A 230,686-nucleotide genomic window follows, 5' to 3' on the forward strand; every position below is an offset into this window, starting at 1 on the left:
GTACCTCGGGCTGTATATAGAGCGTTCGTCCAAAACGCATATAAATACCACCTACAAAACCAGTACGGGTATCTAGGCTTTGTTTGAGATTTTCCCGGAGCGTGGATCCACTATAGCTACCATTGGCTACAAAGTTGCCCGTTTTAAGTTGGGCTAAATTCGTTCCTGCTTTAATTCCCAGTTGAAACCAGGGTTTGTCGCTTTGGGCGAAGGTTGAAGCAGCCGACAGACAGAGAAAGCTGCATAGTAATAAGTACTTTTTCATGGATATAATGGTAATACGTTGAAGAACTATGGTAAAACGCTGTACCACCGGTGTTTTGTTATAGAAATGGTCCGAAACCTTTTCTGTATCCTTGTTTTTGAACGTTTTCTAGCGTAAATTACTAATCGGCAGAAAGCTAAAAACTGCCCGTTTACATCTCAATGGCGAAAGTAAAAACCTCTTATTTCTGTCAGAATTGTGGGTACCAGTCGCCCAAATGGCTGGGAAGGTGTCCTTCCTGTGGGGAATGGAATACGATGGTCGAGGAGATCATCCAGAAGTCGGAACCCGAAAAAGGCCGCTGGCGACCTGCTTCAGCGGGACCGAATATTGCCGCTCGTCCTAAAGCCATTACCGAAATTGATTACAGCGAACAACCCCGGGTATTGACCCCGGATGCTGAGCTAAACCGCGTACTGGGCGGAGGGATCGTTCCTGGCTCACTGGTACTGATTGGGGGCGAACCGGGGATTGGGAAATCCACCCTGATGCTGCAAATTGCTCTGAATCTACCGGGCATTCGGGTACTCTACGTTTCGGGTGAGGAATCGGATCAACAGATTAAAATGCGGGCTGAACGATTGGGGACGAATTCCGCCAACTGCTTCATTCTCACGGAAACGTCCACGCAGAATATATTCAAGCAGATCGAAAATTTCGAACCCGATTTATTGGTCATTGATTCCATTCAAACCCTGCAATCCAATCTGGTCGAATCCGGAGCAGGGAGTGTATCGCAGGTACGCGAGTGTACGGCGGAGCTGATGAAATTCGCGAAAGAGTCCGGAACGCCCGTATTTATGATTGGTCACATTACCAAAGACGGGAATCTGGCCGGACCCAAGGTTCTGGAACACATGGTGGACACGGTACTGCAATTTGAAGGCGATCGCCATTTGGCCTACCGGATTTTGCGAACGACCAAGAATCGCTTTGGCAGTACCTCCGAGTTGGGCATCTACGAAATGCAGGGGAGTGGGTTACGACAGGTAAGTAACCCTTCGGAAATTCTGATTTCCCAGCGGGAGGACGCCCTGAGTGGTATCACGATTGGTACCATGCTGGAAGGAAATCGGCCCTTGCTGATTGAAATTCAGTCATTGGTATCCATTGCCACCTACGGAACGCCCCAACGTAGTAGTACGGGCTTCGACGCGAAACGGCTGAATATGTTGCTGGCCGTTCTGGAGAAACGCGGTGGTTTTCGACTGGGGGCTCAGGATGTTTTCCTGAATATTGCCGGAGGTCTGAAAGTGGAAGATCCGGCTATTGATTTGGCCGTCTGTGCTTCGCTGGTTTCTTCGTACGAGGATATTGCGATTCCGGCTTCAGTCTGCTTTGCGGCGGAGGTAGGGTTGGGAGGCGAAGTACGGGCCGTAAACCGAATTGAAAATCGGATTGCGGAGGCTGAAAAACTGGGCTTTAAGGAGATCTGGGTTTCCCGCTACAACGCCAAAGGACTCGACCTGGATCAGTACAAAATCCGGGTACGAACGGCCTCTAAACTCGACGAAGTTTTCATTTCCTTATTGCGGTAACTTGAGTAAATCCTTGCCCGCTTCTTGACTTGCACGTTTTTTGACGGTAATAAGGGATTGGTAGTCAGTGAATTAATACGTCAACCAAACTTTATTGCCGTCATGAAATGTCTTCTTTATATCTGGTTTCTGAGCGGAACGATGAATCCGAACACCCAGGAAATGCTTACTGATTCGGGGGCTCAAGTGTTGAACGCCCGCGTGACCGAGGAAGTGGTACGCGTCGATCCTAGGGTTACGACCGTACGAACCGAGCGGCGGGCTCGCCTCGTTTATAAGAATGATCCCACCTTAGCAACAGCCTTTGCTTCGAAAGCCACCAAGATCGAACGAATCCCTGATTCACTACGCATATTGAAACCTAATCCTAAAGCTCAGGCCGAACCTAAAGATGCCTTTATGCGGGAAAAGCAGGATTGGATGGATCGGATTAGTCTCCAGTTAACGGAGCTTGATCAGGAAATTCAAATGGTACAGACTAACACACCACGTTCGGGCCGATTAAAGCAGTTAAAAAATTTACATCTGAAAACGCGGGAGAGCCATGAGGTAATGGACAAGGCTAATACAGCGGACCAATTACAGAAAGCGATTCGAAGTGTTAAACCGATTTTAGCCCAAACCAACCGATATTTATCCGCGGGCTAAGCGAAAAAGGCGTATGCGTTCGTTAGAAAGAGGCGATTTATTTTAAAAAGGAAATTCATCCATTCAAATGATCCTTTCTCCACTAATAGAAAAAAAAGTCAGTATTTAGGGAAGTCCGCTATTTTTGACTTAGCATTACGCACGTTTTTAACCAACATTAACCATGACTAAATTACGTATCTGGGCTGCTGCGGCGGCTTTGGTGTTAACATTGAACGCACAGGCTCAATCCGTTGATGAAATTGTAGATAAACACATCGCTGCTCGTGGGGGTGCTGACAAGCTTAAAGGCATCAAAACCTTGATCATCGAAAACTCGATGAGTATGCAAGGTATGGACATCCCGATGAAGCAGATGATTGCTACGGGTCGTGGCATGCGGATGGAAATCTCAGTGATGGGCAATGAAATGATTACAGCGGTAGACGGCGATAAAGGCTGGACCATCCGTCCTGCGATGATGGGTGGTACGGGTGAACCAGAAGACCTGCCTGCCGAACAAATCAAGAGTTCAGCCAGTCAGCTTGATCCCGGCGGACCGCTTTTTAACTACAAGGAAAAAGGCACGAAGGTAGAATTGGTAGGCAAGGAAAAAATGGATAAAAAAGACGCCTATCATCTGAAAATCACGACGAAAGATGGTACGGCTGTCGATTATTTTCTGGATGCGAATACGTACCTGCTGGCAAAGCAAATTGCACAGTTGAGTATGCAAGGTCAGGAAGTAAAGCAGGAAATGAATTTCTCTGATTACAAAGAAATTTCCGGCGTTAAATTTCCGCACACGATGGAAACGGCATCACCCATGGGCGGTGATATGACGATCATTACCAATAAGATTACGGTAAATGGTCCGATTGATGAAAAACTGTTCGCGAAGCCGACCAAGTAAGCCATATCATTTTCTGTAAAAACTTCCGTAGGACTACTTACGGAAGTTTTTTTTTGCCCAACCGTCCGTATGAATAAAAACAGTTTTGGCTGAAAAGGCGTATATGCAAAGGAGTAAATCCTACGTTAGCAGTATTCGAACCTTCACACTACATACGATGATGAAAAACTTTCTGTCGATCCTGGCCCTGAGCGTTTCATTGGGAGTCCAGGCCCAGAATTTCAATGGAATTGCCCATAGTAATGCCGCCGGTACGAACAAGGTGTACACGAATCCGGCCTTGATTGCGGGTTCACCTTACAAATTACACGTTAATCTTTTCTCGGGAGGAGCCAATATTTCCAATAACTATGCGGACTGGGTTGGCCCCTACAAATTAAACCGTCTCGTATTTGGCGGTATTCCTAACGCGTATCGGAATTCAGACGGAAGCCCTGCCCTCGAACCGGAGTACTTTCGGGAGAATCTGAACGGTAAACCCAAGGATGGTACGGGCTGGGCCGAAGTACGCGGTCCGGGCGTATTGATTGGGCTGGGCCGCAACCAGAGTATTGCGATCACGAGCCGGGCCCGGGCGTCCATTCAGGCTTTTGGTGTTTCGGAAAACTTTCTTTCGCTCGTTCGGCAGGGTTTCGATTTCGCTACCCTATGGAATATTACGAACGTAGATAATAAGTTTTCATTGAATGGGAATATCTACGGAGAATTGGCTTTCACCTACGCTGCTACCCTCATTGAAGACGGCCCTCATCAGTTGAAAGGAGGGGTTACCGTGAAAAAGCTGGTGGGTTTCTACTCGGCTCACATCCGAAATCGGGAATTGACGTACCGCGTTATTGAAGATCCTGAGCGGCCCGGTAAAGGACTTTTCGTGATGGATCGGATGGACGCGGATTTCGGCTATACTACTCAAGAGTCCATCAAAGACGGGGTAGGACTACGCAAGTTTTTAGGTAGTAAAATGCCGGGTTCCGGCTGGGGATTTGATGTAGGGATGGTCTATGAATTTAATCCGGATTATGACGAAGAACCCTACCGTCTGCGACTGTCCGCCGCTCTGATGGATGTAGGGTCAATCCGCTACGAAGATCGGTCCAAGATCAAAGGATACACCATTTTACGCACGAACCGAACGATTCAGGAAGAGGATTTTGCGAATATTAAAGGGAGTGATGAACTGGTACGCCTCATCGAAAGTAAAATGGAGCTGCAACCGAATGAGGCCAAAACTAGTTTTACTTCAGGATTACCGATGTCGCTGAATACGAATGCTGATTTACGGTTGAATTCATCCCTGTACGTAACGGTTTCGTACCTCAAGGATTTGCGAAATGTGAACGTATTATCGGCTCGTCAACCCACAGTTTTTTCAGTAGTGCCGCGTATTGAAACCGAGTCAGGGTTAGAGGTGGCCGTACCCCTCACCTGGATTTTTCAGACATTTTCACCGGGCTTGTCCGTACGATTGGGACCGGTTTTTGCGGGTACGGACAACCTGATTGGTTTAGTAAGTAATAGTCGGCGATTGGCTCCTAAAGGTATGGATGTATACGCTGGCTTAAGTATACCTTTGTTTAAGCGAAACGATCGTTAACAAATACCTACGCGTGCATTAATCAACGAACAAACCATGAAGATTGGAATAGTATTCTCCGGAGGAGCCGTACGCGGATTTGCTCATTTAGGGATTTTGAAAGCTCTTCAGGAAATGGGCATTTCACCGGATTATATCTCGGGGGTTAGTGCAGGAGCTATCGTGGGAGCATTTGCGGCCAGCAAAATGGAAGCCGAAGCTGCCTACGATTTAATTGAACGTAGTAATTATAAAAGCTACCTGAAATTGGCGTTTAGCCGGATGGGTTTTCTGAAGCTCGATCGGGTAGAAGACCTGATGCAAAAGCATCTACCCCATACGTTCGAAGAATTGGCTCTGCCGCTTAGCGTCAACGCCACGGATCTAACGACGGGTAATGAAGTATTTTTTAATTCTGGTCCTTTGCTCAAACCCATTCTGGCTTCCTGCTGTTTGCCGGGTATTTTTGAACCCGTATGGATTAACCAGCAGCAACTGATTGACGGCGGAGTACTGAATCAAATGCCTTACGAGCCGCTCGAAGCTCACTGCGACATACTAATTGGTTGCCACTGTAATCCGATTGGTGATCTGGAAAGTCCGATTACCTCTATGAAAGCCGTGGCCATGCGAAGTTTGTATCTGGCGATGGCGAAAGCTAGCCATTTCAAGTCCAAGCGTTTTGACGTATTCATCGAGCCGCCGCTCTTACAGAATTTCAACGTTTTTGATACCAAGAAATCCAGAGATGTTTTTCGCGTAGGCTACGAATACACGCATCAGATGGCTCCGGAACTGGAAAAACTGAGAGAACAATTGAGTTTTTAATGAAGAAGCCCCGAAGCAAGATTGCTTCGGGGCTTCTTCGTTACTTAAGACTTTTACTACTAATTGTACCCAGGATTTTGTACCAGCTGGCTGTTTACATCCGTTTCGCGTTGCGGGATCGGGTATACCAGATTGTTAGCATTAAAGGAGATTGCCCCAACTGAACGACGAGTACGCTTCAGATCGTGTAAGAGATGGCCTTCAAACATCAATTCTAATTTACGCTCTTTTAAGATTGCACTAAGCGTAAGACTAGTTGAAGTAAGGCTTGGCAAGTTTACCCGATTACGGATCAAATTAATATCCGCTAAAGGCGTTGCTCCAACGCTTGTATTGAGGCGGAAATTAGCTTCAGCCCGCGTCAAATACATTTCAGCTAAACGAATAACGGGAACGTTCGAGTAGATAGTACTGAACTTCTCCGTAAAGAAGTCGTCTCCATCCTGATAAAATAAATCCGCACGTTCATCTCCTTGTTCGTATTCATTAATATGATTGGTTGTTACGTAGATATCCCCTCTGGATTCAATCGAGTAGAAAGTACGAAGAGAATTGTCGCCATCCTGAGAAGTCACCTGTGTGGAAAAAATGTTCTCGGGAGAGTTCATGTTTACCAGGTTAAATGAAGCCGCATAATTTTGGTTCAGAGCATATTTGTTACTCTGAATAACGCGGTTAGCCGCGTCGCGTGCAGCCGCATAATTCTGCTGCATCAAATACACGCGAGACAGGATACCAGCGGCGGCCCATTTCGTTGCTTGACCAGTCATTTTACCTGAAGTGCTGGTCGAAGCTGCATCTGGTAACAGCGATTCGGCAGCTAGTAAATCTTCAAGAACCTTTGCATACACTTGTGCTACACTATTCCGGCTTACGTAGGAACCGTTGTTGATCTCAGTGGTAGGGGTGAGCACCAGTGGCACACCTGGATTAACGGTGTTATCGCCATCGCCCCAGGTTTTAGCAAACAAACGAACCAATTCAAAGTAGACACTGCCCCGGATAAACAAAGCTTCCCCCTGAATCCGGTTCTTTTTTGCTGCGTCAACCTTATCAATGTTCGCTAAGACGTTGTTACAGATGTTAATAGTTTCGTATGAATTTAGCCAGATGTTAGACCCATACAAATTATTGGTAAGAATTTTCTTATCATAAAACTGACCAGGGTCTACAAATGTACCAAGCCACTGTAGCTCGTTCGTAGCAGCAAGCAGGTCAGATGACATTTGAATCTGTCCTCCCCATACGTAGTACTCGCCTAGAGCATCATAAGCACCAATCAAAGCGGCTTCAACGTCCTTTGAGGTCGTCAGAGCAACGTCTTGGTCAATTGATTGAGTAGGAGCAATATTCAATTTATCTCCGCACGAGGACACCGTTAGAGTAATCGCCGCGAGAAGTATATAGGTGAAACGTGTTTTTTTCATTGAATTGAATGTTAAATATTCCTTCAACAGCATTAGAATCCAATTTGTAGACCAACCGTAAGCGTCTTTGCTTGGGGTGCCGAATAGAAATCTTGTCCTGCTGCAATATTTCCTGAAACAGCATCGGTGCTAACTTCAGGATCCCAACCCGTGTACTTGGTAAAGGTCAGTAGGTTTTGGGCCAGGAAGTACACGCGGAGCCGATCCACCTTTAAACGGTTCAGCACAGTTTTGGGAATCGTGTATCCTACAGAGACATTACGTAAACGCACGTAAGATGCATCCGATAAATAGCGACTGGATACAGCGGTACCATTCGCTCCAAACAACCGGGGTTGAGGCGTAGAAGCATTGGGGTTTTCTGGGGTCCAGTAATCTAATTCAGAAGCTAAATGATTATCGAAATAATCACCAGAAGCTCTTTCAAACTTACCGCCTGCCATATACACCTTATTACCAAACTGCCCGTTGAACAGGATGCTCAGGTCGAAACCCGCGTACGAGAAGGTGTTCGTAATCCCTCCAAACCAGGTAGGAAGAGGGCTTCCAACAAATACCCGTTGTGCTTCGTTCGGATCATTGGTTGTGGTACGATCACCTTCTGTATCATTTCGGTAGTAGAGGGCATCTCCATTCGCTTTATCTACACCCGCGTATTCAATCATATAAAAAGCTCCTAATGGCTGACCCGGATACGCTCGGTTAACCTGATCAAAACCACCCGTGATGGGGACAGGTTCTCCGGAAGGACTCTTATCGATTTCTACTACCCGGTTTTTGTTGTTCGAAATATTCAGGCTGGTCGTCCACTTGAAGGCTCCGACCAGGTTTTGGCTATTCAAAGTAAATTCGAAGCCTTTGTTTTGCATTTTACCCACATTTCGTACCTGGTCCGGAAATCCAGCCGTGCCTGGAACGTTTACCGACAGTAATAAGTCATTCGTGTTTTTAATGTAATAATCGATCTCCCCATTGATTCGGTTATTTAAGATTCCGTAATCCAGGCCAATATCTGTTTGGGTAGTAGTTTCCCATTTCAAATCCTGGTTTCGCAATTGACTGGGCGACTGACCAGCTACGCCAGCATAACCCGAAGAAGACCAGAGGCCTAAGGCAGGGAAGTTGCCAATTTCAGCATTACCCGTTAATCCATAACTAGCTCTTAATTTTAAGAAGCTCAGGGCTTTAGACTCCTGTAGGAACTTTTCTTCGCTAAGAATCCATCCACCGGAAATAGCAGGGAAGAATCCATATTTAGAATCGTTACCAAATCGGCTTGATCCGTCTACCCGACCGCTTAAGCCTACTAAGTATTTGTCAGCAAACTTGTAGTTAGCCCGTAGGAAATAAGAAAGGAACGAAAACCGGGTACGCGTGGAGGAACCTCCTGTGATATCCGCAGCGGAAGCAATTTGCCGGTATGCGTTGGAAGGAAATTGCTGTCCTTCCACAAAGTTTCCATCAATTCGGGTTTCCTGATAAGACATACCAAGCGTAGCCGTAATGGAATGAAGGTCGCCAATTGCTTTATTGAAACTGAAGTAGTTATTGGTGTTATAGTTCATGACCTGTGAGTAACGACTTTCTCCCAAGCCATTGGCAGCCCCTGATACGTTACGAACTGTTTGCGTACCGTAATAGGTGTTTTCGTTCTGATTCAACAGATCAACCCCTAGTTCAGAGCGGAAACTAAGCCATTTGGTAAAGTCTACCTGGCCATATACGTTGCTGATATTACGGAAAACTAAGGTCTTGTAATCCGAATATTCAGCGGATATGAACGGGTTGTAGTAGATAGGGAAGTTCGCCGAAGTTCCTGGAGGTGTACCTGAAATCAAGCCAGTCCGGGGATCAATCAACGGAGTGATGGGCGGAATAGCTACGGCCTGCATGGGCGTCGAGAAGGCATTGTCATTGGAAACGCGATTCTGTAAGGTCCGAGCCAAACTCATATTCATGCCGATCGAAAGCCAGTTGTTGGCCTTATGATCCAGATTAAGCCGGCCGCTAAAACGTTCCAGCGAGTTTTTGATCAGAATCCCTTTCTGATCCAGGTATTGACCCGAGATGTAAAATTTCGTCTTTTCATTACCCCCGGAAATGTTCAAATCCGTCTGACTGAAGGGAGCATCCTGAAAAGCGGCTCTTTGCCAATCATACGTAGCTTCGCCGGGAGTTGTACCGGCGGCTGAACGATTAATAATGGTATTGAGCGAATTAGTTGAGTTGGTATTCGCTGCAGCTACTCTAAAATAAGACAACCATTGCTCCGCGGTCATATAGTCACGGAGGCGGGTGGGCTTACTGGAGCCGTACTGGAAACCTACGTTGACGTTCGTTTTACCGGCTTTACCGCGTTTGGTAGTGATCAGTACCACGCCATTCGCAGCACGAGCTCCGTAAATGGCACCAGCTGAAGCATCCTTGAGGATTTCTAAGGATTCAATATCCTGCGGGTTCAAATCGGCAATCGGGTTGGTAGGGGCCGTATTATTGGAAAGGTTCTGCGTATTAATGGGAACGCCATCTACTACGTACAAGGGCTGGCTTGAAGCAGAAATCGATGAAGTACCCCGAACGCGTACCGAAATACCCTGCCCTAACTTACCATTTCCTTGGGTGATCTGCACCCCGGCTGCGTTTCCCTGCAGAGCCGCTTCAAAAGACGGGTTAGGAATATTTTCAAGTTTCTTAGAGTCAACCTTGGCAATATTTCCCGTTACGTCCCGCTTGATTTGCGAACCGAAACCTGTTACTACGACTTCGGTGAGTTCGCGGCTGTTTGAGCCTAGTTGTACATCAATCTGGGTCTGGTTACCCACGGCAATTTCCTGGGTAATCATGCCGATGAAACTGAAAACCAAGGTAGAATTATCCGGTACGGAAAGCCGGTACGTACCGGTAGCATCGGTATTAACGCCGCGGCTAGTTCCTTTGGCTTGAACGCTTACGCCAACTAAAGGGGTTCCGTCTTCTGAAGAGGTGACTTTTCCCGTCACGACTCTGTCTTGGGCAATTGTACTATAGCCGCTCAACAGTGCTCCGACCAGGAAACATAGATGTAACAGTCTTCTCATTATGGTTAAGAATTAGAATTGGAAATTCTTACAAAAGTATAAACAAATTCAAACAAAGCCTGAGCTTGCATACATATATAAATTTTAGAATAATGAGGGAGAACTTCCTTGTAGTACTACTGAAATCTTTTATTTATGATTAAAAATTAAATATTTTATTTGGATAATGCAATGTTTGGCAAGTGTGATAATTATTGTAATAGTTATATTCTAGCGACTGGATACGTGAGGTAGATAAATATACTTAGGTAGTGAACTTCTCTTGTACGATTCTAAGATGTAAGTTTCATAAATCCTAATGGCTCTCCTGAAAAATTAATTCAGTAGCTAACTTACCTCTTTGAATGAAAAATTACGCTTTCGCCCGGGACGAAATACAGAAGGAAGCCTAAGGAAAATGCTGACTTCTGGCGGAAGGTTCGTACTTTTGAATCGGACTCGTGGCGGAGCAGAATTTTCGCTATCTTTCTTATTTCTATGCTTTCCATCAATAACTTAAGTTTCTACTTCGGCAGTCGGGCGTTATACGACGAAGCCTCTCTTCATATTAAACCCAAAGATCGCATCGGATTGATCGGGGCCAATGGTACGGGTAAATCTACGCTCTTGCGGCTCGTTGTAGGTGAGTATACGCCCGACGGGGGTACGATTTCCAAATCCGGTGATTGTTCCATTGGCTTTCTCAACCAGGATTTGTTGAGTTACGAATCGAGTGAGTCGATTCTGAACGTAGCTATGCAAGCCTTCGAGCGGGAAATGGTGCTCCAGAAAAAGATCGACGAAGTGCTCCACGAAATGGAGACGAATTATCGGGATGAGCTCGTCGATAAGCTGGCTAAGTATCAGGAAGAGTTCGAAGCTCTGGATGGGTATACGATTCAGGCCAAAGCTGAAGAAATTCTCGAAGGTCTGGGCTTTAAAACCGAAGAGTTACAGGTACCGCTCCAACGCTTCTCCGGGGGCTGGCGGATGCGGGTAATGCTGGCAAAACTGCTTTTGCAAAAACCCAGCTTACTGCTGTTAGATGAGCCTACCAACCACTTGGACTTACCCAGTATCGAGTGGGTGGAAAATTACGTCCGTAACTACGAAGGAGCGGTCATGATTGTTTCGCACGACCGCTATTTCCTCGACAACTGTGTCAATATTATTGTAGAAGTATCGGGAGGGAAGCTCAATTATTACCCCGGTAACTATTCATTCTATATCGAAGAAAAAACACTGCGAAACGAAATCCAGCGGGGAGCGTACGAAAACCAGCAGGCCAAAATTCGCCAGACTGAACGCTTCATCGAACGCTTTAAAGCCAAAGCCAGCAAGGCTCGTCAGGTACAAAGCCGCGTGAAATCGTTGGAAAAACTGGATTTCGTGGATGAGGTCATCGACGATACCGCTCGAGTGAACTTCAAATTTACGCTGGCTACTCAGCCCGGTAAAAATATCTTCCAGCTCGAAGATGTTTCAAAGGCGTACGGCGAAAAACGTATTCTTACTCATACGGACGCGTACCTGGGTCGGGGTGATAAAGTCGCTCTGATCGGGGCGAACGGTAAAGGAAAATCGACGCTGCTGCGGATCATCGCCGGTACGGAATCCATTGAAGGAAAACGGCAGATCGGTCATAACGTGGCTTTCGCTTTCTACGCTCAGCACCAGCTGGAAGCGTTGAACATCGAGAATACACTCATCGACGAATTACGGGAAATGGGTACGGACAAAACGGAAGCTCAGTTACGGGGTATTCTGGGCTGTTTTCTATTCTCCAGCGACGACGTATTCAAGAAAATTAAAGTACTGTCAGGGGGTGAAAAATCGCGGGTAGCTTTAGCGAAAATGCTACTTTCGGAAGCTAACTTCCTGCTTCTGGATGAGCCGACCAACCACTTGGACATGATCTCAGTGAATATTCTGATCCAAGCCCTGCAACAATACGAAGGAACCTACGTGATTGTCTCGCACGACCGGTATTTCGTGTCGGAAGTTGCCAATAAAATCTGGTACATCGAAGACGAGCAGATCAAGGAATACCCCGGTACCTACGATGAGTACGTGCTCTGGCAACAGGAACGCGAGGCCATCCGCAAAGAGTCAGGTGCCGCCCGTACCGAAAAACCAGTCGAAGTAAAGGTGGCGAAACCACAACCTACGGTATCGGATACGGAGCGGAAACAATCCCAGCAAAAACTCAAAAAGTTACAGCAGCAAGTGGAAGAGCTGGAAGGTCAGGTTAGTAAGCTCGAAAAACAAAAAGCAGATACCGAAGCTCAACTGGCTGATCCGGAGATTTATCAAAATACGGTCAAGTTCAATGAGGTTCAGAAAGCATACGACCGGGTGAAACAGCAGCTATCCCAAGCTAACGACGCCTGGGAGTCGGCGATGATGGAAGTAGAATCCCTGGAAAAGCTGGCATAATCCTGCAGATTGATAAGAAATGCTGAGGATTCGGGTTTTAGCGGAGATACTTTGATCCACTAAAATGCGAGTCCTCAGCGTTTTTTTATACCCTTATGAAGCGAAAATCCTTTATGAAAGTGCTAACCTCATTTGTACTGGCAATCGGCCTTATTTTTCTGGTAAACCAATTGATTGCTCAGGCCCTGGAAAATAGTCGGCGGGAAGGACCGCTCCGCTACGAAGATTTTATCTACGATGCCTCCGTCAAAACGCCCTTGCTCTTTGCTACGGGTGCCGTAGTTAGCAACGACGTGCTGCAACCACCCGTACTGGACCTGAATCAGGGAGGAACCATGCGGCTAGAATTTGACTGGCTGGGCAAGGACCAACCGCAGTTTCGGGCCAAGATTTTGCATTGCAATGCCAACTGGCAGCCTTCGGCCCTGAACGACGTCGAGTTTTTACCCGACTTTAATGAATTTCCTATCTACGACGTCAAAGTAGCTCAGGGTACTAAAGTGGGTTACGCTCATTTCTGGCTGGATTTGCCCCGGGTGAAAGTGAGTGGAAATTACGTATTGGTAGTCTACAAGGGCCGCCGGGAAAGTGATGTTGTATTTACGCGGCGATTCATGGCTTTCGACCAAAAGGTAACCGTTGGGGGACGTGTCAGCTTTGCACAGGATATTCCGCGTCGCAATACGCATCAGCAGGTTGATTTTGCCCTGAAGTACGGAAATTATCCCATTCTGAATCCCAAGCAGGACGTGTATATCGTGATTCGTCAGAATTACCGCTGGGATCGTACCGTGGTGGGATTGAAGCCGTATATGGTTCAGGAGTTTGACCGCACGCTGGAGTACCGTTTCTTCAATAATGAAAACCTGTTTCCGGGAAGCAATGAGTTTCGGGTGTTTGACATTCGGAGTCGGCAGGTGAAGGGCATTAACGTAGCCCGACTGGATTTCAATCCCAATTTCAATGCGGCGTTTCTCTTCCCGGACGATGGACAGGCCGGAAAGTCGTATTTGCAGCAAAATGATCTCGACGGACTATTCGCCATCTCCACACGGGATGACTTTGGCGATCCAGACTATTTCCCCGTTACGTTTACCCTGCGTTCATCCGAACGGGAAGATGGAAAAGTGCCGTACGTAGTGGGAGGGTTTAATTTTTTCGAACTCTCGAAAGACAATCAGATGCACTATGAACCTTCGGCACAGGCGTATCAAGCTACGATTTTGTTGAAACAAGGCGTTTACAATTACATGTACGCCGTGCCTGAGGGAAATAAAGCAAATGAAGTACCCATTGAAGGGATGCATTCCATGACGCAGAATACCTACGAAATCTTCGTTTACCACCGCTCGCCCGGCAGTCGGGCCGATCAGCTGATTGGCTATCAGGTGATTCATAATTAAGGGAAACTTGTTACCTACAAAAAAGAGGGAGCTTCACTAAGCTCCCTCTTTTGGTAAATCCTGAATCACTGAAAAGCTACACGTTGAAACGGAAGTGCATAATGTCACCATCCTGTACCACGTATTCTTTTCCCTCAACCGCCATTTTACCAGCATCTTTGATAGCCGCTTCTGACTTATAATGATCGTAATCGGCCAATTTGATTACTTCTGCCCGGATGAAACCGCGTTCAAAGTCCGAGTGAATAACGCCGGCTGCCTGTGGAGCTTTCCAGCCCCGCTGGATCGTCCAGGCCCGTACTTCCTTCACACCTGCCGTAAAGTAGGTAATCAGATTTAACAGGGCGTAAGATGCCTGAATAAGCTGGCTCAGACCAGATTCTTTTAATCCATATTCTTCCAGAAACATCTGACGTTCGTCCAGATCTTCGATTTCGGCAATCTGAGCTTCGATGGCCGCACAGATGACAATCACCTGAGCGTTCTCTTCAGCTACGGCCGTTTTCAGTTGCTCAACCCACTCGTTCGTACCCTGACTCAGGCTGGCTTCATCCACGTTAGCTACGTAGATGACGGGCTTGATCGTCAGCAAGTGCAGATCGGCTACGGCTGATTTCTCTTCTTCCGATACCTCAACCGTACGGGCTGATTTACCTTGCTCCAGCGTTTTCTTAAAGCGGTAAAGAATTTCAACTTCGGCTTTTGCCTTCGCGTCACCGCTGGCACGGGCAGCTTTCTCGATACGTTGCAATTTCCGGTCTACAGCCTCCAGATCTTTTAACTGCAATTCGTAATCGATGATTTCCTTGTCCGATACTGGATTAACGCGTCCTTCGACGTGAACAATATTATCGTCATCGAAGCAGCGAATCACGTGAATGATGGCGTCTACCTCGCGGATGTTAGCCAGGAATTTATTACCCAGACCGGCTCCCTGACTGGCTCCTTTCACTAAACCAGCAATATCTACGAATTCAATGATTGTAGGAATTACTTTCTGCGGGTTAACCAGTTGTTCGAGCGTACGGAGGCGTTCGTCGGGTACTTCCACTACGCCTACGTTGGGTTCGATGGTACAGAACGGATAGTTGGCCGCTTCGGCCTTGGCACTCGATATCGCACTAAATAACGTAGACTTTCCGACGTTCGGCAAGCCCACGATTCCACATTGCAAACCCATGGGTAACGAAATATATTGATTTAAACTCAGTGATGATACACGTGTAAGAAGTTGGTTAGGCCGCTAATCCGGCGTCCTTAAGCCTTCTATTCCACAAAGGTACGACTATATAAACGAAAAAAGCCTTCGCCACAGCAAAGGCTTTCTTAAGTTCTTCACAATCAGATAAAACTGTTAGGGGTATCAGTTAATCATAGCAAACAGATTGTGGTTAATCCCATTTCAGGTCGCTGCGGTACTCGTCGTCTTCTTCACGGGCAGCAAACTGCGTGAAATCGAATTCCGGCATCAACTCCGTCTTGACGTGATCTACGGCGTTTTTGAGAGCGTCTACAAACTTATCAAAATCTTCCTTGTAGAGGAACATTTTGTGTTTTTCGTACGCAAATCCATCTCCCTGGGGGTAACGACGACTTTCAGTAATGGTAATGTAGTAATCGTTGGCACGGGTGGATTTCACGTCGAAGAAGTAAGTCCGCTTCCCAGCCTTTACACGTTTCGAGTAGAGTTCTTCTCGTTCTTTTTCAGCCACAATTTTGGAAGTTTATGGTTTGAGTCGCTGGTAAAAATAGAAAGAAAGCGTTTGGTCGCAAAAAAATCGTAGAAAATAAGGTAGGTATTTCTACAAACCGTATAATCTATGGTTAGACCCTGGCAGCAAGAAAGGTCAGCTTTTTTAGTCGGAAGGTTAAAAAGAACGATCAAAAACCTTTTGAACAGGTTTCAGTTTATTCTTCTACCCGGTATTAAATCGGCAGAAGATTTAGTGCTTTTTTGTACCGCCCAATATAATAAAAAATAAGTGGATGTCAATTTTCAACCTGTGGAATTTATATAACTTTATGAACAATCTTTTGCCTAAAACGTGGAAAATAGTACCAGTTTCAGAAATTTGTCGTACGTTTGTAGCTGAACTCTACTCAGTTCAAGGCAATTCGCCCAAAGTGCTCCCGCCGCTGCTGAAGCATAACGTTAGTTCTTTGAACCACAAAACGAACTGCCTATGAATATATGGACACGTAGAGCGGTAACAGCAATGTTACTGAACTTAAGTATATTGCCCTGTATCGCTCAGGCTCATTATTCGGTGTATTACAAGAAATACCCTCCAGTCAAAAAACCACTGGGGAAAGAATATCGGGGTCGGGCTACTTACTACGGTAAACAGTACTTTGGTAGAATCACCGCCAGCGGCGAACGTTTAAAAAATGGTACGTGTGCACACAAAACCTTACCATTTGGTTCAATGGTGGAAGTGACTAATCTCAAAAATGGCCGTAAAACCATCGTCAGAGTAATTGATCGTGGGCCATTTGGAAAGAATCGAGATATTGATCTTTCCTTTGATGCCGCAAAAAAATTGGGTATGACTCAAGCCGGCGTCGCACAAGTAAACCTTAGGGTAGTGGGTACAAACGGTATCGTTTTACTCCGACCCAACAAATATCTTCTCGAAGATAACGCCACGATTACCGCCAGGGCGGACATGGCAGCACTAGAGTAGATTTTAGGGAGGTACAACAAAGAGTGTACCATTACATGTTTCAGCGGCAGCTTTTCTTAACCGCAAGCTTCGTTCAGTGGATAGAGATAACTGGTTCAGTCTCTAAAAACTTTCCGGAGGTTGCGGTTCTTTTTTTGCCCATACTTAAAAGTTTTTAGCTGCTCTCCCTAAACATTACCCGCTTTTTCCGTTATTCATTTAAGGTTACAAGAATAGTTACTGGCTAAGGTTGAAAAACACTTGGGAAATGAAAGCTATCCCCTATAAGTTAAAAATAGCTTGCCGGATCTGATTGCAAACCTCCTAAACCTGAATCACTCGTACCGCATGGCCCTGGATCTTACCAAAGCCCGAGAATACGGAAACATTGAATTTCTGGCCCGACAAATGGTGGAAGGTTTCATCACGGGTTTACATAAATCGCCTTTTCACGGCTTTTCGGTGGAATTTGCTGAACATCGCCTGTACAATACCGGTGAAAGTACCCGGCACGTGGACTGGAAAGTATACGGCAAAACCGACCGTTTGTATACCAAACAATACGAAGAAGAGACGAACCTTCGCTGTCATTTGTTACTGGATACGTCTTCGTCCATGTATTATCCCGAAAAAACGAACGGCAAAATTACCTTCAGCATTCTGGCGGCGGCGGCATTGGCGTACCTGCTCCAGAAACAGCGGGATGCCGTTTCCTTAACCACCTTTTCGGAAAGCGTAGAAGTGCAATTGCCAACTCGATCGACGGCCTCGCACATCCATAAGATTTTTCTGCAATTACAGCAACTGCTCCAGCAACCCAAACCCAACCGGAAATCTTCCGTGGCGGAGGTCATTCACCAGATTGCCGAACAGGTGCATCGCCGCTCGCTGGTGGTTATTTTCAGTGATATGTTCGATGATATTGAAAATTCGGATAAGCTTTTCTCGGCCCTGCAACATTTGAAGCACAACCGGCACGAGGTATTACTCTTTCACGTCAGCGATCGCCAGACGGAAGAAGAATTTGCCTTTGAAGAACGGCCGTACGAATTTATTGACCTGGAAACGGGCGAGCGGGTACGGGTACAGCCGGGGCAGGTACGGGACTATTACCGTAATGCCATCCAGAAATTTTATTACGATCTGCGGATGAAATGCAATCAATATAAGATTGATTTTATTGAAGCAGACATCTCGCAGGGCTTCGATCCGATTCTTTCGGCGTATTTAGTGAAACGCTCTAAAATGCGTTAGCAAGGGACACGTGTCCGTTCCGTCGTCTTTATACCCGATCCGTTCTTTTTATCTCTAGACCATGATTCGAAAACTCATTCCGCTAGTAGTCTTCACGGCCTTTTCGGCCTTCGCTCAAAAACCATCCACCCCTCAAAAGCCCGGGATGGTTTCCTACACCTATCGTCACAGTTTCCAGCGAGACGTAGCCGCTACGCTGGATACCGTTAAAGCATTAGGCATCACGGATATGGAGTTTTCCAATCTGTTTGGCCGTACGGCTCAGGATATTCGAAAACTACTGGACGAACGGGGCATGCAGTGCTCATCATTTGGGGTAGGGTATCCCGACTTTCTTAACAAAACGGCGGAAGTAGCCCAGAACGCCAAAACGCTGGGAGCTAAATACGTACGCGTTGCCTGGATTCCGCACGAAGGACCGTTTACGCTGGCCATGGCGGAAGAAACCGTAGCCAATTTTAACCGAGTTGGCAAAATCCTGAAAGAAGAACACGGCCTGACCTTCTGTTACCATAACCACGGGTTTGAGTTTGAGCCTTACGAGAAGGGTACCTTGTTTGACTACATCGTCCAGAAAACGGATCCTAATTACGTAAGCTTCGAAATGGATATACTCTGGACGTATTTTCCCGGGCAGGACCCGGTACAGTTGTTAGAGAAGTATCCCAAGCGCTTCAAGCTCATGCACCTGAAAGATTTACGCAAAGGGGTGAAGGGTAACTTATCCGGCGGTACGCCCGTTGAAAACGACGTGGCTCTCGGGACGGGGCAACTACCATTACCAGCCATTATGAAAGCAGCGAAAAAAACCAGTATTCAACATTATTATATAGAAGACGAAAGTCCGAACATTAAAACCCAGGTACCCCAGACAATCGCGTATTTGAAAACGCTGAAATAAAAAAAGAGCAACTGTTACGACAGTTGCTCTTTTCATTTAGGATTTTTTCTTGGCCTGCTGATTCAGCATAAACTCAAAGTAGTTTTCGAGTTCTTCGGCGGGAAGCTTCCGGGCAATAATCTTTTTGTCTTTGTCCAGTACGTAAATGGTTGGCGTTGCCTGGGCATCAAAGGTTTTCAGGTAATCAGTATAATGGACGGTCTGAGCCGTCTTCGGATCTTTGTGTATATCGATGACGTTCGTGAAATCCTGAATCTTGAACTCCTGGATGAATTTTCGCCATTCCTTCGGGTCACGTCGTAAATCCGTTGCGTAGATCTTCACGCCCCGGTTTTTATACTTCTGATAGAAGGCTTTGAGTTTCGGCATGGAATCCCGGCAGTGTCCGCAGTCATCCGAATAAATGAATACAATGGTATAGTTGGCTTTAAGATCGTGCAGGTTCATGGGTCGACCCAAGGTATCGGTCTGATACATGTTCGGAATGGTTTTTCCAACCAACAGAGGCTTCAGGATGGCAATGCGGTTTTTGAAGTTAGTCACCGTACTGGAATCCCAAAGAGCGGGTTCGCCCACGTAGTACTTTTCGCCCATGTGAACGAAAAAACCATCTACTCCTAATACTTTTGATTGCTCGTACCGACTGGTCATCCAGTAAGCCAAATACCGACGCATTTCCGTTCCTTTGGCCCGGCTCATGATCTTATCAGCATCTTTACTCAGCGAGTCGGGGGACTGATACACCAGATTTTCGAAGAAATTTTCCAGTTTTTGCTGAAGAAAAGGCGTCCGCAGGAGCCGTTCATCACTCAGGTCAATCCCGTCGAAGTAATGATTTTTGTAATAGCGGTACGCAAAGGTAGAATCCGGACGGCCGTTAGGCAGGAGTGGGGCCGGGGGAATTTCCGGTTCGGCTGCAGCTTTGAATAACTGAGCCGTAAACGAGCCCGCGTGTTCGCGAATGAATTTCTTGCGATACTCCGTCAATTCTTTTTGGATCGCTTTGATCTTAGCCGCTGCGGTCGGATCTGACTGAGCCGTTTGCCGCAACTGCTGTAAGGGTTCGATCCGACTTTGCATCTGATGGTTAAAGGCATAGAAAAGTTCATTTTCCATGGACCCTACGACCTTCATCTGCTTGGGCGGATTACCTGCGGCTATACTTTCCTTGTCGGTAATGAGTTCAAAGTCCTGATCGGCATCGACAATTAAATCGAATAGTTTCCACTGCGAAATAGAAATGACGTACAGACCTTCGGGTAGCTTCTGAGAGCCTGTGAATATAACATTGCCCTGAGCATCGGCTTTAGCCGTATCCTGTACGAAAAATTGACCACTGCCGAGGCCCGTATAGTAGGCCAGATAGCAGGTACTATCCCGTAAGCCCTGAATACGAGCCGTAATTTTATAGCCGCTCTGAGCCGATAGGGTATATGCTAGAAAACTAAGTAAAAAGGTAAAACAATAACGAAGCATAGGAGAATACAGATTGTCATTCAAAGGTAAGGTTTCACGTCTAAAGTTGCCGACCTTTGGCAGCCATCTTACAAACGTTTAAGTACACCTATCTATGTTTTTTTTACTTTCTAAAATTTTGTTTTATCTGTTAATGCCTATCACTTTTTTAGCGTACGGGTTACTAACAGCGGCTTTTTCCAAATCTGCCCGCCGCAAGCAATGGGCTATTTGGGCAACGTTGGGGTGGCTGTTTATCAGTACTACCGACGTTATTACGAATGAATTGGCACTAGCCTGGGAATATGCCCCAGTAACCCTGAAAGCGGATGAAACGTATGATATGGCCGTAGTATTAACCGGAGGGATTACCGGCAAAAAAGATGGAAAGGTGTTCTTCGGTAATTCAGCGGATCGAATTCTCCAGCCCTTGCTTTTATACAAAGCAGGAAAAATAAAAAAGATTCTGATTTCGGGTGGGTCGGGTATTGTATCGGCCCAGGCTGATTCTACTTCGGAGGGCAAAGCGGCTGCTCAGTTACTACACCTAGCCGGGATACCCCAGTCGGATATTATCCTAGAAGGAACCTCCCGCAATACCCGCGAAAATGCCAGGAATACCGCTAAACTATTGGGCCAAAGTACGCCAAAGATATTGCTGGTAACTTCAGCCTTTCACATGCGTCGAGCCGTCGCCTGTTTTCAAAAAGAAAACGTACAGGTTAGGCCTTACCCAACGGACTTTTTCGCCTCTGAGCGACAAACTGCCTGGGATTACTTGTTGATACCGAAGGAATATAATCTATTCTGCACCTATCGCATGATGCACGAAATAGTTGGGTACGTTATGTACTGGGCCATGGGGTATCTTTCCTAAGAGGAAAACAGATAGAGTAAAGAGCCAGAGAAACAGGAGCCTCCTGCTCGATACTCTATCAGGCTAATCTTAGGAAAGAATGTGTACCATTCGTAACAGATCGTCCGAAATGGGCTTATCCTTAGTAATACATTCGATAAAGGGCGTATAAACCAGGCGATTGTTGACAATACCCGTCATTACGTTTTTCTGACCCCGGAGTAAGCCTTCAATAGCACCCAGACCCAAACGACTGGCTAGAATGCGGTCGTAAGCGGACGGAACGCCGCCCCGCTGGATGTGGCCAAGCGTTGTCACCCGAATATCCACTTCAACGTCAATACTTTTCTTAATCTTTTCGGCGATTTCGGTAGCCCGACCTTCTTTTTCTCCTTCAGCAACTACTACGATGGAAGAAGACTTCTTCTTCACAAAGCCCTGCTTCAAGGTCTTAATAACGGATGAAACGGGTTCAGAAAGATCTTCCGGTACCACCACGAACTCAGCTCCACCGCCAATACCCGATTGAATGGCAATGTAACCCGAATCGCGGCCCATTACTTCGATGAAAAATACGCGATCGTGCGAATCAGCCGTATCCCGGATTTTGTCAATCGCGTCGAGTGACGTATTTACTGCCGTATCATAGCCAATGGTATAGTCTGTTCCGTACAAATCGTTATCAATCGTACCCGGAGCACCTACCGTTGGAATTTTAAACTCATTGAAGAAAATCTCAGCTCCGGTGAAAGTACCATTTCCACCGATGGCGACTAGTCCTTCGATGCCCAAGGCTTTCAGGTTGTCGTAAGCCTGCTGGCGGCCTTCAGCCGTAGTAAAGCGACGTGAACGGGCGGACTTCAAAATAGTGCCTCCCCGTTGAATTATATTAGAGACATCGCGGGATGTCATCGGATAAATATCACCTTCGATCATGCCGCTGTACCCCCGCCGAATACCAAATACTTCAACTTTGTGGTACATGGCACCCCGTACGACCGCCCGAATGCAGGCGTTCATGCCTGGAGCATCTCCCCCGGAGGTAAACACTGCAATACGCTTCATATTTGTGGTCAAGCCCGTGTTAGATTATTTTGGTTACAAATGGGATTACGGAAGTTTTGAGCACGCTCTCGTAAACTTGATGCAAATTTACAGCTTCTTTGGCTGGATTGGCTTTATGAACTTCAAAAATCAAAGAGTTCATGGTAATTTAATAAGATTCAATCTTATTTTCCATGTTTTTACGTACATAGTGGCACACTTTATCAGTTATTTTTCGAAAATTTGGTGTGTCCTTCCATCTTAAATAAATCCAATAAACATTTATCATTATCGTACTAAATGAGAAGGGTTTTGGCCCTTGGGGAAACCCGTATGAAGAGAGTTATCACATTTATTTCTATACTTTTAGGAGGAACTGGATCTGAGGTTTCGGCTCAGTTTTTGCTGGGGCAGACGGGTAGTAACTACGCAGGCATTCACGGGATATACGCCAACCCCGCCTCGGCTGTGGACTCCCGTTACAAAGTACACGTTCACTTAGCCGGTTACGAAAACTATCTCTATAACAACTACTTAGCCTGGGAAGCTCCGTACTCACCGGTTGCCATGCTAACGAATACCGTTTCTTCCAAGTACCGGGGTCCGAGCAAAGGAATCATCTTTCGCGACCAGGAATACTTGCGGGAAAAGCTCAACGGTCGCGACAAGCACTTGCGGGCGGGGGGGGAAGTTCGGGGACCGGGTGTACTGATTACGTTGAATGAAAAAAATGCATTTTCCTTCAATACCCGTATTCGGGCCGGGGTGGCTGTAACCCATGCCTCCCAATCGGTTGCTCAGTTAATCAAAAACGGAACGACGATAGGGCGGGCTATTGAACCCGAAGATTTCGGTACGCATGTGTACGCGAACACCAACGGCATGGTCGAACTTTCGGGAAGCTACGCCCGCGTGATGTACGATGAAGACGAAGATTTTGTGAAAGTGGGCGTAACCGTGAAACGCGTCATTGGTCTGCACCAGGGACATATTCTGGGTCGGAATATTGATTATGAGTACGTTCAGGATCCCACGTACGCCACAGAAGCCGCCGTTCGTCTTAAGTCCGTAGATGCTCAGTACGGAATCACGAATGAGGGGGCTCTGCAAAGTGTTAGCTTTTCTCCGGTCTGGCTGTTGGGAAACGCTCCGGCGGGTAGCGGCTGGGGAGCCGATCTGGGAATGGTCTATGAATATCGTCCGGACGTTCGGAAGTATTCCTACCGGGATCGCTACGGAGTACACCGTGACGCAAGCAAGAATAAGTACTTGTATCGGATTAGTGTATCCTTACTGGATATAGGACGGATTTTGTACAAGAATCCCAATTACGTGGAAGCGTATAAACTACAGCGGCGGGATGCCATTTTAGCGGAGGATAACTTCACAGGGATGCAGGGAATCGATGGCTTCATGTTGGGCCTGAACCAAACCCTAAACCCTTCCGAAAGTGAACGGATCGCCTCGTATCGTACGGCTCTACCCACGCGTTTGCAGGCAAGCATTGATTACAACGTCAAGGAAAAAATATACGTCAATGCCATGCTCATGCAGGGATTCGTCTCCAATAAACGGGCCGCATTTACCATGCCCTCCGTACTGGCCGTAACGCCGCGGTACGAAGGCAAATGGGTAGAAGTAGCCATGCCGGTAGCGTTGACGGATAATTACAGCCGACTGGCTCTGGGGCTGGGAGCCCGCCTGGGTATTCTTTACTTCGGCTCGGACAATCTGCTTTCTACGCTCAATATCGGCAATCCCAAAGGAATAGAATTTTATTTTGGTGCCCAGATTCCCATCTATCAGAAAGCTCCAGAATCGAATCTGAAGTGTTACCCGCAACGGGAAAAGCGAGGCTTGTTCGGATTTCTAAAAAAGAAGTAAGTACGAATGCAAAAATCCCCGGACTGTTCAGTCCGGGGATTTTTGTTTAACTCTTAATCATTCCGATGCCGATCAACAACAGGCCCGTTCCTAGTAACAGAAAAAAACCAGGAGCCAGCCAGGTAGCCAGCGGAGCATCAATCCGTGACTGTCCGGGTTTATCGAGAGCATAGCGAATGGGCAGCGAACGTCCTTGTAAGTTGGTCCGAGTAATGCGTAAGGCGTAACTCTGACCCGCTACTTCGTAAACGATCCGGCCATCTTCTACTTGACCAAACGTGCGGCCCGTGGTTTTCATCCAGCTCCGACGTTTCTGCAAGACGGTCCAGCCAATGAGAAAGGCGATGGCTCCAATAACCGTGACGATAACTCCAAAAACTACCATTCAAGCAACGAATTAAAGAATATATTGACTCAGGTCGCGATTCTGTACCAGTCCTGCCAGCCGTTGTTCAACGAGTTCTTTCGTAACTACCACCTGAGCATTCGGTCCGATCTGATCTGGAATGTCGAAGAGTACATCGTTCAGTAACTGACTAACTACTGTTTGCAAACGACGGGCTCCGATATTTTCAACTTCCGTATTTAACTGGAACGCCACTTCGGCCAAGGCATCGAGGGCTTCTTCGTTAAAGGACAAACTTACCGATTCGGCCTGTAACATGGCTTCGTACTGGCGAGTCAGGGCGTTACGGGGTTCTTTCAAGATTCGTACAAAATCACTCTTGGTCAGGGGTTGTAATTCCACCCGAATCGGGAAACGTCCCTGTAATTCCGGAATCAAATCGCTGGGCTTGGAAACGTGAAACGCTCCTGCGGCAATGAAGAGAATGTGATCCGTATGAATAACCCCGTACTTGGTATTCACCGTCGAACCTTCCACAATGGGCAGTAAGTCCCGCTGAACGCCTTCCCGGGATACATCCGGACCGGAGCCACCACTTTTGGCGGCGACTTTATCAATTTCGTCAATGAAGATAATACCCAGGTTTTCGGCTTTGCGAATGGCCTCTTCCTTGACCTCATCCATATCAATGAGCTTGGCCGCCTCTTCGTCAATCAAAATACGTTTCGCTTCACCGATGGTTACCTTCCGCTTTTTGCGTTGCTTGGGCATCATCCCCGAAAGCATTTCCTGAATGTTCATCATGGAACTCTCGTCAATGGGACCACCCATGACACCAATGTTGGGAGAGGCACTTTGCTGAACGTCGATTTCAATTTTGCGGCTGTCCAATTCACCCGTACGAATTTTTTCGCGGAAACGCTCCCGCGTCCGTTCGTTGAGTTCCGCATCGGAGGCATTTTCGGGTGAAACACTAACGGAGGACGAATGGAAACCCGTGGGTTGTTTGACCGGTGGAATCAGGGCATCGAGGATGACCTCTTCCACGGATTGAGCCGCCCGTTCTTTCACCGACTCTTTTTTGGCCGCCCGTACCATATGAATGGCCTGTTCCACCAGATCGCGTACCATGCTTTCCACATCGCGACCTACATATCCTACTTCTGTAAATTTAGAAGCTTCCACTTTGGTAAAGGGAGCATCGGCAAGCTGGGCGAGCCGGCGGGCAATTTCGGTTTTCCCGCAACCCGTAGGCCCAATCATCAAGATATTGTTGGGCATGATTTCCCGCTGCATTTCTGCGGCAGCGTTCATCCGACGCCAGCGATTCCGCAGGGCGATGGCCACATTTTTCTTCGCTTCGTGCTGACCAATGATGTATTTATCTAATTCCGCCACGATCTGACGGGGGGTAAGTGCTTCGAGACTTTTGGCTTCTCCGGGAGTCATAGATGAATTTCTGTAAAACGGTACATTCCTGGTTATTCAAATGGAGTACGCAGGAAAAATCAACAAATGTGTCAGCAAAACGAATGAATGTTAAAGCTGACAAGATGGCAACGGCACACAACGAATCTGCAACAAGTAAGCGATACAAAGATGGTACCAGAAACCAGATTCTAAAAAATCATGCGGGCTGACAGACCAGCAAAGGTGTAATTTTGGCGGTATCTTGTCAGGCCATCGGACGGGATACCGCCTGACCATACGTCACTTTTCTAAACCTATTTTTCATATGGCTGTCCGTTACGATACCGTTCGTAGTCTGGCCCTGGAATACCCCCACGTAAGCGAAGGACTTGCCTATGGGACGCCTTCGCTTCATTTGGGCCGCAAATTACTTGGTCGTTTACAGGAAGACGGCCAAACACTGGTCATGAAGCTGAATCCCGAGGAACGAGAAACGTACCTGGAACAGGCTCCTGATACCTTTTTTCTGACGGATCATTACCGAAATCATCCCGTCATCCTGGTAGATTTGACGCTGGTGCAATTGGAAGATGTGGTGCTGCTGGTAGAGAAAGCCTGGCGGTTTCTGGCCTCAGCCCGGCAACTGAAAGCGTACGGACAGAGAGTAGGGAAGCAATGAATTGACAATCAAGAGTTAAACGTAAAATTTTTAACGTCTGTTGTAGCTGATCTTACCGCATGCCAGCGTTTATTAAACGTATACGTCCAGCAAGCTGCATATCAAAATCAGATTTCATACCCCTTCATCGCTTTGCTTATGAGAAAGTGTATTTGGCTGGCTTTACTTGGGTTAGCTCTAGGCGGTTTTTCTTGTCAACGGGCAGCCTTAGATCCCACCTACAAGCCGGTGCTTTTTGTTATGAAAAAAGGCGATCAATGTCTGATGCTTACGGAAGGGCAAGCCTGGCCCGGCACCCCGTTATTTGACCCGAACCAAAAGGTGCAGTACTTGCTGGATAATCAGCCCACGGGGAATACGCAACTTTTAAAAGCGTTGTTAGCCCAACAGCAAATCAGCAAAATCATGGTTGGAGAGTCCCCGCGAAAAAAAGAAAAAATGATAGCGTTTACTACCAGGCCCTAAGCTCGAATCAATAAAGAAATGCGGGCTATGTGGAAGGTCTTTTTCGTCACGAGAAAAGACAAAATCAGTACACGGTCGTTGCTGATGAAACGACGAGTCTTTGGTTGGACAAAATATCTTCCTTTACGGCAACGTTAAGGCTAAAGCAAGTCCTTGCGGCCCCCGTATTAATTTTTACTTAGGATTGAACTTTCTTTTTGGCAAATCCTTTAAAAACTACAAATTTTGTAGGGAGAATCGTTTGATTTAGAGGGCTTGTCGGGGAATTATGCAAGAAGTCAAAAAAGGAATTATACAAGGAGTAATTATACTAGTGGCCTTCCTCTACCTGGCCAAATTATTTTACTTACAAGTGATTGATGAAGGCTACTCGGAAGCAGCCGTAAGCAATGCTATTGAGCAGGTCGTCCAGATTCCGTATCGGGGTCAGATTTACGACCGAAAAGGCAATTTGATTGTCTACAACACACCGACCTACGATTTGTTCATCACCCCCAAAAAAGCCCGCATTCCGGATACCCTTCGTCTGTGCAATTTGCTGGGGGTTACCAAAGTGCAGTTTGACAGTATGTACAACGTGGCCAAGACGTATTCCAAGTTTAAGCCTTCCTTGTTCATGCGTCAGCTTTCCGTCGAGGATTTTGCTCGTATTCAGGATGCCATGGTGGATTATCCTGGTTTCACTTTCGAAACCAGTGCGTTCCGTACCTACAATACATCGGCTCTGGCGAATACGCTCGGGTACGTAGCGGAGGTAAGCCCCAAACAACTGGAAGATCAGGAAGAACGCGGTGAAAATTACTACCGTCAGGGGGACTACATCGGACAAAGCGGTCTGGAAAAACAGTACGAGGAAACCCTTCGGGGTCGTCGCGGGATGAAGTACATCATGAAAGACGTACACGGCGTAGTGAAAGGGCCCTGGAAAGGGGGAGCGGCGGACGTTGTTCCCATTGCTGGAAAGAACTTGTATACTTCGCTGGATGTAGAATTGCAGCAGTACGCGGATAGTTTGTTTCAGAACAAATCGGGTAGTTTGGTGGCGATTGATCCCAGTACCGGCGAAATCCTGGCCATGGTATCGGCTCCCACGTACGATCCAAAAATGTTATCGGGACGGAGTTACTCTAAAAACTATCAAAAACTGGCTCTGAATCCGTTCAATCCCCTGCTTAACCGAGCCTTACAGGGTACCTACCGACCAGGTTCGACATTTAAAACCATCGAAACGCTGGTGGGTTTGCAGGACGGAGCCATTACGCCCAGTACGGTGTTGGGGCACTCGGGTATCCGCATGAACTGTCACTGCGGAAGTAGTTCAAGTACGCTGCACCGGGCCATTCAGATGTCCTGTAACCCGTATTTCTACCACGTATTCCGGCGAATCATTTACAACAACGACGAAACTAACGTTTTCAAGAAATCGAAAGTAGGGTTGACCCGCTGGCACGATCGGGTTGCCAAGTTCGGAATTGGCCAAAAACTAGGCGTGGATTTACCCTACGAACGCAAGGGACTCTTGCCGGATGTCGAGTACTACAACAAACGTAACAAAGGCGAAAACAATTGGAAATTCTCCAACATCTACTCCGTGGGTATTGGAGAAGGTGAGTTGCTGGTAACGCCGCTGAAACTGGCCAACGTGGCCGCCATTATCGCCAACCGCGGCTGGTACATCACGCCGCACCTGGTTCGGGCCATTGGTAACCCCAAGGGCGATCCACTGCCCGAGTTCAAAGAAAAACATTCGGTAGATATTGATTACCGGCACTTCGAAACCCTGATTGCGGGTATGTCAGATGCCGTTCGGGCGGGTACGGTGATGCGGGCCGCCTACATTCCGGACCTTGAAATCTGCGGAAAGACGGGAACTTCGCAAAACCCGAAAGGCCCTGCGGATAACTCCGTATTCATCTGCTTTGCTCCGCGTAACAATCCTAAAATTGCGATTGCCGCGGTGGTCGATTACGGAAAGTGGGGGGGGACGACTTCGGCTCCCATTGCCATGATGGTGGCCGAGAAGTACATCAAGGGAACCGTGAGCCATAAAGGACTGGAGCGGGAACTGATGAACAAAAATCTCCTGTACCTGCCGCCGCCTTCTCCCAAGAAAAAGCCAACGCCTCTGCTGCCCAAAGACCGGATTCTGATTGTAGAAAATGGAAAAGTGAAATCGGTACCGACGACTAAATCAGCTTACCCCCAGTTTTCGGTATATGATTTCATTACGATGCAATAGGTAAGGTTTGAATCATCTTTTAAAGAATAAGAAATTGGCTTCCCGCGAGAATAGTGTTTTAAACCGACTGGACTGGATTACCGTAGCCCTGTACGTGGCCTGCGTGGTGGTAGGCTGGCTGAATATCTACGCCGCTGTTTATAATCCCGAACAACCCATCAGTATTTTTAATTTCGATACGAATTCCGGGAAACAGCTGGTATTCGCGGGTTTTGCCGTTTTTATTATCATTGCCATTCTGGTGATTGATTACCGATTCTGGGAAACGTTCGCTTTTTTCATTTACGGATTCGTCCTGCTGCTGCTGATTGCCGTACTCTTTCTGGGGGCTAATATCAAAGGTTCGCACTCTTGGTTCCGGATCGGACCGATCGGTTTTCAGCCCGCTGAGGTCGCGAAGATGGCCACGGCTTTGGCGATAGCGAAGTACCTCAGCACGCCCGGAACCAATCTTACCCGGTTCAAGGATCAACTGAACGTGGGAATCTTCATGCTGATTCCAATGATTTTGATTCGAATTTCCGACGAAACGGGTCAGGCTCTGGTGATTGTAGGCTTGCTACTGATGCTGTATCGGGAAGGGCTGCCGGGGATTTATCCACTCATCATCATTGTGGCGGCAACGTTACTGGTTCTTTCGCTGACCGTCGAAACCCTAAACATTGCTATTGGACTGGCCGTTGTCGGGGCTTTAGTCATCTTTTTTCTACCCCGCTACCAGCGAAACCGAAAGACGTATACGGCCATGGGGCTCATTTACGTGGGGTGTATTTGCATGGTATTAGCGACGGATTTTATTATTAACGACGTGCTGGCTCCCCACCAGCGGTCCCGAATTGAAGTACTGATCGATCCCAACAGCCATAAACGCGGGGCGGGCTGGAACGTGATTCAGTCCAAAATTGCGATTGGTTCGGGGGGGATTTTCGGGAAAGGCTTCCTGCAGGGTACACAAACCAAGTTTGACTTTGTACCCGAGCAAAGTACCGACTTTATTTTCTGTACCGTAGGGGAGGAGCACGGGTTTATGGGTAGTATACTCGTCATTGGTCTACTGGTTGGGTTGATCCTGCGATTAATCGTACTGGCTGAACGACAACGCATTAAGTTTGCCCGCGTGTACGGCTACGGCGTTATCTCGATATTTTTCTTTCACTTTCTGGTCAATATTGGCATGACCATTGGGTTGATGCCAGTCATTGGCATTCCTTTGCCTTTCTTCAGTTATGGCGGGTCAAGCTTATGGTCCTTCACCATTTTGCTATTCATTTTTCTAAAGCTTGACGCTCAGCGTTCTCAAATTATGTCCCGGGTGTAAGCGTGCCAACCGCCAGACCATTCCTTTTCACCTTTCAGCCTAAAGTGGTGGGCGGGTTGACCGGGATCGGCGTATTTGGGAGGAACAACTTCCTACGCCTATGCCGATCCTGCAAACCCACCAATTGGAATTTTATTTCCGCAAGGGTCAACCGATTGTTCGTCAGGTTGATCTAAGCGTACCCAAAGGCTCTATCTTCGGATTTCTGGGTCCGAATGGGGCCGGGAAAACGACCACTATCCGGCTTATACTGGGTCTGCTACGGGCGAGTGGCGGACGCGTGGAAATCTTCGGTCAAGAGCTGGAGTCCAACCGTTCCGAACTGTTTCAGAAAATTGGTTCGCTCATTGAGCAACCTTCGCTGTACCTACACCTGACGGGTGAACAAAACCTGGAAATTGCCCGTCGGTATACCCAAGTCCCCCCTTCCCGTATTCCGGAAGTCCTCGCCATGGTAGGCTTACAGGCAGCGGCCCGGAAGCGGGCCGGAGCGTATTCGCTGGGCATGAAACAACGCCTGGGACTAGCCATTGCCCTCCTGCATCAGCCCGAACTGGTGATTCTGGACGAACCCACGAATGGCCTGGATCCCGCCGGGATCATTGAGATGCGGGAACTGCTGAAAACCCTCAATCGCGACCACGGTATTACCTTCTTTGTATCAAGCCACCTACTAGCTGAGGTGGAGCGGATGTGTACCCATGTAGGCATCATTCATCAGGGGAAGTTACTGTTTCAGGGAAGTATAGAAGAGCTGCAATCGGCTCAGGTACAGAAACGTAGCGTGCAGCTTGAAACCAATAATGTGGACCAGGCCGAGGCCTTACTCCGCCAGCAGTACCCCGTTCAACGGCTTGCCAATGGTAAACTTAGTATTCCCTTCGAAAGTAAATCGCAGGTAGCGGCTCTGAATCAGTCGCTGGTACTGGCGGGCTTTGAAGTCTACGAACTCAACCTACAGGGAGCCGATCTGGAAGAAATGTTCCTGGAAATCACAGGGCCACTCCGCATGGAGTCGCTGGTATAAAGTTGATTTTGAAGTTTGTTGATTCGGAGTTTCGTTATTCACCTAGACCGAGTTTGGTCCTGCTTACTGGCCGACTAGGAGTCCATGAGCCTTCCAGGCTGGGCCCCTCCACGCCTGACGACAGCCTGCTCTAAAGCCACCGCGTTGCGGCGGTCATAGGTCGTTCCGTTGCCATTCCATGGTGGCCCCATGGAATGGTTTCATCCGCAACGCGGTGGTCTTGAGCAAGAGGAAGTCAGCGGTGGGCGTGCCGGCATGGAATGCTCCGTATGCGATGCCCGGCATGGAATGCATACGGACTAAACAACCATCCGCATTTACAGGACGAAAAACAACCCTATTATAATAAGAACTCATACTGTATAAATTGAACCCTTCTATAACCTCAACACAAAACCCATGCTCCTCACCTATATTCCTCAATCCTTTCGCATTGAAATGCTGAAAACCCGCAATACCGCCGCTTTCTGGCTGACGGTGGCGAGTGCGGCCTTCGCTCCGGTACTCCTATGTATTGGCTACCTGGCCAAACCCCAAAACTTTTTCATGCCAGCTAAAGCGGCCATCAGTGCCTGGGATTTATTTGCGGGGCGTTGCTGGCAAATCAACATTGCTTTATTCCTGCCTTTTTTCATTGTACTCATCAACAGTATGGTGGTGAATATTGAACACCGTTCCAATACCTGGAAGTACGTTTTTACGCAGCCCTTCCCCAAAGCCTCCGTTTGGTTAGGAAAGCTGCTGCTCATTCAGGCGTTAATACTGTTGAATTTCATTCTGTTCAACCTTCTCATTTTAGTAGCCGGGTTCATTCTTTCGTTCATCAACGAAAAATATGGTTTTGGTAATCAGGGACCTGATCTGATGATGTGGCTGAAAGCGACGACAAAAGCTTATCTGGCAACGCTGGCGATATCGGGCATTCACTACTGGCTCGCTACCCGAATCAAGAACCTCATCGTACCCATCGGTATGGCGTTGATGGGATTAGTGCTGGCAACCGTTCTATTACAACAGAAATGGGAATACATTGACTGGTTTCCGTATGCGTATACAATTCTGTCTGCTCGGTTACAGCCGGAGGGTCTGTTACAAAAGCACGAATGGATTAGTATCGGATACTTTGTTGTTCTGAATCTAATCGGGTATTTGGATATTTCTCGCCGGAATATGGGATAAATGCCAAATAAAATAGAAGATTAAACAGAAATTAAAAAAGTTTAGAGCATTGGATGTTTTGTGGGACTACTGTATTTTGGCCGGATTTTTAACGTACCCCATTGCAATCCATGTCAACTTCAGTACCCCTGTCTACGTCTTCTACACGTTCGGCCTATACGCTCATTCTGGTAGCGGCATTGGGCTATTTTGTGGATGTCTATGACCTGATCTTATTCGGCGTCATTCGTAATCCGAGCCTGCGGGAACTCGGCGTTCCTGAGGATCAGTTATTGGCTCAGGGCACTACGCTTTTTAACTGGCAAATGGCCGGGATGCTACTCGGGGGTATTTTCTGGGGCGTCATCGGTGATAAGAAAGGCCGCAAATCGGTACTGTTTGGTTCGATTGTGATGTATTCACTGGCCAACGCCATCAACGGCCTCATTAACGATTTGACGGTATATGCGATCCTGCGTTTCATTGCGGGCGTAGGGCTGGCCGGTGAACTGGGAGCCGGGATTACCCTCGTCAATGAAACCATGCCCAAAGAAAAACGCGGGTACGGAACGCTGATCGTAGCGGGCTTTGGAGCTTCGGGGGCCGTATTTGCGGCATTGCTGCCGGAATGGGTTCCGAATTGGCGGGTGCTGTACTTCATCGGTGGCGGACTGGGACTGGCTTTGTTGACGCTGCGAATCGGTACCTATGAGTCGGATCTATTTGAGAAAACCGAACATTCCAACGTGACGAAAGGCGATTTCCTGAGTCTATTTACGAACGCTGCCCGATTCAAGAAATACCTGGCCTGTATCTTCATTGGCATTCCCATCTGGTACGTGATCTCGGTACTGGTTCTTTCCGCACCGGAGTTGGTCAAAGCCCTGGGGGTAAGTGGTATCCGGCCTAACCTCACCATCGCTTACCTGTACGCCGGACTTTCACTGGGAGATATAGGGGTTGGTTTGCTGAGTCAGCAGATTCGTAGCCGGAAAAAAGCGATCTATTTTTATCTCATTATTCTATCTTCACTAGTCATTTTTTACGTGAATTCCAGCGGATTATCGCCGCAGGGTTTTTACTGGCTGTGTTTTGCCCTTGGATTTTTTGCGGGCTACTGGGCCATGTTTGTGACGATGTCTTCCGAGCAATTTGGTACCAATCTGCGAGCTACGGTTACGACTACTATTCCTAATTTCGTTCGCGGAGCCGTGATTCCCATCAGTATTCTGTTTAAAGCCTTTATTCCTTCGCTGGGCCTAATTGGTTCGGCCCTTACGGTAGGAATAGCGTGTCTGCTCCTGGCCTTTATTTCCAACTGGAGCGTGGAAGAAACCTTTGCCAAAGAACTGGATTACGTGGAATAATAAACGGAGCGTCATGTCCCGGTTATATACTTCCGGAAGTTTCAATTTTCGGAAGCGTACCACTGGACGTGTTCAGTACGAACCTCCGGTACGATGAAATCAAGCTTTGGCGTACTAAAGCTTTGGTTCCTGTTGCACAAAATTCACGATACGGCGGTCCACCCAATACAGTCCATCTTTAGAGGCCTCATAAAAGCCGCAATGGCCGCCCAAACGGGGCGTTTCCAGCCAAAGGTAATCCGATTGCCGAGCCAGCGTTTCGGGGGAACAACTGGGCGAAAGAATGGGGTCATTTTGAGCATTAAGCAGCAGACTCCGTACCCGGATATTAGGAAGGTAGGGTAGAGCCGAGGTTGCTTCTGCGTAGTCCTTCCAGCCAAAAAAGGGTGAAATATATTCGTTGGAAAAATCGTCGAGGCTGCGATACCGATCAAACTGAGCGTATAGCTGCTGATCGATCAGATGCTTTCTTGTCGACAGAAACTTGCGTAATTTTCTCAGAAAGTACCATTCATAGAAGGTTCCCCGACAGGCGGCCATACTGCCCGGCATATCCGTAGGCGTAGAGACAGCCACCACCGACTGGATAGCGTTGGAAAGTTGCGACCCCTGCTCGCCCGCGTACTTCAAGGCTAAATTTCCACCTTTACTAAAGCCAACGAGCGAAATCGATGTATACCCTTTCGCAAGTGCGTATTGGACCACTTCCGCCAAATCGTCGGTACTGCCGTGGGTCGTCATTTTTTCTAGCCGGTTAGCCTCGCCACTCAAGCCGCGGTGATTCCAGGCCAGAGCGTCGAAGCCCGCTTCGTTAAAGGCCCGCACGGCTCCGAGCATGTACTGACGGGTCGAATTTCCTAGGTAGCCGTGCGTAAGCAAAGCCAGCGGAGGGTTGGAAGAATGAGGCTGATGGGCGAAACTCCAGTCCATATCCAGAAAATCACCGTCTGCTAATTCTAAACGTTCTCTGGTATACGTTATTCCGGCTACGCGGCGAAGCGTACTCGGATAAATCGTGGAAAAATGAGCATTCTGCATCCAAAATGGAGCATTATACGAGGAATCAGTAACTAAGGGCATATCCAGGAGCTACAAAATCAAAACTACGGGTTGGTAAAAGTTTTGTAAAAATATGGTATATTATTTTTCCATATTGTCGAAGAGCGATACGTTTAAGCACTGATTAGGCATGAGCCACTATGTAATTAATTGCTGGCACAGTCCTTTCGCCTTATACCTACCGCGAACTTTTTCGTAGTTTCGTTTTTCGATCGATTGTTTTTCCTGCCAACATGACAGGTACTTGCTATATGAATAATAAAAAGACGGATTCCCTTGCTAACCTGCGTCTGGTCGAAATGTCTGATTTTGACAGTATGGAAATGATTCCGCTGTCTGCCGGAGATTTCGATGATAATGATGACCCCGCTACCTATGCCGAACAATTGCCCATCTTACCCATCCGGAACATTGTGTTGTTTCCTGGAATGGTTATTCCGGTGACCGTAGGGCGTCAGAAGTCCATTCGTCTGGTTAAAAAGCAATACAAGTCCAAGAATAAAGTAGTAGGCGTGGTAGCCATGGCGAATCCTCAAAAAGAGGAGCCCACTGCGGATGATCTCTACCGGGTCGGTACGCTGGCTAACATTCTTAAAATGATTGTTTTGCCCGATGGTAATGTCACCATTATCGTACAGGGGAAAAAGCGTTTTCAGATTGAAGAATTTCTGAAAGAAGAGCCTCATTTTCTCGCCAAGGTTTCGTACGTGGATGATAATTTCCCCGCTAAACCTAACCGGGAAGCCAAAGCTTTGATTCAGTCTCTTCGGGACGCTGCTCATAAAAGTCTGAATCTGAATCCGGAAATTCCCCGTGAAGCTCAGATTGCTCTGGATAACATTGAATCCAATAATTTCCTGATTCATTTCCTGTCGGCGAATACCAACGCTGATCAGCCTGAGAAGCAGGCCCTGCTGGAAACGTTCGATTCACTACAACAGGCCACTAAGCTGCTGGAGGTGATGCTGAAAGACATTCAGTTGCTGGAAATGAAACGGGAAATCCAGTCGAAAGCCAGCAGTGAAATTGATCAGCAACAGCGGGATTACTACATCCGGCAGCAGATCAAAGTGCTTCAGGAAGAGCTGGGCATTGACTCGCCCGAACAGGAAATTGATGCCTTACAGGCTAAAGCCGCTCAGAAGAAATGGAGCAAGGAAGTTAGTGAACAGTTTCAAAAGGAAATCAGCAAACTGCGTCGGACCAACCCGATGTCGCCAGAGTATCCCATTGGGATGAACTACCTGGAGCTGATGGTTGACCTGCCCTGGAACGAGCATACTAAAGATTTCTTCGACCTTAAAAAAGCCCAGAAGATTCTGGATCAGGATCACTTCGGACTGGAAAAAGTTAAAGAACGCATCATCGAATACCTCGCTGTATTGAAAATGAAGGGCAACATGAAAGCCCCCATTTTGTGCTTGTATGGTCCTCCGGGCGTGGGTAAAACTTCGCTGGGAAAATCCGTAGCCAAAGCCCTCGGACGTAAATACGTGCGAATGGCTCTGGGTGGTGTACACGATGAGTCCGAAATCCGGGGCCACCGGAAAACGTACATCGGTGCTATGCCGGGTAAAATCATCCAGAACATTCGGAAGGCGAAATCTTCCAATCCAGTCTTCATTCTGGATGAGATCGATAAAGTGTCGAGTGACTTCCGAGGCGATCCATCCTCGGCTTTACTGGAAGTATTGGATCCCGAACAGAACAGCAGTTTCCAGGATAATTATCTGGAAGTAGAATACGACCTGTCGAAAGTACTATTCATTGCGACGGCCAACTCGCTCGAACCCATTCAGCCCGCTCTTCGCGACCGGATGGAAATCATCGACTTGACGGGTTATACGATGGAAGAAAAGGTACAAATTGGTAAGAAGTACCTGATTCCTAAACAAAAACACGAACACGGATTGGATGGTAAAATGCTGAATTTTACTGATGCGGCTGTTCAGAAAATCATCGAAGGCTACACCCGCGAATCGGGTGTACGAGCCCTGGAGCAGAAAATTGGTTCGCTGGTACGGAAAATCACCAAGGCTATCGCTCTGGAGGAAGAGTATCCCAAAACCGTTCGGCCCGAAGATGTAATCAAATTGCTGGGACCCGAAACGTTTGACAAGGACGAGTACGACAATAACGATACCGCTGGTGTCGTGACGGGTCTGGCCTGGACTAGCGTGGGTGGTGAAATCCTGTTCGTTGAATCAAGCTTGAACCGGGGACGTGGTACGCTTACCTTGTCGGGTCAGTTGGGCGATGTCATGAAAGAATCAGCCATTACGGCCCTGAGTTATCTGAAAGCTCACGCGGAGGAACTTAACATTGACGAGCGACTTTTCGAGTACTATAACCTGCACGTCCACGTACCAGCGGGTGCAGTACCGAAAGACGGACCGTCGGCGGGGGTTACAATGATTACCTCAATGGCTTCAGCCTTTACGCAACGGAAAGTGAAGTCAAACTTGGCCATGACGGGTGAGATTACCCTGCGTGGAAAAGTACTTCCCGTGGGTGGCATCAAGGAGAAAATTCTTGCTGCGAAACGAGCCGGTATTAAAGAAGTGATCCTGTGTACGAAGAACCGCAAGGACATTGAGGAAATCAATAAGTCGTACATTCAGGATCTAACGTTCCACTATGCTGACCGGGTGGAAGACGTGTTGAAAGTGGCTTTGCTGGAAGAAAAAGTGGATCGTCCGGTCAACTTCGTATTCCCCGAGGATAAAGGAAAACCAGTAGATACTACCACCACCGAAGTGGTTGTATTGAATTAATACCAAATTACTACAACAGAGAAAGGCTGCCTTATGGGGCAGCCTTTCTGACTTAAAAAGCATTAGATTAAAACCGATTTTTAAAAAAGGACTGAATACGCTGATCTTTGCTTCGAATCAGTAGTTTCCCAAACAGCGTTTTTTGAGTGAGCGAAGAAGCTACGGCATGGATGCCCGCCGCCTGCCGACCGGAAGTACTGCTTCCGTACAAAGCTGTTTGCAGTAAGGCCTCCTGCGTACTGCCCAGCGGATACAGGTTAAAAGGTTCCGACAATACGATAGCGGGCGTAAACCCTGCCGTGTAATCCGATTGCCCCAGACTATTGTAGACTTTAACAATGATGGGTTGCAGAGCGTATTTGATCTTACCCGAATCGTCGGTCAGGGTGGTCGAACCTACGTTTTTTCCGTACGTGGTTTCGCCAATCAGCTGCACGTTCATGTACGGCTTTAATCCATTGATCACCAGCTCACTTGCGGAGGCCGTCCATTCCGACGTCAGGATGGTTACCTTGCTGATCTGATTCCCCACATTATTAGCTTCATTGGTAAAATAGGCGTTGAACGAATCGCTACCGTACTGTTGCTGTAGGTATTTATTCAGCTCAGTATTGTATTCTTCGCGGTAGAAAACCTGATCGGCACCGCTGTATTTAACAATCATACTGGCCAGATTAATAGCCGTAGCACCCGATCCACCGGGATTGTAGCGTAAATCCAGAACCAACTCCTGAATGCCCGCCGCTTTAAAGTGGGCGAAAATCTGCCGCAGGTGATTGTCGTACGCATTGCTGGAAGAGCCATTCGGACTCGATACAAACTGGTTATACAAGAGATAACCTATGCTCTTTCCATTGACGGTATATACGGAATCCAAATAAACCGGATCTTCCTGAAAGGTTGTTGCTGTTACGGATCGGGTAGTACTGGTATCATCCAGAGTACCCGTGGTGGTATTGACTGTACCAAGGGTAAATGTGTATGTCGTTCCCGATCCGTACAGTAAGTCACTGTAATTCGTAACGGTCAAGGTCGTACCATTCACTTTCGTAAACACATCCCCCCGTTTGAAACCGGCCAGATCGGCGGGTGAATTTTTTAGTACGTACAGTACCTGACCCACCACATTTACATTTGCATTATCCCGGTAAAAGAGCCGGAATTGCATCCCGGTCGTCAAGCTTTGCCCGTTAAGGGCCGCTTCCAGCGATTCGGCATCCGAAGAAAGGTAAGAAAAACGGTCGCCCTGCGGATTCGACGTTGCATTATAGGCATAGAGCAGGGAATTAAAATAATCCTCCGGAGCGAGGGTCTGATCGGTCGTATTTTCCACCGGTAACTGATCCGTCCAGAGGTAGTAGGCCTGCATTTGTTCGTAAATCCACTGGTTAATCGGCGTATTTTCTTCCGAGTGGGTAGCGGGCGTAGTCGCATCCGTATCTTTTTTGCAGCCCGTCAGTAAGGCAAGGGCCAGTAGGGAATAAGTGATTGCGTATTTCACGGTGCTGGTTGCGATTGTTTACTGACCTATACGCAGGCTTGAAAACGGACGTTAGTCAAGGGAAAACACTAGCCGATACTCGCCGCATTTTTAGCGACGGGGCGTGCCGAAAAGGCTACGTTCGCAGGGATTGGTATACTTCTTTCGCCCCAGGCTGTCCGTACTGTCATACTCCTTTAACGCGTCCTTCTTTCATGAAACCGGAACGTTTGCATTTCAAAGACGATGGTGTAATACCTAACAACGCCTTACCCTTATTGATCTATTCCGCGGTTTTTGAAGCGGGAGAAAAGGACCTAGCCCGGCGATTCGAGACGCTCTTTTCCGAACATCGCTGGCGTAACTCCTGGCGAAATGGAGTGTATCCCTATCACCACTACCATAGTATTTCGCACGAAGTACTGGGCGTTTACGGCGGACAAGCCACTTTACAAATGGGTGGCGAAAAAGGGCAGGCGATCCGCGTGCAAGCGGGCGATGTGCTGGTGATTCCAGCGGGCGTTGGTCACAAGAAGCTCGAAGCCAGTAGTGATTTTGGCGTAGTAGGAGCGTACCCTGAAGGCAAAGACTGGGATTTACTGAAGGGTGAAAAGGGCGATCGGCCTCAGGCAGATAAAAATATTGCGGCGGTACCGCTTCCGTCCCAAGATCCGGTGACGGGCGAAAAGGAAATGCCGGAATGGCATACGTAGGAATTGAGCTTGCGTCGGAGAGGCTTAACCAGTACCACCCCAATCATTCCATAAGGGTTACAAATTAAGGCGAGCCGGAAAAAATAACCTCCGAAAGGTTGAGGCCTTCGGAGGTTAGTAAGGATCGAGGGTAATATACGTCAGAATAAACTATTTACTACCGCCCAGCGAAGCCCCCGCACTTTTGTTTACCGTTTGTACTAAGCTAGCCAGCTTGCCGCTCAGGGACTGAATTGCCGTTTTGTACCGATTCTCCAGGTCCGGCAGATTCGCGGTCGATTTTAAGGAAGCCTCGTACAACAAACCGGGTAACATCCAGGACGCATAGCCACTGTACGGATCCGAGGATGCGTACAGGGAACGGTACCAGGAGCCAAAAGCCATGCCTTTCTTATCAATAAACGACTGTTCGAGCTGAAGCATAATCTTGTTGAGTTCCTGAGCTTTATCCGTACGACCCGCCGCCAGATAGCTTTGGCGGGCTGCTTCCGCTGCTTCCGCATTCTTTTTCAGATCCGCTACTGTGGCTAGTAAGGGTTCGATGGAGTACGTAGGAGCGTAGGCCTTGATCGCTTTCTCGGCGGCTTTCAAATGCGTGGCCAGGTCACTGGCGTAGCGAACCAGATCATAGGGCAGGATGTCCGCGTTGGCGAGTCGCAGGGCCATCGTTCCGACCACCTGTTCCACCATTGGACCCATCTTGTAGGTAGAATCGACGAATTTGTTATAAAAGAACAGATCATCGTAGGAAGAGTGATATAACGTAGGACCACCCACGCCTGCACTCAGGGAAGGCACACCCACGTGCATGTACGGGCCGATGTGGTCGGAGCCACCACCGAGGTTACCGATGGTCGGCTCATTGGCCGCCAGTGCCGGAGCCGAGGACGCAATTCCAACCGTACTGCCACTGCGGGGCGAAGTTTGAGCCAGCCAATGCTGATAGACCGTTTTGTTGGAATCCGGATACGCTACGGCTTGGGTGGCTTCAATAAGTAGCTTTTTTAGTGAAGGCGAAGCACTGGCCCCGAATACCCGACCCGAGACGGCAGCATCGAAGTTCATATACGCCACGGCGTTTTTGGTCAGTTCATCCCGAAATTGTTCGGCCCATTCGGCCGAGCCGATTACGCCGAATTCTTCCGCATCCCAGTGGGCTACTTTAATAGTACGGCGGGGTTTCTGCCCGGCTTTCGCCAACTTACCCAATGATTCCGTCAGACCCAGCAGCATAGCCGTACCGCTATTGGGGTCCGTTGAACCGTAAGCCCAGGCGTCGTAATGGCATCCGGCGATGATCCATTCGTTCGGAAATTCAGTACCCGTCAGCGTGCCCACAACTTCGTACACGCGGGTAATGGCAATCTCCTGTTTCACTTTCAGGCGTACGGTCAGGCCCGGTCCGCCTTCGAGTCGGTAGGTGAAGGGCAAACCGCCCTGCCAGCCCGTGGGTACCGCCTTCGCTCCCTTCATTTGCTTCATAATTTCCAAAGCGGAGGCGTACGGAATGGGAGTTACTGGAATTTTGTGCAAATCCACATCTTTCGGATCGAGGCGTTTTACCTTCACTTTGCCATCGATGGGAAGAGCCGGTTCAAAAGGCGTGAGCGGGTCACCCGTATAATTTACGGTTAGCAAAGAACCCCGTTGAATAACGCTTTCACTGGGCTGAGGGCCTTCGGGAAACGTCAGGCCTTTGGCGTAGCCGTTATCCGCCGGATCGGTATAAATGATGAGGCCCGCCGCCCCCGCCGCCTGAGCAAACTGGGCCTTATAGCCCCGGAAATTACCGCCGTACCGGGCCAGTACGACTTTGCCCTGTACCGAAATGCCCAAAGCTTTGAGCTTCTCGAAATCTTCTTTTCGACCGTAATTGGCGTAGACCACTTCCGCCGTTACATCACCCGAGCCGGAGTAGGCGTTCCAGCCGGGCATCAGCCGGGGATCACTGGCGTATTTGTCTTCCGGAAAAAGATATTCGCGGATGTTGAGGGGCTGCCGAATGGGCTGTACGACTTCCACGGCCACTTCGCCCGGACCTTTGGGTAAGTAAATGTCATGCGGATAAATGTCCACCTGCCAGCCTGCTTTTCGCATGGTTTCGGCAATGTAATCGCGGACTTTCTCATTTTCGGGAGTACCGGCTACGTGTGGTACGCTCGTCAGACGGGTTAAGTGCTCTTTATAAGTCGCCGCGGACTGGTGTTTCTTGAATTCAGCTTCTAGGTTTAGCTCGGAAGTCTGACGGTTCGGCGTAAATCCGGTAAGCTGCTGGGCTTGTACTAGACTCGTCAGTCCAAAGGCGAATAGGGGTAGAAGTACGGTTTTCATCGGAAAGAACGTGTTGAAACGGGTGAAAGACGGGGTTCGAAAGACAGACAAAAGCGAGCCCTCGAAAACTGGTTGAAAAATACAGGAAAGGATACGGAAAATAAGGTCTAAGCAAGAAAATACCGTTGAAAATTACGCAAATCGTAGATTTGTTGAAATCAATTCCTGTCATTTCTAGCAGAATCCGTACGGCTTGCCCATTTTTGCGGGTTATTGATTCCGTATACTTCTTTCTATGAAAAACCGCTTACTTTCACTGGACGTGCTTCGGGGGCTTACCATTATGCTCATGACGGTCGTCAACAATCCCGGCGACTGGGGTCACGTCTATGCTCCATTGCTTCACGCCGAATGGCACGGTTATACCCCCACGGACTTGGTTTTTCCCACCTTTCTACTCATCGTAGGGGTGTCGGTCGTGCTGGCTATGCCGCATAAACGCTGGAATTCGGACACACTGCTAAAAATTGCGATTCGCACTTTACGCATTTTTTGTCTGGGCTGGTTTCTGTTCTTTTTCTCGAAAATTCAGTTGCCGGGTCTGGAAGGACCAACTTTGCTGCTGGGACGACTGGCGATCATGGCGATACTTGCCTGGGCTTTATTCAGCGAATACGAAAAGAAGTACCAATTTTATGTAGCCGTGGGCACCTTCCTGCTCATGATCCTTCTGGCCTTTGGCGGCTTTGATGCGTATGAGACAGTCCGCATTCCCGGTGTTTTGCAACGTATTGCGATGGTGTACGGACTGATTGCGGTGCTGTACTTGCGAACTTCCTGGCAAGTACAGGCCGTTGTAGGGGTGACCGTACTGCTGTTGTATTGGGGACTAATGACGCTGATTCCCGTACCCGGTGTGGGCCAAGCCAATCTGGAAAAAGGAACCAATCTGGCCGCCTGGTTGGATTATACGTTGTTGCCGGGCCATTTATGGGCGAGTGCCAAAACCTGGGACCCGGAAGGAATTTTAAGTACCTTACCCGCTCTCGGTACGGGCATTGCGGGGCTTTTGACCGGTACGCTACTGCGTACACCAAGCCTGACGGGTCCGCAGAAAGCCCGGTATTTGTTACTGGCAGGTCTGGGTGGTATCGTACTTGGAAGTGTATGGCATATTGTATTTCCCATCAATAAAGCCTTGTGGACGAGTTCGTACGTATTAGTAGCCGCGGGTTGGGCTTTGGTGGTATTGAGTGGACTATACTATTGGATTGATGTCAAAGGTAGTAAAGGGTGGACGCTGCCGTTTGTCGTGTTCGGGGTTAATCCCATGCTTGTTTTCTTTTTCTCGGGAATCATTCCCCGTATTCTTTCCGCGATTCCGGTTCACACGAATGGAAAGTCCGTAAGTCTGCAGCATTATCTGTATAGCGATCTACTGGCTCCGCAATTTTCCAATCCAATGAATGCTTCTTTGGCTTGGGCATTGTTGTACTTGGCTTTCTGGGGATTGATTGTCTGGGTTTTATACCGAAAAGGAGTCGTGGTCAAAGTCTAGCTAAGACTAATTGGATAAAGACTTCTAAAAGAAAGGCGTTCCGAACTTCGGAACGCCTTTCTTTTAGAAATAGAACAGCGACAAGCTTACGGAATAGCCACTTTCACTGTTGAGTTTTGAGACGCATTTTCCAGACGAATCAGGTACAGACCTGCCCCGAGGGAAGCAGCGGAAAATTCAACCGGGTTCGTACCTTTCTGTAGCGATACCGCTTTTGAACTAAGCTTACGACCAGACAGATCGACGAGTGATAGGGTAGCCTGGTCGGAGAGTTGATCATCGCCGTATTTTACAAAAGCTTTTACCGTACGGCCGGGTTCTACTGTTGCGTACAGCTCAATGCCCAGGTAACCCTCCAGTTTCACCGAACGAACGGGGCTATAAGTAAAGCTTCCATCCAAATCGACCTGCTTGAGGCGGTAGTAATGGATAGTAGCCGGACTCAAACCTTCGTGGCTAAACTTATAATTCGTACGGGCGTAGGTTGTTCCCTGGCCCTCTACTTTGCCAAGCGTTTCGTATTGCTGAGCGTTGACGGAGTGTTGTACTTCAAAAAAGGCGTTATTTTTTTCGCCCGCAGTTACCCAATCAAGTACTACTTTTTGAGCATCTACTGCTTTGGCGGTGAAGCCTGCCAGCGATACGGGCAGTGCTCCGGAGCTACTGCCAATGGCCAAGGCCGTGATGGTTGAACTGTTGGCTGGAATAGTACCTTGCAAAGTACTGTTTTCCGTGTTGCCACTCGCGGAAGGACCGCCGCTTAAGGCAACCCATTGAGAACCGTTCCAACCTACCAATCGCAGGTTTTCAGCAACGGCGAACGTACTCAGATCCGGAATGGAAACCGTAATGGTCAGGGGATTCGAGCTAGGAGTGACCGTAATCCAATCCCAGAAACCAGCTGCGGCAATGGCCTGCACATTACTTTCTTTCGTAGACGTGTTGGCAGGTTGGCTGGCATTCCAGGCCGTGCTGAAGTGCGAATTAGCACTCGGAGCCGACATCCTCAGTGTCCGAAGGTCGCTGCCTGAACCTACGGGAAACGTAAATTCGTTGTTGCCCACTTTACTTACATAACCATTCACGTGCCGAGTGTCGGTATTACCGTTCTGGTACGTAGCTCCGTTTTGAAACCGGAGGGCTCCGGTTTGTCGCAGAGATCGGTTGGTGGTAGTGATGCCGTTATTGAGCTGAGCGGAGCCGTATACATTTGCTCCATTACTGTTCGTAATTTGGAAAGTGGCTCCGTTATTCAAAATCAGCGTATGAAAGTTGGGAGCTACCGAACCACTTACACCCTGTACGCCGGGCGAGCCGTTAGGACCTTTGAATTCATCAATACCACCATCGGCTAGATTGGCCTCGTAAGCATTGTCGATGCGAAGAGCCTGCGGTGACGTTTCAAAGTGTTCGAATACCGCACGGTTACTAGCTGAATAAGTTGAGTTAGAGGAGGACTTAACTTCGGTATAAGAAGAGTAGTTACTGACGTATCCCGAATTAGAGAATTTAGTACCATTAATTACTAGCTGGGCTTTGGCGGTACCCGCAACTAATAAACTCCCCAGTAGGAAAGCAGATAGGTAATTTTTTTTCATATAGGGCAAATTGATGGTTCGAATAGCCTGTATCGATCGTCATTAATGGGGGGCTAAGCAAAAATCGCGAGCAATATACGGAGCAATAGCTGGCTAACAAGCATTCGGATGGATAAAATTTGTGTATACGTCCTAGGTGAAATGCTTCAATTATTACCTAATTATCAGCGGGTTATTTCTGATTTTTGTGAATGTTTTAAAGTTAAATCTCCCGCAAAGACAGCAACACTAGATTCGCCAATGAAAGTAGTAAAAGAACAGTAGCGATGGTTTAGGTCAATGTGCTCAATCGTGCGGGGCCAGCCAGGAAAAGGGTTCTACCGGAATATTTCGGAAAATCCAGAATAGACAAATGACGATCAGGATCCCAATAATGATTCGAGGGTTACTGTAGGCTTGCGGCATCGTCTCGTAACCCGTTCCACGAAAATGCGTGCGAACGCTGAGTACAAAGCCCAGACTCACGTACGGAATCATCAACAATAGCAAGGCATTGTAGCGGAAGGCTTCCCGAATGTTGCCGTGCAGAAGTTGGTGTAACGCCCGCTGAGCCCCACAGCCCGGGCAGTGTAATCCCGTATACTGTCGGAATAAACAGGGCGGGAAAAAAGCGTGTTCAACGGGGTTGAATTCATAATACAGAAAGGCGACGGCTATTGCTATAGCCGCCACCATCCAGTATAAAAATAGGCGTAAGGCAGGAGCCATTCGTTAATAGGTATTGGGTACGCCTCCGCTTCGCATCGTACTGGTGATCAGGGCTCCGTAGAATACCATAAGGATAATCCAGGCGATAACCCCCACAGCCAGCGGAACCAGCGTCCAGAGTTTGGCCTGACGGGCGTCGTTGTCAGCACCGGCATAATCACCTAAATTATACTTGGTTTCCACCCGGGCGGCGTAAACAACTCCCACAACACCCAGATAGTTACAACAGAAAAGCGTGACCAGGATAGCGGGTACCAGCCAGTTGTAAGGTTTGGGAGGAGCCATGTAGGATGGGGTATTTTCCATAAAAAGTACAGAGAAAAAGGAAGGTGTAGAGTATTGAATGAGAGGAGAAAACGGATGAAAAGCCCGCAAGTTTCTTGCTCTGGCTTACATGTTGTAATTATAATTATCCTGCATTTGTTTGAACATCAGTCCTCCGTACAAGAAGAAAGAGATAATATTCAAAATAACACCCAGAGCTACCAGACCGGCCGTTACGTAAAACATAATTTTGGCCGTATTGGCAGAACTTTCCGCTCCGGCGTAGTCGCCCGCGTTGTATTTCGTGTCGACTTGCGTCGAGAACACGATGCCAATGACGCCGGTAATCGCATTAACCCCGCAGCAGCAAAAGAGGCCCACAACCGTCGCAACGATATTTTCAGTAAGCCAGTTTTTGGGTTTTAGAGGCGTAGCTGGATTGAACCCTGGATTGGGAGGATAAGGAGGTGTAATACTCATGTATAGATAGGTTTAACGGTTCGTATAATTAGGGGCAATAATAAGGAAATTCTGAAAAAAACAGCGGTACCTAAAACAAAGAAACCGCCCCAGTAAACCAGAGCGGTAACAGATAGAAGAAGAGGTTGATCAGGCTAATGTACCGAAGGCTTCGCCAAAGGTTTTCATTTCGTCCAGGGTACCCATCGAAACGCGGCACCAGTGTTGTCCGGCGAACTCCCAGCTTTTGATAGCTACGCCTTTCTGGGCCATTTTCTCCACGAAGCCTTTACCCTCCGTTTTGATGGGAAAGAGTACGAAGTTCGCCGACGAAGGCAGGTAATCGTACCCTTTGTCCTTGAGTGTTTTGTACAAATATTCTTTCGACTCCAGGCATTTGGCCTTCGAGTAGGTCAGAAAATCCGTATCCATGTAACTGGCAATGGCTCCCTTCACGGAGGTGGCCGACATACTGCCGCCGCCGGTACAGAATTTATTGATTTCCCGAAGCGTATCGGGTTGACCAATCAGATAGCCAATGCGTAAACCGGCAAAACCGTGAATTTTTGAAAAGGTGCGGGCAATGAGTACGTTATGTCCTTTCTTGACCAGTTCGGTCATGCTGCTGGCTTTGGGGTCAGCCGCGTAATCCATGTACGCCTCGTCGATAAACAGCGGTTTCTTCTTGGACAGGTCTTCGCAAAAAGCCGTCATTTTTGAAGCATCTTCCAGAATACCCGTCGGATTATTCGGATTGCAGAGGTAAACGAGTGACGTTTTATCGTTGACTGCTGCGGCCATGCCGTTGAAATCGTAGGTGAAATCTTTCGTCAGGGTCGTTTTTTTGAATTCGGCTCCCAGGGCTAGGGCCGTCCGCAACAGCTGCATGTAAGTCGGGTCACCGCCTACGATATTGGTAGCGGCTCCGCCTTTCATGGTGTAATGAATGCCGGAAGCCATCAGTAACTCGCCCGAACCGGCCCCGAGCAGGACGTGGGCTTCGCTGACGCCGTTTTCCCGGGCAATCATTTTTTTAAAGGTCATGATCGACTCACGAGGGTACATCCAGCCACTCGAAATCGCTTCGGCAATTGCTTTCTGAGCCTTTGCTGAAGGTCCGTACGGATTTTCATTCGACATCAAACGGGCTTTGATGGGTAGGCCCGCCAGCTTGGGCAGTCCAACGGCTGCGGCTTCGGCGGGTCGCCAGAAATCAGGTACGCTTGCTCCGGCGACGGCCAAGGCCCCGGATTTAAGCCAGTTACGACGGTTCATGGATGCTGCGTTTAGTGGTTATGAATCGATTCAAAAAGGTATTAACGAACAGATACAGAAGAAAATCGGGTAAAGGCCACGCCATCTATCGCACCCGTCCAGGACAATCGTATGATCTGTCCTTTATAGTACTTGAGGGGCGGGTTGGCGTAGTTCGGCACTAGACCCAGTTCAGCCCAGGTTTTAGTAAGGGTAAGCGTACCCGAAGCATCCGTAGTACCCTCACCTAGGGCAGTGCCGTCGCGTTTCAACAGCTTGACATTCAGATTCGGTACGGGAATGGAGTCAATGCCCTTGGTATGATCCAGAATATTGGTTTTATCGAGCTTCAGTACCCGGATTTTCAAAGCCAGCGGAGCCGTACTGTCGGAAGGGACGTTCGGTTCCGTAGCAAAATCAGTTTGATAGGTCGCATTGATGATTTGAACCAGAGCGGGGGCAACTTCCCGGGGAACAAAAGGATCTTCGGCCTTTTCGCAGGCGGTAATGAAACCTAAACAGGCAAGCAAGGCCAGGGGCGTAAGTATGTTCTTCATGGAATCCTTAGGTGCTTAGATGGACAATAGGAAAACGGGGTAGGTCCCGCTATTTCTCGGCCCACCAGAGTTTGGTCTTGAAATCGTCTGTACCACCGTTGAGGCTGATGCCTTCTTTCATATTCGTTGCGTTGAGCGAAGCTTCCGAGCCGGGATAGGGGAGTCGCGTGGGGAGTACGCCGTCGTTGGCAAAAACCGAACGTGGGTCTTTGGCCGGGAATACGGGCAGCCCCGTCCGACGCCATTCCGCCCAGGCTTCGACGCCGTTCGCAAAGAGACAAATCCATTTCTGATCCAGAATTTTTTCCCGGGTTACCGTACCCACCGTCGTAAAATAGGAAGCCGGGGCCGTTACGCCGTACTGCGTCATGGAGGCGTTAACTCCTTTTTCGAAGTACTCTTTCGCTACGGCAGCACCCCCTTCAATGTCCCCGTCAATGGCGGCTTCGGCCAGAATGAAATTCAGTTCGGACAGCGTCATGATGACTTCCGGGGCATCGGCTTTGGTGAACGCGGTACCAATTTTGGCGGCTCGGGCCAGATACGTCGTTGCAATGGCGTCGGGTAGTCCGTTGGGTACGCCCAGCCAAACGCCACCCTGCTGGCTACCATATACCTCCAGACGCGGATCGTTCAGGGCCACCAGCTTATCAACCAGGGTTTGGGAAAGATTCCAGTCGGTCCGACTACCCCAGATCATCGTTTCGTTCCACTCATTGTTGGAAGGACGAGAAGTGGTAGTTTTCAGACTGGCATTGTCATCATTACTGGTAAAAATGGGATACGTCGTCGGATCGCTCAGGATTTCCTTCATAATGACCCGCGATTCGGCGGGTTTCTTGGCGGCTTGCCGGTTGGCCAGTCGTAAGCGAAGGGAATTCGCAAACTTTTTCCATTTCAGAATACTGCCGTTGTAAACGATATCACCCGCAATGGTTGGGCCGGTTACCGATAGTTTTTCATTGGCCGTTTTCAGGTCCGCCAGCATTTGGGTATAGACCTGCTCCTGAGCGTCGTACTTGGGTGTTAGGACGGGGGCATCCGTACCTCCCTGCAAGGCCTGCGAGTACGGAATGGCTCCGAACGTATCCGTGAGCACCGAAAATACCCAGGTACGCATCACCAGAGCTACACCGTAATAGTTAGCATGGGGGTTGCTGCCTTTTTCATCCGTAATGGTCAGAATGCGTTGGAGGTTGAGCTGTGAATCGTTGAAGAACGACTGCCAGTTGTTAAGCATCAAGGCCTGCGAAGCCTCGTAATTATCGCCTTCGTTGGAATAAATGTTGCGGCCCAGATGCTGAATCCAGAGTTCGGCGGCGTCGAGGTTTAGTCGCTCGAAACGCGTATTACTACCCCAGTACCGGTCGATGGATTTTTCCAGAGCGTAGGTCAGCAAATACTGCGGGGATACGCTGGTCGGACTGTTGGGATTGTCGTTTACCGAATCGAAACTACCCGTGCAGCCCGAGGTCATCAGGGCCATTCCGGTGGCGAGGGCAAGCGTTTTTATCGTCAATGTTTTCATTCGTCAGGGAGTAATGTTGATCAGAATAAAAGCTCTTTTCCGGCGTTAGAAACCCAGACTCAGGTTGAAGCCCATACTGCGGGAAGAGGGAAGTTCGCCGTAGCCAAAGCCTTGAGCATTACCGCCATTGGCGTCAATTTCGGGGTCGGCGTGGGGATGGTTTTTGAACAACATGGCCACGTTCCGTCCCACCACTGAAATCTTGGCCGATTGCAGTCGCAGTCGTTTAATGAAAGCCGAGGGAATCTGGTAGCCCAGCGACACTTCCCGTAACTTCACGTAGGAAGCATCGAAAATGGCCGCTTCGTGATAGTTACGCGGGTTGTTGTAACCGTAATACTGATTGGCCGAAACGATGGTTGAGTTCGGCGTGAAAGTGTACGCACCTTCGGCACTACGGACGGCGGTTACGCCTTTTCCAATGACGCCTTCTTCCCGTCCAAGGGCCGTTTCGGCGTACTGGCCCGTCCAGCGGGCATTAGCCGTTCCTTCGTCGTACATATCGCCGCCAATTTTCGCGTCGATGAGAGCCGATAGGATGAGGCCTTTGTAGGAAAAGGTATTCGAGAAACCACCCATCCAGTCGGGTTGTACGTTCCCCAGAATTTTCTGCGTAGTCGATTTGACGGGTAATCCGTTCGTGAGTACCAACTGACCCGCGTATTGACCCGTTGGATCATAGTACGCGGCGGAGGGATCGCTGCTTTGTACCCGCTCGAATCCGTAGCCGTACAGCGTTCCGTAGGGTTGGCCCGCCCGGGCTTCGAGGGTCAGTCCCCGCCGTTCGTTGATAACCAGGTTGTTAAGTACACCCGGTAGGAGTTCTAGTACGGTATTGCGGTTGCGGGCAAAGTTTAGAGCCACGTCCCAGGTAAACCCATTGTCAAGCTTGACAGGCGTACCCGTCAGGCTGATTTCCAGGCCCCGGTTCCGCATTTTTCCGATGTTCTGAATGGCACTGTTATAGCCCGTTGCCTTCGAGAGCTGAACGGGAATGATCTGATCTTTCGTCGTCTGACTGTAATAAGTAACGTCCAGACCGAGTTTGCCCCGGAAGAAGCGAGCCTCCAGACCTACTTCCTGCCCCGTCGTGATTTCGGGCTTCAGGGTGGGGTTAGGTTTACGCGTCGGTACGTAAAATTCGGGTAGGGAGCCGTTCCAGGAAGTTCCGGCAGTATACACTTCGGCCAGTCCGTAGGGATCCGTATCGTTACCTACCTGAGCCAGACTGCCGCGTACTTTTAAAAACGAAAGGACGTTGTTTTTTAAACTGGGTACCAGATCCGAAACCACCGCACTCAGAGCCGCCGAGGGGTAGAAATAACTGCGGTTGTTTGAGGGCAGGGTAGATGACCAATCGTTTCGGGCGGTTACATCCAGAAAGAGCATATTCTGCCAGCCAAAGTTCACAGCTCCGAATACCGATTGACTTTCCTTGCGTTCGATGGCACTGGCTACGGTGTTCTGCGTAGCAATGGAGTTCGATAGGTTATATACGCCATCAATTACCAGCTGACCCACATTGGTATAATTGCGTTTGTAGTAGTTAGTACGCAACAGAGCACCCGCCGTAGCATTGATCGAGAACGCTTCCGTGATGTCTTTTTTGTAAGTCAACAGAACGTCGGTATTGGTTTCCTGCCGCCGCAGTACTTCTTCGTTGTAGGCACCGTACGAGCGGGAACCGTTCCGGACGCGTTCGAAATTGCTGACGGCAATGACGGTCTGCGTCCAGAGATCCGTACCCGAACGTAGGGTTAGCGTTAGATCATCAAGAATTTTGTAATTCAGAGCAATGTTTCCGACGAGGCGATCTCGCGTATCCGATGTGGGCAGCATTTCCTGACTGTAGTAGGGGTTCGTAAAGAAGGTATGCTGCCAGTTCGGTGGATCCGTATCGCCGGGAGGCTGGATGTGAACACTGGTATAGCTTCGCCAATCACGTAATTTATTCCAGTCGGTTTGTCGGTGCGACCAGATAAACTCCTGACCACCCGTATAGCCCCGGTTACCCGAGCCGCTTTTGATGTACTCGGCGGAGACGTTTACGCTTAGTTTAGGGGTGAAATTGTAATGGCTATTCAGTTTATAGTTATTGCGGTGGAAATCATTGAAATACATAATGCCTTTCTGATCCAGTCGACCTAAACCGAGGCGGAAACTTCCTTTTTCATTACCACCGGAGATAGCCACGTTGTTGGACCAGGTACTGCCCGTCTGCCAGAAATCCCGGTAGTTGCTGGGCATGGGCGTGAGCGGAGCCACGTCCGTACCCGTCCACCACTGGCGAACCAGCCGGCCATCCATCGGGGCACCCCAGCTTTCATCGGTTCCCTCTGTACCCGTCAGTGGAGCATTCGGACCGTAGACAGCCCGGTACTGAGCAATTTCTGCCGGATCGGTAATCGAGCCACTCCAGCCGTTGCGGTACCAGGTGCGATACCCGTTTCCACCGCCGTAAGTGTTCTGAAAATTGGGTGAAATCCAGGGCCGTTCGACGGTATAGTTGGTATTCACTTCCACGCCGATTCCCTGCTGACCGGAGCCGTCTTTCGTCGTAATCAAAATCACGCCGTTAGCCGCCCGCGAACCGTAGAGGGCCGAAGCCGAGGGGCCTTTCAGTACCGAAACATCCTTGATGTTTTCGGGGTTGATGTCGGCAATACCACCGCCCAGTCGCTTGCTGAAACTCTGCTCGATGGGTACGCCATCGATGACAATGAGGGGCTGGTTGTTGTTAGTAATGGAAGAGGCACCCCGAATTTGAATCGTTGAACCCGAACCCGGACCGGTACCCGCCTGAATGCGTAGCCCTGCTACTTTACCCGACAGGGCATTGGCCACGTTGGCAGGCCGAACTTCCGAAACGGCCTTTCCACCAATGCTTTGCTGAGCGTAGCCCAGGGCCTTTTTCTCCCGCTGAATACCCAGAGCGGTTACCACCACTTCCGTGAGCTGACCCGCTTCCGGTTTCAAATACACGTCAAGCGAAGTCTGGGTCGTTACGGTTACTTCCTGCTTGATATAGCCAATGAAGGAAATGACCAGCGTAGCTCCGCCCGAGGGAAGGGTAAGTTTGAATTTGCCTTCGGTGTCGGTAGTAGTACCGATGGTGGTTCCTTTGATGGATACCGAAGTGCCGGGTAGACCGAGTTTATCGTCGTCGGAGAAGACCTTTCCGATCAAAACCTGATCCTGAGCGGAAACAGCCATCGACCAACCCATTAATATGGCAAACAGCCAGAGTAATTTTCTCTTCATGATAAGGGTCAAGTGTGTGAACAAGCGGGAAGTAGCTTCGGCAAGCCCATTCTGCGGCCCTCTGCGGGTTTGCCTTCGCCTGGGGTAAGCGAAATGCATTCAATCAGGTTTTACTGCATAGAAAGGAACAGATTCAAAATGACTGGTAATGGGTAGTTTAAGCAGTAATTTGGGAATCAGGGGCTACTGGAATGATAAGGTTACGAACGGCCGCAGGTCAGGGAAAGGGCCGCAATCTTTCCCGGTGACCTGCGGAACCGTAACGTAAACTGAATGAATCTACTTCCGGAAAGTAGCTCATGCAGTGGCTGAAGTGCTACGGGAACGGACGGCCCGTGAGTCACTGGAACTGTTATGTCAGAAATCGAGAAAGAGTAGTTTCAGTACGGAGAATCGGAATTGACGTTAAGTATATACGTCAATTCATTGCGTAAACTTTACGGGTATAAAGTCTACTTCTCTACTGAAGCAAATCCTCCAAGTGCGGCCAGGAATATTTGCGATAAGAAGACTTACTGAACTTGAATTTTTTATAGGTACAACATTATAGGCAAAAATTCAAAAAACCAAATTATGAACTTTATTTTTTGCTTCATTCGAGATAATATTTTGATAAAATCAAATTAATCAAAATTAAATTAATGATATAAATAAAGTTTTTATTAAAAAAATGCAATGAAACTTAACAAGTAGGTTTTCGAGTAAGCTTTCAATGGAAGCGATCTAAATTGAATAATTCTAATACACATATACTAAATCCCTGCTGAGGTAGTTTTTATAGAAGACTGATACAAAGGTTTTTAGCGTTGTTAATGCGTAGACCTACGATTTAATTTGGCAGTTTGGACGATTGCGTTCATTTTTGTGCTGCTTACCGAATCCATATACCCCATGAATGTACCCGTATTGAAGATTTCGGCTCTTTTGAGTTGTTTGACTTTCTGCAAAGCAAAAGCACAGAGTATCAAAGAATTAACGGGTTTGGCCTCTATTTATCATTCCAAATTTGAGGGAAAAAAGACGGCAGCTGGCGAATTATTCAACCAGACGTTCCTCACAGCGGCCCACCGTAGTTTACCGTTTAATTCACTCGTTGAAGTAATTAATCCGCTCACTCAGAAGTCCATCATCGTTCGAATTAATGATCGGGGCCCTTATGGACATCATCGCCTGATTGATATTTCGGAAACTGGAGCCCGCCTGCTGGGTTTTTTAGGCAAGGGGGTAGGTGAAGTAAAGCTGCGAATTTTACGTTGGGGCGGGGCCACGTCTCCCAAACCACTGGCTGACCTTGATCCACAAGTGACGTACTTTGCCGCGGATTCCTTACTGCGGCGTAAAACGGATCTTCGGATTCATCACTAGATTAAATCTCTCCAATCTCGGCACTATTTTTTCCAAAGCCGTTTCGGGTTTTGTACCTTCGCACAGACTAATCACAACGAGTATGGATGAGACGCTTCACCCGCTTTCCTGGCTATCCGGCCTGGTTTGGGGTAAATCCGAGGAAGAGTCCTCCGTCGAGGACGCGGTAGTATATCTGTATCGAGTGGGGGAGAAAAAAGCTTTTTTCCGCCGCTTTAAAGTATGGATCAACGGCAAATACATTGGTAAACTCGATAGCTGGGGTAGCATGGCTCTTAAACTGGAGCCGGGTACCGTCCGTATCGAAACGGCTTTGAGTGGACTAACGCTAGTACCCCGGCTGCGGCAGGAGGTCACGCTGGATGTACTGCCCGGTTGTGAGTATTACATTGAAGGCAATCACCGGTCCGGTATCCTCCGGGGTTCGCTTAGTTTGAGTGAAGTGACCGAACCAACGTTCCGTAAATACGCCGACCAGCTCAAAAACATTGGCTGGCGGAAACTGAAGAATTAATACAGGCCCTGTCCATGAGACAGGGCTTTTTTCTTGCCCTTCGAGTATGTACGCCGGCATCTGTTCTTATTTTGGCGTATGAAATCAAATTCCTTTTGGCTCGGGCTGGCCTTTTTTCAGGTACTCAATGGCTACGCCCAGACGGGTAGTCCGCAGGAACCCGTCCGGTATATCGGTGGCGAAACCATCGATCCTACGCTTCACGAAGGTCGTCTACGGTACGCCATTGGTACCGAAAACCGACAAACCCTGCGGGCCAACCGTACCCACCCCGAAACCGCCGACGACCACGGCTGGACGTACAACCACGCCTCGAATCTCTGTTACTGGAACGGCACGTTCTACCAGCAATACCTGAGCAATCCCGTGGATGAACACGTGGCTCCGGGCCAAACGCTGGTCATGACTTCCAAAGACGGTCGGCACTGGAATAAACCTCAGGTGGTGTTTCCGCCGTATCAGGCTCCGGCGGGCGTCAAAATTCCGGAAGAGTACAAGGGCTACATGATGCACCAGCGAATGGGTTTCTACGTAGCTCCGAATGGTCGGTTGCTGGTGCTGGCTTTCTACGGTCATACCGAAGATCCCTTCGGAAAAGGAGGAATCGGACGGGTGGTACGCGAAGCCTACAAAGACGGAACCTACGGACCCATTTATTTCATTCGCTACACCAGTCACGCTAATTGGAATGAATCCAATACGAGTTATCCGTTCTATAAAAAAGCAACGGATGCGGCTTTTGTAAAAGCCTGCGACGATCTGCTGAAGAATCCGCTCATGACCTTTCAGTGGTACGACGAAGACAATGGTCTCGACGGCTTTTATAACCACAAAAAGGCTGGACAAGCCCTGTCGTATTACCACCGCAAAGACGGAAAAGTGGTCGCTCTCTGGAAGAAGTCACTCACGGCTCTTTCCTCGGATGAAGGCAAGACGTTCTCCCAACCCGTGAAAGTCCCCACGCTGGTTATGTCCGGCGGGAAGCAATGGGGGCAGCGGACGGATGATGGCCGCTACGCCCTGAGTTACAATCCCATCGAACAAACGCAGTACCGCTTTCCATTAGTCGTGGTGACAGGCGACGACGGGATTCTGTTTGATCACATGCTACTGATTCAGGGAGAATTACCGCCCCGACGGTATACCGGTCGCTGGAAGGATTTCGGTCCCTGTTACATGCGGGGCATCGAAGAAGGGAATGGAAACCCGCCGGGGAATGACCTGTGGATGAGTTACAGCATGAACAAGGAAGATATCTGGGTTAGTCGGACGCCCGTACCCGTCACGTACCGCGTAAAAGGTACGGTAAAAGACAATTTTGATGCGTTAGAAACCGAAGGGGCCATTCCTGATTGGAACATTTACGCTCCGAAATGGGCTCCGGTATCAGTAGTCGAAACGCCCGGGAAATCGGGCAAAAGTCTCTTGCTGGCAGACCAGGATTTGTACGATTACGCCCGGGCCATCCGGGTATTTGAAGAAGGAACCCAGGTAACGACAAAACTGAAGGTATACGCCGATCCAGCCAATACGGGTATGCTGGACATCGACCTGACCGATCAATATGGGAACCGACCCGTACGGATTCGCTTTAATGAAAAAAATCAGCTTATGGCTACGGATGGCAGTACGGAGAAAGTACTACAATCCTACGAAAAAGGTCGCTGGTATGAGCTGGAAGTCCAGACGAAAGCAATGCCGGATGGACACTATTCGGTGAAAGTCAACGGCAAAACCGTACTGGAAAAAGCTCAGCTGGCCGAAGCGGTTAAATCCATTGAACGTTTATCGCTTCGGACCGGACCCTACCGAAATCTACCCAACCGACAAACGCCCAACGAAACCAATGACCCGCCTTTACCAAATGCGGATATTCCTACGTCACCCACGCGGTTCTATCTTGATGAGGTGGTGATTGGAAAGTAGTTAGGCAGTTAGGAACGCGTAGGTACTGACTACTTATGGGTGCAGGATTCCAAGCCTACACCCATAAGTAGTCAGTACCTTTCAGCATAAGTCGTATTTAAAGATTACAATTTTCTTCATAAAGTCTACTAAAACTATATACTATATCTTTTATTTCATTAGTTTTGCCACCGCAACTTTCAAAAGCCATCTATGATTCCAAGAGTCGTCCCTTATTGTTGAAACCTTCCTGACTTTCAATAGCGGATTTCTTCTAGAAGTTACCGTGATTTTAACCCATTTGTAGTATAAACCATACATCTGTCCCAAGACGTTTCTTTCGCTTGTACATGAGAACCACTACCATAATGCTTATGGTCAGCTTGTTGCTGACTGCTTTTTCAGGAAAAGCTCAGGATCAACCCATTATTAATGCTACCGTTTCCGGAATTGTACTGGATGCGTCTTCCGGCGACCCGCTGGTGGGGGCCACCGTCGTTATCAAGGGAACGACCAACGGAGCCAGTACGGACGCCAATGGTCAGTTCAACCTCCGGACCGGACAAAAGCTGCCCTTCACGCTCATCGTATCCTTTGTGGGGTATGCCAAAAAAGAAGTAGTCGTTAATGACAAACAGGTGACGATCAACCTGGATCCCACTTCTAACAAACTCGACGACGTGATTATTTCCTCCCGTCGCCGTCAGGAGTCGGCTCAGGAAGTACCCATCCCCATTTCCGTCATTCAGGGTTCCCGGGCTGAAGACGCGGGAGCTTTCAATGTCAACCGACTGAAAGAACTGGTACCTACTGTGCAATTGTACGTATCCAATGCCCGGAATACCACGCTGAACATTCGAGGATTGGGCTCCACCTTTGGACTCACCAACGACGGTATTGACCCCGGCGTAGGGTTCTACGTCGATGGTGTATACTATGCCCGTCCGGCGGCTACGGCTCTGGATTTTATTGACATTGATCGGATTGAAGTATTACGTGGTCCCCAGGGAACGCTCTTTGGAAAAAACACCACGGCGGGAGCGTTTAACATTTCGACCCGGGCCGCCAGCTTCACGCCCGGAGCTAACTTCGAATTAAGCTACGGTAACTACGGGTTTATCCAAGCGAAAGGATCACTGACGGGACCATTGGGTAAAAAACTGGCCGCTCGTCTTTCGTTTACGGGTACGCAACGGGATGGATTATTTTACAACGTGCATACGCAATTGCCCATCAACGACATCAATAACATTGGCGTTCGCGGACAGTTTTTGTACACACCGAGCGACAACGTAAAAATCACCCTGATTGGCGACGTGTCCAATCAAAAACCGAACGGCTACGGTTGGCCCGTGGCAGGTGTCGTCCCTACGCAGCGGGCTGCATACCGGCAGTTCAACGCGATTATTGCTGATTTAGGCTATAAGCTACCTTACCAGAGTGCCTTTGAACGAAAACTGGATCTGGATACGCCTTCCAAAGCCGACAACCAACTGGGCGGCGTATCAGTGAATGCGGATATCAAGATTGGGAACGGAACGCTGACGGCTACTTCCGCGTGGCGGTACTGGAAATGGACGCCGCTGAACGACCGGGATTACATTGGTTTGCCCGTATTCACGATTTCTTCCGGTAACTCGGTCCACGATCAGTGGTCGCAGGAGGTTCGGTATTCGGGTAAAATTTCTTCTAAAATCAGTGGCGTCGTTGGAGTATTCGGACTCTGGCAGGATTTGAAATCCGATCCGGTACAAACGGAAGAGGCGGGTTCAGCCCAGTGGCGTTTCGCTCAGAGTACCACCAGTGCTTTATGGAAAACGCCGGGCTTGTTCGATAACTTCGGTATTCGCACCAATAACCGCATCCGTAGTACCAGTTTGGCCGTATTTGCTCAGGCAGATTGGGCCATTACCGAAAAACTACACTTCTTACCCGGTGTACGTTATAACTACGACAAGAAAGTGGTGGACTACGACCGCAAGACCTACGGTGGCCTGCAAACGACCGATGCGGCTCTGTTAGCTCTGAAGCGACTGGTATATACCGATCAATCTTTCCACACGGATTATGATCAGGGTAATTTCTCCGGACAACTCTCGCTTCAGTACAAAGCGACCAATAAGATCAACGCTTATGCTACGTACTCCATCGGTTACAAGCCCATCGGTGTGAACGTGGGTGGATTACCCACGGCCAATGGCGTAACCCTGATTGACCTGGCGAATGTAAAACCCGAATACGTGGCTCATAAGGAACTGGGCATTAAAACCCGACCTTCGGCTAATTCCATTCTAAACCTGACCGTATACCGCTCGGACATCGACGATTTCCAGACGCAGGTACAAACGCCGGAACCGGGTGTAAACCGGGGGTATCTGGCCAATGCCGAAAAAGTGCGGGTACAGGGTGTGGAGCTGGACGGAAGCCTGCGTTTTACGAACCTGAATTTTAACGCGGCAGTAGCCTATACCGATGGCAAGTACGTACGGTTTACAAACGCTCCCGTACCCTTGGAGGAAGTCGGAGGAGCCCAGGCCTTTAAGGATATTTCAGGCGGTGAATTACCGGGTATTTCCAAGTGGTCGGGGTCGGTTGGGGGAGAAGCCCATACCAATGGCAACCTACTGGGACTGAAAGGCAATTACTTCCTGGGCCTGGATGTGTTCTATCGCTCGAAATTTTCATCCAGTCCGTCGCCCTCGCAGTACCTGAACATAGAAGGCTACTCACTGACGAACGGCCGGGCCGGTTTCCGGGCCTCCAATGGCTTGAGCTTCTTCGCTTGGGCACGCAACATCTTCAATAAGAACTACTACGAAATGTTACTGGCAGCTCCGGGTAGCTACGGCCAATACGCCGGAATCGTGGGCGATCAGCGGATGTATGGGGTAACGATTCGGTATACGTATTAATCGACTTAGTTATTTGAATAGCAAAAAGGTAATCGTAGCGAACTGCGATTACCTTTTTGCGTTGTTAGAGTGGATGATAAAACTTAAAATAGTATCAGGGAAGATGATACAGAAACAAATTATAAATTGACTCAATTAAAAATTTTAGTCACGATTGGCTTCTGAACCTTGAAAAATTTAATCACAATAAAATCTGACTCCTTTAAAAATGGTAAATCAAAATTTGGGCCGCGATAAAAACATTGTTAGAATTTCAAACCTATCTGAATTTATAGATCAGTTTGAAGGAGGTAAAGAGTACTATTATCCGCCTTTTCATATTCTATCTGTTTTAGAAAAGGAAGTACTCTTCAGTCAAAATCCTTCTGGTACAATTACAATAAACTATAGTCCTGAAGGATTCGTGATGTTTGACTTAAGGGAAAAAGAAGAGAGAGATAACGTATGGATATTTACTTTCGAATTTACAGGGACAGCATCTTAAAGGGTCATTGGTAATATTTTCTAGTTATTGTCATTGTTGGTCGAAGCATTATCAAAAATGAAAGAAACTTTTCAATACTTCCTGATCATGACATATTGATCATGGCCAGGAAGTATTAGGAAATAAAGAATAATAATCAGTCAGTTTCAACCCTTACTTACGTTCGCGATGCCCTTTTCCTTTCGGTGGCGTCTGTTCTTCCTTGAAACTACCCGAAGCGTCAAAGACCAGAACCTTCACGGTATCACTGGTGCTGATCGCAACGAAATACGTTCCATCCGCGTTTTTACCCGCTTTTTTGATGGTCGCTGCCGCGTAATTTGTGGAGATGTACGTCGTGATCGTTGCAGGCAGGTCAGCCGTGGTTACGGGTGTTAGCTGGGCCCGTTTGCCATAGTGTTCCAGCAGTTTCGTGAAGGTGCCACTGGGGTCAAAAAGCAGGCCTTTCGGCTGACCGTCCAACACAATACCCACGACGTATGTCCCGCTCGCGTCCGTTCCGGCAAAGGCGATGGCGGCTTTCGGATAGTTAGTCGAAAGGTAGGTCAGAATAGCGGCGGGCAATGCCGTCGAATCGATGGCTGTTAATTTGCCTTTACAGTGCTTCGACGTTACTGAATCGATTTGGGCAGCGTAGCGGGCTGCAGTTGCGGTGACGGCATCGGTAGCCGTTTCCTCCGCTGTGGAAGAAACGTCCTCCCGCTGACAACTCAACAGGAGATTGCGAATAAGATGTAAACCAATTGAACCATACTACGGCTTATCCTAGCGGCCAGTTAGGATCGTTTATGAACGCGTTCAAGAAATAGTACGCAGAACCCCGTAGCCGTGTGGCAACTAGTAGTATTTTATTTCAAACCCGCCGATTGAGTAATAGAAAATACCGGGATAGGAAGAAAAAAAGTGCGTAGAAAATGGGAAAGCCTTTGAGTCAATAGGGTATTAAATTCGATTTACGAACGAGTACTTGCAGCAATTTGCAGGAGAAAAAAGCTGGATGATGCAATGAATCACTGACCGCCATTGAAAGTATCAACCGTCATCATTGGTGCATAGCGAAGCGTCACTAACAACTCACCGTACTGCTAATATTACCCGCTACTTCATCACGCCCAATTCCGTCAGTTGCTCACTTACATACCGTTTATAAACCTTCCCGATCTTCAGGCTTTTTCCGCCGATAGTCAGGCTGTCGGATTCGAGCGTTTCGAGGTGGGCGGTATTGATTAAGTGCGATCGACTGATGCGTATAAAGGTCGGTTTGGGTAACCGCTCTTCGGCTTCTTTCATCGTCAGGCGGGTCACGTGCGTTTTTCGGACGGTGATGATCTTTACGTAGTTTTCCAGACTTTCCAGATACTTGATTTCACCGTAGGGAATGACTACTCTCTCCCCATTGACCAGGCAACTCAATTCCCCTGTATTTCCTAAAGAGAGTGGTTCAGACAGCACAGGTTGGGTTACGGCTGGGGTTGGTAACGTACTTCGGTAAAACGCGTAAATCCCGAAGCCCGCCAGCGTATGTACCCAGAAGCTAAGGATGAGCGGCAGTGCGTAATCTACCCGAAACTGTAGTTTCAGAATCGTGTACATACTCACCGTATTGAGGCCCATGATCAGTAACGTCCACAACAGGTATTCGCGTTTGCGTTGCTGCAAATACAGTCGTTCGTAGAGGATTCGATTATGAAAAACCAGCCAGGCGTATAGACCAAGTAGAAAGAGATAGGGCAGATATTGATTCGTACCGCTTCGCTCCTGGATGTAATACCGATCCGACACGTAATGCACGCCCAGCAAGGCCAGCAGTCCCAACAGGTTACGAACCAGAACCGAACGTAAAACTTTCTTCATAGGGGCAATTTACGAGCAGAACGGGTGCCTGCGAAAGGAAACAGTGACGAAAGAACTTGGTCACTAGCGAAATCATCTGGTCACCAAGGACGGGGAAGGAACCGAAAAGTACGACAGATTTGAGCTTCACCATTCAAAACGGACGTTTTATGCCCATCCTCCATCTCATTAATCTCATCATTCACGTTTGCTTCGGCCTGATTGCCCTGGGCCTCGGATTGCTGGCTCTAGTGGTTCCAAAAGAGCGGGGGGCTCATACGCGGTTGGGTCGCTGGTTTCTGTACACCATCAGCGTGGTGGTAGGTACGGGCCTGCTCGGTGCGGTGTTTTTTCGGGCCAGTCCATTTCTGGTCATGTTGACCTTGCTGGCGGGCTACGTCAGCTATGCGGGTTGGCGGGCGGTCAAACTCCGCGAAAACCGCAGTTCCCGGCAGGACGTAGTCTGGGCCCTGATCGCTCTTACTTCGGGTATCTGTTTCCTGTGGATTGCCAAGTCCTCCGATGCTAGCTGGAATCCGGCCGTAACGTATTCGACCTTCGGGGCCTTGTCGCTGGTGACTACGTACGATGTCGTCAAACATTACTGGCTGCACGAACGACTCAAAGGCGGTTGGCTGTACGAGCACATCTATAAAATGTTTTCGGCATTCAGTGCGTTGCTGTCCGCTTTTTCGGGAAATGCGTTACCGCAATTCAAGCCCTATAGCCAGCTCGGACCGTCGGTGTTGGGTCTGATCCTCATGGTCTGGTTCATGAGTCGGCAGTCGAAGCGTAAGATGGTTTGAGGTGCGGATTGAAGAGGCGTCATTCGTTAGGAGTACGCCTTTTGTCATTGCACTCGTGGGGCGAGTACGCAACCTGCGAACGGAACGTTTGTTGCACTGGGCCTTCGAAAGCGTGCGGCTTTCAATCATTCCAAGTATAATTAGTAGTCACGTCCCCCCATAGATTTAGGACCGATACACCACTTCACCTTTTTCCTTCAAAATGAAATTTCCCCAGGCCGTAACCGCATCCAGTACCGGAATGAAGGTTTTCCCAAAATCCGTGAGCTGATAGATGACTTTGATGGGCGGTTTCTCGCCGTAGACAGCTCGGGATACCAGCCCGTCTTTTTCCAGTTGCTTGAGTTGCAGACTCAGCGTCATCTCCGTGATGTCGGGCATTTCCCGGCGTAGTTCGCTGTACCGTTTACTCGTCTCTTTGAGGTGATACAGAATCACCGTCTTCCACTTGCCGCCGACCAGATCCATCGCTAGGCTGACTGTACAGGGGTATTCTCTTCCGTTAAGTTTCACCGCATCACCGGCACATTCTGCTTGCATCTTGGGTCTCCGATTTTGATCTATCCATCTGGATAGTTATTGCAAAGCTAGGTTACTCAAAATAGTTTTGCAACTATCATTTTTAGAGTACTAAACGCAAAATGTATGGCCTTAGTGATTTTGGGACACCCGAACTTTTCTTCGTCCCTTGCCAACAAAACGATCATCGAAGAACTGCTGAAGAGTAGTCTGGAGCTGGAAGTAAGAAACCTGCAGGATTTGTACCCGGACTACCAAATCGACGTAAAAGCGGAACAGGCGGCTTTACTTCGCCATCAGGCCGTCGTTTTTCAGTATCCAGTCTATTGGTACAACATGCCCGCTATTCTCAAGCACTGGTTCGATACCGTTTTTGAGTATCAGTTTGCCTACGGCTCCAAGGGCGATAAACTCCAAGGGAAAAACTTTCTCCCAAGCTTCACCGTCGGCGGTCCCGAGGAGGAGTATCATACCAAAGGAGAGCACCATTTTCGCGTCTATGAATTCTGGAAAAACCTGGAACAAACGGCCTATTACGCGGGAATGAATTATCTGGAGCCGATTTACTTTCATGGAACGTCATTGAATGCGGGATTTACGGAGGAGGAGGTTAAGGAAAAGGCGAGAGGGCATGCGAGGCGGTTGATGGGGCGGTTGAGGGAATTGGAGAGTCAAGTAAAACAACATAGTTAGGTGTCAGACTGCTAGCATTGCTGTAGGGAGGGTAATGTACGCTTGACCTTGCCAAGTTTAACTCCTACCTTGGCAAGGCCATAAAAAACCACCCATGCCAATCGAACCCCTCTCTTCCCAAACCCTCCCCGCATTAGTAACCCTCGTCCTGGCCTTGTGGCCGGAATGCTCGTTTGAGGAAGAGTGGGAGAGTTACCAGCGGTTGCTTACGGCCAGGGACGAAGTTTGTTATCTGGCGAAAGAAGGACCGGACTACATTGGTTTCATACATCTGACCCTGCGGACGGATTACGTCGAGGGAGCTTCGCACTCGCCGGTGGCTTACGTGGAAGGCCTGTATGTGAAGCCGGAATTTCAGCACCAGGGCATCGGGCGGTTGCTGATGCGGGCGGGAGAGGACTGGGCTCGGGAAAACAAATGCCTGGAAGTGGCTTCGGATACGGAGCTGGATAATACGGAAAGTCTGGCCTTTCACCAGAAGCTGGGGTTTGAAGAAGCAAACCGAATCGTCTGTCTAATCAAACGGTTATAAAGTGGTTTGCAGCCTTTCCTGCGTATAGGTGTTAGCGTAGATATTTATGGGTCAATCTGACTCCTTTGCCTTACTTGGGTTCGTTCGCTGATTCAGTGAATAGCTTGTATCTATTTATGGATTTTTCGAGCCTATTTCCACGGGGAGATGACGCCGCGTAGTACCTGAATTCGTACCCTGAATTTAGGCGAATGATATACGTTGATTAAGCCTCACCTAAGTATGGGTTTATGCTTGGCAACGTAGAATAGATATTCTGAAATTTATATAACTTGTTTACGCACAGCAACGAATCCCCTCTATCCACTAAAAACTATCAGTTAAAGACAAAACCTCTACAACTATGAAAAACGCATCCAATCGCCGGGACTGGCTCCGGAAAACGGCCCTGTTTGGCTCGGCCGTGCTAGTCGGGCAAAATCGGGAATCGCTTCCGGTTACTGCGACCGCTCCAGCCGTGGTTCGTCGCATTCCGATTAGCGTTTCGACGTACTCGTATTGGCATTTTCAGGAGCAGAAGTATCCCATTGAGAAAGTCATTGAGGATGCTTCCCGAATCGGGTTTGACGGCGTCGAGATTCTGCATCGTCAGATGACTGATGAAACGATTGCCTATCAGAATAAACTCAAGCGAATGGCCTTTGACAATGGCTTATCGCTGCCGCTCCTGTCCATCCACCAGAGTTTCGTCGATCCCGATCCGGCCAAACGCAAAAAAGACATCGAGCATACCGAGCGGTGCATCAACCTGGCCGTGCAGATGGGCATTCCCTGCGTACGTATGAACACGGGGAGCTGGCGGACCGTCAAACGCGATGCGGCTTATTATAGAGATGGGGTAGAGCCGCCCATCAAAGGTTATACCGACGATGACGCGATCAAATGGTGTATCGAAGGCATGCAGGAATGTCTGAAAATAGCCGAAAAAGCGGGCGTGGTACTTGCTATCGAAAATCACTGGGGCCTTTCCTCTAACATCGATTACCTGTTACGAATATACGAACCCCTGAAAGCTTCGCCCGCCATGGGCATGAACGTGGATACGGGTAACTTCGTGGGTGAACCGTACGCTCAGTTAGAACGCATCGCTCCGTACGCGACCATCGTGCAGGCCAAAACTTACTACGGCGGCGGCCATTACTATGATAAGGAGCTGGATTACACCCGCATCGGAAAGATCCTGCAAAAAGCTAATTTCAACGGATTCGTATCACTGGAAATGGAAGGGAAGGAAGACCCCCGAACGGCGGTACCTAAAAGTCTGGAATTACTGCGGAAAGCTTTTACGTTTACGACTTAGGGAAGACTTCATATAAAAAGAGGTGAATAATACAGTACCCCATAAAGTGTTTGGCCTTATGGGGTACTTTTATATTAAAAAATATGCAGCCAGCATAGTTAGTTTTATATCTGAGCTAAGATTCGTTGGACAGATGTTGAAAGAACGGATCCGATAAATAGAGCAGTTTACAGCCAAGGCATAAACACTAATTTAGAGAGGCAATGGTTTTACCTTCACAAGTAGCATGGTTAGGAAGGGCTATGAGTTAAAACAGACAAGCGGATTTGGTCACTAAGCTCTATGTGTCTGATATATCAAGAGAACAGCTACTATTTTTATCGGGAGCCTGTTTACGTTTGTAACTTGAGTAAAGATTTATTCATTAACCGTAAGCTACTGTTTGATCTATCATCAAAGCTATCGCTTGTAGTGCAACCGTTGAATCTTTTATTTTAAACTTGATTAGACGCCTATAGAAAGCTACTAAAACAGTCATGAAGAACTCTCAATCTATTTTGAATCCGCCGCAACTTAAAAAGAGAACCGTTAGTTACTATCATTCAAGATTGCCTCAAAGAGCTTATGCAGATTCTTCTGTAACAGTGTCTTGTCAGGCAACTGGGTTCTGTACTCTGAGACTAAGGCGGGGGAAAGGTTTCGGCTAAGAGCGTACTCAACTACCTCCACATCTTTGTCCTTGCAGAGTAGGATACCGATACTGGGGTTTTCGTTCGCCTTTCTTACGTCTCTGTCCAAGGCTTCCAAGTAAAAGTTCAACTGGCCCAAGTGCTCCGGCCGAAATTTGTCCGCCTTCAGCTCGATAGCCACCAAGCACTGGAGTCCCCGGTGATAGAACAATAGGTCCACGAAGAAGTCGCTGTTGCCGACCTGGAGCTTATACTCTTCGCCCATAAAGAGAAAGTCCCCGCCTAGCTCCAGAATAAAGCTTTTCATCTGGTTAATAAGCGCCTTTTGTAGGACTCCCTCACTGTGAGGCTCCGGCAGGTTGAGAAACTCAAATACATAGCTGTCTTTGAAAACATCCGTTACATCCTGCTGCAAAACCTTCAGCGACTGGTGTTGACTTTCCCTTGCTAGCATTACACGTTCATAAACGCTGCTATTAATCTGTCGTTCAAGCTGCTTGACGCTATATTTTTCTTTGATACACAGACGAAGGTAGAACACACGCTCCTCTTCACTTTTCGCCCTAGATAGAAGCACCAAATGGTGTGTCCAACTTACCTTGGCTAGTATACTGTCCCGAATATCCTTCCGATCTAATTGTGTCATTGCCGATGACACAATTTCTGTTGTTTTTTCTTCAGACTTTTTAGCTGGTTGAATCTGCGCTGGTAATAGGTTGCTGGCGGCATAAGTATTATAGAACTGCTTCATGCGGTAGAGTCCCCTACGGTTGAAGCCCTTGAGCTCAGGGTGGTTCCTAGTGATGTATCGGGCTAGCTCGTCTACCATCTTCTCTCCCCATTTGGCACTAGCAATCCTCCTGCTGATATATTCCCCTACCTGCCAATAAAGATTGATCAGCTCAGTGTTAACTGCTTGCAGCGCTGTCTGTCTTGCCTGTTGTATGAGGGCGATTATTTCGGAAAACTCATCCTGTAACATGAAATGGTATATGGTGAGCAGTTAGGGGATTAGAGCTTCTTGCCTTAAACGGCTGAAGTAATACAAGAGGAGGTAGCCCCGTAAGTAGAGCGCTTGTTTTGTATTGAACAGCTTTTAACACTAGAGGTTAATGTAAGTCTACAGAGCTTAGTATCGGCATAATCTTGTAAAGAATCTGCCATAATCAAAGCGTTAATTTCTAACATCCTCATGTTAAAGCGAAGTCACCAGCATTTTACAAATACAGTTAGTCTCTCCTTTGCTTAAGCAGGATCTGTATCTTCTCCCGCTCACTTTCTAACAGGCGCTCAAGCAGGGCCACTTTCTCATCGTAGAGCTCGACGATTTTCTCTATTGGATTGAAGGAAGGATTATAGTTAATGTAATGTCCCTGCAGGGTTGCCGAGTTATCGTTATTGTTAAAAGTGTTAGAGATGATGTTGATAGCAAAGTCCTCGTCAAAGTTCTTGATCGCCTCCTCGGATACGTTAAGCGCCTTGGCCACCTGGCTAAGAACTTCCGGTTCAATGGCTTCCTTGTTTTCCAGCAGCGACACGCGTTTCTGACTCCAGTTGTCGCCTAGCTCGTGAGCCAATGCCTCCTGCTTGATACCCAGCATTTCGCGGAAGCGCTTGACGTTACGTCCCTGATGTACTCTTCTCGGTTTCTCGTTGGCTATTTCCATGGCTCGTTGGTTTTGCAGAGTAAATATAGCCACTTCCTATTTAACTCACATCTCTCTAGCGTAAGGTCAGCCTTTTAAGCCGGAATAAATTATACCGTACAGCTTCTAAAATAGAAGTCTTGCGAAAGAAGGAGATGAAAAGTTCTTAAAGCTTGCCATCGCTAATTTAAAATGCAAATGCTCGGAAGCTATAAAAACAGAAAACCCGAAGCTAGTGGCTTCGGGCTGGTCAATATTCTGTTATCTGTAGTCCGTACGGGAATCGAACCCGTGTTTTATCCGTGAAAGGGATACGTCCTAACCCCTAGACGAACGGACCATTTTGCATCGTTATTCGGTTCATTTTAGCTATTTTGCTATCCTCTTCCGTTTAACGAGGTGCAAAGATAAGTAAATAAATGAGGCGAACGCAAGTCTTTTTGCCCCTTTACTGCTAATTTTTTTACAGAATAAGTCTTGTCTCAACTGGGCTATAACCTATTGATTTGATAACCAGTTACTTCATCGGTATCATCGCCATACGTACCCTTCGAAAAAAAGCAAGGGGCGTTCGATTTGAAAGCGAGAAGCCGTCGTTAGCGATTAGAAATTACGTTCGTCCCGATTACGTAAGCATTTAATGACCGTGAGCGGCAATACTTACCTCTTTCCAGGCTTCAATGTCTTTGAGACGTTGAGTATACACCTGATGCATGCCATAGTAGGCCATTTTACCCAGCAACAGTCGTTGCGGTGGATTCGGATTGTCGACGATACTTAGAATCGGTTGTACCGTCGCTTCGGGTTTACCCCAGGTATCCGCACTTTCACTGGAATTACTAAAGGCTTCCCGTACCGGAGCGTAGTCGGCAATGTCGCTGGAGGTTTGGATAGCTGAGGCACCCGCCCAGTCAGTAGCGTAGCCGTTGGGTTCGATCAGTGTAGTCTTAATACCCAGATGAGCTACTTCCGAGCCAATGGTTTCGATTAATCCTTCTACCGCAAATTTGGAGGCATTGTACAGGCCCAGCATCGGCAAGGTTGTCAGACCCAGAAAGCTGGAAACCTGAATCAGGTGGCCGCTTTTCTGCTTCCGGAACACGGGCAATACGGCTTGAGCAACCCACAGTGAGCCAAAGAAGTTGGTTTCCATTTGCAATCTGGCCTGGGCTTCAGTAGTTTCTTCCGTTGTTCCGAAAAGCCCGTAGCCCGCGTTGTTGATCAGTACATCGATCCGGCCAAAGTGCTGCTCGATTTTCTGCACGATAGTATGGACTTCTTCCCGGTTATTGACATCGAGGGTGAGGGGTAAAATATTCTCGCCGTAGGTGCTCACCAAATCGTTGAGGGCTTCGGTATTGCGGGCCGTAGCGGCTACTTTATCGCCGCGTTTGAGGAAGGCTTCTGCCCATAATTTGCCAAATCCTTTAGATGCTCCGGTAATAAAAATGACTTTCGACATGATCGTGCGTTGTTTTGTAAAATCTGATTAGGCTTGAGTGCCTTTTGACGTTACAAAGGTAGGGGGACGCATACGGGCCGGAATAGCTCATTTCAGCGGAAGAATAGCACAGAAATACGGGAAAGGTTCAAGGCGGGAATTTTCTGTTAGTCTGGTAAAAAAGGAAGGCTGAATCAGGAATAACCCAATCCTTACCAGGATTCAGTGGTAGAAGCAAGGCTGATTCAGTAATGACGAGACCTATCACCAAAAGTACGCGAGTTTACCAAGAAGCAAGATATTTTGAAGCTAGGGCAGGGATACGGTTTTAAAGGACCGTTCCAATCGAAATCTTACTGAAAAGAAAGCAAAAAAAAAGCCCTGATTGCTCAGAGCTCTTTGCCAATATTGGTAGTCCGTACGGGAATCGAACCCGTGTTTTATCCGTGAAAGGGATACGTCCTAACCCCTAGACGAACGGACCATTTAAGGTATTAATCGATACGTTTTTTGCGATTTGCTAAGCCGTTTCGTTTAACGTGGTGCAAAGATAAGGGATTGTCAGACGCGAACGCAAGCCATCGCCTGAAAAAAATTTTCTTTCTTTTAAAGTTTATGCGTTTTATGGCTTTTGTTCAAGAGAAATGACCAGGAAGCGTTTATCCGCCTGAAAAAAGAATCTACAAGACATTTGCGACAACCTTTTCATGGATACAGTTTAAAAATGAGCACATCGACCCGGGTCTTTTTGGTAAACTTAGTCCAACCCGGGTCGAAGGTCATCTAGGGAATCTGGTAAGCAGCTACCGTATTCCCATTGAACGTAGGTACGTACAGCACTTTCTTGCCTTGATCGATGCCAATGTCGGCACAGTTTTTCTTTTGAGCTCGCGTATCCAGCACCTGAACGAGTTTGCCATCGGCAGCGTACCAGTAGTGCAGAACCCCTTCCCAACGCGAGAGGAAAAAGTTAGTACCGTCGGGTTCGATACCATCGCCGGAGGGCAACCCTTCAGCGAGTTTCTTCAAGCTTTTATCCGAATTTACTTCGTAGAAAACGCCACTGCCGGAAGTCAGTACAAACATCCGGTCACCCACGAATTTAATGCCATTGGGCCGCTGTAACTCGGGGCTTTCCAGGTATACCGATACGTTTTTACCTTTTACGTGATAAATCCGGCTATTGCCCGAATCCGTCACGTACACATCGCCGTTAGGGCCAACGGTTACATCATTGAGGTTTACGGCTCCTTCGGGTTTTAGTTTTCGTTCGATATGGCCGCTGCGGACGTTAATAACCGCAATTTCAGTAATATCCGCTACGTACATTTTGCCCTTCGAAATTCCCATGCCTTTGGGAGCGTTGAGACCCTCGGCCCATTTCAGTGTTTGTACCTGACCATTGGCGGCCAGCGTCGAAATGAAGCCTTTGCCATCGGCCTCCCAGGGTTTGCCGTCGATGTTACTGACGTAAATAGAACTGCTGGCTGGATCTACCAGTACGGACTCGGGTGTACGAAGTTGGGTCGAATCGGTTTCCCAGAGTTTTTGTAGCTGAACCTGAGCCGAAGCCGTAAGGCTCGTGAGGAGGCTGGTTATTAGAACGAAGTATTTCATAAAGGAGTGAAAAGAGGGATTGGAATAGTAAAAAAGGCTGGAAAAACGTCCGTCTTTCCAGCCTTCATCTGCCTAAACTTTATACAAATGTAGACAAAAATTATAACTGAGGCTGTTGAGCGGCCAGCGTTTCATCGTGGTGATGACCGGGTTTTTTGTTACGCATCACAAACCACAGTACACCGAAGGCGATAATCAGAATGGCCGGGAAAATGGCCATGTTATCGAGGGTTTCCTGTCCGGCAGCCAGTTGAGCGGCATCGCCCGTCAGTCCGCGTGCGGTAGCATTTTTCATTTCATCGTCAATCCAGCCACCAATGATTGGTTGGAAAATGGACGTAGAGAACATCCCCATGCCACCAATAATGGACATCCCGAAGGCTCCGGATTTAGGAATGTATTCGGCCACAAAACCGATCATCGTAGGCCAGAAGTAGCATACACCGATGGCGAAGATGACCGCCGAAACATAAACCATAGCACCCGTAGCCTGACTCATCAGTACAATACCGATCGTAGCAATAACCGAGGAAGCCCAGAGTACGCCCGTGGGATTAAGGCTGTGTACCAGAGGTCCGGCAAAGTAACGACCAACGGCCATCAAGCCCGTCACCAGTGCCAAAATCAGCATGGGGCTGGCTCCGGCTTTTTCCAGGATAGGACCTACCCATTGCTCCGGACCGAATTCTGAAATAGCCGTCAGGGCCATACAGATCAGCATGAAAATGTACAGCGGTGAAAGCATAGCCTTGATGTTGGTCGTGTTGGAGTGACCTTCTTCGGCCGTACTCTCCGGGAATAACTGACCAAAAAACAGAACGCCGTACAACACCAAGGGAATCAGAATAACCCCCATCTGTAACTGCCAACCCAGTCCGGCGTCGGTCATGAATTTAGAGACCAGACTTCCGATGACGATACCGCCGGGAAACCACATGTGAAAGCGGCTCAGCATCTTAGTCGTTTGATTACCTTCGTACATATCGGCTACCATGGGGTTACAGGCGGCTTCGATGGTACCGTTACCAAAACCAACAAAGAAGGTAGAAAGCAGTAAAGTCCAGAAACCGTCGGCGAAAATGGTACTGACAATCCCGATCAGGTGCGTTACGAAAGCCACCCATACAATTCGTTTGGGACCGATGATGTTGTACAGCGGGCCGCCTACGATCATGGCAATAGGGAAGCCTAGAAAAGCCATTTGGTTTACGTAGCCAAGTTCTTTGGAGGTAAGCCCAAATTCTGCACCCAGTTGGGGAAGAATTCCGGCCCGAATTCCAAAAATCATGGCAGTGGTAATAAGACCGAAGCAGCTTGCCAGAAACAAACGATCCCGGTTAACGGACTGTATCATAGCCATTGAGGTTTAGATAAAGGGTTTAGTATGAATTAGTTGACGTTTAGCACAGGAAATGTGCGTATGAATAGTTCGGCTAAAAAACGAAAAGATGGGCATTTTTGCTAGAAAGAATAGGGTTTATTCTTGAAACGCAAGCGTGAAAAATTCGGTATGCCAAACCGGTACTTTCTCCGGCTTATGTCGATTCTTCATTTGAAATATGCATTTTCTTGTCAAACTTTGGCAGCTTGTATCGAAGGAAGAAGAAGGATTACCGCCTGCCGAAAACATTTTGCCTGACCGTTTAGTACTAAAATCAGGGTACATCGCAGAGATGCGGCAGCGTATTTTCTTCCGTCCATACCTTTCCATTAAACATTCACACGTAGTCAAAAACCTCTATCCATGGCCAGAAAACTCAGAATGGGAATGATTGGAGGCAGTCTCGATGCTTTCATTGGTTCTGTACACCGTCGGGGAGCCGCTTTAGATGGCGAAATTGAGCTCGTTTGCGGAGCCTTTAGTTCTAATCCTGAAAAGTCAAAAGAAACGGGTAAAGCCCTGTATTTGCCGGAGGATCGGGTATACGGCAGCTTTGAAGAAATGATTCGGCGGGAAAAAGAACTTCCGGAGGGTGAACGTATGGATTTTGTATCCATCGTAACTCCCAACCACATGCACTTTCCGCCCGCGAAAATGGCTTTGGAAAACGGCTTTCACGTCGTACTGGACAAGCCCATTACGTTAAACCGGGCCGAAGCCGAAGAATTAAAAGCGATTTGGGAAAGGACGAATCTGGTGTTTTGTCTGACGCACAATTACACGGCTTATCCCATGGTGAAGGAAGCCCGTCACCTGATCAAATCCGGAGCCATCGGCAAGGTACGCAAAGTGATTGTCGAGTATCCGCAGGGCTGGTTGTCTCAACTGGTGGAATCGAGCGGTACAAATAAGCAGGCCGCATGGCGTACGGACCCTTCCAAGAGTGGGGCCGCTGGTGGCGTGGGCGACATTGGTACGCACGCCGAAAACCTGGCGGAATACATCACTGGTCTGAAGATTACGGAATTGCTCGCTGACCTGACGATTTTTGTGGAAGGTCGCCAGCTCGATGACGATGCCAACATGCTGCTTCATTTTGAAAACGGAGCTAAGGGTATTCTGCACAACAGTCAAATTTGCAACGGCGAGGAGAATGACCTGAACATCCGCGTATACGGCGAACTGGGCGGTCTGAAATGGCGACAAATGGAACCCAATACGCTGGTTTGGACCAATCAGGAAAAAGGGTCCCGCATTATTCGTACGGGAGTGAATGCCGAGTCCCGGGCGGCTCAGGTACACACACGTCAGCCCGCCGGTCACCCGGAGGGATACGTGGAAACCTTTGCCAATCTGTACCGTAACTTCGCTTTTGCCGTGCGGGCGAAGGAAGCCGGTCAGGAGCCTGATCCCGATTTCGATTTCCCTGGCGTGGAAGCAGGGGTACGCGGAATGGCGTTCATTGATACGGTGCTGAAGTCGAACAGCAATGGAGCCGTTTGGACGAAGTTTGAGTAAGAAATAAGTTTGATAAAGTGTAAGAACGTTGGATTGTTTGAATGAATGCTTAGGGTCGTTACTGAATCTGAGTACGGTTTAATTTCTTTACATGGCTACTGTTCAACGTTTTGAAGATTTGGTTATCTGGAAACTTGCCCGTGAGCTTAGTAGGGAAGTCTACGGATTTACGACGCAACAGCCTTTTGTTCAGGATCATCCTTTAAAGAATCAAATTCGGGCTTCTTCCGGATCCGTTATGGATAATATTGCGGAAGGTTTCGAGAGAGGGAGTAGGAAAGAGTTTATTCAATTTCTTACCATAGCCAAAGGTCCAGCGGGCGAAACGCGTTCGCAACTTTATCGATCTTGTGACTTACAGTATTTAACCCAAGAAGAGTTTGAGGCCACTAAGAACAAATGCCTGACGCTTTCAAAAATGCTTTATTCGTTTATTGAACAGTTGAAGAAATCAGAAATTTCAGGCATTCGCTATAAAGTGAAGAAATCGGAATTGCCTTACGGAAGTAGCGAATAAATACTTCCAGAGCTTAGTTTTCAGGGCGAAGAAGATACGTTAAGTGACAGAAACCTCATGTAATTTTCATACCTCAAACATTTCAAACCTTCTCAAATAAAATTCAAAAAATGACCAAAATTAAAGTAGGCGTAGTTGGTACGGGCTTCATTGGACCCGCTCACATTGAGGCGTTGCGGCGTTTGCCGAATGTAGAAGTAGCCGCCCTCTGCGAAGTAACCGCTGAACTCGCCGCTACGAAAGCTGCTCAGTTGGGCATCGAGCGTTCATATACTTTCGATGAATTGCTGAAGCAGGATGACATTCAGGTCGTGCATATCTGTACGCCTAACTTCCTTCACTATTCGCAGTCAAAAGCGGCTCTGTTGGCGGGTAAACACGTGGTTTGCGAAAAACCGCTGGCTAAAGACCTCCACGAAGCCGAAGAACTGGTAGAACTGGCCGCTCAGACGGGTCTGGTGAATGCCGTTCACTTCAACCTGCGATATTATCCGCTGGCTCGTCAGATGAAAGCCATGCACGAAAGTGGCGAACTGGGCGACGTGTACTCTGTAATGGGCTCGTACCTCCAGGACTGGCTGTTCTACGAAACCGATTACAGCTGGCGTCTGGAACCCGATAAGTCGGGCAACAGCCGGGCGATTGCCGACATCGGCTCGCACCTGATGGACATCATCGAGTACATCACCGGCCTGAAAACCGTAGCCGTACTTGCGGATTTCAACATCATTCATAAAACGCGTAAGAAGCCATTGAAGCCCGTAGAAACCTACTCGGGCAAAATGTTGCAACCCGAAGATTACGCCGACGTACCCATCACGACGGAAGACCACGCCAACGTACTACTCCGTTTCAACAATGGAAACCGCGGCGTGATTACGGTATCACAAGTGGCAGCAGGCCGGAAGAACCAGCTAAAACTCGAAATCGCCGGATCGAAAAAATCCTTTGCTTGGAATTCCGAAGCTCCCAACGAGTTGTGGATCGGTAAACGCGATGGAGCGAATGAAGTACTGTTGCGGGATCCGTCGCTGGTGCACCCCGACGTTCGCTCGATTATCACCTTCCCCGGTGGACACAACGAAGGTTTCGCTGATACGTCCAAGCAAATGTTCAAGGAAGTTTACGCCGCCATCGAAGCGGGTAAAATGCCGGAAAAACCAACCTTCCCGACGTTTGCCGACGGATACCGCGAGTTACTGATTTGCGAAAAGATTCTCGAATCCAACACCAAGCAAGCCTGGGTGGAGGTGTAAAATATGGTGCAATGATCGAATGAGTGCGTAACTCATGTCCTCATTCGATCATGCACTCACTCAAAACTAATTTACTATGAAAACACTAAAAGGACCGGGTATCTTCCTGGCTCAGTTTTTAGGAGATACGGAGCCATTTAATTCACTCGATAGTATCGCCCGTTACATGGCGAATCTGGGTTACAAGGGACTTCAGCTGCCCAGTGGTGATCCCCGAATGATCGACCTGAAAACAGCGGCCGAATCCAAGACCTACTGCGATGAGCTGAAGGGCAAACTTGCCGACATCGGTGTCGAGATTACCGAATTGTCCACGCACTTGCAGGGACAGCTCGTAGCCGTACATCCTTCATATGCCACGATGTTTTCGGGCTTTGGTCCGGCTGAACTGGCAAATGATCCTGCAGGACAGCAGGCCTGGGCTACCGAACAAATGATTCTGGCGGCGAAAGCCAGTCAGAATCTGGGTTTAACCTCGCACGTAACGTTCTCCGGAGCTTTACTCTGGCCATTTGTCTATCCCTGGCCCCAACGTCCGGCTGGACTCGTGGACATGGCCTTTACGGAACTGGCTAAACGCTGGACGCCCATTCTGAATGCTTTCGACGAAGCGGGCGTAAACGTAGGTTTTGAGTTACACCCCGGAGAAGACCTCCACGATGGTATCTCCTTCGAGATGTTCCTCGAAAAAGTGAATAACCACCCACGGGCGGGGATCAACTACGATCCGAGTCACTTCCTGCTGCAGCAGCTGGATTACCTGCAGTTCATCGATTTCTACCACGACCGGATTTACGCCTTCCACGTGAAAGACGCCGAGTTCAACCCTACGGGTAAGCAGGGCGTGTACGGTGGCTACCAGGGTTGGGTAGATCGGGCCGGACGCTTCCGTTCACTCGGTGATGGACAGGTGGATTTCAGTGGCATCTTCAGTAAAATGGCTCAATACGATTACGATGGCTGGGCCGTACTGGAGTGGGAGTGTGCCATCAAGCATCCCGAGCAGGGAGCCGCTGAAGGAGCCCCCTTCATTGAAAGCCATATCATTCGCGTAACCGAGCGGGCTTTTGACGATTTCGCTGGTACGGGTTCGGATGATGCGTTTAATAAAAAAGTACTGGGTTTGTCGTAAACCAAACGGCAGATAAAGGGTATAAAAAGAGAGTCCGGATTCAGTATCCGGACTCTTTTTTTATGGAACGCCTAGGGCTTCTGCCAGGCGTTTATTTTGTTTAGAATATCGTCTACCGTAATCGTTTCCATGTCGGCATTAACGGCCGTCAACGATTCGGCTTTCTTTCCGACCGGTCCCCAGCGACCCGCATCCTTGGTTTTAATATCCGTGTACAGACCTAGGGTAAAGATACCCGCTGCTGCCGCAATGTGTACGGGACCCGTACTACAGGCAATCAGGCCGTCAGCTTTGCTGATGAAGGTAATGAATTGATTCAAGGGAAGTTGCCCACTAATGTCGGTAATCAGGCCTTCGTGCTGCTGTACCCAGGGCAGGAGTTCTTCATGCTCTTTTTGTGAACCACTGATGAAGACTTTAAAGCGATTCTGGTCAATCCGGTGAACGAGTTTCGAGTAATTGTCCAGACTCCATTCCTTACTGTTTTTGTGCGATTTGGGATGAATAATCAGATTAAATTTATCGGGCGATAGCAGGGCTTCAAACGTTGGATTGAGTGGTTGAAAGCGACTGAGGCCATAATAATCCGAAACTTCATTCCAAGAAAGGTCCCGTTTAATATTGAGGCCCTGGAGCAATTTTACGTTTAACTGAGCCTCGTGTAAACCGGAGTTTTTCCGGCTGAGTGGTACGAGCGTATTACAGGTAAACCAGTGATACACCCGGTTGGTGGTACCGATTCGTTTCTTGATCCCGGCTCGTTTCAGTTGCCAGGCCACCGTACTTAAATCTTTCAGGTGAATGGCTACATCAATCTTTTCGGCGGCCAGCATCGTATTAATTTCTTCCACACTTTTCCCCTGCCAGTCATCAAAATTGACAAAACCATCAATGTGCTGACTAGCCTGAGCGATATCTCGGGTATACGTACGTCCTAAAACGGAAATTTTACAGGTTGGGAAGTATTCCTTGATTAAACCACAAACCGGCATCGCCAAAACCATATCTCCCACGGCATCGGTACGACAAATTAAAACATGCTTGTTATGAAGATTATTTTTAGACGATGGCATACGGTAATCAAAGAGTTAATACATCACGCATCGGAGGATCAGAACCACGAAATTACTGCCCGCTAGGGATAGTACGGGACTTGGATGCGTTGATTGCGGAATACAAACGTAAACATTCCCCCCTCCATCTGGTTCCAATTAAAGAATTTTAATAGAAATAGAGAGGTCATTAAATCGCTTGTAAAGATAGCCCTTGAAGAGGATTAGTCGTACGTTTCTACTTTAGGAAGTAGGGATTCTTTGGATAAGAAGACCATTTTCGAAAATACTGAGACGAAAAAAACGTACGTCGAATAAAATGGCCTTATGGTCGGAAGGCAGAGTAATCGCAAGTACGCATGCGTGTGTAGAGTAAACGACTGGATTTCAAGGCGTAAAGGGTTTTTGGGATAAAAAATAAACCCTGTTCGTACCGAAGAAAATGTCGCTTTCCCGGCAGGCAATCGCGTTTTTGCCACTAGCTTTGTCCGGCATCGACGCGGGCGGAGAGGCGTATACGCATCTTTCTTTCAGTGGTCGATAAGCAAACCATTGCATTTCAACTAGTTAACCTCAGATTCATGAAGAAGACATTAATTGGCATTCTGTCGCTGATGACCGTTGCTTGTCTTGCCCAATCTCCCAACAAGCTTTCCAAAGCAGAAAAAAAAACAGGGTTTAAATTACTTTTTGACGGAAAAACAACCAACGGCTGGCATACGTATAACAGTCAGGGTGTGGGTACTGCCTGGAAAGTGGAAGATGGAGCCCTGAAGCTGGATGCCGAGGCTCGCAAATCCGGAGCAACTGCCGGAGATATTGTAACGGACGCTGAATTCACCGATTTTGAATTAAAGTATGATTCCAAGATTGCTGAAAATGGCAACAGCGGGGTAATGTTTCACGTCGTGGAAAGCAAGAAGTACCGCTACCCCTGGTTGACGGGTCCCGAAATTCAGGTAATCGACAACGAGCGGCACTCCGATAGCAAACTCGAAAGCCATCGGGCGGGTAGTTTGTACGATCTGATTCCGGCTCAACCCCAGAATGCGAATCCCGCCGGACAGTGGAATTCCATGCGGGTAGTACTGGATCAGGGCAAATTCACGATCTATCAAAATGACGTGAAAGTGGTGGAAACGGACATGAGTACGCCTCAGTTTGCGGAAATGGTCGCTAAGTCGAAATTCAAGTCTATGCCCGATTTTGCCAAAGCTGCTACGGGCCGTTTTAGTTTGCAGGATCACGGCGATACCGTGTGGTTCCGTAACATTAAGATTCGCGAAATCAAACATTAGAAAGAGAATGCTTACCGAACCCAATCGTTGGTCCGATTGGATTATTCGAAACCACGGAGAATGCTTCCGGATAACGGTCTAAGCTTACGTATAGGAAACACGCTCGCACAACGGGCGTGTTTTTTTTATGGAAACTGATTTCTGTATACTCGCCAACTCACAAAAGTCAGTGCAATTGGAGCATACGTACGCTTGTTTTGTTAATGATTTAGTACATCCAGAGAATACCCTGAATGTGCTCAAAAAACCATTCAAGAATTATGTATCAGGACCGAATCTTACGCCGGGAACTCATCGATAAAATAGTAACAGCCGATCAGGCAGCCGCTCTCATCAAAGACCAGATGGTCGTAGGGTCGAGCGGTTTTACCAAAGCTGGCGATAGCAAGGCCGTATTGCCCGCCCTAGCCAGTCGGGCTCAGGCTAAACCCCTGCATATTACCTTACTCACGGGAGCTTCGTTGGGACATAATACGGATGCAGCTCTAACAACCAGTCACGTACTCAGCCGACGCATGCCGTTTCAGGTGGATCCGGTATTGCGGAAGAGTATTAATGCGGGGGAAGTGATGTTCATCGACCATCACCTCTACGAAACCGTTGAGCAACTCCAGAACAAACACCTGCCACCGGTGGACATTGCCGTTATTGAAGTAACCAAGATTGAGGAAGATGGAAGTTTGGTACCTACCACGTCCGTGGGGAACTCGGCTCACTTTGCGGCTCTGGCCCAGCAGGTGATCGTGGAGGTGAATCTTTCGATGCCGTTGGGTTTGTCGGGGCTTCACGACATATTTCTAACGGGAGGCTATCCTGAACGTTCCATTATTCCGATTACCTCGCCTTCTTCCCGAATTGGCCGTACCTCCATCCCCGTTGATCCCGAGAAAATCGTAGCGATTGTCATCACCAACATTCCGGATAGTCCGGCAACGGTAGTGCCGCCGGATGTGAAGACGACGGCCATTGCCGAGTACTTGCTGGATTTCTTTAAAAACGAAGTGAAGCAGGGACGGCTCAAGAAATCGCTTTTACCCTTGCAGGCGGGTATTGGTAAAGTGGCCAATGCCGTAATGTCTGGATTTTTGAAGAGCGATTACGAAAATCTGACCATGTATTCGGAGGTGTTGCAGGATAGTACCTTCGAATTGATTGATGCCGGAAAAATGACCTACGCTTCTGCGTCGTCCATTACGGTTTCGGAAGAATGGTATCACCGGATTATGGATAACCTGAACCTGTATCGCGATAAAGTCGTCCTCCGGCCGCAAAACATCAGTAACGCCCCGGAAGTCATCCGCCGCATGGGCGTGATTGGCATCAATACGGCCATTGAGTTTGACATCTACGGAAACGTCAACTCTACGCACTTAAGCGGTACGCACATGATGAATGGGATTGGTGGTTCCGGCGATTTCGCCCGCAATGCCTTCCTGAGCATTTTCGTAACACAGGCTGCCTCGAAGGAAAATGCTATTTCACACGTGGTACCGATGGCTTCGCACGTGGATCATACCGAGCATGACGTTGATATTCTGGTAACGGATCAGGGGCTCGCCGATTTACGCGGACTGGCCCCCCGGGAGCGGGCGAAAGTGATTATTGCCAATTGCGTACATCCGGACTACCGGGACGAATTGAAATCGTACTACGAGCGGGCGTGTCAGCGGGGCGGCCACACGCCGCACGTGCTGGAAGAAGCCTTCAGCTGGCATTCGAGACTGGCGACTACCGGTAGCATGAAGAAATCCTTAACGGAATTAAGTTACTAAGGAAAAGGGTAGCTGATAAGCTCCCCTTTTCCTTTCAATTAGGAACGCTTTTGCGAAAAGCTCATTCCTAAAAAAAGCAAGTAAGCCACGGCTACAATTCCCAATCCGCAAGCTTCGCGGGCTAATTCTTGATTGGGAGTTTTCATGGTCAGACCTTCTCCTTCGGAAAAGAAACCCTCCCAGGCTGTCATCTGCGACCAGGAGCTAATGGCCCAGGCCGCCGACCAAATTAATAAAACCAGAAGCATCTCGCGGTTAAACTTTCCCTGAAAAGCCCGAAAAGCGGCATACGCCGCAAGGAGATAAATCGTACCCCAGAGCAGTGGATCGGGGTCGTTGTATTGCCAGCTGGCAAACAGTACGAAAACGGGAACCAGTAGTAAAGCCAGGTATTTCATCGGAAATCAAGAAAAGAACTATTTACAGAACGTTGCAACGGCATCGGCCGCTTCGGCATACCCTAGTTTTTTAGCTTGCTGGAAGCTCAAGCAGGCCGCTTCCCGATTTCCCACCAGATTCTGGGCCAGTCCCATGTTGTAAAAGGCTTTCGGAAAATCGGAACGTAACCCAACCGCCTGCTCGTAATCACGAATAGCCGAGGGATAGTTTTTCTGTTCCAGGTATAGATTCCCCCGAACGAAATAAGTTTCCGCGTTCTTGGGAGCTAGCTGTACTGCTTTGTCGAAGTCGGGCGTGGCTTTCTGGGGAAGCTTTAGCTCGGCGTATACAAAACCACGATTGAGGTAAATTTCGGCGGAATCAGGAGCCAGCGTTGCCGCTTTACTAAAATCCTTGATCGCCGACTCGAAATCATTCTGGGCAATCCGGAGTTTAGCCCGATTGAAATAGGGCAGATACAGCGATGAATCGGCCTTCATGGCCTGTTCGTAATCGAGCAGTGCGTTGGAGTAATCTTTGAGCTGATAGTAAGCCACGCCCCGGGCATTTAGAGCCTGTGCGTTGCCTGCATCGGCCGATACGGCTTCATTTAGGGCAGTAATGGCCTCGTTTATTTTATTTTCACCCAATAATTTTCGGCCTTCTTCTAAATGTTTATTCGAAGAATTACAGCTTGACAGCCAGAGAGATAGGCCTAGTAATAGAGTGTATACCGGAAGCGTACGAAACTTTTTCATCCTGCAAAGTTACGCTGAGACTTGACTTCGGCACAAAATAAAACCATCTTTGCAGCGGCAAATCAGGCCAGCTCCTGCTGAATCCCCCAGGTCTTGACCGAAGCAAGGGTAGGCGGTTGTAGCGGTTCGTGGTTTGCCATTTTTTTTTGCCCTTACTAGCCTTTACACAGATATACGCTAAAGGTCGATCCTTTTCCGGGCACGCTTTTCACTTCAATGGTGCCCCCATGTAATTCCGCTACTTTTTTGCAGATGGTCAATCCAATGCCCGTACCGACGTATTCACTGCGAGTATGGAGACGTTGGAAAAGCTGGAAAATCCGGTCTTTGTATTGCTCATCGAAACCAATGCCGTTGTCTTCTACGGTGATGCACACGCAGCGATTGTCGTAAAGTACCTTTGACGGTAAATGCTCGGACGTATGGGCGTAGATACGAATCTGTGGCGTACGGTCCTCCGGGACGAATTTCAAGGCATTGGAAACGAGATTCTGAAACAGCTGATGCAGTTGCTGACTGTTACCCGCCACCGCGGGTAAAGGACCCAGGTCGATTTGGGCATTGCTGGACTGGATCACTGAATCCAAGTCTTCCAATACATCAGTAAAAACTTCCGTCAGCGATACTACTTGAAAAGGCTGCGGTTGGGTATTGAGTCGCGAGTAGGTAAGCAGGTCTTTGATGAGGCCGTGCATGCGTTCAGCGGAGCTGTGCATCCGTTCGAGCAGACTGGTCACTTCGGGCTTCAAATCTGCCACGTAATGAACCCGAAGCATGGTACTGAACGACTGAATTTTGCGTAAGGGCTCCTGCAAATCGTGCGAGGCTACGTACGCAAACTGAGCCAATTCTTCGTTACTGCGGTTCAGCTCAATTACTTTCGATTCCAGTTCCTGCTGATATTCTTCGAGTTTCTGTTGCGTATGCTTCAGGGCTTCGTTAGCTTGTAGCGTCTTTTCAATAGTTTTCTGAGCGTGTATGTCTACGAAAAAACCTGACCAGTGCGTCAGCGTTTTCTTCTCATCAAACATCGGGGCAAAAGAAGCCATGTGCCAGCGATACTGTTGTGTTTGGGCTTCGGGAATACGCACTTCAAATTGAAAAGGCTGAAGTTTTTTCAAAACATCCATCCAAAAAGCAGATTGAGCGGCAGGGTCTTCTGCGTGAAAAAGCCCCTGCCAGTGCCGGTCATTGATCGTCTGGATGGTCATGCCCGTATAGGTGACCAGCCATTCATTCGCGTATAGTAACTTACCTTGAGGGTTAACCGTACAGATAATCAGCGGGAGCGAATCCGTCAGGGTACGGTAGCGGGTTTCGCTTTCCTTGAGTCGATCCGCCAGGGCGTGTAGCTGTCGATTTTTACGCTTGATTTCTTCGTACGGCGACAGGGCCAGTTCATTCTGGAAGAGGGACTTCCATTGATTGATTTTTACCTCCGTAATCCGGTTAGACGGAAAAATGCGGAAGTACAGGGAAATCTGGGTATTCTCACTCGTGGTATTTACCTGAAACGAATCCACCAATTTTTGGGCATAGTGTAAGCCGAATTGATGTTCGTCCAGGCCGTGCTCGGGCCGATCATTCAGTAAGGCTACCAAGTTCCATTCCTGAGCTTTTGGGTTGTCTAGACCCAGAATCAGCGAAGCACCCATGCCCCGATCAATGGCCGTTCTAGATACTTCTGAGACGGCTGTAGCAAATGTCGTTTGAGAGGCCAGGGACATACCCGTCAGCTCCGCCAGTTTCATGGTATGCTTGTGGGCCAGGATGAGATCCATTTCGGTGTCCAGCGTGACTTTGGCTATCTCGTGCATAATCATTAATTGAAACGGCAGACTACTATCGACATATCGTCCGTCTTACGGGCGTAATCTTTGTACAAGGCAGCGGCCAGAATAGATAAATCGTACTTGGTAATGTTAGGATATTTATAGGTTTCCCAGCGGGAACGAATGCCGTCCGAACATAAAATCAGGTATTGTCCGGCTTCCATTACCAGGGTCTGTTCGTTCAGGGACGTTGGGATATTCATCCCAATGATGCCATTATACGAAAAATGTCTTTTGGAGAAATTAGCTCCTTTCAGCGTAGTCGCAATATTACCAACGCCGCACAACTGCCAGGTACGAGTCTTGGCATCAAAGAAGGCCAGCGTACCTACCAGGCCGCGGGTTTTCTTCACCGCTCGGTGTAAGAGTCGGATCAGTTCCGAAGGGCGAGACTCGGTACTGGTTTTTAGGGCTTCAATAGCGGTTTGAACGGCCAAAGCGGCTTCTGGACCGTGGCCGAGACCATCACCGAGAAAAAGCTTTACCTGCTCCGGAGCGATTTTTGCGAAAAAGCCATCACCGCTTTGCGTTTCACCGGGTTTAGGTACGACAATCGAACGGATGTCCAACCTGGACATCCGACGCTGTGGCACTACCTTGTAAATGCGAGACAGAATGATCGTACCCCAGTCCGGCTGGGAATAAATCTGAAACGTATCCGAGAGACGTTTAATCGAACCCAGACCGTGGCCCAGGGTCTGGGTCGTGGACATGCCATCTTCCAGCATTCGGGTTGGGTCAGCAATGCCGGGACCCTGATCAATACTGATGAGTTCGATTCCACTTTGATTCGCTTCGTTGAAGGATCGGACCAGGATTTCTCCCCCGGTAGCGTGTTTGATGAGGTTGGAGGCCAGTTCGGCTACGATTAGATCAATCTCAGCTAGCCGATGCGTAGGAAATTCCAGCTGGGAGGCCATGCTGTGAATTTCCCGTTTCGTAAGAGCCAGATAACTTCGATCTGTAGCCGCAAAACTTCGATGATTATCCATTCTTCCATTTAATAACGGTCACGGTTGTTCCTTCTCCAACTGCACTTTTGATCGAGAATTCACTCATGAGCCGTTTCGTACCAGGAAGGCCCAGCCCCAGGCTTCTGCCTGTGGAAAAGCCATCCTGCATAGCTTTATTGAGATCAGCAATACCGGGACCGCGATCGCTAAAGGTGAGTCGTATGCCATTTTCGCGACCACGACTGACGACTTCAATGAGCACTTCTCCGCCTTGAGCATAGCGTAGCATATTGCGTACCAGTTCGCTGGCTCCGGTAATCAGTTTAGTCTGATTGACCAGCCCCATGCCAATTTTGGTAGCGTATTCTTTTACCCGGTTTCGTAAAATCACGACATCCTGATCTTTCTGTATGAAGAGGCGATCTCTATTCAGGGTTATCATCTTCGTCTTCCTCTTCGTCCGGATCGGAAGCCAGCCGCGATTGCAATAAAATCATTCCTCGCTCCACATTCAGGGCCGTAAACACGCCATTAAGTGGCAAACCCAGCTCGACCAACGTAATCGCAACGGCCGGCTGCATGCCCACGACAACGGTTTCGGCATCCAGAATTTTCGACATGGTGGCGATGTTACCCAAAATTCGGCCCATGAACGAATCCACGATCGATACCGCTGAGATATCAATCAGTACCCCCCGGGCTCCGGTTTTATGAATCATCTGTACCAAGTCCGTTTCCAGATTCAAGGCAATCCGATCGTACAAATCAATCTGAATGGTCACCAGCAGAAACTGGCCCATCTTGAGAATTGGAATACGGTCCATTCCTTACGCTTTTTTATCCTTTCTAACTTTAATCACTTCCAGTTGTAACATCGTAAAGGCCTGCCGCAGGGCACTGGCCAGCGTGGCTTTGGTAATGATGGAAGAAAGATCAATACCGAGGTGTACAATGGTCTGGGCAATTTCGGGACGAATACCACTAATAATACACTCAGCCCCCATCAGACGCGTAGCACTAACGGTTTTTATTAAATGTTGAGCGACCAGTGAGTCGACTGCCGGAACGCCAGAAATATCCAGAATAGCAATACTACTTTCGGAATTGACAATTTCGACGAGCAGGTTTTCCATCACAATTTGCGTGCGGGCACTGTCGAGGGTACCGATGATTGGCAGAGCAATGATGCCATCCCAAACCCGAATGATCGGCGTAGAGATTTCAGCAATTTCATCCGTCTGGCGAAGAATGACTTCTTCCCGTCCTTGAATAAACGTTTCGAACGTAACGATTCCCAGGCTGTCGATGAGCTTGCTAACTTCGAGTAATTCCTGATTAAGAAGTGCCAAATCAGTAATTTTCGTCCGTAAAACGGAAAAGATGGCGTCCTTCAGACTAAAGATGAATACCGCCGTTTCGCGGGGCGTATAGCCCTGACGAGCCCGAGACAACGAAATACCCGCCAGAATTTCAAAGACGGGCTCAAAGTCCTGGGATTCAACTTGTGTACTATTGGCTTCGGTAAGGGTATGCAGTAACGCGTCAATCAATTCGATGGATTGCACACGTAAATCTTCGTTGGACATCAGATCTTCCCGTAACGTGGGATCTTCCATCTGATTTTCCATCCATAGCTCTATTATTTGCTCCTTTTGCGACTGGAGCATTTTAATAGTACTTGCTTTCATAATGTTCAAAATTCTGAATTTAAGGGTGTAAAGAAGACAACCGTTGCAGAGCCTTTTAGGTTTTGAAATAAATCGGGATGCCGGGAGCGTAAGTTAAGTAAACTTTGGTCGACTGCTGATGAAGAGCAAAGTATTCAACTAAAAAACCCCGCTTCGCTAACGAAAACGGGGTTTTATCTACTAAGATGTATCGGTACTAGTTACGGTAGAGTACTGATTTTACTGCTGAAACGACTCGCTTTGCGTTAGGAAGAACTTCTTCAATCAGCGTAGGAGCGTAGGGCAGGGGAACGTCACGGCTCGTGACGCGGGCAACGGGAGCGTCGAGGTAATCGAACGCGTAGCGTTGCAGGTGGTAAGCCACTTCGGCCGAAATAGAAGCCAGCGGAGCCGCTTCTTCGACAACAACGCAACGGTTGGTTTTCTTGATCGATTTCACTAAAGTGCCATAGTCAATCGGACGAACCGAACGAAGGTCAATCAGTTCCACGGAAATACCTTCTTTCTGTAATTCTTCGATGGCTGGCATCACGATCCGGGGGATCACTTTACCAAAGCTAACGATGGTTACGTCGGTTCCTTCCCGTTTCACGTCGGCTACGCCAATGGGGATCAGATATTCGCCATCGGGTACTTGGCCTTTGTCGCCGTACATCTGCTCCGATTCCATGAAAATGACCGGATCATTGTCGCGGATAGCTGATTTCAACAAACCTTTGGCATCCGCAGGATTGGAAGGAATCACCACTTTCAAACCCGGCGTATTGGCGTACCAGCTCTCGAAGTTCGACGAGTGCTGGGCTGCCAGCTGACCGGCGTTTCCGGTAGGGCCGCGGAATACGATCGGAGCATTGTACTGACCGCCAGACATTTCATAGATCTTAGCAGCCGAGTTGATCACCTGATCAATAGCTACCAGCGAAAAGTTAAACGTCATGAACTCAATGATCGGACGCAAACCATTGGCCGCCGCTCCTACGCCGATACCGGCGAAGCCTAACTCGGCAATGGGTGTATCGATTACGCGTTCCGGTCCGAATTCGTCAAGCATCCCTTGAGATACCTTGTACGCACCATTGTATTCAGCAACTTCTTCGCCCATCAAAAAAACGCGGGGATCACGTCGCATTTCCTCGCTCATGGCTTCGCGGAGAGCCTCCCGAAATTGTAATTCTCTCATGTTCAAAGTTTCTGTCGTATGTCCAGCTTGAATGTCTTCGTAAAGACCTTCAAAATTAGGAATGGATCAGCAATTGACAAGGTTTCTGCCCCATGATTCCCCATTTATCGTTAAACTTTTACTGGAAGTCCCGTCTAAATTTCTGGGAAAAGCAGTCTTATGACTAAAAAATAGGGAATAAAAAGGGAGGTCGGTAAAATAAATTTTTTTAAAATATAACTATTGCATTATAAAGTAATATTAAACATTGACAATTTTGATTTTTTTTTGTTACTTTGAGAAGAGATTTTAGTAGAATTTTATGCTTACGTTTTTAAGTCGGCTAAGCTTTTCTAACCGGGCGATGCGGTGACTTGAAACAAATTACCCCCCTCCATTGAACTGAAAACGGGATGAACGAGCCGCCGTTCGATCCTTTGAGTGCCTCGGTAAGATTCTGTTGATCAGGTCTTGCCAACGTTGCGTATTCGGTCTCACGAATATGCAGAAGAGTTAGACTTTGTCGTCAGTGAGTTGGATCCAGAATTAAAGCTGGAAAAGCCAATGAGCTGATCAGGAATGTCGACTGAGTTATTGGCCATTTCAAGTTTCATAGTTCAATCATTTTAATCCGGAATGTTATGACTTTGGAAGAATTTCTCCAGAGCGAAGAGTGCGTGCTGATGTTGATTTTTCAACAATACAGCCCCTCGGTAAGCCAGGCTGAACGAGTGCTGGAAAGCTTCGTAAGTCAGCACCCTAAAGACGCTCGTTTGCTACGAGTAGCTTGTGGCACAGAAGATGAATTATTTAAACGGTATAAAATTCGCTCGAATCCAACCGTGTTGGGCTTGCGTAAGGGTCGGGAAATCTGGCGGCATGAAGGATGTGCCGATGCCCAGACGATGGATCAGGTAGAATCTCGTTTGGTAGGGAATCACGTCTAACTGGTCGAACAACCCAAAGTTTACGTACTTTTGCAGACAGAGCAATTGTCTAGTACATGGTACCCATTCGGTCAGTTTTAGCAAAGCCCGTCGCGGCCTGGGTTATATCAAAGCGTCGTCAGTGGGAACGTAAACCCGCTGAAACGCAGCAGTTTTGGTTAAATAAATTACTGGATTCCGCCCGGAACACCGAGTTTGGGCGGAATCACTTTTTTAAAGACATTCACTCCCACGCTGATTTTCAGCAGGCTGTACCCATTCGGGACTACGAAGCTCTGAAACCTTACGTAGAGAAAGTAACCCACGGCGAGCCGGATATTCTCTGGCCCGGCAAGCCCCTATACTTCGCTAAAACTTCGGGTACTACGTCAGGAATTAAATACATTCCCTTATCCAAAGAATCCATCGGATTTCACATCAACGGAGCCCGCGATGCCCTGTTGAGCTATATTCACGAAACGGGACGCTCGGAGTTTCTGGATAAGAAACTCATTTTTCTTTCGGGAAGTCCGGAAATGACGACTAAACACGGGATTCACGTGGGTCGCCTTTCCGGCATTTCCAATCACCACGTTCCGGGCTACCTGCGAACCAATCAGCTGCCCAGCTGGGAAACCAATTGCATTGACGACTGGGAGACCAAGCTCGACCGGATCATTGACGAGACTATTCACCAGCCCATGTCACTCATCTCGGGTATTCCGCCCTGGGTGCAGATGTACTTTGATCGGATTCAGGCCCGTACGGGTAAGAAAATTAAGGATGTGTTTCCGGATTTTCAGGTGTTTGTATACGGCGGCGTAAATTTCGAGCCGTACCGAGCCAAGCTATACGATTCCATCGGCAAGAAAATCGATTCCATTGAGACGTATCCGGCTTCGGAAGGCTTCATTGCCTATCAGGATAGTCAGGTGCATCCGGGTCTGCTGATGTTACTCAATCAGGGTATTTTCTACGAGTTTATACCGGTGGAGGAATTTTTCACGGAGAAGCCCCGGCGCCTGAGCATTGGCGAAGTGGAAGTAGGCAAGAACTACGCCGTGATCATGAATACCAACGCTGGCCTGTGGGCCTACAACATTGGAGATACGGTGAAGTTCGTTTCCAAGGATCCGTATCGGATTATTGTAACGGGACGGATCAAACACTTCATTTCGGCATTTGGCGAGCACGTGATTGGGGAGGAAGTAGAAAAAGCGATGGCCTACGCCGTAAGTCGTCAGCCCGAAACGCAGGTGGTGGAATTTACAGTAGCTCCGCAGGTAGCCCCCCCGGAGGGCGGTTTGCCGTACCACGAGTGGCTGATTGAGTTTGCCAATCCGCCGCATGATCTGGAGCAGTTCCGCCAGGATCTGGATACAAACCTGACCAAGCTCAACGTGTACTACGACGATTTGATCAGCGGAAATATTCTACAGCGTCTTCAATTGACGTCCTTACGGCGGGGAGCCTTTATTGAGTTTATGAAAAGCCAGGGCAAGTTGGGCGGACAGAATAAAGTACCTCGCCTAGCCAATGACCGTACGGTTGCGGATCAGCTCAAACCACTGGTATAAAACGTAGCGAAAGCCCCCATTTAAAAGAGTACCCATTCGTATGCAAAAACGGAATATTGCCATTCTGGGCTCAACCGGCTCTATTGGTACGCAGGCCCTAGACGTCGTGCGGAGTCACCCGGAAGCTTTTCAGGTAGAAGTCTTATCTGCTCAAAATAACGCAGCTTTACTCATTGAACAGGCGGCTGAGTTCAAGCCGAATGTAGTGGTAATTGGGAATGAAGATCTTTTTCCAACAGTTCAGTCCGCTCTGGAATCACTGGATATAAAAGTCTACTGCGGAATTCAGGCCCTGGCCAGCGTCGTTCAGATGGAAAGTATTGATCTGGTCCTGACCTCCATGGTAGGGTACGCCGGCTTGTTACCCACGCTGAAAGCCATCGAAGCCGGGAAGTCCATCGCTTTGGCGAATAAAGAAACGCTGGTCGTGGCAGGGGAGCTGGTTACAGAAGCCGCCCGGAAAAAAGGCATCAATATTTACCCCGTCGATTCCGAGCATTCGGCCATTTTTCAGTGTCTGGTCGGAGAGTTTCATAATCCCATCGAGAAGATCATTCTGACCGCTTCCGGCGGACCTTTTCGCGGAAAAGACCGGGAGTTTCTGAAAACCGTCACCAAAGCTCAGGCCCTGAAACACCCCAACTGGGTGATGGGAGCCAAGATTACGATCGACTCCGCCAGTCTGATGAACAAAGGCCTGGAAGTCATTGAAGCGAAGTGGCTGTTTGGCCTCGAAGCTCCGCAGATCGAGGTAGTGGTACATCCGCAAAGCATCATCCATTCCCTCGTCCAGTTCGAAGACGGTTCCATGAAGGCTCAGATGGGTTTACCCGATATGCGTTTGCCCATTCAGTTTGCTCTGGGGTACCCCAACCGAATGCCTTCGGATTTTCCCCGCTTCAACTTCATGGATTACCCGACCCTCAGTTTCGAACAGCCGGATGCCAAGACCTTCCGCAATCTGGCCCTGGCTTACGCCGCCCTCGAACGCGGGGGGAACGCCTGCTGCATTCTCAATGCGGCCAATGAAGTAGCAGTAGCCGAGTTTCTGAACGATCGGATTGGTTTTCTGGAAATGTCGGACCTGATTGGCGAATGTCTGGAAAGGGTGTCGTATCAGGCGAATCCCAGCTACGAAGATTACGTACAGACGGATACGGAAACGCGTCGTTTAGCGGCTGAGTTACTAAAATCACACTCTCTATACTAATTAACTGTATTGTTGAATGAAACGCTATACCCTGGCTCTTGACCTGGTAGATGATCCCACTTTGATTGCTGAATACGAACACTACCACGAAGCCATCTGGCCGGAAATTAAGGAAAGTATTCTCGGGCAGGAAGTAACGGCGATGGAAATCTACCGGACGGGTAATCGCCTGTTCATGATTATGGAAGTGACGGATCAATTTTCGTTTGAAGCGAAAGCTGCCGCCGACGCCGCCAATCCGAGAGTACAGGACTGGGAGCAACTGATGTGGAAATACCAACAGGCCATTCCCTCCGCCCAACCCGGTGAAAAATGGGTACTGATGAAAAAAATATTTGCATTATAAATTGTTGATGACCGAAGCAGACGATACCTATCAAACCATTGAGGCACCGGCGGAAGGCCTGTTCAAGGACAAAGGCAGTAAATTCATCGGTTACGCCTATCCTTTGGCAAACGAAGAGGAAGTCAAACAATACATAGCCGAATTGCGAGAGCTACACCCCAAAGCCCGGCACTATTGCTGGGCCTATCGGCTGAGTCCAGACCGGACGGTCTTTCGCGTGAATGATGATGGTGAACCTTCCGGATCGGCGGGGAAGCCCATTCTGAATACACTTTTATCGAATAATCTGACCAATATTTTAGTAGTGGTGGTTCGTTATTTCGGCGGTACGCTATTGGGTGTGCCGGGCTTAATTAACGCGTACAAACAGGCCACGCAGGAAGCCATTCATGCGGCAACTACTGTAGAAAAAACGGTTAATGAAGTATATCGGATTGATTTCGATTATTTGCAAATGAACGATGTCATGAAGGTGATGAAAGATGACAACGTACGCATTTTGAATCAGCAATTCGATAATCAGTGTAGTTTGAAGTTTATGGTTCGGAAGGCTTTATCGGAGTTTATCTTGGGAAAGCTGGAGAAAGTAGAGGGGATAGGGGTTGAATGTATTGAAACAGTATAAAGCCTTTAAGAAATCTACTTTCGACTTCAAGATAAATTTATAATTATTCTGAGAAATAAAATACCTATTTTGAGAAAATAAAGCACAGGTTGAGGTAAAAGAACCCTACTATTATCTGCTTTTATATTGAATAATAAACTGATTATCAGAATTTTATTTAAAATGAAAAGCTAAAACTATCTTTGGCATAAAGCTTTTACCGTTATACGCGTAAACCAAATGTGATAAAACGAAAAACGAAGCACTTGTTTAACTGAGAAAATCCCTGAGGAATTTCAAAAAGTTTAGATAAGGTCATCTCGTCATTCCATGAATAGAGGTTACGACCGTTACTATGGAATGAATACTGGAACCCCTTCATATTGATCACGAAATACACAAGAGATTAGGTTTGAGTACTTGTTAGTTCGACTCCTGAGAGTAAAGCAATAGAAGAAAGGAATACCGGAGAGACAAGCTTCCAGTCGTAAAGGGAAAGATGAGTCACCGTTGAAGTGCTCTAGATACTTTTCCAAGCGTTAGGTTTTTTTGAGAAGTGGCCAGTGATAACTGACCACTTTTCCTTTTTTATGGCTATTTCAAAGCCTGATAGGTAAGCCAGGCGGCCACGTAAGCGATGCCCGTCATATACGCAAACTGAACTGCGGGGTAAAACCAGGACTTCGTTTCGCGGTACGTAGTAGCCAGTGTACTGATGCACATCATGGCGAACACATAAAAGATCAGTAGAGAAAAGGCAACGGCTGGGGTGAAGCGGGGCTCGCCCGTTTCCGGATTGATCTCTGTACGCATTTTGTCTTTTACCGTGTTGGTATCGTCATCACCGCCCAGACTATAAATCGTTGACATTGTTCCAACAAATACCTCGCGGGCGGCGAAGGAGGTTAATAAGGCAATACCAATTTTCCAGTCGTAACCCAAGGGGCGAATCACCGGCTCAATCCAGTGACCGAAACGGCCTGCATACGAAGCTTCGAGTTGGGCCGCGGAGACGGCGTTGTTTAGCTCCTGCTCCGGCAACGTTGGATTTTCGGTCCTGACTTTTTCTTCGGCTTTCTCAAAAGAATCGCCCGGACCATAACTGGCCAGTACCCACAACACAATCGAAATCGCAACGATTACTTTACCAGCCTCCAATACGAAGGCTTTTACGGCATTGTAAACGGATAAGGCTACATGATCGAGACGGGGTAACTGAAAGACGGGCATTTCCATAATAAAGAAGCTCCGTTCTTTCACTTTCAGAATCTTTTTCATCACCCAGGCCGAAAGCAAGGCCGAAACAAAGCCGAGCAGGTATAAAGCCATTAAAGCAAAACCCTGTAGATTGAAAACCCCCAGGATCGTCCGATCGGGTACTACCAGTCCAATCATAATGGTGAAGATAGGCAGACGGGCTGAGCAGCTCATCAAGGGCGTTACCATGATCGTGATGAGGCGGTCTTTCCAGCTTTGAATGGTCCGCGTACCCATGATGGCGGGTACGGCACAGGCCACGCTCGAAATCAGCGGTACTACGCTTCGTCCGTTCAAGCCGACACTTCGCATGAGTTTGTCCATCAGCACCATCACGCGGGCCATATAGCCGGATTCTTCGAGTAAAGAAATAAATACGAACAGAAAGGCGATTTGTGGAATGAAGACGACCACTCCGCCAATCCCGGCAAGTAATCCATCGGTAAGCAGGCTGGTAAGCATACTGTCGGGTAAGACCGATTTCACCCATTCATTGAGGGACGCCATGCCCGTATCAATCCAGTCCATCGGGTATTCCGCCAGCGAAAAGATGGATTGGAAAATGAGGAAAAGAATACCAAAGAAAACAGCGTATCCCCAGACCGGGTGCAGCAAAATTTTATCCAGCCGGGTCGTGAACGTTTCCTTCAGTTCACCATCTTTTTTACGAACGGCCGCATCGGCGATTTTACCCAATAGAGCGTACCGATCGACCGTTTCTTTGGCCTGAAAATCCGTGTGCTGAAAGCTATGTCGCTGGTTAATGGCCTGTAACTGAGAACGATTCTCAGTAGTCAGAAAGCGTAATTTTTCGGCCTGGCCAGCCATCAGCATGGCTAGATAGCTGTTATTGACACCGAATTTTTCCTTGACTTCTTCCAGGAAATCCTTGGATACACTCTCGAACTGCATGGTAGGCTTGGGCCGTTCGGCGTGTTCGAGTAATTCGCCCTTGATGGTAAACTTCAAATTATCGAGTCCCTCCGCCGATTTTGCGTTAATGAGCACCACCGGAACACCCAGACGGGATGATAATAATTCCGGGTCGAGCGTCAATCCGTGAGCTTCCGCCACGTCCACCATATTCAGGGCCAGAATGGTATGAAAGCCCAGATCGGCCACCTGACTAAACAGGAGCAGGTTACGCTTCAGGTTAGAAGCATCGGCTACGACCACGACTACATCAGGATAATCGTTGCTGGAAGGGTTGGCCAGTACATCCAATACGACCTGTTCATCGAGCGACTTCGGGTACAAACTATATGTACCGGGTAAATCGACCACCGTAGCATCCGTATTTTTATCCAGACGCGTCAGGCCTGCTTTCCGATCAACGGTTACGCCGGGAAAGTTTCCGGTTTTTTGCCGGAGGCCCGTTAAGGCATTGAAAAGGGTAGTTTTGCCGCAGTTCGGATTGCCGACTAACGCAATGATGGGGGTATCTGCCATTACTTACTAATCAAAGCTCGGGAAAGAGTTACTGCAATTCCACCACTGCAGCTTCATCGAGCCGCAGCGAAAGAATATAATCGCCGACCTGCAGACAAATCGGATCGCCCAGGGGAGCAATGGCCGTCAGCCGGATTTCCGTACCGGGCAGGCACCCCATCTCCAACAGTTTCAAAGCCAGAATCGTATCTTTAAACCCGGCAATAATTCCTTTTTCACCGATTCGTAGCTGGGATAAATTCCGTTGCGACATAGTTTTTACTTCCTTCCGAAAACTGTACTACTATTTGGATTCATTCTAAACGAGGGTCAAAAATAGAAAATAGTTCCCAACCCGAACCAGATTTTTTCACATTCGCTTCATTTTGGAGTAAAGTCAGACCCTACTGATCGAAAGGCAATGCTTCCCGCCAAACAAGACCAGCAATCCCGACAGTTTTATAAAAAATACAACCAACCAGCCGAATTGTACCGTACCTTTGTAGGAAAGTACAGGAAGGTAAAAGGCGGCTGAAACCGGAGGCATTTGCCAATCCTTTTGGCTGAACGAGTAAAACCAGTATGCGGGAAGTTAACGCTCTGATAGCGAAAGAAATACGTCTCGAATGGAGGCAACGAAACGCCCTTAATGGGATGTTGTTATATTTGGTGAGTACTATTTTTGTGTGCTACCTCAGCTTTCGTTTGAAGTCCAATCGACTGGAGCCGCTTACCTGGAATACCCTCTTCTGGATCATTCAGTTGTTTACCGCCGTGAGTGCCATTGCCAAGAGCTTTACGCAGGAGCGGGCCGGACGACTGCTCTACTACTACACGCTGGCGAGTCCGGTCGGAATCATCCTTTCCAAGATGATTTACAATACGGTGCTGATGCTGGGTTTGTCCGTACTGGGCTTCGGCATTTATGCGTTTGTGATGGGGAACCCGGTAGGGGATGTCGGAATGTATTTGGTGGCGATTGTACTCGGCGCCCTGGGGTTTGCCGGAACGCTAACGATGGTGGCCGGTATTGCCAGCAAGGCCGAGAATTCGCCGACGCTGATGTCCGTGCTGAGTTTTCCTATAATCCTTCCCATGTTACTGATGTTGCTGAAGCTCTCCAAGAATGCCCTCGATGGGCTTGACTGGGGTTCCAGCAGCGATGAAATACTCACTTTATTGGCACTAAACGGCATTGTCTGGGTACTGTCCCTGATTCTGTTTCCGTTTATCTGGAAAAGCTGAGTAATGTTTTAGTATTCTAATCATTGACGGATCAAGATGGCCTGGTGGAAGTACCTTTGTATGTTATTGCTTTTTTACGTGTATACGGGAGGTCTGCTGCTGCCCATTCCGCACCAGCCGATTCTTTACGAAACCGCCCGTAACCTTTATTTTCACGTACCGCTGTGGTTTGCGATGATTCTGCTGCTGGTCCTGTCGGTCTGGTATGCCATCAAGTACTTGCGGAAGGGAGAGATTGACGATGATATTCAGTCGGTGGAGCTAGCCAATACGGGATTGATTTTCGGAATTCTAGGTTTCATTACGGGAGCCATCTGGGGGAATTATACCTGGGGTAGTCCGCTACCGCAGGACCCAAAGTTGCTTTCCACCGAAATTGCCATGCTGATTTACCTGGCTTATTGGGTACTGCGGGGCTCTTTCCGTGACGAACAACAACGGGCCCGCATCTCGGCGGTATACAACATTTTTGCCTTTGCTGCCTTTATTCCGCTGACGATCATTTTGCCGCGACTGGCTTCTAATTCACTCCATCCCGGCAATGGTAGTAACCCCGGTTTCAAGATTTACGATTCCGACCACAAAATGAAGCTGGTTTTTTACCCGGCAGTGATCGGGATGATTCTGCTCGGGTACTGGATTTCGTCCCTGCGGATTCGCTACCGGCGTTTGAACGAAATTGTAGAAAATAAGTAAGCAAAGTCATTGTGAGTACCCGTGATTTGGACTCATTTTGTAGCGTTAAAAAAGTTAATGGGTTGTCTGGAATCGTATTCATTACCTTACCCTTGAACGCGTGATCGGATGCCCCCCTCATTCATGAAAAAAGCAGGATTATTTTTATTGTTAAGCCTCTTGTCGGGCAACCTTTTTGCTCAGCAGGATGTTGAAATGGCCGATACCATGCGTTCCAACGGAAAAATCTTCGTGGTAGTGGCCGTGATTGCGGTCGTACTCATCGGGTTGATTCTGTACCTGCTGAACCTGGATCGGAAGCTTTCCCGTCTGGAGAAAGAGATTAAACATTAGTCGTACCTCTCATTGCTTGCAAACCGCAACGTTATCCTTTCGAGCAAACAAATGAAAAAAATACACCTCTTAGGTATTGCCGTGATTGCTGCGGCTATTTTCATTCTTCTCTCTACCGCTGGTGATGCCAGTACGTACGTTGATTTCGCCAAAGCCGAGTCTATGGCTAAGGAAGGCAACGAAAGTAAAGTACACGTGGTAGGCAATCTGAAAAAAGATCCTTCCGGTAAAATTCTGGATATGGAGTACAATCCAGCCGTAAATGCTAACCTGCTGACGTTCTCGCTGGTGGATGATCTGGGCGTAGAGCGTACCGTTATTTACCACGAACCCAAACCCCAGGATATTGAAAAGTCCGAGAAAGTAGTGGTGGTGGGCCGGATGCAAAACGGTGTATTTGCCTGCGATCAGGTATTGCTGAAATGCCCCTCCAAATACAACGATGCCAAAGCCCCAACGGCGATGAAATAAATTGATGGGCGAAGGCAGGAATTCATCATTTCTGCCTTCGCCCATTCACGCATTCTATCCTAACATTTATGCATTACTGGATTGGAAATACGGGCCACTTAGCCATTCTGACTTCGTTTATTACGGCGTTGGTGGCAACGTTTGCCTACGTAAAAGCTTCCCAGAATACCCTGGAGGCCAGTTCCTGGCAGCGGTTTGCCCGCTACTCCTTCTATGCCCATGCAGTAGCCGTAGTGACGGTGGTCGTCAGTCTGTACTGGATCATCTATAACCACTACTACGAGTACCACTACGCCTGGGATAACTCCTCGCGTTCGTTGCCGGCTTATTACGTGATATCCAGTTTCTGGCAGGATCAGGAAGGGAGTTTTCTACTCTGGATTTTCTGGCTGGCGATGATTGGCCTTACGCTGATTGCGTATTTCGGCAAAAGTAAAAACGAAGGCAAGGTACGCTTTGAAGCCCCAACCATGGCCGTATTTGGTCTGGTACAGGCTTTCCTTTGCTCCATGATTCTGGGCGTAGTCATTCCCGGATTGGAGATGAAAATTGGTTCATCGCCCTTCCTGCTCTTACGCGAAGCTCACCCCGAGTGGCCGGTTTGGGCCTTGAAACCCAACTTTATTCCGGAAGATGGCAACGGCTTGAATCCCCTGCTCCAGAATCCCTGGATGGTGATTCACCCGCCGACCTTGTTCCTGGGGTATGCCCTGACGCTGGTTCCTTTTGCTTTTTGCATTGCTGGCTTATGGCGGAAAGAGTATAAAAGCTGGATCAAACCGGCTTTGCCCTGGACGGCTTTAGGTTCGCTGATTTTGGGCGTGGGTATCATGATGGGAGCCATCTGGGCCTATGAAACGCTGAACTTCGGTGGTTACTGGAACTGGGATCCTGTAGAAAATGGTATCTACGTACCCTGGTTGGTACTGGTAGCAGCTCTGCACACCTTGATCATTTATCAGACCAACAAGAGTACGCTTAAGATTTCCAGCATTCTGATTATCGCTCAGTTTATCCTGATTCTGTACGCGACGTTTATGACGCGGAGTGGTATTCTGGGAAATGCGTCCGTCCACTCGTTTACGGATTTAGGACTCTCGGGTCAGTTATTGATTTACTTGCTAACATTCACGGTAGGTGCCATTGCCTTACTGGCCTGGCGTTGGAAAGATATACCGAGTTCCGACAAGGAAATCTCTACGTATAGCCGTGAATTCTGGATTTTCTGTGGGGCGACGGTGATCTGTCTGGCCGCATTCCAGGTTATTGCGACGACGTCCATTCCCGTATACAATGCCCTGGTCGCTAACTTTGGAATCAAGTCAAACCTGGCTCTGCCCGCTGATCAGGTGAAGCACTATACGGATTTCCAGCTTTGGTTCTTCGTGGTTATCGTTATTCTAAACGCCATCGGTCAGTACTTCTGGTGGGGCAAGGTGAAAACGGAACAGAAGGCCACCGCGGTTGAAAATGAGGTACTCGTGACCCGGGGGATGAGTTTCAATCTGGGTCCCTGGGAGGTATTCTCAACACCCTTGATGATTACACTGATGTTGACGGCTATCCTGCTCGTTGCGATGCAGATGGGAGCCTGGAACTGGGTATACATCGTTTTACTGCTGGCAGCGGTATTCTCGCTGGTGATCAACTTCTCGACTATTCTAACGGTTCTGAAGGGCAAATGGCAGCTTTCGGGCGGAGCCGTATCGCACATTGGCGTAGCTCTGATGCTGGTTGGTATTTTGTTCTCTTCGGGTTATTCGAAAATCGTATCCCAGAATAAATCAGGTTTGATTATCTTCAATAGCAAGGAAGTTGATACGAAAGAAAACGTAGAAAATCAGTTGCTTTGGATGAACCAGCCCCAACAACTGGATAAGTACTTAGTGACGTACAAAGGACAGTTTATTGAGGCCCGCGACGTACCCGGTTATCTGCCCAAATCTTCCGTGGAGCTGATTGAAAACGATTTCCACGCCGTAGCAAAACAAGATATTGTGAAGGATGGAAAAACGTACCACAAGAAAGGCGATACGCTGGCGGTATTCCCCGAAAACACGTATTACGAAGTTGAGTATCGGCAGCAGGATGGAAAGATTTTCAGTCTGTACCCCCGCGTACAGGTGAATCCTCGGATGGGTAACGCCGTTTCACCATCGATTCGTCACGAGTTAACCCGCGATGTATACACGCACATTACGGATGCTCCAATGCCGAACCAGGAAAAACAGTGGAGCCCCACTGAAACGCAGTCGGTATCGGTAGGCGATACTTTGATTTTGAACGATTACGTAGCGATTTTCCGGGGTATCGAACCCATCCGTCAGGTTGATGGCATTGAGTTAGGTCCGCAGGATGCTGCCGTACAGGCTCAGATTGATGTATTCGACAAGAGTGGCCGGAGTGTACCCATCAAGCCAACGTACTTCATTAAAGACCGTACAGTAGGGTTAAAAGCTGCCACCAGCGATGAACTGGGCCTACGCATTCAGCTCGCTCAGATTGATCCCAAAACGGGCCTATTCTCGTTTAACATCAATACCACGCAGCGAGATTACATCGTCATGAAAGCGATTGAAAAACCGCATATCAATCTGCTCTGGATCGGTACGGGTCTGCTCGTCGTGGGTATGTTCCTTTCTACTACTCGTCGTTTTAAAGAAAGTAAGTAGTACAATGAAAGGTTTTACGCTGAAAGAAATCCTGTTACTCTCGGCCAGTCTGGGATTTTTGATGATCTGGGTGAGTGAACTCATCGCCGGAGTAGTCAGTTGGAAAGAGTCGTATTTCTGGCTAATGTTTTCCATTGTTTCCCTGCTGGGGTTTCAATATTATAAAAACCGGCGAATGGCAAAAGAACGAAATGCTTCGCCACCCGTAGTACCCGATGTAAAAACGAAAAAGAAAAAATAAGATAAAACCCCACTTCCTTGGAAGTGGGGTTTTTCTGTAGAAAGCTCGAAAAAAAGCTTCGAAGCTTTCGCGTACGCAACTTCACGGAAAACGCGTATTTTGCACCAAACTTCCGCAGGCAGCTGCCTGTGTTACCGGATGACTTCCCAGGAATTTCTCATTATCCTTATTTCCATGTTGGCCTCTGCCTTTTTCTCGGGCATTGAAATGGCTTACGTATCCGCCAATAAACTGTACTTCGAACTTCAGGCCAAGCAGGGCGTAGTAACGGGGCAGATTATGTCAGCCTTTCTCAAACAACCGTCCAAGTTTATCGGTACGATGCTGATCGGCAACACGCTGGCACTGGTCGTATACGGGATTTACATGGAAGGTTTTCTGCACCATGAATTCGAACTCTGGCTCTCGCAATTACCGGATTCTCTGAGTTTTCTTAATAACGATCTAATCCGTATTCTGCTGCCTGCCTTGCTGGCAACGATTCTAATTCTGGCCGTGGCCGAGTTTACGCCGAAATCCTTGTTTCTGCTGAATCCGGACGTGTTTCTTGAAGTACTGGCTATCCCCATCTGGCTGGTGTATTACGCGATGTATCCGCTGGTATTTGCGATCGTATCGGCTTCCCGGTGGTTTATTGTCAATGTGTTACGGCTGAATTATTCGGAAGTGAAGCCTATTTTCGGGGTAACGGACTTGTCCAATTACCTGGAAAATATCAACGTTCCCGAAGGGAAAAAAGAAGAAGTAGCCGATGTGGATACTAAAATCTTCAATAATGCTCTGGAGTTCCGGCAGGTGAAAGTTCGGGATTGTATGATTCCCCGCACGGAAATCGTAGCCGTGGATATTGAAGAAGGTATGAAAGGCCTGAAAAAGATGCTACAAGAGAGCGGCCATTCGAAGATTCTGGTGTACCGCGAAACGATTGAAGACGTTGTTGGATACTGTCACGGGCTGGCGTTATTCAAGAAACCCAAGGATATTGAAAGTATACTGAATCCGATTTTGATTGTACCGGAAGCCATGTCGGCTCAGGATTTGATGATCAAGTTTACGCAGGAACGCAAAAGTGTGGCTCTGGTCGTAGACGAGTTTGGCGGTACTTCCGGACTAGTGAGTCTGGAAGATATTATCGAGCAGATTTTTGGCGATATTCAGGACGAATACGACGACTCGGAAGACTGGGTAGAAAAGAAAATCGATGATCGCACGTACTTGCTTTCGGCCCGTCACGAAATCGATTACCTCAATGATAAGTACGGCTGGAATTTTCCCGAGGGCGATTACGATACACTGGGTGGCCTGATTATTACGGTAAACGAAGACTTACCCCAGACGAATGAGGTAGTGATTTTGTATCCGTTCCAGTTCCAAATCATGGAAATGAAAGATGCCCGAATCGACACAGTGAAATTGACCATTACCGGAGCGATTCCGGAGGAGCGGAAACCTTCGAAGGAAATCCGGCATTAGGGTAAGTTTGAAGATGGTTTGAAACGTCTGAAGGTATGAGCTATTCCTAATGGGGCCGTTTTATCTAATTCGATACCGTTGCGGCTGTTTAAAAGAGTTTGCGGCGATTAATGAACGCGATAGACGTCTGGTTTCGCTTAGAGTTACTCTCAGGCCAGGGGATTTACCCCTGGCTATTTTTATTGAACCCCTTCTGGGTTGCTCCTTGATAGAATTGAATGCGATGTGAGCAAAAGGCTATCAGGGTATTCTTAAGACAGTTTAACACTGCTGAAAAGTGGGTACTAGTTGGGGAACTTGCATCAGTGAGCCTACTCAGTCGGGAATCCCTAACCCCGAAGGGGTTCAATGCCAATAGCCCCGTATGCAATGCGGGGCCAACTTCAAACTTCTCAAACCAGACCTCTTACAACAACCAGAACGGAAGTAGGAAAATCCCGTCGCCGATCCAGCGATACCGTTCATTCGTGAGATAAAACGGATAATCCCGGCGAATTTCAACCAATACCAGACTCATTAATAGTTCGGTAAAGGCAAACCGACGTTGGAAGGGAAGTACTTCCGTAAAACTGATGAACAGAAAAAGAACGGCAATACCTCCAATAATCAGATACATCAATAAATCCGGAATTCCGTCGCGGAGTAGACTGGCTAAATTGGAGGCGTAGAGTTTTCCCGACTGCGTCTCCATCCACGAAAACAGAATCAGATTCTGAAAAGCAATCAGGACGAACATCACCGCTAGGGCCTGATCCTGCCAGGGAATAAGTCGCTGTTGCGTAAACGCCACCCCCCAAACCCCAGCTGCGTAAACGCAGGCCGTAATGGGTTCCTTCAGCAGATACATTTTACTTTTCGGAGCCAGTTTGTTAACCATCAGCAGGTACAACCCGACCAGCACACTTAAAATAAGGCCGAAACGGATCAGCGGGAAGGGAAGAAACAAAGTCAAGATTCCAGCCAGTACGGCCACCCCCGCTGATACTTTCCAGAACAGATCGGCGTGCTGAGCGTGAAACTGGTGACGGGGCGTCGCCGGAATGGGTTTCTTGCGAACATCAAGTAGCCGATCTACCGTATAAATCAGCCATACCGTAAGCGTCAGTACTGCAATGGCTGTATAGTTAATCTCACCCTTGCCGTCCGGCAGCCGACTGGCAGCGGCGGCACAAAGGGCTGCACCCGCCGCTACATCGAGGTTAAGCCAGTGAAGTTGTTGTAATACTGATCGCACTCCCAAAACTAAAATCTTTAATAAACCCCAAAAGTAGGAAGTCTTTTCAAGGCGAAAGCGGAAATCACATAGATATGTTTAGAAGTTGGCCGCCGAAATCTAATTATAATCATACGTTAAGTTTTTAAAACCTGTGTAAAAAAGAAAAGAGACGTAGCTTAGGCTACGCCCCCTTACGAATCATTCAGGCGTGGGACGATCGATGCTGGCTAGTTACTCGCCAGTTGTACCTTGAGACTGGTGCCATTCGCAATTTCTTCGCTGGCTCGTTTCAGAACCGTATCGCCGGGTTTGAGATCACCAAAAACCTGGGTTTGCCCGACGGCTTCATCGCCTTTCTGCACCGTTACGTGAACGGCTTTTCCATTTTCCACTTTAATCACAAAGGTGCGATCCATGGTACTGACAATGGCCGTTTTGGGTACGTACATGCTGCCTTCCGTGGAGTGAACGGGCAACCGGGCTGAGGCGAACATACCCGGTTTCAGTTTTTCGTTAGTATTCTGGATGTCAATTTCGATCAGCTCGGAACGGGTTTCCGGGCGTACGGTATTCGATACCCGATTGATTTTTCCCGTAAACGTCTGATTGGGAAAACTCCGCACGCTGAACTGAACCGTGTTGCCTTTGTAATTATTATTGAGGTACGCTTCCGGAACCGCTACCCGTAACCTGAGCCGGTCCAGCTGCCGGATTTTCAACATGGGGACACTGTTCTGGCCACCGGGACCTACGAACGCTCCGGGAGACAGGCGACGATCGGTAATCACGCCCGTGAACGGAGCTGTAATTTTAAGGTAACTAACCAATTGCTGCACAGACGTATAGTGAGCATTGGCAGCTACTACGGCCAGACTATCCGAGATCGCTTTGGTACGGGCCGCATCCAGATCGACGGGGGAGATGGCTCCCGTCGTTCGGTTGGCCCGCAGTACCCGCTGGTAGGTAGCTTTGCTGGCTTCGTGTACGGCCTCGGCGGCTTTTACTTTGGAATAGGCTTCGGTCAAATTGGCCGTTAACTCTGGAGCTTCCAGTTCCGCTAGTACCTGACCTTTTTTTACTTTATCGCCAATATCCGCGTGGAGCGAACGCACGTAACTGCTCACCCGGGGGTAGAGGTCGGTTTCATAATAACTTTCCAGTTCTCCCGGCAAATTCAGCTCGCGGGTGGGGCGGGAGGCCGCAATTTTTACGGCTTCGTAGCGAATATCCGGATCCTGGGCCGGGTCCGTTGCCACGGTTTCGTTCGAGGCCGAATGACAGCTACTCAGGAACACAACGAGGCTTGCTACCGTCAGGATTCGTATCAAAGCGTTGGTATGCATGCTAGTAGGGAGAATAAGCCTAGGCGATTTCATTTTCAAGTAGAGGAGTTCCATCGTATACCGCACTGGTCGGATCGTCGGGATCGAGGGAGGGAGAAATAAAAGATGTTTTTCGTTGAATGGCCGCAAAAACCAGGGGCAAAATGAGTAGTGCCGCCACCGTCGAGAACAGCAGACCTCCGATTACCGCCCGTCCGAGCGGAGCCGTTTGTTCACCCGATTCGCCCAAGCCACTCGCCATCGGAATCATCCCGGCAATCATCGCTAGAGCCGTCATCAAAATGGGTCGCAGACGAGCGGCCCCCGCCATTCGGGCGGAAGTCAGGGCGTTGCGGTACCGAAGTCGTAAGGATTCCGCGTTCGTAACCAACAACAGGGCATTGGCCACTGACACCCCCACCGACATGATAATGCCCATGTACGATTGCAGGTTCAGCGTTTGACCCGTCACGAGTAACAGCGTCAGCGAACCCGCCAGTACCGCCGGAATACTCACTAGTACCACACCCGCTAGCTTAAAAGACTGGTAATTGGCTGCCAGCAGCAGGAAGATTACTACCACGGCCAGTCCCAGACCGAACTGAAGACTCGTCAACGTTTCATCCAGCAACTGAGCCATTCCCCGTAATTCCACACTGGAGCCTTTGGGCGGATCACCCGCATTTTTGATGGCCTGCTGTACCGCCCGTGAAGCCGTACCCAGATCTTTGTGAGCAATATTCGCCGATACCGTAATGATTCGGCGGGGGCCAATCCGGTCGTACTCACCGGGGACGGTACTCGGGGTAATGGTGGCCACATCGCCCAGCGTGGGCCGTAACTGGCCTTTCACCAGCGGAATACTTTGAATATCGGCCACGGTATTCATCTGTTGCTGCTCCATCTCGACCTGTACCTGATAGGCAAAACCCTTGGACTCATCCAGCCAGAGGTTCTTGGCCGTAAACCGGCTGGAAGAGGTAGCCGCTACCAGCGATTTTGCAATTTCATCAATACTCACATTGAGCTGAGCGGCTCGTTCGCGGTCAATTTTGATCTGAATGGTTGGATAACTCAGCGGCTGATTGATCCGTAAATCCCGCAGATACGGAATCTTCTTCATTTGCGTCAGAAGGCGATTGGCGTAATGCTGCCCTTCTTCCAGACTTTTGCCACCCACCTGAATCTCGATGGGAGCCTGGGCACCCTGACTCATGATTTTATCCGTCAGGTCAATGGGTTCGTAGGATAATTTTACGCCGGGAAGCTTCTGGTGTACTCGTTTCCGGATTTCGTCCTTCAGGTTGTCGAGCGAGGCTACTTCGTACTGATCCGAAAGCTTCACCTGTAATACTGCTTCGTGCGGACCGGCATTGAATACGTATAGCGAACTGGTACCGTAACTAGAAGGCGTCATCCCCACGAAAGCCGAGGAAATGGCCACATTTTTTGGACCAACGATGGCTCCAACCTGACGGATAACTTCTTTCGTAATTTCTTCCGTACGTTCAATCCGTAATCCCTCCTGAGCAACGATGCGTACTTGGAACTGCCGGGCGTGATTCTGCCGGGGCATCATATCCTGACCAATCTGCGTGAAGCCTACACCAATGAGTACGGCACAGAGAATCAGGTACGCTCCAATCACGATTCCCTTGCGTTGCAGCAAGCGATCGAGCAAGCGTAAGTAGCCCAGTTTAAAGCGTTCAAAACCCGTTACCTTTTGGGGATTTCGTGTTTCAAGTTTTTCCTGATGAGCTTCCTGTTGCTCAGACAGATCGGGCAGCAGACTAAGATCATGTGGCGTGGGGTGGGCGTGAGCCTTCATCCACCAGTTGGAAACCACCGGTACGAACGTTTGTGAAAGCAGGTATGACGCAATGATGGTAAAGCCGACGGAGAGGGACAGCGGCAGGAACATCCCCCGGGGTACGCCATTCATCAGGAACGCCGGAGCAAACACGGCCAGAATACAGAGTGTAATCAATAGCAGCGGAAAGGATACTTCCTTACAGCCGTCGAAAATGGCCCGGGCCTTGGGTTTGCCCATTTCCAGATGCTGGTGAATGTTTTCAATCACCACCGTCGCCTGATCGACCAGAATCCCAATGGCCAAGGCCAGTCCCGACAAGGTCATAATATTGATCGTCTGACCCATGAGCTGAAGCATCAGAATCGAAGCCAGGATGGAAACAGGGATGGTCAATACCACAATGAGCGAGCTACGCCAGTCACCCAGGAAAAGCAGTACCATCAGTCCCGTCAGCAACGCTCCGAGGCCCCCTTCCACGGCCAGACTATGCACGGCCTGGGTCACGTATACCGACTGATCAAATTCATACGATAGCTCTACATCATCGGGTAACAGGGATTTCATATCGGCCAGTTTCCCCTTCAACGCATTTACCACACTCATGGTCGAGGCATCAGCGGATTTGGTTACGGGGATGTACACCGACCGTTTGCCATTTACCAGAGCGTAACCCACGGGCACATCGGTACCATCTTCCACGGTGGCAATGTCCCGCACGAATACCGTCGGACCCACCCCTTTTCGCAGGGGAATATTCAGGAATTCATCGACTTTATCGAGAACCGTATTATTCGGCGTCAGAATGGAAAAATCACCGATCCGGATGCTACCGCCGGGTGAAATCTGGTTGTTCCGAACCACGGTCGATACAATTTCATCGGGCGTTAATTCGTAACTCCGCATCCGTTCGGGGTCCACCCGTACGACGACCGTACGCTCGTTGCCCCCGAAAGGGGAAGGAGCCGAAGCACCGGGAATCTGCGAGAACAGGGGCCGAATCCGCGTCGAAGCCAGATCCTGCATTTCGCCGAGCGAAGCCCGCTTACTGCTAAAGACTAATTGCCCCACCGGTAAGCTGGATGCATCGAAACGAACAACAATCGGAGGTACGGTTCCAGGGGGTAAGTAACTCATCACCCGACTGACCTGACTGGCCACTTCCCCAGCGGCCTGGGCCATGTCCACGTCTTCGTAAAAACTACATTTGACCAGACACAGACCCTGAATATTTTTCACTTCCACGCTCTTGATCCCCGATACGTACAGCATCTGGTTCTGGTAACGCGTGGAAACGAAACCTTCCATCTGAGCGGGCGTCATCCCGCCGTAGGGCTGGGCGATATAGATAGTCGGTAAGTTCAGCCGGGGAAAAATATCGACCGGAATCCGGCTCAAGGCCAGAATCGAGAAGACGACGATTCCCAGCAGAGCTACGATAATCGTAATGGGTTTAGCTAAAGCCGCTTTTATCATAATTAGTTGAGAATCTGATTCAAAAATTCTTCCAGGTTGCCATCCGCCGCGGCTTTTAGTAGCAAAGCCCGCCAAAGACCATTCACGGCCAGAGCCTGATCTACTTCCGCCCGGTTCAGCAGGGCGGCGGTTTGGGTTAGCGTTTGAATGTTATCCAGCCCCGATTCGTACCGGGCCCGTGACTGAGCGTAGGCCTGCTGGGCCGCCTCCAGTTGGAGTGGAGCCTGTCGTACCGTAGCTTGAGCCAGTTCGATCTGGAGATTCGCATTTTCGGAACCTGCGTCTAAGGCCAGTTTTTGCTGATTGTAGCTTTCCTGCGAGACCCGAACCCGCTCGCGTTGAGCGGAGAGATTGGGTTTAACCCGAAATAATTCCGTAGGTCGCCAGATGGCTGTAAAGCCCACGATGTAGTTGAACGCCCGCAAAGGCAAACCAGCCCCGAGCGTCGGGTCAATCCGAAACGTACCATCCTGAGCCGCTTCGCTAATTCCCGATCCCCGGCCCTGGAGTGAACCGATTACGGAAATGGAAGGCAGGGCATTGGCTTTCAGTAATGTTTGGTTGGCTTCACCCAGGGCCATTTGCTTCTGCAAAACCCGTAACTGGGGGTGGATGTACGCTTTTTCCCCCGAAACCCGGTTCATGTCCGGTAATCGGTGGTAGAAGATGAGCGAATCCAGTTCGTAACCTAGACTCGGTTCGCCCATCAGTTCCGTCAGGCGTAGTACTTGCTGTTGGGCCATTTTCTGACTTTCCAGCACCTGAAGTCGGGCACGGGCCACTTCCGCCGCACTCACCGAACTGTCAATTCCGGGACGTAAACCGCCGGAAGTACTGGCTCGCGTAATAATTTGCAAAGCCTTGGCTCGTTGCAGGTTGGAAATTTGCAGGAGTACCGATTTTTTCAGATTGAGAGCTAGGAGATACGCATCGCACACGCGTACCTGATGGAGAAATAACTCGCTCTCGTAATCCGCCTTGGCTTGTTCAATCGACAAGTTAGCCTGATTCCGACGGGCCTGCCGACGACCAAAGGTGACGGCCTCCCAGTCAATGACCATCGAAGCCGCACTCGTCCAGGCGGCCTGGTTATTGAATCCATCGGTACGTACCCCGGTAATGGGAATCATCAGGCCACCAGCTGAAGCCGAAGCTCCACGGACCTGATTGGAAGTGGCGTTAAAGGCTTGAGCCTGAACACCCGCCTGGGGCAGAAAAGATAGCCGAGTGGACTGAGCATCCGCTTCGGAGCTTCTAATTGCGGCCAGTTTACCGCGGATGGAAGGGTAATTGGTACGGGCCTTATCCAGCACTTCATCGAGCGACAACCGGGGTGGTTGTCCGCACAGGGTTTGTATCAGCGATAAGCCCAAGATTACCTGTAAAAGCAGTATTCGTTTAATGTTCGACATATCAATCCATTCACTGGGGAATGGAACAAACCTATGCAGCGGACATTAGAACGAGATTAGAACTCTATTAGAAGAGATTAGAACGACATTAGAAAGCCGGAAATGTAGATGTTAAAGGAAAGTGAATCGATTATAAGCTTACGTATACAAAGGCAGACGAACCGCTGCACAAGTCCCGCCGCTTTCCCGGGGGCTCAACGTCAATTGTCCCTGATGCAGTAATACGATCCGGTGAGTGAGGGTAAGTCCCACGCCGAAGCCTTCGATACGTTGAACATTCGAACCCCGAACCAGCGGCTGCAGGATACGTTCCTCTTCGCCGGGCGTCAGTCCGATGCCTTGGTCCAGAATCCGGATATGAGCTTGTTGATCTTGCGTGATTTCCAGTGAAAACGAAACGGGCTGACCTTGCGAATATTTGACCGCATTGTCGAGCAGATTATACAAGGCCGTACGTAGCAGGTACGGATTACCCAGAATGAGTAGGGGCGTGGCTTGTACTAGGACGTCCTGACTGACATTGACGGAAAGCGTTTGTCCCGGCTTCTGCTGACCCAGCAGATCCGCTACTTCCAGTACCAGCTCAACCACATCCAGCGGTTGCTTATCAATCTTTACCTGTACATTATCGAGCTGAGCCAGTTGTAGTAAGCCATTCGAAAGAGCCGTGAGCTTGTCGAGTTCCCGCACGGCCTGACTCATGCCTTTTTTGAGTTCCTGCACGTTGGAATCGTAGGTAAGCGAGGTTTCCAGCCAACCTTTAATGGTCGTCAGTGGGGTGCGTAATTCGTGGGAAGCCTGGGCGATAAAGGCCCGCTGATTATCCACCAGTTTTTCCTGGCGTTGTAACAGTTCGTTGAACGCAGAGGCCAGTACGCCAACTTCGTCATTCGGATTTTCGGGTTGTAAACGAAAACCCAGGGAGCCTTCCTGGGGCAGTTGATCGATGAGGCGATGTAAAGGTTTCAGGGCTTGTCGGGAAAAGAAATAGCCTAGTAATCCGACCAGAACAATTGCAAAAATGTCCCCCAGAATGAGCAAATCCATCAGGTTACTCTGGCGATTGTAGCCATCTTCATCGTAGGCCGTCACCAGTACCAGATATTCCTGACCCGAAGGCGAGGGCCAGGGGCCAGGGTAGGTAAGAGCCAGGCCGTCTTTGGGGTACTTGTGGTGGGGACTCTGGTAACTAAACCGAACCAACCGTTCGTCGCGTACCCGCTTGCGAAAAGCCTGACTAGCCAGAAAGTCGTTGGTGACTTCGCTGGCAAAAATGAGACTGTCTTTCGGTGAATAGATAAAAACGACCTGTTCCGGTAAGGAAGTCGTGATCTTACCCACAACGGCATCGTCTTTGGTAATGAGTTGTTCCGTAACGCGGGCTTTGCGTTCCAGCCAGCCGTCCATGGCCCGTTGCCGCAGGGACGAATAGGTAAAATAAACGTATACCGAAAAAAGCAGCAGACTACCCGCCACCAGCGAAGAAAACCAAAGGATGATCTTGTGCTTGATTTTCATACTCAGGCCCGTAACACATACCCCATGCCGACGACGGTGTGTAAGAGTTTATGATCGAATTCTTTGTCGATTTTCTTGCGTAAGTAATTGATATACACGTCAATAATATTTGTGTTGGTATCGAAGTGCAGGTCCCAGACTTTTTCGGCAATGTCAATCCGACTCACGATTCGACCTTGATTGATCATCAAATACTCCAGCAGGGCGTACTCCCGGGCGGTCAGGTCAATGGGCTGACCCCGGCGGGTGAGGGTACGGGCCTCGGTGTTTAGTTCCAGATCGGCCACGCGTAATACGGACTTCATCCCTTCGTGGGTGGCATTCCGGCGGGCGAGTGCTTTAATCCGGAGGATGAGTTCGCGGAATACAAAGGGTTTTACCAGATAATCATCGGCACCGGCATCAAAGCCGCTTTCCTTGTCCGTTAGACTGTCCAGAGCGGTGAGCATCAGTACGGGTTGTCGGAGCGACTGTTGCTTGATGTACCGGCACAGCTCAAAGCCGTTGATGTGGGGTAAATTGACATCCAAAATAATCACATCATAGCTGTTGTTATCCGCCATCCGCTGGCCCATCAGACCGTCGTACGCAATGTCGAGTACATAACCTTCACTTTCTACCCCTTTTCGGATGAACGAAGCCAAGCTGACTTCATCTTCCACTAATAATACCTTCATACCTTATCCTACGTTTGAACCAACTTAACGCTGCTCTAAAGGGCCTGGTTTACTCGTTATAATGTCAACGCTGTCACCTACCCGCAGGGTATGTAAATCGGCTCCCGGTAGCAAGTTCTGGCCAAAAAGAATCTTGTTGTTCCAGTTCCGGTATTTGCTCAGGGTACGCAGGGGTTCTTTTCCTTTTTCGGCCGTTTGTTGATCAATCGTGGTTAGTACGCAGCGGGCACAGGGTTTCACGCCCCAGAATTCCTGTTCACCGATTCGGAAATTTTCCCAGCCTTCTTCTTCGTAGGGCTTTCCGCCTGTCACGACCAGATTGGGCCGGAAGCGATTCATCGGTACGGGCGTTTCCAGTCGTGTATTCAAGTCGTCTAATGAAGCCTGACCGATCAGTAAAAAAGGATAGCCATCCGAAAAGCTCGTGATTTCTCTCTGCCGGGCGTACTTCGGGTCGACCGTTCGATGCGTGCTCTCGGGCTGGTACACGAGGCGACAGTTTCGGCCCAAAACCGCACTAAACCAGGCATCCGCTTCCGGAAAACCTGCCCGAGCCGACATTGTGTCATCCCAGACTTCCACCTGAAGGGCTTCGCCACCTTCAGCAACCAGCGGAATACGCAGCGGGCCAGACGGAGACTCACGATGCGTAATGATCAGGCTGTCCTCCTCCATGCGGACCTCAAACAGAGCCAGTTGGGGCAGGGTTCGCTGGGAAAGAAAGCGACCCGTTTCGTCCACCAGCATCCAGCGGCGGTCGTACAGGAGTCCACGGGAAGTAAGCGTAGCTTGGGGCAGGGAAAGCCCTGCCAATGATTTAATCGGGTAAATCCAGATTTCAGAAAGCTGTAAGGTAGGCATACGCAAAGCTACTTTTTTTTGGTTTTCCGTTCATCACAAAGTCGATAATCTCGGGCAATACCGATAGTTACTCTTTTCGTTATCAGTTAATTTTGAGCCATTCTCAAGCCTTTCGCGGTTAACGGAACTTGCGGCTTCTTCTCTTTGTATTCCTTACAGAACGTTAAAATTCAAAATAAAAAGATGTAAATATGTATATACATTAAATGTTGTGGTATATATTTGCATCACCTTTCAATAACGCCATGACCATTGAAAATGAAATAAAGCAACGAGCCTTTACCAGCCCTTACCACAAGGTGATGGTAAACCTGATTTATACGAATAACTGGATGACTTCGCTGCATTCGGAAAAACTGAAACCGTACGGACTGACGATTCAGCAATTCAACGTGCTGCGTATTCTACGGGGTCAGTATCCCAGTGCGATTACGGTCAATGCCATTATCGAACGCATGCTGGATAAAATGTCCAACGCCAGTCGTCTGGTGGACAAATTACTGGCGAAAGAACTCGTAAGCCGGATGGTGTGCCCGAACGATCGTCGGGCGGTAGACGTGCTCATTACCGAAAAAGGACTGGCCCTGCTCGAAAAAATCGATGAACGAATCGGAGAGTGGGAAGTGGACCTGATTGAAGGCCTCACCGAAGAAGAAGCCGAGCAACTGAGTCTGTTGCTGGACAAAATGCGAGGCAAGCACGTTTCGATGGATTGCGATGGAAATGAAGTAGTAGCTCCTTAACCAAAATTTCTCCCTTCAGTAGAATTTAAACTCCCAATTAATCAAACAAATGAAAACGGTTAAATTTTTCGCTGCGGCTCTGGCTGCTACCATGTTGTTCGTAAACGCTGGTAAAAAGCCTACGCCTGTTAAAGTGGATACGGCGAAATCATCAGTAATCTGGTTAGGTAAGAAAGTAACGGGTGAGCACACCGGAACCATTGCTTTGAAAGATGGTCAACTGCTGCTCGACGGCGGTAAACTGGTAGGTGGTAACTTCACGATGGACATGAGCACGCTCAAAGTAACCGACGTGAAAGACGAAAAAATGAACACCAAACTGAAAACCCACCTCGAAGGTGAAGATTTCTTTGGTGTAGCTAATCACCCGACTTCAACGCTGAAAATCACGAAAGTTACCCCTAAAGGTGGTAACAACTACGACGTAACCGGCGACCTGACGATCAAAGGAAAAACCAATGCAGTAATGTTCCCCGCAACGGTTGATCCGAAAACGGGTACGGGTACGGCTAAAATCAAAATTGACCGTTCGAAATATGACATCCGTTACGGTTCAAAAAGCTTCTTCGATAACCTCGGAGACAAAGCCATCAACGATGATTTTGAACTGGACGTAAACCTGGCAACGACGAAATAATTCGTACCAAACGTTTTACAAAAAAGGCCCGGAATTGAATTTCCGGGCCTTTTTTATGGTAGTTACTCCTACATCTCGTACAACTCAATCGGCAGATCGTCGGGATCGGCGAAAAACGTAAATCGTCGCTGGGTCCATTCATCGGTACGGATGGGTTCCGTTTCCACGCCGTGCGTACGGAGGGAAGCAATGGCCGCGTCCAGATCGGTTACCGCAAAAGCCAGGTGGCGTAAACCTTGAGCTTCGGGTCGGCTGGGCCGGGCGGGCGGATTGGGAAACGAGAACAGTTCAATCTGATAATGACCCTTCACGGCCAGATCCAGTTTGTACGAATCGCGTTCGGCCCGGTATACCTCCCGAACGACTTCCAGTCCAAGCACCTGCGTATAGAAGTGTTTGGAACGCTCGTAATCCGAGCAGATAATGGCGATATGGTGAATGGCTTCTAGCATACGATTACTGCTGACTCTTTTTCATACGACGTACCAACTGGTTGGAGTACAGAAACTCCTGAAGTTCCGGCACTTCGGTATCCAGAATGTTATCTTTCGTCCCTTCCCAGAGTTTATGTCCCTGGTGTAAGAACAGAATATCCTCGCCAATGCCCAGTACGGAGTTCATATCATGCGTAATAACCATCGTAGTGATCTGATACTCATCGGTAATTTCCTGAATCAGCTCATCGATTTTTACACTGGTGAGAGGATCCAGACCCGAGTTCGGTTCGTCGCAGAACAGGTACTTTGGATTCATTACAATGGCCCGGGCAATGCCGACGCGTTTTTTCATCCCACCCGAAACCTCAGAAGGCATCCGCTGGGCGGCTTTTTCCAGTCCGACCCGTTGGAGACAAAACTGAGCCCGATCCATCTTCTCTTCTTCCGATTGATCGGTAAGCATATCGAGCGGAAACTTTACGTTTTCGAGTACCGTCTTCGAGTCAAAGAGAGCACTGCCCTGAAACAGTACGCCCATTTCCCGGCGAATGTCGCGTTTGGTGTCCTTATCGCCCGACCAGAAATCACGGCCATTGTACAGAACATTGCCGCCTTCGGGTTTGATCAGCCCTACGATGCATTTCAATAAAACGGACTTTCCCGTACCCGAACCACCGATGATGAGGCTGCAATTGCCGGGTTTGAACGTACCCGAAATGCCATCGAGTACAACGCGTCCGTTAAATTCTTTCCTGATATTTTTTATTTCAATCATTGTAAACAAGGCATCTAAAAATCAGTCGATTCATGCGGGGCTCACGCTTACAACAGTAACTGAGCCAGCAGGTAATCCGCTACTAATACGGCAATACAACTATTCGTAACGGCCGTAGTACTGGCTTTTCCTACTTCGAGGGCTCCGCCTTCGGTATAATACCCCCGGAAAGCTGAAATAGAAGTAATTAGGAAGGCAAATACGACGGTTTTAATTAACGCAAATGGTACGTTGAAAGGAATAAAGTCAGCCCGGATTCCGTACACGTAATCCTCGGGCGTAATAGCCCCCGACAGCGTACCCGCGACATAGCCACCCCAGATGGAGAGAAATCCGGCAATTGTAATGAGCATGGGGAATACCAGAACGGCAGCAATGATTTTGGGCAGAACCAGGTAGGAGGCGGAATTGAGGCCCATTACTTCCAGGGCATCAATCTGTTCCGAAATACGCATAGTACCCAAGCCGCTGGCGATGTTGGAACCCACTTTTCCGGCCAGTACGATACAGGTAATGGTAGGAGCCAGCTCCAGCAGCGTCATATCCCGTACGATCAGCGAAATTACGTAGTCGGGAATGAAGGGGCTTACCAGGTTGTAGGCTGTCTGCACGCAGGTTACGGCTCCGATGAAGGTAGAAACGATGGAGACAATAAAAATGGAGTCGATGCCGAGTGCTACAGCTTCCTCCAGGATCTGTTTTGCGTACACACTCACTTTTTCGCGACGTGTAAACAGGGTTCCCAGAAAGATAAAATAACGACCCACACGGGTAAGTAAATTCATGGCTTAATCAGTTTACAATTGTCTGTTTTCGGTTTTCAGTTGGAAGACAAATCCATTTAAATACGTATCGGCTTTCAGTAAAACTCACGCAGGCGTAAGCTGTTTTGCCATGACGATACAAAGGCGTGAAAGAGTACCCGAAATAACGGGCTTCTTCACAGGTTAATAGGGGCAGTAATCTAGCTACTAAAAAAACAATCCCACTCCGAAACGAACACTCAGCGTACCCGCCGTTTGTGAAAAGGCCGGACGGGCCGAGGCGAGTGTTACGGGCCCGAGCGTAGCCGTTACGGGAATATCATCAAACGACGGACGGGCCCGTAAGCCATCAATGTCCGTAAAAATTCGGAACGTTTCGGATAATTTATAGCAGACACTCGCTCCGGCTCCGTACATAAACGCGGTTGCCTCCCGGGCTTCACTCGACACGGTAAGGGGGGACGCAACTCCGGTCATGGGCGTTTCCAGCGGATTAATGGCTTCTCCCTGCCCCGTGATGGAGGGAAAACGCAAATGCATGATTCCTGCATTTAACCGCAAATCGATCCGAATTCGTTCGCCTACTTCAAAGGTGTAATAAGGAGATAGGTAGCCCGTATAAAATTCAAACTTTTTCGCAGAAGCATTAATCGATTTGACCAAGGGAATGTAGGCCGCGGGTAAATACTTGTCTTTCAGATACTGCGTCATTTCTTCGTTTTTCACAGCATGGGTCCAGGCCGAAGCCGTCAGTGCCAGTCCGAAGTGTCGACTAAAATCATGGGCCACGGTCAAACCCAGGTTAGGACCGGTTTTCAGAAGCTTGGCCAGGTCCTGCGTTTCAGAATCTTCAAATTTTCCATACGGAAAACTCGGTCCAATACCGACTTTTACAATCAGTTTCGACTGAGCATAGAGGGAAGAAAAGGCTGTCAGGAAACCCAGCAGGAGGAGGTACTTTCGCATCGCAACAGGGATTTTTTTACGAATTAAGCACTTCTATGATCGATCTGTACGCGAATCCAGTACGGATCTTTCCGGTGGGTTTCATTGTTTACTAAACAAAATACTGATAATGAGTGATTTATTGAATAGTGAACTGATTAAAACAAAAGATGTTCCCCTGGCGGGAAAACCGTTGGTTATCGTAACCGGAGCCACCAAGGGTATTGGCAAGGCCATCTTACGCCGATTCGTAAAAGGAGGGTTCGACGCCATTACCGTTGCCCGCAACACGGCAGATCTGGAGAAACTCAAACAAGAAACGGAACAGGAGTTCGAAGGCCGGCAGGTACACATTTACACGGCTGACCTGGGTGAACGCGAACAGATTGAAGCCTTTGCCGCTTTCGTTAAGGCTCAACAGCGATCCATTGAAATGCTGGTGAATAATACCGGACTCTTTCTGCCCGGCCAGATCTACAACGAAGAGGAGGGTACCTTCGAAACGATGATCAACGTCAACGTAGGTTCGGCGTATCACCTGACCCGGGCCTTGCTACCCGCCATGATGGAGCGGCAACGGGGCTACATTGTGAATGTATGTTCGACAGCCAGTATCAAAGCCTATCCCAACGGTGGTTCGTACTGCATTGCGAAACACGCCTTACTGGGGCTGACGCGGGAGTTACGGGAAGAACTCAAAACCAAAGGAATTAAAGTAACGGCCATTCTGCCGGGTGCCACCTATACCGAAAGCTGGGCGGGTAGCGATTTACCCGAAAGCCGCTTTATGCAGGTAGACGACATGGCCGAACTGCTTTGGACCAGTTACCATCTATCTCCTTCGGCTGTGGTGGAAGAACTACTGGTACGCCCACAATTGGGAGATTTGTAACCGATCTCAGAATTTGATAGCCAGTCGGTTAATTTCTATTATTTTATTTGGCTAACGGGCGAAAGTAAGTAACTCTATACAACTTATTAAAAAATCTTATTAAATAAAGGAAGAGAACCCTTATTTTCGCCGTAGTTTTCTGCAATTGATTTACCAAACCTGTTACCAACATTCATGGCCGATAACCAGTACCTAGGCATAGACGTGGGTGGAACGAATGTCAAAATGGGCATCGTAGACGCTACCACGGGTAAAATTTCAAATTTTTACAGCCACGATACGCTTAGTTGGCGGCAATCCGGTCACTTTGAAGAACGACTGGGCGATGCCATTTCTCTGCAACTGCTCGATAATCCTACGCTTACGAAAGTAGGAATTGGTCTGCCGGGAATGATCAACAGCAAGCGTACCGTACCCCTTGAAATTACGGCCATTCCGGAGTTAAATAATGTAAAGCTGGTCGAGTACCTGTCCAATCGGTTTGCTGGCGTTTCCTTCTATCTGGAAAATGACGCCAACGCTGCGGCTTTGGGCGAATTCTATTTCGGTGAAGAAAAGATCGACGAAAATTATATTTTCATTACCCTGGGAACGGGCGTAGGCGGTGCCGCCATCCTGAATCGCCGGGTATTTACGGGCGGAAACGGAAATGCCATGGAGCCCGGCCATATTCCTTCCGTAGAAGGAAAAGTACTGGAGCGGAACATTGGTAAAAATGAATTGCTGAACCTGGCCACGAAAATGCGTTCCGAATACACGGGAGCGACGCAATTGCCCGGCGATGGTACGATCTCAACGACCGGTCTGGTAGCAGCCGCTGCGGCAGATGACGTTCTGGCTCTGCAAATCTTTGAGCGGGTGGGTGAAATTCTGGGCGATGGTCTGGCCTCGTTGGTACGGATTCTGGACATCAACCTCATCTTGATCGGTGGCGGTCTGTCGGCTTCCTTTGATTTTATTATGCCAGCCGTATTTAAGAAATTAAACTATTGGCTGACGCCGTATAACCTGGACACGCTGGAAATCAAACGGGCTACGCTCGGTAATGATGCTGGTTTGCTGGGAGCTGCTTCTCTGTGCTTTGAAGTACAGGATGGTGTGGGTGCAGAAGGTTAAGCATCCCTAGTATATCCCTTTTGAAAGCCCCGTTTCGTTCGCGAAGCGGGGCTTTTTATCGTTCTACCCGTACGAGAAAGTCATTCCGTTCATCGTCTTTCCAAGAAAGAATTGAAAAAATACTAGGACATCGTCCGGCGTATTGTTTTTTTAGAGGATTAATTTGAACAGAATGAAGCGTATCGTTTGTGCATGGCTGATCTTGTGGTCGTTTTCTTCCCTGGCCCAGGCCCCTGCTAGTAATGTGAATACGGCCAAGCCCTGGGCGTATTGGTGGTGGATGGGCAGTGCAGTAACGGAAGAGGGCATCCGGAAAAATTTACAAGATTACGCCAAAGCCGGTTTAGGAGGATTGCATATCATTCCCATCTACGGCGTCAAAGGATATGAGCAGCAATTTCTTCCTTTTCTGAGCCCAGAGTGGAACAAAGCCTTAACCTTCACCCTGCAAGAAGCCCAGAAGTTAGGTCTGGGTATTGATTTATCGCTGGGTACGGGCTGGCCCTACGGAGGTCCCTGGGTATCTGTCAGTGACGGAGCTCAGAAATTCAGTATTCAGGGCGATTCCCTGTTGGTATCACCCACGAAGCAGCAGGTCAAACGGGCTGCACCGGGGGGCGAAGGGCTAGTGATGAATCCGTTCGATGAAACGGCCGTACGAAATTACCTGAAGCATTTCGACGCGAATCTGTCCAAAGGCAATACGGTTCGTTCCTTTTACAATGATTCCTATGAAGTATATGGAGCCAACTGGACGAACGATTTTCTGGCCGAATTTAAACGTCGTCGGGGATATAGTCTCAAACCAGCGGTTCTTACTAAAACGAAGAATTTAACGGAAGACGAACGCCGCATCTGGGCCGATTATCATACAACGTTGTCGGAATTACTGCGGGACCGCTTCACTCGCATGTGGACGGGCTGGTCGCAGCAACAGGGAAAAATCACCCGTGATCAGGCCCACGGCTCGCCGGGAAACCTGCTGGATTTGTACGCCCTGACGGATATTCCTGAAACCGAGTATTTTGGCAGTAAACAATACGCCATTCCGAACTACCGTCTCGATCCGGATTATGATTCTACCCGTTACGGCGTGCCGGGCGTACTGACCATGCAATTTGCGTCTTCGGCGGCTCACCTGACGGGTAAGCCGCTCGTATCTTCGGAGACCTCTACCTGGCTGGCGGAACATTTTCGCGTATCGCTTTCGCAAATTAAACCCATTGTGGATGAATTGTTTACGGGCGGCGTTAATCACATCTTTTACCACGGTATCCCCTATTCACCTCCGGAGGAAAAATGGCCGGGTTGGCTGTTTTACGCGTCCACGAACTACAATCAGCAAAGTCACTTCTGGAAAGATTTGCCTGAACTCAATCAGTATATCGAACAATGTCAGCAACGCTTACAAACGGCTCGTCCGGATGCCAGCGTGTTGCTGTACTTTCCGGTACAGGACATTTGGCATGGCGTAGCGGCAGGCGAAGCTCCCTTTCTATTTGACGTACACGCCAATGCTCGCCGCTGGTTGCACGATACGCCCTTCGGAGCAACGGCTCAGCAGCTTCGCAATCATGGGTATCAGACCGATTTTGTTTCGGATAGTCTCTTACAGGGTTTTTCGGTAAAAGGAGGAAAGCTGGTTTCGGCGGCGGGTACAACGTATCCGGTATTGCTGATTCCCCAAACGCAGTATGTTCCGCTGGAAACGTTGAAAAAGATTCAGCAATTGATACAGCAGGGAGCCAATGTAGTCTTCGCCGAAGCCCCGGGCCGGGTGAGTGGCTACAAGGACTGGAAAAATCGGCAACAGCAACTAGAAAGTGTTCGCAAATCATTAGCGACGCTGGTAAAGAAAGATTACCTGTCTGAACTCAAGCGTTTGAAGGTTCGGCAGGAGAAAATGGCGGAGCAGGGACTTTCGTTCTTACGGAAAACCAATGCGGAAGGAACCTTATACTTCGTAACCAATCTGAGTAATCAGTTTCACCGGGGAACGGTGCGACTTGGCAGTTGGGCTCACTCGGTACAGGTGACCGATCCTTTGCGGAAACGGCAGGGGTACGTACCTGTACAAGCTCAGGTGGACAGTACGTCGGAGATTGAGCTGGCTCTGGAGCCGGGCGAATCGGTATTCCTCCAAACGTACGCGTCCATGCGAAAAGGGGCTCCCTGGCCGGAGTACTCCGCTGTGAAGGACACGCTCAAACTAACCGGAATCTGGCAGATTGACTTTCAGGAAGGACAGCCCGAACTCCCCATGCCACTGGCTACGTCGCGACTGGTTTCCTGGACGGAGCTGGATCACGCGGAGAGTCAGAATTTTAGTGGAACGGGTCGGTATACGCTACGATTCAAACGCCCGGAAGCCTGGAAGACCGATCAACCAATCCTGCTGGATTTGGGAGTAGTACGCGAAACGGCTCAAGTGCGGCTAAACGAGGTATCCTTGGGTAAACTCTGGAGTTTACCCTACCGGATTCAGCTTCCGGCTAATGTACTGCAGGAGGAGAATATATTGGAAATTGACGTGACGAATAGTTCCGCCAACCGAATCCGCAAGCTGGATGAAGACAAATTCCCCTGGCGTAAGTTCTACGACATCAACTTTGTGAGCATTCAGTATAAGCCATTTGATGCCTCCAAATGGGAGCCGGAACCTTCGGGGTTGCTAGGACCAGTGGTGTTGTTGAAATAAGAGAGGCTGGGGGCGGATTAAAATCCGACCATTACAAGAGGGGTTGAGCCTACGGCTCTTTGTTAAGGGTCTTTAGGAGCTTTACAGACCCGTAGGCTCGGCTAAATAGTTAGGGACGGATTTCAATCCGTCCCTAACTATTTACCAAACAAATCATCCGCGTCAAACTTCACCGGTAGCAAATCAGCGATAGAATCCATGGCAATAATGCCGCCCTTCGGCTGTAACATCAATAAACGAATGGGCTGTTTTTGCCGATGTTCATACTCCAACAGCGATTGCCGACAATTACCGCAAGGCGATACGGCCTGAAATATATCGCCCGTTCCAGGACGAGCCAGTACCGCAATGGCTTTGATTTTCTTATCGGGGTAATTGGCTCCTACGTAAAAGACAGCCGAACGCTCGGCACAGGAACCCGAGGGATAGGCCGCATTTTCCTGGTTACTAGCCGTAAACACAGTACCATCTTCGAGTAACAAGGCGGCTCCTACGTGAAAATTCGAATAGGGAGCATAAGATTTATACGTAGCCTGCCGAGCCTGTTCCACCAGCGTTTGTTCATCCAGGGGAAGCTCGGCTTCAGTAGCGTATGAGGTAAGGGGTATCTCCAGTTTCAGCGATTTCATAGATTCTTTTTGTAAGGGAGGGAAGTGTATAACCTTCAAATTGCCGGAAAGGTTTCGCTGGAATCATCTAGGTCAGCTAAGCTCTGATTCAGGATTCAGTAGAGTAGGACACGTATCGAAAAGAAACAATAGTATGCTTGCATACTATTGTTTCTTTTTTCATCTTTACCTTATAAACCTATTTAATATCTATTGCTATGATTGCTGCCAAATCGACCCTAAAGGGAGGCGAGTTTCTCATTGCCGATACCCCCGCTGAAAGTGTATTCATTCCCGAAGATTTAAGCGAAGAACAACGTATGGTAGCCGCTACCTGCGAAGAATTTCTGAATCGGGAAGTCATGCCGCGTCTGAAAGAACTGGACGAAGCCAAAAGCTACCAACCCATGGTGGACCTTTTGAATAAAGCAGGCGAATTGGGATTACTAGCCACCTCGATTCCTGAAACCTACGGTGGTTTTGGGATGAATTTCAATACATCCATGCTGGTAACGGACAAGATCGGAGCTTCGGGCGGTTTCGCCGTGGCTCTCTCGGCTCATACTGGCATTGGCACGCTACCGATTTTATACTACGGAAACGAAGAGCAAAAAGCTAAATACTTGCCTAAACTGGCAACCGGCGAGTGGAAAGCTGCTTACTGTCTGACCGAACCCGATAGCGGATCGGACGCCAATTCGGCTAAAACCAAAGCCACCTTAGCTCCCGACGGTACCCATTATCTGCTGAATGGCCAGAAGATGTGGATCACCAACGGCGGTTTCGCGGATATATTTATTGTTTTTGCTAAAATCGATCAGGACAAAAACCTGACAGCATTCATTGTAGAAAAGGATTTCGGCGGTATTACCATGAATGAACCCGAGCATAAACTCGGCATTAAGTCATCGGATACCCGGCAGATTTTCTTCAACGATACGCCCGTTCCTCTCGAAAACCAGTTATATACGCGGGAGGGGGGCTTTAAGATTGCCGTTAATATTCTCAACATTGGACGAATCAAGCTCTCAGCCGCCTGTGTGGGCGGAGCAAAATCAGTATTGGCGCAAGCTGTAACTTACGCTCAAGAGCGACGACAGTTTAATACAGCGATTGCGAATTTTGGGGCTATTCAGTACAAGATTGGTGAAATGGCTCTCAAGTTATTTGCGGCAGAATCGGCAACGTACCGGGCGGGTCAGAACATCGACGACGCCATCGAAAGTCTGATCGCTGGCGGTATGCCCGAGTCCGAAGCCAAACTGAAAGGGGTCGAGCAATTTGCCATCGAATGTGCCATTCTGAAAGTACACGGCTCGGAAGTACTGGATTACGTGGTGGATGAAGGCGTACAAATCTACGGCGGCATGGGCTACTCGGCGGATGCTCCCATGGAACGGGCGTACCGCGATAGCCGTATCAACCGGATTTTCGAGGGTACTAACGAAATCAACCGATTACTGACGGTCGATATGATCCTGAAGCGGGCCATGAAAGGGCAGCTCGACATTATGGCTCCGGCCATGGCCGTGGGTAAGGAAATCATGAGTATTCCGGACTTTGGTACGGATGAAGAAGAAGGCTTGTTTATCAAGGAAAAGAAAGTACTGAAGAACCTGAAAAAAGCCATCTTACTAGCGGCAGGAGCGGCCGTACAGAAATTCATGATGGCCCTCGACAAAGAGCAGGAAATTATCATGAATCTGGCGGACATGCTGATTGAAGTTTACGCCGCTGAATCGGCCCTGTTGCGGGTAGAAAAATTGATCGGTGTGCGGGGCGAAGCTGCCGTAACGGTGCACCGGGATGCCGCTCTGGTATATCTGCACGAGGCCGTGGAGAAAGTAGCTTGGGCGGGTCGTCAGGCTATTACGAGTTTTGCCGAAGGTGATGAGCTCAATGTGATGCTGATGGGCCTGAAACGGTTCACCAAGATTGATCCGATCAATCTGAAGGATGCCCGTCGTCGGGTGGCTCAGGCGGCTCTGGAAGCCAATGGGTATCCGTTTAATTAATGGCTCCGAGGATTCGAAGCAAAAGAGGCAGCCTGTTTTCGGGCTGCCTCTTTTTATATCGCATGACCAAGGACTTCATCAAAACGAATAGCAAAGTGCGATTCATTGTAAACGCATTGTCCATCGCGAATCAGCAGTACCTGCGGGGATTCGTGCTCCACATCAAATTCCTGAGCGATGGCATTGGATAGCGGACGGTACCGCAGTAAATCCAAGTAATAGGCCGAAATGCCTTGGGTGTCATCCCACTGCCGTTCGAGACGAGCCTTCGCCGTGGAGCTAATGGAGCAGGTAGTGCTATGTTTGTAAATCAATACGGGATGTTCGAAGGATTCCTTTTTAATCGCTTCCAACTGTTCCGCATCCGTTAGTGGTTGCCAGTTCATAATGGTTGTATTGCTTTAATGGATTAATAACCCTGAAAAACGTTTTTTAAGTTCTATTTTTGGTGCGTAAAAGTATCATTCCAGACGTTTTGTATCGCTTTCTATACCAACTTTCGATTTTTTTCATGCAGCTGGGCTTCCGTTTGGCTGCATTTTTTCACCCCAAAGCCCGCCTCTGGGTGGAGGGGCGGCAACGGTTGTGGACGCAATTGAAAAACTACCAAGCTGCACCGAATACGGCCTGGTTTCACTGTGCCTCCGTGGGTGAATTCGAACAGGCCCGCCCCGTACTCGAAGCCTTTCGGAAGGAGAATCCGGATTGGAAGATTGTATTGACCTTTTTTTCTCCTTCGGGTTACGAACTGCGAAAGAACTATGAGCAGGCCGACTGGGTAGGCTACCTGCCGCTGGATACTCCAGCACAGGCCCGACGGTTTGTGGAGACCATCCAGCCGGAAATGGCGTTTTGGGTAAAGTACGAATTCTGGTATTACCACTTGACTGAACTTAAAAAGCGGAACATTCCCGTGGTAATTTTCTCGGCGATCTTTCGACCGGAACAGACGTTTTTTAAATCATACGGTGGTTTTTACCGCGAAATCCTGCACTGCTTTTCGCACCTGTTTGTCCAGAATCAGGAATCCGTGGAACTACTTAACCGTATTGGCCTTACGAACGTAAGTCGGGCGGGGGATACGCGGTTTGACCGGGTGATTGAGATTGCCCAACAAGCCAAACGTTTTCCGATCGTCGAGCAGTTTTGCGGAGCCAATCGCGTATTCATGGGCGGATCGATCTGGCCAGAAGATTGGAATGTAATCCGTACCTATATACAAACAAGAGGTACCGCAACGAAGCTTAAATGGATTCTAGCTCCGCACGAAATTGATGTGCAACAAATCGAACGCTGGGCAACGGAAGTACCGCTTCGGTCCATACGTTATTCACAAGCCACGGAAGAAAGTATAGCCAGTGCCGACATTCTTTGGGTCGATAATGTGGGGATGCTGGCAGGCCTGTACCGGTATGGGCAATTTGCTTTTATCGGGGGGGCTTACAAAGATGGCTTGCATAATATCGTCGAGGCGGCCGTATGGGGGATGCCTGTTTTTTTCGGGAATAAGAAATACCGCAAATTCCAGGAAGCTCACGATTTGCTGGCTCTGGGTTCAGCCCACGCCGTAGCCGATGGTACAGAATTTAGTCAGGTATTGGATGGATTGCTACAGTCGCCGGAAACGTACCAGCGGGAAGCCGAAACGAGTCGGAACTATGTGTATACGAATCAGGGTGCGACGCAACAAATCATGGATTGGGTACGAAACCGGCGATGAGCGATACCGAACAAGACCTTAGAAAAGACGAAAGTCTACGAAACACGACATGTCACAACAAGGATTAGTCATACGATCGACGGGTTCCTGGTACGATGTCCGGGATGAGGAAGGACACATCTGGCAGGCTCGGTTGAAAGGAAAATTTAAAATTAAAGGGCTGAAAACGTCTAATCCACTGGCCGTAGGCGACCGCGTGACGATGGATATAGAAAACGAAAACGAAAATACAGCCATCATTACGCACATTGAAGACCGGGAGAATTACATTGCCCGGGCTTCGGTACATAAGACCAGTCAGGCCCATTTGCTGGCGGCGAATCTCGATCAGGCCGTACTCATTGTTACGCTTGATTTTCCGCGTACGTCGCTGGGCTTCATTGACCGCTTTCTGGTATCGGCAGAATCGTTCCGGATTCCCGTAGTCATTGTTTTTAACAAACAGGATATTTTCGATGAAGAAGGTCGGCAACAACACCAGCCCATTATGGATATGTACGCGGAGCTGGGTTACGGTACTCTGCGAACGTCGGCTTTGACGGGCGAGGGGATGGACGAACTGCGGGCTTGTTTGAAGGGGAAAGTATCGCTCGTATCCGGGCATTCGGGCGTGGGTAAGTCGACGCTGGTCAATACCATTGCTCCTGATCTGGACTTACGAACCAGTGAAGTTTCGACGTTTGCTAACAAAGGGGTGCATACTACCACGTTCGCGGAAATGTTCGAACTCGAACCGGGTACCTTTATTATTGATACGCCAGGTATCAAAGAGCTAGGGTTGATTGACATGGAACCGGCCGAAATCAGTCATTATTTTCCCGAAATGCGGGAGCTGCTCAACGAATGCCGGTACCACAATTGTCTCCACCTGAACGAACCGGCCTGTGCCGTACGCGATGCTGTAGAGGAAGGGACCATTGCCATGAGTCGCTATCACAGTTACCTGGGTATGTTGCAGGGAGACGATAATCGACGGTAAGAACTTGCTTAATCGTTGCTAGTTGTCGGTTGTTAGGAACGGTCTTTAGTACCCAGCATCCTTCTTGATTTTTACTCCATACCGTACAGAAATCATCCCCATTATCAATCACGGAACATAGAAAACCATACACTGAAAACCAATTGTTATGCAGCCTTCCACACCCAATCCAATGACCCGTTTTTTCGGGGCGTTTTTTACCATTTTAGGCACTTTCATTATCCTTTTTGCCTGCGTAGCGTTTCTGAATGATGGAAAACCCACGTTGGGTTGGAAAATCACCCAATGGGAGTCCGTGGTGCCTTTCCTGGTCGGAACTGTCTTCCTGATTACGGGCGTGAATATGATGCGAAATTAACGGATCGGGCATTTTCAGAAATAGTTGACGAATTGACATTCTCTCGGGAATGGTGTCTTAAAAAAGTTTAACGCTTTGCGGAACAATCTTTTCAAGTATTGTATTGGAATTATGCAACGTAAATGCGTTACTTTTGCTTATTCTATCCGATAAATTCAATTTCTGAATACCAATATGAAGCTTCATCCCGTCGACGTAGTCGAGAATATTTCCGGCGAAGCCTTTCGCGAAAATTACTTGAAGCCCCATCGCCCTGTTATTTTAAAAGGGGTTGCCGATAAATGGCCCGCTTTTGAAAAGTGGCGTCTGGATTACTTCAAGACTTTAGCGGGTAACATCGAAGTGCCCCTGTACGACAACTCCAAACCCACGCCTAACTCCAAGCTCAACCAGCCGGACAAAGTGATGAAGTTTGGCGAGTATCTGGATCTGATTGCGTCCGGGCCCGTTGATTTACGGATGTTTCTCTTTAACATCTTCGATCACATCCCCGATCTATGTAATGATTTCAGTTTCCCCGAGCACCTGATGAAGGGCTTCCTGAAGAAATATCCGATGATGTTTTTCGGAGGAGCGGGTTCAATTGTGTATCTGCACTACGATATGGATTTATCGAACGTATTCCTGACGCAGTTTCACGGCAAAAAACGCGTGATCCTTTTCGATCAGAAATACTCGAAGCACCTGTATCGCATGCCGTACGGGATTCTGAGCTACGTGGATCCTGAGAATCCGGATTACGAAAAGCATCCGGCTATGCAGTATCTGGAAGGATACGACTGCGTGATGGAACACGGTGATATGTTATACATTCCTTCGGGCGTCTGGCACTACATGAACTACCTGGAAGGCGGATACGCACTAGCGGTACGGGCTTTTGATCCGTCAATTTCCACGCGGGCGGAAGGTATCTTTAACATTACGGCGATGCGTACCTTCGACGATTTAATGAAGAAAAATTTTGGCAAACGCTGGTGGAATTACAAGAGCCGCAAAGCCGAAGAGTACGCCAATGAAGTGGTTATTTCCAAAGGCGGCAAAGGCCGTATTCTGGAAACAGTATAATCTCAGTTTAATAGTAGAGTACGCAAGCAAGCCGAGGATCCATAGATCCTCGGCTTGCTTGTTTTGTTATAAGATCCTTTACTTGAGTCGCCTTAATCAGACCGGGTTTCATCCTTCTTACTGGCTGACTAGTAGCACCTGCGCCTCTCCACGCCTAACGATAGCCTGCTCTAAGGCCACCGCATTGCGGCTATCGTAGGTCGTTCCGTTGCTCAGGTGCGGGAGAGGTTTTCATCTTCTGAAAATTCTTTTGTTGTTGGTTTTGATCAAGTGCCTTCATGGACGACATAAACTCAGGCCCCGTCCTATCACATTCCATGTCGGAATTCCATTCTGGGGCTCAAGCCGCCTTCTTCCTCGGCAATGCGTTGGACTAGAGCAAGAGGAAGTGAATAGCGTTCGCGATACGGACTAAATGACCAGCCATGCTTGTGGGACGAGATGCCTACTTAGTAAACTAGTGGATAGAACAAACGATCATTTAAGTAAAATAAATCATCATTTCCTTATCTCTTCAATAAACCCAATCCCACACTACAACTCAGGCATTTTCTGGGCTGACAGTAGGTTTGCATCCATTCCAGGGCTCCTTGCGAGTCGGCGGCGTTCTGGCATTTGAGACCGTAGGATTTCCAGGTTTTGGTAATGGCATGCTGTTCGGCTGGAAGCTGTTCCAGGAGTTCGATGGCCCGATCGGTATAACGGGCTTCGTCTTTATGATGGCCGTAGGCGACGAGTAGCGGTACCACCGCATTAATCAAAACCCGATGAGCCGTTTCCTGTCCCAGCTGGGTAACACCGTGTTCCGTGGGTTTGTGAAACGTATAATGCTGTTGCCAGTATTCCGAAGGACTAACCTGTAACTTTTTTATAATCGCGGTAGCCGCTTCCTCATGAATGAAAAAGGAAAAAAGCGACAGCGGCTGCGTGACTAGCGGAACAAGCTGGGCAATCCGTACCGTCGGGAAACTGGCTGGACGTAGCCGCAGAAACTTCCAGACCTGCGTAGGCAAAGGCTGTAATTCGTACTTCTTTAAAAGAAAATCGGCCTCTTTTTGGATTTGTAAGGTATAGGCGTCCTGTGGGTTAGCGGGAATCAGTCCGGAATAGCCAAACAGTAAGGACTCAACCTGAAAGGGCTGATTACGATGTTTGTGCAAAAGGTGGAGGGGAACCGTACGGGCAAGCCACTCCAGCGGCTCGGCATTAAGCGGTGAACCCAGCGACCGGGCTAGGATTTGCCAGGTCGTTTCTTCCCAGTTACTTTGGGACTGTTCCCATATCTGTACCATCGGTTCGGTATACGGGAGCATCGTGGACCCAGACTACGTGTAAAATGACATTTTCGTAAGCAGCATCCGTTTCGTGCGTGTGGCGAAACCAATCAGAAGAACGCGTGTGAATTTCAACGGTACCGACCCACTCCAACGTGCTGATGCGAATACGGGCCTGCTGAAAATCCGGTCCGGCATCCTGATGAGCTTTCCCTGGACTAATCACCTGTACCGAATCGCCCGTTTCGGTTCGCAGATCAGTCGCATCAAACTGCTGAAACTGCCACAGATAATGAATAAAATCTTCCGTCATAGCCAATCAACAGGATTTGACGTAAAGTAGGAGGACTGTTGGTGAAGATGCCGAACTGGATACTAAGTAGTGCTACTACGTTTAGTTTCCACCCAAAATCTGAACCGCTGTAAGGGGCAACGCAGCAGAGAAAGTCTATTTTTAAGGAATTGATTAATTTCCTAAAAACGAATTCACATGTACACCCCTGAATTCGGACCATGCTTGTATGAAACCTTATTTGCTCCTTTTCCTGCTGAGTTCATTACTGAGCACCGCCCAAATAGTACCCCGTAACCTTCTTCAGAAAAACTATCCACTCGAAACGGTACAGCACCTACTCATCCCGCTGGATCAGTGGACGCCGTATCCGAAAACACCCGCAGCCTGGCAAAAGGCAATCACGGACAGTGTACGGACCGGCCTGATTCAACGGGGAGAAGTGGCTGCGGCAAAACCTCTGTTACCCCTAACCGCAACGCTGACGCTGGAGTACGTCCGTACCGCCAACCGTACTCACTACGAAGAAATTACTTTCAATCGGCGGCACGATCTGCTCGATCTGACGATGGCGGAAGCCGTGGAAGGGAAAGGGCGTTTTACGGATGCCATCGTAAACATGGTCTGGGCCATTTGCGAAGAAAGCTATTGGGGCATTCCGGCTCACATCGGTACGCAGAAGGCCGGCAGTGGCTTACCCGACGTAGAAGAGCGGACGGTCGATCTGTTTGCCGCTGAAACCGCCGCCGTACTTGCCCTCACGGATTACTTGGTTGGCGGCCAACTGGATAAAGTATCGCCCCTGATTCGCAAACGCATCTATCACGAGACCAACATTCGTTTGTTCGAACCCATTCAGGTGCCCAATCGCTACGGATATCTGCGAAAGGACGTGAAGGCAAACAACTGGAATTCCTGGATTATGTCGAACTGGATGACGGCTACGCTATTCCTGGAACGCAACGAACAACGCCGGGCTCAGATGCTGCACGCCGCCATGTCGGGACTGGATTTATACTTGAACGGACTAGGTGAAGATGGCGGTACCGACGAAGGCCCCATGTACTGGTTTGCCGCCGGGGGCTGCGTCTTCGATGCTCTGGAAACGCTGGAAAGTGCGTCCGGCGGAAAAATCAACATTTACGATCAGCCGATCATTCGGAATATGGCTTCCTATGTTTATAAAATGCACATTGCTAATGCCTATTTCGTCGATTTCGCCGACGCCGATCCGATGTTACGGCCCGACGGTCTGATGTTATACCGATTTGGAGAAAAAATTAAGGATGATACGCTGAAGCAGTTTGGAGCCTGGGGCTTCCGTACGTTCGGAATCACACGGGTCATTAACAGTTTTCAGCGGCAACGGCAGGTTTGGAATGTACTGACGGTGAAAGCGGTACAGGAAATTCCCAACGCTCCGTTTACGAACGTTCCCGAAGTCTGGTTTCCGGATGTGCAGGTGATGGCGGCCCGTTCCAAAACGCTCTTTGTAGCGACCCACGCGGGGCACAATGCCGAAAGCCATAACCACAACGACGTCGGAGATTTCATTGTGTACGCCAAAGGCGAGCCCGTCATCATTGACGCCGGACGTGGTACCTACACCGCCAATACTTTTTCGGGACGTCGGTATAAGCTTTGGTTTACGCAGTCCCAGTACCACAATCTGCCCATTATCAATGGTTACGGACAAAAAGACGGTCTGGCTTACACGGCTAAAAATGTAGCGTACCGCAAAAACGAGGCTTCCCTGAAAATGGATATGGCGGCGGCCTATCCCAAAGAAGCAGGCTTACGAAACTGGTGGCGAACGGTACAGCTCAATCGGAAAAAGGAAACCGTAGAAATTAGCGAAGAATACCAGCTTGAAAAAGCACCCCAAAATCTAACGCAGGTATTTCTGACGTTGAGTCAGGTAACTACCACTACGCCGGGTACGGTGACGTTTGAAGGACCAAATCATCCTTCGGTCAAACTCAGTTACGACGCCAAACGCTGGAACGTTCGTACGGAACCAGTATCGCTTGGTACGCCGGACGACGAAGCGTTCAAGACTAGCTGGGGCACGGGAAAGACCATTCAACGCGTATTGCTGGAACAAATATCACCTGTTTCTAAAGGCAAGCACCGTTTCGTTTTCTCCCTCGCTAACTAATACGGAGCCAGTACTTTTTTGTAAATCTTTTATTACTTAGACTAAGTAAAAATAAAGATAATGCTTTAGTTTTGTCCCGCTGCGTATCATGTATACCTAACAACGGCGAGATGAAACTAAAGAAATGGATCGGTAAAGGACATTTGTACCTGGGACTCGCCTCGGGTCTGATTGTATTTGTCCTGAGCGTCACGGGTTGTATTCTGGCTTTCGAGCAAGAAATCAAAAACCTTACGCAGCCGTACCGATTCATCGAAACGCCAGCTCATGCCGAGTTGCTGCCCCCCTCCGTATTGCGTCAGAAAGCCGAGCAGGCTCTACCCGGCAAAGCAGCCGATGGCGTTTTGTATGGTGTGCCGGGTCGCAGTGCCGAAGTAGGTTTCTATAATTTTGATCCGGAATATTATTACGTCGTTTACCTGAATCCCTATACGGGTGAAGTACTGCACGTCTGGAACGAAGACGATGACTTTTTTCACTTCATTCTGCACGGACATTATTACCTCTGGTTACCCGAAAAAATTGGTCAGCCGATTGCCGCTACGGGAACCGCTATTTTCCTGGTGTTGCTCGTCAGTGGACTGGTCCTCTGGTGGCCGAAAAACAAAAGTGCAGCCAAACAGCGGTTCAGTATCAAATGGGATGCCGCCTGGCGACGGAAAAACTACGATTTGCACAACGTACTGGGTTTTTATATCCTGACCATCGGTATGGTATTCGCCATCACGGGTTTGGTCTGGGGATTTGAATGGTTTTCTAAGTCGTTATATTGGGCTACGGGGGGGAAAGGATCGCCTGCGTACCTCATTCCACCCTCCGATACGACAGCGATACAGACCGCTGCTTCGCCCATGCAGATTGTTGATCGTAGCTGGCGGAATCTGATGCAGAAACACCCCGATCAACAGGGCATTAATATTTCATTCCCCGAAGGCAACGCGACGTCTATTTTCTCGTATGTCAACTTCCGGAATGGCACGTATTACAAAGTCGATTACCACTATTACGATCAGCATACGGGAAAGGAAATTCAGCATACCGGGCCGTATAGCGGCAATTATGCGGATGCTAATCTGGCCAATACCCTTCGCCGGATGAATTATGACCTGCACGTAGGGGCCATCTGGGGTTTACCCGGAAAAATGCTGATGTTCTTTGCGAGTTTGATTTGTGCCACCTTACCCATCACCGGAACGCTGATCTGGTGGGGCCGTCGCAAAAAAGCTCAACATTCGCATACGATGGCCACGCCAAAAGAACGTAATAAAAACGTACGCCGTCCCGTCGTCGTGCGTAGCAAAGTAGCACGCCAATAAGCAGTAGGTAGAGGGGAATGCGGTTATCCCATTTTATCATCTAAGCCTTGCAGGTTACTGATTCAACGTCAGTAACCTTATTTTTTGCGGGTCCTGCCGATAAGTTTATGCATACGGATACAGGTCGGGAAACCTGCCCCAGTATAGTCACGCTAATCGAACACCTCTAACCAAATCGGCTTAACGTAAATAACCCGCGTAAAATACCGGGAAAGTCACTCCGTGCCTAACAAAATTTCACAACAATTCTACCAAGGGCTATTTTATTTTGACTAAGTCTTAATAAATTTGGACAACTAAGATTAATGAAGGCTTTTGCCAACGATTCAGTCTTTTCTTCCCTCGTCAATCTTCCGATTAGCCATTGATTATGACTAAAAAATACACGTTCCGGAAACTGATTCATGTCATGCACCTGTGGGTAGGTTTACCCTGTACCCTCGTTTTGTTTGTCATGTGCCTGACGGGTACGATGTATGTATTCAATCGCGAAATCACGCAGTGGGTAGATCAGGAAAAGTTTCACGTTAAGGTTCCGGCTCAGGGTAACGTACTGACGCTGGCTCAGCTCATGGCGGCGGTACAGCGGGAGAACAAAGAACTGCGAATTTCCGGTATACAGGTTCCCGAACGGGCCGACGAAGCCTGGACCTTCAGCCTGCTGAAAAAAGCCAAACCGGAAGCAAAGAAGGAAACCAAAGGAGCCGAGAAAGGCGAGAAGAAGGCACCCAGAAAAGAAAAGCCGACGAATCTGCTGGTAAATCCATACACCGGAAAGATTCAGGGCAACGCTCAAACCCCAACAGCCCAATTCTTTGCGACGGTTCTGCAACTGCACCGCTGGCTGCTCATCGAAAATCACGACATCGGGGGAGCCATCACGGGTACGGCCGCGTTAGGAATGATTCTGCTCCAAATCACGGGTCTGCTCTTATGGCTACCGGCGAAGCTCAGCAGCTGGAAAAAATGGAACGTCTGGAAACCCGGCTTCAAAATCAAAACCGATGCCAGCGGCAAACGACTCAACTTCGATTTACACAAAACACTGGGTTTTTACGCCTTCGTTTTTGTGACGATCATGGCTCTGACGGGCCCCGTTTTTGCCTGGGAATGGTATCGGACTGGTTACCGTCAGCTCATGGGCGTATTTACACCGAGAGAAGAGAAAGCCCTGGAGACCGATGCCAAAGGTCGCCAGCCGCTAGCTCTGGAAGCAATCATACGTCAAAGCAATCAGGTATTTCCGTACAGCGGCGTCCTGCGGCTGACGCTGCCGAAAGATTCGGTAGGTACCCTCATTGCTCAAAAATCACAGAACGGATTCTTCGCTTCGGCCGGCGTGGATCGACTGACGCTCGATCCGTATACGGGGCAGATACTGAAACTCGAACGCTTCGGGGATAAAACGTTGGGTGAGAAGATCGCCGTTTCGTCCAAGATTATCCATACGGGGGAACTCTATGGCACCTTCACAAAAATCCTGTATTTCCTGGCCTGCTTAATGGCAACTAGTCTACCCATTACCGGTTTTCTGATCTGGTGGAAGCGGGGTAAGGCCGAAGCAGCTAAACCGGTGGCTCGACCGGCAGGGACGGCTCGGGTTCGTCCGCGGGCAGTGGTACAGGCCGTACGGGAATAAAGAACTTGCCTGTATCGAAAGCATCATCTGAAAAGGTGATGCTTTTTTCATGGTCTGGTAGCAGAGTATCAGATACATTCGTAGCTTCATTCTTTACGTATCCCGTAATCAGTAAATGTCTTATGTGGCGATCTTTTCTATCGTACGGATTGGTACTGGGTCTGTTGCTAAGCTTATTGGCGTGGAGTAAGTACCGTTGGCTGATGCTCGACCACACGACCGAAATCTACGTGCTGGTACTGGCGGGTGTATTCATTGGGGTAGGTATCTGGGTGGGTTTACGCTGGATGGCTCCGCAGGTGATCGAAAAGGAAGTAATACAGGTGTACGAACCCCTTACGCGTCCAATTCCGGAGGTACTGGAGAAGTACGGAATCAGTGTTCGTGAGTGGGAAGTGCTGATGCAGGTTTCAAAAGGATTAAGCAACGAAGAAATTGCCGAGAAGCTATTTGTCTCAACGAACACCGTCAAAACACATCTGGGAAATCTCTACGCCAAGCTGGAGGTAAAACGACGCACCCAAGCCGTAGAAAAGGCCCGTTTGCTGGGATTACTCCAGGCCAGCACTCCCCCAAACGTATGATTTGGAAAAAATCACCCGAAAGGATGAGCGGCCGATTCTTTTTCATTCCCAGGTTTGGGACAAAAAACAAACCCTTGAAATGAAACGAACTATACTGGTTTTTGGGGCCATCGCTGGCGTAGTGGCGTCGCTCATGCTTGTGCTTTCCATGGCAATGCTGAAAAGTCGCTCGACCTTCTTTTTTAAGTACGGTGAACTGTTTGGATACACGTCGATGCTCCTGACGTTTTCCATAATTTTCATCGCCGTTAAAAGCTACCGAGATCGTTATTTAAACGGCTTTATTTCCTTTAAAGATGCCTTACTGCTGGGACTGGGTGTGGCTTTTACCGCTTCAACGATCTACGTCCTGGTTTGGGTGGTTTTTTACAAAACCATCTTTCCTGACTTTCCTCAATTCTACCAGCAGTGCATGATCGAAAAACAGCAAGCTCAGGGAAAAACTGCCGCTGAACTGGCGGAGTCGCGGGAGCAGATGCAGGTCATGTTTTCGTATTATGACACGTTGGGAGGTCTAATTGCCATCACGTATATGGAAATACTACCGGTTGGCTTGATCGTTGCCTTATTTAGTGGATTAGTACTGAAAAAACGTCCTTCTTTTAAAAGCTAACTTTGGGTTGTATGGGAAAAACAGATCCCCGCGTCGATCTGTACCTGGATAATGCGGCCGATTTTGCCCAGCCGATTCTGGGCCATTTACGGGAACTGATTCATACGGTTTGTCCCGACATTCAGGAAACGATTAAGTGGGGTACGCCCCATTTTGGCTACGCCAACGGTAACCTGTGCCTGATGGCCGCTTTTAAAAATCACGCTTCCTTTGGCTTTTGGCTGGGAGCGAAGATGGAAGACCCCGACGGAATTCTTACAATAAGCGGTGAGCAAACCGGCATGGGGCAGTTGGGAAAACTGCGGTCGTTATCGGATCTGCCTTCCGACGAAGTGCTGACCCGCTATCTCAAGCAGGCGATGCAACTGGCCGAGCAAGGCGTTCGGCCTACGCCGAAGCGAGAGCAACAGCCTGTTACTATTCCCGACTATTTTCAGGCGGAACTACAAAAAAATGAAGCGGCTCATCGGCAGTTTCAAAACTTTTCCCGGGCCTGCCAGCGGGAGTACGTACAGTGGCTGGAAGAAGCGAAAACGGAAAGCACGCGTACAAAACGCATGGATCAGGCTCTGGAATGGATCGCCGAAGGAAAAGTACGAAACTGGAAATACGTCAGGAAATCAAAATAGGGGAATCTGCCAATGAATTCCTTTCATCACTCAAGAATACGCTAAACCTGAATTAACGAATGCTTCGTCGCTTTTTTCTCCGTCAGTTAGGCGGAGCAAGCTTACTCAGTACGGTGTCTCCGCTGGAAACGCTGGCCGCCCCAAGCTCCGACCGGGCGTACTGGATCAGTATCCTGGAAAAACTATCGGAACCTCTGTTGACGGCTCTGGCCGAAGACCAGCTCAAAGTCCGGATGCCCGTGGAATCGAGGCGGGGTCAGGAAGCGGACCGTCGTAAGTACTCGTACCTGGAGGCCCTGGGTCGATTACTAGCGGGCATTGGCCCCTGGTTGGCTCTGGATACGGACGACGAAAAAACGATTCGGCAACGGTACTTCCAGCTGGCTCAGCGAGGGATTCAAAACGCGGTTAACCCCCAGGCCAAAGATTACATGAATTACAGTGAAGGCGGCCAGCCACTGGTTGACGCGGCTTTTCTGGCTCAGGGTTTACTGCGTTGCCCGAAGTTATACCAATCGTTACAGCCTGCGGTGCAGCAACAGCTTCTAGTGGCGTTTCGAAAGACACGGAACATTCGTCCCGGCTTCAGTAACTGGCTCTTGTTCAGTGCCATGATTGAAGTGTTTTTTGCCAGTATCGGCGAAGAGTATGATAAAATGCGACTGGACTACGCTTTACGTCAGCACGAACAGTGGTACAAGGGCGACGGTATCTTTGGCGATGGTCCGGATTTTCACTGGGACTACTACAACAGTTACGTCATCCAGCCCTTCATGGTGGATATCTTACGATTCCTGCCCGATAAAAGTTACGATTTCTTGCGAACCCGGATGGATAAAATTGCTCCCCGGTACGCAGCCATTCAGGAACGATTGATCGCTTCGGATGGAAGTTTTCCGGTCATTGGCCGATCCATTTGTTACCGGGCCGGGGCTTTTCATCACCTGGCGAATACGGCTTTTCTACGGCAATTACCGTCCGAGATTGCTCCCGCTCAGGTGCGGAGTGCTCTAACGGCAGTATTGCACAAAACCCTCGACAGTCCTAAAAATTATGATTCGAAAGGCTGGCTTTACATTGGTCTGAATGGGCATCAGCCCGATCTCGGCGAAAGCTATATTTCGACGGGAAGTTTATTTCTGACGGCCATGGCCTTACTTCCGCTGGGACTCCCCGCTACGGATGCCTTCTGGGCGAATCCAGCTACGGACTGGACCAGCCGCCGCATCTGGGAAAAAGGTGAAAACCTACCGACGGATCACGCCGTGAAAGCTTAAAATACGGAGCACGTTCTGCCGAAAAGAACCCTGGAAGGGTTCAATTTGAATAGCCCTAGGTGCAACCCAGGGCTATTCAAACCCAGCTGGCTCAGCTTTTTATCGTACCATCGAAAACGAGCCAACCATGAAACGTGCCTTCGATCTAACGGAAATGCTGCAACGCATTGAAAAAGCCATTGCCCGGTACCCCAAAGCAGCCATGTTTGAACTGGCCGAGCGCGGCTATAATACGCTGTTTGAACAACTTATTTCCTGCATCATCTCGATTCGGACCCTCGACGAAACGACGATTCCGCTTTCCCTGAAACTCTTTGAGCGAGCCCGTACGCCACAGCAATTGCTGAACATTCCGATGGAAGAACTGGCGAATATGCTGGAAGGAAGTCAGTATCCCGGACAAAAAGCCGAGACGATGCGAGCCATCGCCCAAACGGCCATCAGCCAGTACGGCGGCCAGCTACCCGCTAATTTCGACCAGCTAACGGCCCTCAAGGGTGTAGGTCCGAAGTGTGCGAACCTGGCGTTGGGCGTAGCCACGGGCGTGCCCGCCATCAGCGTGGATGTACACGTCCATCGGGTCGTGAACCGCTGGGGATTTGTGAAAACCACCACGCCCGAAAAAACGCTGAAAGTACTGGAAAACAAAGTCCCCGTATCCCAATGGATTGACATCAACCGCTTACTAATGCCCTTTGGAAAACACGTTTGTACCGGAACGCTGCCCCGCTGTTCGACCTGTCCCGTCCTGGAGTTTTGTGAACAGGTGGATGTGACGAAACATCGGTAAAGTCGGTCGTTTGCTCCGGCAGAAGTCTTTTCTTTGTATTCTTTGATGAGCGAATGGGTATAAGGCTCCGGTTTTACTCTTCCTCTGCAGAGGCCCTCTCATGCTGGCTTGTGTGTGACCATTAAACGAATCCAATGAAAAAATTGCTGATACTCGCCTGCTTCTTGGTAAGCGGGATGACGTACGCCCAAACGAATCCTTATCCGCTGATTCCCTATCCGGCTTCGCTGCAACCCAGCACCGGATTTTTTGAAGTGAATGCTTCCACGAGTCTGGTCGTTCCAGCCGATGCCTCGCTGCAATCGCAGGTAAATCAATTGAAATCGCTGCTAGGCATTACCCGTACCACGGCTGGCTCAGGCAATCGGGTCATCCTGGGGTACGATGCCTCTTTAGGTAATGAGGAGGCATACACGCTGGAAGTCAATGCTTCGAAGATCAAGTTGTTGGGCAAAACCAATACGGGAATCAACCGCGGAATACAATCGCTGCGTCAACTGGTGATGGCGGGTGCTGCGAAGAAAATTCCGGCGGTAACGATCAAAGACCAGCCCGCGTACGCCTGGCGGGGAATGCACCTGGATGTGTCGCGGCATTTTTTCACGCTGGAGTATCTGAAAAAATACGTCGATCAGTTAGCCTTCTACAAATTCAACAAGTTTCACCTGCACCTGACCGATGACCAGGGCTGGCGGATTGAAATCAAAAAATACCCTTTACTGACCCAGGAAGGGGCCTGGCGTACGCTTAACAATCAGGATTCTACCTGTATCGCCCGCTCGAAAGACAACCCGGATTTTGCCATCGACCCTCGTTTCCTGAAAATGAAAGACGGCAAACAGGTATACGGCGGGTTCTATACCCAGGAGCAAATCAAGGAACTGGTGGCTTACGCAGCGGAACGGTCCGTGGAAATCGTTCCCGAAATCGATATGCCCGGTCACATGATGGCGGCCATCCGGCAATATCCGTTCCTGAGCTGTACCTCCGATGCGGGGTGGGGGAAGACCTTCTCGACGCCGATTTGTCCCTGTAACGAGCAGACGTATCAGTTTGCCGAAGACGTATTCAACGAAATTTTCGCCCTTTTTCCCAGCAAATACGTCCATCTGGGAGCCGACGAAGTAGAGAAAACTACCTGGGCCAATTCCGAGGCCTGTAAGGCTCTGATGCAGAAAGAAGGCATCAAAAACGTGGAAGAATTGCAGAGTTATTTTGTGCACCGGATGCAGAAGTTTTTCGCTTCGAAGGGCAAACAGCTCATCGGCTGGGACGAAATTCTGGAAGGGGGCATCGACGCTTCGGCCATCGTGATGTACTGGCGTTCGTGGGTGAAAAAAGCACCCTACCAAGCTGCCCAGAACGGAAATGCTATTGTCATGACGCCCGTGAGTACACTTTACTTCGATAGCCCTCCGGGTATTCAGTCGGTATCGAACGTGTATAACTTGGAAGTGGTGCCCGAAGGCATTACGCCCGAACAGGCGAAGTTGTTCATGGGTGCTCAGGCGAACCTCTGGACGGAATTCATTCCCAGCGAAAACCGGGCCGAGTACATGTACATGCCGCGGATGACGGCTCTATCGGAAGTGGTCTGGACGAACAAAAAGGATTTCGCTTCCTACGAGAAATGTCTGTTGCAGCATTATCCGATCATGGAGAAACACAACATTCATTACCGCTTACCCGACCTGACGGGCTTTACGGAGGAAAATGTGTTTGTCGATAAAGCGACGTTATCCATCAAAAAACCGTTGGAAAGCTATACGCTTCGGTACACAACGGACGGCTCGCTGCCCCAGAAAACCTCGCCTGAGCTGGGCAAAGGACTGACGATCACCAAACCGCAAACGATCAAAGTAGCGGCCTTTACGTCTACAGGCTTACGCGGGGATATCTATACGCTGAAGTACCAGCAACAGGCGTACGCCAAGCCCGTTTCGGCTAGTGGGAAGAAACCTGGTTTGACGGGTAGCCTGTACAAGAAATTTTTCAAGATGACTACGCTGATGAAGCAGGAGAAAGCCGATAGCACCTTTACGGTATCGAATGTAGTCGTGCCCAAGACAGTCACAGCTCCCAGCTTCGGTATTCAGTTCCGGGGACTCATTAACGTACCCGAAACGGGCGTGTATAGTTTCTTCTATACTTGTGATGATGGAGGGATTCTCCGTATCGCCGACCGTATGGTTGTAGATAACGATGGGAACCATTTCCCCATCGAAAAAAGTGGACAAGTGGCTTTACAAAAGGGTGCTCATCCCTTTGAAGCCGATTTTATTGAAGGCGGCGGTGGCTTCACGCTTACATTGAAATACAGCCTGAACGGTTCGGACCCGAAGGAGGTACCAGATAGCTGGTTTATGCGATAGATGAATAGAAGAACTTGAGGAAACCCCCGCAGTGCAGACTGCGGGGGTTTCTTTTTTTATCAAAACTGGCCATCAGTGAATGCATTTTGGGGGTTGGGTTTTAACTCAACCCTAGGATGAATCTATGGCTCTTATCTGTTGGTCTCGAGATTACCTTGTAAGGACGGATTCCAATCCATACTCTAATTGGTATAGATTTTTATAGGTATAAATACTTAAAAATTTATATATTTTTACCTATGGAAAATAATTCTTCTTTACGCGTTCGTAAACGCCAGCTTCTGCTCTGCACTGGCTTGTTAGGGATAAGCCTATGTATCTCATCTTGTCATAAGCCTGATATAGAACTAGTAGAGCAACCTGTTTTCGAAACAGATACGACAGGTGACCATATCGGCGTAAGAACTTTTATTACTTACAACATCTACAAGGATCAATTGTACCCTTATACTACGTATTCTATTAAGCCAGAAATCTTGGCAACTATTAAGGATAAGAACGTAGTAACTGCAGAGTTGAATTTGTGGAATTCAAGGCAAAAGGATAAACAGAGTCACGAGAAAATATTCCGACTTTTCAGCGACTTAATTCCAGAAATGTACCGAAAAGACATTAAGTATTTTTCGGTAAGTGTCCCTTCACCAACTTATGCAACTATGAGTACGTTAAAAAACAATTCGTTGGAAAGCTTTAACCTAGAAGTGAACGCAGAATTATTAACGTATCTAGATTCCATTCCTGCGTTCAAGGCACCGGAGTATCGGCATAATACACTGGGATACAGCTATCCTATCTATCTACTCATTCATGAATTTGGGCATTATGTAACGTCTAACAAAGAGCAAAGCTATTTGAAATACCTGCCCAATTCTAATACGTATAACGCTGCACCCAAACCGGGTTCAATTCAGGATAGCCTGGATGTAATGTATTGGAATCGGTATTTGAAGGATCAGGCTGGGGTGGATTGTTGGGCCAAACACGGAAATACCTATTATTTTTGCGAACCTGCCAATGAATTTGTCACCGGATATGCCTCTAGTTCGCTAGGCGAAGACGCAGCCGAAACCTTCGCTCACTTTGTACTCTTGGACGAAAAGCCTACCGCAACCACAGCGGTGAACCGTAAACTATTATTGTTCTACCAGAATCCCAGAATGGTAGCTATTCGGCAGAGTATTCGTGAGAATCTGAAGAAATTGGGGATTGTTCCCAGAAGTCCTACTATGCGTTAGGTTCTGTTAATGATGAATGATTCGTTTACGGAGATCGTGCTTTGAAGGCGAGAAGGATTGCGTCTTTATCTGTGGAGAGCAACGGTCTTTCAGGGATTAGTTTAAATGTTAACCTTAATAGATAGGTCGAGCCTATGTTCTCGGCTGTCGCTATTCTAGCTGGCAGCACAGAGCGATAGGCTCGATTATCTTATAAGAACGCATTCCAATCCGTTCTACCCTCAGGCTAAGCCCTCCAACTGCTTAAACACCGGAATTAGAAGCTGACCTTTCTCCGTCAGATAATATTCGATATGCAGGGGTTTTTCTTGGATCGTGATCTTCTCCAAAATCCCTTCTTCTTCCAGTTCCCGCAAGGCTACCGCCAGCGATTGTTTGTTTGTATCCGGTATTTGTCGTAGTAGCGAATTAAACCGTAACGGAGCATCTACCGCCAGACGAAAGATGTCAGCCTTCCATTTTCCTGACAACAATTTCAAAAGACCTTTTGCTGGGCAGGTCTCAGAAGCTTGGGGCTGTTCGCTAGTAGTCATACATTCCATCAATCAATTTCGAAACAAAGATAAAAGAATCAACTACATGGAACGGAAGAGCAGGAAGCCGCACGAAAAAAGTACTGACGAACTACGTAAGAATGAGAAGTTCTTGAAAATGGCGGTCGCTATGACCGCAATCGCAGCAGGGCTGATGGTAACGATCGGAATCTATTCTAAGCGTTAAGAGCGAAAAATTCAACCCCATTGCTGCTGTTTCCGTATCCATGTTAACTCTTGTGCTGGTGAATGCGATGAACTTAAAAGCCATACAGGCGGAGAAAAAAAGCAGGGGATTATACGTAAACAGGCACGAAAGAGACTCCAGTCCTTGGCCCAGGCCAATGATCCACTAGGTAAGCAAATCGATTGAAGCAAACGTAAGCAAGGCTTTGGTTTACAGTTTATTATCCTTTACTCAGTGAATCATCTTACCTTCTTTTACGGAAATCAAGGGAAATCGACTGATAAGATGCTACATAACCTCGAAAAAATGATATACATATCTCGGGTTTTTATAGCCTTATTTTGAGGTTGTAATGAAGTTCACCCTTCAATCTATCGCTTCATTCGTATTCGTCTTTCTTTAACGAAGAAGAAAACCTCGATTTATCCGTGATTCATCCGTTTTTTGGGTAACCATGAAGAAAAACCTCATTCCTGTTTTACTAGCTGCTGTACTGAGTTCGACGAGCGTTTTTGCTCAGTATCCCCAAATTCCCTCCGACGTACAGAAAGCTAGTGATGAATTACTGGCCGAAGCCCGCAAAAAATCGGACTTAGCCTGGCAAAAAGCGTATCCTACCATTCTGAAAGAAGCCCGCGAGGGTAAGCCGTATATTCCCTGGGCGGGCCGTCCCTATGACTTACCCCAGGCTCCCATTCCGGCCTTTCCCGGAGCCGAGGGCGGCGGTGCCTTTACCTTTGGTGGACGTGGGGGCAACGTATATGTAGTAACGAGTCTGGAAGACAGCGGCCCCGGTACCTTGCGGGATGCCTGCGAACAGGGGGGAGCCCGTACCGTTGTATTTAACGTTTCGGGCATTATACGGCTGAAAACACCGCTCATCATCCGGGCACCGTACATCACCATCGCCGGACAATCGGCTCCGGGCGATGGCGTCTGCGTAGCCGGGGAGTCGGTCTGGATCAACACGCATGACGTGGTGATTCGGTACATGCGATTCCGTCGGGGTGAAACGCACGTCGGTCGTCGGGATGATTCTATCGGTGGAAACCCCGTGGGTAATATCATGATCGACCACGTATCGGCCAGCTGGGGTCTGGACGAAAACATGTCGATGTACCGCCACATGTACAACGACAGCACGGGAGCCATCGAGCAGAAACTGCCCACGGTGAACATCACCATTCAGAACTCCATTTTCTCGGAAGCCCTCGATACCTGGAATCACGCCTTTGGCAGTACGCTGGGCGGCGAGAACTGTACGTTTATGCGGAATCTCTGGGCGGATAACGCCGGACGAAACCCTTCCATAGGCTGGTACGGCATCTTCAACTTCGTGAATAATGTGGTCTTCAACTGGGTACACCGATCGGTAGACGGCGGCGACTATCGGGCCATGTTCAACATCATCAACAATTACTACAAACCCGGTCCGCTGACACCGAAGGATTCGCCCGTCGGCCACCGGATCATCAAACCCGAAGCGGGTCGCAGTAAGCTCGACCACCTGGTGTTTGGCCGGGCGTACGTTCACGGGAATATCATGGAAGGGAACGAAGCCGTTACGAAAGACAACTGGAACGGAGGCGTGCAGGTAGAAAACTTCGCCAACACGGATAAGTATACCGCCGACATGAAGTGGAATGAGCCGCTACCAATGCCCCAACTGACGATTTTGCCCACGCAAAAGGCCTTTGATTACGTACTGACGAATGCCGGTGCTACCTTACCCAAACGCGATCCCGTGGATACGCGGATTGTGGAGCAGGTACGGACGGGCAAGATCACGTACAAGGAAGGCGTGAAACTGCCGGAAACTCAGTTCAAACACCGTCGGTTGCCCATTGATTCGTACAAACAAGGCATCATTACCGACATTAGTCAGGTGGGAGGTTATCCCGAATACAAAGGCACGCCCTACGTCGATAGCGATAAGGACGGCATGCCCGATGACTGGGAAAAGAAAAACGGACTGAATCCGAAAGATCCGTCGGATGCTTCCAAAGTCAAGAAAAAAGATGGGTACACGAACATCGAAAACTACCTGAATAGTCTGGTTTCGGTGCAAAATGTAAAGCCCTAAAACCTAAGGGTACCCATCATCAAAAGGACTCTTTTGGGGTGTCAGACCGGGGCGAAGGCTTCGACGCTGACACCCTTTCATTTGGTACGGGTTTATGCTAAAATGATACAGCGGCTGGGAAACATGGTACACGAAAAAAAGAGCCTATTTCTTTACTTTTGAATACTTTTTCGGGGAAAAAGTACAGTCTTGGCCGACCCATTGAAAAAGTATACGCGAGTGAGTGTGTATCCAATCCACGCTTCTGTAGAAACTTATCTTTTCTCACCAGTGAAAGGTCACCCGATGTTTCGCTGGTGAATGTATTCATTTAAGCCTGTTACCTGCGGTGTATCTAACGAAGCTTTTCTTAGGACTTGTACTGGGGCTAGGGCTGGGAACGGCCCGGGCTCAAAAGCCTAAACCGGTCAAAAAACAGCCGCCCATTCAGCTGAACGCTCAGCAAAAACTGGAGTATACGACCGACGCCCTCGGCAACCGGATACTGGATTTTTCCTACTGCGGCTACCGGGCGGGCGAAGCAGTTATTCCAAACGTACCCATTCAGATTCGAGTTCCTGTCACAAAGGGCGATGCAACAGCCCGGATTCAGGCCGCGATTGATTACGTATCGAAATTACCGCTAACTACCGAAGGTTTTCGCGGGGCTATTCTGCTGGAAAAAGGCCTGTATGAAGTCAGGGGTACGCTGAAAATCAAAGCCTCGGGTGTAGTCCTGCGGGGCAGTGGCATTCACGCTACGACGCTACGCGGAACGGGGGCCAGCCGGGACGATCTGGTTACAATCACCGGAAAAAACGACCAGCAGATCGAGAAAGCCGTACCGCTGACGGATACCTACGTACCCGTCAATGCCCGCGTGATTCATACCCATGCTTCCATTCAACCGGGAGATCGGGTACAAATTCAGCGACCTTCCACCAAAGCTTGGATTGACACGCTAGGTATGGATCATTTTGGCGGTGGCGTGATGGCTTTGGGCTGGAAACCCGGCCAGCGGGACTTGTACTGGCACCGAAAAGTCGTAGCGGTCCAGGGCAATGAACTGACGCTGGATGCCCCGCTCACCACTGCACTGGATCAAACCTTCGGCGGTGGAACCATTGCCCGCTATACCTGGCCCGGAAAAATCCGGCAGAGTGGCCTGGAAAACCTGCGGATGGAATCGACTTATGATACTAGAAATTCCAAAGACGAAGACCACCGCTGGACGGGCGTAACGCTGGAAAACGTGGAAGACGCCTGGGTCCGTCAGGTCGATTTTGCTCATTTTTCGGGTTCGGTTGTCAACATACAGGAGACGGCTCAACGCATTACGGTGGAGGATTGTCGTTCCTTCGAGCCCATCTCCGAGATCGGCGGCGAACGACGCTATACGTTTTATACCAAAGGTCAGCAAACGCTGTTTCAACGCCTCTATTCCGAATACGGTTACCACGATTTTGCGGTAGGCTTTTGTGCCACCGGGCCGCACGCCTTCGTACAGTGCGAAGCCCATTTGCCCTACAGTTTCAGCGGGGGCGTGGACAGCTGGGCTTCGGGCGTATTGTTCGACATCGTGAACAGTGACGGCAATGCTTTACGCTTCGGTAACCTCGGTCAGAACGGGCAGGGAGCCGGATACAACGTCGCCAACAGCGTATTCTGGCAGTGTACGGCGGCACTCGTGCAGTGCGATCAGCCCGTACTTGCTCAGAATTGGGCTTTTGGTACCTGGGCTCAGTTTGCGGGTAATGGGTATTGGGAGCAATCGAACGAGCACATTCGGCCCCGCAGTTTGTACTACGCTCAGGTGAAGGAACGTCTCGGGGAACGTTTTCCTGAAGCCCTGATGCCCGTTCCCACGGAAGCTTCGAGTAGTCCGCCGGTCAACGTGGCTCAGGAGCTGACGCAGGCATCGCTTCGGCCGGCCCTAACGCTATCGGAATTTATCGAACAAGCTTCCACCCGGAACGCGATCCCCGTGGAAACGAAAATCGCGGCCGTGGATTCCAAAACCACCATAGCACCTGTATCCAAATCGGCTCCCATGGAAATCAAAAAAGGCGTGCTGGTACGGGGAGAACAAATCCTGACGGGTCGTCGGCAGGAGGTGCCCTGGTGGAACGGTAGTACCCGTCCCCAGGGTCTGAAAAATGCCAAACCGCACATTACTCGGTTTGTTCCGGGACGCACCGGCGTTGGACTTACCGATGATCTGGACGCCCTGACCGATTCCATGCAAGCCCAGCACATCTTGGCCATCGACCATAATTATGGACTTTGGTACGACCGTCGCCGCGACGATCACGAACGCATCCGTCGCATGGACGGGGAAGTCTGGGCCCCGTTTTACGAACTACCGTTCGCCCGCAGTGGAAAGGAAACGGCCTGGGACGGCCTGAGTAAATACGATCTGACGAAGTATAACCAGTGGTACTGGAATCGGCTGAAACAATTTGCCGATCTGGCCGATCAAAAGGGACTGATGCTGGTACATGAGCATTATTTCCAGCATAACATCATCGAAGCCGGAGCCCATTACGCCGATTTCTCCTGGCGTCCGGTGAATAACCTGAATCACACCGGTTTTCCCGAACCCGTCCCTTACGCGGGTGATAAGCGAGTATTCATGGCCGAGCAGTTTTACGACGTGACGCATCCCGAGCGGCGGAAACTACACCGGGCGTACATCCGACAATGTCTGAATAATTTCATCGGAAACACGGGTGTCGTACAGCTCATTGGAGCGGAATATACGGGGCCTCTGCACTTCGTTCAGTTCTGGATCGATACCATCAAAGAATGGGAAAAAGAAACGGGCAAATGCGTTACCGTCGGACTTAGTACGACCAAGGATGTGCAGGACGCCATTCTGCAGGACGCCAAACGAGCCGACGCCGTGGATCTCATCGACATTAAATACTGGCATTACCAGGCCGACGGGTCCGTCTACGCTCCGGCGGGTGGACAAAATCTGGCTCCCCGCCAGCACGCCCGCTTGCTCAAACCCAAACGCAGCTCCTTCGAACAAGTCTATCGGGCGGTGAAGGAATACCGGGAGAAGTACCCCAACAAAGCCGTAACCTACGCGGGCGACAGTCATGACATTCAGGGGTGGGCCGTGTTGCTGGCGGGCGGTTCCATGCCCAGCCTGCCGCCCATCGCCGACGGTGCTTTTCTACAGTCCGCGGCTCGGATGCAGCCCGTCAACTTACCGGAAAATGGCCCGAATCAGTACGCTTTGAGTAATCCGGCACTTGGTTATATTCTGTACAACGATTCGAATCAAGCCATTAGTTTACCCATTCAGAAGTCAGTAACCGTTACCCGGATCGATCCAAAAACGGGGCAGGTCCGTGGCGTAAAAAAAGCCGACCGTGGAACGCTTGATTTACCCGCCAGCCAGGGGCCCGAAGTGATCTGGATACGTTTTCAGTAAACCAGTAGGCAGCAGTACCGAATGATTTTCCAGCCTTTTTGCCGAAGGCCGGAAAGCGTATACTTACCTCTTTACAGTTTAAACCTATATAAAACCTATGAAACAATTCTTCCTGACCCTGCTGGGGTTCCTGCTGCTATTCTTCACGGCTCAGGCCCAAACCCGTACCATTAGGGGCAACGTAACGGGAGCCGGGGAGGCCCTGCCCGGCGTAAGCATTTTGCTGAAAGGTACCCAACGCGGCACCACTACCGACGCTAGTGGTAGGTTCCAGCTCGAAGTACCGGAATCCAATGCCGTACTGCTGTTTAGTTACGTGGGCTACCAAAACAAAGAAGTCACCGTCGGTAGCCAGACCGAATTAACCGTAGAACTGATGACGGATAACAAAGCCCTCGATGAAGTGGTCGTCGTGGGTTACGGGACACAAAGCAAGCGGGCCGTGACAGGGGCGGTTACCTCCATCGGCTATGACCAGTACAAGGATCGTTCGTTCAGTAATGTCACACAATCACTGGCGGGGAAGATGCCGGGCGTAAACATCACGCAGGCCCAGGGAGCACCGGGCTTATCGCCCATCATCCGGATTCGGGGCGTCAACTCCATCACGGCGGGTACCAATCCGCTGTTTGTCGTAGACGGTGTTCCACTGGAAAACTTCAACCTGAACATGATCAATCCGCAGGACATCGAATCGGTAGAAGTACTGAAAGATGCTTCCTCGGCGGCTATTTACGGGTCACGCGGGTCCAGTGGCGTAATTCTGGTAACAACCAAGCAGGGGCAGGCGGGCCGGACTGCCGTGAGTGCTACCTTCGAATACGGCGTTCAGGAAGTAGCCAAGCAGATCAAAATGATGAACGCCCAGCAGTACATTGACTACTACGTCACGGCAAAAAACAACGGCTGGGTGGCGGCGGGAGGGAAGGCGACCGATCCCAATTCGGCCCGGACGGCTTCGTACCGCATTCCCGAGGATTTCCTCAATAACCGTCAATTATTCGGAAATGGTACCAACTGGCAGGACGCGATGTACCGGACAGCTCCGCTGCGAAACGCTCAGGTATCGGTGTCGGGCGGAACGGACAAAACGCAGTTTCTCTTTTCAACGGCCTATCTCGATCAGGACGCCGTACTCGATCAGAACTATTACAAACGCCTGACCATTCGCTCCAACATCAAAAGTGCCGTTTCGAAACGCCTCACCATTGGAGCCAATCTCGGCATCACGGGAATCAACGACCGGACGGAAGGGACACAGGGGAAAAGTGACGTCATCAGTCTGGCTTTGCAGAGTACGCCGATTTATCCGGTGTACAACGAAAACGGCAACCTCGGCCCACTGGACCCTAATTCAACCTGGAACCGATTTGTACCCTTCAATGATCTGGTACTCTGGCATCCGTATTCGCTGACCCGCTTTTACCACAAGAAAAACCGCTCGTTCAATACGCTGGGAACGGCTTACGCGGAGTTCAACATTCTCGACGACCTGAAATTCCGGACGAGTATCAACGCCAATCTTTTCAACAACCGGGGCGATAGTTACCGCGTGGCGAAGCAGGGCTACGGCTACTCCTCGGTGCTGGACGCGGCAGCAACGAATTTCTCGACGTACTCCCTCAACTGGCTGAGCGAGAATACGCTGAACTACGACAAGCAATTCGGTGATCACAAACTGACGGCTCTGGCGGGGTATACGGCTCAGAAACAGCGGGATGAGTACGCGACGGTGGGAGCCAATAACTTTCCGAACGATCTGGTTGAAACGCTCAATGCGGGTACGGTTTCGGCGGGAAGCACCACGGCTTCGGAATGGTCAATGCTGTCGTATCTGGGTCGGGTGAATTACAATTTCAAAAACAAATACTTTTTGACGGCGGCGGTGCGGCGGGATGCCAGTTCGCGATTTGGCCGGAATAGCCGCTGGGGTACCTTCCCCTCAGTATCGGCAGGCTGGCTGGTTTCGGATGAGAATTTCATGAGTGACCTCAAAGCCGTCAGTAATCTGAAAGTACGAGTAAGTTATGGCGTAACGGGCAACAACCAGATTCCCAACTACGGGGCGGTGAGTTTGCTCGGTAGCAGTAATTACGTGGGCAACGGAGCCATCGCCAACGGCCTGCGAAATACGAATATCGCCAACCCGGATTTACGCTGGGAGAAGAACAACCAGTTTGATATTGGGCTGGATCTGGGGCTGTTTAACAACCGCCTGAACATCACGGCGGATTACTACAATACCGTCACCAAAGACATGCTGCTGAACCTGCCCGTGCCGGACATTACGGGTTTCTCGACGCAACTGACCAACATCGGACGGATGCGGAACCGGGGATTCGAACTGGCGATCAACTCCAAAAATGTGGTGGGAAGTTTCAACTGGACGACGGATTTCAATTTTTCCCTGAATCGCAATAAAGTCCTAAAACTCGGGCCTTCGAATGCTCCGATCATTTATACGGAATACGTCGTGAGCGTGAAGACGGAAATCGGTCAGCCGATTTCGAATTTTTACGGCTACGTGTTCGATGGCGTATTTAAAAATCAGTCGGAGATCGACGGCTATCCGCACGACCCGAGTACCACGCCGGGCGATCCTCGCGTGCGGGACGTCAACGGCGATGGCCGCATCACCACCGATGATCAGACGACGATTGGCAATTACCAGCCTGATTTCATTGCCGGGATGACGAATACGTTCAGCTACAAAGGCTTCGACCTCTCTTTTCTGTTGCAGGGTTCCTACGGCGGAGAAATTGTAAACCAGAACGTTCGTTACCTCGGAATCTGGAACGCGGGCCGGAATTTCTACGAAGACCTGACCAATTACTGGCGTTCCGAAAGCGAGCCGGGTGACGGCAAGCATTTCAAACCTACCATTTCACCGAAGGGTTTGCAGGAGAAATTTTCCAGCTACTGGGTGGAAGATGCGTCGTTTCTGCGGGTGAAAAACATTCGGGTTTCGTACGCCCTACCGACAAGCTGGCTTAGTAAAACGCCCGTCCGTTCGGCCCGGGTGTATGTGAACGCCGAGAACGTCTTTCTCTTCAGCAAATACCGGAACATCGATCCCGAAAACACCACTTACCGACCCACCAACTACAACGCCATTAGTACCGAAACCGGCACGATTGGCAGTACGGGCAATGCGAGCTTCCCCTCGGGAGCCATGATCGGCGTGGATTACGGCTCGTACCCGCTGCCCCGGGTCATTACGTTTGGTATTCGTGCGGACTTCTAAACCTGATACTCATGAAACGTTATTCATTCCATCAATCGGCTTACGGGCTGATGCTCGTGCTGGCGACGCTTACGGGTTGCACGAATTCCTTCCTGGATCTGGCTCCAATTTCCAACGCCAACTCCGAAAATTTCTACCGGACTACCGCTGATTTCGATCTGGCTGCCAACGCCGCGATGGCTACCCTGTACACCGTATACGGCCCTGAGGGACCCGTTTCGTACGCGGGAGAAATTCAGTCGGATAACGTAACGCTAAACGCCGTAGCGGGCATTCAGGCCGACAAATGGGCCTACCGCGATTATACGCTTAATTCCACCAATACGATCAACTACTCTTTCTGGCAGATATACTATTCGGCTTTGTACAACGTCAACATCGTGATTCAGAAACTGGAATCGGCTTCACTGAATGAAGACTACAAGAAGTCGGTTCGGGCTCAGATGTTGTTTCTGCGAAGCTTGTACTACTTCAATATGGTGCGAACCTGGGGCGATGTGCCGTTGGTACTGACGCCCATTACAGCGGCGGAAAGTTATACCTACGCCCGCAAGCCACAAGCCGAAGTATACCAGCAGATTCTGTCGGATTTGCAGTACGCGGCGGAAAATCTGCCGCTGGCTTCGGCGACGACCAAAGGCAAGCCGACGCAGGGAGCGGCTCAAACTTTACTGGGCAAAGTATACCTGACGCTGAACGATAAAACCAACGCAGCCCGCGTGCTGAAAGCCGTTTATGACAGCAAACAGTATTCGCTGGTACCGGCGTACGCTTCGCTGTGGTCGAATACGAACAAGAATACGAGTGAGTCGATTTTTGAAATTCAGTTTCTGGGCGGTTCACCGACGAGTCCGTACAGCGAGTATTACCAGACGTTTTTTCCCGCAGTGAGTTATACGGGGTACATCGGAGGCGGTATCAATCAGGTAACGAATGATTTGTGGAATGAATATGAACCGGGTGATCCCCGCAAAACGGCTAGCATTGATACGGGCTACGTGGATACGAAAGGAGTGTTTCAATCCATCAAGTTTCCGAAGAAATGGAACGACAAAACGACGCCAGTAACGACGGGCAAGGTGCTGGGGCTGAGTAATTTCATGGTACTTCGCTACGCCGATCTGTTACTGATGCTCAGCGAAGCCACCGACGATCCTACGTATCTGAATCAGGTACGGACGCGAGCGGGTGTGCCGACGTATGGCTCGGCGAATTATCCTTCCGGTCGCTACGGAACGTTGGCCCTGGCTTTGGAACACGAACGTCGGGTGGAGCTGGCTCTGGAATTTCACCGCTGGTTTGATCTCAAACGTACCAACCGGGCCATTCCAGTGCTGACGACCAAAGGCAAACCCACCACGGAATCGAAACTGATCGCTCCGATACCCTTAACGGTGCTTCAGCAAAATTCGATTATTACGCAGAATCCGGGGTATAATTAAGTATAGAAACTCCGCTTTTCTGTTCGCCTCGCCCCGATTGTGAATGATCGGGGCGTTCCTATCGCTCGTCCCGATCATTCACAATCGGGGCGTTTTTGGTCAAGCGTCTTAGCCGCGAAACCACACTACCCCGATCATTCCATGACGGTCATAAATCGGGGTGAGCTAAGTAAAATCTTTCAAAAAAAATTTAACCCAATCTTCCTGTTCAACCACCTTCTCAGGAAAGTATCGTATAGAACTATGCTAAGTTCTTACAACGTACGCATGGGTTTACTCTTCTCTGTTTGAAAAATGGCCCTATGAGGTCAGGAAGCTATTTTTTGTGTCAGAAAAGATAGTAGGGGAGAGCCTTCTGAGAGGACGTCTGTTCTAGTAAGATTCATTGGTAAAAGTGAATAATACCAAGCCTGACCATTAATTGCGTATAGTCATGACGAAAAAAATAGGGCTATTTCTGGGCATGATGGCACTGTTTGCCGCCTGTCAGTCTAAAGGAGAACAAGCAAAAGACGAGAAACCCAACGCATTAAGTTTACTGAAGGTATCGGACAATGGCCGCTTTCTGGCCACCCAAGACGATAACGAGCCATTTTTCTGGCTGGGCGATACGGGCTGGTTGCTCTTTACAAAACTCAACCGCGAACAGGCCGATCAGTACCTCGAAAACCGGAAGCAGAAAGGTTTCAACGTCATTCAGGTGATGGTACTGCATACGCTGGGAGCTAAAAACGTATACGGCGATTCGGCCTTAGTGAATAAAAACGTAGCAACGACACGGGTTGAAAACGGCGATGACCCCAATAAACCCGAAGAGTACGACTTCTGGAATCACGTGGATTATGTGATCGACAAAGCCGCGGGAAAAGGCATCTACATGGCTCTCGTACCCATCTGGGGGTCGAACGTGAAGTCTGGCAAAGTGAAGCCGGAGGACGCGAAACTCTACGCCGAATTCCTGGCCAACCGGTATAAAAATCGCAAGAACATCATCTGGCTGAACGGCGGGGACATCAAGGGCAGCGATGGACTGGACGTCTGGCAGGCCATCGGTACGACGCTTCGGGAAAAAGATCCCAATCACCTGATTACCTACCATCCCCGGGGCCGGTATACCTCCTCGGACTGGTTTCACGCCGAAAAATGGATGGATTTTAACATGGTACAGTCGGGGCACCGTACCTACGCTCAGGATACCTCTCGCAACGATAAATGGCACCACGGCGAAGACAACTGGCGATTCATTCAGGCCGATTACGCCCGGAAACCCGTCAAACCCGTTATCGACGGTGAGCCTTCGTACGAGGGCATTCCGCACGGTCTGCACGACGTCAACCAGCCCCGCTGGACGGCTGCCGACGTGCGTCGCTACGGGTATTGGTCGGTGCTGGCCGGAGCCTTCGGGTATACCTACGGCGACAACGAAGTCATGCAGATGCACCGCACGGATGATACGTCGGGAAGCTCGTACGGCCCTAAACTCACCTGGGATAAAGCCGTAGACGTAGAGGGTGCGGGTCAAATGATTCACCTGAAAAACCTGCTGCTTTCCAAATCGTACTTTGACCGCGTACCGGACCAATCGCTCGTGGCCGATCAGGGAGAACGGTATAATTATCTAACGGCCAGTCGCGGTACGGATTACGCGTTGGTCTACACCTACACGGGTCGGACTTTCAGGCTGAACATGGGCAAAATCCCGGGGGCTAAAGTGAAAGCTTCCTGGTACAGTCCCCGCGATGGGAAGTACACCGAAATCGGCGAAGTAAGCAATCAGGGCGTGCAGGAATTCAACCCACCGGGCGAACCCAAAAATGGAAACGATTGGGTACTGGTAATCGACAAGGTATGAAGCCAATAGCGTGGATAATTGGCCTGTGGATGTGCCTGAGTTCGTGTACTCGGGACACGTTCCTGTTCACGTCCTTTCACGAACCCGCCAACGAAGGCTTACGCCTATTGTACAGCCCTAATGGCTACCAGTGGAAGGATTTGGACAAGGTATTATTAAAACCCGAAGTGGGTACGCAGAAAGTCATGCGGGATCCTTCGATGGTACGGGGCAAAGACGGCACCTTTCACCTGGTCTGGACTTGTAGCTGGAAGGGCGATAAGGGGTTCGGATACGCTAATTCAAAGGACCTGATCCACTGGTCAGAACAACGCTTCATTCCGGTGATGGAACACGAAGCGGCCACGGTGAACGTCTGGGCTCCGGAAGTTTTCCTGGATGAGGAGACAGGACAGTTCGTCATCATCTGGGCGTCCACGATTCCGCACCGGTTTACCCGGGGCGTGGAGGACGAGGATAATAACCACCGGATGTATTACACGACGACCTACGATTTCAAAACGTTTGCACCCACCCAGCTTTTCCTCGATCCGGCGTTTAGTGTCATTGACGCCGTGATTGTGAAACGGAAAAAGGAAGATTATGTGCTGGTGTTGAAAGACAATACCCGGCCCAACCGAAACCTCAAAGTCGCCTTTGGCAAACGAGCTACCGGGCCGTACACGAACGTTTCGGAGCCTTTTACTGATCCCTTCACCGAAGGACCTTCCGTGGTGAAAGTGAAGGATAAGTGGCTGATTTACTTCGATTCGTACCGAACGAAAACCTACGAAGCCGTCGAAACCAAAGACTTTAAAAGCTTTCGGAAAGCCAAGGTGAGCGTTCCTGAAGGCCATAAACACGGGACTATTTTGAAAGTAGACCGCAACATTTTGAAAGGACTACTACCATGAAAAGCCTTTGTATCCTGGCCCTGGGCTTGCTGATTACGAGTGCGAGTGCTCAGGACACGGTTCGCTATGTAGGCACGACGCTTTCGAACGTGGATTACCACCACGGGCAACTGAATGCAGCCGTGGGCGTGCACAACATTCAGGTCTTTCGGGCCAATCGGGAGGACCCCGAAAACAACTGGACCTACAACCACGCCCCCATGCTGGCGTACTGGAACAACACGTTTTACCTGCAATACCTGAGTGACCCGGTGGGCGAGCACATTCCGCCGGGCCAAACGCTGCTACTGACCTCTAAAGACGGCTATAGTTGGTCAAAGCCCGTCGTAATCTTTCCCCCGTATAAAGTGCCGGATGGCTTTTCCAAGAAAAAACATCCCGGAGTTGCCAAAGACCTGTACGCAGTGATGCACCAGCGGATGGGCTTTTTCGTCGCCAAAAACAAACGACTGCTAACGCTGGCCTATTACGGGATTGCGATGGACGCCAAGGACGATCCCAACGATGGACAGGGTATCGGCCGCGTGGTTCGGGAAGTATACAAAGACGGAACGTACGGGCCGATTTACTTTATTCGTCCGAATGCTTCCTGGAAACTGGATCAAAACACGTATCCGCTGTATACCAGCAGTAAGGATAAGGGATTTGTGGAGGCCTGTACCGAGCTGCTCGCGACGCCCTTGATGATGCAGCAATGGGTGGAAGAAGCCGACCGCAATGATCCGCTGATTCCGCTTAAAAAGGAAGTCAAGGCGTTTAGTTACTACCATTTGCCCAACGGCAAGGTCGTCGGGCTCTGGAAACACGCCCTGACTTCGGTTAGTACCAACGAAGGGAAAAGCTGGCAGTACAATCCCCTGCGGGCACCCGGTTTTGTGAACAGTAACGCCAAAATCTGGGGGCAGCGGACTTCCGATGGCCACTACGCTACCGTTTACAATCCTTCTGAATTTCGCTGGCCACTGGCGATTTCGACCAGTACGGACGGTCTGAATTACAAAAACTTATGGCTGGTAACGGGTGAAATTACACCGATGCGGTACGGCGGCAATTACAAATCCTACGGACCACAGTACGTTCGGGGCATCGAAGAAGGCAACGGTACGCCGCCCGACGGAAATCTGTGGCTGACTTACAGCATGAACAAGGAAGACCTCTGGGTGGCGACAGTGCCCGTTCCGGTGACGGCCGATGTAACGGGTCCCGTTCGGGAAGTCTTTGACGAAATGCCCGCCGGAAAAGAACTGAGTTCCTGGAATATCTACAGCCCCATAGAGGCTCGGGTCACGGTCGAAAAGGGGAGTGAGGGCAAGAAGGCGCTGATCATGCGGGACAAGGATCATTTTGATTACGCTACGGCGGAACGGGTAATCGCTGAATCGCGGAAACCGACGATTGAGTTTACCGTGGTGCCCCGGCAGAGTAATACCGGCGTGCTGCACATCGAATTGCAGGGGCCGAATGGACAGGCCGCCGCCCGCCTGATTTTCGACGCCGACAGTACGCTGAAAGCAAAAGTCGGATACCGGGAATCGGCCGTGATGAAGTACGAAGCCGGAAAAGCCTATACGCTCAAACTCGAACTGGATTGTAGCAAACGAATGTATACCCTTTCCGTCAACGGTCAGCCTAAGGGGTTGAAGCTGTTCTTCGCTCCGGTACCGTATTTCAAAAAAGTACTCTTCCGGACGGGAACAGTACGCCGCTTTCCCAACGCCGATACGCCCACCGATCAGAAGTACGACCTGCCCGACGCCGGAAAAACGGACCCGGAAGCGGTGTATGAGATTCGGTCGTTCCGGGCGGAAGGAGAGTAAGGTTAGGTGTTGGTTGTTAATTAATGGTTGTTGGTTGATGGATCCTGTTGGGTTTTGTTGAATCAAGAGTTGAAAGAAGAATACAAGAGATGATGTTCTACGATTTCGCTAATAAAGTCCATAGGACTGACCCATGCATTAACCCCGGATTTCAATCCGGGAGACCAGCAATCTCAGTCCAGTACCTCCATTTTCATTCGTAAGCGTCATGCGATACCTTGTTCTGCTTCTGGTCCTACTGCTCCACGTCACCGCTCAGGCGGACGTCGTGCTGCCTCGCATTTGGGGGCACCACATGGTCTTGCAGCGGGAAAAACCCGTTGTCGTCTGGGGACAGGCCTCTCCGGGAGAAGCCGTGACGGTACGCTTCGCGGATCAGAACGAACGAACCACCGCCGATGCTTCGGGATACTGGAAACTCAGCCTGAAACCGTTGGCAGCCTCCGGTCAGGCGAGAGACCTGACGATTCAGGGCACGAATACCATCGTACTCAAAGACGTGCTCGTGGGGGAAGTCTGGCTGTGCTCCGGACAGTCGAACATGGAATTTACGATGCGGAAAAACAGCAAGGTCAAACCCTGGAAACAGATAGGTGAATGGCCCGATCCCGTAAACGAACTCGAATGGGCCGATAATCCCGAAATCCGTATTTTCCTCGTCAACCGCAAAACCTTACCCAAACCCGATTCGACGCACGCGGGATGGAATATGGCGAAAGACTCCGCCCTGCGATCCTTCTCCGCTCCGGCGTACTTTTTCGCGAAAAAACTCCAGCAGGAACTAGGCGTACCCGTGGGCGTCATTGCTTCCGCCGTTCCCGGCAGTCGCATCGAACCCTGGATTGCCGAACGGGCTTTTCAGGAAAATGCCTATTTCCGCAATCAGAAAATCGAAGGAGAACCCGGAAAGTTTTACGAACCCATGATTCGTCCGCTGGCTCCGCTCACACTTCGGGGATTTTTGTGGTATCAGGGCGAAAGCAACTGTTTTCTGAACGAAACCGAAAGCTATACGCAGAAAATGAAAACACTGATGGACAGCTGGCGTAAGGCGTTCGGTGATCAGGATTTACCCTTCTACTACGTGCAACTGGCTCCCTTCACCTATAGCGAATCGAAGGGCAACAAAGCTCCGTTGACGAAAGCGTCTTTACCGGAATTTCGGGAAGCTCAGGAGAAGATACTACAACTGCCGCATACGGGCATGATCATCACCACCGATCTGGCCGATAGCCTGACGGACATTCACCCGCCCTACAAATGGGAAATCGGTCGGCGGCTGGCCCTGGTGGCTCTGCACGAAACGTATCAGAAAAAAGACGTAGCGTATACCGGACCGATCTTCCAAAAACTGAAAAAGAAAAAAGGTACGCTACAGCTGTATTTCGAGCACGCCGAGGGACTGATGAGTCAGGATGGAAAACCATTACGCGATTTTGAAATTGCCGGGAAAGATCAGGTGTTCGTACCCGCTCAGGCCGTAATTCAGGGCAACACGGTCGTGGTATCAGCACCCCAAATCAAAAATCCGGAAGCTGTCCGCTTCGGCTGGTACGAGCGGGCTCAACCGAATCTATTCAACCAAGCGGGTTTACCCGCCCGACCCTTCCGGACCCGTTGGCCGTAAGGATTCGCATCGATTTTCAGCAGTTTAACGCTTTTCGGAACGTGAACGAAAGCCAGTATTGAAAGCATGAAAAGTATAAGTTTCTACCTCTTATTCCTAAGCATCTGGCTGGTGTCCCTGGCTCAGGCTCAGCAGACCCGGAAACACTATTTGTCGGGTACGGGCAGCGACCAGACCGTCAACTGGCAGTTTTACTGTACTGCTGGGCAAAATTCCGGGAAATGGACGACCATTCCCGTACCTTCCAACTGGGAATTACAGGGCTTCGGTAAATACAATTACGGCTTTAACCGTGACAGTTCGAAAGGCCGGGAACAGGGCTTGTATAAGTATACGTTTGCGGTTCCGGCGGCTTGGAAAAATAAAAAAATCAACCTGGTGTTTGAAGGCGTGATGACCGATACCGAAGTGAAAATCAACGGTACTTTGGCGGGGCCTAAACACGAAGGTTCCTACTACGCCTTCAAGTACGATGTAACCAATCAGCTTAAATACGGAGCGGATAATCTACTCGAAGTCACCGTTTCCAAACACTCCGCCAATGCGTCGGTCAACGCGGCTGAGCGGAAGGGCGATTTCTGGATTTTCGGGGGAATATTCCGTCCCGTCTGGCTGGAAATTCTTCCGGTGAAACACATCGAACACGTAGCCATCGACGCTCCGGCGACGGGGTCCTTCAAGGCCGAAGTAAAGCTGGGTGATGTAACGAAAGCCAGCGAAATCAAAGCTCAGCTGTACACGCTGACTGGCCAGAAAGTAGGCGTTCCCTTCGGAGGGAAAGTATCCCCAAATCAGACATCCGTTACGATTCAGACGAAGGTCAACAACCCATCACTCTGGACTTCCGAAACGCCTACGCGTTACCGGGTAGAGCTTAGTCTGGTTCAAAACGGAAAGACGCTTCATACACTTCAGGAAAAGTTCGGCTTCCGTACCGTCGAAGTCCGGAAACGCGATGGGGTTTACGTCAACGGTACGAAAGTGAAATTCAAGGGCGTGAACCGGCATTCGTTCTGGCCGACATCCGGTCGTACAATGAACAAAAAGCTGAGTGTACTAGACGTGAACCTGATGAAGGAAATGAATATGAACGCCGTGCGGATGTCGCATTATCCGCCGGACGATCATTTCCTGGACGTTTGCGATTCGCTGGGCTTGTTTGTGTTCGACGAGCTGGCGGGCTGGCACGGCAACTACGACACCCCAACGGGTACCAAACTGCTGCACGAACTCGTCACGCACGACGTTAATCACCCTTCCGTGATCTTCTGGATTAACGGCAACGAAGGGGGACACAACTACGATCTTGATCCGCTGTTTGCGAAGGAAGATATTCAGAAACGCCCCGTCATTCACGCCTGGGAGGTATTCGGCGGTTTCGATACCCAGCATTACCGGGAATACAACTACGGCATTGGCAGCTATGACCTGGGCCATGAAATTGTAATGCCGACGGAATTTCTGCACGGCATGTACGACGGCGGCCACGGGGCAGGCATTGAAGATTACTGGGAAGCCATGTGGCAGAATCCGCTGTCGGCGGGGGGCTTTCTCTGGGATTTCGCGGACAATGGCGTCATCCGTACCGACAAAAACGGCATCCTGGATACCGACGGCAACCACGCCGCCGATGGCATCGTGGGTTCGTATCGCGAAAAAGAAGGCAGTTTCTTCACCATCAAACAGGTCTGGTCACCGATCAAGATCGAACGCCGGGAAATCGCCGAGGGTTTCGACGGGACGTTCACCATCGAAAACCGGTATCATTTCACGAATATCAATCAATGTTCCTTTTCGGGGAAACTCGTGAAAACGGCTTTTGGTACTACCAAAGCCAGCGAACAGAGCTTTACCGTGACCGCACCTTCGCTGAAACCGCTGGAAAAAGGGACGATCCGGGCGAATCTTCCGGCCCACTGGCAGAGCTTTGACATACTTTATATTACGGCTTTCGATCCGCAGAAAAAAGAACTCTTTACCTGGAGCTTCCCCATAGCCTTACCCGAAAAAATCGCCGCGACGGTGGTCAAAACGGAGGGAACGGGCAACGTACAGATCAGCGAAACCGACTCACTTTACACGCTTTCGGCGAATGGCATGCAGCTCGTGCTGCACAAAGGCAATGGCCGGATTCAGCAGGTCAAAAACGGTTCGGGCGTGATTCCGCTGACGAATGGTCCAGTGCTCCAGGAAGGCGTGAATAACTTCAAAAGCTTCACTCGACGCACCGAAGGTAAAAACGTCATCATCGAATCGACCTTCGATCGCAAAAACAGTTACAATACGCTGCAATGGACGATTTATCCCTCCGGCTGGGTGAAAATGCAGGTGAAGTACTTCCCGGGAGCCTACTTTACGAATCTGGTGGGGGTAAACTTTTCGTTTCCGGAAGAAGAGGCGAAGTCCGTTCGCTGGATGGGCAACGGTCCGTACCGCGTCTGGAAAAACCGCATGAAAGGCAACCAGCTGGGCGTCTGGGAAAAAGCCTACAACAATGCTTCCACGGGCGAGCCGCCGCTGACGTACCCCGAATTCAAGGGCTATCATTCCAACCTGTACTGGATGCAACTCGAAACGAAGGGGCAGCCGCTGACGGTGGTTACGCCAGACGAAGATCTGTTTTTCCGCCTGTTCACGCCCAAACCGATTGTGGATGAGTACAACAACGTACAAATGACCTTCCCCTCGGGTGATCTGTCGTTCATGCAGGGTATTTCGGGCATCGGTACCAAAACCCAGAAGCCCGAAACAACCGGGCCGATGGGGATGAAACACATTTACTACGATTACGAAAAAGAACCGATGCGGGCGAAGGTGCTCACGGTCTATTTCAATTTCTCCGGAAAAAATTAGTACATGCTCGGGACAGCAAAACGGTATACAAACAGATAACCTTAGCCTCTCGAACGTTTAACAGATACCATGAAACGCTACGTACTCATCCTGCTGCTGCCTTTTTTTCTGTTCGCCTTCGATCAGAAACCAACGGCCTTGCGGGTCGGTGACCTGCGAATTGAGGGACGCGTGAATCCGGAAGGAATCGATGCCCGACAGCCCCGTTTCAGCTGGCAGCTCACGAGCGAGCAACGAAAACTGCAGCAGACGGTCTACCAGATTCTGGTCGCTTCGAGCGAAGAAAAACTGGCAGTGAATGAAGGCGATCTCTGGGATTCGGGAAAAGTAAACGCCGACCAGAGTATCCAGAATCCGTATCAGGGGGAAACGTTGAAAAGCAGGACCGAGGCGTTCTGGAAAGTGAAAATCTGGACCAATCAGGGCGAAAGTGACTGGAGTATGCCGCAGCATTTCAGCATGGGGCAGCTCTACGCGGTTGACTGGAAAGGCCGCTGGATTGGGCTGGATCGGGCCTTCGCCTGGGATACGGAAACGCAGTTTTCCCGCCTGTCGGCCCGGTATTTCCGCAAGGAGTTTACCCCGAAAAGAGAAATCAAACGGGCGAAGGTATACATCATCGGACTGGGTTTGTACGAACTCTACCTGAACGGACAGAAAGTAGGCGACCAAGTCCTGGCTCCCGCTCCAACGGATTACACGCAGGGCGTCAAGTACAATACTTTCGACGTTACTGCACTACTGAAATCGGGTAAAAATGCCATCGGGACTATTTTGGGTAACGGCCGTTACTACACGATGCGGCAGGCCTATAAACCTTACAAAATCAAGACGTTTGGTTACCCAAAACTGCTGCTGAATCTGGTATTAACCTATGCCGATGGCTCGACGGAGTGGATCACAACCGATGATTCCTGGAGAGCCACGGCCGACGGCCCGATTCGTACCAACAACGAATACGACGGCGAAGAGTACGACGCGACGAAAGAACTGCCGGGATGGAGTACCGCAGGTTTCAACGATCAGAAGTGGCTGAAAGCGGAATTTGTGCAGGAGCCGGGCGGAGCCTACGAAGCCCAGATGAATGAAAACATGAAGGTGATGGAGACAGTAAAACCCGTATCGATCAAACCTTTAAAAACGGGGGGCTACGTGCTGGATATGGGTCAGAATCTGGCGGGCTGGGTTCGGCTGAAGGTACAGGGTAAACGCGGCGACCGGATCAAACTCCGCTTTGCCGAAACATTGCAGGAAAACGGCGAACTGTTCGTCCGCAACCTTCGCGATGCCAAAGTGACGGACGTGTACACGCTGAAGGGCGGCGGTACGGAAACCTGGGAGCCGACGTTTGTGTACCACGGGTTTCGATACGTGGAAATTACAGGTTTTCCGGGCGTACCCAAACTCGAAAATTTTGAAGGACGCGTAGTCTATGATGATATACCGACGATTGGTACGTTTACCTCTTCCAACCCAACGCTGAATCAGATTTTCAAGAATGCGTACTGGGGCATTCGGAGCAATTACAAAGGAATGCCCGTCGATTGTCCGCAACGCAACGAGCGGCAACCCTGGTTGGGCGACCGGAGCACGGGGGCGTACGGAGAGAGTTTTGTGTTTGATAACAGTCGGCTATATGCCAAGTGGCTGGATGATATTCAGCAGGCCCAGAAAGCCGACGGGAGTATCCCCGACGTCGCTCCGGCCTTTTGGCGGTACTACAGCGACAATGTCACCTGGCCGGGCACGTATCTGATGGTGGCAAACATGCTGTATCGGCAGTTTGGCGACACGGAATCGATACGGAAACACTATCCCTCCATGCAGAAATGGATGGCCTACATGGCCGCTCAGTACACCAAAGATGGCCTTATTACCAAGGATAAATACGGCGACTGGTGCGTACCGCCGGAATCAAAAGAGCTCATCCACGCCAAAGGTCCGGCTCTGCAAACGGATGGCGTGCTGCTGGCTTCAGCTACGTACGTCGGTCTGCTGGATTTGATGCAGCAATTTGCTCAGTTGTTACAGAAAACGGAAGAGGCTCGTACGTACGAGCAACAGGCAGTGGCGATGAAAAAGGCTTTCAATGAGAAGTTCTTCCAGGCTTCCACGGGGCAGTACAGCAATAATACGGTCACGGCGAATTTGCTGCCACTGATGTACGGGATTGTACCCGAGAAACAGCAGTCGCAGGTGTTTACTAGTATCGTCAATAAGATCGTGAAGGAGCAGAAATCGCACATTAGTACGGGCGTGATTGGTACGCAGTGGCTCATGCGGGGACTGGCCCAGCACGGTCGGCCCGATCTGGCCTATACGCTGGCAACCAACCGCGATTATCCGAGCTGGGGCTACATGGTGGAAAACAGTGCTACCACCATTTGGGAATTATGGAACGGCAATACGGCCAATCCGGAAATGAATTCGGCCAATCATGTGATGTTGCTGGGGGATTTACTGATTTGGTACTACGAGCATATCGCCGGAATTAAGGCTCAGACACCGGGTTTCAAAGTCATTGAAATGAAACCGGATTTTCCGGAAGGGCTGACGGAAGTAGACGCCTCGTATCGCTCGGGCTACGGATTGATTCAGTCCACCTGGAAGAAAGAAAAAGGACGGCTGAACTGGTCGATTCAAGTTCCGGGCAATGCCCAGGCACAGGTCTATATCCCCGCCCGCTCCGTGGATGAAATCAAAGAAAACGGCAAAAAGGTGACGGCCCTGGAAGGGGTGAAGTTGGTAAAGAAAGAAGGCAATCGCGTAGTACTGAATGTGAGCTCAGGAACATATCGGTTTGAGGTCAACCAATAATTCATCCAAAATACCCGCGGATAATCCCAGGATCCGATCCCAAGGAAAGTCGAAGTAAGAAGTCCGGAGGATTTCAATGTGCATAGCCCCGGGTAGAACCCGGGGACGGGACGGCAAAATCCCCGAAATCCCCAAAAAACAGTAACCTCGGAAACCGATGAAAATCCGGCATCCTAACATAAAAACCATGAATACTTTCCAAACCTACCTATTCCTGGCGGGTGGTCTGCTGGCCGCCCACTTAACCCAGGCCCAGGTCAAAAAATGGCAGAGCGGCTTAGTCAAACACGAAGCCATTTTTGAGTCAGCCCCTTTCCCGGAAAGCCACTCGGCCACCATTGTCGAAACGCCCAAAGGTCTGGTAACGGCCTGGTTTGGAGGGACGAAGGAGCGGAATCCGGACGTCTGTATTTACGTCAGTCGGCTGGAAAAAGGGCAGTGGACAACTCCCCAAAACGTCGCCAATGGCATCGTAAACGATACCCTTCGGTATCCCACCTGGAACCCGGTGTTGTACCAGATACCCAACGGAGAGCTGCTGTTATTTTACAAAATCGGTCCGAGTCCGAGTAAATGGCAGGGCTGGATGAAAACGTCGTCGGACGGGGGCCTAACCTGGTCGTCGGCAAAATCCTTGCCCGAAGGCTATATCGGCCCCGTCAAAAACAAACCCATCTTACTGGAAAATGGCAACCTGTTTTGCCCAACGAGCACCGAAGGCAAGGGCTGGAAAATCCATTTTGAAGTAACCGCGGATCAGGGAAAAACCTGGCGTAAAGTCGGACCGATCAACGACGGAAAAACGCTCAACGCCATTCAGCCCAGTATCCTCAAACACGGGAAAGGCAAGCTACAGATTCTGGCCCGCAGCAAAGACCGGGCTATTCTGGAATCCTGGTCGAACGACAATGGGGAAACTTGGTCGCCGCTGGCGAAAACCAATCTGCCCAATAATAACTCCGGTACCGATGCCGTCACCCTGAAAGACGGTCGGCAGGCCCTGGTGTATAACCACGTGCTGCCGCCGGGCGACAAAGCCAAAGGTCCGCGGACGCCCCTGAATCTCTCCATTTCCGAAGACGGCAAAAACTGGTCGGCGGCGGTGATTATCGAAGACTCACCCATCAGTCAGTATTCCTATCCGTCGATCATTCAAACGTCGGATGGACTCATTCACGTCGTGTATACCTGGCGTCGCCAGAAAATCAAACACGCCGTGATCGACCCGAAAAAGATGAAACTGATTCCGATCAAAGACGGCGTCTGGCCATCGATCAAAGGCTATACGCCCCCACAGGGCGGCGAGATGACGAAAGACGGATAAACCGATCGGGACGGTTTGAATCCACGAAATGAATCCTCTATAACCATGAAACGAATCCTTGTTTTACTCCTGCTGCTGGGGGCGAAAACCTACGCTCAAATCTCCGACGACGCCTTCCGAAAACCCTTGAAAGAGGTGATTCAGGAAATCGAAACCCAGTACGCGGTAAAAATCCGGTATCCTGAAGACTTGGTGAAGGATCGGCAGATTACCTACGCCGACTGGCGGTTTCGCCCCGATGTCGAGCAGACGATGACGAATATCTTCGCCTCGCAGGACATTACATTTACGAAGGAAGGCGACAAAAAATACAAACTGCAGGCCTTTCAGTATCACCTGAAAACGCCCAAAGAAGGCAAGCAGCAGCTCGACTATCTGGCCTCTCTGTACAAGGATCAGGCGAGTTGGGAAACGCGTAAAGCCGAACTCAAAAGCTGTATGCGGACGGCGTTAAAGCTGGACCAGCTACCCGCGACTCCGAAAAGCCAACCGATCATTACCAACAAACGAACTTTCGATGGCTATACCGTCGAAAACGTAGCCATCGAAACCTTGCCGGGGATGTACGTCTGCGGATCGTTGTACAAACCTACGCATGCCAAAGGGTTAATGCCCGTTATCCTCAATCCCGACGGTCATTTTGGCGACGGACGCTACCGCTCTGATTCCCAGTACCGCTGTGCCATGCAGGCCCGGATGGGAGCGATGGCGTTTAGTTACGACCTCTTTGCCTGGGGTGAATCACTGCTGCAATTCAAATCCGCCGACCACCGTCGGAGTCTGGCCAATACGATTCAGATTCTGAACGGGATGCGAATTCTCGACTGGCTGTTGACCCAGAAAAATGCTGATCCGGCCCGCGTTGCGGTAACGGGTGGTTCGGGCGGCGGTAGCCAGACGATGTTGTTGTCGGCTCTCGATGATCGTATAGATTTAAGCGTTCCGGTGGTCATGACTTCCTCGTACCACAGCGGCGGTTGTCCCTGCGAGAGTGGAATGGGCGTGCACCTCTGCGGCCACGGTACCAACAACGTGGAGATGGCAGCCATGGCGGCTCCGCGTCCACAACTAGTCATTTCCGACGGCAAAGACTGGACCCAATACGTTCCCGAACATGAGTTTCCTTTCCTGCAACGAACCTACGGCTTCTACGGTCCTTCGGCGGTGATCAAAAACGTGCATTTGTCGGAAGAAGGACACGATTACGGCATCAATAAGCGACTGGCTCTGTACCAGTTTCTGGCCGATCAGTTCAAGCTGGATACGAAGCAAGTGAAAAACACAGCGGGTCAATTCGACGAATCGAAATGCACGATTGAGAAGTATCCCGCGATGTACGTATTCGGTGAAAAAGGGGAGAACTTACCCGCGAATGCTGTGCGGAGTTTTGAGGAACTGGAGCAGAAAATTGGATTCAAATAGCGGTTGGGTACTCATTTGGCCTGCTTACTAGCGATCGTTAAAAGCAAGAAATAGCATGAAAAACCTGAATCGTCGTCAGTTTTTGGGTCAGTCGGCTTTGGTGCTGACGGCTCTGTATGGTTCGCCGTTTGAAGTGTTTGCTAAAGAAAAGCAAGCGTACAAAATCGCCGTAGTGGATCTGATGATCCTGAAACGGCAGAAACTCGGAGCTTTTCAACTGACCAAAGAAATTGGAGCCGACGGTCTGGAAGTGGATATGGGTAGACTGGGCAATCGGGAAACCTTTGATAGTCAGTTAGGTAAGCCCGAAGTACGGCAGCAGTTTCTGGATAAAGCCAAAGAATTGAAGTTGGAAATCTGTTCGTTGGCGATGAGTGGATTTTACGCCCAAAGCTTTGCAACGCGACCGACCTACGAGCGAATGGTGCAGGACTGCATCGATACCATGAAAGCCATGCGGGTAAAGGTGGCCTTTTTGCCCCTGGGTACGCAGGGTGATCTGGTTAAAAATCCGGAACTGCGTCCGGCGATTGTGGAGCGATTGAAAGTGGTGGGGAAGATGGCGAAAAAAGCGGGTGTGGTCATCGGGATTGAAACGTCCCTGGATGCGAAGGGCGAGGTAGCGTTACTGGATGAAATCGGCTCGAAACACATTCAAAGCTACTTCAACTTCTCCAATCCCCTGAAAGCCGGCCGAGACCTGCACGAAGAACTTCGCACGCTCGGCAAAAAACGCATCTGCATGATTCACTGCACCGACGAGGATGGCGTATGGCTGGAAAACAACCCGCGGCTGGATCTAAAAAAGGTCAAACAAACGCTCGACGACATGGACTGGAAAGGCTGGCTTGTCATCGAACGGTCTCGCGATGCCAACGATCCCCGCAACGTAAAGAAAAATTTCGGAGCGAATACGGCGTATCTCAAATCCATTTTTCAGGCGTAACCATTAACCCCGGGGGGTGTTCCCTATCAATAGCCTGGGGTTTCAATCTCAGGTACCTTCGATGAATAAATGTAGTTTCATAGTGCTTGGCATGCTCCTGTGGTCGACGCTTACCTTCGCCCAGCAGGCCGAAGTGTGGGTATCGACCACCGGATCGGACGCGAACGTAGGTAGCCGCGAAAAACCGCTGGCGAGTCTGATGATGGCCTTGCGGAAAGTCCGGGAATTACGACGGCTCGCCGATCCTTCCGTACGCACAGGAGCTCATATCTATCTGGCAGGTGGACGGTATTCGCTGGACGAACCCGTCTTCCTGCGGCCTGAAGATTCGGGAACGGCTGAAAGTCCCACCTGGATTGAAGCGGCTCCCAACGAAAGGTCCGTCCTAAGCGGCGGTGTAACGCTAAAGGGCTGGCAGAAAGTGAAAGGAACCGTACCGGGATTGCCCAAAACTAGTACCGGAAAAGTCTGGGTGACGGACGTTCCCTTTATCGGTGGGCGGCCCTTCGAATTTAGGCAGCTATGGGTCAACGGACAAAAAGCCACGCGGGCGAAGGATACACCCTACGGAACGATGAACCGGATTTTGTCTTGGAATAAAGCCGAGCAAACCTGCTGGATTCCGGCTCCGAAGTTCGGTGGCTTACCCCAGGCGTATGGTCTCGAATTTTTTATTCATCAGTGGTGGGCCGTAGCGACCTTACGCGTCCGGAAAATGGAAGTGCAGGGCGACAGTGCCCAACTCTTTTTTCACCAGCCCGAAAGCCGGATTCAGTCCGAACACCCCTGGCCCGCTCCCTGGATTTCGAAAGAAACGGGCAACTCTGCCTATTACCTAATCAATGCGATTCAGTTTCTGGACGAACCCGGCGAATGGTTCCTCGATATCCGAACGCAGAAACTCTATTACTATCCAAAAGCGGATGAGAATCTGAGTACTGCCGAAGTCATCGCTCCGTACCTCGAAACGCTGGTACGTATGATGGGTACCGTCGATCATCCGGTTTCGTACGTGGAGTTCAAAGGCATTGCCTTTGAGCATACGGGCTGGTTGCGACCCTCGCGGGAGGGGCACGTGCCGCATCAGGCGGGTTTGTACATGCTGGATGCCTACAAGTTGAAAATTCCGGGTACGCCCGAGAAAAAAACATTGGAAAATCAGGCCTGGGTGGGGCGGCCTACGGCGGCGGTGGAAGTTTCCTACGCCACGCACACGGGTTTTGAAAACTGCCGGTTCGAGCATCTGGCCTCTACGGGGCTGGACTACCACCGGGGCGTTCAACACAACCACATCACTGGAAATCTGTTCCGGGATATCGGCGGTACGGGCATTCAGGCGGGCGTTTTTTCCGACGAAGCCGTGGAAGCTCATTTGCCGTATCAGCCCCAGGATGAACGGGAAGTTTGTAGCCAGTTAAGTATCCGGAATAATCTGATTACAAACGTAACCAATGAAGACTGGGGTTGCGTGGGCATTGGAGCGGGCTTTGCCCGGAATCTCAGCATCGAGCACAACGAAATCAACGAAGTCGGCTATAGCGGCATCAGTATGGGCTGGGGCTGGACGCCGACTATCAACGTTATGCGAAACAACCGCATCCGGGCCAACAAAATTCACCACTACGGCAAGCACATGTACGACGTAGCGGCGATTTACACGCTTTCGGCCCAGCCCGGTTCGCAGATCATCGAAAACGCCATCGACAGTATTTACAAAGCTCCGTACGCCCACATTCCGCAGCACTGGTTTTATCTGTACACCGACGAAGGCTCCGCGTATTTCACGATTCGGGATAACTGGACGCCGACGGAAAAGTACCTGCAAAACGCCAACGGTCCGAACAACGTCTGGGCACACAATGGCCCCTCCGTACCCGACCCTATCAAAAACCGGGCGGGACTCGAAGCTGCGTATCGGCATCTGTTGAAAGACAATTCAAAGCCGGATGCGTACTGGAAAATTAATGAAGAGAAACCCGTCATCGTAGAACTGATCGCGACGCAGTCGTTGGATGAGGAGAAACTACGAGCCGTTATGGCGAAAGGGAACGTGCCTACCATGGCTTTGTACCGTTGGGAAAACCACTACGTCATTTTTGAAAAGATTCAGGATGTATACCTGCTTCGCGAACGTCTAAAAGCGGCGTTTCCCGGTGTGACGATCAAAACCTACGACGACTTATTTTACGAATTCAACCGGAAAAAATGTGCGGATGCATCCGAAGCGAAGGAATGGGAGCACACGATTCTTACGGCGAATCTCGTCGCTGATCCAAAGCTGCAGCGGGAATACCTCGATTACCACGCCACGCAGTTCGAACAATGGCCGCAAGTCTCGAAAGGCTTTTGTAATGCCCAGTTTCAGCAACTGTTACTATTTCGAAACGGGCGGCAACTCATGCTGGTCATCAGTACTCCTAAGGGCGAAAGCCTGGAAAAGCTGGACCCCAAAACCACCGAAAATAACCCCCGCGTAGTCGAATGGAATCAACGCATGAAGAAGTATCAGGAAGGCATTCCGGGTACGAAGGCGGGGGAGGTTTGGGTACAGATGAAGTAAGATGATTTATAGGTTGTGTTTAATAGACTGAATTTCGCCCTCAGACGGAGATTGATTATCCGAGCCTAATTACGCCCTCGGGATTGGCTGGCTAGTAGCCGGTGAGCCTTCCAGGCTGGACCTCTCCGTAACTGCCTAGCTTAGCTCAAGGCAACCGCATTGCCCGCGAGACAGGTTACTCCGTTGCTCACCAGCGGGAGAGGTTTTCATCCACTAACACTAGGTAATGGTTGCTAGTGAGTAGTTGTTGGAAATGGGAAATTCCGCTATAGACGGCGTAAAACCGCACCCCGTCCTATCGCGAAAAGCCGCTGACTTCATCCACAATGCGGTGGCTTGGAGCAGGATGAAGTCAGCGGCGTTCGCGATACGGACTAAAAGACCAGCCGTATCTGCGGCCCAAACCCGGTCTAGGTGAATAACGAATTTCTAAAAGAGCAAGGCTTTACTTAGTCTAGGCAATTCAGAATAATAAAAAATGATTTAAAAATACCTTTATGTTAAAGCTAGGAATTTTAGGATTGGGCGAGGGCCGTAGCACTATGTCGGCAGCATTGCAGAGTACAAAAATCGAACTGGTCAAAGTCTGTGATCAGAAACTCGAACTCTGTCTGCAACGATCCAAGGAATTTGATTTTTACTCCTACACCACGCAGTATCAGGACTTGCTCGATGATCCAACTATCGATGCCATCGCCATTTATACCCCCGATAAATTTCACGCCGAGCATACCAAACAGGCCTTGCTGCACGGCAAGCACGTCGTCTGTACCAAGCCCTTCATTGACGATCTGTCCAAAGCCAAAGAACTCATCGAACTGAGCGATCAGACGGGTAAGAACGTCTTCGTTGGGCAAAGCTCCCGCTTCTTCGAGCCCATGAAAAAACAGCGGGCCGACTACGAAGCCGGACTCATTGGCGAGCTGATCACCATCGAAAGCTATTACCACGCCGACCACCGCTGGTTTCTGGACAAAGGCTGGTCGCTCGAAAACGCCTTCAAGTGGCTGTACGGCGGTCTGAGTCACCCCGTCGATTTCATTCGCTGGTACCTGCCCAACATCGAAGAAGTGATGGGTTATGGAATGCTTAGTTCAAATGGGAAAAACGGCGGTCTCAAAAACGCCGATACCATGCACTTCATTTTCAGGGCTACGGACGGACGCATCGCCCGGGTTAGTGGAGCCTATACCGGACCCGTACAGCCCGTCACCCGCGACAGCGAAATGAGCTGCATTCTGCGGGGTACGGAAGGGTGTAGTCAGGGAGATTACATGGATTTACGGTACGCCATCACCGACAAAACCGGCGAAGAACGCATCCTGACCTGGGAACACAAACTCAAGCACTACTTCCGCTTTGAGGGAAAAAGTCATCATGCGGGCGAATACCAGAACTACCTCGAATACTTCGCCGACTGCCTGGAAAGCGGCCAGACGGCGTATCCTGACGTAAAAGAAGGCATCGGAACCGTGGCCTTGTTACAGGCGATGGACCAGTCCCTGCAAACGGGGAAACCCGTAAAAGTGGCGGATTTGCTGCGTGAACACGGACTTTAACTTTCATTCCCGACTTCTTGAAAATCGATCATTTTCCGGGAAGTTAATCTTCGTATGAACAATATCATTGATCGCTTAACGCTGCTGGACTACGGGATTGTGGCGGCTTACATTCTGATTTTAGCTTTCATCGGTTTTCGAGCCAGTGTAAGCAAAAAATCGGTGGATGAAGAAACGCTTTTTCTGGCGAACAAATCGCTGGGCTGGGCGAGTATTGGCTTCAACATGTGGGGGACCAACGTCGGGCCGTCGATGCTGCTGGCCTTCGCGAGTATCGGGTATAGTACGGGGATTGTTGCCATTAATTTTGACTGGTATGCCTTCGTTTTTCTTTTTCTGCTGGCGATTGTTTTCGCTCCGAAATACCTGGCTGCCAACGTCAGTACCATGCCCGAGTTCATGGGGCAGCGATACGGCGAATCCACGCAAACCATCCTGGCCTGGTATGCTCTCATCAAGATTCTGATTTCCTGGCTTTCGCTCGGCCTGTTCGCCGGAGGATTTTTGGTACGACAGATTCTGGGCTTACCCATGGGGCCGTCGGTGGTGGTACTGGTCGCTTTTGCCGGATTGTTTGCGTACACCGGCGGACTGAAGGCCATCGCCCGCGTCAACGTTTTTCAGATGCTGTTGCTGATCGGCGTATCGCTGACATTGACTCTGTTAGGAATTCAGAAAGTCGGTGGACTGGAGGCCGTTTACGCCAAAGCCCCCGCCGACTACTGGAGCCTGATTCATCCCGCAGACGATCCAAAATATCCCTGGTACGCCATCCTGCTGGGTTATCCGGTAGCGGCCATAGCTTTTTTCTGTACCGATCAGGCGATGGTCCAGTCGGTACTGGGAGCCCGCAATCTGGAGCAGGGACAACTGGGCGTCAACTTCATCGGCTGGCTGAAAATCCTTTCGTTGCCGCTGTTCATTCTGCCCGGCATTCTCTGTTACATTCTGTTCCCCAACCTCAAGGACCCGGCCGAGGCGTACATGACGATGGTGACCAACCTCTTCCCGCCCGGACTGAACGGACTGGTCATTGTAGTACTGATTGCCGTACTGGTCGGTACGATTGGCTCGTCGCTAAATTCGCTGAGTACGGTGTTCACGATGGATGTGTATGCCCGAAAAATCAACCCCTCGGCTACCAATAAAGACCTGATTCGAGTAGGCCGCCTGACGGTCATTGCGGGCTGCCTGTTTGCCGTAGGCATGGCCCTGGCCATTGACAGTATCAAAGGACTGAACCTGTTTGATGTGTTTCAATCCGTACTGGGTTTCATCGCTCCGCCCCTGGCCGTCGTCTTTCTGTTGACGGTATTCTGGAAGCGAACTACGCGATGGGCCGTCAACACCGTTTTATCGGCTGGCTCAGTAGTCAGTCTCGGCGTCGGCATTGTGTACCTGTGGGTCTTACCGCCCGACCGCTACGATTTCTGGCCGCATTACCTGTTGCTTTCGTTTTTGATTTTCGTGAGCCTGCTGGTACTGGCGATGCTGATTTCCGTACTGGATCGGAACCCGACGGTTTATCAGGTCAATACCACACAGGTAGTAGTCAAACCCACGCCCAAAGTCTGGGCGGCCTGGATTGCTCTGATGATTACGATGCTGACGCTGTATCTGCTGTTTCGATAGGAACAGAAGTTGGGTTAAAGTAAACTAGTGCAAGAGTCTGTAGTACTGACGGATTAACATTTTTGATTCAAGTCCAATGAAAAAGAACCTCTTCCTCCTAAGCCTGCTCCTGATGAACGTCTCGGTATTCGCTCAGGCGACCTGGATCTGGTATCCCGGCGATTACGAAATCTGGCTGGGGAACCAAATGCAGAATCGACGTACGGAACGCACGACTTTTATGCCGCCGTTCTGGAAGCTCGATAGTCATTACAACCTCATGGATTTTCACAAGGAATTTATCCTGAGCCAACCGGAAGAATTGGAGCTTTTTGTGGAAGGCCGGTACAATGTTAAGCTCGACGGCAAGATTCTCATGGGCTATCCCAAACGCATCACGGTACCCGCCGGGAAACATAAAATCAACCTCAAAGTCTTTAACCAGGACCACGTTCCCGCCGTTTTCGTTCGTGGAAAAACCATACAGTCCGACGCCTCCTGGCGGGTGACATTCGAGGACAAAGAATGGATCGATGAAACGGGAAAAGCTTCCGATCAGTCGGGAACGACCTGGTTACAGGCGGGCTCCTGGAACTTCAACGATCCGCTCGTACCGCCTTCGCAATTTAAACTGAATACGAAGGAAGAAAACCCCGTGACGGTCGATAAGCAGGCGAAGTCATTTTTACTGGATTTTGGGAAAGAAACCTTTGGTTTCCTGAAACTGAAAGGTCTGACGGGAAAAGGAAACGTCCGGATTTATTACGGTGAATCGAAGGAAGAAGCCCTGGCAACGGAGACCTGTGAAACCACGGATTTTCTGGAAATCAACCAATCCGCCAAACGCGACTCGGTGATGGAACTGACCAAAGCCTTTCGGTACGTCAACGTTCAGTTTGACGGCAGTGTGGCCATCGACGGCGTTTCCATGCTCTACGAATTCCTGCCCGTCACGGAGCGGGGCGGCTTCCGTTGTTCCGACGAAGAAATCAATAAAATTTACGACGTTGCTCTGTATACGCTTCATCTGAATACCCGGGAGTTTTTCATCGACGGTATCAAACGTGACCGCTGGATCTGGTCGGGCGACGCCTCCCAGAGTTACCTGATGAATTACTATTCCTTCTTCGATTCGCCCTCCGTGGCTCGTACCATGCTGGCCTTACGCGGCAAAGACCCCGTAACGAGCCACATCAATACCATCATGGATTACACCTTTTACTGGTTCATTAGCATTTACGATTACTACCAGTTTACGGGCGACAAGGCCTTCATCCAACAGTTTTATCCCCGGATGAAGAGTCTTATGGATTACTGCCTGACCCGGCGGAATAAAAACGGGTTGCTCGAAGGCTTGTCCGGCGACTGGGTGTTTATCGACTGGGCGGAAGGACTAAGCAAAAAAGGAGAGGTGAGTTTCGAGCAGTTACTCTTCGCCCGGAGTCTGGAAACAATGGCCTTGTGTGCCGGAATCGTGAACCATACTGAGGACGCCAGTCAGTACGCTCAACTGGCCAAAGAAGTAAAAGGTAAGCTTTTTCAGTATTACTGGAATTCCGAAAAACACGCTCTGGTACACAGCCGGGTGGACGGCGTTTCAACCCCGCACGTAACCCGGTACGCGAATATGTTCGCCGTCTTTTTCGATTACCTCAACTCTGCCCAAAAACAAGAAGTGAAACAACACGTGTTACTAAACAATCAGGTACCGAAAATCACGACGCCGTACATGCGTTTTTACGAGCTGGAAGCCCTCTGTGCCCTGGGCGAACAGCCGTATGTAACCAAAGAGATGAAGGACTACTGGGGCGGAATGCTCAAACTCGGAGCGACCTCTTTCTGGGAAGAATACAATCCTGATAAAAAAGGAGCCGAACATTACGCCATGTACGGTCGCGAATTTGGTAAGAGCCTGTGTCACGCCTGGGGAGCCAGTCCGCTGTACCTGCTGGGCAAGTATTATTTGGGTGTAAAACCAACGGCGCCGGCGTATCAGACCTATCTGATTGAGCCGAATCTGGGTGGTTTGCAGTGGATCGAAGGAAAAGTGCCGACGCCGCAGGGAGAGGTAGAGGTGTATTGCAGTGCTAAAGAAATCAAGGTGACGGGTGCCGCCGGAACGGGGACGCTTCGCTTCAAAAGCAAAAAGAAACCCACCAGCAAGCAGGGCGAAATCCGATCTACGGGGGCCGGTTTGTACGAAATGACGATTGAAAAGGGGAAAAGTTATCGGGTGAGTTACTCGCTGTAGAATTGGAGTAGTTTGTTCATTTTTATGAGTTGTTAAAATGATTGGTTATCGACGGTTTTTTCTAGTTTTATTCAGTATCCTAAGTGGAGCATTTTTCGAGCTTTCTGCTCAATCGTTGCGAGTGGTGAACCTGCGGTGCGAGTACCGAACGGAACCCCTGGGCGTTCAGAGCAAACATCCGGCTCTGAGCTGGCAATTGTTAGCCGATGCCCGGAATGTTCGACAGGGAGCGTATCAGATACTGGTGGCCGACTCGGAAGAGGCCTTAAGCCGCGAGCAGGGTACGTACTGGGACTCGGGAAAAATCACGTCTGATTCGTCCCTTCAAATTATCTATCGGGGAAAACCCTTAGCCTCCACCCGAACGTATTACTGGAAAGTAAAAGTTTGGGACACCCAGCAGCACTCGTCCGAATGGTCGGCCCCGGCTTCCTGGCACATGGGTTTGCTCACGCCCGCCGACTGGAAGGATAGTCAATGGATCGCCTACGAAAAACTGGCCGATTCGCTGGTAAATCCGCTGCCTCGGGATGATGTGAAGGATAAAGTGACGGGAAGCAACGTCCTGCCACTATTCCGGAAAGCCTTCGTCCTACGCAAGCCGCTTCGAAAAGCAACGGCCTACGTCTGTGGACTGGGCCATTTTGAAATGAGCCTGAACGGAAAAAAGGTAAGTGAACACTTTCTCGATCCGGGCTGGACCAAATACGACCAGGAAGCCCAGTACGTGACGTTCGACGTAACCAACCAGCTTCAGCTAGGCGAAAACGTCATTGGCGTCATGCTGGGCAATGGCTTTTACTACGTGCCGCCCGTAAAAGGCCGTTTCCGAAAACTTAAAGTACAGTTCGGGTATCCCAAGCTCATCGCTCGGCTGCAACTGGCGTACGCGGATGGTTCGACGGAAGATATTGTTACGAATGATTCCTGGAAAACGGCACCATCCCCCCTTACGTTTTCCAGCATTTACGGCGGGGAAAATTACGACGCCCGTCTCGAGCAAGTCGGTTGGGATAGTGCCGGTTTCAACGATGCGTCCTGGAAGAAACCGTTACTTGTAACGGGTTCGCCCGTACTCACGTCCCAACTACAGGAGCCGCTGAAAGTAGCCGACGTATTCACGGCAAAATCGGTGACGGAAACGAAAACCGGCGAGTGGTTATACGACTTCGGACAGAACTTCTCCGGAATTATTTCCCTGAAAGTCCGGGGCAATAAAGGCGATACCGTGCGGATTTATCCGGCCGAATTACTGAAAGACGACCTCATTACCCAGCGAACGACGGGCGGACCGTATTACTTCGAATACATTCTGAAAGGACAGGGCGTCGAAACCTGGCAACCCCGGTTTTCATATTACGGCTTCCGGTATGTACAGGTGCGAGCCGGCGTACCCACGAAGCAAAACAACCCGGATCGGCAACCCGAAATTCTGGAGCTACGGGGCTTGCATACGCGAAACATGGCCCCGAATACGGGCACGTTTGTAAGTTCGAATCCGCTCTTCAATCAAACGCACACGCTGATCGACTGGGCCATCAAGAGTAATATGGCGAGTGTCTTTACGGACTGCCCGCACCGCGAAAAACTCGGCTGGCTGGAGCAGGTACACCTCATGGGCGGCTCGGTTCGGTATCCGTATGACATTGCTCTGCTGCTGAAAAAGTCCATTCAGGATATGAAAGCCTCGCAACTGGCGAACGGACTGATTCCGGAAATCGCTCCGGAATACGTGGAATTCCACTGGGGGGACGGCATTTTCCGGGATTCGCCGGAGTGGGGGAGCAGTGCCATTCTGGCTCCCTGGTACCTGTATCAGTGGTACGGTGAAAAAAGCGAATTGGCGGCAAGTTACCCGATGATGCAACGCTATATCCAATATTTAGGGACGAAAGCGAAAAATCATATTCTCTCACAGGGCTTAGGCGACTGGTATGACCTGGGCCCCAAACCGCCGGGAACTTCGCAACTGACGCCCATGGGCGTAACGGGTACGGCGATGTACTATTACGACCTGACGGTTCTTCAGCAAATCGCTACCTTACTGAACAAACCAGAGGATGCAGCGGCGTATCAGGCTCTGGCCGGAACAGTGAAAAAGGCTTTCAACAATACTTTCTTCAATCCTCAAACCAAACAGTACGCCACCAATAGTCAAACGGCCAATGCCATGGCGGTGTACATGAAACTGGTGGAGGAGCAGGACAAAGCGGCGGTGATCGAACACATCATTCAGGATATTAAACGTCGGAAAAATAGTCTGACTGCTGGTGATATTGGCTACCGCTACCTGCTTCGGGTGCTGGAAGACGCGGGTCGCTCGGATGTGATTTTCGATATGAACAGCCGCAGCGATGTGCCCGGCTACGGCTATCAGCTGGCGAAAGGGGCTACCGCTCTGACTGAATCGTGGGAGGCCTTGCCCACGTCGTCGAATAACCATTTTATGCTGGGACATTTGATGGAATGGCTCTACGCCGGACTGGCGGGAATCAAGCAGGAGGTATCTTCGGTTGCCTTCAAACAAATCGTCATCGAACCGCAACCCGTCGGCGATGTGACGCAGGCCAAAGCTACGTATCAGTCCCCGTACGGCTTGATTGTTAGTGACTGGAAGAAATCCGGGAATACGTTTGAACTGAACGTAGAGATTCCGGTCAATACGACGGCTACGCTGGTGCTTCCTATCTCGAATCCGCTAACCCTTATGGAAAGCAATCGCCCTATTCAGGAGGTAAAAGAAATTAAAATGCTGGGCCTCGTGGAAGGCAAAACGAAAGTAATCGTAGGCTCAGGACGCTATCGGTTGGTAAGTCAATAGTTAAACCTATAGACCGCATAACTACCAATCGCTAGCCTTTGCAAACGTTACTGGTTCGGACGAAAGCTGTAAGGCTGGTGATTCGGAGAAGACATAGGCTGGCGGCAATTTCATACAATCTTTAGAAAAAATGATAGAGAATACTGCGGATTTACGCCTTTAGTTTTGTAACGTTCAAAGAAGTAACTGCACAAAACAGGTCTTTTTCGCATGATTCGTACGCCGCTGATTCTACTATATTCGCTTCTTGCCTCGATTGCCTTTGCCCAGAAAACCAGTGTCCCTGCAACGGAAATGCAGCAGTTGTACGACGAAGTCAAAACGCCCTATAAGTACGGTCTGGTGATGGTCACGGAGGATAATTCCAAAAAGATGGATTGTCCCACCGTGTTCAGGAAAGGTAAACACTGGTACATGACCTATTTGCAGTACGACGGTCGCGGGTACGAAACCTGGTTAGCCGAAAGTAAAGACCTCTTGCACTGGGAAAACAAAGGCCGTCTGCTCTCCTTCTCCGCCGATACGACCCTGTGGGATGCTCACCAGAAAGCGGGATATAACGCTCTGCAGGATACGGAATGGAACGGGAGTTACGAGCTAAAAACCTATCAGAATAAATACTGGATGTCCTATATCGGGGGTAATGGCCGGGGTTACGAAGCGGGTGATTTATCCATCGGTATGGCCTATACAACGAAAGAACCTACCCAGGTACACGAATGGCAACGGTTTCCTAAACCCCTATTCACGGCCAAAGACCCCGATACCCGCTGGTGGGAAAATCGCAAGCTGTTTAAAAGTTCAGTCATCGAGGATCCGCAAAGGCTGACGGGACATCGCTTTGTGATGTACTACAACGCCAACGGGGATTCGGCGAAAAACAACCTGAAAACCCGCTGGTTCGAACGCATCGGCATGGCTGTTTCTGACGATATGGAGCATTGGCAACGCTTCGAAGCCGAACCCGTTCTCCAGCATCCGGTGGGTATTACGGGTGATGCAGTTCTCCAGAAAATCAAAGGTACCTGGGTGATGTTTTACTTCGGAGCCTTCTGGGAAGATCAGAAAGCCAAGGGGTTTAACCGTTTCGCTGCGTCCAAAGACCTCGTGCACTGGACCGACTGGAAGGGCTCCAATCTGATTGAGCCTTCCGAACCCTACGATGAATTATACGCCCACAAATCGTTCGTCCTCAAGCATCAAGGCGTCGTATATCATTTCTACTGTGCGGTGAATAAGAAAGATCAGCGGGGAATCGCTGTCGCTACTTCAAAAGATGTAGGAAAGAGTGAAAAGGAATTTACGAAAGAGTAAGGTTCGAGGGATTCCCGGACAATCCCGGTATGGCATCCGGGGCTAATCACATTCAAACCTTCCGGGTTTAGGTCGATGTTGGCCGAATAAGCCCGGAGGGCTTCCATTTAAATAGCCCCGGATGCCATCCGGGGTACTGGTATGAAATACGTATTCATTTTTTTGTCGCTAATCTGTCTTCAAACCTACGCCCAGGTTTCCCCCCGACAAATCGAGTCATTCAATAAAGACTGGACGTTCGTACTTGCGGATGTGCCCGAGGCCAGAGAAGTCCGTTTCCAGCATCCCCAAAGCCAGTCCGTCACCCTGCCCCACGATTGGAGTATCGGTGGGCAGTTTAGTAAAGATCACCTGACTACTACGCAGGGCGGAGCCTTACCGACGGGCATCGGCTGGTACCGGAAAACGTTTACCGTGCCCGTTACGGCTCAGGGAAAACGCGTGTCCATCGAATTCGACGGCGTACACCGCAACAGCGAAGTCTGGATTAACGGGCACTCGCTGGGCGTTCGACCGAGTGGGTACAGCTCCTTTCAGTACGACTTGACGCCACATTTGAAATTCGGTACCGAACCCAACGTCATCGCCGTTCGCGTCGATAACTCCGTTCAGCCGAATTCCCGTTGGTACACGGGTTCCGGGATTTACCGTAATGTTCGGCTGGTCACCACTTCGTCCACGCACATCCGTCCCTGGGCCGTATTCGTAACGACGCCGAACGTGACCGCTCAGCAGACCCAGGTGCAGGTACAGACGCAGGTCTCGGGTGGCGACCGACTGGTGCAAACCATTCTGGACGCGACGGGGCAGGTAATCGCTACCCAACAGGCTAAAAATGTTCAGAAACCCATCCAGCTAACCCTTTCCAAACCGACTCGCTGGTCCATCGAAAACCCGTATCTGTACACCTTGCGGACGCAGTTGTATCAGAATAATCAACTGGTGGATCAGGTGGAAACGCTTTTTGGGGTGCGGTCTTTTCGTTTCGATGCCAGCAAAGGCTTTTACCTGAACGATCAGCCGACGAAAATCCTGGGCGTATGCCTGCACCACGATCTTGGAGCCCTCGGAGCGGCCGTTCACGTGCGGGCCATGGAACGGCAACTGGAGCTGCTGAAAGCCATGGGCTGCAACGCCATCCGTACCTCGCACAATCCCCCCGCTCCGGAGTTTCTGGACTTGTGTGACCGGATGGGTTTTCTGGTGATGGATGAAGCGTTTGATATGTGGAAGAAGAAAAAGTCCGCGAAAGATTATTCCATGTTTTGGGATCAGGAACATCGCCGGGATCTGGAAGATCTGGTGAAACGTGACCGTAATCACCCCTCCATCATCCTCTGGAGTATCGGCAATGAAATTCGCGAACAGTTTGATTCCACGGGTACTACGATTGCAAAAGAGCTGGTACAGATCGTTAAAAACCTGGATACCAGCCGTCCGGTAACGTCGGCTTTGACGGAAAACATTCCTGAGAAAAACTTCATCTATCAGTCGAAAGCCCTCGATATACTGGGCTTTAATTACAAGCACGAAGCCTACGCCGATCTGCCCAAAACCTTTCCCCATCAGCTTTTCCTGCCTTCCGAAACCGTTTCAGGCCTGCAAACCCGTGGCGACTATATCATGCCCTCGGACTCCCTGCAACTTTGGCCCCGCAGCGGCCGATCGAAACTGGTGGAGGGCAATATTGACTTTACGGCTTCGGCCTACGATAACGTGTTCGCGTACTGGGGTTCCACCCACGAAGACGTCTGGAAAGTCATCAAAAAATATCCCCATCTGGCGGGTTGTTTTGTCTGGTCTGGTTTCGATTTTCTGGGCGAACCGCACCCGTATCCCTGGCCCGCCCGCAGCTCGTACTACGGCATTATTGACCTGGCGGGTTTTCCGAAAGATGTGTACTACATGTATCAGTCGGAATGGACCAATACGCCGATGTTACACCTGTTTCCGCACTGGAACTGGGAGAAAACCCAGACCGTGGACGTCTGGGCCTACTACAATCAGGCCGACGAAGTGGAACTGTTCCTGAACGGAAAATCACTCGGTACCCAAAAGAAAACGGACGAACGCCTGCACGTGCAATGGCGGGTGAAGTACGAACCCGGAACCCTGAAAGCCATTTCCCGGAAAAACGGAAAAACGGTTCTGACGAAAGAAATCCACACCGCCGGAAAAGCCGCCCGTATCGAACTGGTAGCCGATCGGAAAGAGCTGAACGCTAACGGAAAAGATTTATCCTTCGTAACCGTTCGAATCCTGGATGAACAGGGAAATCTGGTACCGAATGCCGGGCATCTGGTGCACTTTGATGTCGAAGGCGAAGGAACGCTTGCGGGCGTTGACAACGGTTTTCCGGCGAGCACGGAACCCTTTCAGGCCTCGTACCACCGGGCTTACAATGGCCTGTGTCTGGCGATCATTCGCACCCGTGAAAAAGCGGGAATCATTCGACTAAAAGCTTCCGCGGAAGGCTTGAAGGGGGCGGAAGTCGTGTTGCAGGTAAAAGAATAATACCGTTCTTTTCCAAGGAATAAAACTTAAAATCCGTCTTTCCCCTAAAGCGTTCGGGCCTTTAGAAAAGGCGAAGGTTTTGAGTTGATACCGTAATTTACTTGTATGAGGCTTATCCGTTTTCCGAAGTTACTCTTCACTATATGCTGGCTCCTCAGCACGGCAGGCTTTGCCCAGTCGGGTAGCGGGTTGACGCAACTCGTGCCGAATCCGCCTTCATCGGCCAAACCCTGGGTATTCTGGTACTGGATGCAGGCGGGCGTTTCGAAAGCGGGCATTACGGCCGATCTGGAAGCCATGCAGGCGGCGGGGATTGGCGGAGCGTACCTGATGCCGATTCAGGGAGCGAAAAATCCACCCGTGTACACACCCGTGGCCGAACAACTCACGCCGCACTGGTGGGACCTGGTACGCCACGCCATGCAGGAAGCCAAGCGGCTGAAGCTGGAGATGGGTATGCACGTGAGCGATGGTTTTGCTCTGGCCGGAGGACCCTGGATTACGCCGGAATTATCGATGCAGAAAGTGGTATACGCCACAACGCAGGTGCGGGGGAATCAAAAATTTTCGGGCGTGTTGCCGCAACCGCCCACGCAGGAGAACTACTACAAGGACATTGCCGTATTCGCCATTCCCGCACCGCCTACGATTCTTTCCAAGCCAGTGATAACTTCCAGTCAAGCTGGGAATCATCCGCAGTTTTTGACCGATCCGGCCAACAAGCAGGCCTTTCGAAGCGATACTGTTTGCTGGATTCAGTACGCGTATGAGCAGCCCGTCACGGTTCGGTCGCTACTGGTGCGAACGCCCGGCAACAACGTGCAGGCCCATCGCCTGAAACTGGAAGCGAGTAACGATGGTAAAACCTTCCGACCCGTGACGCAGCTACAGCCGCCCCGGCACGGCTGGCAGGATACCGACGCGGATGTCACCCACGCCATTCCGACGACTACGGCCCGGTATTTCCGTTTCATTTCCGATAAAAAAGGATCGGAACCGGGTGCCGAAGACTTGGACGCGGCCAAGTGGAAACCTACCCTAAAGCTCACCGGACTGGAATTATCCGCCGAACCCAAAATTCATCAGTACGAAGGAAAATCGGCTCTGGTCTGGCGGGTGAGTCCGCGTTCAACCGAACAGCAGCTTCCCCGGGAATTATGCGTTCCGCTGAATAAAATCATTAACCTGACGGGTAAACTCAAGGCCGATGGTCGGCTGGACTGGCAGGCTCCCGCCGGTACCTGGACGATCATCCGGATGGGCCATACCTCCACCGGACACACCAACGCTACCGCCGGAGCTGGCAAGGGACTGGAATGTGATAAATTCAACCCGCAGGCCATTACGCTGCAATTCAATCGCTGGTTCGGTGAGGCCCAGCGGCAGATTGGGCCGAGTAAAGACGTGCTGAAAGTACTGCACGTGGATAGCTGGGAATGCGGGAGTCAGAACTGGTCGGTCACGTTTCCGGCGGAATTTAAAAAACGCCGGGGCTACGATCTACTGCCGTACCTGCCCGTGCTGGCGGGGATTCCGCTGGTATCGGCCGAGACGTCCGAACAGGTGCTGTACGACCTGCGGCGAACGGTAGCGGAACTGGTCGTGGACAAATTCTATACCACCCTGGCCGGACTAGCGAAACAGCACGGCGTACAGTTTTCAGCGGAAAGCGTGGCTCCGACGATGACGAGTGATGGACTGGCTCATTACCGGAAGGTCGATATTCCGATGGGCGAATTCTGGCTAAATAGTCCCACGCACGATAAACCCAACGACATGCTCGACGCCACGTCGGCGGCTCACATTTATGGCAAAAATATTGTACAGGCCGAGGGCTTTACCACCGTTCGCATGGATTGGTCGGAGCATTCCGGCATGCTCAAAACCTTGCAGGATCGAAATTATGCCCTGGGAATCAATAAACTGGTCTATCACGTTTTCTCACACAATCCCTGGCTGGACCGCAAACCCGGCATGACGCTTGACGGTGTAGGACTGTACTTTCAACGCGATCAAACCTGGTGGAAACCCGGTCGGGCCTGGGTGGAGTACGCCCGGCGTTGCCAGACCTTACTACAACTGGGAAAACCCGTGGCGGATATAGCCGTGTTTACGGGCGACGACTTGCCCCGGCGTTCGGTATTGCCCGACCGACTGGTAAACACCTTGCCGGGTATTTTCGGCAACGAGCGGGTGCAGAGCGAGGCCCGGCGACTAGCGAATGCGGGCGAACCCTTACGCGTCAAACCCCTGGGCGTATCGCATTCGGCCAACATGGCGGATCCCGAACACTGGGTCGATCCCCTGCGGGGCTACGCCTACGACTCATTCAGTGCCGATGCGTTGACCCGACTGGCTACCGTAAGCGATTCCAACGTACGTTTTGCTCCGGGTACGGCGTATCGGATTCTGGTCGTTCCCGGCCGGCATCCACTAAACGTAAATCAGCCTTTTGTAACGCCCGAAACGGCCAGCAAGCTAGTTGCTCTGGCGAAAGCCGGAGCCACGGTGCTGATCGAAGATCAGGCTTTTTTTGCCGCCGGAAAAGGGGCGAAGGAGGTTAGCAATGAATTATGGGAGGGGCGTTTTGAAATGGAAAATGGACTGGTTGCCAAGACGTTAGGCAAAGGCCGGGTCATTCAATTGCCATATGAACTGGAATCTTTCGCGTCGCTGGGGATTGAACGGGATGTAGCGTTCACAGAAACGAACGGTTCGTACGCTAAAGACCTCGCCTGGACGCATCGTCGCAGTGCTGATATGGATCTGTATTTTATTGGAAATCAGCAGGAAAAAGTACGGGAAATTACGGCTTCTTTTCGGGTGCGGGGCAAACAACCGGAACTATACGATGCCGTCACCGACGAACTCCTGAACGCCGATCAGTGGCGAATGCACCCAAACCGGACGGAGGTAACGCTTCGTCTGGAGCCCAACGCTTCGGTATTCGTCATTTTCCGGAAACCGACGAAGCAAAGCGAAGGTACGGGTCAGGTGGCAAAGGAACCGCAACGCGTGCAAACCCTGTCGCAACCCTGGCAGGTCCAGTTTGATCCGGCGTTCGGTGGCCCCGCCCAACCCCAAACTTTCGCTACACTTAGCGATTGGAGTCAGCACGCGGACTCGTCCATTCGGTACTATTCGGGCACGGCTACGTATACGCAAACCTTTCAGTGGTCAGATCAAAAAGGTCGCTACTGGCTGGATTTGGGAAAAGTAGCCAATATGGCTGAGGTGAAGCTTAATGGCCAATCCTGTGGCGTAGCATGGACATTTCCGTACCGCGTTGAACTCACATCGTATCTCAAAGCCGGAGAAAATCAATTGCAAATCGAAGTGAGTAATACCTGGGCGAATCGGCTCATGGGAGACCATCAGTTGCCCGAAAAACAACGCATCACTACTACTACCGCCCCGTACCGACTGGAGGGCAGACCGTTGCTGGAGGCGGGCTTGCGGGGACCAGTACAGATTATCACTCGCTAGGGATTGTCTGAAACGTTCACTACGGGAGATCAGCGATCGATTTAATAACGTTTCTTCGTGAGGCCTCTATTTGCTTTGTGGCTAAGAGTTAAACGTTACTGGCAAAGTCAAATTTTCGAAGCGGTTCCCACTGCTTGCCCGTGTGTTGCAACAGCCAGAGGGCATCTAAAGGCATGCGAGTGGAAAAGGATTCCTGCTCAAAATAGGGCCAGGCCTGTTCAAACTGACTGCGACTCAGGTCCCGGTACGCAATGGTTAGGTGCGGTGTGAATACGGGATGGATAGGTGGCAGGGATACTTGCAGGGTTTCCCGCACAAATGCATCGAGTGCAAGATAGTGTTGCTCCATGCGTTCCGTCTTTTCAACGGCTACGTAAATCACGTGCCCCCGCTTGGTGGAAAAATACCCGAAATCAGTCAGCTGAATAGATTCGGACTGAAAGCTTCTCAAGAAAGATTCCAACTGTTCTTCCAACGACGAGCTAGATACGTTTTCGGGCAAGGTAAATGGACTGACGTAGGTGATATGCGGTAGTACCCGCAAGCCCCGAACACTGCCGTAGTGCTCGGCTACGTAGCGTTTATACACCCAGATGGGCTCAGCAATCGATTCGGGCGGCAGAGCGGCAATGAGATAACGGGGCATGGCTGAGAAATATAGTTTGTTGAAGTAAGGGAACGTATATTCGTAATAAACAAAAAGACAGTTTAAAAAAACTTAAATAATACATCAAACATACTTAGGATATTTACTTTGCTTCGCACACAGTGCGAAGTCTTCAAAAATAGCAAAAGTACCAGACTAGGGCGTAAGCGAAAGAACATACTGAGGTTTTTAGACTGCTGGACTACAGGTTTAACCAAAGGATATCTGGCCGTATAAATGTACTCGATTCGCTAATCCTCAATACCTTTTAAACCCTAAAACGATGAAATGCATTTTTTGCGTAGTATTTACTTTTATAGCTACAGCCGTGTATGGACAAATGCCTAAAGAGGGTGCTGGAAAAGCGATTAACCCATCGATCCCAGTACTTCCGGATACGGTGTTTCGGGTAATTCATCTGGACCAATCCGTAAAACTAAAAAATCAAAATCTGGCTGTTTTTGTAAATGATCAATTTGCAGGAAATATTCCCGTCGCAGGTATACCACCTCAACAAATAGAAAGCTTAACGGTTGAGCATAAAAAAATACAGATGAAGGGAATCGATTATGAGCATCAGCTATATATCAAGACCAAAAGTACATACAAACCTAATCTTATTTCCTTAAGTGATTTGAAATCCAAATATACCGATCTACGCAATAAGCCAGCTGTTTTCAGTATAGATGGAGAAGTTTGTACTTCTGATTATTCTGAATACTTTATTGATGAAAGCAATCTGCTTCGGATCATTATTGATCGTATTTCAGACAAAAAAGAAAAGACAAATATTGTCTTAATTAAAATATTAAGTAAAAATCCGGAAAATATTAAAAAAGTAAAGCAGATACGAATCAGGGGCCAAGAAGCTTACTCTCGCTAATTGTGTAAACGGATTAAAATCCGTTCTTAGCGAATGTGCCGAGCCTACAGCTCTGTTTCGTCAGGAGTGTGGCATTGAAGAGCCGTAGGCTCGGCCTATTTTGTAAGGTTGGGCTTTAACCCAACCCCCTCAGCTTAAAGTATAAATTAAGCCGAAATTAAACGTACCTTGCTGTATCAGTAAGCGAAAATCTTCAATCGGTATGAAAAGCACCGCACCGGCCAGCATCGATGAATACATCGCCGGCTTTCCCGACGACGTTCAGGCGATTCTCCAGCATAATTCGTGCGGTAGTGAAAAAAGCCGCTCCGGAAGCCGAAGAAACGATCAAATACGCCATGCCGACGTTTACCCTGAATGGAAATCTAGTGCATTTTGCGGCTTACAAAAATCATATCGGCTTTTATCCGACACCTTCGGGTATTAGTACCTTCGAAGCCGAACTTGCTCCGTATAAAAAAGCGAAAGGTTCTGCCCAGTTTCCCCTTACCCAACCCATTCCCTACGAGCTGATTGAGAAAATGGTACGGTTGCGGGTACAGGAAAATAGGGTGAAAGGAGAATAACCTCACGCGTAAATGCTAAGGCAAATAGCTCACTTCTAAATCATAAACAGGGGAGAATCGAACGAAATTCCGTGCTAAACTCAATCCTTTTCTACGCTTATGAAAGTACTTGTACTGGGATTACTGGCTTGGTTTACTGTCGCTTGTCAGCCAGATGCTGAAAAAAAGAAGATGCCTGAAAACGAAACCATCGCCCGGCAGGTATACGAACGTTTCAACGCCCATGACTGGGAAGGGATGGCGGCTCTCTACAGCGATTCTACCGAATTCAAAGATCCGGCCTTTGGTACGAAAGCCGTGATGCAATCCCGAAAGCAAATCGTTGAAAAGTACGCCGCCATGCACAAGGAAACGCCGGATATTCACGATGAAATTACGGGTGTGTACCCTTCCGGTGATAAACGGGTAATTGTTGAATTTGTATCCTCCGGCTCCATGCCCGACGGCAACAAATGGGAGTTACCCATTTGTACCGTTTTTACGATTGAAAAGGGAAAAATTATAAAGGATTATACGTATTACGATCAGGAATAAAAGCACGTTTCATAAAACGATAGAATTCCAATACGTTTAATCCGAAGCGTGGTGAAAGCCGTTATTTACTCAGCTTAACAGTCGGAATCTTCAGGCTAATCATCTCATTGATAAAAGCCACCCGGTCGTTTTTCAAGCGATTCAGGAACGCAGTGATCTCGTTGTCATACGCCCGCTTGGAGTACGCACAAACCTGAACACCCGGTTGATTCGGATGAATTTCAACCCGTTGGTATCGATAGACATTGAATTCGACCGTACTTAACTCGTTTCCTTGGCTTTCACTAAGAATAAAATCAACGATAAATTCTTTTCCGTCAGGACTTTCGCTGACCACGTAATTACACGTAGGATCTGTTTTTTTTGCGATTTTCTAATTCCTTTACTTTCTGACTTACTGCTGCTTTTACTTCAACGTTTTTATCAAGCAGATAAAACGTGATCATCTGGTTAAATTTTTCCGGGGTTTCGCTCGCGGGCAAGTATTCCTGAATGTAATAAAAATCGTTTGGCTTAGCGGTCCAGGCCAGTTTGAATTGGGTTTGATTGAAGGTAAACGGGCCTTTAATCCCTATTCTCTCAATGGGATCAATACTGAAACTGCTAAACACTAAAACAATGAAGGCTAAACAAAAAAGTCGGGAAAGCATGCGGATATAATTAGAGTGCCTGTAAAAGTACACATTCGTTTTTAAGAATGATTTGCGGTGATTATTTAGGCATTCGTTTGTTGCCAGCAAAGTGACACTCCTACGGCAGACAATGTTGTTAGGCTCAAAAGTTAGCCGTTGGATCGCTTAGCTCTTCCAAGTTTATAATCTACGTTCTTTCGGAGTTACAATCCGAAAGCAACTGTTTCGAATGTACCCTTCATTTTCCGCTAACAACTTTTAACATAGTTCTTAACAACTATTAACGTTCTGATTTTTAGAGCGTTGGTACGGCGTTCTACTTTCGGCCTGCTTATCGTAGCCTTTCACATATTCGCTGTACCTTATGAAAAACTTTTTACGTATCAACACCTGGTTAGGCTGGGGCATGTTTGCCGTTGCCTTCTTTACGTACGCTTTTACGGTCGAACCCACGGCCAGCTTCTGGGATTGTGGCGAATTCATTGCCTGCTCGTACAAACTTCAGGTACCACACCCGCCCGGAGCACCGATTTTCCTGATTTTAGGTCGATTGTTTTCGCTGTTGGCCGGAAGTGACCACTCGCAGGTCGCGTACTGGGTCAACATGGTATCGGTGCTGGCGAGTGCCGGTACTATTCTGTTCATGTTCTGGACGCTTACCTTACTGGGCCGTAAAGTCATCGGTAAAACGGCAGCTACCGTATCTGCAAGTGAAGCCATTGGCATCTTTGGAGCGGGCCTGGTTGGAGCCCTGCTGTACACCTTTAGTGATAGCTTCTGGTTTTCAGCGGTAGAAACGGAAGTATACGCTTTGTCTTCATTCTTGATCGCTCTGGTCTTCTGGGCCATGTTGCGATGGGAGCTGATCGAAGAGGAAGCGGCTGCCAACCGCTGGCTTATTCTGGTTGCGTATCTGACGGGTATTTCCATTGGGATACACCTGGTTAATCTGGTCATTCTGCCAGCCCTGACTTTGGTTTATTACCACCGTAAAAAGCAGAATCCTTCATTTTTACAAAGCATAGGAGCGGTACTGGTCGGGGTTTTACTGGTCGGATTGATCAACGGAGGGATGCTTTCCGGTCTTGGGGCTCTTGCCTTTGCTACGGATCGTTTGCTAGTCAATTCGTTCGGTTTCCCGTTCCATTCGGGCGTAGTGGTGTGGCTGTTGCTGGTGTTTGGGGCTCTGGGCTACGGCGTTTATTTCGCCCAGCAACGTAAACGCCCCGTGCTCAGTACGGCTCTGCTTTCGGTGCTGTTTATTTTGATTGGTTATGGCTCGTATACGTCCATCGTGATCCGGTCGAACTTCCATACGCCCATCAATGAAAACAACCCTTCTGATCTCATCAATTACCTGCATTACCTGAATCGGGATCAGTACGGAAGTCGCTCCTTGCTGTATGGACCGCAGTTTACGGCTCGGGTCACGGATTTTAAACGGGGTAAGCCGCAGTACAAAACCGAGGGGACTCGCTACCAAATTTACGACTACGAACCCGCCTACATCTGGGAAAAAGACCAGCAGTCTTTCCTGCCCCGCATGGGCTCGCAGCTGCCCGGTCATGCCGACCTGTATGCCGCCTCGCTGGGCTTAGTCAAAGACCCCACGGACCCCTCGCGGTACCAGAAGCCTACATTTTTTCAGAACCTGCAATACATGTTTAGCCGCCAGATGGGCTTTATGTACATGCGATACTTTTTGTGGAATTTCGTGGGTCGGGAAAGTGATCAACTCTGGGCCGACTGGTACCCACGGCTGGGCAAAAGCGTAGCTCTGCCCGAAAGTATTCGTACGAACAAAGGACACGATAACTTTTATTACCTGCCGCTGATGCTGGGACTGATGGGCTTTTTCACGCAGTTTACCAAGGGGGATAAGGATTGGCTGGTGATTGCCGTTGCTTTTCTGATGACGGGCCTGGCTCTGGTGTTTTTCCTGAATGCTCCACCCGTAGAGCCTCGCGAACGCGATTACATCTACGCGGGGTCGTTTTATTTCTTCGCTCTATGGGCCGGACTGGGCGTACTGACCCTGCAAAATCTGGTTCAGAAAATCACGAAACATCAGGTACTGGCCGGATCGCTAGCGGGTGCTTTGGCTCTGGGTGTACCCGTATTGATGGGGGCGAAAAGCTGGGATAACCACGACCGTTCCCATCGGTACACGGCCGTTGATTTTGCCCGAAATCTGTTGAGTTCCTGTGCTCCGAATGCGATTCTGTTTACCGGAGGCGACAATGATACGTTCCCGCTCTGGTACGTGCAGGAAGTCGAAGGTTTTCGGAAGGATGTACGCGTGTGCTGCCTTTCGCTACTGGGTACGGAATGGTACATTCAGCAAATGAAGGAGCCAGCGGATGGATCGGAGCCGTTGCCGATTTCACTGGCGATGGACAACTTCCGGACGGGTATCAACGATCAGATCATCTTCTCGGAAAACCCGAATGTCAAGGAAGGCATTGATCTAACGGAGTATCTGAAACTAGTTCGTGAAAACAACCCCGCCATTCAGGCCGAAACGTCGCTGGGAACGATCAACGTGTTGCCTTCGCGGGTTTTCTCGCTGAAGCTGGACCGGGATACGATTCAGAAATCGGGGGTGGTGGCGAAGGGCATGGAGCCGTTGTTTACGGAAGACCGGATGACCTGGGATTTTGGTACGAACGACATCATCAAGGATCGGTTGATTCAACTGGACATTATTGCTCAGAATCAGTTTAAACGGCCCGTATACTTTGCCTCGACGCTCTCATCGGCTAATTACCTGGGTTTGAAAGAGTTTATGCAAATCGAAGGGTACGCATATCGACTGATGCCGTTCAAGGTAGCCGGAGCCACCGATGGGTTCGTCAATACGGAACTGATGTACGATAAAATGATGCACAAAATGGCCTGGCGGGGTATGAACAACCCGGATGTCTACCACGATGATACCATTCGCGGTATCCCCGTCGTGTCGGCCCGACTGGCTTTTTATCGCTTATCGACCCAGTTGATTCAGGAAGGAAAGCTGGATACGGCGAAAGCGGCTTTGCATCGTTGCCTGGAGGTGATGCCGGATCAGGCAATTCCCTACGATCAGATTTCAGCGAGTTTCATTGGGCCCCTGATTTCCGTGGGTGAAAAACAGAAAGCTCTTGAGATGGCTCAAACGATGATGAAACGCTGCGATGAAAACCTGAATTACTACTTTTCCAGCAATGGCGATGCCGAGGATATACGGGTCAATTTGTTTCAGATGAACCGGATCGTCCAGCAATTACGCGAAGCGAAACTGGAAACGCTGGCCCAGAATTACGAGACGACATTTGAACGGCAGTATCAGAAATTTGAACGTCGCTTTGTAGAAGCGGAGTAAGGGGAAGCCGATCTTTGTTGCGACGAACGGATTGGTGGGGCGGAATAACGCGTCGGAGACGCTGGACCCCTAAGATCCCGATTGTAAATCGGGATCAGCGGATATACAATTGGAAAGAGAAGAAGCCCCATGGTTTCAGGTGACGCCTGAAACCATGGGGCTTCTTCTATCGCTGAGCATAAGCTTCACCCAATAGTTCGGTAGGAATACAGTTACTTCCCCGACACCGGAATCCACTGAGCCGACAGATTCGGCGTTTTCATGTTTTTATCCAGAGGATACATGGGCCGCTGGATGTGTTTGTAGGGTAGACGGTACAAATCCTGATCGACGCCACCGGGCGTCAGGGCCATGATCCAGTCTTTTTGCATGTTGTATAATTCGGGTTCAAGGTAACCGATTTTTACGACGACAATGTCCGCTTCGCGGGGTTTAAGTCCCAAGCGGGTAAAGTCTTTTTCTTTGTGATACGGTTTGCGTTTTTGCGTCACGATGACGTGTACGCTACCCACTTTGACCACCACTTCCACCACGGCATCCCGGTCGCCTTCCACGATGGATTCAACCGTACCTTTCAACGCTACAGGTTTGGCAAAGCGGTGATCGACGATGGCTCCGGCCGTACCCTCAATCGAGCCACCGACACCCACAGCCTGGGCTTTCTTCACAAAAGCAGGATCGGGAATGGAGGCATAAATCAGCGTCGGACCATCGGCTTTCCGGAACTCTGGACGTTTCAAAATTTCCGTAATCGTCCAGGTGACATCACCGGCCGCTCCGGCCGTTGGGTTGTCGCCCGTATCGCTGATAAAAAAGGGCTTTTTCTGGCTGGCGATGGCTTTCGACAGTACCTCATCCAGCTTGCCTACGGGGGCCACAAAATCGAATTTCGAGCGAACGTCCCAGAAATGCTTCGCCAGCTTCTCGGCCGCCTTGGCCACTTTCGCCTGATCGTCACCCACCATCATGATGACGCCGTGATTGCGGGGAGCGTCGGCCCAGGCGTAGCTGATCCAGATGCCGCCATCCACAATACCGGGGTTATTGTCGGCGAGGGGAGCCACTTCGGCATACAGACTTTTGCCCGGTTCGATGCGGGTGCTGGTTTGTTCACCGGGCAGCAGAATCGGTACGGGAATCCAGGCTTTGTAGGCGGGTTTGCCCTTGCCACTTTTTAGGCGGTCGATGAGGTGTTGAACGGCCCGTTCTTTCGTCTGCATAGCGTCTTCATGGGGAGCCATGCGGTAACAGGTCATGAGGTCGGTATTTTGGGCCAGTCGTTTGGTGACGCAACCGTGCAAGTCCATCGAGGTAGATAGTAAAGTTTTGTACCCCACCACCTGCCGGATTCGCGTAATGAGATCGCCTTCGGGATCGTCGAGGCCTTGTACGCTCATGGCTCCGTGAATGTCCAGGTACAGGCCATCATAGGGAGCGTTTTGCTTGAGCAGGTCCAGCATTTTCGTGACCAGCGATTCGTAGGCCTCCCGCGTAGCCGCTCCGCCGGGAATAGATTTGCCAACTAGCGAAGGAAACCACTGAGCTTGCTGCCGCAGGGGTGAATCGGGCGTCAGAAAAGGGTAGGAGGTAAAAACCTGCTCTCCCGTTTTGGGGTGAAACGCCTCTTCGTGCGTAACGGCGGGCGAAAATGTACTGGATTCAATACCCAATCCCGCGATGGCGATGCGGGGTAACGTCGATTGAGCAAAACTGGTGTTCAACCAGAGCGTGAGAATAAAGAGCAGAGGTTTTTTCATGCCTACAAGATAAAATATTTCAAGCGTCTAAGTGTAGGCTTGCCAATGGATGGAGGATGGAATAAAAAAAGACTGCTATAGATTCTTTAAAAATCCATAGCAGCCTGTAGCAAGCAGAAATGATGTTACTGAAGATTGGCGTCTTCGTTGCTGTTGAAGGTATCTCCCTGTTTAATATCGCCGGTTTTCAACCCTTTTTTGAACCAGTACACGCGTTGGGCTGAACTACCGTGCGTAAAAGCATCCGGTACGACGCGACCCTGCGTTTCTTCCTGAATCTTGTCGTCGCCAATGGCGTGAGCGGCGTTGATGGCCTGCTCAATGTCTTTCTCGTCCAGGGCTACACTTTGGCCCTGAGCCCGGTTGGCCCATACGCCCGCGTAGAAGTCGGCCTGTAATTCCAGTCGTACTGATAAGCGGTTATATTCCTTCTCGCTCAGCCGTTGTCGCATGGCCTGCATTTTGTCGGTCGTACCCATCTGTTTTTGCACGTGGTGACCGATTTCGTGGGCAATGACGTAGGCCATGGCAAACTGCCCCGGAGCCTGAAAACGCTCGGCCAGTTCGTCGTAAAACGAAAGATCAATGTAGACTTTCTCATCCGCCGGACAGTAGAAAGGCCCCATGGCGTTCTGAGCCGTACCGCAGCCCGAGGAGGTGACGCCCCGGTACATGACCAGTACCGGCTTGGGATACTGAGCATTCTGTTCGGCGAAGATCTTTGTCCACGCGTCTTCGGTACTGGCCAGTACACGACGGGTAAATTGAGCGGCGGCGTCATCGGCCTGCTGATCGACGGGAGCCTGCGTCGTAGCCTGTTGATTGCCTAAGATACTGGAAGGATCGCCACCCAGCAGGGTAACAATTAAAGCAATGACGACGGTACCAATACCACCGCCAATGATCAGGCCACCGGAGCCGCTGCTCCGACGGTCGTCGACGTTATCGCTCTCGCGACCTCCTAACCAACGCATAGATAGATAGTAGTATAAAAGTTGAACATATAGCTCTGTAAAATTTCGATGCCAAGAATACATCTTTTCTATGAAAATGTTCGAACGTGAGTACAAAAGCCTAACATAGAGGAGGGTGCTGACTGGCAACTTTTTTTTTTGACTTTTATGAAAAAAGCGTTGCTTCGCATTCTTCAATGATCGTAAGTATGCATAAACGGGTCTATTGTCTATTGGTGTTAGTCTTTTTGATAGCTTGTAGAGATTCACAGAAAGCCACTAAGCTGAATCGGGAAAAAATTGCGATTCTGTCCACTTCGGAGAAAACGTTTGTACCTACCGATCAGGATTTGCTTTTGGCTGAACGTTTAGTAAAAGAACGCCTGGAGGTTTATAACGCTGAAATGAAGGCTCGAAATGTTGATTTTGCGTATACAACGGGCGACTCTCTGCAGTATGAAAGTGATACCATTCAATTCGAACACTATTACAGGCAATACACACTAACGGTGAATGATGAGGGTGATAAAGTAGTGGCAATGAATTGCCTGTGTATGCTAAATCCATTCGATAAAGAGCAGGATTCCTGGAGAAAAAACAAGGTCGTGGTGAGAGATGGTGGGCATTGTTTTTTCCAAATATCCGTAAATATCAGTCGTGGTATTGTGTATGGATTTATGATCAATGGCTTAGCTTAATCCTTTCGATTAACGCATTTCGCTCAGAACTAGTCTTTAGTTCAGCGAACTTGAAAAGGTTGTTCTCCATGAAAAAGCTATTTGAATTCGTAACCCCGCTCACTCTCATGGCCGGAGCCGGACTGCTCATCATTGGTCAGGGCCTGCTACATCTGGGGGAAGAAAACAACGTACTACAATTTTTCTTCGGTGTTCCACTGTTGTTCGGAGCAGTGGTCGTTCACATCATCATCTGGGGAATGCTAAAACGTAACGTACTCTACATCTGGCTGGTGGAATTTGTTCTGGTAGGCTCGTTTCTGTACGCTTTTTTCTTTCGGTGGTAAATACAGAATCGAAGCCATCACTAGAGTGAATGGTATTACTTTTTGTATCGAATCTGCAAAACCTTAAACCCATGAAAACGCTACTCACCTTTCTGATGCTTACGCTGGGCGTGCGGGCCGCCGATGACCGCGTAGCTAATTTTTCCTACGGTACACCCGGACAAGAGAATTACGAAGAATTCTCGTTCTGGGTAAAAAATAATCAACCCGCTGAAATTCAATACGTGTACGGCAAGGATCGTAAAACGCTTCGCTTACGTTACCTAAAACAGGATAAAAGGCATTTTCAGGTACGGTTTCCCAATCAACTCGTTTTAATGCTTTCCCCGCAAGGGAATCAGCTACGGGTGTACGATTTGAAGGGCAAATACGCTGCAAAGACTTTTTCCTGGCACTACGAAGGGCCCGTCAATGGCGTAGGAACCTTCTGCCAAGCCTGTGCCGAAGATGAAACCGAAGCTATGCAACTCCTGAGACGGTATTATTTTGTGCCTTGATTTCTAACTCGATCTAGCCCTAAAGAAAGAAGTCCGTAACCACAGTTACGGACTTCTTTCATAAATGACAGGAAACTCGACTATTCCTTCGGCAACGTAATTCGGATATTCCGAAACTCAATCGGACCGTGATCACCCTGGAGGTAAATCGGACCCGGCTCGGCTTCATTGCTGTCGATGGCTCCACCCGTAATACCCGGAATGGTGGTGTCGCAGATAATGGTTTTCCCGTTTAAGGCGACCGTTACCCGTCGACCAATGAGCGTAATGTCATAGCTCTGCCAAGTATCCGCGTCATTCTCCGGGAGTTCATTAGGAACCAGGAAACCGTAGACGGCACCCAACATGTCAATTTGTGGTTCAAGTCCTTTGCTGTCGACAATCTGCACTTCGTAACGTCCCCGCAGGTATACGCCGCTGTTGCTCCCCTTGGGATATTTGAATTCAATGTGCAGTTTAAAGTCTGAAAACTTCTGCTCCGTCTGGATGTTCGAGCCGGATTTGGGACTTTTCAGTACGCCATTTTCCACCACCCACTGATTGGTCTGGCCCATGGCCTTCCAGCCTTTCAGGTCTTTCCCGTTGAATAAATCCATCGATTTGCCCCAGTTCGGCTGTTTGGTGCGGGCCAGCGAAGGAGCCCGTACGCCCGTCCAGGAAACGCTTTGGCCCGTAGGCGTCGTCATGGTTCCACTGAGCTTGTCGCCTTCCAGCGTTCCATTCACGACCAGATCCTGCGTGGCTCTTTCCCACTGGGGAGGAATGGCGAAGCTAAGTTTACCATCCGTAAAGGTTACTTTAGAAATCGGACGGGCACTGCCGCTACTGCCCACAAATCGGCCCACGAGCGTGTTATGACCCGAATGGGTCACCTCTAGCCAGGAGGGCATGGTGTTGTTACCCGACTGAACGGTCAGATCCCAACGTCCTTCGAGGGCCGTAGCCGTAGGAGCTGCGGGCGGATTTTTATCATCGGCGTACGCGGACCCGCCAATCGTTGTAAGCGTAACCGTGGCAAGCGTCAGGGTACGTAAAATAGAGGAGAGCATAGAGGTTTGAAAAGATTAATGGTCGTATTACGAATGTTCAAATCTAGGCATCTAAAGCTTGGGATGAAAGAATCAGGGGAGAATCTTGCGAATGGGTTCATCCCTTGTAAAAGCCGCTTTTATTTTCAGTACCTCAGTATCTAAACGATCTACTACAGGACGAGGGCTGCCAGCGGCAAGTTGACTATCGGGTAAGAAGGGAGACTCGGTCTACGATTTCTGATGTACCTTCAGTAGCTTTTTACCTATGAAAAAACCTCATCAATCCGATTGATGAGGTTTTTACTAGTACGCTAAGACCCTAGAAGGACTACCGGACTTCGGATTCCGCCGAAAGAATGCTTTTCAACCGATCTACCTGTTCATTGCTTTGCTGAAGCACCTGCTGATTGAAATGGACCTTTTCGTAGGTCTCCACCCAGATTCGCACGCGATTCCGCTGATAGAAAATTTCCCAGTTGTCCTTGGTGTTTTTAGCTTTGAAGAGCTGATCGAGCAGTTCTTCCACCAGAGCAAAGGACATTTTATTCAGGTCTTTTGCCCAGACGTCGAATTCATTCTGAATCTTGTACAGGCAGGCCTCAACGGAGCTGACGATGTAGTTAAGAATATCTTCGGCCGTATCTTCCCGGGACAAACGAACCGAGACGTAGTCTGGCGTCAGAATATCCAGGTGTTCCCGAATCCGGAAGTGCAGAAAACCGAGGTACGATAACTGAAACTGGGCGAACGACTGCAAGGGAAGGTGTAGCGAAGGCATGGATTCCAGCTCGCGTAGCAGACTTACCTCAAAAGGCTCATGGGCCTGAGCAATACCCGCCAGGCGACCTTCCGTTTTCAGAATTTCAAAAATGCGTTGACGAACCTGATGGATGACTTCATTGAGCGTATCCCCCAGTTTCAAAAACTCTTTGGTAATGAACGTACGGTGTTCGTTGAGATACTCTTCGTACGTTTTATTGTAAGAACCTAAGGCATTCCGGCTTAATTCAATATCCCGAATCGTCAGACTGGCGGCGTAGGCCAAACACGATTGTTTAATCTGATCGAATTTCTCCTGAATCTGTACGTTGGGAGCGTCACGCTGGGCGTTGAGTTCCTTCAGATTCTCTTCGCAGGCATTGGTCAGTTCCTGCCAGAGGGTATTGAATAAGCTTTTAAAAATGGCGAAATCCGTCATGTCGTCGGTAGGCGTAAAAATTCCGTTAAAATAGTTGATTACCTCATGGAGGGCTCCGTCGATACTGGACATCTTTCGCTGGTATTCCAGAGCATATTGCTGATCCCAGTCATCGAGTTTATCCTGCATGTCATCCAGAACGGCCCGTAGTACTTTTTCTTCGACTTCCTCAACACTGGCACAGTCTACCGTAACGATTTTGCTAAAAAACAAGCCATTACGACCCGCACTTTCTTCTAAATCCTGACAGTTACGGGCGTTGTCGGTTAAGGTCCGGGTATGATTCAGTAGCAGAAAGGAACAGGCTGGCAAGCTGATTCCGGGAATCTCCATTTGTTCCAGGGAGTTTTCGCAGAATTGATACAGGTCCAGATCGGCGGGTTCCCAAACGGCTCCCAGTGCATCGGGTTTACGAACGAAGAGAATGAAATCAATATCACTAGCCAGCGATCGAATCAATTTCTGTTCATTGACCAGTCCCGTATCTCCCAAACCCGGCATATCAATGAGCGTAATGGGTCCTGCTTCCGTCAACGGAAAGGGCGTATCAATGTGCACCTGTTTAACGGCCAGATACGCGTAACTAGCCTCCCGGTTTTCATTAACCTGGGCAATGTACGGTCGCACCTGATGCAGGGGTACTTCCTGCGTAAGCCCGGTCAGTAAGTGATTGAACGAGGAAAAGTTACGGTGAATTTCCTGAAGCTTCTGGTACCGGGCTACGGTAACCGGATTGGTATCCTGTGGCTGATCCGGCAAGGCCTGAGAAACGAATTCAGCCAGGTTTTCAGGGCTATACGCTAGATCCAGTTCCTGAAAGTACGGAGATACCGTTGATTGGAAAAAGCTCGTCCGGCTGTGAAATTCTACCAAGGCCCGGGCTCTGTGACTATCATTGGCAATGACACTCATGACGCCCGTGCAGTGCGGTCCATTGCCATCGGGAATGACTTGAGCGTTCAGACCGGAAAGGCTTTGCAAAAGTCTGCTTTTTCCCTGACGGGCTCTGCCAATTACGCCAATGCTGATGGTTTTCCGGGAAAATCGCTGATTGAGCTGAGCCAGGTATTGTTGCTCCTTTTCAATTCGCTTGAGCAAAGCCGGCAAATTAGCCCGGTTGATGGCCTGGATGACCTGGTCGGAAGCATGATCCGATATTTTTAATTTGACGTTTTCCAACACCGACATCGAGTGGCTCATCAACGAAAGCCGCTGCATGTCCTGGGTGATTTTATCCGCAAACTGCCCCCGCTTCTGAATGATCTGCTGGATATTGGATACAATAAAATTAGACATTGAGTTAATTCAATACGAATGGTGGAAGAAAATACAAAGAGAACCCCGAACGTCTGATAAAACCTTTGATTGATAAGAGAACGATTCAGTGGATTTCCCAACGACGTACATCGAAAGGAGCCTCTCAGCGATTAGGCTTCGTAACCAGCCTAATCGCTGAGAGGAATCACCTCATAGCTTATCTGAGCACTTTCAGGTTACTGTAATTCAGGCACCGGGAGTGCAAGCGTTCATTGGTTAATTTAAGGTAATGGAGTTCCTTAAACAGGTTCCTGAAAAAGCCGATTAAGCCCTTTTTTCTTTTTAAATAATACTGTTCGAAAATGAAGGAGAATAAGTAGAGATAAGGATATTCAATATGCTGAGGATTGTATTGATTGCGTTGGGTTACACTAAATACGGGTTTCCATACTTCCGTATTGGTATGAATGAGTTGCACCTTTTTGTGGTACATGAACGAAGCATTCCCCAGCGTCTGAATCGGAATAAGGGCTGATTTAAGGTTTTCCTGAAGGCCCAGAAAGTCAAAAATTTTCTGGTACACTTCAAAAATTTTCAGCGTTAAATCCTTGGTCAGCGTATCATTGACCAGATACGTCTCGCATTTGGTGGGAATAAACAAAACCAGTTTTGTATCCGAATTTTTTTCCAGCCCCAGCTTTAGTACCTGCAATAAATTTTGGACGTTGGCTTTACAGTCCTGCATGTCGTTCATGACGGCTGAGGAATCAATAGGAATAACAATAACGGAAGATTCCTGAATGAATTTTACCACTTTCTCCGTAGCATCGGTAATCCAGTTTCCCGGAATATCGTTGAACGAAACGACCAGAAAAGGTTCTGAATTTTTGTGAGAAATTTCTAACGGATAGGTAGCGACTGCTTCCGTTGATTGAATACCATCAAAGTAAGTGATGGTTCCCTTGCCCAGTGATGCAATGAGTTTTTCTCTATTTTGATCTAACTGAGCAGCTAACTGGGAGTCTAGGGTTAGATTTAAACCGATACTACTGGCCAAATCGCGGCGGATGTTATCATCCATCGAAGACAGAAACGTGGTCTTGCCTTCACCGGATGCGGCCAGCATCGTGACATTTATAAAGGTTTGCATGGGCAACTAATAAGCTCCTTGGACTTGGCGATTTAACTAAACTTGATCTGGTCTTGGTCCTGAGTTCTTCAAAAGCACAGGCAGGAGTACCGATCTTTTTTACTAGTGAGGCTACTTCTAATAGACAGTCTGGCGACGACTGCTCATTTCTATATAGGTGTGTATTATGAAGAGTTAATCATGAAATGATAATTTTCTAAGTGTAGGTACTTAAACTTTACTTCTTTCATGCCTTCTAAAGCAAATCTTTCTAGTAGTTCTCACCGATATAAATGGCTTATATTCACTAGATTTTGATGAACATAGCTAATTTCTGAAAGGTAACCTGTCAGGAAATTATCGCCTTATGAGTTAGATACCAAATAAAGGAAGTGAAATCCTGAGAATAATTCATTTTTACAAGAGTGCTATAAAAATTTACTTAATAAGTTGATAAATAATAATTAAGGATACGACTTAGGTTTGTTTTTAAAGACAAGGTTTGTGAAAGTATACATCTTGGGTGATGCCTTAAGAAAATAGCTTCTTCAGTCGTGTTGAACGACTGCCGAATAACGTTTCTCTATATTCTGATTTCAATACTAAATCGCTTGATGTAATGTTAAAGAACTTCAAAGCTTCGATGAGCAAGTTAAGTTCGTCAGCTGACTAATAAACACGATCTAAAAGGCCTCGGTTGATAAATCAACCGAGGCCTTTTAGTGTTCTGAAGGGATTTTGGGTAGAGCCGGGTAGCCCGTTTTCTACGTCTGAGCGACTTACTGAAACACCACCTTTTCGGGTGTAGGATACTCCAGCAATTTCGAAAAATCCACTTTCCAGAAATCTAGGTCCAGCAGTCGATTGCGTTCGTCTTTAGTGAGGGTAATGACGACGGGCGTCTGGTCGGAGTCGATGTAATTGACCCGTACTACGTCACCTGCATAAGCCTCGGGATTACCGCCGAGCGAGATACTGCCCATTTTCCCCCCTTCGTATTCTTCCACTAGTTCGTCGATGGGATAGTCTGCCGGGTTGAGCTGTACGTGTTGCAACATATGGTGAATGAGTGCTACTTCTTGTTCGCGAATGGGCCGTCGTTGATTCATAACTACATGCGAGTAAAAGACAGGCGGCGTACGGTGCCGCTGATTGCCTTCAAAAATAAACGGTTCCCGGCAAAGAGGCTAACATCCTACAGCCTCTGGTAAAATTCCCGGAGCTTTGCCAGTCGGTAATTGCCTACTTTTGACTACGCCCTGTATCCGCGTTTGTTCGTACTAAAGTGCCTGCTTACCATGCTTAACCTCATTCGCCGTATTTCCATCGCCGGACTGGTGGGTTGTAGTACCCTGAGTCTGGCCCAGACCAACAGTCTGGTTAATACTTCCCAAAGTAAATTTTCCCGCCTCCGTAGCCTGGATCTTGATGCCGTGCAGTGGACGACGGGCTTCTGGGCCGACCGCTTCCGGGTATGCCGGGATTCCATGGTACCCCAACTCTGGAAAACTTATACTGACGCGGACGTCAGTCACGCCTACCGCAATTTTGAAGTAGCCGCTGGACTTCAATCTGGAGCTTTCAAAGGACCGTCCTTTCACGATGGTGATTTCTACAAGACGCTCGAATCGGTAGCGAGTATGTACGCCCTGACCAAAGATCCGAAGCTGAAAAAGCACATGGACGAGGCAATTGCCGTCATCGGCAAGGCTCAAACGCCCGACGGATACATTTATACGAAAGCGATCATCGAGCAGAAGAAGACGGGTAAGAAGCAGATGTTTGACGACAAACTCAGTTTTGAAGCCTACAACTTCGGCCACCTGATGACTGCCGCCTGCATTCATTACCGGGCTACGGGTCAGACGAGCTTTCTCGACATTGCCCGAAAAGCCAGTGATTTCCTGATTGATTTCTATACTAAAGCCAGTCCTGAGCAGGCTCGTAATGCCATTTGTCCCTCCCACTACATGGGCATTACGGAAATGTACCGAACCACGCACGAGCCGAAATATCTGGATCTGGCCCAGAAGCTTATCAATATTCGGGGAATGAGCGAAGGTACGGACGACAACTCCGACCGCGTACCGTTTCGCGAGATGAAGAAAGTGATTGGACACGCCGTACGAGCTAATTACCTCTTTGCCGGAGCCGCTGACGTATTCGCCGAAACGGGAGATAGTACGCTGCTGTCTACGCTCGATCTGGTTTGGGACGACGTCGTCAACCGCAAAATGTACATCACGGGTGGTTGTGGAGCTTTGTACGATGGCGTATCGCCCGAGGGAACTTCGTACCAGCCGGATACCGTTCAGAAAATTCATCAGGCTTACGGAAAAGCGTATCAGCTACCCAACCTGTCGGCCCACAACGAAACCTGTGCGAATATTGGGAATCTGCTCTGGAATTACCGGATGCTACAAATTACGGGCGATGCCAAATACGCGGATGTGATGGAGCTGGCTTTGTACAATAGCATTCTTTCGGGCATTGATCTGGGCGGAACGAAGTTCTTCTACACCAACCCTTTGCGGGCTTCGGATGCTTACCCGTATCAGATGCGTTGGATGGGGGGGCGTTCGCCGTACATCGCTTTGTCCAACTGCTGTCCACCGAATGCCGTCCGGACGATTGCCGAGGTCAGTAATTATCTGTATAGCACGTCGGATGAGGGTTTATGGCTGAATTTATACGGCAGTAATCGGCTGAACACAAAGCTGTCCGATGGTTCGCCACTGGCTGTTTCGCAGGAAACGGACTATCCCTGGCAAGGTACGATCAAGGTACGTATGGAGAAAGTGCCGACGCGGGCCTATTCGCTTTTTGTGCGAATACCGGGCTGGTGTACGGGAGCGACGTTGAGCGTAAACGGAAAAACGCAATCCGCGACGTCCGGTACGTACGTGGAAATTCGCCGAACTTGGAAAACAGGCGATGTGGTAGAAATCAAATTGCCCATGCCCGTACAATTGATGGAATCCAACCCGCTGGTGGAAGAAACCCGCAATCAGGTAGCCGTGAAACGCGGACCACTGGTGTACTGCCTAGAATCCGTAGATAATCCTTCCGTACCCACGGATCAGGTGGCTTTATTAACCGAAACGACCTGGAAAACCCAGCCGCTGCGAGTGGAAGGGACCGAAGTGATGGTACTGGAAGGAAAGGCTCGCCCGCTAACGCCTACGAACTGGAACCAGCAGCTCTATCGACCGCTCCAGACGCTCAAGCCTGCACCTACTACCGTTCGCCTCATTCCGTACTACGCCTGGAGTAACCGGGGGCATTCGGAAATGGCGGTATGGTTGCCGGTGGTTCGGTAAAGTTTTTTCGTGATGTGAATGTGTTTTCCCCGCATGCAATGCGGGGAAAACGAGAAACCAAACTATTCCGGCAACAGCAACACCACATCCTTCCGTCGTTCCTCGGGCCATACCTTCAGTTGTTCCAATTTCCCATTCTTCAGCACGCCCTCTACTGTCGTTTGGTAGGGGGCGTGGAGTTTGAAATGTACGTCCCAGTTTTGGGGCCAGGCGGGAAAAAGGTACAACTTCCGGCCATCGGCCTGTAGGAGCATCTCCTGCAGCCCAATCATCCCCGAGCCGCCCCAGTTGTGGTCGGGTGTCCAGTCGTAGCCGGGGCCCCAGAAGGCGGGAAAGCGACGGCCCGAATCCTGGAGTTTCAGTAAAGTCAGGCGGGCGGCTTCGTCCCGGAGTCCAAGTCGGGCGGCGAAGATGTTATCCTGTTTCCAGCCCACGTGACTTCGAAACCGCAACGCATCGGGATCGTAACGATAGGTGTTAATCGCCGTATCCAGATTGGCCCGGCCAATGCCGTGCGTGCGCCAGGGAAATACCGGATACAGCTGCGGCGTTTCGATATTGTTAATGCGTTCCCAAAGCTGGGCGGGGGCCAGTGTCGGATGACCTTCGAAGCTGCGAAAACTGATACCCGGAATTCGAGTCAGCATCAATTGCCAGTGTTGTCGTTTTTCCGGATTCAGATACGAATCAGGCAGTTCCAGCAGTCGGGTTACTACCGTTTTTAGGGCGGCAATCGTGGAAGTGGCATTATACGTCATCTTATACGTTTCTGCCGCCGAACCGGGATAAAGAATCAGCTTTCCAGCTCCATCAAACGTCTTACTTCCGCGTTTTTTCGCCAGATACTGGTAATGCTCATTGAAGAACGTCAGGCAGCTTTCAATGAACGGTACGTAGGCCTGAATGGCGTCTCCGGCGTACCGCTCGGTTTCCAGCATCATCAGGCAAAATTCCAGTACTGTATCCCATTCGTATTCCAGCCACGCATTGTATTCCATGCCCGGATCATAGCCCGCCGGCCGCTTCCAGGTATATTCCGCGGGGTTGGGTAATCCAAAGTTTTCCAGTTGTTCCGTGAAGCTGGCCCCGGCGTGTTTCCAGTACACCCGCGTCCGTAGTTCGGCGTTAGCCAACGTCCGTTGGTAAAAGGCAAACTGTGGCTTCATTAAGGCCCAGTCGCCGCTTTTCAGCATCGGCCAGTACACCAGTCGCTGGTTCTGGGCCGTATGCGTACCGCCGCCCCAGTTCCGAAAATCGGGCGTGAATTTCATCGAAGAATCCGTCAGAGCGGGATCGTAAGTAAAGAGGCCACCATTGAATTTGGTCGGCCAGTGTCCACTGGCATTGCAGCCCAACATGTAGCGGAACAACTGATAATTGCGGCCTACCTTCCATTCGGTGGTATTCGCCGCTCCGATGGAAATGAAGCTGCGTTCCCAGAAGGCTTTCCACCAGTCCAGCGTCGCTTTTCGGGCTGAACGGGCCGTTTGGGCGGATTCGTTCTGGAGAGCTGTCAATCCTTTTTCCCATTCGTGAAACGACTCATGTTGAGCCGTGTGTAAATGAATTGTGAGCGACTGTTGCCGCTGGGGGCGTAGGCTAACGAGCTGGTGCCCCTGAAAGTCCGTATCCTGGTACTTCCCCTCAACTGTACCCGCCGTTTTCATCCCTGGTCCTGAAAGGACGCCCCCAAACGTCAGGTTTTTTAGCGGATTGTATAGTTGATTCTTGACCGAATCGAGTTGCTGCTGGCGTACCGTTACGTCGAATACCGAAGGGCCGGAACCGTTGGCGTGGTAGAAGAGAATTTCATTTTCCTGAGCCTGTACTTCGTCCTTTCGCGTGACGATTTCACCCTGCGGAGCAAATTTATACGAGTTCGCATGGTTGGCTTTGCCTTTCACGGGACGGTCGGCGTACCGCCAGCTTTCGTACGTTGCCTGGGTTTGAACGGCCCGATTACTGCTTATATCTACGTGAACGACGGGTCGAAAAACGTCCACCCAAACATCGATCTGAGCCGTGTGTGTACCCTTGCTACCCGTGATGCGTACGTGCCCTTCCTGCAGCCGAAGTTCCTGGCGAAAACGGGTTCCAGATTCGAAAGGATTGGGGGAAAGTCGCACCCGAACGCGTCCTAGTTTTAGTAGCGTATTGTTGTGATCGAAGGTGCCGCTGCGAGCTACGTACAAAAGCAGCTCGCCCTGTTCTACCCAGACGTTCAAACCTACGTCACCACCGCCGCAGGGCATGGACTCCGAAGCGTTCCGACTGGGCGTGTCCCAAACTACATTATAGGATGTTAGCGAAGGCGTTTGAGCACGAACTCCGGACAAAGACCACAGAAGTGCAGCAACTAACGAAAGTCTGAATATACCCATCATGCAATGAATTGAATAGCCAGCGGAATCTCTGGAAAAATAAAGCCAGTATCCCCGAAATATGGTAGTAATAAGTGAGGAAGCCTGGCGATACTTTAGAAAAGACCAAAGAAACATACGCCGACCATTACACGCAAAATGTCCGCAAGGCTCTGGCTAAGATGGTACAATTAAAAGAGAAAATGTTAGATAATCAGGCTGGCTTACGCTGGTAGTTTTGTAATTCATTCGTTCTGAACATTTACTATGCATCGATTCTTTCTATTCCTTTCCCTTCTTTTTGCTTTCCATATTCAGGGGCAGGCTCAGCAAAAACTGACCCTGGTATTGCCGTCGAAAAGCCCGGAACGGGTCAGCTTTGGAGCCGAAAAATTACAGCAGAAACTACAGGCGGCGGGCTATCAGGTCACCCTGGTCCGCAAGGATCAGCTAAAAGCCGACCCGTCACAAATTCGTATTGGAATTGCCGGTGACGTTCTGGTTCAGTCCGTTACCGAAAAAAGCGGCAAGGAGGGGTTCGTCCTGCACAAAGAAAAAGGGCAGCCCTGGTTCATCAAAGGCAGCGACGCTTCCGGAGCCCTGTACGGATGTCTGGAGCTGGCTTCCCGTCTGCAACCCCAACTACCCGAAACCCTGCATCTGACCGACCAGCCCGAAATGGTGCTGCGGGGTACCTGCATTGGCATCCAGAAACCGTACTATCTGCCGGGACGTACGGTGTATGAGTATCCGTATACGCCCGAAACGTTCCCTTGGTTTTACGACAAAGAGCTGTGGATTCAGTACCTGGATATGATGGTGGAAAACCGCTATAACTCCCTGTATCTCTGGAACGGCCACCCCTTTGCTTCCCTGGTGAAACTCAAGGAATACCCGTACGCCGTAGAAGTGGACGATGCGACGTTTAAAAAAAATGAAGAAATGTTCCGTTTCCTGACGCAGGAAGCGGATAAACGCGGCATCTGGGTGATTCAGATGTTTTATAACATTCTGTTGTCGAAACCATTCGCCGAAAAACATAACCTGAAAACGCAGGATCGGGAGCGACCCATCACGCCGCTCATGGCCGATTACACGCGGAAATCCATCACTGCTTTCGTGGCCAAGTACCCCAATGTTGGTTTGCTCATCACCCTGGGCGAAGCCATGGAAGGCGTAGGGCAGGACGATGTGGACTGGTTTACGAAGACCATCATTCCCGGCGTACAGGACGGTTTAAAAACGATTGGACAGAAAACCGAACCGCCCATTGTACTGCGGGCTCACGATACGGATGCTCCCCGCGTTATGAAATCAGCCTTGCCTTTGTACAAGAATCTGTACACGATGGCGAAATTTAACGGCGAGGCTCTGACGACGTATACTCCCCGGGGAAAGTGGGCCGAGCTGCACCGCACGTTGAGTAATATCGGTACGGTACACATTGAAAACGTCCACATTCTGGCCAATCTGGAGCCTTTCCGCTACGGTTCGGCGGACTTCGTGCAAAAGTCCGTACAGGCCATGCACAACGTTTACGGAGCCAATGGTTTGCACCTGTACCCGCAGGCTTCGTACTGGGACTGGCCCTACGCCGCTGATGCCGCACCCAAACGTTTGCTACAGGTCGACCGCGACTGGATTTGGTACCAGACCTGGGCTCGCTACGCCTGGAAAGCCAATCGCGATCGGGCGGGAGAAGTCGCGTATTGGGGCCATGAGCTGGCTCAGAAATACGGATTGCCGCTGGAAAAAGGCAAGGCCGTATTGGAAGCCTACGAACAAACGGGCGAGATTTCACCGAAATTGTTACGGCGGTACGGTATCACCGACGGCAACCGTCAAACGCTCACGCTGGGTATGCTGATGACGCAACTCATCAACCCCTGGCGGTACGGCCTCTTCACGCTGTTGTACGAATCGGAAGCTCCCGAGGGCGAGATGATCATTGAGTACGCGGAAAAAGAAGCGAAGCAGGAGAAGCACCTTGGAGAAACGCCGATTCGGGTAGCGGAGGAAGTGGTTGAACACGGAAAGAAAGCCGTGCGAGCCATTGACGAAGCGACGCCCGCCGTCACCAAAGATCAGGAAGAATTTAAGCGGTTACGAAACGATGTCTACGCACAGAACGCCATGGCTCAGTTTTACGCCGACAAAGCCCGGGCGGCTGTGGCGGTGCTACGCTACAAGTATTCCGGCAAAGTCGAGGATCTGGAAAAAGCCTTACCGCTGCTAAAATCGAGCGTGGCTCATTACGCGGAGCTAACGAAACTGACGAAAGATACTTATCTCTACGCCAACAGTATGCAAACGGCCCAGCGGAAAATTCCGATGCGGGGCGTCAACGCGACGTACAAAAACTGGTACGAAATGCTGCCCGTTTTTGAAAAGGAACTCCGGACCTTCGAACGGAAGATTGACTCGCTCAAAGCTCATACGGGGGCCACCGCTCAGCAGCGACTGGCTTTTAAACCCGCGACGGTCCAACTGACGAACGCCAGCTACTTCCCGGTAAAAGCGGGCGAAAGCATTTACGCCGATACGCTGGCAAAAATCGTCGCTCTGACGCCTGAACTAAAAGATCTGAAAGGCCTGAAAATGAGTAAGAAACAGCAGCGGTCGGAGCGTACCACGCTGACCTTCCGTACCGATAAGCTCGTGAAACTGCTAGTGGGTTTTTACAACGAAAAAAATCCGGCGTACCTGTGGGCACCCGAGCTGGAAACCGACGCCAGTGCCAACGATTACGGGCAGGCGGAAATCAAGATTTCCAACGCTATCCAGATCGAAGGCTTCCCGCCCGTACACGTACATGCGTTCACGTTTGCTCCCGGTAATCATACCTTACACCTGGGTCGGGGCCAGTGCGTACTGCTGGGTTTTGTGGAAGGGGCTCAGGAAATTCCGGTATTCGACGGCGGATTGGCCGGTAATCAAAAAAACATCGACTGGTTATTCGAATAAACCGATTAACCCAACTCCGAGAGAGTTCAACAAAAGTAACCAGGACTATAACTTCTGGCACATCCCAGGAAAACAAGCTTCTCTATGCGTCAGTACCTAATTAGCGGAATGCTCGCTTGTCTGAGTCTAAGCACCTTCGCTCAACACGTATTAACGGATCAGTCTCTTCAGAAATACGTAACGGCCTTCAACGCGGCTGACGAAGAGGCCGTGAAAAACTACGTTCCCAACGCCCAGTCGCAGGCCTGGCTTTGCCAAAACATTCCGTACTTCGATAGTCCCGATTCCGTACTTACGCAGCTGTATTACTATCGCTGGTGGGCCTTCCGCAAACACCTCAAGCAAACGCCCGACGGATTCATTTTCACGGAATTCATTACGCCAGTGAAACACGCCGGAAAGCACAATGCCATCAGTAGTGCCCTGGGACACCACGTGTACGAAGGCCGCTGGCTCCGCAATCCGCAGTACATCGACGAGTACATTTCCTTCTGGCTGTACGTCGATCCCAAGCATACCGTACAGCGGTTCCATTCCTTCAGCAGCTGGCTCGCCGACGCCGTGTACCAGCGGTATCTGGTCAATACAGACGAGGCTTTTGTTCGGAAAGTTACCCCCGCTCTGGCTGCTGACTACCGTCGCTGGGAGTCGGAGCGGCAATTGCCCAATCAGCTCTTCTGGCAGCACGACGTAAAAGATGCCATGGAGGAATCCATCAGTGGGGGGCGGAAAGTGAAAAACGTACGGCCCACCATCAACAGTTACATGTACGGCAACGCCAAAGCCCTGGCCGCTCTGGGGCAATTGCTGAAAAACGATACGCTGCGAGAAACCTATCTGCAAAAAGCCTTGCAACTGAAGCAATTGACGCAGCAGACCTTGTGGAACGACGCCGATCAATTTTTCGAGGTGAAACTGGAAAACGGAACCTTTGCCAATGCCCGCGAAGCCATCGGATTCATTCCCTGGTACTTCAATCTGCCCGACGATAGTCCTAAATACGCCGCCGCCTGGAAACAGCTTGGCGATACGACTGGATTTAAGGCCCCCTGGGGTCTGACCACGGCCGAACGCCGCCATCCCGGTTTCCGGACGCACGGTTCGGGACACGGTTGCGAGTGGGACGGTCCACTCTGGCCCTTCGCCACGACGCAAACCCTGAAAGCCCTGTCGCATTTTCTGACGGATTACCAGCATAATAAAACCGTCAGCCGAGCTCAATTCTTCGATGAATTACGCCGATACGCGGATTCGCACGTCATGAACGGCAAGCTATACCTCGGTGAATATCAGGATGAAAAGAACGGGGAATGGCTGAAGGGCGACGATCCCCGCAGTAAATTCTACAACCACTCCGGGTTCGCGGATCTGGTCATTAACGATTTGATTGGACTGAAACCCCGCTCGGACGATACGCTGGAAATCAAACCACTCCTCGAAGAAAAACGATGGGACTGGTTCTGCCTGGACCGGGTGCCCTACCACGGCAAAACGCTGACGATTCTCTGGGATAAAACCGGAAAAAAATACGGCAAAGGCAAAGGTTTCCGGGTATGGGCCGATGGCAAGGAAGTCTACCACGGAAAACAGTTGAAAGCCATTCAGACCCGGCTTTAACGCGTAACACGAAGCAATCATGCGAACACTTCTCACCGTATTGACCTGCGTACTGATCGCCGGAACGACGCAGGCTCAGCAGTACTTCAACGTGACGGCCTACGGAGCTAAAAAAGACAGCAGTTCCCTGGCGACGCAGGCCATTCAGAAAGCCATTGCCGCCGCCGTGAAGGAGGGCGGTGGCACCGTATACTTCCCCCCGGGGAAATACAAAACGGGACCGATTCACCTGAAAAGTAACATCACCATCCAGATCGACGCGGGTGCCGAAATCCACTTTACGGATAATTTCGACGCCTATTTGCCCATGGTCGAATCGCGTTGGGAAGGGACGGACGTAACGAATTTCTCGCCGCTTTTTTACGCCAACCGGGCCGAAAACATTGCCATTACGGGTCGCGGACTGATTGACGGGCACGGCAAAAAGTGGTGGGCGTATTCGGAAATACACGTCAAAAATTCGCCGGGTTCGAAGTGGCAGGATGAGTTTCACCGCCTCAACAAAGACATTCTGCGGCCCGATCTGCCGGGCTGGGTGGAGCGGGGTTTTCTGAGGCCTCCCTTTATACAGTTCATGCACTGCAAAAACGTACTGATCGAAGGCATCACCATTCGGAACTCGCCGTTCTGGACGGTTAATCCGGAATTCTGCGAAAACGTAACCGTCACGGGCGTTACGATTAACAATCCGCCTTCCCCCAATACGGACGGCATCAACCCCGAATCCTGCCGATACGTACACATTTCCAATTGCCACATCAGCGTGGGCGACGATTGCATCACCATCAAGTCGGGCAAGGACCGGGCGGGTCGCAAAATGAACGTTCCGGCCGAAAACCATACCATCACTAACTGTACCATGCTTTCGGGGCACGGCGGCGTGGTGATCGGCAGCGAAATGTCGGGTGGCGTGAAGAAAATCGCGATCTCCAACTGCGTATTCGACGGTACGGATCGGGGCATTCGGATCAAAACCGCTCGCGGCCGGGGGGGCGTGGTGGAAGACATTCGCGTGGACAATATCATCATGAAAAACATTCGGGATCAGGCCATTGTGCTCGATATGCAGTACGCCAAGACCGATCCCGAACCCGTTTCCGAGCGGACACCCGCCTTCCGGAATATTCACTTCAGTAACATCACCGCCGAGGTGAACCGGGCGGGTTATCTGAACGGATTGCAGGAAATGCCCATTGAAAACGTCAGCTTCACGGACCTTCAGATTCGGGCCAAAACCGGATTTCTGATCAAAGCAGCCAAAGACGTATCCTTTCATAACGTCAAGGTCAGTACCCAAACCGGTCCGGCCATTGAGGCCGAAAATGTACAGACGCTGGAAGTCAACGCGGTGAAGACCTACACACCACACGCTGATACACCCGTGCTGGACCTGACCAACGTTCGCGATGCCTTCATTACGAATGCCTTTCCAGCGGCCGGTACCGATGTATACCTGAAAATCAAGGGAGCCGATAGCCGGAATATCACGCTGGAAAGCAACCAGTTTAAAGGCGTAAAAACGCCCGTCTGGAAGTCGAACGAGGTGAGGGAAGATGTAGTACGGAACTAAATTGTTGGGGTATACGCATGAAATTACGCATTTTCTTACTGTTATTGCTGGGATACACGGCTCAGGCTCAGTCGTATCAGTTGTGGTACACCAAGCCCGCCGTCAAGTGGACAGACGCCTTGCCGCTGGGGAATGGGCGACTGGGAGCCATGGTCTTCGGAGGGATCGAGAACGATCGCATTCAGTTCAACGAGTCCACGCTATGGACGGGTGAACCGCGTGCCCACGCCCGGTCCGGAGCGGCGGCGTATTTGCCCGAAATCCGCAAATTACTGGCCGAAGGCAAGCAGAAAGAAGCCGAGCAATTAGCCGAAGCCCATTTCATGGGACTGAAAAGTAACGAGGGCCGCAAGGAAGAATGGCTGGCGTCGGTGAAGGCGGGCAAGGGCGTACAAGGAAATCCGGCGGAAGCGGCCTATGACGATTCGGACTGGAAAACCATGCCCGTACCCGCCTACGAAGGTTGGGAAACGGTAGGCTTCGAAGGCCTGGACGGAGCCGTCTGGTTTCGGACCACGTTTACCTTACCCGTAAACTGGCAGAGAAAAGCCCTGACGCTCGACCTCAACCGCGTTCGCGATTACGATGTTACCTACGTCAATGGAAAATTGGTGGGGACGACGAACAGTACCGAACCTCGTAAGTATCAGATTCCCGCCGATATACTGAAACCCGGCAAGAATGTACTGGCCATTCAGGTGATCAATTACTTCGACAAAGGCGGGATTGCGGGGTACAAGGATACGACTCGTCATTTGGCTCTGTACCCGGCTAATAGCTCCGAGAAGCTTTCCCTGAACGGTAACTGGAAGTATTTTATCCAGAACAGCGAAGCGCCCGCCGTACCCCACTATCAGGCCGATTATCAGCCGTTTGGTAATCTCAACCTGACCTTCAAAAATCTAACGAACTCAACGGATTATCGTCGCGAACTGAACCTGAATGAGGCAGTAGCCCGGACGCAGTTCAAGGTAGCCGACGTGACCTACACCCGCGAATACCTGACGAGTCAGCCGAAAGGCGTACTGGCGATTCACCTGACGGCCAGTCAGCCGGGACGCATCAGTTTGACGGCGGCTCTGAGCAGTCCACATGCCAAGTATAGCGTACGGAAAATCGACGAACAAACGCTGGCTCTGGCCGTACAGGTACGAAACGGAGCCCTTCGCGGGGAAAGTTACCTGCGAGTGGAAACGAAGAAAGGGACCCGTCGCATCGAGTCGAATCAAGTGGTGATCGAGGGAGCCGACGAAGTGACGCTGTACCTGACGGCGGCTACGAATTTCGTTAATTATCAGAATGTTTCGGGGAATCCGGTGGCCGCCTGTGAACAAACGATGCAGCGGGTAACCGGACAAACCTACGCTCAAATACGACAGGAACACCTGCGGGAATACCAGCCTTATTACCAGAAGTTTTCGGTGGAACTGGGGGCTAACACTGACCAGAAACTGCCGACCGATCAGCGACTGGCCCGCTTTTCGGACGCACCTGATCCTTCATTCATGGCTCTGTACATGCAGTACGGACGGTATCTGCTGATTTCCAGTTCCCGACCGGGCGGACAACCCACCAATTTGCAAGGACTCTGGAACGACCTGCTGGCTCCCCCCTGGGGCAGCAAGTACACGACCAACATCAACCTCGAAATGAACTACTGGCCGGCCGAGGTACTCAACCTGTCGGCCCAGCACGAGCCGCTGTTTCGGATGATGGATGAACTCGCCCAGACGGGTACGCAAACGGCGAAGCTCCATTACAACGCTCGGGGCTGGGTTTTGCACCACAATACGGATCTGTGGCGGGGAACGGCTCCCATCAATGCCTCCAATCACGGCATCTGGGTAACGGGAGCCGGCTGGCTGAGTCAGCACGTATGGGAACATTTTCAGTATACCCAGGATCTGGGTTTTCTGAAAAATCGTGCGTATCCGCTGATGAAACAGGCCGCTCTGTTTTTTACGGGTTTCCTGGTAAAAGACCCAAAAACGGGCTGGCTGATCAGTACGCCTTCTAACTCGCCCGAGAACGGTGGGTTAGTCGCCGGGCCCACGATGGATCATCAGATCATTCGCACCCTGTTTCGAAACTGCATTCAGGCCAGCGAACGCCTGCGTACGGACGAAACCTTCCGCAAAACCCTGCAAACCCAACTCCAGCAACTGGCCCCCAATCAAATCGGGCGGTACGGGCAATTACAGGAATGGCTGGAAGACAAGGACGATACGACCAATCATCACCGCCACGTATCGCACCTCTGGGGCGTACATCCGGGCGATGACATTAGCTGGGAAAAAACGCCCGACGTGATGAAGGCTGCCCGGCAGTCGCTGCTGTACCGGGGCGACGAAGGAACGGGCTGGAGTCTGGCCTGGAAAATCAATTTCTGGGCTCGTTTTCGCGAGGGCGAACACGCTCTGCAACTTGTCAAAATGCTGCTGCGTCCGGTATCTGGAGCGGGTGGTTCGTACGTCAATCTCTTCGATGCTCACCCGCCGTTTCAGATCGATGGCAACTTTGGTGGCTCGGCGGGAATGGCTGAAATGCTGCTGCAAAGCCATAGTTCTGGTATTGATCTGTTGCCCGCTTTGCCCGCAGTACTGGCCGAGGGAAACCTGCGGGGAATCCGGGCCAGGGGTGGTTTTGAGCTGGATTTTTCCTGGAAACAGGGCAAGCTGACGACGGTAACGGTCCGTTCGCTGGCCGGGCAGCCCTGCGTTTTGCAGTATGGCTCGAAAGAAGTGAAGTTCACGACGGAAAAGGGCAAAGCCTATACCTTCAACGGCAAGCTGGAAAAGCAGAAGTAAAGCGTTTCAGTCAGCCGTTCCTACCCATCCGTCCGGCCCGCGTGGATCGGACGTACTTCCCCTTTGGAATCGATGCATTCAAAACTCATCCTACTGAGTCTGTTCCTGACCTTCACGGCCAGAGGGCAGTCGCGAAAAGAAATTTCCCTGCAGGCGAACTGGCAGTCCACCGCCACGGACGATACCACGGCACACCCGGATTTTTACCGAAGTAACTTCAAGGCTCAGTCCTGGAAAACCGTGCAGGTGCCCCACAACTGGGATCAGTACGGTGGCTATCGCCGGAAAGTTAACGGCAATCGCTACGGCGTAGCCTGGTATCGCAAAACCTTCACGGTGCAGGAAGCCGCGGCGGGAAAACGATTCTTTCTGTTTTTTGAAGGCGTAGGTTCGTACGCCACCATCTGGCTCAACGGAAAAAAGATAGGCTACCATGCGGGGGGACGGACATCGTTCACTTTGGATATTACGGACGTTATTCGTCTCAACAATCAAACCAATCTGCTGGCCGTACGGGCCGATCATCCCGATCAGATTCAGGATTTACCCTGGGTGAGTGGGGGTAGTTCCAGCGAGCGGGGTTTCTCGGAAGGCTCCCAGCCAATGGGTATCTTTCGTCCGGTGCAGCTCATCGTGACCCGTGACGTACGAATTGAACCCTTTGGGGTACACGTCTGGAATGATACGAGCGTTTCGGCTACGGCGGCGAACCTGCACGTTCGGAGTGAAATCAAAAACTACGGTACCCGGCCCCGTACTCTGACGGTCGTGCAGCAACTGCTGGATCGTTCAGGCAAAGCCGTAACCAAAGTCGAACAGCAACTGAATTTAAAAGCCGGAGAAACGGTAACGCTTGCGTCACCAGATCTTTCCGTGTCGCGTCCACAGCTCTGGTCACCCGAGCAGCCGTACCTCTATCGGCTCGTGACGCAGGTGCTGGAAGAGGGCCAGCGAATCGATGAACTGACCACATCCTACGGCATCCGGCAAGTGAGCTGGGATTTGAGTCTTAACGCGAAAACCCGCTTACGCATCAACGGCCAACCAGTCTTCATCAATGGCGTAGCCGAATATGAACATTTGCTGGGAAACAGTCACGCGTTTAGTGAAGAGCAGATTCGTACCCGGGTACGTCAGGTCAAAGCCGTTGGGTTCAATGCCTTTCGCGATGCTCATCAACCCCATAACCTTCGCTATCATCTGTACTGGGACGAAGCCGGTATTCTCTGGTGGCCGCAAATGGCCGCACACATCTGGTACGATACGCCCGCCTTTCGCCAAAATTTCAAACGGTTGCTGATCGACTGGGTGAAAGAGCGGCGGAACAGTCCATCGATCATTCTCTGGGGACTCGAAAATGAAAGTACGCTTCCCGAGGATTTCGCCCGGGAATGTAGCGAGCTGATCCGGCAACTCGATCCGACGGCTTCTTCCCAGCGAAAAATCACGACCTGTAACGGTGGGAAAGGTACCGACTGGGACGTGCCGCAGAACTGGACGGGTACCTACGGCGGCGATCCGCAACAGTACGGCGAAGACCTGAAACGGCAGATTCTGGTGGGTGAATACGGAGCCTGGCGAACCATCGACCAGCATACGGAAGGCCGTGGCGTATTCAGCGAAAACCGCATGACGGACCTGATGGAAACCAAAATCCGGCTGGCGGAATCGGTACGGGATCGCACGGCCGGGCATTTTTTCTGGTTGCTCAATTCGCACGATAATCCCGGTCGCGTACAGGGTGGCGAAGGGCTGCGGGAACTGGACCGAATCGGCCCCGTGAATTACAAAGGGCTGTTCACGGCCTGGGAAGAACCGACGGATGCCTTTTACCTGTTCCGGTCCAACTACGCTCCCAAAGAAACCGAGCCGATGGTCTACATTGTGTCGCATACCTGGCCGAACCGCTGGACGACGCCGGGCAGGAAAGATAGCCTCATCGTTTACTCCAATTGCGATGCGGTGGAACTCTTCAATGATGTGAACCACCGTTCGCTGGGCCGGAAAACGCGGCAGGGGGTAGGGACGCATTTTCAGTGGGACGGAGCCGACATTCAAACGAATACCCTCTACGCCGTAGGATACGTCAAGGGCAAAGCGGTGGCTACGGACGTGGTAGTCCTGAATCATTTGCCCGAAGCTCCGCATCTTTCGGAAGTAACCGGGAAAGTAACGGCCGCCTCCACATCTGGACTACGCTACCTGTACCGGGTCAACTGCGGCGGACCGACGTACACCGATGTCCAGAAAAAGGTCTGGTACGCCGATCAGCGAAAAACGGAGACAAACGCCTGGGGGTCTACTTCCTGGACTGAACACTATCCGGGCATGCCCGCCTTCTTTGCCAGTCAGCGGCGAACGTTTGATCCCATTCGCGGTACGTCCGACCCTAAACTTTTCCAGACCTTTCGCTACGGACGTGACCAACTGGCCTATCATTTCAACGTACCCGACGGCGACTATCAGGTGGAACTGTACTTTATCGAACCCTGGTACGGCACCGGCGGCGGACTCGATGCCACAGGCTGGCGATTGTTTGACGTCGCCATCAACGACGAGGTACGCCTTAAAAATCTGGACATCTGGAAGGAAGTGGGCCATGATGCTCTGCTGAAAAAAACGCTACGCGTACGGGTGCGGGGCGGGCAATTGAAGGTTTCTTTTCCCCACGTACCATCCGCTCAGGCGGTCATCTCGGCTATTGCCATTGCGGCTCTGGATACCAAATCTGTAATTACCCAGCAATCGAGTTCCATCCTGAAAAGTACACAGGGAAGCGTTGAATCCTGGCTGGATACGGGGGATGGGTTGTTCGCTGACGAAACCACACGGGCCGTTTCGCTACCCTCTCATCTGTACGGAGCCACCTGGCTAAAACGGAAGCGGAACGAAGCCGCAACGGTACAGGTCACGGAAGCGGCAGATGTGTTTCTGGCTGTACCCGCGTCGGCATTACCACCTTCCGGTTTTGAAGCCACGGACACGTTCCTGACGACCGATGAACCCCGGCAGTATTCGCTCGTTCGCAAACGAATGCAGGCGAATGAAAAGCTGATGGCGGCGGCGGGCTCCTGGCTGGCCGCACTACCTGTGTACACCCTTGAACCCGCCTACGATCTGAAAGCAGCCACGAGTTACAAAGCCACGCAGGCCCAACCCATAGGTCAGGGCGTGGGTAAGGAGGTCTTCCTCGACAAAGAGCGGATGGTCTTTAAAAAAGCCAGCGGTGATACGTTGGAATGGATCCTTGCCGTGGGGGTGGCCGATACGTATTCCCTCACGCTCAAGTACCATAATCCAGCTCAGAAAGCATTAAAAGTGAGTGTTGAGTTGATCCTCAAAGACGGTACGTTGGTGAAGCCCGCCGAAACGTTGGAGCTGGAACCGTCTAAACCCGGCAAATGGACCTACGCCACTACGAATACAGGAACGATGATCAATGCGGGTACCTACACGCTGCGTCTGAAAACGCTGGATGCGGACCGTTTATACCTGGATGCACTGGATGTTCAGTAAGGATAAGATGCTATAATTTGATGTAAGAATCATATAAATAATCCGGAAAGTACCATAGTAACTTTGTCAGAAAGAATAGGGTAAAACCGGGAGTGCTTCGAAGCATATAGCCTTTTCGTCGCCATTTGAGGGCTTTTTACCGGCGAAAGGCAAAAAAATGGGAAGCTGCGTACTGTACGGGCGGCAGAAAAGCAGACTTTATTAGGTACAGACCTCTACCGATTGTTATGAAAAATTTGCCTCTAATCGATCTTACGGTTATCGCTCTATATCTGGGTGCCATGATTGCGGTAGGATTCTATTTTTCACGGAAAAACAAAAACGCGGAACAGTTCACCAAAGCCTCCGGCATGATCCCCGGCTGGGCCATTGGGATGTCCATCTACGCAACGTTTTTGAGTAGTAACACCTTTCTGGGCGTACCCGGCAAAGCGTTTGGCGGCAACTGGAATGCTTTCGTCTTTAGTCTATCCATGCCACTGGCAGCGTATACGGCCTCGCGTTACTTTGTACCTTTTTACCGGCGAACGGGTGAAATCTCAGCTTATACCCACCTCGAACATCGGTTCGGCAGTTGGGCCCGTACCTACGCCGTGGTCTGTTTCCTGCTGACGCAACTGGCTCGCATGGGTTCCATCTTTTTCGGCATTGCCTTGAGTTTACAGGCCCTGACGGGGTATTCCATGGAAATGATCATGATCGTCATGGGGATCAGTATTATCATTTATACGGTGCTGGGAGGGATCGAAGCGGTTATCTGGACGGAAGTAGTACAGGCCGTCATCAAGACCCTCGGTGCCCTGATCATTCTGTACCTGATTATCCGGGAAATGCCGGGTGGCGTGCCTAAAATCGTTGAAATCGGAAAGTCATACGATAAATTCAGTCTGGGTACTTTCTCGCTGGATTTCACGCAGTCTTCCTTCTGGGTCGTTTTGTTGTACGGATTTTTCATCAACCTGAACAACTTCGGGATGGACCAGAATTACATTCAGCGATACCATACTACCTCGTCGGCCCGCGAAGCTTCCCGCTCCCTGTGGCTTTGCGTGGTGCTGTATATTCCGGCTTCGCTGCTGTTTTTTGTGATTGGTTCCTGTCTGTTTGCGTACTATGAAGCTCATCCCGAGTTATTGCTGGCCGTCAAAATGCAGGTAGCCCAAGAGCAGGCAACGGGTGGTACGAGCGTAGCACAGGCCCTGGCCAACCTGAAACCTTCGGATTACGGCGACAAGGTGATGCCGCATTTTATGGTGACCAAAATTCCAACGGGACTGGTCGGATTGATCGTTTCGGCAATTCTTTCCGCCGCGATGAGTACCATCAGTTCGGGCATGAATGCGTCGGCAACGGTATTTTCCGAGGACATTTACAAACGGTACATCAACCCGAATGTCAGCAGTAAACAAAGCCTGCGGTTGCTCCACCTGGCAACGGTGGTGGCGGGCATGCTGGGGCTGGGAGCGGGGATCGCCATGATTGGCGTAAAGAGTATTCTCGACATCTGGTGGACGCTCTCGGGTATTTTCGCGGCGGGTATGCTAGGGCTGTTTCTGCTGGGAATTATCAGTCGGCAAACCCGTAACCATGAGGCCATTACGGCTACGCTCATCGGCATACTCGTCATTATCTGGATGACCTTTTCGCCGCATTTCCCGGAAGAATACGAATTTCTTCGCAGTCCCTTGCATCAGAATATGATCATCGTGATTGGTACCCTGGCGATCTTCCTGACCGGACTGTTGCTGACCCGATTTATACCCACGAAAATTTCTAAAAAACCCGTAGTCGTCTCCTTGCTGGCGGCTCTGTGCCTGTTGCTATAAAGATTTAAACATTTCTCCAAAACATGAAGACTACTACGAAGGGATTCATCCCCGTGATGCTTACGCCTTTTCAGAACGACGGTTCGATTGACTTTCCGGCTCTGACGAAACTGACGAATTTCTACCTGGAAGCCGGAGCCTCCGGCTTGTTCGCCAACTGCCTGTCCAGCGAAATGTTTGAGCTAAACGATGAAGAACGGCTGGCGGTCATTGCTCACGTGCTGGAAGTAACCCAGGGATCCGTTCCGGTGGTAGCCACGGGAACCTTTGGCGGACCCATTCCACAGCAGGCCGAGTTTGTGAGACGGGTACACGACCTGGGTACCGATGCCGTAATTTTGATTTCGGGCTTATTAGCCGATGAACGGGATTCGGATGAGGTATTTAACGATCGTGTAGCGGAATTATTGAATCTGACCGATCACATTCCACTGGGTTTTTACGAATGTCCGGTACCGTATAAGCGTCTAATCTCTCCGGAACAACTCCGGAGCTTCGTCGGCACGGGGCGGGTCATTTACCACAAGGATACTTGCCTGGATCTGAAGCAGGTAAAGGAAAAACTGAGCGTTACCGACAAGGCCCATTTTGGTTTATACGATGCGTATATGGTTCACGCAGTAGATTCGCTTAAGGCCGGTTCGGCGGGGTTGTCTTGCATTCAGGGTAACTTTTCGCCGGAGCTGATCGTCTGGCTTTGCGAGAACTATAATTCTTCGGATGAGGAAGTACAGAAAGTCCAACAGTTTTTAATTGATAACATGGATGTGATGCACAACGTATACCCCATCGTTTCCAAATATTTCCTGCAAAAACGGGGACTAACTATTTCAACATTTACGCGACGTAACGTAGGCGTATTGACCCCTGAGATTTATAAAGAAGTGGAACGTTTATATGCGAATTATAGTCAGTTGAAGGGAGAACTGGATTTGAAAGCCGTGTACTAGGATTCGTTTAATTTACGCGGTGTAAATACTTGCGTTTGTACTCTAATGGTGTGACGCCCGTTACTTTTTTAAAGTGCCGGTAAAAGTTGGAAACATTGTTAAATCCGCAGTCAAAACAAATGACTTCCGTCGGTACTTTATTCTCGACCAAAGCCCGGCAGGCGTGACTAATTCGTATTTCAATTAAAAAGTCATAGTAGGTCTTGTTGGTTAATAGTTTAAAGTACCGACAAAAGGAAGTTACACTCAAATTACTGATGGATGAGATTTCTTCCAGTGTGATATCTTTTTTGTAATTCGTCAGTGTATACGCACAAACTTTGTTCAGTCGCTGCGTATCCATATCATTGGATTGATAAAATGCACTTTGACTACTTACGATAGGGGTGTATTCGTCTGTCTCCGCTAATGTTTTTAGAATCTTCAACAAAAGAATAATTTTATCGAGATCTGTTGCAGTTGTAGCGGCGTACATTAATTCAATCAGTTTTTCTTTTACTGATCCGCTCATCACCATGCCGCGTTTGGCCTTCTCGTATAATTTAGGGATTAAATAAGCTTCTGGTAGTTTCAATAAATAATCACCCAAGCAATCGGGTAAAAAATGAATGACAATCGCTTCAACATTCAACTCTGAATCGGACTGATAATATTCTTCCTTACAACGCCAGGTATGCGGTAAGTTTTCGCCTAACAGTACAATCTCACCTTCCGAAAAGTTGCTGATATTGTCACCGATGAATCGAACGCCTTCGCCTTTTACTACGTAGTGTAATTCCAACTCGGGGTGGTAATGCCAAATCGTACCAAAATTAGGTTTAATGTCGTGACGAATGCTGAAGGAACTCTCCAGTTTTACGGGGACTTTATGAAATAGAGGCTTCATGTACGCAAGGCGTTAATCAGTTTTCTTAGAGGTTTAGGCCCGTCAGTAGGACACTTAATAGGATTGACTGGCAATCCTGTCAAATCTTGCCCTTTCCAGCTATCTATCAATTGAACAAAACATGCTCACATTACTAAAATATTTTAGTAATGTGTTTTTTATGGTCATGTCTGTAATTGTCTGAATTACAGACATGTATAATCTTTCTTATAAAAAGACTTTCCGACTTTCATTCAGAGTAGTACTTGATAACTTAGGTAAATACAAATATAATAATTCAAATGAATTCTATGATAATTTCCTATAACAAGTTGATAAGAATTAGGACTGTTGTATGATTAGAAAGTGCAAAATTTGTACTATTCAAATATGTCTTGAGCGAAATATTCATAGAGTCTTACGAGATAAGAAGATTTAAACTAATGTATTTCTTTAATAATTAAGAATTTGTATTCCTGCAAATCGGGACTAAAGTAAGGGTGTTTATTATAATAAAAGACTTTATGTAAGGGCTGAGGTAGGAGGTGTATTCTTTGTAGAAACGATTTTACTTGTATTGATTCAGATGAAAAAAATCTTTGTAACCATTACTGTACTTGTGGGCATTAGTCTGGGATTGAAAGCTCAATCTACGCAACAGGATGCTGAAGCTTATACCCGGACTATTACGAAACGAGCTGATAAAATTGTTGCCACGTTACATACGCCTGATTCAGTACAAGTACGAGACATTATTGTTGAGCAGTATCGGCAGCTGAATACAACGCATGACCTATACAATGCTCAAATTAAACAAATTAAAGTAGCAACGGATCTTTCCAAAGAAATACAAGAAACTAAAATTAAGCAGACTGAAGAACAGCGAATGAGTGCTTTAGAAAAAGCCCATTCTTCATATTTATCCAAGCTGAAAAGAGTGCTTTCTCAACAACAAATAGAAGCGGTGAAAGATGGTATGACTTATGGTGTATTGCCTATTACGTACAAAGGTTATCAGGAAATGCTACCGGAATTAACGGAAAATCAAAAAAAGCAAATATTGGCGTACTTGACGGAGGCTCGTGAACGTGCCATGGATGCTGAGTCTTCGAATAAGAAACACGCTTGGTTTGGCAAATACAAGGGTAAGATTAATAACTACCTATCGGCTTCAGGAATTGATATGAAACAAGCCAGCAAGGCTTGGGAGGAACGTATTGCCCGTGAAAAAAATAAGCTTAACTAAGTAAAGGTCTTCCTGCTATACTATGATGCTATTTCTTTACGCCTCAAACATCTTATGAAAAAAATTGTAAGGGTCATTTGTACATTATTACCCGGTTTTGTGGGATGCGTAGACTATGTTTATGCTGACCCTAAACTCAAACACCCCACGGCTAGCAAAGCTTCGGTATTCATTCATACGACGGGTACTGTTCAAGATGCGAAAGGTATGCCTTTGGTAGGGGTAAGCGTGGCCATCAAGGGAACCAGTTCCGGTACCGTAACGGATGCAAAAGGGGTATTCCGACTGAACCTGCCTACGGGTGAGGAGACCCTGATTTTCAGTAGCGTTGGCTATAAAACGTTGGAGGTAGCCGTAGCCAAACGGACGAACTTTCTGGTACAGATGGAGGATAACGATGCCGCACTCGACGAGGTTGTGGTGGTAGGATACGGTACGCAGAAGAAGGTAAGTCTGACGGGAGCTGTCGCTCCGGTGGATATGAAGGCCATTCAGCAGTTGCCGGTAGGTAGTTTGTCGGCGGCTTTGCAGGGCCAGTTGCCCGGCGTAAACGTCTCGGGGGGAACCGGGCGGCCCGGCGATAATGGCGGAATAACCGTTCGGAATCCGATTGTACTGTCGAAAGATGGCGGAACGGTACGTCCCCTTTACGTTATTGATAACGTCGTTCGTACGGAAGATGATTTCAACGTACTGGATGCTTCGGAAGTAGAAGCTATTTCGGTACTGAAAGATGCCGCCGCTGCCATTTACGGTGCCCGTTCCAACCAGGGGGTGGTCGTAGTAGCCACTAAACGCGGAAAAGCGGGTGCTCCGAAAGTTAATTACAGCGGTTCCATTGGGTTTACGGATGCCATTCGCCTGCCCTCGATGATGAATGGGTACGAGCAGGCAACGTACTTGAACGACTACTACCGGACGCAGGGAAAACCAGCCAACGATCCGCTTTACTACACGCAGGACGAACTGGACCATTTCCGCAATAACAATTACAATTGGCTGGAAATGGCCTGGAAACCCGCGACACTAACCCGCCACGCAGTGAACGTCAGCGGAGGTTCGGAGCGGGCTACCTATTACGCGGGGGTATCCTACAACTATCAGAATGCCAACTTCGACAATATCAATGCGAACAAATGGACGTTCCGGGCTAGTACAGACATCAAGGTTACCAAAAACCTGAAAGCCGGGTTTATCCTGAGTGGAGACTTGTCACAGCGTCGGATGTACTATCTAAAGCAGGGTGGAGAAAATACTGAAAATGATATGCGGGGATTACTATACACATCTCAGTTCAATCCTCCGTACGTCAATGGTTTACCCGTACTGCAACCCGGTGGGAACCAGAACAACCTGGAGTCCTTTCACTTTTTCGAAATTCAGCGATCCGACAACTACACGGCGACCCGAAATACGGGGCTGAATGTGATGGCTAACCTGGAGTACGAAGTGCCGTTTATCAAAGGACTGAAAGCCCGGGTATTGTACAGCAAAACCATGGACAACTCCTTCGGTAAGCAGTACGGTACCCGCTACAACGTCTATAACTTCAGTATGCTGGGCGAGCACCGGCATATTGTAGGCGGTGACATTGTGGGTAATCCGATTCCGTTGAAAAATGGTGATCAGATTCGTCTGAATCCGGGTTACGTGGATAGCTATCAGTTCAATGGCTACCTGAATTACGATCGCCAGTTTGGGAAACATCATGTGTCGGGGATTGCTTTTTTCGAGCAGTCGGAACGACATACGGATATGCTGGCCGGTTTGCGGGAAAATCCCATCATTGGCGGCTTAGACAACATGCGTTACGCCACGGGTGCCCAGACCGCCGAGGAAACCGAAACGGAGGCTGGAACGCTGTCGTATGCCGGACGGATCAACTATAATTACGACGATAAGTATCTGGCCGAAGTAGCCCTCCGCTATGATGGTTCCACCAATTTTGCTCCTGAGTATCGCTGGGGCTTCTTCCCCTCCCTGTCCCTGGGCTGGGTGCTGTCCGAAGAGCCCTTCTTTAAAAATGGCGTATCCTTTGTCGAATTTCTGAAAATCCGTGGATCCGTAGGTTTGTCTGGTGGGGATGCTACCAAGCCCTATAACTGGCTAAACAGCTACTCAATTCAGGTGGGAAAAGGTGCCGTATTTGGTGGGAATAGCGATCGTCCCCTGGGCGTCGTACCTAACAACATCATGGCCAACCGGGGCATTCGCTGGGATGACAATATGAAATACAACGCCGGGATCGATGCTCAGTTTTTCAGAAATCGTCTGTCGTTTTCGCTGGATGGCTTTTACGATCACCGGTATAATATGTTGACGGCCCTGTCTTCTTCCGTACCGTTGACAGTGGGGGCGACGCTGCCTTCCGAAAACTTCTCGATTGTCAATGGCTTTGGCTTTGAACTTTCATTGGGGTATTCGGACAAAATCAACAAAGACTGGTCGTATAAAATCAACACCTTCCTGGCCTGGAGTGATAACAAACGCATGCGGGTGGACGTGGAACGCGGCAAGCTGGGGACCTACGAAGATCCCATTGGCCGCTCAACCGATATGGGCTTACAGGGCTACGTATACGAAGGCATGTTCCGTTCTCAAGAGGAAGTGGATCGGTACCTGGAAGCCAATCCCGGTTACACCATCTTCGGCGTCGTTCCTAAACCCGGGATGCTGTACTACAAAGACATTCGCGGTCCCAAAGATGCTTCCGGTCAGTTTACGGCTCCCGATGGAAAGATCACGAAAGACGTGGATATGGATTTCCTGACGCCCAAGGAAGACAACCACTACAGCTTTGGTTTCAACGTAAGCACAACGTATAAATCCTTTACGCTGGCCGCAGTGATGGGGGGTAGTTTTGGTGGACAGGCCATGGTAGAAGGCTCCGCTCGTTCCCGGGCCCGCCCCACGGTAAACCGTCCTTCCTTCTGGACGGATCACTGGACGCCGGAAAACCCAAACGCTGCGTATCCCGATCCGTTTTACGAAGATTCGTACAGTGTGGCTTCAGCGTTCTGGTTTAGAAGCTCCTTCAGCTTCGCGATGCGAAACTTGAATATCAACTACGCCTTACCCGCTCCAGTAGCAAAAAACATGGGTATCGGTAGTATGAGTGTGTTTTTGGTAGCGATCAATCCTATCAATTTTTACAATCCCTACACGTATAAAACGTATCAGGGAGCTTACGATTCCTATCCGACCATCCGGTCGTTTTCGCTGGGTCTGAATGTGGGTTTTTAATTGACGAACGAAATGAAAGGTATACATACACTGATGGTGGCTGGTAGCCTGCTGGGTTTAATGACCAGCTGCGAGAAAGCTCTGGATAAAACCGACCTGGGTTCCACGCCACCGGAACTGATTTACAATGATTCCACGCTGACGAACCTGAGTCTGAACTACCTCTATGATCAGAACCTGCCCACCTGGGGCGGAACCTGGGGAACGTCCAGTAACTTATCAGACGAATCTTACGGAGAAAGCAAATACTTTGAAGGAACCATTCAGCCGAATGACGTAGCTGACTTTGGAACAGCTCTGAGCAATACCAACAACTACGCCAAAATCCGGCAGTTGAATATGTTTCTGGAGGAGGTCAGCAAAGGAGCCCTGCAACCTTCTACCAAAAACCGGATGAAAGCTCAGGCTTTCTTCTTCCGGGCCTGGCGGTATTTCGATCTGGTACGGATCTACGGGGGCGTACCCCTGATCCTAACGCCACAGTATGCGGTAGGCGTGGAAGCGAAGGAAGGAACCTTTGTTCCCCGGAATACGACGACGGAGACCTATACGCAGATTACGGCCGATCTGGATTCGGCGATGCGGTACCTGCCCAATACCTGGAATACCTCGGATTGGGGTCGGATTACGAAAGGAGCCGCCGCCGCACTTAAGGCTCGGGTGTTGTTGTACGCAGCCAGTCCGCAGTTCAACCCCGGCGACGTCAAGAGCAAGTGGCAGGCGGCGTATGACGCCAGCGTACAGGCCAACGCGATTCTGACGGCCAGTGGCTACAAATTGAATGACTCATTTGATCAGCTATGGTTCCAGGAAGTGAATAACCCGGAAGCCGTTTTCATTACGGGTTTTAATACGAACTCAGGCGGTCAGTTGAACAAAAATAACGGATACGATAATTCGACTCGGCCCTCCTACACGGGCACGGGCGGTGGCTCGAACCAGCCTTCCTGGGAACTGGTCAAAGCTTTCCCGATGCTAGATGGTAAGAAACCCGGCGAATCGGCGAAGTACGCGTATTCGGATACGCTGTTCTACAAAAACCGGGATCCTCGTTTTGGAAAAACCATTGCCTACAACGGTGCTACCTGGCCCTTGAATGGGAATACGAATTATCGGCTCTGGACGTATTTTGCCGGTGGAAAAACCGTC

Annotated in this window: 173 protein-coding genes and 2 tRNA genes (2 of these 175 cut by a window edge); 108 read left to right on the forward strand and 67 right to left on the reverse strand. The window is 49.6% G+C overall.

Going from position 1 to position 230,686, the window contains the following annotated elements; all coding sequences use genetic code 11:
• A protein-coding gene (locus C5O19_RS04620) for a porin family protein (protein WP_104710113.1) crosses the window boundary here: on the reverse strand, nucleotides 1–265 show its beginning. It extends 428 nt beyond the left edge of the window; 265 of the gene's 693 nt are visible here — the first part of the coding sequence; its start codon is at nucleotides 263–265; its stop codon lies beyond the left edge, outside the window.
• A gap of 161 nt (nucleotides 266–426) precedes the next feature.
• On the opposite strand from C5O19_RS04620, the gene radA reads away from it, so the two are divergent.
• From radA to C5O19_RS04645, 5 genes are all read left to right on the forward strand, one after another.
• A complete protein-coding gene (gene radA, locus C5O19_RS04625; protein ID WP_104710114.1) occupies nucleotides 427–1,803 on the forward strand; it encodes a DNA repair protein RadA in 1,377 nt (458 codons plus the stop codon).
• Nucleotides 1,804–1,905: 102 nt separating this feature from the next.
• Nucleotides 1,906–2,451, forward strand: coding sequence for a hypothetical protein (locus C5O19_RS04630; RefSeq protein WP_104710115.1), 546 nt, complete (start codon nucleotides 1,906–1,908; stop codon nucleotides 2,449–2,451).
• A gap of 163 nt (nucleotides 2,452–2,614) precedes the next feature.
• Nucleotides 2,615–3,343 (forward strand): outer membrane lipoprotein-sorting protein, encoded by a 729-nt coding sequence (locus C5O19_RS04635; RefSeq protein WP_104710116.1) that lies wholly within the window; start codon nucleotides 2,615–2,617, stop codon nucleotides 3,341–3,343.
• 157 nt (nucleotides 3,344–3,500) lie between these two features.
• Nucleotides 3,501–4,937 carry a DUF5723 family protein gene (locus C5O19_RS04640; RefSeq protein ID WP_104710117.1) on the forward strand — a complete coding sequence of 479 codons (1,437 nt, stop codon included), beginning with the start codon at nucleotides 3,501–3,503 and terminating at the stop codon, nucleotides 4,935–4,937.
• Nucleotides 4,938–4,973: 36 nt separating this feature from the next.
• Complete coding sequence (locus tag C5O19_RS04645; RefSeq protein WP_104710118.1) at nucleotides 4,974–5,744, forward strand: patatin-like phospholipase family protein; 771 nt, start codon at nucleotides 4,974–4,976, stop codon at nucleotides 5,742–5,744.
• Between the two features lie 59 nt (nucleotides 5,745–5,803).
• On the opposite strand, the gene C5O19_RS04650 is transcribed toward C5O19_RS04645, so the two are convergent.
• Both C5O19_RS04650 and C5O19_RS04655 read right to left on the reverse strand, forming a co-directional pair.
• The gene (locus C5O19_RS04650; RefSeq protein ID WP_104713892.1) at nucleotides 5,804–7,171 is read right to left on the reverse strand and encodes a RagB/SusD family nutrient uptake outer membrane protein; all 1,368 of its coding nucleotides are present in this window, start codon (nucleotides 7,169–7,171) and stop codon (nucleotides 5,804–5,806) included.
• Nucleotides 7,172–7,203: 32 nt separating this feature from the next.
• A complete protein-coding gene (locus tag C5O19_RS04655) occupies nucleotides 7,204–10,248 on the reverse strand; it encodes a SusC/RagA family TonB-linked outer membrane protein (protein ID WP_104710119.1) in 3,045 nt (1,014 codons plus the stop codon).
• Between the two features lie 477 nt (nucleotides 10,249–10,725).
• On the opposite strand from C5O19_RS04655, the gene C5O19_RS04660 reads away from it, so the two are divergent.
• Nucleotides 10,726–12,663 (forward strand): ABC-F family ATP-binding cassette domain-containing protein, encoded by a 1,938-nt coding sequence (locus C5O19_RS04660; protein ID WP_104710120.1) that lies wholly within the window; start codon nucleotides 10,726–10,728, stop codon nucleotides 12,661–12,663.
• A 95-nt stretch (nucleotides 12,664–12,758) separates the two neighbouring features.
• Complete coding sequence (locus C5O19_RS04665; protein ID WP_104710121.1) at nucleotides 12,759–14,066, forward strand: type IX secretion system plug protein; 1,308 nt, start codon at nucleotides 12,759–12,761, stop codon at nucleotides 14,064–14,066.
• 76 nt (nucleotides 14,067–14,142) lie between these two features.
• Here the strand turns inward: C5O19_RS04665 and ychF are convergent, their stop codons facing one another.
• Nucleotides 14,143–15,246 carry a redox-regulated ATPase YchF gene (ychF, locus tag C5O19_RS04670; protein ID WP_104710122.1) on the reverse strand — a complete coding sequence of 368 codons (1,104 nt, stop codon included), beginning with the start codon at nucleotides 15,244–15,246 and terminating at the stop codon, nucleotides 14,143–14,145.
• Nucleotides 15,247–15,457: 211 nt separating this feature from the next.
• A complete protein-coding gene (locus tag C5O19_RS04675) occupies nucleotides 15,458–15,778 on the reverse strand; it encodes a DUF3276 family protein (protein ID WP_094808668.1) in 321 nt (106 codons plus the stop codon).
• A gap of 471 nt (nucleotides 15,779–16,249) precedes the next feature.
• Here C5O19_RS04675 and C5O19_RS04685 point away from each other — a divergent pair, with 471 nt between their 5' ends.
• The 3 genes from C5O19_RS04685 to C5O19_RS04695 all read left to right on the forward strand — a co-directional run bounded on the left by C5O19_RS04685 (nucleotide 16,250) and on the right by C5O19_RS04695 (nucleotide 18,884).
• Complete coding sequence (locus C5O19_RS04685) at nucleotides 16,250–16,750, forward strand: septal ring lytic transglycosylase RlpA family protein (RefSeq protein WP_094808669.1); 501 nt, start codon at nucleotides 16,250–16,252, stop codon at nucleotides 16,748–16,750.
• A 327-nt stretch (nucleotides 16,751–17,077) separates the two neighbouring features.
• Nucleotides 17,078–17,983: a DUF58 domain-containing protein gene (locus tag C5O19_RS04690; RefSeq protein ID WP_104713894.1), complete on the forward strand. Its 906-nt coding sequence runs from the start codon at nucleotides 17,078–17,080 to the stop codon at nucleotides 17,981–17,983.
• A 61-nt stretch (nucleotides 17,984–18,044) separates the two neighbouring features.
• Nucleotides 18,045–18,884 (forward strand): sugar phosphate isomerase/epimerase family protein, encoded by an 840-nt coding sequence (locus C5O19_RS04695; RefSeq protein ID WP_104710124.1) that lies wholly within the window; start codon nucleotides 18,045–18,047, stop codon nucleotides 18,882–18,884.
• A gap of 36 nt (nucleotides 18,885–18,920) precedes the next feature.
• Here the strand turns inward: C5O19_RS04695 and C5O19_RS04700 are convergent, their stop codons facing one another.
• Entirely contained in the window at nucleotides 18,921–20,360 is a 1,440-nt protein-coding gene (locus C5O19_RS04700; protein WP_104710125.1) for a redoxin domain-containing protein, read from the reverse strand.
• A gap of 133 nt (nucleotides 20,361–20,493) precedes the next feature.
• On the opposite strand from C5O19_RS04700, the gene C5O19_RS04705 reads away from it, so the two are divergent.
• Nucleotides 20,494–21,216 carry a YdcF family protein gene (locus C5O19_RS04705; protein ID WP_165795938.1) on the forward strand — a complete coding sequence of 241 codons (723 nt, stop codon included), beginning with the start codon at nucleotides 20,494–20,496 and terminating at the stop codon, nucleotides 21,214–21,216.
• Nucleotides 21,217–21,285: 69 nt separating this feature from the next.
• Here C5O19_RS04705 and pfkA read toward each other — a convergent pair whose 3' ends face one another.
• On the reverse strand, nucleotides 21,286–22,260 hold the full coding sequence (pfkA, locus tag C5O19_RS04710) for a 6-phosphofructokinase (RefSeq protein WP_104710127.1): 975 nt from the start codon (nucleotides 22,258–22,260) through the stop codon (nucleotides 21,286–21,288).
• A gap of 312 nt (nucleotides 22,261–22,572) precedes the next feature.
• On the opposite strand from pfkA, the gene C5O19_RS04715 reads away from it, so the two are divergent.
• Nucleotides 22,573–24,123 carry a DUF5723 family protein gene (locus tag C5O19_RS04715; protein ID WP_133163301.1) on the forward strand — a complete coding sequence of 517 codons (1,551 nt, stop codon included), beginning with the start codon at nucleotides 22,573–22,575 and terminating at the stop codon, nucleotides 24,121–24,123.
• Nucleotides 24,124–24,169: 46 nt separating this feature from the next.
• Here the strand turns inward: C5O19_RS04715 and C5O19_RS04720 are convergent, their stop codons facing one another.
• Nucleotides 24,170–24,508: a hypothetical protein gene (locus C5O19_RS04720; protein WP_104710129.1), complete on the reverse strand. Its 339-nt coding sequence runs from the start codon at nucleotides 24,506–24,508 to the stop codon at nucleotides 24,170–24,172.
• A 12-nt stretch (nucleotides 24,509–24,520) separates the two neighbouring features.
• A complete protein-coding gene (gene hslU / locus C5O19_RS04725) occupies nucleotides 24,521–25,918 on the reverse strand; it encodes an ATP-dependent protease ATPase subunit HslU (RefSeq protein ID WP_104710130.1) in 1,398 nt (465 codons plus the stop codon).
• A 286-nt stretch (nucleotides 25,919–26,204) separates the two neighbouring features.
• Here hslU and C5O19_RS04730 point away from each other — a divergent pair, with 286 nt between their 5' ends.
• The 7 genes from C5O19_RS04730 (at nucleotide 26,205) to C5O19_RS04760 (ending at nucleotide 34,132) form a co-directional block, all read left to right on the forward strand.
• Nucleotides 26,205–26,558, forward strand: coding sequence for an MmcQ/YjbR family DNA-binding protein (locus C5O19_RS04730; RefSeq protein ID WP_104710131.1), 354 nt, complete (start codon nucleotides 26,205–26,207; stop codon nucleotides 26,556–26,558).
• A 240-nt stretch (nucleotides 26,559–26,798) separates the two neighbouring features.
• Nucleotides 26,799–27,023, forward strand: coding sequence for a hypothetical protein (locus C5O19_RS04735; protein ID WP_165795939.1), 225 nt, complete (start codon nucleotides 26,799–26,801; stop codon nucleotides 27,021–27,023).
• A 268-nt stretch (nucleotides 27,024–27,291) separates the two neighbouring features.
• Nucleotides 27,292–29,262, forward strand: coding sequence for a penicillin-binding protein 2 (gene mrdA, locus C5O19_RS04740; protein WP_104710133.1), 1,971 nt, complete (start codon nucleotides 27,292–27,294; stop codon nucleotides 29,260–29,262).
• A 7-nt stretch (nucleotides 29,263–29,269) separates the two neighbouring features.
• On the forward strand, nucleotides 29,270–30,580 hold the full coding sequence (gene rodA / locus C5O19_RS04745; protein ID WP_243406325.1) for a rod shape-determining protein RodA: 1,311 nt from the start codon (nucleotides 29,270–29,272) through the stop codon (nucleotides 30,578–30,580).
• A 100-nt stretch (nucleotides 30,581–30,680) separates the two neighbouring features.
• Complete coding sequence (locus C5O19_RS04750; protein ID WP_104710135.1) at nucleotides 30,681–31,607, forward strand: ABC transporter ATP-binding protein; 927 nt, start codon at nucleotides 30,681–30,683, stop codon at nucleotides 31,605–31,607.
• 399 nt (nucleotides 31,608–32,006) lie between these two features.
• The gene (locus C5O19_RS04755) at nucleotides 32,007–32,786 is read left to right on the forward strand and encodes an ABC transporter permease (protein WP_104710136.1); all 780 of its coding nucleotides are present in this window, start codon (nucleotides 32,007–32,009) and stop codon (nucleotides 32,784–32,786) included.
• Between the two features lie 110 nt (nucleotides 32,787–32,896).
• The gene (locus C5O19_RS04760; RefSeq protein WP_104710137.1) at nucleotides 32,897–34,132 is read left to right on the forward strand and encodes an MFS transporter; all 1,236 of its coding nucleotides are present in this window, start codon (nucleotides 32,897–32,899) and stop codon (nucleotides 34,130–34,132) included.
• Between the two features lie 114 nt (nucleotides 34,133–34,246).
• Here C5O19_RS04760 and C5O19_RS04765 read toward each other — a convergent pair whose 3' ends face one another.
• Nucleotides 34,247–35,212: a YheT family hydrolase gene (locus tag C5O19_RS04765; RefSeq protein ID WP_104710138.1), complete on the reverse strand. Its 966-nt coding sequence runs from the start codon at nucleotides 35,210–35,212 to the stop codon at nucleotides 34,247–34,249.
• Between the two features lie 230 nt (nucleotides 35,213–35,442).
• Between C5O19_RS04765 and lon the strand changes: the two genes are divergently transcribed.
• The gene (lon, locus tag C5O19_RS04770; protein ID WP_104710139.1) at nucleotides 35,443–37,965 is read left to right on the forward strand and encodes an endopeptidase La; all 2,523 of its coding nucleotides are present in this window, start codon (nucleotides 35,443–35,445) and stop codon (nucleotides 37,963–37,965) included.
• A gap of 67 nt (nucleotides 37,966–38,032) precedes the next feature.
• Here the strand turns inward: lon and C5O19_RS04775 are convergent, their stop codons facing one another.
• Nucleotides 38,033–39,466, reverse strand: coding sequence for a S41 family peptidase (locus C5O19_RS04775; RefSeq protein WP_104710140.1), 1,434 nt, complete (start codon nucleotides 39,464–39,466; stop codon nucleotides 38,033–38,035).
• Nucleotides 39,467–39,660: 194 nt separating this feature from the next.
• On the opposite strand from C5O19_RS04775, the gene C5O19_RS04780 reads away from it, so the two are divergent.
• The gene (locus tag C5O19_RS04780) at nucleotides 39,661–40,158 is read left to right on the forward strand and encodes a cupin domain-containing protein (RefSeq protein WP_104710141.1); all 498 of its coding nucleotides are present in this window, start codon (nucleotides 39,661–39,663) and stop codon (nucleotides 40,156–40,158) included.
• A 150-nt stretch (nucleotides 40,159–40,308) separates the two neighbouring features.
• On the opposite strand, the gene C5O19_RS04785 is transcribed toward C5O19_RS04780, so the two are convergent.
• Complete coding sequence (locus tag C5O19_RS04785; RefSeq protein ID WP_104710142.1) at nucleotides 40,309–42,489, reverse strand: M28 family peptidase; 2,181 nt, start codon at nucleotides 42,487–42,489, stop codon at nucleotides 40,309–40,311.
• A 235-nt stretch (nucleotides 42,490–42,724) separates the two neighbouring features.
• On the opposite strand from C5O19_RS04785, the gene C5O19_RS04790 reads away from it, so the two are divergent.
• Complete coding sequence (locus C5O19_RS04790) at nucleotides 42,725–43,987, forward strand: acyltransferase family protein (RefSeq protein ID WP_104710143.1); 1,263 nt, start codon at nucleotides 42,725–42,727, stop codon at nucleotides 43,985–43,987.
• Between the two features lie 86 nt (nucleotides 43,988–44,073).
• Here the strand turns inward: C5O19_RS04790 and C5O19_RS04795 are convergent, their stop codons facing one another.
• The 8 genes from C5O19_RS04795 to C5O19_RS04830 all read right to left on the reverse strand — a co-directional run bounded on the left by C5O19_RS04795 (nucleotide 44,074) and on the right by C5O19_RS04830 (nucleotide 53,616).
• Nucleotides 44,074–45,585, reverse strand: a complete 1,512-nt coding sequence (locus C5O19_RS04795; protein ID WP_104710144.1) for a T9SS type A sorting domain-containing protein — start codon at nucleotides 45,583–45,585, stop codon at nucleotides 44,074–44,076.
• Between the two features lie 285 nt (nucleotides 45,586–45,870).
• Nucleotides 45,871–46,293 carry a DUF2752 domain-containing protein gene (locus tag C5O19_RS04800; RefSeq protein WP_104710145.1) on the reverse strand — a complete coding sequence of 141 codons (423 nt, stop codon included), beginning with the start codon at nucleotides 46,291–46,293 and terminating at the stop codon, nucleotides 45,871–45,873.
• A gap of 3 nt (nucleotides 46,294–46,296) precedes the next feature.
• Nucleotides 46,297–46,578 (reverse strand): CD225/dispanin family protein, encoded by a 282-nt coding sequence (locus C5O19_RS04805; RefSeq protein ID WP_207766383.1) that lies wholly within the window; start codon nucleotides 46,576–46,578, stop codon nucleotides 46,297–46,299.
• Nucleotides 46,579–46,683: 105 nt separating this feature from the next.
• A complete protein-coding gene (locus C5O19_RS04810) occupies nucleotides 46,684–47,037 on the reverse strand; it encodes a CD225/dispanin family protein (RefSeq protein ID WP_104710147.1) in 354 nt (117 codons plus the stop codon).
• A gap of 129 nt (nucleotides 47,038–47,166) precedes the next feature.
• On the reverse strand, nucleotides 47,167–48,291 hold the full coding sequence (locus C5O19_RS04815; RefSeq protein WP_104710148.1) for a pyridoxal phosphate-dependent aminotransferase: 1,125 nt from the start codon (nucleotides 48,289–48,291) through the stop codon (nucleotides 47,167–47,169).
• Nucleotides 48,292–48,332: 41 nt separating this feature from the next.
• Nucleotides 48,333–48,827: a hypothetical protein gene (locus tag C5O19_RS04820; protein WP_104710149.1), complete on the reverse strand. Its 495-nt coding sequence runs from the start codon at nucleotides 48,825–48,827 to the stop codon at nucleotides 48,333–48,335.
• A gap of 49 nt (nucleotides 48,828–48,876) precedes the next feature.
• On the reverse strand, nucleotides 48,877–50,355 hold the full coding sequence (locus C5O19_RS04825; protein WP_104710150.1) for a SusD/RagB family nutrient-binding outer membrane lipoprotein: 1,479 nt from the start codon (nucleotides 50,353–50,355) through the stop codon (nucleotides 48,877–48,879).
• A gap of 45 nt (nucleotides 50,356–50,400) precedes the next feature.
• Nucleotides 50,401–53,616: a SusC/RagA family TonB-linked outer membrane protein gene (locus C5O19_RS04830; RefSeq protein WP_243406326.1), complete on the reverse strand. Its 3,216-nt coding sequence runs from the start codon at nucleotides 53,614–53,616 to the stop codon at nucleotides 50,401–50,403.
• 891 nt (nucleotides 53,617–54,507) lie between these two features.
• Here C5O19_RS04830 and C5O19_RS04835 point away from each other — a divergent pair.
• The 5 genes from C5O19_RS04835 (at nucleotide 54,508) to C5O19_RS04855 (ending at nucleotide 60,796) form a co-directional block, all read left to right on the forward strand.
• A complete protein-coding gene (locus C5O19_RS04835; protein WP_104710152.1) occupies nucleotides 54,508–54,981 on the forward strand; it encodes a septal ring lytic transglycosylase RlpA family protein in 474 nt (157 codons plus the stop codon).
• 82 nt (nucleotides 54,982–55,063) lie between these two features.
• On the forward strand, nucleotides 55,064–55,495 hold the full coding sequence (locus C5O19_RS04840; RefSeq protein WP_104710153.1) for a hypothetical protein: 432 nt from the start codon (nucleotides 55,064–55,066) through the stop codon (nucleotides 55,493–55,495).
• A 78-nt stretch (nucleotides 55,496–55,573) separates the two neighbouring features.
• A complete protein-coding gene (locus C5O19_RS04845) occupies nucleotides 55,574–57,421 on the forward strand; it encodes a sialidase/neuraminidase family protein (RefSeq protein ID WP_104713896.1) in 1,848 nt (615 codons plus the stop codon).
• 347 nt (nucleotides 57,422–57,768) lie between these two features.
• A complete protein-coding gene (locus tag C5O19_RS04850) occupies nucleotides 57,769–60,312 on the forward strand; it encodes a TonB-dependent receptor (RefSeq protein WP_243406327.1) in 2,544 nt (847 codons plus the stop codon).
• Nucleotides 60,313–60,520: 208 nt separating this feature from the next.
• On the forward strand, nucleotides 60,521–60,796 hold the full coding sequence (locus C5O19_RS04855) for a hypothetical protein (protein ID WP_104710155.1): 276 nt from the start codon (nucleotides 60,521–60,523) through the stop codon (nucleotides 60,794–60,796).
• 153 nt (nucleotides 60,797–60,949) lie between these two features.
• On the opposite strand, the gene C5O19_RS04860 is transcribed toward C5O19_RS04855, so the two are convergent.
• Together C5O19_RS04860 and C5O19_RS04865 are read right to left on the reverse strand one after the other, a co-directional pair.
• On the reverse strand, nucleotides 60,950–61,510 hold the full coding sequence (locus tag C5O19_RS04860; protein ID WP_104710156.1) for a PepSY-like domain-containing protein: 561 nt from the start codon (nucleotides 61,508–61,510) through the stop codon (nucleotides 60,950–60,952).
• 384 nt (nucleotides 61,511–61,894) lie between these two features.
• The gene (locus tag C5O19_RS04865) at nucleotides 61,895–62,650 is read right to left on the reverse strand and encodes a LytR/AlgR family response regulator transcription factor (protein ID WP_104710157.1); all 756 of its coding nucleotides are present in this window, start codon (nucleotides 62,648–62,650) and stop codon (nucleotides 61,895–61,897) included.
• Between the two features lie 149 nt (nucleotides 62,651–62,799).
• On the opposite strand from C5O19_RS04865, the gene C5O19_RS04870 reads away from it, so the two are divergent.
• Entirely contained in the window at nucleotides 62,800–63,435 is a 636-nt protein-coding gene (locus tag C5O19_RS04870; protein WP_104710158.1) for a hypothetical protein, read from the forward strand.
• 165 nt (nucleotides 63,436–63,600) lie between these two features.
• Here C5O19_RS04870 and C5O19_RS04875 read toward each other — a convergent pair whose 3' ends face one another.
• Complete coding sequence (locus C5O19_RS04875) at nucleotides 63,601–63,975, reverse strand: winged helix-turn-helix transcriptional regulator (RefSeq protein WP_094810483.1); 375 nt, start codon at nucleotides 63,973–63,975, stop codon at nucleotides 63,601–63,603.
• 105 nt (nucleotides 63,976–64,080) lie between these two features.
• On the opposite strand from C5O19_RS04875, the gene C5O19_RS04880 reads away from it, so the two are divergent.
• The 3 genes from C5O19_RS04880 (at nucleotide 64,081) to C5O19_RS04890 (ending at nucleotide 66,479) form a co-directional block, all read left to right on the forward strand.
• Nucleotides 64,081–64,647: an NAD(P)H-dependent oxidoreductase gene (locus C5O19_RS04880; protein WP_104710159.1), complete on the forward strand. Its 567-nt coding sequence runs from the start codon at nucleotides 64,081–64,083 to the stop codon at nucleotides 64,645–64,647.
• A 94-nt stretch (nucleotides 64,648–64,741) separates the two neighbouring features.
• Nucleotides 64,742–65,179, forward strand: coding sequence for an aminoglycoside 6'-N-acetyltransferase (aac(6'), locus tag C5O19_RS04885; protein WP_104710160.1), 438 nt, complete (start codon nucleotides 64,742–64,744; stop codon nucleotides 65,177–65,179).
• Nucleotides 65,180–65,522: 343 nt separating this feature from the next.
• Nucleotides 65,523–66,479 carry a sugar phosphate isomerase/epimerase family protein gene (locus tag C5O19_RS04890; protein WP_104710161.1) on the forward strand — a complete coding sequence of 319 codons (957 nt, stop codon included), beginning with the start codon at nucleotides 65,523–65,525 and terminating at the stop codon, nucleotides 66,477–66,479.
• A 528-nt stretch (nucleotides 66,480–67,007) separates the two neighbouring features.
• Here the strand turns inward: C5O19_RS04890 and C5O19_RS04895 are convergent.
• The 7 genes from C5O19_RS04895 to C5O19_RS04925 form a co-directional block, all read right to left on the reverse strand.
• Nucleotides 67,008–68,090: a PDDEXK nuclease domain-containing protein gene (locus C5O19_RS04895; RefSeq protein ID WP_104710162.1), complete on the reverse strand. Its 1,083-nt coding sequence runs from the start codon at nucleotides 68,088–68,090 to the stop codon at nucleotides 67,008–67,010.
• Between the two features lie 247 nt (nucleotides 68,091–68,337).
• Nucleotides 68,338–68,775 carry a helix-turn-helix domain-containing protein gene (locus C5O19_RS04900; protein ID WP_104710163.1) on the reverse strand — a complete coding sequence of 146 codons (438 nt, stop codon included), beginning with the start codon at nucleotides 68,773–68,775 and terminating at the stop codon, nucleotides 68,338–68,340.
• A gap of 247 nt (nucleotides 68,776–69,022) precedes the next feature.
• A tRNA-Glu gene (locus C5O19_RS04905) sits at nucleotides 69,023–69,094 on the reverse strand.
• Between the two features lie 297 nt (nucleotides 69,095–69,391).
• A complete protein-coding gene (locus tag C5O19_RS04910) occupies nucleotides 69,392–70,216 on the reverse strand; it encodes an SDR family NAD(P)-dependent oxidoreductase (RefSeq protein ID WP_104710164.1) in 825 nt (274 codons plus the stop codon).
• A gap of 388 nt (nucleotides 70,217–70,604) precedes the next feature.
• Nucleotides 70,605–70,679: transfer RNA gene (locus C5O19_RS04915), tRNA-Glu, on the reverse strand.
• A gap of 299 nt (nucleotides 70,680–70,978) precedes the next feature.
• On the reverse strand, nucleotides 70,979–71,812 hold the full coding sequence (locus C5O19_RS04920) for an SMP-30/gluconolactonase/LRE family protein (RefSeq protein WP_104710166.1): 834 nt from the start codon (nucleotides 71,810–71,812) through the stop codon (nucleotides 70,979–70,981).
• Nucleotides 71,813–71,912: 100 nt separating this feature from the next.
• Complete coding sequence (locus C5O19_RS04925; RefSeq protein ID WP_094812585.1) at nucleotides 71,913–73,166, reverse strand: MFS transporter; 1,254 nt, start codon at nucleotides 73,164–73,166, stop codon at nucleotides 71,913–71,915.
• Between the two features lie 408 nt (nucleotides 73,167–73,574).
• On the opposite strand from C5O19_RS04925, the gene C5O19_RS04930 reads away from it, so the two are divergent.
• The 4 genes from C5O19_RS04930 (at nucleotide 73,575) to C5O19_RS04945 (ending at nucleotide 77,616) form a co-directional block, all read left to right on the forward strand.
• Nucleotides 73,575–74,711, forward strand: coding sequence for a Gfo/Idh/MocA family protein (locus C5O19_RS04930; RefSeq protein WP_104710168.1), 1,137 nt, complete (start codon nucleotides 73,575–73,577; stop codon nucleotides 74,709–74,711).
• Nucleotides 74,712–74,802: 91 nt separating this feature from the next.
• Nucleotides 74,803–75,228 carry a four helix bundle protein gene (locus C5O19_RS04935; protein ID WP_104710169.1) on the forward strand — a complete coding sequence of 142 codons (426 nt, stop codon included), beginning with the start codon at nucleotides 74,803–74,805 and terminating at the stop codon, nucleotides 75,226–75,228.
• 110 nt (nucleotides 75,229–75,338) lie between these two features.
• Entirely contained in the window at nucleotides 75,339–76,484 is a 1,146-nt protein-coding gene (locus tag C5O19_RS04940) for a Gfo/Idh/MocA family protein (RefSeq protein ID WP_094812575.1), read from the forward strand.
• Nucleotides 76,485–76,560: 76 nt separating this feature from the next.
• Entirely contained in the window at nucleotides 76,561–77,616 is a 1,056-nt protein-coding gene (locus tag C5O19_RS04945; protein ID WP_104710171.1) for a sugar phosphate isomerase/epimerase family protein, read from the forward strand.
• Nucleotides 77,617–77,687: 71 nt separating this feature from the next.
• Here the strand turns inward: C5O19_RS04945 and C5O19_RS04950 are convergent, their stop codons facing one another.
• Entirely contained in the window at nucleotides 77,688–78,689 is a 1,002-nt protein-coding gene (locus tag C5O19_RS04950; protein ID WP_104710173.1) for a glycosyltransferase family 9 protein, read from the reverse strand.
• 560 nt (nucleotides 78,690–79,249) lie between these two features.
• Here C5O19_RS04950 and C5O19_RS04955 point away from each other — a divergent pair.
• A complete protein-coding gene (locus tag C5O19_RS04955) occupies nucleotides 79,250–79,966 on the forward strand; it encodes a 3-keto-disaccharide hydrolase (RefSeq protein ID WP_104710175.1) in 717 nt (238 codons plus the stop codon).
• A gap of 260 nt (nucleotides 79,967–80,226) precedes the next feature.
• Entirely contained in the window at nucleotides 80,227–81,738 is a 1,512-nt protein-coding gene (locus tag C5O19_RS04960; protein WP_104710177.1) for an acetyl-CoA hydrolase/transferase family protein, read from the forward strand.
• Between the two features lie 38 nt (nucleotides 81,739–81,776).
• On the opposite strand, the gene C5O19_RS04965 is transcribed toward C5O19_RS04960, so the two are convergent.
• The 8 genes from C5O19_RS04965 to C5O19_RS05000 all read right to left on the reverse strand — a co-directional run bounded on the left by C5O19_RS04965 (nucleotide 81,777) and on the right by C5O19_RS05000 (nucleotide 88,533).
• A complete protein-coding gene (locus tag C5O19_RS04965) occupies nucleotides 81,777–82,136 on the reverse strand; it encodes a transmembrane 220 family protein (RefSeq protein ID WP_104710179.1) in 360 nt (119 codons plus the stop codon).
• An 18-nt stretch (nucleotides 82,137–82,154) separates the two neighbouring features.
• Nucleotides 82,155–82,874 (reverse strand): tetratricopeptide repeat protein, encoded by a 720-nt coding sequence (locus C5O19_RS04970; RefSeq protein WP_104710181.1) that lies wholly within the window; start codon nucleotides 82,872–82,874, stop codon nucleotides 82,155–82,157.
• 155 nt (nucleotides 82,875–83,029) lie between these two features.
• On the reverse strand, nucleotides 83,030–84,691 hold the full coding sequence (locus C5O19_RS04975) for a sensor histidine kinase (protein WP_165795940.1): 1,662 nt from the start codon (nucleotides 84,689–84,691) through the stop codon (nucleotides 83,030–83,032).
• A 5-nt stretch (nucleotides 84,692–84,696) separates the two neighbouring features.
• Nucleotides 84,697–85,698, reverse strand: a complete 1,002-nt coding sequence (locus tag C5O19_RS04980) for an ATP-binding SpoIIE family protein phosphatase (RefSeq protein ID WP_104710185.1) — start codon at nucleotides 85,696–85,698, stop codon at nucleotides 84,697–84,699.
• On the reverse strand, nucleotides 85,691–86,101 hold the full coding sequence (locus C5O19_RS04985) for an anti-sigma regulatory factor (protein WP_104710187.1): 411 nt from the start codon (nucleotides 86,099–86,101) through the stop codon (nucleotides 85,691–85,693). Before C5O19_RS04985 ends, C5O19_RS04980 begins: the two co-directional genes overlap by 8 nt.
• Complete coding sequence (locus C5O19_RS04990) at nucleotides 86,085–86,483, reverse strand: STAS domain-containing protein (RefSeq protein ID WP_104710189.1); 399 nt, start codon at nucleotides 86,481–86,483, stop codon at nucleotides 86,085–86,087. Before C5O19_RS04990 ends, C5O19_RS04985 begins: the two co-directional genes overlap by 17 nt.
• A gap of 3 nt (nucleotides 86,484–86,486) precedes the next feature.
• On the reverse strand, nucleotides 86,487–87,347 hold the full coding sequence (locus tag C5O19_RS04995; protein ID WP_104710191.1) for an STAS domain-containing protein: 861 nt from the start codon (nucleotides 87,345–87,347) through the stop codon (nucleotides 86,487–86,489).
• A 196-nt stretch (nucleotides 87,348–87,543) separates the two neighbouring features.
• Entirely contained in the window at nucleotides 87,544–88,533 is a 990-nt protein-coding gene (locus tag C5O19_RS05000; protein WP_262509714.1) for a pyruvate dehydrogenase complex E1 component subunit beta, read from the reverse strand.
• Nucleotides 88,534–89,147: 614 nt separating this feature from the next.
• On the opposite strand from C5O19_RS05000, the gene C5O19_RS05005 reads away from it, so the two are divergent.
• Genes C5O19_RS05005 through C5O19_RS05025 form a run of 5 tightly spaced genes read left to right on the forward strand, consistent with a single transcriptional unit; the run spans nucleotide 89,148 to nucleotide 93,190 of the window.
• Complete coding sequence (locus C5O19_RS05005) at nucleotides 89,148–89,453, forward strand: thioredoxin family protein (RefSeq protein WP_104710194.1); 306 nt, start codon at nucleotides 89,148–89,150, stop codon at nucleotides 89,451–89,453.
• 56 nt (nucleotides 89,454–89,509) lie between these two features.
• Entirely contained in the window at nucleotides 89,510–91,009 is a 1,500-nt protein-coding gene (locus C5O19_RS05010; RefSeq protein ID WP_104710196.1) for a GH3 auxin-responsive promoter family protein, read from the forward strand.
• A gap of 40 nt (nucleotides 91,010–91,049) precedes the next feature.
• The gene (locus C5O19_RS05015) at nucleotides 91,050–92,219 is read left to right on the forward strand and encodes a 1-deoxy-D-xylulose-5-phosphate reductoisomerase (RefSeq protein ID WP_104710198.1); all 1,170 of its coding nucleotides are present in this window, start codon (nucleotides 91,050–91,052) and stop codon (nucleotides 92,217–92,219) included.
• Between the two features lie 16 nt (nucleotides 92,220–92,235).
• Nucleotides 92,236–92,565: an L-rhamnose mutarotase gene (locus C5O19_RS05020; protein ID WP_104710199.1), complete on the forward strand. Its 330-nt coding sequence runs from the start codon at nucleotides 92,236–92,238 to the stop codon at nucleotides 92,563–92,565.
• Nucleotides 92,566–92,572: 7 nt separating this feature from the next.
• Complete coding sequence (locus C5O19_RS05025) at nucleotides 92,573–93,190, forward strand: IMPACT family protein (protein WP_104710201.1); 618 nt, start codon at nucleotides 92,573–92,575, stop codon at nucleotides 93,188–93,190.
• 573 nt (nucleotides 93,191–93,763) lie between these two features.
• Here C5O19_RS05025 and feoB read toward each other — a convergent pair.
• Together feoB and C5O19_RS05035 are read right to left on the reverse strand one after the other, a co-directional pair.
• Nucleotides 93,764–95,875: a ferrous iron transport protein B gene (gene feoB, locus C5O19_RS05030; protein WP_104710203.1), complete on the reverse strand. Its 2,112-nt coding sequence runs from the start codon at nucleotides 95,873–95,875 to the stop codon at nucleotides 93,764–93,766.
• Nucleotides 95,876–95,903: 28 nt separating this feature from the next.
• Nucleotides 95,904–96,128, reverse strand: coding sequence for a FeoA family protein (locus tag C5O19_RS05035; protein WP_094811348.1), 225 nt, complete (start codon nucleotides 96,126–96,128; stop codon nucleotides 95,904–95,906).
• Nucleotides 96,129–96,436: 308 nt separating this feature from the next.
• Between C5O19_RS05035 and C5O19_RS05040 the strand changes: the two genes are divergently transcribed.
• The 7 genes from C5O19_RS05040 (at nucleotide 96,437) to C5O19_RS05070 (ending at nucleotide 102,985) form a co-directional block, all read left to right on the forward strand.
• Nucleotides 96,437–97,099: a heme exporter protein CcmB gene (locus C5O19_RS05040; RefSeq protein WP_094811346.1), complete on the forward strand. Its 663-nt coding sequence runs from the start codon at nucleotides 96,437–96,439 to the stop codon at nucleotides 97,097–97,099.
• A gap of 60 nt (nucleotides 97,100–97,159) precedes the next feature.
• Nucleotides 97,160–97,795 carry a cytochrome c biogenesis protein CcsA gene (gene ccsA, locus C5O19_RS05045; RefSeq protein WP_243406328.1) on the forward strand — a complete coding sequence of 212 codons (636 nt, stop codon included), beginning with the start codon at nucleotides 97,160–97,162 and terminating at the stop codon, nucleotides 97,793–97,795.
• Between the two features lie 123 nt (nucleotides 97,796–97,918).
• The gene (locus C5O19_RS05050; protein WP_094811378.1) at nucleotides 97,919–98,128 is read left to right on the forward strand and encodes a CcmD family protein; all 210 of its coding nucleotides are present in this window, start codon (nucleotides 97,919–97,921) and stop codon (nucleotides 98,126–98,128) included.
• Between the two features lie 51 nt (nucleotides 98,129–98,179).
• A complete protein-coding gene (locus C5O19_RS05055) occupies nucleotides 98,180–98,599 on the forward strand; it encodes a cytochrome c maturation protein CcmE domain-containing protein (protein ID WP_094811342.1) in 420 nt (139 codons plus the stop codon).
• A gap of 68 nt (nucleotides 98,600–98,667) precedes the next feature.
• The gene (gene ccsA, locus C5O19_RS05060; protein WP_104710205.1) at nucleotides 98,668–101,271 is read left to right on the forward strand and encodes a cytochrome c biogenesis protein CcsA; all 2,604 of its coding nucleotides are present in this window, start codon (nucleotides 98,668–98,670) and stop codon (nucleotides 101,269–101,271) included.
• 4 nt (nucleotides 101,272–101,275) lie between these two features.
• Complete coding sequence (locus tag C5O19_RS05065) at nucleotides 101,276–101,512, forward strand: hypothetical protein (protein WP_104710208.1); 237 nt, start codon at nucleotides 101,276–101,278, stop codon at nucleotides 101,510–101,512.
• A 138-nt stretch (nucleotides 101,513–101,650) separates the two neighbouring features.
• A complete protein-coding gene (locus tag C5O19_RS05070) occupies nucleotides 101,651–102,985 on the forward strand; it encodes a hemolysin family protein (protein ID WP_104710210.1) in 1,335 nt (444 codons plus the stop codon).
• 406 nt (nucleotides 102,986–103,391) lie between these two features.
• On the opposite strand, the gene C5O19_RS05075 is transcribed toward C5O19_RS05070, so the two are convergent.
• The 7 genes from C5O19_RS05075 to C5O19_RS05105 form a co-directional block, all read right to left on the reverse strand.
• Nucleotides 103,392–104,219, reverse strand: coding sequence for a hypothetical protein (locus C5O19_RS05075; RefSeq protein WP_133163302.1), 828 nt, complete (start codon nucleotides 104,217–104,219; stop codon nucleotides 103,392–103,394).
• Nucleotides 104,220–104,428: 209 nt separating this feature from the next.
• Nucleotides 104,429–105,544 carry an efflux RND transporter periplasmic adaptor subunit gene (locus tag C5O19_RS05080; RefSeq protein ID WP_104710214.1) on the reverse strand — a complete coding sequence of 372 codons (1,116 nt, stop codon included), beginning with the start codon at nucleotides 105,542–105,544 and terminating at the stop codon, nucleotides 104,429–104,431.
• A gap of 19 nt (nucleotides 105,545–105,563) precedes the next feature.
• Complete coding sequence (locus C5O19_RS05085) at nucleotides 105,564–108,809, reverse strand: efflux RND transporter permease subunit (RefSeq protein ID WP_104710216.1); 3,246 nt, start codon at nucleotides 108,807–108,809, stop codon at nucleotides 105,564–105,566.
• Between the two features lie 2 nt (nucleotides 108,810–108,811).
• Nucleotides 108,812–110,221 carry a TolC family protein gene (locus tag C5O19_RS05090; RefSeq protein ID WP_104710218.1) on the reverse strand — a complete coding sequence of 470 codons (1,410 nt, stop codon included), beginning with the start codon at nucleotides 110,219–110,221 and terminating at the stop codon, nucleotides 108,812–108,814.
• A 138-nt stretch (nucleotides 110,222–110,359) separates the two neighbouring features.
• Nucleotides 110,360–111,739, reverse strand: coding sequence for a HAMP domain-containing sensor histidine kinase (locus tag C5O19_RS05095; protein ID WP_104710219.1), 1,380 nt, complete (start codon nucleotides 111,737–111,739; stop codon nucleotides 110,360–110,362).
• A 2-nt stretch (nucleotides 111,740–111,741) separates the two neighbouring features.
• Nucleotides 111,742–112,416: a response regulator transcription factor gene (locus C5O19_RS05100; RefSeq protein ID WP_104710221.1), complete on the reverse strand. Its 675-nt coding sequence runs from the start codon at nucleotides 112,414–112,416 to the stop codon at nucleotides 111,742–111,744.
• A gap of 24 nt (nucleotides 112,417–112,440) precedes the next feature.
• The gene (locus C5O19_RS05105; RefSeq protein WP_104710222.1) at nucleotides 112,441–113,277 is read right to left on the reverse strand and encodes an MOSC domain-containing protein; all 837 of its coding nucleotides are present in this window, start codon (nucleotides 113,275–113,277) and stop codon (nucleotides 112,441–112,443) included.
• A 245-nt stretch (nucleotides 113,278–113,522) separates the two neighbouring features.
• On the opposite strand from C5O19_RS05105, the gene C5O19_RS05110 reads away from it, so the two are divergent.
• Nucleotides 113,523–114,020: a MarR family winged helix-turn-helix transcriptional regulator gene (locus tag C5O19_RS05110; protein ID WP_094809945.1), complete on the forward strand. Its 498-nt coding sequence runs from the start codon at nucleotides 113,523–113,525 to the stop codon at nucleotides 114,018–114,020.
• Nucleotides 114,021–114,069: 49 nt separating this feature from the next.
• Complete coding sequence (locus C5O19_RS05115) at nucleotides 114,070–114,657, forward strand: YceI family protein (RefSeq protein WP_104710225.1); 588 nt, start codon at nucleotides 114,070–114,072, stop codon at nucleotides 114,655–114,657.
• A gap of 68 nt (nucleotides 114,658–114,725) precedes the next feature.
• Here C5O19_RS05115 and gloA2 read toward each other — a convergent pair whose 3' ends face one another.
• The 4 genes from gloA2 to C5O19_RS05135 all read right to left on the reverse strand — a co-directional run bounded on the left by gloA2 (nucleotide 114,726) and on the right by C5O19_RS05135 (nucleotide 117,599).
• Nucleotides 114,726–115,109, reverse strand: a complete 384-nt coding sequence (gloA2, locus tag C5O19_RS05120) for an SMU1112c/YaeR family gloxylase I-like metalloprotein (protein ID WP_104710227.1) — start codon at nucleotides 115,107–115,109, stop codon at nucleotides 114,726–114,728.
• A 4-nt stretch (nucleotides 115,110–115,113) separates the two neighbouring features.
• Complete coding sequence (locus tag C5O19_RS05125) at nucleotides 115,114–115,869, reverse strand: ABC transporter ATP-binding protein (RefSeq protein ID WP_104710228.1); 756 nt, start codon at nucleotides 115,867–115,869, stop codon at nucleotides 115,114–115,116.
• Between the two features lie 47 nt (nucleotides 115,870–115,916).
• Entirely contained in the window at nucleotides 115,917–116,654 is a 738-nt protein-coding gene (locus tag C5O19_RS05130; RefSeq protein ID WP_094809953.1) for an MlaE family ABC transporter permease, read from the reverse strand.
• A 186-nt stretch (nucleotides 116,655–116,840) separates the two neighbouring features.
• Nucleotides 116,841–117,599 carry a hypothetical protein gene (locus tag C5O19_RS05135; RefSeq protein WP_104710230.1) on the reverse strand — a complete coding sequence of 253 codons (759 nt, stop codon included), beginning with the start codon at nucleotides 117,597–117,599 and terminating at the stop codon, nucleotides 116,841–116,843.
• A gap of 109 nt (nucleotides 117,600–117,708) precedes the next feature.
• Between C5O19_RS05135 and C5O19_RS05140 the strand changes: the two genes are divergently transcribed.
• From C5O19_RS05140 to C5O19_RS05150, 3 genes are all read left to right on the forward strand, one after another.
• Complete coding sequence (locus C5O19_RS05140) at nucleotides 117,709–118,470, forward strand: SDR family oxidoreductase (protein ID WP_104710232.1); 762 nt, start codon at nucleotides 117,709–117,711, stop codon at nucleotides 118,468–118,470.
• 174 nt (nucleotides 118,471–118,644) lie between these two features.
• Nucleotides 118,645–119,586: an ROK family protein gene (locus C5O19_RS05145; protein ID WP_104710234.1), complete on the forward strand. Its 942-nt coding sequence runs from the start codon at nucleotides 118,645–118,647 to the stop codon at nucleotides 119,584–119,586.
• A 172-nt stretch (nucleotides 119,587–119,758) separates the two neighbouring features.
• Nucleotides 119,759–122,284, forward strand: a complete 2,526-nt coding sequence (locus tag C5O19_RS05150; RefSeq protein WP_104710236.1) for a glycosyl hydrolase — start codon at nucleotides 119,759–119,761, stop codon at nucleotides 122,282–122,284.
• Nucleotides 122,285–122,421: 137 nt separating this feature from the next.
• Here the strand turns inward: C5O19_RS05150 and cdd are convergent, their stop codons facing one another.
• Nucleotides 122,422–122,913: a cytidine deaminase gene (gene cdd, locus C5O19_RS05155; RefSeq protein WP_104710239.1), complete on the reverse strand. Its 492-nt coding sequence runs from the start codon at nucleotides 122,911–122,913 to the stop codon at nucleotides 122,422–122,424.
• A gap of 197 nt (nucleotides 122,914–123,110) precedes the next feature.
• Here cdd and C5O19_RS05160 point away from each other — a divergent pair, with 197 nt between their 5' ends.
• Nucleotides 123,111–124,907, forward strand: a complete 1,797-nt coding sequence (locus C5O19_RS05160; protein ID WP_104710241.1) for an acyl-CoA dehydrogenase family protein — start codon at nucleotides 123,111–123,113, stop codon at nucleotides 124,905–124,907.
• 53 nt (nucleotides 124,908–124,960) lie between these two features.
• Here the strand turns inward: C5O19_RS05160 and ytxJ are convergent, their stop codons facing one another.
• Nucleotides 124,961–125,293, reverse strand: coding sequence for a bacillithiol system redox-active protein YtxJ (gene ytxJ / locus C5O19_RS05165; RefSeq protein WP_104710243.1), 333 nt, complete (start codon nucleotides 125,291–125,293; stop codon nucleotides 124,961–124,963).
• A gap of 125 nt (nucleotides 125,294–125,418) precedes the next feature.
• On the opposite strand from ytxJ, the gene C5O19_RS05170 reads away from it, so the two are divergent.
• The 4 genes from C5O19_RS05170 to C5O19_RS05185 all read left to right on the forward strand — a co-directional run bounded on the left by C5O19_RS05170 (nucleotide 125,419) and on the right by C5O19_RS05185 (nucleotide 129,029).
• Nucleotides 125,419–126,627 (forward strand): 3-deoxy-D-manno-octulosonic acid transferase, encoded by a 1,209-nt coding sequence (locus C5O19_RS05170; RefSeq protein WP_104713898.1) that lies wholly within the window; start codon nucleotides 125,419–125,421, stop codon nucleotides 126,625–126,627.
• A gap of 49 nt (nucleotides 126,628–126,676) precedes the next feature.
• On the forward strand, nucleotides 126,677–127,606 hold the full coding sequence (gene rsgA / locus C5O19_RS05175; RefSeq protein WP_104710244.1) for a ribosome small subunit-dependent GTPase A: 930 nt from the start codon (nucleotides 126,677–126,679) through the stop codon (nucleotides 127,604–127,606).
• Nucleotides 127,607–127,754: 148 nt separating this feature from the next.
• Nucleotides 127,755–127,964, forward strand: a complete 210-nt coding sequence (locus tag C5O19_RS05180; RefSeq protein ID WP_243406329.1) for a hypothetical protein — start codon at nucleotides 127,755–127,757, stop codon at nucleotides 127,962–127,964.
• A gap of 174 nt (nucleotides 127,965–128,138) precedes the next feature.
• On the forward strand, nucleotides 128,139–129,029 hold the full coding sequence (locus C5O19_RS05185; protein ID WP_104710247.1) for a cupin-like domain-containing protein: 891 nt from the start codon (nucleotides 128,139–128,141) through the stop codon (nucleotides 129,027–129,029).
• 506 nt (nucleotides 129,030–129,535) lie between these two features.
• Here C5O19_RS05185 and C5O19_RS05190 read toward each other — a convergent pair.
• Together C5O19_RS05190 and C5O19_RS26220 are read right to left on the reverse strand one after the other, a co-directional pair.
• Entirely contained in the window at nucleotides 129,536–130,321 is a 786-nt protein-coding gene (locus tag C5O19_RS05190) for a DUF2851 family protein (RefSeq protein ID WP_243406330.1), read from the reverse strand.
• A complete protein-coding gene (locus tag C5O19_RS26220; protein ID WP_243406331.1) occupies nucleotides 130,290–130,616 on the reverse strand; it encodes a DUF2851 family protein in 327 nt (108 codons plus the stop codon). The genes C5O19_RS05190 and C5O19_RS26220 overlap by 32 nt, the downstream gene beginning before the upstream one ends.
• A gap of 208 nt (nucleotides 130,617–130,824) precedes the next feature.
• Between C5O19_RS26220 and C5O19_RS05195 the strand changes: the two genes are divergently transcribed.
• The 10 genes from C5O19_RS05195 (at nucleotide 130,825) to C5O19_RS25845 (ending at nucleotide 143,208) form a co-directional block, all read left to right on the forward strand.
• The gene (locus tag C5O19_RS05195) at nucleotides 130,825–132,753 is read left to right on the forward strand and encodes a heparinase II/III domain-containing protein (RefSeq protein ID WP_104710249.1); all 1,929 of its coding nucleotides are present in this window, start codon (nucleotides 130,825–130,827) and stop codon (nucleotides 132,751–132,753) included.
• 110 nt (nucleotides 132,754–132,863) lie between these two features.
• Complete coding sequence (locus tag C5O19_RS05200; RefSeq protein ID WP_104710251.1) at nucleotides 132,864–134,069, forward strand: PepSY-associated TM helix domain-containing protein; 1,206 nt, start codon at nucleotides 132,864–132,866, stop codon at nucleotides 134,067–134,069.
• Nucleotides 134,070–134,439: 370 nt separating this feature from the next.
• On the forward strand, nucleotides 134,440–135,708 hold the full coding sequence (locus C5O19_RS05205; RefSeq protein WP_104710253.1) for a PepSY-associated TM helix domain-containing protein: 1,269 nt from the start codon (nucleotides 134,440–134,442) through the stop codon (nucleotides 135,706–135,708).
• A 122-nt stretch (nucleotides 135,709–135,830) separates the two neighbouring features.
• Nucleotides 135,831–136,292, forward strand: coding sequence for a response regulator transcription factor (locus tag C5O19_RS05210; RefSeq protein ID WP_104710255.1), 462 nt, complete (start codon nucleotides 135,831–135,833; stop codon nucleotides 136,290–136,292).
• A 79-nt stretch (nucleotides 136,293–136,371) separates the two neighbouring features.
• Nucleotides 136,372–136,905, forward strand: a complete 534-nt coding sequence (locus tag C5O19_RS05215) for a DUF4199 domain-containing protein (RefSeq protein WP_104713900.1) — start codon at nucleotides 136,372–136,374, stop codon at nucleotides 136,903–136,905.
• An 11-nt stretch (nucleotides 136,906–136,916) separates the two neighbouring features.
• Nucleotides 136,917–137,534, forward strand: coding sequence for a YdeI/OmpD-associated family protein (locus C5O19_RS05220; protein ID WP_104710257.1), 618 nt, complete (start codon nucleotides 136,917–136,919; stop codon nucleotides 137,532–137,534).
• A gap of 59 nt (nucleotides 137,535–137,593) precedes the next feature.
• Nucleotides 137,594–138,811, forward strand: a complete 1,218-nt coding sequence (locus C5O19_RS05225; RefSeq protein WP_104710259.1) for a DUF2264 domain-containing protein — start codon at nucleotides 137,594–137,596, stop codon at nucleotides 138,809–138,811.
• Between the two features lie 127 nt (nucleotides 138,812–138,938).
• Nucleotides 138,939–139,601, forward strand: coding sequence for an endonuclease III domain-containing protein (locus C5O19_RS05230; RefSeq protein ID WP_104710261.1), 663 nt, complete (start codon nucleotides 138,939–138,941; stop codon nucleotides 139,599–139,601).
• A gap of 134 nt (nucleotides 139,602–139,735) precedes the next feature.
• Complete coding sequence (locus C5O19_RS05235; RefSeq protein WP_104710263.1) at nucleotides 139,736–141,973, forward strand: family 20 glycosylhydrolase; 2,238 nt, start codon at nucleotides 139,736–139,738, stop codon at nucleotides 141,971–141,973.
• A 656-nt stretch (nucleotides 141,974–142,629) separates the two neighbouring features.
• Complete coding sequence (locus tag C5O19_RS25845) at nucleotides 142,630–143,208, forward strand: hypothetical protein (protein WP_133163303.1); 579 nt, start codon at nucleotides 142,630–142,632, stop codon at nucleotides 143,206–143,208.
• Nucleotides 143,209–143,429: 221 nt separating this feature from the next.
• On the opposite strand, the gene C5O19_RS05245 is transcribed toward C5O19_RS25845, so the two are convergent.
• Nucleotides 143,430–143,741, reverse strand: coding sequence for a winged helix-turn-helix transcriptional regulator (locus C5O19_RS05245; protein WP_104710266.1), 312 nt, complete (start codon nucleotides 143,739–143,741; stop codon nucleotides 143,430–143,432).
• A 641-nt stretch (nucleotides 143,742–144,382) separates the two neighbouring features.
• Between C5O19_RS05245 and C5O19_RS05250 the strand changes: the two genes are divergently transcribed.
• The 21 genes from C5O19_RS05250 (at nucleotide 144,383) to C5O19_RS05350 (ending at nucleotide 187,785) form a co-directional block, all read left to right on the forward strand.
• The gene (locus tag C5O19_RS05250) at nucleotides 144,383–146,011 is read left to right on the forward strand and encodes a pectate lyase family protein (protein ID WP_104710268.1); all 1,629 of its coding nucleotides are present in this window, start codon (nucleotides 144,383–144,385) and stop codon (nucleotides 146,009–146,011) included.
• A 328-nt stretch (nucleotides 146,012–146,339) separates the two neighbouring features.
• Nucleotides 146,340–149,432 (forward strand): DUF6298 domain-containing protein, encoded by a 3,093-nt coding sequence (locus C5O19_RS05255; protein WP_104710270.1) that lies wholly within the window; start codon nucleotides 146,340–146,342, stop codon nucleotides 149,430–149,432.
• 97 nt (nucleotides 149,433–149,529) lie between these two features.
• Complete coding sequence (locus C5O19_RS05260) at nucleotides 149,530–152,676, forward strand: SusC/RagA family TonB-linked outer membrane protein (protein WP_104710272.1); 3,147 nt, start codon at nucleotides 149,530–149,532, stop codon at nucleotides 152,674–152,676.
• Nucleotides 152,677–152,687: 11 nt separating this feature from the next.
• Entirely contained in the window at nucleotides 152,688–154,118 is a 1,431-nt protein-coding gene (locus C5O19_RS05265) for a RagB/SusD family nutrient uptake outer membrane protein (RefSeq protein ID WP_104710273.1), read from the forward strand.
• Nucleotides 154,119–154,551: 433 nt separating this feature from the next.
• Nucleotides 154,552–155,970, forward strand: coding sequence for a glycoside hydrolase family 140 protein (locus tag C5O19_RS05270; RefSeq protein WP_207766384.1), 1,419 nt, complete (start codon nucleotides 154,552–154,554; stop codon nucleotides 155,968–155,970).
• Complete coding sequence (locus tag C5O19_RS05275; protein WP_104710276.1) at nucleotides 155,967–156,863, forward strand: glycoside hydrolase family 43 protein; 897 nt, start codon at nucleotides 155,967–155,969, stop codon at nucleotides 156,861–156,863. Before C5O19_RS05270 ends, C5O19_RS05275 begins: the two co-directional genes overlap by 4 nt.
• Nucleotides 156,860–158,680 (forward strand): sialidase/neuraminidase family protein, encoded by a 1,821-nt coding sequence (locus tag C5O19_RS05280; protein WP_104710278.1) that lies wholly within the window; start codon nucleotides 156,860–156,862, stop codon nucleotides 158,678–158,680. Before C5O19_RS05275 ends, C5O19_RS05280 begins: the two co-directional genes overlap by 4 nt.
• Before the next feature lie 208 nt (nucleotides 158,681–158,888).
• On the forward strand, nucleotides 158,889–160,307 hold the full coding sequence (locus C5O19_RS05285) for a sialate O-acetylesterase (protein ID WP_104710279.1): 1,419 nt from the start codon (nucleotides 158,889–158,891) through the stop codon (nucleotides 160,305–160,307).
• Nucleotides 160,308–160,373: 66 nt separating this feature from the next.
• Nucleotides 160,374–163,160 carry a glycoside hydrolase family 2 protein gene (locus C5O19_RS05290; protein ID WP_104710280.1) on the forward strand — a complete coding sequence of 929 codons (2,787 nt, stop codon included), beginning with the start codon at nucleotides 160,374–160,376 and terminating at the stop codon, nucleotides 163,158–163,160.
• Nucleotides 163,161–163,229: 69 nt separating this feature from the next.
• On the forward strand, nucleotides 163,230–165,977 hold the full coding sequence (locus C5O19_RS05295; protein ID WP_104710282.1) for an alpha-L-rhamnosidase: 2,748 nt from the start codon (nucleotides 163,230–163,232) through the stop codon (nucleotides 165,975–165,977).
• Between the two features lie 187 nt (nucleotides 165,978–166,164).
• Complete coding sequence (locus C5O19_RS05300) at nucleotides 166,165–167,301, forward strand: sialidase family protein (RefSeq protein WP_104713904.1); 1,137 nt, start codon at nucleotides 166,165–166,167, stop codon at nucleotides 167,299–167,301.
• A gap of 45 nt (nucleotides 167,302–167,346) precedes the next feature.
• A complete protein-coding gene (locus C5O19_RS05305) occupies nucleotides 167,347–168,723 on the forward strand; it encodes a DUF4974 domain-containing protein (RefSeq protein WP_104710285.1) in 1,377 nt (458 codons plus the stop codon).
• Nucleotides 168,724–168,778: 55 nt separating this feature from the next.
• On the forward strand, nucleotides 168,779–169,669 hold the full coding sequence (locus C5O19_RS05310) for a sugar phosphate isomerase/epimerase family protein (protein ID WP_104710287.1): 891 nt from the start codon (nucleotides 168,779–168,781) through the stop codon (nucleotides 169,667–169,669).
• Nucleotides 169,670–169,760: 91 nt separating this feature from the next.
• Nucleotides 169,761–172,229 carry an L-rhamnose mutarotase gene (locus C5O19_RS05315; RefSeq protein ID WP_243406332.1) on the forward strand — a complete coding sequence of 823 codons (2,469 nt, stop codon included), beginning with the start codon at nucleotides 169,761–169,763 and terminating at the stop codon, nucleotides 172,227–172,229.
• A 497-nt stretch (nucleotides 172,230–172,726) separates the two neighbouring features.
• Nucleotides 172,727–173,788: a Gfo/Idh/MocA family protein gene (locus tag C5O19_RS05320; RefSeq protein WP_104710289.1), complete on the forward strand. Its 1,062-nt coding sequence runs from the start codon at nucleotides 172,727–172,729 to the stop codon at nucleotides 173,786–173,788.
• A gap of 54 nt (nucleotides 173,789–173,842) precedes the next feature.
• Entirely contained in the window at nucleotides 173,843–175,420 is a 1,578-nt protein-coding gene (locus C5O19_RS05325; protein WP_104710291.1) for a sodium:solute symporter family transporter, read from the forward strand.
• Between the two features lie 76 nt (nucleotides 175,421–175,496).
• Entirely contained in the window at nucleotides 175,497–177,650 is a 2,154-nt protein-coding gene (locus tag C5O19_RS05330) for an alpha-L-rhamnosidase-related protein (RefSeq protein WP_104710293.1), read from the forward strand.
• 37 nt (nucleotides 177,651–177,687) lie between these two features.
• Nucleotides 177,688–180,471, forward strand: coding sequence for a family 78 glycoside hydrolase catalytic domain (locus C5O19_RS05335; protein WP_104710295.1), 2,784 nt, complete (start codon nucleotides 177,688–177,690; stop codon nucleotides 180,469–180,471).
• Nucleotides 180,472–180,681: 210 nt separating this feature from the next.
• Nucleotides 180,682–181,785, forward strand: a complete 1,104-nt coding sequence (locus C5O19_RS05340; protein ID WP_104710297.1) for a glycoside hydrolase family protein — start codon at nucleotides 180,682–180,684, stop codon at nucleotides 181,783–181,785.
• Nucleotides 181,786–181,926: 141 nt separating this feature from the next.
• Complete coding sequence (locus C5O19_RS05345; RefSeq protein WP_104710299.1) at nucleotides 181,927–184,299, forward strand: glycoside hydrolase family 2 TIM barrel-domain containing protein; 2,373 nt, start codon at nucleotides 181,927–181,929, stop codon at nucleotides 184,297–184,299.
• A gap of 105 nt (nucleotides 184,300–184,404) precedes the next feature.
• On the forward strand, nucleotides 184,405–187,785 hold the full coding sequence (locus tag C5O19_RS05350; protein ID WP_104710301.1) for a glycosyl hydrolase: 3,381 nt from the start codon (nucleotides 184,405–184,407) through the stop codon (nucleotides 187,783–187,785).
• Between the two features lie 88 nt (nucleotides 187,786–187,873).
• Here the strand turns inward: C5O19_RS05350 and C5O19_RS05355 are convergent, their stop codons facing one another.
• Nucleotides 187,874–188,431 (reverse strand): 2'-5' RNA ligase family protein, encoded by a 558-nt coding sequence (locus C5O19_RS05355; protein WP_104710303.1) that lies wholly within the window; start codon nucleotides 188,429–188,431, stop codon nucleotides 187,874–187,876.
• Between the two features lie 283 nt (nucleotides 188,432–188,714).
• Here C5O19_RS05355 and C5O19_RS05360 point away from each other — a divergent pair, with 283 nt between their 5' ends.
• The 3 genes from C5O19_RS05360 (at nucleotide 188,715) to C5O19_RS05370 (ending at nucleotide 190,414) form a co-directional block, all read left to right on the forward strand.
• The gene (locus C5O19_RS05360) at nucleotides 188,715–189,314 is read left to right on the forward strand and encodes a hypothetical protein (protein ID WP_104710305.1); all 600 of its coding nucleotides are present in this window, start codon (nucleotides 188,715–188,717) and stop codon (nucleotides 189,312–189,314) included.
• Between the two features lie 230 nt (nucleotides 189,315–189,544).
• On the forward strand, nucleotides 189,545–189,880 hold the full coding sequence (locus C5O19_RS05365; RefSeq protein ID WP_317046476.1) for an iron chaperone: 336 nt from the start codon (nucleotides 189,545–189,547) through the stop codon (nucleotides 189,878–189,880).
• A 99-nt stretch (nucleotides 189,881–189,979) separates the two neighbouring features.
• The gene (locus C5O19_RS05370; protein ID WP_104710307.1) at nucleotides 189,980–190,414 is read left to right on the forward strand and encodes a nuclear transport factor 2 family protein; all 435 of its coding nucleotides are present in this window, start codon (nucleotides 189,980–189,982) and stop codon (nucleotides 190,412–190,414) included.
• Between the two features lie 61 nt (nucleotides 190,415–190,475).
• On the opposite strand, the gene C5O19_RS05375 is transcribed toward C5O19_RS05370, so the two are convergent.
• Entirely contained in the window at nucleotides 190,476–190,751 is a 276-nt protein-coding gene (locus tag C5O19_RS05375; RefSeq protein ID WP_104710309.1) for a hypothetical protein, read from the reverse strand.
• Nucleotides 190,752–191,410: 659 nt separating this feature from the next.
• Here C5O19_RS05375 and C5O19_RS05385 point away from each other — a divergent pair.
• A complete protein-coding gene (locus C5O19_RS05385; RefSeq protein WP_104710313.1) occupies nucleotides 191,411–194,407 on the forward strand; it encodes a glycosyltransferase family 117 protein in 2,997 nt (998 codons plus the stop codon).
• A 212-nt stretch (nucleotides 194,408–194,619) separates the two neighbouring features.
• Here the strand turns inward: C5O19_RS05385 and C5O19_RS05390 are convergent, their stop codons facing one another.
• A complete protein-coding gene (locus tag C5O19_RS05390; RefSeq protein WP_104710315.1) occupies nucleotides 194,620–196,164 on the reverse strand; it encodes a M81 family metallopeptidase in 1,545 nt (514 codons plus the stop codon).
• 125 nt (nucleotides 196,165–196,289) lie between these two features.
• Nucleotides 196,290–197,138, reverse strand: a complete 849-nt coding sequence (ypfJ, locus tag C5O19_RS05395; RefSeq protein ID WP_094808787.1) for a KPN_02809 family neutral zinc metallopeptidase — start codon at nucleotides 197,136–197,138, stop codon at nucleotides 196,290–196,292.
• Nucleotides 197,139–197,326: 188 nt separating this feature from the next.
• Between ypfJ and C5O19_RS05400 the strand changes: the two genes are divergently transcribed.
• The 3 genes from C5O19_RS05400 (at nucleotide 197,327) to C5O19_RS05410 (ending at nucleotide 198,638) form a co-directional block, all read left to right on the forward strand.
• Nucleotides 197,327–197,815: a hypothetical protein gene (locus tag C5O19_RS05400; RefSeq protein ID WP_133163304.1), complete on the forward strand. Its 489-nt coding sequence runs from the start codon at nucleotides 197,327–197,329 to the stop codon at nucleotides 197,813–197,815.
• A gap of 68 nt (nucleotides 197,816–197,883) precedes the next feature.
• The gene (locus C5O19_RS05405; RefSeq protein WP_104710319.1) at nucleotides 197,884–198,141 is read left to right on the forward strand and encodes a hypothetical protein; all 258 of its coding nucleotides are present in this window, start codon (nucleotides 197,884–197,886) and stop codon (nucleotides 198,139–198,141) included.
• A 71-nt stretch (nucleotides 198,142–198,212) separates the two neighbouring features.
• The gene (locus C5O19_RS05410; protein ID WP_133163305.1) at nucleotides 198,213–198,638 is read left to right on the forward strand and encodes a hypothetical protein; all 426 of its coding nucleotides are present in this window, start codon (nucleotides 198,213–198,215) and stop codon (nucleotides 198,636–198,638) included.
• Nucleotides 198,639–198,718: 80 nt separating this feature from the next.
• Here the strand turns inward: C5O19_RS05410 and C5O19_RS05415 are convergent, their stop codons facing one another.
• The 4 genes from C5O19_RS05415 to C5O19_RS05430 all read right to left on the reverse strand — a co-directional run bounded on the left by C5O19_RS05415 (nucleotide 198,719) and on the right by C5O19_RS05430 (nucleotide 204,362).
• Nucleotides 198,719–199,687: a 3-keto-disaccharide hydrolase gene (locus C5O19_RS05415; RefSeq protein WP_104710323.1), complete on the reverse strand. Its 969-nt coding sequence runs from the start codon at nucleotides 199,685–199,687 to the stop codon at nucleotides 198,719–198,721.
• A gap of 310 nt (nucleotides 199,688–199,997) precedes the next feature.
• Nucleotides 199,998–202,163, reverse strand: coding sequence for a dynamin family protein (locus tag C5O19_RS05420; RefSeq protein ID WP_104710325.1), 2,166 nt, complete (start codon nucleotides 202,161–202,163; stop codon nucleotides 199,998–200,000).
• A 178-nt stretch (nucleotides 202,164–202,341) separates the two neighbouring features.
• Complete coding sequence (locus C5O19_RS05425; protein ID WP_133163306.1) at nucleotides 202,342–203,274, reverse strand: hypothetical protein; 933 nt, start codon at nucleotides 203,272–203,274, stop codon at nucleotides 202,342–202,344.
• Between the two features lie 758 nt (nucleotides 203,275–204,032).
• Nucleotides 204,033–204,362, reverse strand: coding sequence for a DUF6984 family protein (locus tag C5O19_RS05430; protein ID WP_104710329.1), 330 nt, complete (start codon nucleotides 204,360–204,362; stop codon nucleotides 204,033–204,035).
• Nucleotides 204,363–204,551: 189 nt separating this feature from the next.
• Here C5O19_RS05430 and C5O19_RS05435 point away from each other — a divergent pair, with 189 nt between their 5' ends.
• Nucleotides 204,552–206,573, forward strand: a complete 2,022-nt coding sequence (locus C5O19_RS05435; protein ID WP_104710330.1) for an aceric acid hydrolase — start codon at nucleotides 204,552–204,554, stop codon at nucleotides 206,571–206,573.
• A 62-nt stretch (nucleotides 206,574–206,635) separates the two neighbouring features.
• Here the strand turns inward: C5O19_RS05435 and C5O19_RS05440 are convergent, their stop codons facing one another.
• Complete coding sequence (locus C5O19_RS05440; RefSeq protein ID WP_243406333.1) at nucleotides 206,636–208,909, reverse strand: DUF5703 domain-containing protein; 2,274 nt, start codon at nucleotides 208,907–208,909, stop codon at nucleotides 206,636–206,638.
• Nucleotides 208,910–209,200: 291 nt separating this feature from the next.
• On the opposite strand from C5O19_RS05440, the gene C5O19_RS05445 reads away from it, so the two are divergent.
• From C5O19_RS05445 to C5O19_RS05475, 7 genes are all read left to right on the forward strand, one after another.
• Nucleotides 209,201–211,897: an alpha-d-galacturonidase gene (locus tag C5O19_RS05445; RefSeq protein WP_104710334.1), complete on the forward strand. Its 2,697-nt coding sequence runs from the start codon at nucleotides 209,201–209,203 to the stop codon at nucleotides 211,895–211,897.
• Nucleotides 211,898–211,981: 84 nt separating this feature from the next.
• Nucleotides 211,982–213,514 carry an MGH1-like glycoside hydrolase domain-containing protein gene (locus tag C5O19_RS05450; RefSeq protein ID WP_104710336.1) on the forward strand — a complete coding sequence of 511 codons (1,533 nt, stop codon included), beginning with the start codon at nucleotides 211,982–211,984 and terminating at the stop codon, nucleotides 213,512–213,514.
• A 19-nt stretch (nucleotides 213,515–213,533) separates the two neighbouring features.
• The gene (locus C5O19_RS05455) at nucleotides 213,534–215,084 is read left to right on the forward strand and encodes a glycoside hydrolase family 28 protein (RefSeq protein WP_104710338.1); all 1,551 of its coding nucleotides are present in this window, start codon (nucleotides 213,534–213,536) and stop codon (nucleotides 215,082–215,084) included.
• Nucleotides 215,085–215,101: 17 nt separating this feature from the next.
• Nucleotides 215,102–217,891, forward strand: a complete 2,790-nt coding sequence (locus tag C5O19_RS05460) for a glycoside hydrolase family 95 protein (protein WP_104710340.1) — start codon at nucleotides 215,102–215,104, stop codon at nucleotides 217,889–217,891.
• Between the two features lie 72 nt (nucleotides 217,892–217,963).
• On the forward strand, nucleotides 217,964–221,407 hold the full coding sequence (locus C5O19_RS05465; RefSeq protein WP_104710342.1) for a malectin domain-containing carbohydrate-binding protein: 3,444 nt from the start codon (nucleotides 217,964–217,966) through the stop codon (nucleotides 221,405–221,407).
• 227 nt (nucleotides 221,408–221,634) lie between these two features.
• Nucleotides 221,635–223,233, forward strand: coding sequence for a sodium:solute symporter (locus tag C5O19_RS05470; protein ID WP_104710344.1), 1,599 nt, complete (start codon nucleotides 221,635–221,637; stop codon nucleotides 223,231–223,233).
• A 23-nt stretch (nucleotides 223,234–223,256) separates the two neighbouring features.
• On the forward strand, nucleotides 223,257–224,183 hold the full coding sequence (locus C5O19_RS05475; RefSeq protein ID WP_104710347.1) for a dihydrodipicolinate synthase family protein: 927 nt from the start codon (nucleotides 223,257–223,259) through the stop codon (nucleotides 224,181–224,183).
• Between the two features lie 7 nt (nucleotides 224,184–224,190).
• Here the strand turns inward: C5O19_RS05475 and C5O19_RS05480 are convergent, their stop codons facing one another.
• Nucleotides 224,191–225,069 (reverse strand): AraC family transcriptional regulator, encoded by an 879-nt coding sequence (locus C5O19_RS05480; RefSeq protein WP_104710349.1) that lies wholly within the window; start codon nucleotides 225,067–225,069, stop codon nucleotides 224,191–224,193.
• Between the two features lie 565 nt (nucleotides 225,070–225,634).
• Between C5O19_RS05480 and C5O19_RS05485 the strand changes: the two genes are divergently transcribed.
• The 3 genes in view from C5O19_RS05485 to C5O19_RS05495 are tightly spaced (at most 54 nt apart) and all read left to right on the forward strand, a layout consistent with a single transcriptional unit that may run on beyond the window.
• A complete protein-coding gene (locus tag C5O19_RS05485; RefSeq protein ID WP_104710351.1) occupies nucleotides 225,635–226,294 on the forward strand; it encodes a DUF3826 domain-containing protein in 660 nt (219 codons plus the stop codon).
• 54 nt (nucleotides 226,295–226,348) lie between these two features.
• Nucleotides 226,349–229,537, forward strand: a complete 3,189-nt coding sequence (locus tag C5O19_RS05490; protein WP_104710352.1) for a SusC/RagA family TonB-linked outer membrane protein — start codon at nucleotides 226,349–226,351, stop codon at nucleotides 229,535–229,537.
• Nucleotides 229,538–229,549: 12 nt separating this feature from the next.
• A protein-coding gene (locus C5O19_RS05495; protein ID WP_104710354.1) for a RagB/SusD family nutrient uptake outer membrane protein crosses the window boundary here: on the forward strand, nucleotides 229,550–230,686 show its 5' portion. 624 nt of this gene lie beyond the right edge of the window; the window shows 1,137 of its 1,761 coding nt (coding positions 1–1,137); its start codon is at nucleotides 229,550–229,552; its stop codon lies beyond the right edge, outside the window.

Source organism: Siphonobacter curvatus, from assembly GCF_002943425.1.
GTDB classification, from domain to species: Bacteria; Bacteroidota; Bacteroidia; order Cytophagales; family Spirosomataceae; genus Siphonobacter; species Siphonobacter curvatus.

What these genes read in the sequence shown, in the direction of transcription:
- C5O19_RS04985 (WP_104710187.1), bottom strand. Translation starts at nt 86,101, where the DNA reads ATGATAACCCTGAATAGAGATCGCCTCTTCATACAGAAAGATCAGGAT.
- C5O19_RS04750 (WP_104710135.1), top strand. Translation starts at nt 30,681, where the DNA reads ATGCCGATCCTGCAAACCCACCAATTGGAATTTTATTTCCGCAAGGGT.
- C5O19_RS05150 (WP_104710236.1), top strand. Translation starts at nt 119,759, where the DNA reads ATGAAGCGTATCGTTTGTGCATGGCTGATCTTGTGGTCGTTTTCTTCC.
- C5O19_RS05480 (WP_104710349.1), bottom strand. Translation starts at nt 225,069, where the DNA reads ATGAAGCCTCTATTTCATAAAGTCCCCGTAAAACTGGAGAGTTCCTTC.
- C5O19_RS05025 (WP_104710201.1), top strand. Translation starts at nt 92,573, where the DNA reads ATGACCGAAGCAGACGATACCTATCAAACCATTGAGGCACCGGCGGAA.
- C5O19_RS04890 (WP_104710161.1), top strand. Translation starts at nt 65,523, where the DNA reads ATGAAAAACGCATCCAATCGCCGGGACTGGCTCCGGAAAACGGCCCTG.
- C5O19_RS05485 (WP_104710351.1), top strand. Translation starts at nt 225,635, where the DNA reads ATGAAAAAAATCTTTGTAACCATTACTGTACTTGTGGGCATTAGTCTG.
- C5O19_RS05435 (WP_104710330.1), top strand. Translation starts at nt 204,552, where the DNA reads ATGCTTAACCTCATTCGCCGTATTTCCATCGCCGGACTGGTGGGTTGT.
- ychF (WP_104710122.1), bottom strand. Translation starts at nt 15,246, where the DNA reads ATGGGTTTGCAATGTGGAATCGTGGGCTTGCCGAACGTCGGAAAGTCT.
- C5O19_RS05360 (WP_104710305.1), top strand. Translation starts at nt 188,715, where the DNA reads ATGAAATGCATTTTTTGCGTAGTATTTACTTTTATAGCTACAGCCGTG.
- C5O19_RS05005 (WP_104710194.1), top strand. Translation starts at nt 89,148, where the DNA reads ATGACTTTGGAAGAATTTCTCCAGAGCGAAGAGTGCGTGCTGATGTTG.
- ytxJ (WP_104710243.1), bottom strand. Translation starts at nt 125,293, where the DNA reads ATGAACTGGCAACCACTAACGGATGCGGAACAGTTGGAAGCGATTAAA.
- C5O19_RS04805 (WP_207766383.1), bottom strand. Translation starts at nt 46,578, where the DNA reads ATGGCTCCTCCCAAACCTTACAACTGGCTGGTACCCGCTATCCTGGTC.
- C5O19_RS05105 (WP_104710222.1), bottom strand. Translation starts at nt 113,277, where the DNA reads ATGCCTACCTTACAGCTTTCTGAAATCTGGATTTACCCGATTAAATCA.
- C5O19_RS05110 (WP_094809945.1), top strand. Translation starts at nt 113,523, where the DNA reads ATGACCATTGAAAATGAAATAAAGCAACGAGCCTTTACCAGCCCTTAC.
- C5O19_RS04855 (WP_104710155.1), top strand. Translation starts at nt 60,521, where the DNA reads ATGGTAAATCAAAATTTGGGCCGCGATAAAAACATTGTTAGAATTTCA.
- C5O19_RS04630 (WP_104710115.1), top strand. Translation starts at nt 1,906, where the DNA reads ATGAAATGTCTTCTTTATATCTGGTTTCTGAGCGGAACGATGAATCCG.
- C5O19_RS05425 (WP_133163306.1), bottom strand. Translation starts at nt 203,274, where the DNA reads ATGCAAACCTTTATAAATGTCACGATGCTGGCCGCATCCGGTGAAGGC.
- C5O19_RS04635 (WP_104710116.1), top strand. Translation starts at nt 2,615, where the DNA reads ATGACTAAATTACGTATCTGGGCTGCTGCGGCGGCTTTGGTGTTAACA.
- C5O19_RS05015 (WP_104710198.1), top strand. Translation starts at nt 91,050, where the DNA reads ATGCAAAAACGGAATATTGCCATTCTGGGCTCAACCGGCTCTATTGGT.
- C5O19_RS05125 (WP_104710228.1), bottom strand. Translation starts at nt 115,869, where the DNA reads ATGATTGAAATAAAAAATATCAGGAAAGAATTTAACGGACGCGTTGTA.
- C5O19_RS04845 (WP_104713896.1), top strand. Translation starts at nt 55,574, where the DNA reads ATGAAATCAAATTCCTTTTGGCTCGGGCTGGCCTTTTTTCAGGTACTC.
- C5O19_RS04690 (WP_104713894.1), top strand. Translation starts at nt 17,078, where the DNA reads ATGGCCCTGGATCTTACCAAAGCCCGAGAATACGGAAACATTGAATTT.
- C5O19_RS05285 (WP_104710279.1), top strand. Translation starts at nt 158,889, where the DNA reads ATGCGATACCTTGTTCTGCTTCTGGTCCTACTGCTCCACGTCACCGCT.
- C5O19_RS04825 (WP_104710150.1), bottom strand. Translation starts at nt 50,355, where the DNA reads ATGAAAACATTGACGATAAAAACGCTTGCCCTCGCCACCGGAATGGCC.
- C5O19_RS05115 (WP_104710225.1), top strand. Translation starts at nt 114,070, where the DNA reads ATGAAAACGGTTAAATTTTTCGCTGCGGCTCTGGCTGCTACCATGTTG.
- C5O19_RS04830 (WP_243406326.1), bottom strand. Translation starts at nt 53,616, where the DNA reads ATGAAGAGAAAATTACTCTGGCTGTTTGCCATATTAATGGGTTGGTCG.
- C5O19_RS05445 (WP_104710334.1), top strand. Translation starts at nt 209,201, where the DNA reads ATGCATCGATTCTTTCTATTCCTTTCCCTTCTTTTTGCTTTCCATATT.
- C5O19_RS05465 (WP_104710342.1), top strand. Translation starts at nt 217,964, where the DNA reads ATGCATTCAAAACTCATCCTACTGAGTCTGTTCCTGACCTTCACGGCC.
- C5O19_RS05160 (WP_104710241.1), top strand. Translation starts at nt 123,111, where the DNA reads ATGATTGCTGCCAAATCGACCCTAAAGGGAGGCGAGTTTCTCATTGCC.
- C5O19_RS05195 (WP_104710249.1), top strand. Translation starts at nt 130,825, where the DNA reads ATGAAACCTTATTTGCTCCTTTTCCTGCTGAGTTCATTACTGAGCACC.
- C5O19_RS04765 (WP_104710138.1), bottom strand. Translation starts at nt 35,212, where the DNA reads ATGCCCTTAGTTACTGATTCCTCGTATAATGCTCCATTTTGGATGCAG.
- C5O19_RS04835 (WP_104710152.1), top strand. Translation starts at nt 54,508, where the DNA reads ATGAATGTACCCGTATTGAAGATTTCGGCTCTTTTGAGTTGTTTGACT.
- C5O19_RS04945 (WP_104710171.1), top strand. Translation starts at nt 76,561, where the DNA reads ATGAAAACACTAAAAGGACCGGGTATCTTCCTGGCTCAGTTTTTAGGA.
- C5O19_RS05330 (WP_104710293.1), top strand. Translation starts at nt 175,497, where the DNA reads ATGAAAAAGAACCTCTTCCTCCTAAGCCTGCTCCTGATGAACGTCTCG.
- C5O19_RS04665 (WP_104710121.1), top strand. Translation starts at nt 12,759, where the DNA reads ATGAAGCGAAAATCCTTTATGAAAGTGCTAACCTCATTTGTACTGGCA.
- C5O19_RS26220 (WP_243406331.1), bottom strand. Translation starts at nt 130,616, where the DNA reads ATGACGGAAGATTTTATTCATTATCTGTGGCAGTTTCAGCAGTTTGAT.
- gloA2 (WP_104710227.1), bottom strand. Translation starts at nt 115,109, where the DNA reads ATGCTAGAAGCCATTCACCATATCGCCATTATCTGCTCGGATTACGAG.
- C5O19_RS04760 (WP_104710137.1), top strand. Translation starts at nt 32,897, where the DNA reads ATGTCAACTTCAGTACCCCTGTCTACGTCTTCTACACGTTCGGCCTAT.
- C5O19_RS05295 (WP_104710282.1), top strand. Translation starts at nt 163,230, where the DNA reads ATGAAACGCTACGTACTCATCCTGCTGCTGCCTTTTTTTCTGTTCGCC.
- C5O19_RS25845 (WP_133163303.1), top strand. Translation starts at nt 142,630, where the DNA reads ATGAGTACGTTAAAAAACAATTCGTTGGAAAGCTTTAACCTAGAAGTG.
- C5O19_RS05470 (WP_104710344.1), top strand. Translation starts at nt 221,635, where the DNA reads ATGAAAAATTTGCCTCTAATCGATCTTACGGTTATCGCTCTATATCTG.
- C5O19_RS05090 (WP_104710218.1), bottom strand. Translation starts at nt 110,221, where the DNA reads ATGTCGAACATTAAACGAATACTGCTTTTACAGGTAATCTTGGGCTTA.
- C5O19_RS05035 (WP_094811348.1), bottom strand. Translation starts at nt 96,128, where the DNA reads ATGTCGCAACGGAATTTATCCCAGCTACGAATCGGTGAAAAAGGAATT.
- C5O19_RS05190 (WP_243406330.1), bottom strand. Translation starts at nt 130,321, where the DNA reads ATGGTACAGATATGGGAACAGTCCCAAAGTAACTGGGAAGAAACGACC.
- C5O19_RS04990 (WP_104710189.1), bottom strand. Translation starts at nt 86,483, where the DNA reads ATGGACCGTATTCCAATTCTCAAGATGGGCCAGTTTCTGCTGGTGACC.
- C5O19_RS05070 (WP_104710210.1), top strand. Translation starts at nt 101,651, where the DNA reads ATGACTTCCCAGGAATTTCTCATTATCCTTATTTCCATGTTGGCCTCT.
- C5O19_RS05450 (WP_104710336.1), top strand. Translation starts at nt 211,982, where the DNA reads ATGCGTCAGTACCTAATTAGCGGAATGCTCGCTTGTCTGAGTCTAAGC.
- cdd (WP_104710239.1), bottom strand. Translation starts at nt 122,913, where the DNA reads ATGAAATCGCTGAAACTGGAGATACCCCTTACCTCATACGCTACTGAA.
- C5O19_RS04795 (WP_104710144.1), bottom strand. Translation starts at nt 45,585, where the DNA reads ATGAAAAAAAATTACCTATCTGCTTTCCTACTGGGGAGTTTATTAGTT.
- C5O19_RS04790 (WP_104710143.1), top strand. Translation starts at nt 42,725, where the DNA reads ATGAAAAACCGCTTACTTTCACTGGACGTGCTTCGGGGGCTTACCATT.
- C5O19_RS05265 (WP_104710273.1), top strand. Translation starts at nt 152,688, where the DNA reads ATGAAACGTTATTCATTCCATCAATCGGCTTACGGGCTGATGCTCGTG.
- C5O19_RS04780 (WP_104710141.1), top strand. Translation starts at nt 39,661, where the DNA reads ATGAAACCGGAACGTTTGCATTTCAAAGACGATGGTGTAATACCTAAC.
- C5O19_RS05250 (WP_104710268.1), top strand. Translation starts at nt 144,383, where the DNA reads ATGAAGAAAAACCTCATTCCTGTTTTACTAGCTGCTGTACTGAGTTCG.
- C5O19_RS04935 (WP_104710169.1), top strand. Translation starts at nt 74,803, where the DNA reads ATGGCTACTGTTCAACGTTTTGAAGATTTGGTTATCTGGAAACTTGCC.
- C5O19_RS05475 (WP_104710347.1), top strand. Translation starts at nt 223,257, where the DNA reads ATGAAGACTACTACGAAGGGATTCATCCCCGTGATGCTTACGCCTTTT.
- C5O19_RS05245 (WP_104710266.1), bottom strand. Translation starts at nt 143,741, where the DNA reads ATGACTACTAGCGAACAGCCCCAAGCTTCTGAGACCTGCCCAGCAAAA.
- C5O19_RS05080 (WP_104710214.1), bottom strand. Translation starts at nt 105,544, where the DNA reads ATGCATACCAACGCTTTGATACGAATCCTGACGGTAGCAAGCCTCGTT.
- C5O19_RS04930 (WP_104710168.1), top strand. Translation starts at nt 73,575, where the DNA reads ATGGGAATGATTGGAGGCAGTCTCGATGCTTTCATTGGTTCTGTACAC.
- feoB (WP_104710203.1), bottom strand. Translation starts at nt 95,875, where the DNA reads ATGGCAGATACCCCCATCATTGCGTTAGTCGGCAATCCGAACTGCGGC.
- ccsA (WP_243406328.1), top strand. Translation starts at nt 97,160, where the DNA reads ATGTTATTGCTTTTTTACGTGTATACGGGAGGTCTGCTGCTGCCCATT.
- C5O19_RS05430 (WP_104710329.1), bottom strand. Translation starts at nt 204,362, where the DNA reads ATGAATCAACGACGGCCCATTCGCGAACAAGAAGTAGCACTCATTCAC.
- C5O19_RS05215 (WP_104713900.1), top strand. Translation starts at nt 136,372, where the DNA reads ATGAAACGAACTATACTGGTTTTTGGGGCCATCGCTGGCGTAGTGGCG.
- C5O19_RS05145 (WP_104710234.1), top strand. Translation starts at nt 118,645, where the DNA reads ATGGCCGATAACCAGTACCTAGGCATAGACGTGGGTGGAACGAATGTC.
- C5O19_RS04645 (WP_104710118.1), top strand. Translation starts at nt 4,974, where the DNA reads ATGAAGATTGGAATAGTATTCTCCGGAGGAGCCGTACGCGGATTTGCT.
- C5O19_RS05325 (WP_104710291.1), top strand. Translation starts at nt 173,843, where the DNA reads ATGAACAATATCATTGATCGCTTAACGCTGCTGGACTACGGGATTGTG.
- C5O19_RS05455 (WP_104710338.1), top strand. Translation starts at nt 213,534, where the DNA reads ATGCGAACACTTCTCACCGTATTGACCTGCGTACTGATCGCCGGAACG.
- C5O19_RS05065 (WP_104710208.1), top strand. Translation starts at nt 101,276, where the DNA reads ATGAAAGGTTTTACGCTGAAAGAAATCCTGTTACTCTCGGCCAGTCTG.
- C5O19_RS05405 (WP_104710319.1), top strand. Translation starts at nt 197,884, where the DNA reads ATGAAAAAGCTATTTGAATTCGTAACCCCGCTCACTCTCATGGCCGGA.
- C5O19_RS04920 (WP_104710166.1), bottom strand. Translation starts at nt 71,812, where the DNA reads ATGAAATACTTCGTTCTAATAACCAGCCTCCTCACGAGCCTTACGGCT.
- C5O19_RS05340 (WP_104710297.1), top strand. Translation starts at nt 180,682, where the DNA reads ATGATTCGTACGCCGCTGATTCTACTATATTCGCTTCTTGCCTCGATT.
- C5O19_RS05410 (WP_133163305.1), top strand. Translation starts at nt 198,213, where the DNA reads ATGAAAACGCTACTCACCTTTCTGATGCTTACGCTGGGCGTGCGGGCC.
- C5O19_RS05230 (WP_104710261.1), top strand. Translation starts at nt 138,939, where the DNA reads ATGAAACGTGCCTTCGATCTAACGGAAATGCTGCAACGCATTGAAAAA.
- C5O19_RS05085 (WP_104710216.1), bottom strand. Translation starts at nt 108,809, where the DNA reads ATGATAAAAGCGGCTTTAGCTAAACCCATTACGATTATCGTAGCTCTG.
- C5O19_RS05055 (WP_094811342.1), top strand. Translation starts at nt 98,180, where the DNA reads ATGAAAAAAATACACCTCTTAGGTATTGCCGTGATTGCTGCGGCTATT.
- C5O19_RS04810 (WP_104710147.1), bottom strand. Translation starts at nt 47,037, where the DNA reads ATGAGTATTACACCTCCTTATCCTCCCAATCCAGGGTTCAATCCAGCT.
- C5O19_RS05225 (WP_104710259.1), top strand. Translation starts at nt 137,594, where the DNA reads ATGCTTCGTCGCTTTTTTCTCCGTCAGTTAGGCGGAGCAAGCTTACTC.
- C5O19_RS05385 (WP_104710313.1), top strand. Translation starts at nt 191,411, where the DNA reads ATGAAAAACTTTTTACGTATCAACACCTGGTTAGGCTGGGGCATGTTT.
- C5O19_RS05270 (WP_207766384.1), top strand. Translation starts at nt 154,552, where the DNA reads ATGACGAAAAAAATAGGGCTATTTCTGGGCATGATGGCACTGTTTGCC.
- C5O19_RS05260 (WP_104710272.1), top strand. Translation starts at nt 149,530, where the DNA reads ATGAAACAATTCTTCCTGACCCTGCTGGGGTTCCTGCTGCTATTCTTC.
- C5O19_RS05210 (WP_104710255.1), top strand. Translation starts at nt 135,831, where the DNA reads ATGTGGCGATCTTTTCTATCGTACGGATTGGTACTGGGTCTGTTGCTA.
- C5O19_RS04660 (WP_104710120.1), top strand. Translation starts at nt 10,726, where the DNA reads ATGCTTTCCATCAATAACTTAAGTTTCTACTTCGGCAGTCGGGCGTTA.
- C5O19_RS05130 (WP_094809953.1), bottom strand. Translation starts at nt 116,654, where the DNA reads ATGAATTTACTTACCCGTGTGGGTCGTTATTTTATCTTTCTGGGAACC.
- C5O19_RS05170 (WP_104713898.1), top strand. Translation starts at nt 125,419, where the DNA reads ATGCAGCTGGGCTTCCGTTTGGCTGCATTTTTTCACCCCAAAGCCCGC.
- C5O19_RS04700 (WP_104710125.1), bottom strand. Translation starts at nt 20,360, where the DNA reads ATGCTTCGTTATTGTTTTACCTTTTTACTTAGTTTTCTAGCATATACC.
- C5O19_RS05095 (WP_104710219.1), bottom strand. Translation starts at nt 111,739, where the DNA reads ATGAAAATCAAGCACAAGATCATCCTTTGGTTTTCTTCGCTGGTGGCG.
- C5O19_RS05280 (WP_104710278.1), top strand. Translation starts at nt 156,860, where the DNA reads ATGAAAAGCCTTTGTATCCTGGCCCTGGGCTTGCTGATTACGAGTGCG.
- C5O19_RS05365 (WP_317046476.1), top strand. Translation starts at nt 189,545, where the DNA reads ATGAATACATCGCCGGCTTTCCCGACGACGTTCAGGCGATTCTCCAGC.
- C5O19_RS04800 (WP_104710145.1), bottom strand. Translation starts at nt 46,293, where the DNA reads ATGGCTCCTGCCTTACGCCTATTTTTATACTGGATGGTGGCGGCTATA.
- C5O19_RS04720 (WP_104710129.1), bottom strand. Translation starts at nt 24,508, where the DNA reads ATGGTAGTTTTTGGAGTTATCGTCACGGTTATTGGAGCCATCGCCTTT.
- C5O19_RS04960 (WP_104710177.1), top strand. Translation starts at nt 80,227, where the DNA reads ATGTATCAGGACCGAATCTTACGCCGGGAACTCATCGATAAAATAGTA.
- C5O19_RS04900 (WP_104710163.1), bottom strand. Translation starts at nt 68,775, where the DNA reads ATGGAAATAGCCAACGAGAAACCGAGAAGAGTACATCAGGGACGTAAC.
- C5O19_RS05205 (WP_104710253.1), top strand. Translation starts at nt 134,440, where the DNA reads ATGACTAAAAAATACACGTTCCGGAAACTGATTCATGTCATGCACCTG.
- C5O19_RS04715 (WP_133163301.1), top strand. Translation starts at nt 22,573, where the DNA reads ATGAAGAGAGTTATCACATTTATTTCTATACTTTTAGGAGGAACTGGA.
- C5O19_RS04840 (WP_104710153.1), top strand. Translation starts at nt 55,064, where the DNA reads ATGGATGAGACGCTTCACCCGCTTTCCTGGCTATCCGGCCTGGTTTGG.
- C5O19_RS05235 (WP_104710263.1), top strand. Translation starts at nt 139,736, where the DNA reads ATGAAAAAATTGCTGATACTCGCCTGCTTCTTGGTAAGCGGGATGACG.
- ccsA (WP_104710205.1), top strand. Translation starts at nt 98,668, where the DNA reads ATGCATTACTGGATTGGAAATACGGGCCACTTAGCCATTCTGACTTCG.
- C5O19_RS04785 (WP_104710142.1), bottom strand. Translation starts at nt 42,489, where the DNA reads ATGAAAACCGTACTTCTACCCCTATTCGCCTTTGGACTGACGAGTCTA.
- hslU (WP_104710130.1), bottom strand. Translation starts at nt 25,918, where the DNA reads ATGACTCCCGGAGAAGCCAAAAGTCTCGAAGCACTTACCCCCCGTCAG.
- C5O19_RS05370 (WP_104710307.1), top strand. Translation starts at nt 189,980, where the DNA reads ATGAAAGTACTTGTACTGGGATTACTGGCTTGGTTTACTGTCGCTTGT.
- lon (WP_104710139.1), top strand. Translation starts at nt 35,443, where the DNA reads ATGAATAATAAAAAGACGGATTCCCTTGCTAACCTGCGTCTGGTCGAA.
- C5O19_RS04910 (WP_104710164.1), bottom strand. Translation starts at nt 70,216, where the DNA reads ATGTCGAAAGTCATTTTTATTACCGGAGCATCTAAAGGATTTGGCAAA.
- C5O19_RS04850 (WP_243406327.1), top strand. Translation starts at nt 57,769, where the DNA reads ATGCTTATGGTCAGCTTGTTGCTGACTGCTTTTTCAGGAAAAGCTCAG.
- C5O19_RS04955 (WP_104710175.1), top strand. Translation starts at nt 79,250, where the DNA reads ATGAAGAAGACATTAATTGGCATTCTGTCGCTGATGACCGTTGCTTGT.
- C5O19_RS05355 (WP_104710303.1), bottom strand. Translation starts at nt 188,431, where the DNA reads ATGCCCCGTTATCTCATTGCCGCTCTGCCGCCCGAATCGATTGCTGAG.
- C5O19_RS04995 (WP_104710191.1), bottom strand. Translation starts at nt 87,347, where the DNA reads ATGAAAGCAAGTACTATTAAAATGCTCCAGTCGCAAAAGGAGCAAATA.
- C5O19_RS05040 (WP_094811346.1), top strand. Translation starts at nt 96,437, where the DNA reads ATGCGGGAAGTTAACGCTCTGATAGCGAAAGAAATACGTCTCGAATGG.
- pfkA (WP_104710127.1), bottom strand. Translation starts at nt 22,260, where the DNA reads ATGAAGCGTATTGCAGTGTTTACCTCCGGGGGAGATGCTCCAGGCATG.
- C5O19_RS04730 (WP_104710131.1), top strand. Translation starts at nt 26,205, where the DNA reads ATGGCTGTCCGTTACGATACCGTTCGTAGTCTGGCCCTGGAATACCCC.
- C5O19_RS04875 (WP_094810483.1), bottom strand. Translation starts at nt 63,975, where the DNA reads ATGCAAGCAGAATGTGCCGGTGATGCGGTGAAACTTAACGGAAGAGAA.
- C5O19_RS05315 (WP_243406332.1), top strand. Translation starts at nt 169,761, where the DNA reads ATGCTCCTGTGGTCGACGCTTACCTTCGCCCAGCAGGCCGAAGTGTGG.
- C5O19_RS04870 (WP_104710158.1), top strand. Translation starts at nt 62,800, where the DNA reads ATGCCCATCCTCCATCTCATTAATCTCATCATTCACGTTTGCTTCGGC.
- C5O19_RS04815 (WP_104710148.1), bottom strand. Translation starts at nt 48,291, where the DNA reads ATGAACCGTCGTAACTGGCTTAAATCCGGGGCCTTGGCCGTCGCCGGA.
- C5O19_RS04880 (WP_104710159.1), top strand. Translation starts at nt 64,081, where the DNA reads ATGGCCTTAGTGATTTTGGGACACCCGAACTTTTCTTCGTCCCTTGCC.
- C5O19_RS05200 (WP_104710251.1), top strand. Translation starts at nt 132,864, where the DNA reads ATGAAACTAAAGAAATGGATCGGTAAAGGACATTTGTACCTGGGACTC.
- C5O19_RS05320 (WP_104710289.1), top strand. Translation starts at nt 172,727, where the DNA reads ATGTTAAAGCTAGGAATTTTAGGATTGGGCGAGGGCCGTAGCACTATG.
- C5O19_RS04975 (WP_165795940.1), bottom strand. Translation starts at nt 84,691, where the DNA reads ATGCACGAGATAGCCAAAGTCACGCTGGACACCGAAATGGATCTCATC.
- C5O19_RS05135 (WP_104710230.1), bottom strand. Translation starts at nt 117,599, where the DNA reads ATGCGAAAGTACCTCCTCCTGCTGGGTTTCCTGACAGCCTTTTCTTCC.
- C5O19_RS05140 (WP_104710232.1), top strand. Translation starts at nt 117,709, where the DNA reads ATGAGTGATTTATTGAATAGTGAACTGATTAAAACAAAAGATGTTCCC.
- radA (WP_104710114.1), top strand. Translation starts at nt 427, where the DNA reads ATGGCGAAAGTAAAAACCTCTTATTTCTGTCAGAATTGTGGGTACCAG.
- rsgA (WP_104710244.1), top strand. Translation starts at nt 126,677, where the DNA reads ATGTCACAACAAGGATTAGTCATACGATCGACGGGTTCCTGGTACGAT.
- C5O19_RS04965 (WP_104710179.1), bottom strand. Translation starts at nt 82,136, where the DNA reads ATGAAATACCTGGCTTTACTACTGGTTCCCGTTTTCGTACTGTTTGCC.
- C5O19_RS04735 (WP_165795939.1), top strand. Translation starts at nt 26,799, where the DNA reads ATGAAAAAAGGCGATCAATGTCTGATGCTTACGGAAGGGCAAGCCTGG.
- C5O19_RS05400 (WP_133163304.1), top strand. Translation starts at nt 197,327, where the DNA reads ATGCATAAACGGGTCTATTGTCTATTGGTGTTAGTCTTTTTGATAGCT.
- C5O19_RS05415 (WP_104710323.1), bottom strand. Translation starts at nt 199,687, where the DNA reads ATGCTCTCCTCTATTTTACGTACCCTGACGCTTGCCACGGTTACGCTT.
- C5O19_RS05490 (WP_104710352.1), top strand. Translation starts at nt 226,349, where the DNA reads ATGAAAAAAATTGTAAGGGTCATTTGTACATTATTACCCGGTTTTGTG.
- C5O19_RS04980 (WP_104710185.1), bottom strand. Translation starts at nt 85,698, where the DNA reads ATGGATAATCATCGAAGTTTTGCGGCTACAGATCGAAGTTATCTGGCT.
- C5O19_RS04950 (WP_104710173.1), bottom strand. Translation starts at nt 78,689, where the DNA reads ATGCCATCGTCTAAAAATAATCTTCATAACAAGCATGTTTTAATTTGT.
- C5O19_RS05350 (WP_104710301.1), top strand. Translation starts at nt 184,405, where the DNA reads ATGAGGCTTATCCGTTTTCCGAAGTTACTCTTCACTATATGCTGGCTC.
- C5O19_RS05335 (WP_104710295.1), top strand. Translation starts at nt 177,688, where the DNA reads ATGATTGGTTATCGACGGTTTTTTCTAGTTTTATTCAGTATCCTAAGT.
- C5O19_RS05020 (WP_104710199.1), top strand. Translation starts at nt 92,236, where the DNA reads ATGAAACGCTATACCCTGGCTCTTGACCTGGTAGATGATCCCACTTTG.
- C5O19_RS04970 (WP_104710181.1), bottom strand. Translation starts at nt 82,874, where the DNA reads ATGAAAAAGTTTCGTACGCTTCCGGTATACACTCTATTACTAGGCCTA.
- C5O19_RS05185 (WP_104710247.1), top strand. Translation starts at nt 128,139, where the DNA reads ATGAAGCTTCATCCCGTCGACGTAGTCGAGAATATTTCCGGCGAAGCC.
- C5O19_RS05180 (WP_243406329.1), top strand. Translation starts at nt 127,755, where the DNA reads ATGCAGCCTTCCACACCCAATCCAATGACCCGTTTTTTCGGGGCGTTT.
- C5O19_RS04755 (WP_104710136.1), top strand. Translation starts at nt 32,007, where the DNA reads ATGCTCCTCACCTATATTCCTCAATCCTTTCGCATTGAAATGCTGAAA.
- C5O19_RS04650 (WP_104713892.1), bottom strand. Translation starts at nt 7,171, where the DNA reads ATGAAAAAAACACGTTTCACCTATATACTTCTCGCGGCGATTACTCTA.
- C5O19_RS05390 (WP_104710315.1), bottom strand. Translation starts at nt 196,164, where the DNA reads ATGAAAAAACCTCTGCTCTTTATTCTCACGCTCTGGTTGAACACCAGT.
- C5O19_RS04695 (WP_104710124.1), top strand. Translation starts at nt 18,045, where the DNA reads ATGATTCGAAAACTCATTCCGCTAGTAGTCTTCACGGCCTTTTCGGCC.
- C5O19_RS04865 (WP_104710157.1), bottom strand. Translation starts at nt 62,650, where the DNA reads ATGAAGAAAGTTTTACGTTCGGTTCTGGTTCGTAACCTGTTGGGACTG.
- C5O19_RS05100 (WP_104710221.1), bottom strand. Translation starts at nt 112,416, where the DNA reads ATGAAGGTATTATTAGTGGAAGATGAAGTCAGCTTGGCTTCGTTCATC.
- C5O19_RS05460 (WP_104710340.1), top strand. Translation starts at nt 215,102, where the DNA reads ATGAAATTACGCATTTTCTTACTGTTATTGCTGGGATACACGGCTCAG.
- C5O19_RS05310 (WP_104710287.1), top strand. Translation starts at nt 168,779, where the DNA reads ATGAAAAACCTGAATCGTCGTCAGTTTTTGGGTCAGTCGGCTTTGGTG.
- C5O19_RS04820 (WP_104710149.1), bottom strand. Translation starts at nt 48,827, where the DNA reads ATGAAGAACATACTTACGCCCCTGGCCTTGCTTGCCTGTTTAGGTTTC.
- C5O19_RS05345 (WP_104710299.1), top strand. Translation starts at nt 181,927, where the DNA reads ATGAAATACGTATTCATTTTTTTGTCGCTAATCTGTCTTCAAACCTAC.
- C5O19_RS05010 (WP_104710196.1), top strand. Translation starts at nt 89,510, where the DNA reads ATGGTACCCATTCGGTCAGTTTTAGCAAAGCCCGTCGCGGCCTGGGTT.
- C5O19_RS04685 (WP_094808669.1), top strand. Translation starts at nt 16,250, where the DNA reads ATGAATATATGGACACGTAGAGCGGTAACAGCAATGTTACTGAACTTA.
- C5O19_RS05050 (WP_094811378.1), top strand. Translation starts at nt 97,919, where the DNA reads ATGAAAAAAGCAGGATTATTTTTATTGTTAAGCCTCTTGTCGGGCAAC.
- C5O19_RS04705 (WP_165795938.1), top strand. Translation starts at nt 20,494, where the DNA reads ATGCCTATCACTTTTTTAGCGTACGGGTTACTAACAGCGGCTTTTTCC.
- C5O19_RS04940 (WP_094812575.1), top strand. Translation starts at nt 75,339, where the DNA reads ATGACCAAAATTAAAGTAGGCGTAGTTGGTACGGGCTTCATTGGACCC.
- C5O19_RS04655 (WP_104710119.1), bottom strand. Translation starts at nt 10,248, where the DNA reads ATGAGAAGACTGTTACATCTATGTTTCCTGGTCGGAGCACTGTTGAGC.
- C5O19_RS04895 (WP_104710162.1), bottom strand. Translation starts at nt 68,090, where the DNA reads ATGTTACAGGATGAGTTTTCCGAAATAATCGCCCTCATACAACAGGCA.
- C5O19_RS05305 (WP_104710285.1), top strand. Translation starts at nt 167,347, where the DNA reads ATGAAACGAATCCTTGTTTTACTCCTGCTGCTGGGGGCGAAAACCTAC.
- C5O19_RS04640 (WP_104710117.1), top strand. Translation starts at nt 3,501, where the DNA reads ATGATGAAAAACTTTCTGTCGATCCTGGCCCTGAGCGTTTCATTGGGA.
- C5O19_RS05275 (WP_104710276.1), top strand. Translation starts at nt 155,967, where the DNA reads ATGAAGCCAATAGCGTGGATAATTGGCCTGTGGATGTGCCTGAGTTCG.
- C5O19_RS04925 (WP_094812585.1), bottom strand. Translation starts at nt 73,166, where the DNA reads ATGATACAGTCCGTTAACCGGGATCGTTTGTTTCTGGCAAGCTGCTTC.
- C5O19_RS05420 (WP_104710325.1), bottom strand. Translation starts at nt 202,163, where the DNA reads ATGTCTAATTTTATTGTATCCAATATCCAGCAGATCATTCAGAAGCGG.
- C5O19_RS05220 (WP_104710257.1), top strand. Translation starts at nt 136,917, where the DNA reads ATGGGAAAAACAGATCCCCGCGTCGATCTGTACCTGGATAATGCGGCC.
- ypfJ (WP_094808787.1), bottom strand. Translation starts at nt 197,138, where the DNA reads ATGCGTTGGTTAGGAGGTCGCGAGAGCGATAACGTCGACGACCGTCGG.
- C5O19_RS05300 (WP_104713904.1), top strand. Translation starts at nt 166,165, where the DNA reads ATGAATACTTTCCAAACCTACCTATTCCTGGCGGGTGGTCTGCTGGCC.
- mrdA (WP_104710133.1), top strand. Translation starts at nt 27,292, where the DNA reads ATGCAAGAAGTCAAAAAAGGAATTATACAAGGAGTAATTATACTAGTG.
- C5O19_RS05290 (WP_104710280.1), top strand. Translation starts at nt 160,374, where the DNA reads ATGAAAAGTATAAGTTTCTACCTCTTATTCCTAAGCATCTGGCTGGTG.